A 220,177-nucleotide genomic window follows, 5' to 3' on the forward strand; every position below is an offset into this window, starting at 1 on the left:
CGCTCGAACGCCGCGAGGCGATCGTGGCGATCGCACGCCGCCATGGCGTGGTCGTAATCGAGGACGACGCCTACGGCGCATTGCCCGCGAACCCCGTTCCCCCGCTGGCCGCGCTCGCGCCGGACCTCGTCTTTCACATAGCAGGCCTTGCCAAGTGCCTCTCGCCGGCGCTCCGCATCGCCTATCTGGCCGCGCCTGACCGATCGGCGGCCGTCCGCCTCGAAGGGGCGATTCGAGCGACAGTCGGCATGACGTCTCCGCTTTCCGCGGCCATCGCCACGCGCTGGCTGGAGGAGGGAACGGCGCAGGCGGTCCTGGCAGCGATCCGCACGGAAGCCGGCGCGCGCCAGCGGATCGCGATCAAGAGCCTCGGTGGTGCCGATCTTCTCGCCGATCGCGAGGGTTTTCATCTTTGGCTGAAGCTGCCTTCCCGGTGGAGCCGCGGCGAGTTCACGGCGCAACTGCGAACGGCCGGGATCGGCGTCGTCGCCAGCGATGCCTTCGCGATCTCCGACCCACCGGAAGCCGTCCGGCTCGGTCTCGGCGCTGCGCGGACACGCGATGAACTGCGGCATAGCCTGGACGTCATCGCCGGTCTGCTCGCTCAGTCCCCAGCGGCCCATAACCTCATCGTTTAAAGGTGATACTCCTGTGCGAAGGTGCTGCGTGGAATTGCCGCGCCCCTGAATGCATACAATTTATTGTTCTTGTATGGTTTGTATGTCATATTTTTTGGGTCGCCCAAGCGGGTGGTGCCCGGCCGACGGGAACGTCTCGCAAGGTTGCGGGTTTGCGGGGCACGCAGAAGACTGAAAGGAAGAACGATGCCGGATCAAGAGTGGCCGCCTCTATCGCCGCTGCATACGGGATTGCGCGGTCGCTGCCCCCGTTGCGGCCAGGGGCATATGTTCGATGGCTTCCTGAAGCTCAGGCGAGGATGCGAAGTCTGCGGGCTGGACTATTCCTTCGCCGATCCCGCGGACGGGCCTGCTTTCTTCGTCATCTGCTTTGCCTGCGTGCCGAGCGTTTTTCTCGGCGTGTGGCTGGAGGTGCAATACAACGCACCCCTTTGGGTCCATCTCCTGGTCACCGGGCCGTTCATGCTCCTGACCTGCATTCCGCCGTTGAGGCCGCTAAAGGGGTGGTTGGTGGCGAGCCAGTATTTCTACAAGGCCGAGGAGGGCAGGGTGGCTCGCCGGGCCGCAGCTTCCGCGCCGGAGAGTTCGAGCGAGACCGCCCTGCGCTGAACGCCGACCTCGGTCACTACCCTCGAATCAGCCCAGAAAAGGCCCGGTCGTTTTGCCGGGCCTCCTGCGACCTATGATCAGTGGGCGAGCGCCGCCCTATTCGCCTCCAGGAAGGAGGCAAGGTCGATGGGGTGCCTGCCGGTAAGGCCGGCGGTGTCGTCGGTTACGATGTCGAAATGTCCTTTGCGGGTATTGGCGTCGAAGGAGACGAGGATCGGAACGAAGAAGTCCGGCAGACCCGCATTCTTGAGACCGCCGGCCAGTGCTTCGTCAGAGACATGGACGACCTCGAGCTTCTTGCCCGTGGCTTTGGCAACAAGGGCGGCGATCTCGCCGGTTGTGAGAGCCTGCGTTCCGGTCAGGGTGTAAGTGCGGCTTTCCGCCGAGTCCGACTGGAGAGCGGAAGCGGCGGCCGCGGCAAGGTCACGGCGCCCGATGTGGGAAATACGGCCATCGCCGGCGGAGGAGAACCATTGTCCTGCCGCGAGTGCGTGCGGGAGCGACAGGAGGAGGTTTTCCATGTACCAGGCGTTACGCAGAATCGTGTAGGGAATCCCCGTCGCCTTGATGGCTTCTTCGGTGCCGAGATGGTCGGACGCGAAAGGGATCACCGAAGCTTCCGGCTGCGGCATCGACGTATAGAGGATGTGCTTCACCGCCGCCTTCCTGGCCGCCTCGACGGCGGCAAGGTGCTGCTTCAGACGCTTGCCCGGTTCGTTGAGAACATCCGTCGAAATGATGAGTATTCGGTCGGCGCCGGCGAAGGCCCGCTCGAGCGAAGCCGGATCGTCGAAATCGGCGGCACGGGTCTCCACGCCCTTCGCTGCGTAGTCCGCCAGTTTGGCAATGTCCCGGCTGGTGGCGATAATATCGGCCGGCTTCGTCTTGCCGGATGCCAGGAGGGCATCGAGCACGAGTTTGCCGAACTGGCCGGCGGCGCCGGTTACGAGCAGTCTTCCAGACATGATTTTCCTTTTTTTTCCACTTCAGCGCGTTGTTCAGCATGTCCTGTCGACATGAGCTCATGCCGAAAGCTGGTCTCTTTTTGAGAGTTGCTCTTATCCCGTGATCTGCTAAGAGCTGTAAAGGAGGCAGTTTTTTCTGCCGTGGTTACGGAAAGGGTACCGCCATGACCAGGGCGTCGGGCACGTTGAAGGGCGAGCGGGTGGCAGTCGTCTGCGGCATGCCTGTGGACATCGACAATTGTCCGGTGCGGGACGTGATGGACAATATCGGCGGTAAGTGGAACTCGCTGATGATTCTGTCGCTCGCCGACGGTCCCTTGCGGTTCTCGCAGCTCAGGCGGCTCATCCCGGACATTTCACAGCGGATGCTGACCCAGACGCTGCGTGACCTGCAGCGTGATGGCTATCTGCGCCGTACCGTTTACCCGACGCAGCCCCCGAGCGTGGAATACAGCCTCACGGATCTCGGCCGCTCATTCCTTGCCGTCCTAAGGGTCTTCGTCGACTGGTCGCTAGAGAACCACCAGGCTATCCGACAGGCACGGGCGGAGTACGACGACGCGCAATAGGCGGATTGTCGCCACAGGCCTGTGGTATCGCCACGCTCATGGCAATCGGCATTGCAATCGGCGTAGGTGTTGGGGCAGCCGTGGGGTCCGCGCTCGACAATGTCGCGCTGGGCATCACGATCGGCATCGCTCTCGGTGCTGCGCTGGGCCTCCTATATCCAGCGCCGTTAGGCAGGCAGCTTACTGCCGGTCGCGAAGCGAGAATTCGACCGCCGCCTCGGCGTGGATGGCGGTGGAATCGAAGCCCGGGAGCGGCAAATCGGCCGGATCGAGAAGGAGGCAGATTTCGGTGCAGCCGAGAATGACGGCGTCCGCACCTTCCGCTTTTGCTTTCTCGATGAGCCCGATCACTGCCGAGCGCGAGGCGTTCAGCACTTGGCCGGCGCAGAGCTCGTCGAAGATCACGTTGTGGGTCAGTGTCCGCCCATCGGCATCCGGTACCATCAGGTCGATATCATGTGTCTTCATGCGCTCGGCATAGAAGCCTTGTTCCATCGTGTAGCGTGTGGCGAGCAACAGGGGCTTGCGGCTGCCGGCGGCTTTCAGGCGCAGTGCCGTTTCGTCGATGATGTTGATCAACGGGACGTCGACCGAGGCATGCACCGCGTCGGCAATGAGGTGCATTGTGTTGCTGCAGATCAGGATGCAGTCCGCGCCGCCGGCGACGAGCCCGCGGGCAACATCGGAGAGAAGCAGGGCGGCGTCGTCCCAATGGCCGGCTCTCTGCAGGTCCACGATCCGCTGGAAGTCGACGGAATGCAGAAGCACTTCCGCCGAATGTAATTTGCCACGTCGCCTGCGCACGGCCTCGTTGACCAGGCGATAGTAGACTGCCGAGCTTTCGAAGCTCATGCCGCCGATGAGGCCGATTTTCCGCATTTCCATCGTCGCGTTCCCTGCTGCTGTCCTGTGGCCGGTCGGGAACGCTTCGCCACGTTCCCCGTTCCATTGCTAGATTATCGTGCGGGCCCGGTCGCATGTGTTTGCTTTGATCGGCGCTTGGCCAAATTTTAGCAAGCCGTTTGCGCCAAATCCGAATGTTCCGAAAAATTTCGGCGCACTCTATGGCAAGAGCAAGGAGTCGGAGCGTGCTTGACGAGAGAGACCGGAAGCTGCTCATGCTTCTGCAGCAGGATGCGAGCGTCGCCATGGGCGACCTTGCCGAGAGGGTGAGTCTTTCGCTTTCCGCCTGCTCGCGGCGCATTCAGCGGCTGGAGGAGGCGGGCTATGTTACCCGGCGCATCGTCGTACTCGACCGGGAAAGGATGGGCGTGCCGACCACGGTTTTTGCGCTGATCAAGACGGCGCATCACTCCGACGACTGGATCGAAAAGTTCCGCAGGGCCATCAGCGACATTCCGGAGATCGTAGAGGCGCACCGGCTGACCGGCAATTACGATTACATCGTCAAGGTGGTTCTGCCGAGGGTCGAACATTACGACGTCGTCTACAAGCAGATCGTGCGGAAGGTGGAGCTTTTCGACGTTTCCGCGTCGATTTCGATGGAAGTCCTGAAAAGTGGCACCGCAGTGCCCGTCGGCTATGCCGAGTAGGGCCGCCGAAACATCACGCGAAGACCATCCGCGGATGCAATGCAGCCATGCCGGGCGAAGGCTTGCGCTCCGGCTTGTGGAGTTGAACAGTCTTGCCAGCCTGAGCGGGATGAGGAACAGGACGGAAGACCATGCAGGAAAGACATCATGTCGTCGTGGTCGGCGGAGGTTTCGGCGGGCTGCAACTCGTCAACGACCTCAAGGGTGCGCCGGTCAAGGTCACGCTGATCGACCGGCGCAATCATCACCTCTTCCAGCCGCTGCTTTACCAGGTGGCGACCACGGTGCTTGCGACTTCGGAGATCGCATGGCCGATCCGCCGGCTCTACCGCGACCGACAGGAGGTGACGACGCTGCTCGGCGAGGTGACGGGCGTCGACACGATTGCGAAGGAAGTGACGCTCGCGCATGGGCATTCGGTCCCCTACGACACGTTGGTGTTGGCGACCGGCGCAACGCACGCCTATTTCGGCCACGATGAATGGGCGGCGGTCGCGCCCGGGCTCAAGACACTGGAGGATGCGACGACCATTCGCCGCCGCGTGCTCATCGCCTTCGAGCAGGCGGAGGTGGAGGAGGACCCCGCCAGGCGCGATGCGCTGCTGACGTTCACGATCATCGGCGCAGGACCGACGGGGGTCGAGCTTGCGGGCATCATCGCCGAAATGGCCCATCGAACGCTGCCCGGCGAGTTCCGCCGGATCGATACGCGTTTGGCCCGCGTGGTGCTCGTCGAAGCCGGCCCGCGCATTCTTCCCGCCTTCAGCGAGGAGCTTTCCGCCTATGCTTCCCGCGAACTGGAGAAGCTTGGCGTCGAGGTGCTGACGGGCACGCCGGTGACCGACTGCACCGACGAGGGGGTCACGATAGGCGAGAGCTTCGTCCCGAGCCGGACGCTCGTCTGGGCGGCGGGGGTCCAGGCCTCACCTGCAGCCAGATGGGTCGGCGCCGACGCGGACCGCGCCGGCCGCGTTAAGGTCGGGCCCGATCTGACCGCGCCGGACCACACGGACATCTTCGTCATCGGCGATACGGCATCGGTCATTCAGGAAGGCGGCAAGCCGGTGCCCGGCATCGCGCCCGCGGCCAAGCAGCAGGGAGCCTATGTCGCCCAGGTGATCCGTGGCCGGCTCACGGGCTCGCCGGCCCCGGGGCCGTTCCGCTACCGGCACCAGGGAAGCCTGGCCACCATCGGCAAGCGCGCGGCGATCATCGATTTCGGCCGGATCAAGCTCAAGGGATCGCTCGCCTGGTGGATCTGGGGCATTGCCCACATCTACTTCCTGATCGGTACCCGCAGCCGCTTTGCCGTGGCCTGGAGCTGGCTATGGACCTATCTGAGCGGCCAGCACAGCGCCCGACTGATCACGCAGAAGGATACGCTTCGGGAGGAGAGGTGACCGCGGGAGCGGATCTTCCACCTATTGCCAAGGCCGGACGAAAATCGGACAGTCCCGTGAAACGACAGTTTCATGAGAGTGCCGATGGCTGCCAAAGAACGATCCTTCCTCGCTCGTGTCCGCGAAATTCTGCCGGAGCTGCACCCGGCCGAGCGGCGGCTCGGCGATTTCCTCTGTGATTTTCCGGGGGAAATAGCGAGCTATTCCGCGCAGGAGCTGGCGGCTTTGGCCCATGTGTCGAAAGCGACCGTGTCGCGCTTCGTTCAGCGTCTCGGCTATGAAAACTACGAGGAAGCGCGGCGGCACGCGCGCGCGGACAAGCAGACCGGGTCGCGCCTCTTTCTGGCGACCGCCACCGACGCCGACGGCCGGCAATCGGTCGCAGCGCATGTCGCCCAGGGCGTCGCCAATCTCGAAGCCACGTTCCTCGCGATCGGCGAGGCTGAGATCGATGCGGCTGCCACAGCCATCCTGGAGGCACGCAAGGTGTGGGTCATCGGCTTTCGCGCCAGCCATTCCTTCGCCACCTACCTGCAATGGCAGCTCACGCAGGTGATCGAAAACATCGCTGCCATTCCCGGAGGCGGGCAGACGCTCGGCGAGCATCTGGTCAGCATCGGGCCCGACGACGTCGTCGTTCTCTTCGGCCTGCGGCGCCGCGTCGCTCTGATGGAGCAACTCATGGCGCAGGTGGAAAGAACCCAGGCGAAGTTGCTCTACATCACCGATGAAGGCGTGCCTCTCCTGAGCCGTGCGGCTTGGCACTTCCGTTGCCAGACGCTGGCGCCGGGACCGCTTTTCAACCACGTGTCGGTGATGGCGCTCTGCCATCTCCTGACCACGCGCTGCATCGAGACCGCAGGCGTGGCCGGCCGGAACCGGCTGCGCGGTATCGAGGCACTGAACGACACGCTGGAAGAGCTGTGAGTCCGCTGAATGCAGGCCGCGACGGCTTATGGAGCTCGCCGTTGATGGGCCTCTGGCTGGAACGCCTTGCGTGTGGATCCTCGGATCCAGCCACGAGCCACCAAGGCAGGGTGACCGCGACCAAGCCCGTCAAGGCGCCGCGTCGGGGACTGCCGGGAGGGGCAGGAAGCCCTCTCCGTCGCCCCTGTGGATTCGGGCTATGAAACTGTAGTTTCTTGGTGTATGATTGAGAAACTAAGTTTTCACGCTCGTTCAACCACAAGGGGAACAACAATGGCAGCGGAAAATATGGTGCCGACCGGCGGGAGTTCGCCGGTCATTCGACAACTGGAATCGGCTTTCACCAAAATCGGCGTTACCGGCGCGCACAAGCAGATCCTCGCCCTTGTCCTGATCGGTTGCCTGTTCGACAGCTTCGAACAGAACACGATCGGCGTCGCCGGCCCCATTCTCAAGGAGCACTGGGGTCTCACCGGCACGGATATCGGATTTCTCAACACGATCACCTTCGGCAGCGCCGCCATCGGGCGACTGCTGTCGGGCATTCTCGGCGACCGCTACGGCCGACGGGTCATGCTGACGATCAATCTCCTGCTCTTCACCATCGGCTCGGCGGCCTGCGCGATGGCGCCGAACTTCACCATGCTTTGTTTTGCCCGCGCGATCGTCGGCTTCGGCGTCGGCGGCGAAATCTCGACGGCGGTGACGATGCTCTCCGAATTCTGCTCGCCCAAGTTTCGCGGCACGGCTGCAGGCCTCGTGAATGTCGGCGCCGGTGGCTTCGGCAATTTCCTGGCGCCGGCATTCGGTCTGCTGATATTCACGCTTTTCCCCGGAGAGAACAGCTGGCGCTGGCTATTCGCATCGCTGGCGCTGCCGGCACTTCTGGTCGTCTTCTATCGCCGCTTTGTACCCGAGACGCCGCGGTTCCTCGCCTCGAAGAACAGGATCGGCGAGGCGAACAAGGTGCTGTCCATCCTGGCCTCCGGCTCGCTCAAACCGCGCGATCTCGTGGTGCACGAATACCTGACGACAGACCATATGACGGACGAGGCACCCGAGAAGAGCGACTGGCGGGAACTCTTCCGCGCACCCTTCATCGGGCGGACCATACCGGTAGCGATCGCCATTCTCATGAGCTATGGCGCGCAATTGTCGGTCCTGACGCTGATGCCCGTCATCTTCGTGTCGATGGGCTATACGCTCTCCGGCAGCCTGCTCTACAGCATGATCATCCAGAGCGGCAGCGTCCTCGGTGCGATCGCCGCTTCGATGTTCGGCTACTATCTGCCGCGCAAGAAGGTGCTGACCGTGGGTGCGGCGCTCGCCTGCCTTGCGGCGGTGTCGATCGTTACTCTCGGCACCAATATTTACCTCGTTCTCCTGTTCGGAGCCATCTTCCAGTTCTTCGTCCTGCTCCTCAACACGTCGATCTGGATCTATGCGCCGGAACTGTTCCCGACGAGAATCCGTGCCTTCGGGGTGGCCCTCATCCTGGCAACGGGATCGGCGGCCGGCTCGTTCGTGCCCACGATTTCCGGCATGCTGTTCGACAGCTACGGAATGATCGGCGTCTTCGGGCTTGCTGCGGGGATGTATGCGGTCTTCGCATTCTGCATCCAGCTCGGGCCGGAAACCTACGGCCGATCGATGGAGGATCTCTCGCAACCGGCGGAGGCCGATCAGCCCAAAGTCGCGCAGCAGCAGGGGCCAGTCGCCGTGGAGCTCAGAACGTGAGCTCCCATCTCCTGCTGATCAACCCGAACAGCTCGCAGGCGACGAGCGAGATGATGGTCTCCATCGCGCAGAAGGCTGCGAACGGGCGCCTGGCCGTGGCAAGCGCCACGGCCAGGCGCAGTCCCCGGATGATCCTGAAGCCGGACGAACTGGCGGCCGCCGCCGACGAGGTGGTGGAAATCGGCACCAGACACGAGCCGGGCTGCCTCGGGATCATCGTCAGTGCTTTTGGCGATCCCGGCCTTGCCCTGCTTCGGGAGCGTGTCGGTATCCCGGTCGTGGGCATCTGCGAAGCTTCGATGCTGGAGGCTTCCCGGGATGGACGACGGTTCGGCGTTGCAACCACGACGCCCGACCTCGCGGATGCGATCGCCGAGCGGGCACGGCATCTGGGGCTTTCGCATCTCTACTCCGGCATCCGCTGTACGCCCGGCGATCCGCTCGCCGTTGCCGGAGACGAGGAGCGTCTGCGGACCTCGCTTTGGCACGCAGTTCGCGCCTCCGTCGACCTTGATGGGGCAGAGGCAGTCATCATCGGCGGCGGTCCGCTAGGACAGGCCGCCGAGCAACTGCAGCCGCTATTCGATGTGCCCGTCATCGGCCCGATACCGTCCGCCGTAATGCGGGTACTCGGGCTGTTGCAGGTCGATGCCTGAGCGCAATTTCCGCGCGGAAACTTGGAAACCGTCACGTTTCATGATCATAATTTGATCCAACCCGGATCGTTCCGCTGTCTCGTTGGAACATCGAAGCGATCCGGCTCCTCCCGGCAGTCTAAAAATCACCGTGATCAGGGAAGCGGATATTCGATGTCTTCCGCCGAAACGCCCGAAATCAGTACAGCCCTCGTCGAACAATTGATTTCCGAACAGTTTCCGCAATGGGCGGACCTGCCGATAAGGCCGGTCGAGTTCGGTGGGTGGGACAACAGGACCTTTCACCTCGGCGACGATATGAGCGTGCGGTTGCCGAGCGCCGCCCATTACGCGCTTCAGGTGGAAAAGGAGCAGCACTGGCTGCCTCGACTTGCACCGCACCTGCCGTTGCGTATTCCTGTGCCTTTAGCCATTGGGCGGCCGGGCAGGGGCTATCCGTGGCATTGGTCCGTCTATCGCTGGCTCCGGGGCGAGACCGCGACCCATGCGCCCATCGCCGATCTCGCCAGTTTTGCGACGACGCTCGGTGAATTCCTGGCTGCGCTGCAACGGATCGACGCGTGGAGCGGTCCGCCGCCCGGGCAACACAATTTCTACCGAGGCGGTCCTTTGGCCGTCTACGACCACGAAACGCGCCGGGCATTCGAAGCGCTCGAGGGCACGATCGACGTTGCCGCCGCACGTGTGGTGTGGGAGGCGGCGCTTGCCTCCGCATGGAACGATGATCCCGTCTGGTTCCATGGCGATGTCGCCTCGGGTAACCTCTTGGTCGAAAACGGCCGCTTGAGCGCCGTGATCGATTTCGGCACGTCCGGCGTTGGCGATCCGGCTTGCGACCTGTCGATCTCCTGGACGATGTTCGATGAAACAAGCCGCGCCGCATTCCGGGACGCCCTTCCGCTCGACGAAGAGACCTGGGCGCGTGGCCGTGGATGGACCTTGTGGAAGGCGCTGATCGTTGCCGCCGAGATGCCGGGCACCGATCGACTGGAAATCGAAAAATCGCGGCGGGTCATCGATGCGCTTCTGTCGGATCATCGCCGCTATGGGTAGCGAATTTTAATCCCGCGTCCTGTTGCCGATGCGGTTCAACCGGAAACGCGCGCGGTGGACTGACCGCACCACGACTGTGGCTGCCCGGTTCGCTTTCTGGCGAGCCCCTCCGATATGAGGATGTCTCCGAGGGACCTGCCGTTCCTGACGACGAGCCGCCGCTTGCCCGGCTCGTCGCCGGGGCTGGTTTCGGATGCAACGAGGGCGAAGTTTCCGGAATTCAGCAACTCGCGCAATCGTGCCTTGGCATAAGAGCCGCGCGACCGTTCCTCGTCGCATTTCGCGAGCTTCGTTTCCGGCGCGTCTATATCGGCGATGAGAATCCTCTGGCCCTGGTACAGGAAGGTATCGCCGTCGAGAACGCAGTTATCGTGGCGGATGCCGCAAAAATAAAAGGTGCCGCTCTCGGCCGGGCGCAGACTCGCCTGTTCGAGAGACTGCCTAACCGGTAGTTCAACGGGTGCAGGCGGGATCAATGCGGTCTTCGGCGCTATCGACCCGGTCTGCTCCTTCGGACGGAAAGGGATCGGAATGGTCGCCAGTTCCACCTTCTTTGGTGGTTTCTTCTCGGCCGGCTTCTTCGCCTGCGCTCTTTTCTCGGCCGGTTTCTCGGCGTGCGAAAGCAGTGCCGTCAGCTTCGATGCGCCGGGCAGATGGCCGAACTCCCCCCGATGCTCGTAGGCCACAATCCCGCCGACGATGACTGCGGCCGCCAGATACCAGCGGCCCATACCGCTCCGGCTGCTCTTGCGGGCCGTACTGCGCTTTCGTCTTTTGGAATTTGTCTTGGTCATGGGATTCGGTCCTCGATTGCGGCGGCATTATCGGGACCAGGGGTTAGTGAAAGGTTGTCGTAGCTGCGCGGGTCAAATCATTTCAGGTTCTGCACTCTTCCCGATCCCGTCCTGACTACAGCGCTCAAGAAGGGAAGGGCGGCACCTGCGGGAGCCGCCCTTCAAGAGTTACCGTTGACGTTGCTGGACAAGCGCCCCGGCTTGTCACTTTCCCAGTCTGACCGTAAGCCGTCAACGGTCGTGATCACTCTTCTTGCTGATGCCAGGGACTTCCGTCACCGCGGCGATTGCCGCGGCTGCTTACTTGTCGCCCTTGGCTTTTCCGCCCTTGTCCTTCCCGCCTTTGCCTCGGCCGTCTTGATCGCCCTTATTGTTGTCCTGGTGGCCCTTACCGCCGTCCTGGTTACCCTTGTCGTTGTCCTGGTGGCCCTTGCCGCCGTCCTGGTTGCCCTTGTCGTTGTCCTGGTGGCCCTTGCCCCCGTCCTGGCCACCCTTTCCGTTATCCTGGTGGCCTTTGCCGCCGTCCTGGTTACCCTTGCCATTATCCTGGTCACCCTTGCCGGGATCCTGACCACCGCCGCCGTTGTCGCCGCCGCCGCCGCCACCGCCGTTGTCGCCGCCGCCGCCACCGCCGTTGTCGCCGCCGCCGCCACCGCCATTGTCGCCGCCGCCGCCACCGCCGCCACCGCCGCCGCCGCCGCCGCCGCCACCGCCGCCACCGCCACCGCCGCCAACACCGCCGCCGCCCTTGCTGCCGCCGCCTTTGCCGCCACCTCTCATCGGACCGCTTGCCGTGGAGTCGCTGCGATCGTGGCGTCCGGTGCCGGCGCCGATAGATGCCGTCGTCAGGGGCGGACACATCTTAATCTGCGCGGGGGTGAGAATCTTCGTTCGGTTTATTGCAACGCAACATGCCGCGAAGTTGTCTTCCGAAAGGGGACTGCACTGACGGGCAGTCATGCGCTGGCGCTGTACTGCATCCGCATCCGTCGTAACGATTACAGCTCCAATCGTGGCCGTGGATAGTATGAAGAACGTCCGAAATATCGATCTATTAATTCTTTTCATTTCTATACTCCTAAAGACATTAACTTTAAAAATACTTTTTAGAATTGAATTAAAATTAACTGTGGTCAATTTACAAATTGTTAGTAGATGGCCATATCGCTGCCTCATTTCGGGTTATCAACCATGGCTTAATCTATCTTAGCTAGTCTCTACGGCGGACCGGGGGACTTATGCCCGCCGTTGGAGAACGCCTCGTGAAACGCTTCATTGCGCAGACAGTCTTTTTGTTGCTGATTGCGGCCCCTGGGGCTGCCGATGCCGGTACAACCATGAGGACCGCCGGCAAGGCCTTCGCGCCGCCGGCCTTCGCATCCTTCTGCGTCCGCGAGCCGCGGCTCTGCAACACTGGCGGCGGCAAGAAGGCCGTCGTTCTCGCTCCGGAAAAAATCAGCGAGCTCAAGCAGATCAACAGCTCCGTCAATGCAAGCATCCGAGAACGCAGCGACCGCGCAAACGTCGGCAAGGAAGATGACTGGCGTGTGCCGACCGCCTATGGAGACTGCGAGGACTTTGCAATTCTGAAGAAGCGGGAGCTCCTGAAACGGGGTTGGCCGGCCTCGGCTCTGCTACTTACGGTTGCGCGCTACCGCGGGGAGGGCCACACGGTTCTCACGGTCCGCACGAGCGAAGGTGACCTCGTGCTCGACAACAGGACCAACTCGGTCAGAGATTGGTCGCGCACCCCTTATAATTACTTCGCCCGGCAGTCCCAGTCGAACGGTAAGCGCTGGGAATTGATCGCAGGCGCCCAAAATATCTGATTTCGACTGAAACGGCGCTTTTCCCGCGCGGGAAAACCGTTACTGCGTGGAAGTGATCTAATCCGCGCTGAGGGCCACCGCCGGCTGGAGGCGCGATGCGTTTCTGGCCGGCAGATAGCCGAAGAGCAGGCCGGTGAGAAATGCACAGGCGAAGGCAAGCGCGACGGGGCCAGGCGTGAAGCTGACGGGCATGCCGAAGGCTTTAGCGGCGTAACCTGTCGATAGACCGGCCACGACGCCGATCGCCCCGCCGATCGCGGAAACGACCAGCGCCTCGACGATGAACTGCACGAGTATGTCCCGCTCGCGCGCTCCGGTCGCCATTCTCACGCCGATCTCGCGTGTGCGTTCACTGACGCTGACGAGCATGATGTTCATCACGCCGATGCCGCCGACGAGCAGCGAAATCGCTGCGACCGACCCCAGGAAGAATTTCATGGTGTTCGAAGTCTCGGTAAAGGCCTCGCGCACGGAAGACATGTTGGTGATCTGGGTATCGTCCTTCCTGTGGCGCTCATTGAGCAACGCTTGAATTCTCTCCTGGGTCAGGTCTATTGCCGAGGCATCCTGCACCTTGACGGTGATCGTGCGGATGTTGCGCTGACCGAAGAGGCGCATGCTGCCGGTCGTGAGCGGCACGAGGACCACGTCGTCCTGATCGTTGCCGCCGGCGCTGGCGCCCATCCCGCTCATCACCCCGATCACCTGGAAGGGGATCTTGTTCACGAGCACGTATTGACCGATCGGGTCGGAGCCTTCGGGGAAAAGCGTCTTGACGACGGTCTCGCCGAGCACCGCGACCGGTGCATATGTTTCCATGTCGTTCCGGTTGATGAACTCGCCGCGGCCGATCTTCCAGGACTTCGCTTCCGTGAACTGCGGCACCGTTCCGTTGGCGGTCGTCTGATAGTCGATGTTGCCGCGCCGAAGCGTCACCGTGCTCGTCATTTCCGGGACGGCGAATGCGACATTCGCAAGCTCGGTGATCGCGTCCGCATCTGCCGGCACGAGGGTGACATTCGTCCCGCCGGCGCTGCCGCGGAAATTCGCCATGCTGGGGCGGACGACGAGAAGATCCGATCCCATCGACGAGATGCGGTCGAGTACCGAATTCTGCGCGCCGGTGCCGATGGCGAGCATGGCGACAACCGAGCCGACGCCGATGACGATGCCGAGAAGCGTCAGGATCGTACGGAAGAGGTTTGCCCGTAGCGCCCGCAGTGCCATCTTCACCGCTTCCGACACGTCCGCGATTGCCGCGAAGCCCTCACGCGTGCGCTGGGCGAGACCGACGGCTGCATCGGGATTGCTGCGTCCTTTCTTGGAGCGGTCGGCAACGATGTGCCCATCGCTGATCTCGATCAGCCGGTCGGCCTGTGCGGCGACCTCGCGCGAATGGGTGATGACGATGACGGTGTGGCCGTTTTCGTTCATATCGCGAAGGAGGCGCATCACCTCGTCGCCGCTCTGGCTGTCGAGCGCGCCGGTCGGCTCGTCGGCAAGGATGACGCGGCCTCCATTCATCAGGGCGCGGGCGATCGAAACGCGCTGCTGCTGGCCACCGGAAAGCTGGTTCGGACGATGATCGAGCCGTTCACCGAGCTTGAGCGACTGCAGGAGCGCCTCGGCACGATCGTGCCGGTCGCGGGCGGAAACGCCGGCATAGACCGCGGGCACCTCGACATTCTCCCGGGCGCTCGCGGTCGGGATCAGATTGTAGGACTGGAAGATGAAGCCGAAGGTGCGGCGACGCAGCGCCGCGAGCTCGTCGCTGTCGAAGCCGGAGACGTTTTCGCCTTCGATCAAGTAGCTGCCCGAGGTCGGCTGGTCGAGGCAGCCGAGAATGTTCATCAGCGTCGACTTGCCGGAACCGGATTGTCCGATGATCGCGACGAACTCGCCGGCCTCGATATCGAGGGATATATGGTGCAGGACCTCGACGGCGATGTCGCCGTTGAAATAGGTCTTGCTGACATCCTGGAGTGAAATGAGCGGGGCCATCGGCGTGCTCAGAAAATCGGCGGCATGCGCATGCCGCGCCGGGTGGCATTGGGAGCGCGGCTGCCGTTCGTGGCGGAGGCAGCGTCGACGACCACTTTCTCACCTTCCTGCAGCCCGCTGACGATTTCGGCGCTCACCCGATTGCGGACACCGACTTCGACGGTGCGCGTCTGCGTCGCACCGGACGGCGCGACGACGGTCACTTCCGCTCTTGCGGGCCCGTCGGAGGCCGCGGCTTCCACGGTGCGGAGTGCCGCGCTCGGCACGACCAGCACATTCTTGGCCGCCGCCTGGACAAAGAAGACCTGCGCGCTCATCGACATCATCAATTCGCCCGTGGGATTGGGGACATCGAAGAGGGCGTAGTAGAGGACGACGTTGTTCTCGGTATCGGGCATCGGCTCGATCTGGCGCAACTTGCCGGTGAAGCGCTTTCCGGGCTGTCCAAGCAGGGTGAAATACGCATCCATGCCGAGCTTCAGCTTGCCGACATCGGCTTCGGAGACCTGCGCCTTGACCGTCATCGTGGAAAGGTCGGCGATGGTGACGATCGTCGGCGTCGTCTGGTTGGCGTTGAGGGTCTGTCCCTCCTTGGCGGGATCGTCGACGATGGTGCCGGCCATCGGAGCATAGATCTTGGTATAGCCGAGATCGACCCGGTCCCCGGCAAGGGTGGCCTTCTGCTTGCGGATCTGCGCCTCGATCGCCTGCACATCGGCCCCAGCGGCCGCATGATCGGCGACGGCCTGGTCGAGCGTCGACTGCGAAACGCTGTTGGTGGCGACGAGATTGCGCTGACGCTCGATATTGGCCTGCTTCAATACGAGCTGGGCCTTCTTCGAGACGAGCTGCGCTTCAAGATTGGCCAGTTCCGCCTCATCGATCTCGATCCTGTTCTCGATCGAGGCGGGGTCGATCTCAGCGATGAGCTGGTTCTGTTCGACCTTGTCGCCGATCCCGACATGCAGCGACTTCAACTGGCCGGAGACCTGTGCGCCGGCATCGACCGATTTGACCGCATCCAGCGTGCCGACGGCGGTCACGCTCTCTTCGATGTCGCCGCGCGTGACCGCCTGGGTGATCATGGTGGTGGCCGGCGGCGCCCCCTGGCGGCTCCAGGCATAGTAGCCCGTGCCGACAACCGCGAGCACCAGGAGCGCAAAGATCCAGGGGCGGCGCGAGCGGCGCTTCTTGCGCGGCGGCGTCACCGGAGCCGGGATGACCGTGACATTCGACGGTGTCGAACCACGCGCCGCTTCGTCTTCCCTCGTCTTCGCTGTGTTGCTCATCGATTTTCTCTATCTCAGGCATCTTCATTCAAGATAAAGATCAACCCGATCAGCGAAAAGCTTTGAGATCATTATATTTTCGTAATGTAGGGAGGGCCGCGCCGGCAAAGCGGGCTCGGGGGCGACGCAGGCAGGGAAACCGCACTCCGTCAGTGGGTTGCTCGGTTTTAGAGCAGGGCTGCCCTTAAAACGAGCCGGATATCCAAAACCGCTTGACGTTCCCCGATCGGACAATTAGAAACCTCACGAACCGTACCGTACGGTACTGATGAGGCGACAGCGAGTGCAAAACGTCGGAGCGATGAGAGAGGCAGGCGCCGCAAACGGCCTGACGGAGCGCCAGGGAGCGGTGCTCGAACAGGCGTTGCGCCTGCTTGTCGACGGGGGCGAAAAGGCGCTGACGACGGCGGGTGTGGCGCGCGCGGCGAACTGCTCCAAGGAGAGCCTCTACAAGTGGTTCGGCGATCGTGAAGGGCTCCTTTCGGCCATGATCGCCTTTCAGGCGAGCAAGGTTCGCACGCTCGACGTCTCCGCCGCAAAGCTGGACGGGGGCAGCTTGAGGGTGCATCTCGTCGCTTTCGCCAAGGACCTTCTCGACGTGCTGGCAGGCGACGTGTCGCTGGCGCTCAACCGGCTGGCGATCGGACAGGCGAGCCGGGAAGGCTCGAAGCTCGGCCACATGCTGCAGGAGCGCGGCCGCCGGCAGATCGGACGCAGGGCGGGAGCGCTGCTCGAAGCGGGCCGCAAGGCCGGTCTCCTCGCTTTCGACAACGCCGATGAGGCCTATGGCGCGCTTTACGGCCTCGTCGTCTCGGACTGGCATTTGCGCATGCTTCTCGGCGAGGAGCCGGGTAGCCTGAAGAAGGATTTCAGCCGCAGGGCGGAGCGGGCGGTCGACGCCTTTCTCGCGCTCTACGGCGCGAAAAGGTAGGGCGGCCGTATCTGCGGCTGCCAAAGCGAAACGGACAAGCAAAGGGAAGGAAAATTCGATGCGCGTCTATTACGATCGTGATGCCGATCTCAACCTCATCAAGTCGAAGAAGGTCGCCATCATCGGCTACGGCAGCCAGGGCCGCGCCCATGCGCTGAACCTGAAGGATTCCGGCGCCCAGAACGTCGCCATTGCGCTGAAGTCGGGTTCCGCCACGGCAAAGAAGGCCGAAGCGGACGGCTTCAAGGTCATGACGGTTGCCGAAGCTGCCGCCTGGGCCGACCTGATGATGATGGCGACGCCCGACGAGCTGCAGGCCGACATCTACAAGGCCGACATCGCCGGAAACATCCGCGACGGCGCGGCAATCGCCTTTGCGCACGGCCTCAACGTCCACTTCGGCCTCATCGAGCCAAAGGCCTCGGTCGACGTCGTAATGATCGCTCCGAAGGGCCCGGGCCATACCGTCCGCGGCGAATACCAGAAGGGCGGCGGCGTCCCGTGCCTTGTCGCCGTTCATCAGGACGCTTCCGGCAATGCCCTCGATCTCGCTCTCTCCTACGCCTGCGGCGTCGGCGGCGGCCGCTCGGGCATCATCGAGACCAACTTCAAGGAAGAGTGCGAAACCGATCTCTTCGGTGAGCAGGTCGTTCTCTGCGGCGGCCTGGTCGAACTCATCCGCGCCGGTTTCGAGACGCTGGTCGAGGCCGGCTATGCGCCGGAAATGGCCTATTTCGAGTGCCTGCACGAAGTGAAGCTGATCGTCGACCTGATCTATGAAGGCGGCATCGCCAACATGAACTACTCGATCTCGAACACGGCCGAGTGGGGCGAATACGTCACCGGACCGCGCATCATCACCGAAGACACCAAGGCCGAGATGAAGCGGGTCCTCAAGGACATCCAGACCGGCAAGTTCACCTCGGAATGGATGCAGGAATACCGCTCCGGTGCCGCTCGCTTCAAGGGCATCCGTCGCGTCAACGACTCTCACCAGATCGAGGAAGTCGGCGCGAAGCTGCGTGCAATGATGCCCTGGATCGGCAAGAACAAGCTGGTCGACAAGGCGAAAAACTAAGATCCGCCTGCGATGAACAGAAAGGAAGCCGGAGCCCACGCTCCGGCTTTCTTATTTTCAGCGTCTTACATCGGATCCTTACCCTTCATGGCATTCGCCATATGGGACTTGCACTTTTCCTGGTCGTTCGCTGCCAGTGCCTCCTTGGCCATGGCGAGCTCCTTCTGCGCCATCTCCTTCCGGCCCGTGTCGGTGATCTGGCCCACGTCAGTCTCGAGCCTCGTCATGCCTGCCTGGTCGCAGACCATATCGGCCTGGGCAAAGGCTGGGGACACGCAAGCGGCGGATATCGCGGCTGCAACCAACATTTTCCTCAACATCTGTAACCTCCAGTTTCGTCGCTTCATGCGATACACGGCTCCAAACCGCCGAGGGACCGATCAGTTCCTTGCAGCAGGCTGCAGGTGCTCCCGCACGGGAAGCCGCTACACACTTTTCCCGGAAATGCTCCAAGCGCGCAGTGATGCCGCGGCAGATGCGTACGGCATTGAGAATCGCGACGGCGTCGCTATGGTGCCAGCGAGGCTCAGGCCTTCGAGCGAGGGCGAAATCCGATGCCACCAACACGCCGTAAGCTGACCACCATCTTCTGTGCCGACGTGCAGGACTATTCGCGCCTGATGGGCAAAGACGAGGAGGGAACGCTGGCGGCTCTCAAGCGCAGCCGGGATGCCATGGCGCGCCTGATCGAGGCGCGTGAGGGACGGGTGGTCAACACCTGGGGCGACGGGGTGATCGCGGAGTTTCCGAGCGTAGTCGAGGCGGTGAGGGCGGCGATAGACGTTCAGAACGAGTTGGCCGGACTGAATGCCGAACGGCACGGCGAGGCGCGGATGGATTATCGCATCGGCCTCAATCTCGGCGATGTGATCGCTGACGGCGACGACCTTTACGGCGACGGCGTCAATATCGCGGCCCGCCTGCAAGCCTCGGCACCGGCCGGTGGCATCGTGATTTCGAGCACCGTCTATGATCAGGTTCGCAACAAGCTGGCCGTCGGCTTCGAATTCCTTGGCGCGCTGACGGTCAAGAATATCGACGGGGGCGTTCCGAGTTATGTGGTCCAGATCGGAACGGCCGAGGGCACGGTGTCGCACAAAGGGGGCAGCGACTGGGGGCGACCGGGTGCACTTTCGGACCGCGGGACCCCGGCCGCCGACACCGGGGCAGGGCGAGCGACGATCGTCGAACGCACAGCGGCAGACCGTCGCCTTTTTGGCGTCCTCGCCGTAGCCGCAGCGGCGGTCGTTGCCGTAAATCTGCTTTCCTGGGAGGGAACGTTCTGGGCCAGATGGGCCTTATTTGCGCTGGCCTTGATCGGGGTGCTCCGTTGCCTATGGACGTCCACGCGGCTCGACCGCGGACTCGCCCTGCTCGGGGCAGCCGGATTTGCGGTCCTTGCGGTCAATCTCCTTTCCTGGGAGGGGAGATTCTGGGCGGTATGGCCTCTGCTTGGAATTGCGGTTGCGGCGGGAATTCGGTGGGTCACGCGCCGTCCCGGGCGGTGAGCACCGGCTCGCATAGGTTAAGCGGCGGAAGGGATGCGGTGTAACCGGAAGTTGACGTGACTCGGCAAGCCGTGCATTGTGCGCGCCAGGGAAGATAAAGCCCAGCAGGCATTCGTATCGGGACGACGTTCAGATAAACCTTTTCGGGGGGCACTGTGGGGAGAGGCCGGGAGTTCCTTTGTGCGGCGGCGCTGGCGTTGGCCGTGGCTGCGCCGGCAGCGGCGGCGGATCTGGTGATCGCAATGCCGCCCTGGCCATCCGGACAGGCAGCCGCGAATATTCTCAAGCTCGGCATCGCCAAGAAATTCAGCCTTGAGGCGGAGGTGCGCGAACTCGGGACGCTGACCGCCTTCATCGGCCTCGAAAAGGGGGAGGTCGATATCCAGCCGGAGGTTTGGCGGCCGAATTTCGACGAACTCGTCCGCAAATTCGTGACCGAAAAAGGCGTCGTGACGCTTAGCGAGCGTGCGGTACCGGCATGGCAGGGGATTTGCGCCACGCCGGAAGCGGCTGCGACGATCAAGTCCGTCGCGGATCTCGGCGATCCGGCCAAGACCAAGATCCTGGATACCGACGGCGACGGGCGCGGCGAAATGTGGATCGGTGCCGCCGAATGGCTTTCGACGGGCATCGAACGGGCGCGGGCGGCGGGCTACGGCTATGCGGCGAACCTGACGCTCGTCGAGGCCAAGGAGGAAGTAGCGATGGCGGCGGTCGACGCGGCGATAGCGACCGCGCGGCCGATGGTCTTCTACTGCTACGCTCCGCACCACGTTTTCAAACTGCACCAGATCTCCCGGCTCGAGGAGCCGCCTCACGACCCGGCGAAATGGAAGATCGCGCCGCCGAACGACCCGCTATGGGTCAGCAAGTCGAGCGCCGCCACGGCCTGGGACGCCGGGCAGTTTCAGATCGGCTATGCGACGGCCTTCGCAAAGAAGCATCCGGAAGTCGCGCAGTTCCTTCAGAAGGTGGACTTCTCGCCGGATGAAGTGACGGCGATGAGCTATGCGCTCGAAGTCGAGCGACAGGCCCCTGCGGACTACGCCAGGAAATGGGTTGAAAGCCACGCGGAACGGATCGACGGATGGGCGAAATGACGATGATCCAGACGCTCTCGAAAAGACAGGCAGGCCGCCGTAAATTCGGCAAGGCGCTGCTTCTCCTCGGTCTTTGCCTCGTTCCGCTTGCAGCGCTTGCCCAAACGCAGATCTACGATTCCAAGACGAAGAAATGGGTGAACTACGATAAGAGGAAAGCGCGGCAATATTTTGCGCGAAACAATCAGGTTCCCGAGGCCTTTCGCCGGCAGATGGTGCCGTTCCGCACGGCCGAAGTCCCGGGCACGATCATCATCGATGGCAACCAGCATTTCCTCTATCTCGTGCAGCCCGGCGGTCAGGCCATTCGCTACGGTATCGGCGTAGGCCGCGAAGGTTTCGGCTGGGCGGGCATCGTTCGGGTGGGGCGCACGGCCGAGTGGCCGACCTGGACGCCGCCGCCCGAGATGGTCGCGCGCGATCCGAACGCGGCAAAATGGGCAGGCGGCATGCCGGGCGGGCCTGACAATCCGCTAGGCGCTCGCGCGCTCTACCTTTACGAAGGTGATAACGATACGATCTACCGCATCCATGGTACGGTGGAGCCCTGGACGATCGGGCTGGACGTTTCCTCCGGGTGCATAAGAATGAACAATGATGACATTATCGACCTGCATTCGCGCGTCGGGGTGGGCGCGAAGGTCATCGTGCTGATGCAGGGGGCTGCGCTCTATAAGGGCGTGTGACCGGCCGAAACGCGGCCGGACGGGCGAGAGCGCGAAGATACGGGCTATATGTGCCAAGACCGGAGGATGTGGATTTGTCGACGAGTAACGTGGGTCCAATTCAAGCGTATGTGGTGGCTGCGGCCTTGCTTCTTGCCGCATGCCAATCGAACCCTGAGCCTCAGGAAATGGCCCGCACGAGCCTCCAGACAGCCCCCGCCGACCTCCAGCTCCTGTGCGCCAATGCCGTGGTCGCCCAGGCCGGCGGCGCCAAGGTCCTGCCGATGAGTTCTCGACAGCTCGATGCGACGAGCTACAGCGTCGACCTCGATGCCGCCGGTCGCAAGTTTACCTGCATCGTGGACAGCAGCGGCAGCGTGAAGTCGGTCCAGCCGGCATAGCTCTTGAGACGGGCGTATCCGGGCGAAAACCTCTTTCCGGATTCTCTTTTGCGGCGCAGTATAAATGTTGCGATGCAAGAAAAATAAAGAATAGAGTTCTCCTTCGGCAGTTATTCTGCGAATTTTCTTCCAAAAACGCGAAAATTGTGTTCTGATACCATTGTGGGTAGGAGGAGCACTATGTCCACGATCATACAGCACTTCGCTCTTTTCGACTTGCTTATCTTGGCCGGGATTTCGTTTCTCTTGGTCTGCAGCTATTTCGACGAGGGTGAAGCTTAAATATCAGGAGACATTTGCCGCCTCCTGCTGACCGGAGCGCATCCGGGCCGATCGTTGGCATTTCAAGCCGCGACGACCGTTGTTTTTGACGCTGTTACCCGGAGCGCGAACTCCTCGACGCCGTCAGCCTGCCACCGGTACTCCATCCCTAATGGCATCAGTTCTGGGCCGCTGCCGCATATCTGAGCGGTGGCAACCCTTATGAATTCGCGGCCGCCCCTCATCCGCCTGCCGGCACCTTCTCCCCGCAGGCGGGGCGAAGGAGACTCGCGGCGCGGCTCCGCACTCGTTTGCCCGATCGAAGGCACGGTCGAGAGCTCAGCAAGATAGGTCAGGAATATTGACTTAAATATTGCGCTGTGTTCATGTCCCTCGGGTGCAACCGGGAGGACCTCCATGCTGGATTGGGAAAGCATTTTCGCCACGCGCTCGAGCCGGATGAAGGCTTCGGAGATCCGCGAATTGCTGAAGCTGCTCGATCGCCCCGACATCATTTCGTTTGCGGGCGGAATTCCCGATCCGGAGCTTTTTCCGAATGATGCGTTCAGAGAGGCTTACGCCGAGATTTTCGGTGGGCCGTCGGTCGGTGCCGCGCTGCAATATTCGATAAGCGAGGGCTATCGCCCGCTTCGCGAGTGGCTCGCCGGGCAGATGGCGGCACTTGGCATTCCGGCGAGCGTCGACAACATCTTCATCACCTCCGGGTCGCAGCAGGGGCTCGACTATCTCGGCAAGCTGTTTCTGTCGCCGAAAGACACGGCGCTCGTCACCTGGCCGACCTATCTCGGTGCGCTGCAGGCCTTCAACGCCTATGAACCTAGCTACGATCAGCTGAACCCCGCCGGCAACCGGACGCCGGCAGCCTATGCCCAGGCCGCAGCGGAAGCGGGCGGGCGCGTCAAGTTCGCCTATCTCTCGGCCGACTTCGCCAACCCGACCGGCGAGACGGTGGGCCGCGCCGGGCGCGAGCGCGTCCTCGAACTTGCCGAGGAGCTCGACATCGCCATCATCGAGGATGCGGCCTACCAGTCGCTGCGTTATGACGGCGAGGCGATCCCGCCGATCCTTGCACTTGAGATCGCCCGCAAAGGCGACATAAACAGCACCCGCACGATCTATTGCGGCAGCTTCTCGAAGACACTGGCGCCTGGCCTTCGCGTCGGCTGGATCTGCGCCGCCGAACCGGTGATCCGCAAGCTGGTGCTGATGAAGCAGGCCGCCGACCTTCACTCCTCCACGATCAACCAGATGGCGATCGCGACCGTTGCCGAGCGCGGCTTCGAGGAGCAGGTGGCCAAGATCCACAAGGCCTACCGGCAGCGGCGTGACGCGATGCTGTCGGCGCTCGAAAAATACATGCCCGCCGGCGTCACCTGGACGAAGCCCGAAGGCGGCATGTTCATCTGGGTAACGCTGCCGAAGGGGAGCGACGGCGCTGAGCTGCTCGCCAAGTCGATCCAGACGGCCAAGGTGGCTTTCGTCCCCGGCCGCGCCTTCTTCGCCGACGGCTCCGGCGAAAACACCCTGCGGCTCAGCTTCTCCTGCGCCAACGACAGGATGATCGACGAGGGCATCCGTCGGCTGGGCGATCTCGTTCGCGGCGAGGTCGCGCAGGCGGCCTAGGCGGAAGTCGCGGCGGGCTCTGGGTATTGCCCCTCATCCGGCTGCCGCCACCTTCTCCCCGCAAGCGGGGAGAAGGGACAAGCGGCATTCACTCAGTTCCGATGAACGGTTGCGGAGAAATATCGAGCGGCTACCGCGAGTCTCCTTCGCCCCGCTTGCGGGGAGAAGGTGCCGGCAGGCGGATGAGGAGCGGCCGCGGATCCAGAAAGTCCTGCCGTCACTCAGATATGAGGCCCGAGCAGCGACAGATCGGCTTCGCCGAGGCGGTCCTTGGCGGTCCAGAGCTGATGCCAATAGGGATAGAGCACCGGCGGCAGGCTGACGGCGTCGAGGAGTTCGCGTTCCTCGTCGGTGAGCTTCAGGCCGGCGGCGGCGAGATTGTCGCGGAACTGGTCCTCGGTGCGCCCGCCGATGATCACCGAGGTGACGGCATCGCGGCCGATAAGCCAGGCGAGCGCGATCTGCGCCGGGGACACGTTGCGCTCGGCGGCGATCGCCACCAGCATGTCGACGATCTTCCACAGCCGTTCCTCGTCGCGGATCGGCGGCTCGTTCCAGCCGGCAAGCTGGCGGGTGCCTTCCGGCGACTGTCCGCGCCTGTGCTTGCCTGACAGAAGGCCGCCCGCAAGCGGGCTCCAGACGAGGATGCCGAGACCCTGGTCGATCGAAATCGGGACCAGTTCGTACTCGGCCTCGCGGGCTTCGAGCGTGTAATGAATCTGTTGGCTGACGAAGCGCTGGCGATGTTCGAGCGCACTGATGCCGAGTGCCTTCATGATGTGCCAGCCGGAATAGTTGGAGCAGCCGATATAGCGCACCTTTCCCTGGCGCACGAGCGTATCGAGCGCTTCCATCGTTTCCTCGAGCGGCGTCTGGCCGTCCCATTCATGCACCTGGTAGAGGTCGATCACATCGGTCTTCAGCCGCTTGAGGCTCGCCTCGCAGGCGCTGATCAGGTGATGGCGCGAAAGACCGCCGTCATTCGGACCCGGGCCCATGGAGAAGCGTGCCTTGGTGGCGATGAGCACACCGTCCTTGCGCTTTCCGCCGAGAACCTCGCCGATGATCTCCTCGCAGGCGCCGGTCGAATAGATGTCCGCCGTATCGATCAGATTGACGCCCGCATCCAGGCAGAGGTCGACATAGCGGCGGGCGTCCGCGATGCCGACATCGCCGACCTGGGCGAACTTGCCGCCGCCGCCGATCGTCATCGTGCCCATGGTGATGGTCGAGATCTTGAGCCCGGAGCGGCCGAGCCGACGATATTCCATTGTCTCGCTCCTTGTGTTTTTGGTCGAGTAGGGATGTTAGAGGAATCTCGCGGGTATCGCGTCCTTATAGGGAAAGAGCGGGAAATAAGGCCGCGCCTCGGCCAGCGTGCGCTGGAAGGAGGGGCGCTCCAGCAGGCGCTCGAAATAGGCGCCGAGGTTTGGATGCGTGCCGTCGAACGGGGCCACGATCCCGGCATAGAAGAGGGCGGGCGCGGCGGCGCAGTCGGCGATCGAGAAGCTTTCCCCAGCGGCAAAGCGCCGGTCCCTGAAGTGGCGTTCGGCAAGATCATAGGCGGTCGCGAGCGACGCTTGCGCATCGGCGACGCCGCGCCGGTCGTTCTCGCCGGAAGCGCGGAGCGTGTCGGTCACGATCTTCTGCATCGGCACCTGGACGTAAAGGTCGAAGAAGCGGTCCCAGAGCCGCGCCTCGAGCGCCAGGGCGTCGTCGCGCGGGATCAGCGGCTGCGCTCCGGGGTAATGCTGGCCGAGATATTCGATGATCACCGAGGTTTCCGGCACCGTCCTGTCGCGCACACTGTCGTGCAACACGGGGATCTTGCCGACCGGCCAGACCTCCAGATAGCGCGCATGCTCCGCCGGGTTCCCCAGGTCCACGATCTGCGGCTTGAACGGAGTGCCGGCTTCATAAAGCGCGATCAGCACCTTGTGACAGAAGGATGCGAGCGGATGGAGATAGAGGGTGAGCGTCATGCGACATTTCCTTGGGCCAAACCCCCGGTGACTATAGCGCGGATTCGGGAAGGGAAAAGTACGCTTGTCCGCAACGCCCTCGGTGGAAGTCCGTCATCGGCCTGGTCGAGGTGCCGGCGCGCGGCCGCGTTGTGGGTCTGGGGGCTGCAAAGGCGCAGGAAAAGGGATCGCAGTGTCGAAGGAAACGCCGCAGAGGGGACAGAGCGACTTCACGCATGAAAACGACGCGCAAGGGCGCGTCGCAAAGTGGTACCAGCCTACAGCGGCAGACGTGCAAAGATCGCCGCAGCTGCTGTGCAGCCGGAGCGGCGCGCCTCAGCGCGCGCGGGCGACTTTCTTCGGCGACGGCAGCAGGCCTTCTCGCTGAAGCTTCTTGCGCGCCAGCTTGCGGGTGCGGCGGACAGCTTCGGCCTTTTCGCGGACGCGCTTTTCGGACGGCTTTTCGTAGGCGCTGCGCATCTTCATTTCGCGGAAGACGCCTTCACGCTGCATCTTCTTCTTGAGAACGCGAAGAGCCTGGTCGATGTTGTTGTCCCTGACGAGTACCTGCAAAGTAGATCCTTTCCGTATTTATGGGATTGCTGATTGGGTTCTTTATTTCGGAGTCCTGATGCTCAAGGGTTTGAACCAGGGCTTACCGTCGAGCGATGCCGCCTGGCCATGTTCCTGAACCGGCGAAGCCGTTTCCGAAGGATCGATGTCGTGTTCGAAGATGCGCCGCTCGAAGTTCTCCGTTCCGAACCGCACCCGATACTGCGCTTCCCCATGTTCGGCCGCGGGCAGGATCGACACGATGCGGCAGGTCCGGTCCGCAGCAGCCGTGCGCGTGAGATCGGCTCTCAGGACGACACTGTCGCCAACGCTGTAGGTGTTCCGGCCCATGGCCATCTCCTTCGTCCATGCCACCCGGAGGGCGGCACAAGCAAAAAAGGCCGGGCGTTACCCCGACCTCCTCTTGAGCGCCGCGCGTCTTTTCAGACGCGCTAGGGCGCCCCCGTCATTCAAACGCTCCCTGCCAGTACATCCGTGGTCAGCGGAGGCGAATGACGAATTTATGCGGCCCGCAGATTGTCTGCCGAGCTCTTGCCGGACTTGGTGTCGCGGACGATGTCGTAGGTAACCTTCTGGCCTTCTACGAGCGAACGCATTCCAGCGCGTTCAACGGCGGAGGCGTGCACGAATACGTCCGTAGCGCCATCGTCGGGCTGAATGAAGCCGAAGCCCTTGGTGCTGTTGAACCACTTTACGGTGCCTGAGTTCATAACGATTTCCTTTCAATCGCTAGAGTTCCCGGACGAATATCAGTCCGGTATGATCGATATTGAGAGGAAATCTGACGAAGCGCTTCGGCGCGTAGACAAAGGTCACAAGCAAGTTTCGATGAGCTATATATAAACGCTGCTTCGAGATATGCAATGGATGAACCGAATTTAATTGTGCGAGGGCCTCACCCCGTCCGGAAAATACGATCAAGCCGCTGATTTGAATCGCAAATAATATTCTCGAGGGATCGTTCGAAAACATTCGGGGGAATGCTCCGGCCGGCGGACGAGCTGAGGTTCTTCCGGCTTTTCGCTGTCACATCCCTGTAAAGCACCCGCTCTATCCCTCGGCGCGATCTTTCTCCGACCGAGGGCAAATTCATGAAAACGCTTCTCCCTGCCGTCGCCGCCGCGCTCGTCGCCGGCCTTCTGTCCACTGCCGCTTTCGCCGAAAGCCTCGTGCTCTACACCAGCCAGCCGAACGAGGACGCGCAGGCGACGGTCGATGCGTTCGAGGCGGCGAATCCGGGTGTCGAGGTCGACTGGGTGCGGGAGGGGACGACGAAGATCATGGCCAAGCTGATGGCCGAGATCGAGGCGGGCAACCCGGTGGCGGACGTGCTTCTGATCGCCGATACGGTGACGATGCAACGGCTGAAGGAAGCGGGACATCTGATGCCCTACAAATCTCCGGAAGCGGCGGCTTATGAGGCCTCGCTCTTCGATGGGGAAGGCGCCTATTATTCGACGAAGATGATCACCACCGGCATCATCTACAACGCTTCCGCTTCGATGAAGCCGACCGGCTGGCAGGATCTTGCGAAGCCGGAGGCCAAGGGTCTCGTTACCATGCCGAGCCCGCTCACCTCGGGTGCGGCGCTGATCCATGCGCAGACGCTTGCCGGCATCGACGGGCTCGGCTGGGACTATTACAAGGCGCTCGCCGAAAACGGCGCGACGGCTGCCGGCGGCAATGGCGGCGTATTGAAAGCGGTCGCGACCGGCGAGAAGGCCTATGGCATGGTGGTCGATTTCATGGCCATCCGCGAGAGGGCCAAGGGTGCGCCGGTGGAATTCGTCTTCCCGGCGGAGGGCGTTTCCGCCGTCACGGAGCCGGTCGCCGTTCTGAAGACCGCAAGGAATCCGGAGACAGCAAAGAAATTCGTCGATTTCCTGCTCTCCGAGGAGGGCCAGCAGGTGGCCGTGAAAATGGGCTATATCCCGGCGCGCGACGGCATGGCCTTGCCGGCGGGCTTTCCGGCGCGCGAGACGATCAAGGTGCTTCCCGTCGATGCTGCCGAAGCCGTCAAGAACTCCGAGGCGGATCTGAAAACCTTCTCCGGCATTTTCGGTACCAACTGACCTTCCGATGCCGGACACTGACGAGATCGCCCGCAACCGGCGCCGGGTACCTCGCACGCCGGCTGCGGACCCGAATGCCGAGGGAGGTTCCGGCTTGAAAATGCTGGGGCGCCCTGTGCGCGTAATGGCAAAGGCGCGGTCCTGGCGGTGGCTTCGGTTCGCATTCGGCGGCGCGACGGAGGAGGGGGCCGAGCGGAGCAGGGAACCGACCCGGGCCCCGCTACCGAAGGCGCTGACGCGGACGCTGCGCGGCTTCGAGGTGCCGCCGTCACCCTACGTGACGGAAGATCGATCACCTAAGACGAACTCCTCGAAGGCCGGGACGGGGTGGCGAGCGGCATATTTTCGACTTCGTGGCCAGCGCATGTCCGCGGGCGGGGAGCCCGCATGGCTCCTGGCATTGGTGTTCGGCGCAGTCTTTCTGCTTTCGGCGCTGCCGCTGATCCGACTCGGATGGGCCGGTATCAAGGGGCTCGAAGGAGGCGAGGCGGTGAGGGTGCTCTTCGAGGCGGCGACCTTCGCGGCGCTCCGCAATACGCTGATTACGGCGGCGGGCGGCATGGCGATCTCGCTCTTCGTCGGGGCACTCTTCGCCTTTGTCGTTGCGCTTACGGATATCCGCGGCAAGCTTGCCCTGAGCTTCGCCTTCATGCTGCCGATGATGATCCCGCCGCAGGTGACGGCGCTCGCCTGGGTGGAGATGTCGGGTCCATCGAGCCCCCTGCTCAAGACGCTGGGGCTTGCACCGCCGCTCGGCAGCCCGCAGCCACTCTATTCGCTTGCGGGGATCGCCTTGCTTCTCGGCGTACAGCATGCGCCGCTCGTCTTCCTGGCGGTCAAGGCCGGACTTGCAGCGGCCCCGCGCGACGGGGTCGAGGCGGCGCGGCTTTCCGGCGCCTCGCCCTGGCGCGTCTTCCGCGACATCGTTCTGCCGCTTTCCTCTCCGGGGCTCATCGCCGGAGCGGCGATCGCCTTCGTCTCCGGTATCGGCAATTTCGGTATTCCGGCGATACTCGGCATTCCCGCCTCGATCGAGACGCTGCCGACCTTGATCTTCAGCCGGTTTGCGAGTTTCGGTTCGTCCACCTTCGGCGAGATCGCCGTGCTTTCGACGCTGATCGCCCTGATTTCCGCAGCAGGGCTGCTGCTGCAGCAGCGAGCGCTCAAGGGCAGGGACTATCGCCTGATCGGCCTTGCCGGCGCGAGGGCCGCCTTCACGCTCGGGCGCTTGCGGATCGCCGCGGAGGCGCTGCTTTGGTCAATCCTGGCGCTGCTGCTGGTCGCGCCGCTCCTGGCGCTCGTCGCAAGTTCCCTGGTGCCGGCCTACGGCGTGCCGCTCAGTTTCGACACCATGTCCTTGAACGCCTATGGGGAAGTACTCTTCCGCCAGTCGATGACGCTGACGGCGCTCAAGAATTCCCTCTTCCTCGCCTCCGCCGCTGCAGTCGGCCTGCTTGCGGTCACCATACCGGCCGGTTACCTGCTCGTGACGCGACGCGGGCGGCTTGCCAGTCTGCTGGCGATCCTGATCGAGATCCCCTATGCGCTGCCCGGCATCGTGCTCGCCGTCGCCTTCATCCTTGCCTTCGCGGCACCGCTGCCGCTGATCGGCGTTTCGCTCTACGGTACGATCTGGATCATTCTTGCCGCCTATTTCTCCTCCTTCCTTGCCGTGAGCCTCAAGCCGGTGATGAGCGCCTTCCTGCAGATGGATCCCTCGCTCGAAGAGGCGGCGCGGCTTGCGGGTGCGGGGTTCCTGCGCCGTATGCGCGATGTTCTGCTGCCGCTTCTGGCCCCGGCCGCCGGCGCCTCGGTCATCCTCGTCTTCCTAATCGCGGCGAACGAATTGACCGTCTCGGCGCTCCTGTGGTCCGCCGGCACGCAGACGCTCGGCGTCGCGATCTTCAATCTCGACGACAGCGGCTCTTCCGATCTTGCCTCGGCGCTCTCCGTGCTCGTCGTCGTCATGGTCATCGGGTTGATGGCGGCGCTCGAATTCCTCGCGAAATACCTGCCGGAGGGCGTGCTGCCATGGCGCAATTGATCCTCAACCACCTGACCAAGGACTTCGGCGGCAAAGGTGCAGACCGGGTAAGGCCGGCTGTTTCGGACGTGTCGCTGGCGCTGCGCAAGCAGGGATTTCTCGCACTGCTCGGGCCTTCCGGCTGCGGCAAGACGACGGTGCTCCGGATGATCGCCGGCTTCGAGCAGCCGACGGACGGCTCGATCGAGCTCGGCGAGCGCAGGCTTTCGGATGCAACCCGCGTGCTGCCGCCGGAAAAGCGCAACATGGCGATGGTGTTTCAGTCCTATGCGCTCTGGCCGCATATGACGGTGGCGGAGAATGTCGGCTACCCGTTGAAGGTCCGCGGCATTTCCGGGGAAGCCTGGCGCAAGCGGGTAGGCGACGCGCTTTCGCTGGTGAAGCTTACGGATTTCGCCGATCGGCGGCCGGCTGTACTTTCCGGCGGTCAGCGGCAGCGTGTGGCGCTGGCGCGCTGCCTGGTCACGGAACCGGACGTGGTGCTGCTCGATGAGCCGCTCGCCAATCTCGATCAGCATTTGAGGAAGTCGATGGAGGAGACCTTCCGCGCCTTTCACGAGCGCTCCGGCGCGACGATGATCTATGTGACTCACGACCAGGCCGAGGCGATGGCGCTTGCGACCGATGTCGCGGTGATGTCGGAAGGCAAGCTTCTTCAGGTGGCGCCGCCGGCGGAAATCTATGCGCGGCCGGAGGGGCGGGTCGTCGGGGGCTTGATCGGTCGCGGCGCGATCGTGCGGTTGAATTTGCCGGAGGGAGGGGCGCGTGCGCTCGATTGGCCGCTCCTCGGCGCCGCGCTTGGTGAGATGCCCGCGGGTGAGGAGCATGCAGGCGGGGGGCCGCTTTCCGACGTGCTCGTCCGTCCGGAGCAGGTTCATCGGGATAGCGAAGGCATTCCGATGCGGGTTCTCTCCTCGGTCTTCGAGGGCGAACGCTTCGCTCTCACACTGGCGCTGCCGGACGGGCAGAACGTCAAAGCCTATAGCAGCGTGCCGCTCTGCGAGGGCGCTCGCGTTCCCTTCGTCGTGAGTGGAGGCTGGCGGCTTTGAACGAAGCTTGCGGCGACAGGCGGCCTTGCGGGCCGGAACCAGCCTTGGCCTTGCACGTTCCACCGTGCAGCACGACAATAGCGGCGGCTAACGATCGAGCGGATCTGGCGGCCGGCGACAGAAGGAGGCGGCGCGCAGATGTATGTCATGGCTCTTGCGACGGATTACGACGGCACACTTGCAGACTACGGTGCCGTCCGTCCTGAAACTCTGGAGACCTTGAAGAGGCTGAAGGAGAGCGGGCGCAAGCTTCTGCTCGTGACCGGGCGCGAGCTGCCGGACCTCAAGAGCGTGTTTCCCGAAATCGACGTGTTCGACAAGGTCGTCGTCGAGAACGGCGCGCTGCTCTATACGCCGGAAACCGGGGAGGAGCGGCTGCTTGCACCCTCGCCGCCGGAGGCCTTCATCGAGCGCCTCAAGGAGAAGGGCGTCGACAGGATGTCGGTCGGCCGTTCCATCGTCGCCACCTGGGAGCCGTTCCAGACAGCCGCGCTCGAGGCGATCAACGAACTCGGCCTCGAACTCGAGATCATCTTCAACAAGGGCGCCGTCATGGTGCTTCCGACCGGGGTGAACAAGGCCACGGGGCTCAAGGCGGCCCTCAAGGAGATGGGGCTTTCCTTTCTCAATGTGGTGGGGGTAGGCGATGCCGAGAACGATCACGCGCTTTTAAGGATGTGCGGCTGCGGAGCCGCGGTCGCCAACGCTCTGCCGGCGCTCAAGGATACGGCTGACGTGGTCCTCGAGGGTGTGCGCGGGGCCGGCGTCGAGCAACTGATGAACCGGATCATGGAGTCCGACTATGCGTTGTGCGCGAGTGCCCGTCACCAGGTGCCGATCGGTGAGGATGACGAGGGGCAAGTGGAGATCGGACCGCAGGACGTGCTGCTGATAGCGGGGAGTTCCGGCATCGGCAAGTCGAGGCTGGCGACCGCCCTTGCGGAGCGATTACGGGAGCGGCACTTTCAGCTCTGCATATTCGATCCCGAGGGCGACTATGAGGGGCTTGAAGGCGCCGTGACCGTGGGTAACGGGTCTGTCGCGCCTACGGGCAGGGAGGTGCTGGAGCTGCTGGCCAATCCGGACGACAACGTCGTCGTCAGCGCAACAGGCGTCGAACCCAACGACCGGCCCGAGTTCTTCGCCAACCTGATGCCGGACCTGTCGGCACTGCGTGCCAGGACGGGCAGGCCGCATTGGCTGATTATCGACGAGGCCCATCACCTCATGCCGGCAGCGCGCGACAGTGCCTCGCTCGCGCTGTCCGACGACCGCTCCGGCATGATCATGATCACGGTCCATCCGGATTCCGTCTCGCCGGATGCGCTCAAGGAGATCACTGCGGTCGCAGCGCTCGGTCCAAAGGCGCGCGACGTAATCGCGACGATATGCTCCGTCTTCGACGAGGCGCTGCCGGACGGGCTGGACGCTTCTTTCGGGGAAGACGAGGTTCTTTTCTGGCGGCGCACGCCGCCCACGCCGGTTCGGCGGATCAAGGCCGAACAACCCCGGGAAGCCCGCAAGCGGCATACGCGCAAATATGCGGAGGGCCGGTTGGGCGAGGAGGCAAGCTTCTATTTCCGCGGTCCGAAGAACGAGATGAATTTGCGCGCTCACAATCTGACGATGTTTCTGCAGATCGCCGAAGGCATAGACGACAGGACCTGGGAGCACCATTTGCGTCGCGGCGACTACTCGAAGTGGTTCGAGGAACGCATCGGCGACGAGGAATTGGCGGGGGAGGCGGCAGGCATAGAAGAGGATCGTTCGCTCTCGCCCGCCGAAAGCCGGCAGAGGCTGGCCGAGGCGGTGCGCCGGCGCTACACCGCGCCCGCATCCGAAGCGGGTTGAGCCGCCGCCTGCCGCGGGCGTTGAAAGGACGACCTCTTTACTTTTTCGGCTTCTGCTTCGAGGCGGCGCTGCGGCCGTCGGAGCTTTTCGAACGTTCGTCGAACCGCTCGGCGCCTTTCCTAAGGTCGGACCCCTTTTGTGCTTCTGTCTTTTTCTCTTCCTTGGCGGCGCTTTTGCGCAGGCCGGTGGCGGATTGCTTGCCCTTTGCCGTCGGGGCTTGTTCGATACCCATGGCAGCGATTCCTCCTTGAGCGAAACCCAGACTGAACGTGCTCAGATATTTCTTTGTTCCTCTGCCGATGAAGGTAGTTGTGGACTGCCTTGATTTTGTCGCTCTTGCCTTCTCTGTGGCTTTTTTGAATTCCTAGAATGAAAGCGCCTGATTCGCGCCGCACCGCATACGATCTCCGTGTTCCGAGTTTTCGGGCGGCCGGGGAACTGCCCAAGGAGAAGAACCATGACGGAATACAAGAAGCCGATCATTACCGAGATGCGCCCGAAGATCACGGTCATCGGCGTCGGCGGCGGCGGCGGCAACGCGATCAACAACATGATCGCCGAAAACCTGCAGGGCGTCGATTTCATCGCCGCAAACACGGACGCGCAGGCGCTGGCGACGTCCAAGGCGGAGCGGCGGATCCAACTGGGCGCTGCCATCACCGAGGGTCTCGGCGCCGGTTCGGTGCCCGACATCGGCAATGCGGCCGCCCAGGAATCGATCGACGAGATCATGGATCACCTCGGCGGCACGCATATGTGCTTCGTCACGGCAGGCATGGGCGGCGGTACCGGTACGGGAGCGGCGCCGGTGATCGCGGAAGCGGCGCGGCGGGCCGGCATCCTGACGGTTGCGGTCGTCACCAAGCCCTTCAGCTTCGAGGGACAGCGGCGCATGCAGACGGCGGAGCTCGGCGTCGAGCGGCTGCGGGAGAGCGCAGACACGGTCATCGTCATCCCCAACCAGAACCTCTTTCGCATCGCCGATGCCAAGACGACCTTCGCCGACGCATTCATGATTGCCGACCGGGTCCTCTATTCGGGCGTCAGCTGCATCACCGACCTGATCGTCAAGGAGGGGCTGATGAATCTCGACTTCGCCGACGTCAAGACGGTGATGAAGGGCATGGGCCGGGCGATGATGGGCACGGGCGAAGCGACCGGCGAGAACCGCGCGATGCTGGCGGCGGAAGCGGCGATCGCCAACCCGCTGCTCGACGAAGTCTCCATGCGCGGTGCCAAGGGCGTGCTCGTGTCAATCTCCGGTGGCATGGACATGACGCTTTTCGAGGTGGACGAGGCGGCGACCCGCATCCGCGAGGAAGTTTACGACGAGGCCGACATCGTCGTCGGCGCGATCTTCGACCGGAGCCTGGACGGCACTTTCCGCGTGTCCGTCGTCGCGACCGGCCTCGACAGCAACCGCAGCGCCCAGCCGACGGCGCCGGAGGCCATGAACGGCCAGACGGCGGCCGCCGTTCCTTCGCGCACGCTGCAGTAGGATAGCGGATACGGCGGATGCCCCCGTACGGGGGAGATGTCACGAAAGTGACAAACGGGTGCGAGTTTTCAGGAAACACAACACTACTGCAGTTTGCCCCTCTCCTCGGGTTAAACCCGAGGACTAGCCCTCTCCCCGCAAGCGGGGAGAGGGCTAGTCCTGATCGGGCACATCCCATTCCAAGCAATCTGGCGGAGGCAACAGAGCGCTGCGAGTCCCTTCGCCCCGCTTGCGGGGAGAAGGTGCCGCCGGCAGGCGGATGAGGGGCGGGCCTTTCGGCAGCAGCTGGATATCAGTCAGGCAGGCCGGCGCGGTGCAGATCGCGGACGAAACGATCGATGAAATCTTCCGGCATGACCGGCACGCTGCCGAAGTAGAATTCGGCGCGGGCCGTTTTCACGGTCATGTCCGGCCGCCGGCGAAGAAGGTTCGCCACGGCTGAACCGGCTTCGTCGGACCGCTCCATGGCACCGAGGGAGGCTGCCAGGACCATTGCCGGCCAGAAGGTGGCGTTCTCCTGGCGCAGGGAGGCGCGGGCCGCTTCGGCGGCTTGCGCGAAGCGACCCGACTGATAGTGGGCGATGGCCACCATGTTGTAGAACGTCCACAGATGCGGATCGCGGGGGCTCAGCCGGAAGGCTTCGTTGATCGCGGCAATGCCTTCCTCCGGGCGGCAGACATAGCAAAGCGCTTGCCCGAGGGCGAAGTGGCCCTGGGCGAAGCTTGCATCGAGCCTCAGCGCATTGCGCAGGTGGTCTATGCCGCGCTGCGGCTGGCCGCCGAGCGCCCGTGCCCGGCCCAGCGCAAGATGGGCAGCCGGCTCACGGTCGTCGAGCGCGATTGCGCGTTCCGCGAGCGCCGTCGCGTCGGCGATCCGCTCGGCCCGCTCGTCCAGGGGGCCATACCAGCCGAGCTGTATATGGACATAGGCAAGCCGCGCATGGGCCTGGGCAAAGGCGGGCTCGAGATCGATCGCCCGCTCGAAGACCGCTTTGGATATCCTCAGATTCTCCAGATCGAACTTGTAAAGGTGCCATAGCCCCTTCAGATAAATGTTCCAGGCATCCATGTCCGTCGCGGTGTGGCCGCGCAGCGCAGCGAATTCGATGAAGCCGAGTTCCGGCTCCACGGTGCCGGTGATCTGCCCCGCGATCTCATCCTGGAGCACGAAGACATCGTCCAGCATGCGGTCGTAGCGTTCTGCCCAGAGCAGCATGCCGGTCTCGCCGCTCAGCAATTGCGCCGTGATGCGGATGCGGTTCGCCGCGCGACGTATGCTGCCCTCGATCACGTATTTGACACCCAGGTCTTCCGCCACCCTCCTTACGTCGGCTGCCTTCCCTTTGAAGGTGAAGGAGGAGTTGCGGGCGACGACGCGCAACCACCGGCATCGGGCGAGCGTGGCGATCAGTTCCTCGGTAAAGCCGTCGGAGAAATGTTCCTGTTCTTCGACGCTCGAAAGATTGACGAAGGGCAGGACGGCGATCGAGGGACGCTTCTTACCGGGCAGGGGATCGGTTTGCGCCGGCGCTGGCGGCTCTTCGCCTGCCGCGCCGCCCGGCTGCCAGCGCCAGGCGCGCAGCGGACCGGGAAGATCGGCAAATGTCCTGCAGCCGATTTCGGTCAAGGGGAAATCCACCTTCAAGCCGATCTGGTCATAGACCTGCTGCGACACACAGACGCCCCCGGGCGGCGCCATCTCCTGCAGGTGCTCGGCAACGGCAATGCCTTCGCCATGGATATCGCCATCGTCAGCGACGATGTCACCGAGATGGACGCCGATGCGCAATTCCAGACGCTCTGCTTCGGCGCCTCCGGCGTGGTCATGCATCGTTCGCTGGATCGCGACCGCGCAGGCGACCGCGTCGAGAACGCTTGCGAATTCCGCAAGCGTGCCGTCTCCCGCCTGCTTGACTATCCTTCCGCCATGGGCCGCGACCAAAGGCAGAATGAAGGCATCACGGCATCGTTTGACCGCCCGGTACGTGCCCGCTTCATCCAGTCCCATCAGCCGGCTATAGCCGACGACGTCCGCGTCCATGATCGCTGCCAGCCGCCTCATGCCGTCCGTCTCCCGGCGATGTCGTGAGCGAAAAACCGATCGGTTGAACATGTGTGAGCGGTAATTCGTGCGTAGTTTCCGGTCCGCTCCAAAGTGCCGCGGACGCCATGAAAAGTCGCATTGCGATCGCCTCGAGTGGGAGAGTAGCAATGGGGAAGCGGCAAGTCTATCGGGGCGAAAACCGCTATCTTCGGCTGACGCGCCAGATGACATTGCCGACATCGTCGGCGACGAGCAGGGCGCCCCGCCTGTCGATCGCAACGCCGACCGGCCGGCCCATCGCCTTGCCGTCCCGACCGACAAAGCCGGCGAGGACGTCTCGCGGCCGGCCGTTCGGCTTGCCGTTGGCGAAGGGCACGAAGATCACCTTGTAGCCGCTGTGCACGCTGCGGTTCCAGGAGCCGTGCTGGCCTACGAAGGCGCCGTTGGCATAGGCGCGCCCGAGCGATGCGCCTTCGGAGAATGTCAGCCCCAGCGAAGCGGTGTGCGAACCGAGAGCGTAGTCGGGTTTTACCGCCTTCGCTACGAGATCCGGGCGCGGCGGCTTGACGCGCGCATCGACGTTCTGACCGAAGTAGCTGTAGGGCCAGCCATAGAAGGCGCCGTCCCTGACCGAAGTCATGTAGTCCGGCACGAGATCGTCGCCGAGCTCGTCCCGCTCGTTGACGGCGACCCAGAGCTCGCCGCTTTCCGGGTTCCAGGACAGACCATTGGGATTGCGCAGGCCCGAAGCGAAGACCCGGGTGCGGCGGCTTGCCTTGTCCACCTCCAGGACGGCGGCGCGATATTTTTCCGCAGCCATGCCGTTTTCCCCGACATTGCTGTTGGAGCCGACGGTGACATAGAGCTTTCGTCCGTCCGGGCTCGCGATCACGTCTTTCGTCCAGTGATGATTGAGATTTCCCGCCGGCAGGTCGATGATCTTTTCCGGCATGCCCAGGCGCGTCTGGCCGCGGGAATAGGGGAACGCGACGAGCGCGTCGGTATTGGCGACATAGAGCTTGCCCTCTGAAAGCGTCATGCCGAAGGGCGCGTTGAGACCTTCGGCGAAGGTCCTGCGAAGATCGGCGATACCGTCGCCGTCGGTATCGCGCAGGAGCGTGATCCGGTTGGCGCTTGTCGCCGCGGCGCCCGCTCGCTTCATCGCCAGCTTCATGAATGCCTTCTTGAGGCTGAAGCCTTCGTCGTGTTTGGCCGGTGCATTGGTTTCGGCCACGAGCACGTCACCGTTCGGCAGCACATGCAGCCAGCGCGGGTGATCGAGGCCCGCAGCAAAGGCGTTCACCTTCAGCCCTTTTGCCGGCGTCGGCGTGGCGCCTTCCTGCCAGCCTTTTGCGTCGGCGATGTTGACGGTCGGGATCACCGTAGGGTTGGGCTTCGGCAAGGTCGGATTCGGGCCATAGCCGACAACGCCCGTCGTACGGGCCGCTTTTTGCGCCGAAACGCCGGCGCAGCCCGCCATAAGCGCACCGGCCATGGTGATGACGATCAGGTTTCGCGGAACGGTAGTCATCCCTATGCCCTCCGGAAGAGATCGGCTGTTCTCGCAGTGAGACGGAACGCCGTGTCATACTATTCCCTTCCGCATCCGATCGGCAGCGTTCTCGGCTCGTTCCCTGCAATCTTTGCGAGGGGCCGCATTCGGGAGTATTCTCTCCTGCAGCAAGAAAAAAACGGGGCGCAGCGCGTCTCCAGACGATGCTTGTGCCTCTTCAGCGATTGTGAATGCCCGCGAAAAAATCCGCTCCCAGAAGGGGAGGGAGTTCGCGCGCAGCCTTGGGAGGAAAACATGAAACACAGAGCCGAAAGCGGGGGGACATCGCGCCGCAGATTTCTGCGCGGCGCTGCAGCGGCCGGGGCGGCCATGGCTGCAGCGCCAAGCATCGTGAGGGCACAAGGGCCGGTCAGCATGCGCTGGCAAAGCACCTGGCCGTCCAAGGACATCTTTCACGAGTTCGCGCTCGACTTCGCAAAGAAGGTCAACGACATGACCGGTGGCGACCTCAAGATCGAGGTGCTTCCGGCCGGTGCCGTCGTGCCGGCATTCGGACTGCTCGATGCGGTTTCCGAAGGAACGCTCGATGGCGGCCACGGCGTGATGGTCTATCACTACGGCAAGCAGACTGCACTGGCGCTATGGGGATCGGGGCCCGGCTTCGCCATGGATGCCAACATGATGCTGGCCTGGCACAAATATGGCGGCGGCAGGGACCTGCTCGCCAAGCTCTACGAGTCGATCGGCGCCAATGTCGTGTCGTTTCCCTACGGGCCCATGCCGACACAGCCGCTGGGCTGGTTCAAGAAACCGGTCGCCAAGGCCGAGGATCTGCAGGGACTGAAGTTCCGCACCGTCGGTATCTCGATCGATGTGTTCACCGGGCTTGGTGCGGCAGTCAACGCTCTTCCGGGCGGCGAGATCGTCGCCGCACTCGACCGCGGCCTGCTCGATGCGGCGGAATTCAACAACGCCTCATCCGATCGCCTGCTCGGCTTTCCCGACGTCTCCAAGGTCTGCATGCTGCAGGGCTATCATCAGAATGCCGAGACATTCGAGATCCTGTTCAACAAAGGAAAGTTCGACGGCCTGCCGGACCAGATGAAGGCAATCATAAGCAATGCGGTGGACGCGGCGTCGGCGGACATGGCCTGGAAGGCGATCGACCGCTACTCCACGGATTATCGCGAGATGCAGACGGCCGATCAGGTCAAGTTCTACAAGACGCCCGAAGCGATCCTGAAGCGGCAACTCGAAGTCTATGACGAGGTGGTGAAGAAGAAATCTGCGGAAAATCCGGTGTTCAAGGAGGTTCTGCAGTCCCAGATTGCCTTTGCCGAACGCGCGACACGCTGGGAGCAGGATACCGTCGTCAACCGGCGGATGGCCTTCGACCACTATTTCGGGCGAGACGGGGTCGCCAAGTCGCTCTGACTTCATCCCGATCCCGCACATCACCGGCGCGGGGCCGGTGATGTGCGGTCAGGACCTGGCCATCCCGGGGGTGCGCGTGAACGTTCAGCATCTGCTCATGAGGATCGACGCCATCAGCGTCTGGACCGGCAAGGCGGCCGCGTGGCTGATCATCGGTCTGATGGTGCTGGTCTGCGGTGAAGTCTTCAAACGCTACATCCTGAACATGCCGACCGCATGGATATTCGATGCCAGCAACATGCTCTACGGCAGCCTCTTCATGCTGGCGGGCGCCTATGCGCTGGCGCAGAACGCGCATGTGCGCGGTGATTTCATCTACAGCTCGTTGAAGCCGCGCACGCAGGCGGCGCTCGACCTCATCCTTTACATCTTCTTCTTCCTGCCAGGCATCGCCGCCCTCATCTATGCAGGCTACGACTACGCCGCATTGTCATGGCGGATCGGCGAGCACTCGACGGTCACGGCTGAAGGGCCGCCGATCTACTACTTCAAGACGGTCATTCCGATCGCAGGCGCGCTCGTCATTCTTCAGGGACTGGCGGAGATCCTGCGCTGTATCGTCTGTCTCAGAACCGGGGCGTGGCCGGCCCGGCTGAAGGACGTCGAAGAGATCGACGTCGTGGCTGAGCAGCTTGCCCATAGCGAGCATCTGGACGAGGAAACGCGCGAGGCTGCCATCGAACGCGCGCAGGACATCGACAGGGCGGCCCGGCAGCGCGGCCTCGGAGGGGGAGAGCGGTGAGTGAACCATTCCTTGGCTTGACGATGCTGGGCCTCATCGTGGTCGTGATCATGATGGGATTTCCGACGGCCTTCACCCTCATGGGTCTCGGAATGCTGTTCGGTTTCTACGCCTTCTACAATCCGGTGGAACCCTGGATCGACAATCGCGTCTTCGATCTCATGGTCCAGCGCACCTACGGCGCCATGACCAATGACGTGCTGATCTCCATCCCGCTTTTCGTGCTAATGGGCTACGTGATGGAGCGGGGCGCGCTGGTCGACAAGATGTTCTACAGCATCCAGCTGTCATTCCGGCGCGTTCCGGCATCGCTCGCGGTGACGACGCTCATCGTCTGCACTTTCTGGGGCATAGCCAGCGGCCTTGTCGGCGCCGTGGTTGTGCTGATGGGGGTGATCGCCATGAACCCGATGCTGCGGGCCGGTTACGATGTGAAGCTTGCCTCGGGCGTCATCACCGCCGGAGGAACGCTGGGCATCCTGATCCCTCCTTCGGTGATGATCATCGTCTATGCGGCGGTGGCCGGCCAGTCGGTGGTCAAGCTCTATGCGGCGACGATGTTTCCCGGCTTCTTTCTGGCGCTCCTCTATCTCGCCTATGTCCTCGGCTGGGCGATGCTCAATCCGAAGATCGCGCCGCGGCTGCCGGAGGAACAGACGCGCGTACCGGTGCCGCCATGGATGAAGCATTTCGCAGAGGTCTATTCATCCAACATGCTCGCCGGTCTTCTCGTCGCTCTCGTTTCGCCGTCACGCGCGCTCGGGATCAAGGCGGGGGAGGGACGGCTCACCTATTGGAAACTCGTCAAGAACCTTGCTGCGGCGTTCGTTCCGCTTCTGCTGACGGCGTCCACGCTCGGTCTTCTCTGGTGGTATGTCGTCATTCATCAACAGGCCGCCGCGACCGAAGCACCGGAGGGGCTGGAAGAGCTCGGCGCGCCGCTTGCGGATTCAGGACCTGCGACGGCTGACGGCCCTGCGACGAGCTTCTACGTCTGGTTCGGCCTCGCCGCCGCGGTCGCCGTCTTCGCGCTCCTGCGTTACTATCGCAACATGACGGCCGAACGGCTGCAGGTGGTGAAGCTCCTCGTTTCCTCAGTCATGCCGCTCGCAATCCTGACGGTGGTGGTGCTCGGGGTGATCCTGTTCGGCATCACCACTGCGACGGAATCCGCCGCAGTCGGCGCGGCCGGTGCCTTCCTGCTGGCGCTCCAGGCGCGGACGCTTGACTGGCAGCGCACCAAGGAAGCGGTGTTCCTGACCGCCAAGACGACCGCCATGGTCTGCTGGCTGTTCGTCGGGTCGGCGCTTTTCTCCGCCGTTTTCGCGATCCTCGGTGGACAGGCGCTGGTGGAGCAATGGGTTCTCGCGCTCGATCTCACGCCGGTGCAGTTCATGATCCTGTCGCAGGCGATCATCTTCATTCTCGGCTGGCCGCTCGAGTGGACCGAGATCATCATCATCTTCGTGCCGATCTTCCTGCCGATGCTCCATCATTTCGACATCGACCCGATCCTCTGGGGCGTGCTCGTCTTCGTCAATTTGCAGGCTGCGTTCCTGTCGCCGCCGGTTGCAATGTCGGCCTACTATCTCAAGGGGGTGTCGCCGCCGCAGGTGACCCTCAACCAGATATTCGCGGGCATGATGCCTTACATGCTGATCGTCATTCTCTGCATGATCATGATGTATATCTGGCCGGGCATGACGCTCTGGCTGCCCGAATATCTCTACGGCTGACGCGCTTGCTGCGGCGGTGCAACGGCGCCGCCGATATGACGCGCGAATGTTCATCTGATACAGCGCCATACAAAAACAGGGCCCGCCGTCAGCGAGCGGGTCCTGGTAGATTGCGGCGAAAACTTCAATCTCTCTATATTCCCGGCGGCAATATCACGCCCGGGTGCCAAACGCACCGGGCATATCCATCACTCTCCGCCCGGGGGCCGCCGCGAGCTCGACCGGGTACATCCTCGCAATCGGAGTTCACCCTGAAGCGAGCTCCGATCTAAATTGCTACTGAAATCATTTCCCTGATTGCACCGCTATTTTTGACGAGATCGGTGGCCTTGGTCCAGTAACTTTTCAGGGCGATTTGTTACGAACTACGACCGATTCTTGCGCAAGAGGCGGCTTGAAGAGCGTTACACCCCGGGCGCCTCCGGGAATCCCGCCTTTTTGTAAAGATTTCATAAAAGCCGAACGTGTTTCGTAACGGTCTCAAAATTAGTTAATGCTTATGTGTTGCGGTGGGGCTGCTGAGAGGGAAGGCTATGAGGGCCGCGACGTTCCGCCTGCATTTGAGAAGGCTGGTGCGCGACAGGGACGGCAACTTCGCCGTTCTTGGCGCGATCGCATTCGTTCCGATCATCGGTGCGGCTGCGCTGGCGATCGACTTCGCCGGGGCTTACTTCGAGGCGGAGAAAATCCAGAGCGCCCTCGATGCGGCCGCGCTCGGCTCGGTCCGAGCCTATGGCGAGGGTGCCACCGAGGACGACGCCTACGACGCGGCGCAAAAATTCTTCTGGAGCAATTATGCGTTGCCGCAGGAGAGCGTCGTCGACGCGCTGGCCGTCGCCACGGAACCGTCCACGCAGGCATTGTCCGTAAAGTTCACGCGCAATGTGAATGAAGATACCGCTACCGCAGAGTTCGTGCTGGACCACAAGCCGCTCTTCCTCGAGCGCCTCCCGCTGCAGATCCGGCGCCTGGCGGTTGCGGCACGCGCGTCCGGGGCCGAGGCCTGCATTCTTGCTCTTCATCACACGGCAGACCGGGCATTCGAGGTCAGCGGCAGCGCGATTGCCGATCTGACGGGATGCGCGGTCCTTTCGAACTCCGGTGACGATCAGTCGGTCTATATCGGCGGCTCAGGCAAGCTCAAGGCCGAATGTCTTTACGCAGCGGGCGGCATCTACAGCTCGCCGCAGGCGGTACAGCTCGCCTGCGAGGCCGCCGTGGAAGGGTCGCCGCGCATACCCGATCCGTTTGCGAGCAAGGCGCTCCCCAAACCTTCGGGCTGGACGGATCTTTCCGGCTGCGGCCAGGCCTTCGTCGCCGGAGGCGGCGGCAACGGCGATTGCAACGGCACCGGAAAGACACCCAAAAATGCCGACGGCTATGTGGTGACGCTGAAACCCGGCACCTATGGCGGCCTGGATCTGAAAGGAGCCGTCGCACTCCAGCCGGGCAATTACATCATCGATGGTGGCCGGCTCGAACTCGGCAGCCAGACGGTCGTCAGCGGCCAGGGCGTGACCTTCTTTCTGATGAACGATGCGGAGCTCAGGATCAACGGAGGCGCCACCTTCAATATCTCGCCCTCGCTCGAGGGCAGTTGGGCCGGCTTCTCGATCGTTGCAGAGCACGGCAACACCGCATCAGCCGTCATCAACGGCAACAGCAAATCCTCGCTGACGGGAATCGTCTATTTCCCCGACGCCGGCGAACTCCAATATGCCGGCAATGGCACGACCAGCGGTGAGTGCATCAGATTGATCGCACAGGAAATCACGCTGATCGGCAACAGTACCTTCAAGATGGATTGCAGCAAGGAGCTTGCAAATACCCACTTCAATTATCCGGGCGCCATCCGTTTAGTGCGCTGACCCTGAAAGCAGCGATGCCAGCCCTCCATTGGCAAGGCCGGCGGGGCGCAGGATAGCCGTCAAACAGCCGCCCAGCGACCGGCAAAAACGCGCCATTCCTGGGTCACAGTAGCGAATCGGCGAAGAAATTTGCGCCATTTGCGCAAGAGAAGCGGTCCTTGCCACAATTTCGCTTCACCTAACCGGCAAGTTTTCGCCTGCTAACCACCGGCTGGCAGGGGAATTTCGAACTCTCGCAAAGCGACCGCCATCAGGTTGGGGGCACGGCCATTGCAATTCGCGGGCCGGCTGCAACACCGGGCTGAAAATCCATATTCGATTTTCGGGGGCCGGCCATGTGCAGCCTCAAAGCGCTAGAGAGTCCTTCGTGCTTTGTGACGAAGGCGTGGTGCAGCCTTGACGGCTGTCGACACGGTACTGCTTACGGGCGGACCGTGCAGCGATTCAGGCATGCGGGCTTGGAGCCTTTAACGGGCGCCGGGCGCGGCCGTTTGCTGCACGCCTCGTTCAAGGACGCTCTAGCCCTTTGATTCCGGAGCATTCTTCATCCGCGATCGGGACGCATTCCCGAATGCGGAGCGGCTCGGCGCGTGCATATGCGCGTCTGCGGAAGGGGCGAACTTCTTGCGGTGGACGGGAAACGAAGAGGCAGGCGAAGGCCGGCATGACGCCGTCCGCGCCGGCTGCATATCGTCGGATCGCAGTCGATCCGGAAACATGCAGCAAAACCAGGTGCTACGGCGACTTTTGCGTCTGATTGGACCGTAGCGCTGTGAGGGAGACCAACTCATGAAGGTTGTCGCGCTTCTGACTGCAGCATTTCTTGCGCTTACGTCACCCGACACCGCATCAGCGGGAATGCTGACCCAGGCGCAGCAATATGCCGGGCTGCACGAGGTGAAAAACAACAGGCGCCTGCGCGCCGCTCTCGGCATCAATCCGGCCCGTACGCCATGGTGCGGCCATTTCATGGGAATGGTTGCCCGGAAGTCCGGCCGGCAGCCACCGAAGAGCTATGGCATCGCCCGCTCGTGGCTGAGGTTCGGTGCTCCCGTCAAGCTGTCCTACGCACGCCCCGGCGACGTCGTCGTCGTCAGAGCCGGACGGAGCTATCACGTCGGCGTCCTGTCGCAGATGTCGAAATCGACCGCACGTCTTATCGGCGGGAACCAGTCGGGCCGCGTGCAATTGTCTTATTTCAGCCGGGCCCAGGTGGTGGCGGTAAGAAGATAGCGGCCAAGGCCGCGCACGGGTTCATCGCAACTTTCACTCTCTGGCGGACGGGCTACGCCCCGGAGGGACCGCGCGCGGCACAATCTGCAGCTTTACACTCTTGCTCGTCCCGCTCTAATCTCCGGCAATTCAATGTGGAATTGCCCCTGATGTCGCTTCGCCTTGCCACCTTCAATATCGAAAACCTCATGAGCCGTTTCGATTTCTCCGGCTTTCGCAATCAGCTCAAGCAGGATCGGGTGTTGCGGCTCTTCGACGTTCGCAGCGAGGCGGAATACCAACGTCTGGAAGAGGCGCGCACGATCGCGCACACGGATGACACCCGGCAGATGTCGGCGCTGGCGATTGCCGATTGCGACGCCGATATTCTCTGCCTGCAGGAGGCCGACAACATGGCGGCGCTGCAGGCCTTCGAGTATGGCTATCTGTTCCGCATGGCCGGCAACGGCTATCGCCAGAAATACCTGGTCGAGGGCAACGACTCCCGCGGCATAGATGTCGCCGTGCTGATGCGGGAGGAGACCCGTGACGGCCAGAAGATCGAGTGCCTGGAGGTCAAGAGCCACGCTGCGCTCACCTATGAGGATCTCGACCTTTTCAACGATGAGCTGGCACTTACGAACCGGCCCCGCGACCGCATCTTCAAACGCGATTGCCTCGAAGTGGACGTGCGAATCGGCGGGCGGCCGCTGACCCTCTATGTCGTGCATCTCAAGTCCATGGGGCCGGCGCGCGAGGGTCTCGACGGCCGCCAGGCGACGATGGCCGTGCGTATCGCGGAGGTGAAGGCCGTGCGCCATATCATCGAACGCCGCTTCGGCCGTGGACATACGGCCGACAAAGTCTTCGCGATCTGTGGCGACATGAACGATTATCAGGAGAAGGTGAAGGTGCTGGGCGACCGGCGCAACGGCTATGAATTCTTGCCGCATGAGGAGACGACCAGCGCGCTCGACGTCCTCAGCCACGACGGTTTTGTCGAAAATCCCAATCTGCGCCGGCCGGTCCTCGACCGATGGACGCTCTTCCACAGCAGGGGGCCGGAAGATAGGCATCTCTGCCAGCTCGACTATATCTGGCTGTCGCCGGAGCTGGCGCGCCGCAACGCGGCCCGGCTGCCTGAAATCATCCGTGCCGGACAGCCCTATCGCACGATCTTTCCCGCGGGGCAGGAGGTCGAGCGTTATCCGCGCACCGGCTGGGACCGGCCGAAGGCCTCCGACCACTGCCCTGTCGTGATGACCCTGGACATTTGAAGATGACCTTGCCCGAAACCGACCAGGCGCAATGGCCTCTCGACGGGACGATCTTTCCGGTCGCTGAAATCGATATAGAGGTCTCGCCCGAGCCTCACCCGTTCCATCTGGCAGAGGCGGAGCGGGCGCGCGAAAGCTGGGGGCGGGAAATCGCCGCGAACCCACACCTATTCGACGGCAGGATGGTACTGCAGAGATCGGTCCGGATCACAGACGGGCGCATCAGCGCGCGTGCCCATATCGTTCCCTATTCGACCTTTCTCTGGTGGCGGAAAACGAGGGCGGCGGGCGCGAGCCATATCTTTGGCATGCCGATGCTCGTCTCTTCGGACGGTGCCTTGATCGCTATCCGCATGCGTGGGCATACGGCCAATCCGGGGCGGGTCTACAGCCCAGGCGGTTCGCTGGAGCCTGAGGACATCATCGACGGGCGCTGCGACGTCGCCCGCAACATCGCGCGCGAGGTCATGGAGGAAACCGGCATCTCGCTTTCCGAGGCGATCGCAGAACCGGGCTGGCACGCCATCCGCATGGATGGCACCCTTACCGTTTTCCGCGTTTTCCGTTTGGCGGCCACGGCGGAGGAAATCCTTGCGCGGGTGGCGGCGCATGTCGCTGTCGATCCCCATCCCGAGATCGACGAGGCGGTGGCGATCCGCGGGCCGGAGCCGGCCGCACATAATTATCCGGAGTTCATTCCACCCATACTCGAATGGCTTTTTGCGCGTGTCCGCGGGCAACAGACGGCGTGAAGGAACGCTGCCGCGGCATTTTGCCTTGCCGCCGGGGCGCTGGCGTTGCAAGGTCGCGAGCGGTGCGGCACCGCAGAGTTTTGCACCCGACGTCGCGGCGTCGGCAGAGGGGATCTTCGTAACACCGCGCTACCCGAACCTAACCCACAGCGACCCGGACCAATAAGGGGACATGTATGGCACGGCGTTACGCGATCTACGATGTCTTTACCGAGGGGCGGCTGGCGGGCAATCCTCTTGCCGTGGTGTTCGAGGCCGAGGGGCTTGCCGAGGAAGCCATGCAGGCTATCGCCCAGGAGTTCAACCTTTCCGAAACGGTCTTCATCCTGCGGCCCGGCAACGCCGCCCATTCCGCCCGCCTCCGGATATTCACGCCGGCACACGAACTGCCCTTCGCCGGGCACCCGACGGTCGGAGCGGCCGTAGCAATTGCGGAAGCGGCCTACGGGGAGGCCAACAGTGCGCTCGAACTGATGCAGGTGCTGGAGGAAAGCGTGGGGCCGGTCCGCGCTGCCGTCAGGCTGAAGCCGGGAGCGGCGACCTTCGCCGAATTCGACCTGCCGCGCAAACCGATCCGGCTCCACGCGCAGTTGGACCGGCAGGAGATCGCCGACGCGCTTGCGCTCAAGACGACGCAGGTCGGCTTTGAAAATCATGTGCCGTCGTTCTGGAGCGCCGGCGTTCCCTTCGTCATGATACCCCTTCGCGACGTCGGCGCGGCGGCTTCGGTGGAATTCGATCCGCAGCGCTGGGAGCACTTGGCACCGCTTGCCGAAGGCCGGCTCGCGGCAGCCTATCTCTACTGTCGCGGCGGCATCAACCATACAGCCCGCTTTCATGCCCGGATGTTCGCCCCGGGCATGGGCCTCGCCGAGGACCCGGCGACCGGCTCGGCCGTGGCCGCTCTTTCCGGCGCCATCAACTTCTTCGACGGCCTGGTCGACGGCCATCATCCGATGCTGATCGAGCAGGGCGTGGAAATGGGCCGCCCTTCCTTCATTCATCTGCATCTGGACATAGCGGAGGGCAAGATCGCGGGCGCGCGGATAGGCGGCCATGCCGTAAAAGTTGCCGAAGGGGAGCTGGCGGTCTGAAGTGGCGGCACGAAGGACGCACGAATGCACTGCGCTGAAATTTTTGCAGAAAACTTGCAAAGGGCGCTGGACAAGCCCGGCGAACGCCATTATACGCCCCACCAGACCGCTGCGAAGCGGTTCCGGTCGGGTGATTAGCTCAGTTGGTAGAGCAGCTGACTCTTAATCAGCGGGTCCACGGTTCGAGCCCGTGATCACCCACCATTCTTCTCTTCTTCTCAAAGATCCGTTCATGGCTTGCCGGATACCAATGCCTTGCTTAAGGCATGGACACTCGTTCCAAGCTTTTGAAAGTACGCGCTTCCGCATGGAAAGGCGTTACACATTTTTGCTGGAAGTGCCCTAAGCCGACAAGCGGGATTCCGCATAAGCGTCGTGGCCGTCATTTGCCCGTTCGATCTCGTGCGTTGCAGCACGAGCAAGAAATCCAGACCGCGTAAGGCCGTGGGCTTCGGCGAAGGCATCTATCTGCTTCAGGACACCTTCGGGAAGCGTAACGTTCACTCGAATGGCTCTTTTTGCCTCGGTTTTCACCGCGACGAGAATAGCGACGCAATCCTTGTTCTCGACGTCGGACATGACAACTTCAAGGGAGGAGGGCTCCGGGATGGCCTCGCCGTCCTCTACCAGCCCTTCAATATGCAAGGCCAAGGCTTCCTCTGCCATAGCGCGCGCGTCGTCGAGGTCGGCACCGGCGGTCACGACGCCGGAAAAATCAGGAAAGGAAACGCCGTAATCGCTCTCGGCGTCCTTGTGGATCAATCCGATATAGTTGCGCATGGTCTTACCTCAATTTCAAACCGGACTGCTTTTCAATGCTCCTGAGGGTACCGATTGGTAGATCCCTCTTCGGGTGAGGAACGGTAACCCGGCCGTGCTTTTTCGGATGTTTGAATTGAACGTGGCTGCCCTTGGTCGCAACCTCGTACCATCCGTCCTTCTGCAATGCTGCAATAATGTCGCCGCTCTTCATCTGATACGACAATACACACGCATGTGTATTCGTCCAATGAATTTGTCAAGCCAATCTAAGGCGGCTTTCTCGGATGGTCTCGAACCGTCGGATCATCAGCTTGTGCTAAAAAAGCCAATATTCATCTCTAACGACCGCCTGGCTGGGACTTCGAAGCGAGTTCGGACGGAGAGTTCATGCGAGGTTATCTGCTCCTGACGGAGGCGAGAAGCGGGTCGAACTGGCTGGGTTCGCTCGTCAATGGCGCCGGTAATATGGGGCGCTCGAGCGAGTGGCTCTCGCCCAAGATCCATCGGCTGGATACCGGCGCCTTGTCATGGGACGCATTCTTTCAGGAACTCCTCAGGAAGTGTTCTACGCCGAACGGCGTCTTCGGCTCGAAGATATTCCCGAACCAGCTTTTCGTGACGCATGAGGTCTATGGAAGGGATTTCATTCAGCATTGCCTCGCCATGCATGACGTTGCGCTCGTATTCCTGCGGCGCAGGGATACGCTGAGGCAGGCGATATCCTATGCGCGGGCGAGGCAAACACGTAGTTTTGCCGCTCACGTCGAGGGAAGGGCCAATCCCCAATACGACTTCGAGCAGATCGCCCGATGCTTTTTCTACATTCGCGACAGCTATGCCTTCTGGCAAAGCTATCTGGAACTCACCGGCGTTGAATTTACCGAATTCGTCTACGAGGAGCTCGCCGCCGATCCGATTCCATTCGTCAGCCACTTGGCGGAGCACTTGCAGGTGCCGCTACCGGCGGAGCTGCAGACATCAATGGCAGTCCAGCGCGACGATTTGACGGAAGAGTGGATCGCCCGCTTCCACGAGGATCGCATATCTGCGAACCTCCTGGAGGCCTATGACCGGCGCGAACATATTCCGGGAAAACTCAAGAACTTCGTCAAGTTGGGGGCCCGGAGCCTGCGACCGCGGTATCCGTTTGCGTTCTAGCGCATTGGCCCGAAGTCTTGCGGCGGCAAGCGCCTCGAGTTGCGGCGGAGTTGAATTCCCGTGGCGATGCCGATAAACGCATCCTCCTGCAGCGGCCGATCGGAGCGAACCTTGAAAGATCTTCAATATCCTTCTCGCCAAGCTGAGAATGAGCGGGATCGGAGAGGGATATTCGATCGCGTGCTTACCCGGTACGAGACCTACAAGCTCACGGCGCGTGTTCGCAAGCGGAGGCGACCGATCGAAATGTCATGCCTGACCGAGGGCGGCCAGAGGCCTCTCGGCAAAGGCGACATTCCCGTCGTGTTCAATACGCATAACGATCGCAAGTTGATGCCGTCGTTTCTGGCGCACTACAGAGGGCTCGGCGTTACCCGCTTCATCTGCGTCGACGACGTATCGTCGGACGGGACGCGGGACTATCTGCTTACGCAAGACGATGTGGACCTCTGGAGTTCGCCGGTGCGGTATCGCGATGCCCGCAGGGGGCGTGAATGGCGCGAGGCTCTCTTCGAGCGCTATGGCTGGGACCGGTGGTATCTCAATGTCGATTCCGACGAGTTCCTGATTTACGAGGACTGCGAGAACCGGCCGCTCGGTGCTCTTCTGCAGGCATTGGAGAGCAGAGGGGAAAAGCGCCTCGCAGCTCCCATGCTCGACATGTATCCGACCGGACGGCTCGGGGCTGCCACGCTCGACAGCGACGACGGCCGCATGCCGTGGGAAATCGCCGATCATTTCGACGGCTCCGGATACGAGATCAGCTATACGAAGCGGGCGATCAGCATCACGGGCGGCCCGCGCAAGCGCAAATTCGCCCATCTGCTCGAACTCATCAAATATCCTGTCATCTTCTGGGACAAGGAATGCAGCCTGGGCGTCAGCATCCACCAGCCCTTGCCCTGCGATAGGAATTTCCCCGCCGTCTCCGGCGTGCTGCTGCATTTCAAGTTCTTCTCGGACTACAAAGAGAAGATCGAGCAGGCAGTCGCCGACGGGCAGTACTTCGACGCTGCGGCCGTCTACCGCAAGATGCTGGAGGGTCTTCAGGAGACGGGTGAATTCGACTTTTCCGATGCATGCTCGACGCGATTCTCGGGTTCCAGGCAGCTGCTCGAACTCGGCTTTATCGCGCCCATCCGCTATCCCTAAAAGCGGCTGCGTTCTTTCCGGCTTCTATTCTTCCCGAAATGCGCGGCTGATCTGGTCCGACAGGGGCTTGATCAGATAGGAAAGCGCCGTTCTTTGGCCCGTTTGTATGAAGGCTTCAGCCGGCATGCCCGGGAGCGGCTCAAGGGAGCCCAACCGGGCCAATTCCGCTCCGGGTACGGCAACGCGCACGACGTAATAGGAGAGGCCGCTTCGGGGATCTTCCGTAAGATCGGCGGCGATCCGGGATACGGAGCCGCCGAGCTCGGGCGTGGTTCGCTGATTGAAAGCCGATAGCCGCAGCACCACGTCCTGGCCGAGCTGGATCTGGTCGATGTCCTGTGGCCGTATGCGGGCTTCGATCGCCAGCCTGTCGCTGTCGGGCACGATGAACATGACGACGTCGGCCGGCGATATCACGCCTCCAACCGTATGGACGTTGAGCTGATGCACGATGCCGCCCTGCGGGGCGAGCATATCGATGCGTCTCAGCTGATCCTCGGCGGCGATCTTGCGTTCGGTGAATTCGCCGAGCTGCGCCTGCACCTCCCGCAGCTCCCGGCCGACCTCTGTCTTGAGATCCTCGTCGATCTGAAGGATCTGCAATCTTGTCTCGGCAATCCTGCCAGCCGCCTGGGCCTGTTGAGCGACTTTTTCGCCTCGCAGGCCCTCAAAGGTTGCCGCCCTCGTTTCCAGTTCGTTCAATCGCTGCACCGACACGATGCCTCTCTCATGCAGGCTCCGAAGAGACGCGATTTCGGCATCGAGTATCGAAAGGCCCCGGTCATAAGCCTGCTGCTGGGCTTCGAGGCCGGCGATTTCATGCTGGAGCTGGACGATACGTTCGAGCAGCTGCGATCTGCGCCCCTCCCGCGACCGTCTGCGGTATTCGAAGAGCTTGCTCTCACCATTGATGGCGGAGGCGACGGCCCTTTCCTTCGCGCGGACTGTGAGTTCCGCGGGAAATTCCAGCTCGCCGCGGTCGTCCCTTTCCGCCTCCATACGCGCCAGGCGTGCCATGAGTTCATCCAGGCGCTTCGTCACGATGCCGAGATTCGCCTTGGTCTGTGTCGGATCGAGACGCATCAGCACCTGGCCCGCTTTTACCCGGTCGCCTTCCTCCACCAGGATCTCACCGATGACGCCGCCGGTCGGGTGCTGGACTTTCTTGACATGGGAGTCGACGACGAAATTTCCCGACGCAACCACGGCCCCGGCCAATTGCGTGGTCGTTGCCCAGGCGCCGGCAGCTCCTATCAGTGCCAGGCCGACGGCCATGCCGATCGCGAGGTGCCGGCGGATGGACCGGGTAACGGCCTCAGCTTCAGTGCTTGACATCGGCGTTCTCCGTATCGCCCGCTTCGGCTATCGTTGGTTCGGTGCCGGTGTTCGCAACCACCTTGAGTGGCGCAAGAGTCCGCCCGGAAACGGAAAAGGAACGGGCTGCCGCAGGGGTTGCGTCGCCGTTCTGGCGAGGCGGCAGCTTCAGAACCTGGGAGAGGACCTCGTCCCTTGGGCCGAATGCCTTGACCTGGCCGTTGTCGACGACAAGGACGAGGTCTGCCGCACCGATAGCGCTCGGCCGATGGGCCACCACGACCGCGATGCCTTCCCGGTTCCTCACCGACAGAATTGCGTCGATCACCGCCTTCTCACCGTCCGCATCGAGATTGGCGTTGGGTTCGTCCAGAACGACGAGGAAGGGATCATTATAGAGCGCCCGGGCAAGACCGATACGCTGGCGCTGTCCGGCGGACAAAGCGGAGCCGGCCTCGCCGATGCGCGTCTCATACCCCAGTTCGAACCTCACGATGAGATCGTGAACTCCCGCGGCCTGCGCCGCCTTGACGATGGCCGCCGGGTCGGGACTGTTTTCGAAACGCGATATGTTCTCGGCGATGGTCCCGTCGAAGAGCTCGACTCCTTGCGGAAGATAGCCGATGTGCCGGCCGAGTTCCTCACGGTCCCATTGCTCGTAGCTGGCTCCGTCAAGACGTACCTTGCCGCTGGCAGGGGCCCAGGCGCCGACCAGCGCGCGGGTGATCGTCGATTTTCCGGAGCCGCTTGGCCCGATGATCCCGATGGCCCCGCCGGCCGGGACGGAAAAGCTTACGCCGGCCACTGTAGGCTTCCCGCCGGAGCCGGGCGGAATGACGGTGAGGCCATCGACGGCCAGTATCGATTTCGGGGCGGGAAGGGGCATTGGCGGATGTGCGGGCGGGATAAGTTGCAACAGGTTCCGGAGCCGGTCCCAGCTCTGCCGTGCCATCAGGAAAGGCTTCCAGGAGCCGATAGCGAGATCGACGGGAGCAAGGGCTCTTCCCATCATGATCGAGCTTGCCACCATGACGCCTGCGGATACCTGCTGTTCGATGACGAGCCATGCGCCGACGCCGAGGATTGCCGATTGCAGGATCATCCGCAGCATCCTCGACACCGAACCGAAGGCACCGGCTACGTCGGCCGCACGACGGTTCGCCTCAAGGTACAGATGATTTGCGGAGAGCCAGCGTTGCTGCAGGCGCCTCTCAAGGCCAAGCGCCCTCACGGTTTCCGCATTGCGGCGGGCGGCTTCCATCAAGGCGTTGCGGTCGGTGCCGTATCGCGTCGCGTCTCTGGTCGGCTGCACTGACAAACGATCGGTCAGCAAGGTCATTGCCACGAGAACGAGTGCCCCGACGAGCGCCGTCATCCCGATCCAGAAATGGAAGAGGAAGCATATTGCAAGGTAAAGCGGCATCCAGGGCAGGTCGAACAGGGCTGTCGGCCCGGCACCGGCGAGGAAGCCCCTGACATTGTCCAGGTCGCGAAGCGGCTGCAGCCCGTCGCCGGGCATGCGCGTTTCGAGCGGCAGACGGACGATCGCCCCATGCACGCGCCCCGAAAGCCGATGGTCGAAGCTTTCTCCGATCCGGAGCAAAGCGCGCGAGCGCACGATCTCCAGCATCGCCTGGAAACCGTACATGAGCGTGGCCAGGACGGCGAGCCCGACAAGGGTCGGAAGGCTGCGGCTTGCCAGGACCCGATCGTAGACCTGCAGCATGAACAAGGGAGACGTCAGCGCCAGCAGATTTACAATGCCGCTGATGATTGCTAGCCCGGTAAAGGCTGTCCTGGCTGCCGGAATCACCGCCGCAGCCTTAAGCTGCGGCGGCGTCCGTTTGGAGTTTCCAAACATGCTGATTTCGAGTCCGTGGGATCAAGCGACGAATTCGAAATTGCCGGCGACCAGGGCAGTCTTGGTCACACCGTTCAAGGTGATGTCGCCGAGCGCGCCGAGGTTGATGACCGTGTTGGCGCCGACCTGGGATGAGGCGGCATAGACCTCGGCGAAGCTGTCGAAGGCCGTGCTCTGCAGCGCGAGGCGCACGATGTCGCCCTTGGCACCGGCGGTAAAGCCGTTGACGGCGTCGTTGCCGATCGTCGACGACAGCGCACCGTCGATGTCCCGGTCGAAGACGAACCGGTCGCGGCCTGCGCCGCCGTTCAGCGTGTCGTTGCCGTCGAAGCTGTAGAGCCAATCATTGCCGGAGGTACCGTTCTGGACGGTGCCGACCTCTCCCAGATAGTCGAAAAGGCCGTCCTGCTGCTTTCCGCTTTTCGAGGTAACGCCGGTGAAGTTCGCCAGCGGGTCCGAGTCGACGTTGCTGTTGTGGGTCAGCGAATAGATAGCGCCGGTAAAGGTTTTGGACGGGCTCACGCCGCCGAGATCGATGCTCAGGTCGGTGTTCGCCAGATCGAAGCCCGATGAGGACGAGCTGGTGAGGCCCCTGCCGAATTCGAGGCTGTCGACCGTTCCCGTAAAGCCGGCAGGGATGATATAAGAGAAATTGCCTTCGAGAATGACGCCGCGGCTCCCGGCGATATCAACTTGGCCACCCGCCCATTCATCGTAGGGTGGAAGCGTCGAGTCGAACTGGCCGTTGCCCTCGTAATTCAGATTGGTGGCCCAGCCCTTAAGATCGTTGAGAAGGTTGGCGCTTGCTGCTGTCAGATTGATGGTTGCAACCATGGTGAGTTTTCCTTGGTTCTGAACGATGGCCGCAGGTTGATCCTGCGACAGTGTGCTGTGAGCAATTGTCCCATGTCTTGTCTCCCGAAGTGGCTTTTCGTTTCGATTGAACGGGAGCGATAGATGCGCCCCACGTTACGCATGTCGAACGGAACTTCGCCCCTCATCCGCCTGCCGGCACCTTCTCCCCGCGAGCGGGGCGAAGGGGACTCGCGGCGCCGCTCTACCCTCAGCCCCTCAAGAGCGAGCGGTGAGGCCGAGGCTTGTCCCGTCTCCCCGTCAGAAACGGGGAGAAGGTCGCAGCGGGATGAGGGGCATCCGCTTCGCTCGATGAACCGACAATCGGGCGCGGCCGCTTCACTCGAACCACTCTAGAACTTGAAGTTCAGCGATACCGTCGCGGTCCGCCCCGGAGCGGGATAGTAAAAGGCACCCAATGCCGGCGCATATTGCTCGTCGGTAACGTTGTTGACGGCGATGCGCAGCTTGGCGCTGTCCGAGAAGCTGTAGGAGCCGTAGATATCGAAGATCTTGTAGCCGGCGGTGTTGAACAGGCCCGCCAACTGGCCCACCGTGGGCTTTGAATCGCTGACATAGGTCGCGCGTCCGCCGAGAACCAGCTTCCGCTCGAACAGGCGGATGCCGGCATCGAGCGTGAACTTGTTTTCCGGCGGGACGAACAGAACCGATGGCACCGGCGTGTTGCCACTCGCTGCAAGCGGGGTCCCGGACGCGGTCGGCCCGGAGTAACTGTAGGTGTCGGCGTAATCGGTTTTCAGATAGGTATAGGAGGCGCCGACATAGGCTGATCCCATGTCGTAGCTCGCCTCGATCTCGACCCCATTCATCGTGGTATCGCCGTCGAGATTGACATGCTGGAAGAGGTTTTTGTCGAAGGTGGCGAAGTAACCATTTCCAAGCGTGATATAGTCCTGAATGGTCCTGTCGAAGTAGACCGTCTTGAGGCGCAGGCTGTCGCCGGCCGTGAACAGCCCGTCCCGTGCGATGTTGATCCCGAGCTCCCATGTCCGGCCCCGTTCCGGCTTGAGGTACGGGTTGGGGATATAGGTGGCGATGGCATCACCGGGATGTCCGCCCGACGTCAGCGCTTCCATCACGGATGGCGGCCGGTAGGTATGCGCATAGGTAACGAAGGGTTGAATTCCTTCGAAGGGCATGACGGCGATCCGCGCCGACGGAAGAAGCGCGCCTCCGGACTTGTCGATATCGACCCGTTCCAAGACCGCCTCACCGCCGCCGTAAACGGGGTCCTCGTCGTAATAGGCGCACTCGCCGTCGTCATAAAAATAGCCGCACACTCCAGGGACCACGATGTAGCGCGGCTTCCTCCCTCCGACTTCCGTGAACCCCTTCAGGCGGTATCGGTCGTACCGGAGGCCGGCACCGACCTCCAGCCAATCGTCATGCTCCAGGGTGGCGTTGAGGAACGCGCTCGTCATCGACCGGCGGCCGACCGGGTTCAATCCCTTGTAGCCGTAGGCCTCGTCGAAGCCTTGGTCGTCGACGAGAGGCGGCGTGGTCGTCTTCCCGTCGTCGGAATAGGCCTCGCCGCCGTAATTCAGCGAAAGGTCGCCCAGCGCCGTTTCGAAACGGCTCGTATTGTCGAGGCTCCCTCCGAAGCTGGTCATCGCATAGGTGATGGGGAGCCTCGGGGTGTAGTCGCGCAGCTCGTCATTGACCACCCTGTTGTACCAGAGGCGGCCCTTGAGGTCGATCAGCTCGCTGTCGGGATCCCATTCGAACGAGGAGCTGACGGTGTTGTTTAGGTAGTTCTGAGGGTCGTCGCGCAGGTCGCCGAAGACGAGCCCGCCCTGTATCGCCTCCGAGTCGTTGCGAAGCCAGCTGAGGTCGAAGCTGAAATCGTCCGACGGCGAGCCCTCGACTTTCAGAAGCGTGCCGAAGGTTTCGAGACGCGAGAACAGGAAGGAATCGTCGACGGCGGTCGTGACGGCAAGATCGAGCAGCGGGGACTTGCCGTTCTGGCCGAAGTCGTAGTCGCCGACCCGCTTGCGGCTGACGCCGCCGAGAACCGAGAAGTCCTCCGAGAATCTGGCAGCTCCGATCAGCGAGCCGTTGAAGTAGTAGGCATTGGTGCCGGTCTCGGCATTGAGTTCGACGCCCCGATCCCGGTCCGGTTTTATGATGTCGTCGGCCGTCACCGTGCGGAAATTCACCGCGCCGCCCAGCGAGCCCGCACCGCCGACGCCGGCGACTGCGCCTTTCTCGACCTCCACCGATCGAAGGAATGCCGTGTCCACATAAACCCGCTGGCTGGCGCCGTGGCCGGCCCGCTGGAAATCCTGCCGCGCGCCGTCGATCATGGTGGTGACCCGGTTCTGATCCTGGAGGCCGCGCACATTGATTGCGATGCCGGGGTTCTGCGCTTCAGAACGGTTGCTGGTGACGCCGGCAACCGAGTCGAGCACGTCGTTGGCGTTGCGCGCCGCCCGGCTCTGCACCGCGTCACGCGAGACGACGCTGACCGAAGCCGGTTCGTCGTATACCCAGTCGGGTGTCCCTTGAAAGCCGGCGCCCGAATTGGCATTTCGCCCGGTTTTGCCGGTCACGACAATCCTCTTCAGAGCGGTCGCGCCTTCCTCCGAGCCAGGCGCGCCAGCGTCTCCTGCGGGGCCGATGACCGCAGCGCGATTGGCCGTGAACTGATAGTGCACACCGGTGCCGTCCAGCAGTTGCGCCAGCGCCTGCTCCGGCGTCATCCTTCCGCGCACCGCACGGGTGGTGACGTTCGAGGTCCTGCCCGCTGCAGCCTGGCTGATCTGGATGCCTGACTGGCGGTTGAACAGGGCGAGGGCCGAGGCCAGCGGCTGCGACGGGATATCGAAGTTGCGGACCGCCTGCGACTGCTGCGGTGTGGCCGCGATTTCCTGGGCCGCCAGTTGCGGCGCAATGCAGACCACGGCGATTGCTGCCGAGGTAGATAGAAGGAAACCGCGAAGGTACCTTGTGGTGAATTGTGTGTCGCGCTTTGACGCTGCCCCGTATGCCATGAAATGCCCACTCTTCTGCTTGTCACAGGCACCGCCCCCGGTGCCGTCGACCAAATAGACAAAGCGGCAGATCGGTTTTTTCACGGGGTCATGGAAAAAAGTTGAAAACGGATGTCATATTTTAGAAGCGAGAGATGACGCGGGCGAAGCTCGAGATTCTCCTCACCTTGCCTCCATAAGGGTCGACCAGAGCGCCGAGCGCTTCGTCCGGCGCCGTGAGGTCGTAGATGCCCGTCACCCGCTGGCTGCCGAGCACGGGATCCGGCAGGGATATCCAGGCTGGATGGTAACGTTGAATCCGTTCCACGACGGAGAAGATGGTGGCATTAACGACGTGAAGGCGTCCCTGTCGCCAGGCGCCGATAGACGCCGCGTCGATGTCGGAGGTCGTCATACCCTGCGCATCGCGGTCGAAGACGAGCGCTTTCCCGGGCGTGAGACGCCGCTCAGCAGATGCCTCCTGCCCGGACGGAGAGGCCGTGACCAGTCCCCGTTCAAGACTTACCCGGGTGCTTTCACTATCGACCATGACGTCGAATGCCGTGCCGAGAACTTCGATTTCGAGACCGCCGGCATCGACGACGAATGGGCGCGCGGGATCGTGCGCCACATCGAAGTAGGCTTCGCCCTGAAGCAGCCTGAGGCTGCGTCGACTCTGACCGAAGTCCATGGCGATCGCGCTCCCGGGCGCCAAAGTCACGGTGCTGCCGTCCTCGAGCTCGAGGGAGCGGGTCTCCGCGGTCCCAGTGTGGTAATCCGATTGCAGGACGATCAGCAAGCCGGGAACCCACGCTACGAGAAGACAGATGGCCATCGCACAAGCTGCGATCGCCAAGGAAGCTCGGCCGCCGCGCCGGCCGGGCTTGAAGTTGTCCGCCGAGGGCTTGTCCCGAGCGGCTGGCAACGGTCCGACGGACAACCAGAGCCGACAGGTCTTCTCCCATTCCCGCCTGTGGTCTCGGGAAGTGGTGACCCATCGTTCGAAACGCAAACGCATTTCGGGATCATCGGGCGCTTCGCGAATGCGAATGAGCCAGTCCGTCGCCTCTTTCGAGAGTTCCGCTGCATCATCGTCAGGCGTCATGGTTCCATCATCCAGCTGCGCGTAGTCCGCGTCTCGCTCACTTTGAAGATAGACAGGCGAGAGATCGGCTTTTTTCAGATGTACCGAACGTTCATTCGTCATGGTCGAGGCCTGCCTTCAAGTGCTCCATGGCGTCCCTGACGAGGCGATGGGCTGTCGGTATCGAGGTACTCAGTTCTTCGGCGATGTCCTTCAAAGTCGACCCCTCGAAGCGGTACAGTTCGAATGCCCGTCTCATGCGATCCGGAAGAGCTCCGAGCGCCTGGGCGACCCGGTCTGCGGCCTCGGACATCAGGAATTGGGCTTCCGGCGTCTCGACGGCCTGTGGCAGCGCCCACCACGGTATATCCGCGGACTCGACGACGTTGTTCTCAAGCTTTCGCCGCGACCGCTTGTTGAACGAAAGGTTGCGCACGATGCGAAACAGGTAGGTCTTCGGCGGCATGTGCTCGTCTGCCGTTTCCCGCACGAAGCGAAGATAGGCATCCTGCACGATATCCTCGGCATCGTCCTTCGATCCCAGCAGCGGCGCGGCATAGTTGATGAGGGACCTGCGGTGCCGCAGGTACATGTGAAAGCGGTCGCCCTTTTTTTCGATAGTCATTGTCCAGCCAGATATTCCGAGATCGCCGCGCTGGCCGTTGGCCATTCTGGAAAGGACACCGGACGAACGCGCTAAGCGAGCGGCTATGCTTATTCTGTCGCCCAGAATGCCGCAACAAAGTTGATTAAGATAATCATGTTTAAAGGCTGTTTTTCGTGGGAACGCCCCTCCAAAGCGAACTTTAAAAGCGAGGATCCTCAAACTGCTCCGAATTCTGCGAAAGACGCAGCGGCAGACTTAAATTCCGGCACTTCCGGCTCTATATGGCGTTCTATGACCTCTTTGCGGTCACGAAATAGGGAAGGATGGAAATGCAGCGTTTCGGACGAGTTATGGCCATTGCGGCGATTGGTTTGGCATCTGTACTGACACTAGCCGATGTCGCCGATGCAAGGCGGGCGGGGGGTGGCTTCGGCTCACGCGGCAGCCGGACCTTTTCCACCCCGCCTGTAACCCGGACGGCGCCCGCGCCGGCCGCGCCGATCGACCGGACGATGACGCCGCGTCAGAACGCGCAGCCTTCGACCGCCACCAACCCCGCTGCGCAGAATCGCACGACCAATGCGCGCCCGGGCTTCTTCAGTGGTTTCGGCCGATCGATGATCGGCGGTCTGATGATGGGCGGCTTGATCGGCATGCTGCTCGGCCACGGTATCGGCGGTGGCATCGGCTTCCTCGGACTGCTGCTGCAGGTCGGCCTCGTCGTTCTGCTGATCTCCCTTGCGATGCGTTTCTTCGGCCGCAATCAGCGTCCTGCCTATTCGGCGCCCTCGGCATCCGGCCGCTCTTCGGCGGCGACTGCGGGCTCGCCATCCTTCCGCATTCCTCGAATCGGTGAAGGTACGGGCGGTGCCGGCGCGGCGTCGCTCGCGACGCGATCGTCCGCTGCCGCACCGGCTTCCGGAGATGGCGATGAAATCACGGTCGGCCAGGAGGATCTCGATCGCTTCGAGGCGATGCTCAGAGATGTGCAGGCTGCCTACGGAGCGGAAGATTATGCGGCATTGCGCCGGCTGACGACGCCGGAAGCCATGTCCTACCTCGCGGAAGAGCTCAGCGACAACGCAACGAAGGGCCTGAAGAACGAGGTCCGTGACGTCCACCTCGTCCAGGGCGACCTCGCCGAGGCATGGAAGGAAAACGGTAGCGATTACGCGACCGTTGCCATGCGCTACGAGAGCGTCGACGTGGTGCGCGACCGAGCCACCGGCCGCGTCGTCAGCGGCGATGCGGATCGGCCGACGGAAGCGGTCGAAATATGGACGTTTCAGCGCAAGCCCGGCGCCGACTGGCAGGTATCCGCCATCCAGGGCGTCGAGGCTTGACCTCGAGGCCATGGCGGCCCGGTTCCGTCGGGGGGAGGCTCTTGGTCATACAGGCGTTGCGACCCTCGACGGGGAAGGGCGAAGATCGGCTATTGACGGCGCCGCTCTTTGCCGCTCTTTTCTGACATGCGAGCTCGCCGTAACCTATTGATTCCAGGGCTTCGTTGCGGCGGTTCGGTGCAGTGGCTGTTTTTTTGACTGCAGCCCGGTCCAGGAGCAGCGATATGAAGAAGCTTGGCATGACAACGAACAGCTCGGGCGGGGCAGCGTTCTTCGCCGTGGCAATCACGGTGTCGGCTTTGGCCTCCAGCGCTGCCGTGGCGGCGGATTGCAAGAGCTCAGCCAGAGCCGGGATCGACTGGCAAGACTGCAACAAAAAGCAGATCATGCTTGGCGGCAGCGACCTTCCGGGGAGCAATCTGTTCAACACCGACTTCACGATGACCGACTTGCGCGGGGCCAATCTCACTTCCGCAAATCTCGAAAAGGCGACGCTCGTTCGCGCTTCGCTTGCCGGGGCGAGGGCGGACAAGGCGAATTTCAGCAGGGTCGAGGCCTATCGGGGCAATTTTTCAGCGATTTCTGCGGAAAACGCCTCCTTTGCGAGTGCGGAACTGCAGCGCACCGATTTTACCGGAGCGCGTCTAACAGGCGCCGACTTCGAGAAGGCGGAACTCGGGCGCGCCAATTTCGACAAGGCTGTGCTGACCGGCACGCGTTTTTCCATGGCCAATCTTTCGCGCGCCAAGCTGAGCGGTGCGGTGCTCGAAGGGCCGATCGATCTGGATCGGGCCTTTCTCTTTCTGACCAGGATAGAGGGCGTCGACCTTTCCAGCGCGTCCGGACTCACACAGGAGCAGGTCGATCTCACCTGCGGTGACGGCGCGACCAAACTGCCATCGGGTCTGGCCGCGCCCGGCAAATGGCCGTGCCCTCCCGACGACGATTGAATCGTCCAGGGCGGTTCAACGGTCAGCGTTCGGTGCTGCAAGCCCGGCGGATACAAGCCTGAGACCGGGTAGGGCGGCCTGTGACGACTCCGCGCCGGATCTCCGTTCCTGCCGACTGTCGTGCGCAGCCGCTTCGGCCAGCTCATAGCCGAGAGCCAAGGCAATTTTCTTCAGCATTTCGCGGGCGCGAAACTCGTGACGGGTGATGGCCTGGTTCTCGGTGACGTAGTAGGCGGCACTGACCGCCTCGATGAGATTGAGGGCCGCGAGATTGACGACGGCGTATGTCTCGGCGCGGATCACAGGGCGCCTCCGAACTGCTGGCGGGAATTGTGCGTACCGATCTGCCGCTGCACCTGGTTCGCATCGGCGCCGCTGCCGAACTCGCGCTCGCGATTGAGTGCGAAGAAGGCATCGTCGACGAGGTCCGTCGCGGGTTGAGCTTCACGCTGGAAAACATGTCCATCTGCACCAAGGTGCCAGGCGAGCGAAGCCAGGCTGGAATAGGCGGAGGAGAGAAAGCACTTGAGCGCCATCTGGTTCTGCGCGTCGCTTGAACGGAGGAAATCGGCGGCGAAGAGTTCGTCGACCTGGCCATGAAGATCGGATCTGATTCGGGGGAGGGACATGTGGGTCTTATTCTCCTCGATTGACTGCCGGCGTTTCTCCGCCGCGCAATTTTTCCCTGTGTTCACTTAACATTGCACCTGACACGATACATGTCAACACGTTTTGTGTTGAGTTGACCGCCGCATCGAGGATGTCGTCGAGGTGCCGTCCAAACGAAAGGAGATCGTAACGGAGTTCGTATCGCTCAGGCGTTGCCGGCGAGCGCGATATAATGGACCGAGTGAACGGTATTGGCTTCGAAGCGCAACTCCTTGTGAGGGTTGAACTGCTCGAGAACCAGTTCGGAGCTGTTGTGGCGCACGAATTTCTTGACATAGGCCAGCAGGGCGCCGCCTTCCTCCAGCCGAATCTGGGCGATCACATAGTCTCCCTTCCGGACGCGCCGGCTCGGATCGACGAAGCAGACCTCGCCGTCTTCGTAGCGCGGATACATCGAATCGCCTGAGACCGAGACCGCATAGGCGCCCGAGATATCCGAGAGTATCGGCGGCGCCATGACTTCGTACAACACATTGCCGTTCATTATGAATTCACCATCAACCCCGCCGACTGCCTGACCGAACACCGGGATCTTTTCCCCCTGGCCGATGACCTTGGCGCCGATCCGGGCGTTCGGTACGTCGATTTCGGTCATTGTCGAGCCAGGCGCCGAGCCTGCAGGGATTCGGCGGTCGGTGCCGGTCAGCAGCCAAAGCGGGTCGACGTTGAACTTGCGTCCGTAAACTTCGGCTTCGCTGAGTTCGAACTCATTCTGCCCATTCTCGTGGGCGCGATAGGTCGAGGCGACGATGCCCAAGGCATTCGCCGCGTCGGAGGCGAACCGATAGCCCGCTTTGACGCGCGCCTCGCGCAATCTTTCAGCTCTTTCGCTCATGACACGGACATAGCAATGTTGAGAACACAAATCATGTTGACAACACGACATTATAGGTGTCATTGATAAAGTCAAGTCGCGGCTGCGCTTGCTCCGTGACTGCTGGGAGCGCCGGAAAGGGAGTAGGAGAAGCGATGGTGGAGAATTCTGAACTGGCAAGGCAGATGCGGCACTATCTGGCCGTGCGGGAGCGGTTGGCCCGCCCGGGCGACGCGGCGGGCCGATCTGCTCGCATCAAAGAACTCGAAGGGCAGTTGGCCGACCTTGCTTCTGACAATGAAGCGAAAGGGCGGCGGATTGCGAGACTGGAAGCCGATCTTGCCGATGCGGGAGCCCGGCTGCTCGCGCAGGCCCGAATCCTGCTTGGCGGCCGCGATACCGGTGCGTCGAACGAGGACGGCGGCGACAGAGCGCCGATCGAGGAGATCGTTGCCGCCGTGCTCGAGGATTTTCCCGGTGTGAGCTGGGACGACATCATCAGCGTGCGCCGGGAGCGCCGGCTGGTGAAGCCGAGGCATGCCTGCATGCGCGCGGTCTATGAGCGCCGCCGGGATCTCTCGCTGGCGGGGATCGGCCGCATCTTCCATCGAGACCACACGACCGTGCTTGCGGTCGTGAATGATGGCGGTGCCGGAAGCGGAACAGCTTCCTGAGATGACACCTTCAGCCGGGCCTGGTGGCGGGCTCGCATTCCATATCCACCCTCAGTTCACCTCGGATACCGTCCCGTCCCGCTGCTTCACGGCTGGTCGTCCGCGACGGATGTCTCAATCACCACGCTCGAAAGGATTCCCATGTTGACCAAGGCCCAGAAATTGCGTGCAAAGCGCAAGGCACAACTCGGACGGCCGCGGAAGGCCAATGCCGAGCGCTTTGCCTGCGGCAAGATAAAGCCGGAGTGGTCCAAACAGGAAAGAGAAAAGGAAGCGATGGCGGTGGCGCTTGCAGCGCGCAAGCGCATGCATGGCCTCGAGACCAGAGGCGCCCTTGCCGGCTACACGCTCGGCCGGTTGTTTCTCGATGGTCGGATCACCGAGCAGCAGCGGGAGGCGGGCGACGACTACGCGGCCACGATGGTGCGCTATTATCATTTGACGGGCATTCCCTTTCCGAGCGTCAGGGCCCAGCAGATCGATCACGTAAGAGGGCACTCGGGCGAGCCAAGCGAGGCTCGCGCGTTGAAAGCGAGGAACGCGGCGGAGAGGATGATGCGGCTTGAAGGCCTGTTGCTCGGATGCGAGGAGGGGCGGCAGGTGAAAACCACCGTCTTCAATGTCTGCGTGATGGATTACGAAGGGTTAAGAATGATGCCGGAAGCCCAATTGGATTGGCTGAAGCGGGGCCTGAATGTCCTGCTCTTTGAAAAGGGCTTGCGTCAATATGGGAAGAAGGATAATTCGTTTACTCCATGATAGGAATATTATCCTTATCATGCGCCGCGCAAGAATGCCGGGCATGCCGTTGTCCCAAAACCGCTGCACTTTTGGGCGATTGAGGTTAAATGCTTTCAATGGATCCGCCTCGAACGAGCATGTCGAGGCGGATCGTTTTCTCCGAGCAGAAAGAAGGTGAGGTCCGTGAAAGCTTCAGCAACGCTCGCCTTAGCGGTGATTGCCGCAGCGATAGGTATGATACCGGCACAAGCCCAGACGTGCAGCACGGGAATTTGCGCCGGTCGTCCCGCGGGCAGCAGCAACCACAATCTCTTCATCGAGAGGGAATACCGCGACTTCCTGCAACAGCGATATCCGAACTACGGCTCCCGCTATCGCGGCAGGGCTCCTGATATCGGCATAGGCCCCGGTGCGACGGTAGGAGGACCTTTGCCCGGAGCGGTGGACAGATCGCGCCTGCGCCAGAGGCAAAGGGTGCAGTTCGACGCCAATGCGCATCTTCGCTGGTGCCAGGAGCGCTACGCCTCGTATCGCTTGTCGGACGATACGTTTCAGCCCTTTGATGGCGCACGCCGGCGGTGCAACTCACCTTACAATTGACGTGCTGGACAATTGCCGTGCTGGGAATGCCTCAGCGTGTGTTCCGCAGAAGCTTCATGGCGACGTAAGCCGCGGACTGTGCCAGAAGCTGGGTACTGAACTGACCCTCCGCCGGATAAGTGACGCCGCGATAGCTGAGCACGAAGGCCCAGCGCCCGTTCGTCCGCTTCTCGACCTTAATTTCGCCGTCAGGTTTGTTATCTGAGTTCAACGCAGGCTTCCTCGATCGTCGTGCCGTGCCGGAAACCGCCGGCGCGAGTAACTTGCGCATCCGGCGGCGAAAGGCAAGGGCTCACGTCGACCCGGCAGCTAGTCCAGACCAGTGCTGGTGAACGCCCTGTTTTGACGACTGTCATTCAACCGCTTGCGCAGGGCCGAAACGCTCCATGACGAACGAAGTCTGGATGCCGCCCTGGAGGCGGTCGGTCTTCTCGAGTTTTACGGTGGCGAACTGGTTGGACGATTCAGGTGTGCGCTGCCAGGCGGTTGTGACAAATAGGCCTGCACCGACGATAAAGCCGATGGCGACATAGATCCAATGATTGCGCATGGACAAAGCTCCTTCTCTCGGGAAGGCAAAATGCATCGCGGGCAGCTGTGGTTCCCCGGAACGACCGGAATGCGGGACTAAAATTCAGTCTTTAAAAATAAGCGTTCAAAGCAATGTGTTCTCGCCTCGGCACGCAGCGCCACCCGACATCGAGCACCGATGGCGAATTTGTTGCTGCCTTTCCTGCGAGGCATTATTAGTATCGGAGTATATACCCTAGCCCTTGAGCATCAGCCTGGTTGGATTGAAGCAGAGGCCAATGTCTTATGCAAGGAAATTATAATATACATTTGTACAACAAAATTTGAGTAGCCTCTTTCGGGCTGCGCGCGGCCGCAGCAGACGAACTCACCTTCTGCGGTCCGCTGTAGGACATAGAAATGATTTCCCGTGGGTAATTCGAAAAACCACCGCGGTTCACGTGACGAAGGCTTGCGCACCGAGGGGCAGTTGCGCTATTCCATAAATCAAGGATAGGAATTTTATCCTCTTCCGGCTTCAGCAACGGTTTAGTTCTGTAGAGGCGACCTCGGAAACGTCAGACGGTCCCCTCGGCGCGACGTGCTCCTCACTTCCAATTCATGGTTCACGGCGATGCTGCGCGTTCCAAGACGCCGCGGCGCCGTGTGCGGCCGGCGATGCGCCTGCCGCGTCTCCCGAATCCGCAAGGCGGACTCTGGGCGAAGACGCGTAGACCCCCAACCTCGCATGATGCAGGCGCCAGCGGCGCCGGGCGAGTGGCGGCATCGCCGGCCGCAAATACTTGATCCAGCACATTACCAGGAGAACGCAAATATTCACGAGGAGAAGTTCATGAGTGAACGGAAAGGGCAAGCCGGCAGGGCTGTGCCGAAAGGTAAGATCGAGCGTTATAGACTGACGGCGGAGAATCCCGGCTTTCTCAATCCTGAGGATGCCAAAGCTTACGCCGAAAGCTTCTCGAAGCGGCCCTATACGGGCCTAATGCCTATTTGCCTGAGGGACCAAGAAAGCCCTCGGGAAGGCTCTCCAAAGATCCGCGCGACGAAGATGCCAATGCGCCCGGGCCGAGGGTAGGGCAGAGTGGTTTGCAGAAGAACCTTGAGGACGTGAAGAACGAATTGAAGTTTCTCTTGCCGAAGGTCTCCAACGAAGCTGGGCTGGCAGAACTGAACAGCATTATTTCCTCGATCCAAGCCGTTCAGGACCTAACTGACGATAATCGGCGTAAATGGCTTTACGAGTATCCCTATCGCAACCAACCGAATTTCTATGACGAGCAGAAGGAAACGTTCGGTAATTTTGGTGTTCCTTCCGGACGTCTGATTACGCAGGATGAGGATCCGTGGCAGAAAGGGCAGATCAGCGCTCCTCTTGGGCCAACGATGACACTTAAACAGGCGTTATCGAGATGGAAAGAATAGGCGGCATCCAGCATGCTTTCCTAACGGAGCCGTTTACAGAGGCTTGGCTTCGGTGACCGAAGCCGGTTGGCCCAGGTACTCGATGGCTATGACCAGTTCGCCGAAGTGCATTTGCCCCGGTTCGCCCGATATTCTCGGGGTGTAGTAAAGAGGAACGACGCGGGGACGCCCGCTCCAGAGGCGCAGCGCGGGAAAACCAGTGCGGGTCACACAGCAGGCATCCTGCTGCGAGGGGTCGGTCCAAAAGCTGAGCGAATACGAGGAGGCCGTCATCTCCCGCAACCGGATCACGTGCTCACCGATCGGCACGAAACAATCATCTTCTCCACCGCACCAGCCGGTCGTGTGCTCGAAGCTCCTGTTGGCCATTTGAAGCCAGGCTTTCACGAAGTAGCGCGGTTCGCGCGGCTCCCCCGCAAAGGCGGAGACCGTCGAGGCGGCAATAATAAAGGCGGTGGCAAAAGTTTCGGCGCATGTTCCCCCCCGGTGTGGCGGTTAACTTTTCGATAATCGCGGTGGTGCAGTCCCGTTGCACCTCATCTGATCCGCGATTCTGGCGCAATTATGGATTGTATACGATGGAAATAATTTGCAGAAGTTGCGGGCGTATGTTGCCGGCCCCGGGATAACGACGAGCGGAGAAGTTCTTAATGAATGATCAAAGCGCCACGCCGGGAGCGGAAGCGCCGGACGACGCGGCGGGAACGCCGGCTGCGAGAGGTGAGGGCAGTCCGTTGGGAGGCAGCTTTCTGGGAGCCGTGCAGGCGGACTTCGCCCGGCATGGTGTCAACGTCATCGCTCGTATTCGCGAGGAGAAGCCGGAAGCCTATCTGAAGCTCGTCGCGTCGGTTCTGCCGAAGGACCTGAGTGCCGCAACCGGCGGGGTTGACGATTTGTCGGACGAACAGATCATCGACCGGATCCGCGCGCTGGACGCTGCGATTCGGCCTTTGCTTTCACTAAGGAAGAGGGCAGGCGGCCTGCGAAAGCGCGTGCCGCCTGCGAAAAGGTAACTTATAGGGCATATACACATCTGATCCTCTCGCGGGACCATTGCCTTGGGGCACGCAATAAACGGTTTGACCTTCGCATGCCCAAAACGATGCCGCGGACGAACGCAGAAGCGGAGGCGAGGGCCGCCGCATATATTCTCCCCCACAAGGGGGGAGACGACAAGCGGCTTGACCTTCACCTATGAATCTCAACAGGCCTCAGTTTAGTGAGTCGGCGCTACCCTTGCCGAAACCGACGCTTCGCTGCTCGAGAAGATGATGACCGCAAAGAGCAGAACGCCGGCGAAGGCGATGAGCGACGATATGGCGACGATCGGCTCCACGGCAGTGTTTCCGGAGAGCAGCAGGTAAAGCGATGGGATAAGCATGGTCACGCCGAAGGTGTAGACGGCGTACTGTATCATGGCCAGCCGTCTTGCCGCCTTTTGAGGATTGAGCGCGTGATAGCCGCCGAAAATCGCCATGGTTACCCAACCGAGCAGATTAGCGTGAGCATGGGCCCCCGTTGCGGCATGGTTGCCTGTGATCGACATGTGCAGGCCGATCGAAATGCCGAGGATCAAAAAAACAATCGCCGTTCTGAAATAAAGATTTGCAATACGTGGCATCGGTTTCCCCTCCGAGAAAACGAGAAAATTAGCATGATCTCACGCATATGAGAACATCTAGATAAAAGGGCCTTTCGCGCGGCCTCGCTGTTCCTGATGTGACAACTCGGAAAATGAAGACCGGGCTTCGAAGGAAACTGCGCCTTCTGATTGAGTGTTGCCCATATATGGGTCGCGAGGGGCGTGGAACATATTCTGCCTTTTCGCATTCGGTAGAATGAACGATGTGCTTTGTAGCGCACCCACGACTTTGGAGGCGCGCAAAAGTCGCTGCAGAAACTCGGTTTGGCGCGTGATTTCGTTCGCGGAAATTTCGATTGTGCAAGGGAGAACCGCAATATGCTTGGCACCGTCCTCCTCATTATTCTGATCCTGCTTTTGATCGGCGCCTTTCCGGCCTGGCCCTACTCGTCCGGCTGGGGTTACGGCCCTTCGGGAATTCTCGGCGTTCTGGTCGTGGTCCTGTTGATCTTGCTCTTGATGGGCAGAATCTGAAGGCCCGAGACAAACAGAGCCGATTTCACCAACTCGCGCCGTCGATGAGGCGGTGCGGGATATCTTCCCAGACCGAACGCTCGAAGACGCGCATGTTGACCCCCATGCGCCGTGAGCTGCGGCCGACCGGCGACCAGTGGGTTATGCAGCCGCAAACGCCGCAGTGATGCATGGTCAGGGTCCTGTCGCCTTGGACATATCCGACGAGCTTTTTCTCAGGATCGGTGATGCTGACCTCGCTGGAAGGATAATAGCCCCAAAGCGTGCCGAGCCTGCTGCAGAGCGAGCAGTTGCAATCGCCGAGCGTTTCGGGGCGGACGGGGACCGCGACGCGGACCGCCCTGCAATGGCAATGGCCTTCGATCATGATTTTCTCCCATCGGCGCTACGTATGTCAGCGGCAATGCGGACATTATTGATCTTATTCCGGCGCAGTCCAGCAAAGACGAAGCTAAGCTTACGCCGGCTACGACGGCAATTCGCAGCATATAGAGGCATGATCACGGATGAGCGTATCCAACCCATCCGAGGGGACCATTGCGTCCGGCCTTTCCGCGATGCTCAGGGAACAGATGCTGCTGATGGCGGAGCTCCACAGGCGGAAACGAACGAATATCCTCGCCGGTTACCGGCCCTATGCCAAGCAGCGGGAGTTCCATGCGGCGGGCGCGGCCTTTCGCGAGCGGCTGTTCATGGCCGGCAACCAGCTCGGCAAGACGCTGGCCGGCGCAGCGGAGGCGGCGATGCATCTGACCGGGCGCTATCCCGACTGGTGGCAGGGCCGGCGGTTCGACCGGCCGATCGTCATGCTGGCGGGCTCGGAATCCTATGAATTGACCCGCGACGGCGTGCAACGGCTGCTGATCGGCCCGCCACTGAATGAGGAGGAGTGGGGCACCGGATTTCTCCCGAAGGCGGCGATCAAGGCGACGACACGCCGCGCCGGTGCTTCCGGTGCGCTCGACAGCGTGACGGTGCGGCATGTTTCGGGCAGAGCCTCGACCCTGCTCTTCAAGGCCTACGAACAGGGGCGCGCCAAATGGCAGGCTAATACCGTGGATTATGTCTGGTTCGACGAGGAGCCGCCCGAAGACGTCTATTTCGAGGGGATCACCCGCACCAATGCAACGCGCGGCGCGATCGCGGTCACCTTTACGCCACTCAGGGGCCTGAGCGCGGTCGTGGCCAGGTACCTCATGGAAAAATCGCCGGACCGCGCGGTCATCACCATGACGATCGAGGATGCTGAGCACTATACGCCGCAGGAGCGCCAAAGGGTGATCGACAGCTACCCCGCCCATGAGCGCGAGGCGCGCACCAGGGGCGTGCCGGCGCTCGGATCCGGCAGGATCTTTCCCGTGACAGAGGAGAGCATTCGTATCGATCCCTTTGAAATCCCGAAGCATTGGGTGCAGATCGGCGGGCTCGACTTCGGCTGGGACCATCCTTTCGCGGCGGCGGGCTGTGCCTGGGACCGGGACGCGGACGTATTCCATGTCACGAAAATCTATCGCGAGCGGGAGGCGACGCCGATCATCCATGCGGCGGCACTGAAACCCTGGGGCGCGGCGATGCCCTGGACTTGGCCGCATGACGGATTGCAGCACGACAAGGGCAGCGGCGAGCAACTGGCGGCGCAATACCGCGCACATGGGCATCTGATGGGTACGGGGCCGAACACCAAGGGACAAGGCCCTTCGCTCGATATTCGTGGGAATATAGTGCCCTGGAACAGCCCTGATGCACACTGGCCGATGAGGAAATGAAATGAACGTCGACGTTTTCTTGAGATCGATCCATCTGGACGACCGCGCCTGCAAGGCCATCGTGCTTGACGGATGGAAGGATGAGGTCAAGATCCAGATGAACGCGGTATCTCGCATTCGGTCGGGCACGTGGAACTACAGTGAAGATATCCTTGATGGGTTCCTCGTTTTCGAAGGGGTCGATCACGTTTCCTTCGACCCTCCCGGTAGAATTCCGAACGACGAAATCGGCGCAATCGAGTTTCTGGGCTATGATGGCGACCGTTTCACGGTCGTTGTCGATATCGGCTCCGGATATGAGCTCGGAAACTACGTAAACGTGAAAACGACCATCCGGGCGAAGGCCGTGGCGATAGAGAAGCCAGGCGAAGAGGGCGCGCGGATTCGGGAATAGCAGAGGCGAACCTTCGCCACAGGGTGCCGAGGGACCTTGTCCCTGAAATCGAAGAGCGCGGCGAAGGCATGCATCACCCCGGCCGCTATTCTCGGCTTTGGCCGGGGTCTTTCACGAGCCACCCAAAATCAAATGCCTCCGCATCATCCGGTGCTTGCCGGTGTGGCCGATGCACGCTGGAATTTCACCGCCAGAAAGGTTCTCCGATGGCCGCAATGACCGATGAACGCCTGTCCGCACTCGTCAGCCGGCTGGTGAAGGACTGCGAGGATTACCGGGACGAGCTGGCGGTCGATCGCATCAAGGCGATGGAATATTACGACGGCACGATGAAAGACGTGCCGGCGGATGCCAACCGCTCCAAGGTGGTCTCGCGCGATGTGCGGGCGGCCATCAAGAAGGTGCTGCCCTCGCTGATCCGGACCATACTCGGCAACGACAAGGTGGTGGAATTCGCGCCTGTCGACCAGGGCGACGAGGCGGCCGCCGACCAGGCGACCGACTATATCAACCATGTCGTCTTTCCCGAAAGCGACGGCTACGACGCGGTGCAGGACGCGGCGCATGATGCGCTGAAGCTCAGGAACGGCGTGATCCGCTGGTGGTACGAGAAGCAGACTTCGGTTGCGGTCTCGACCCATACCGGTCTGGACGAAGCGGCACTCGTCCAGCTCGTTGGCGACGACGAGGTGGATGTGCTGGAACGGTCGCAAACGGTCGAACGGATCGAAACGCCGCTGGGGCCGGTGGAGCAGCCGAGCTATGGGGAAGCAAAAAGCTCCAAGCCCTCCGGATCCGAACAAGACGGCCTCGGCACAGACGGCAACCAATATCGGCACGGCAATTGCCAACCAGACGCTCGGCAATGTCAACCAGGTGACGCCCGACGGCAGCCTGACCTATTCCAAGACCGGCAGCACCAAGTGGACGGATCCGCTGAACGGCAAGGAATATGACCTGCCGACCTATACGGCAACGCAAACGCTTTCGCCCGAGCAGCAGGCCATCAAGAACCAGACCGACGCCGCCGAACTGAACATGGCGACGCTTGCCAGCACCCAATCGGGCAAGCTCAACACTCTGCTCGGCAGTCAACTCGACATCTCCAAGGCGCCGGCGGGGGGAAGCGCGAGCGCAATCGGGCTGCCGCAGTACCAGAGCTTCACGAGCGGCCCGCAGCTTCAGACCGGCCTTGGCAATTACGGCAACGTGCAAAGCTCGATCGCCGGAGCCGGTCCCATCCGGACGGGCCTTGGAAACACCGGCAACGTGCAGACGGGGCTCGCCGGCGCCGGTAATGTGCAAAACGCGATCGCGAGCGCCGGTCCCATTCAGAACCAGGTTGCAAATGCCGGCCAGATCCAGACCTCGCTTGGCAATGCAGGCGACATCGCCAGGTCCTATGCCTTCGATATCGACGCCGCGAAATACGAACAGGCGTTGCTCGACCGGCTGAACCCGCAACTCGAGCGGGACCGGGCGGCGCTCGAAACGAAGCTCATCTTCGGTGGGAATACGGGCGAGACGCCGGAGTCCATCAAGCGCAAGCGTGATCTCGCCATGGCAATCATGGGCGCATCGAGAGCTCCACGGAATGTCGGCGAGGGCCTGAACGCGCTCGGTTCGGGGATTGTGGCCGGGGTCATGAACCGCAGGGCCGACAAGGCCGAGAAGGCCGGCCGGGCCGGTGCCGACGGTGTGTTCCAAGGCATTGTGAACAGGATCACCGGTCAAGCGCCGGATGCCGGCGCTTCGGGCATGGTTCCACCGGACGGAGGGAACGGCGCGGGTGTTGGCGTGTCTTCCAGGCCCGATGACCCGCGCGTCGGGTCAACGATCGACTTCGCGCGAGGTGGGGCAAGCGGTTCGCCTGCGGTCAACATGAGCGGGCACGATATCTATACCAGCTTCATGGACACGGTTGACAACACCATCACCAACCCATTTGGCCTTGCCGCTGTGGCCGCGACCGGAAAAGCGGAAAGCCGCTTCTCTCCGAGGAACGTAAACCGGACGTGGAGCGATCCGAGCGAGAGCGGGCAGGCCGGAACGGCTGGCGGCATCATGTCCTGGCGCGGGCAGAGGCTGGCGAACCTGCAAACCTATGCCGCATCGAAAGGCGAGCAGGGCAAAGGATCTCCGCAGACACAGGCCGAATTCCTTCTGCGTGAGGATCCGAACCTCATCATGGCGCTGAACAATGCGAAGAGCGTCGAGGAAGCGCAGAGGATCATCAACCGGGCTTGGAAGTTCGCCGGCTGGAACCGTCCCGGCGGCGAGGCTGCTGAGCGGCTGGCTACGGCGAATGCCTTCCTGCCCAATTTTCAGGGCAAGGAAACCCCGCAGGAGGTTATCAACCTTGGTCCGTCGATCCGGATGCCGCCACAGACCGCTACCGGCAAAGTCAATACTGGTGGGGCGAGCGCTCCGTCAGTCTCGCTTTCGGAAGGAGTCGCCTTCGAGCAGACGCCCGAGTATCGGGCCCAATTTCCCGGCATGAAAGCACCACAGGGCGTCCCCGCGCAGTTCCAAGGCTCCCGGCAGCTCGTCAATGCCCAGGGCGGCATCATGCCAGCCCTCATGGGCGGCACACCGGCCTCGCCGGAGCAGGTCGCACGGGCACAGGCGATGGGCCAGCAGCAGCCGCAGGCGCCGCAAGGTCCCAATCAGATGGAACTCCTTCAGGGCCTCGGCAACCCGTTCCTGAGCGCGGAGCAACGCGCCGTTCTGCAGGCGCTCTACCAGCAGCAGGTACAGCAGCAGGAGAGCGCCCGCGAGCAAGCGTGAAATTTGCCCTGCGTGATCTTCAGGAATTTCTTGATGACGCCGTATCGCCGTCTATGGCGTCCGATGTCCTGCCAGCATGCCAACAGGTTTGCCAGCAATACCGCAATTTCTTGTTGCTTGAGAGTGCTGCGATAGGTGCCGGGGAAGACGGGGCCCTCGGGCTGATCTCTCCCGCGCGTCTTCGGCAGGCGACCGTGACGACGCAGGGCCGCCGGAACTATGTGACAGGGAAGGCGACTTTGACGAACTTGCCCGATCCGGGCTCTTCTTAACCCACTACCTCAGAGTGGGACAGCCCCGCGGGTGAATGCTCCCACGACCGGTGGCGGTCTCGGGTGCTTGGAGCGGGCGCCGGCGCTGCCGGAGGCGGCGCATGTGCTGCGATTATTGGATCTATTCTGGGCACTGCTGCACCTTATGCAGCAGCAAGGGCGCTTATGACTTCTCCCGTTCAGGCTCTTTTAGCAAACCGACTTCTCGCCCAAGCGCCTAGTAGCCGTTTTGAGGCCCTGATAGGCCGAGGAGCCGACGACCAAGACCGAGGAGTGCGTTTGCCAGTCGGTAGCGTACCAAGCCGCCATACCCCCAAGGACTCCGACGGCGAGGCTGTCAGCCTCCATTCGAATTCGATCGAAGCGACATGATGGCCCAGAAGACGGCCGCCTGAACCGGTTTCCAACCCATAATTTTCCCTCAACCCGGTTGAGGGAATGAATCGCCGGTTCGTTGTTTTAGTCGTCGTCGTCATGCAGAGGCAGATAGCCGTGGTCTATCAGCCAGTCGCGGAGGATCACGATAAACACCTCGTCGCCGTAAATGTCCTGTTCTTCGGCAAAGGCGTAAACAGCGGATTCGAGCTCAGGAGAATTTTCATCTCTCCTCCTCAGGCCGCCGCGCTGTTTTGGGCCGCGATCTTTTCAACAAGGTCTGGAGCGGCTTCTATCGTCTGAAGGAGGAGACGGCCGGCCGGATCGGGTTTGCGTCGGCCTTGTTCCCAATTGTTGATCGTCGCGGCGGGTATGCCGAAGCGGCGCTCGAATTCCTTTGCAGATTTCGCAACACGCTTGCGAATGGCGCGGATACGTTCAATGGGCATGGGGTCGACGTTACGGACCTCGAGCGGGACTTCACCGCGCTTCCATGCCAGAGCTTCACGAAGGCCCTCTTCCAGGGCCTTGCCGAGATCGGTGCGCTCAGTCATCGTTCAACTCCTTAATCAAGGCGAGCAGGGCCTTGCGATCTTCTGAAGACAAGTCAGCTTTCTCATTCTTGGCGTACGCAGTCAGCATCAAAGCGGCATCATCCGCCAGCATCATGAAGTAGATAGCCCGACCGCCGCCCCGCTTGCCGCGGTTGTGGAGACCAAAACGTATTTTGCGGATGCCGCTCAACCCTTGGACCACGTCACCTGCGGTCGGGTTGCTGGCGATCATCCGGTCAATGGCATCCGCCTCTGCACTCGTCGCACCAATGCGTTTGAGGTCTTTCAGGTAACGTTTGGTGCGAACGATTTTCATGAATATGATTTACGCCAATGGCGTATCAGATGCAAGGCAAAAATACGCCGATGGCGCAACTGTCACTAGGAAGAGTCCTCTTTACGAATTTTTCGAACGCTGCGTTCGATGACGCGTTTAATCATGGCGTAGAACTCGTCTGGTGTATGAGGAGCGCCTTGCTGTGGCATGTGAACCTCGTCGAGCGCGTCGCCTCTAACGTCATCGCCAAACGGTGGATGATCTCCGCGTCCAGGCTGCGCGCGTTTTTGAGGGCCTCTTCTTTCAAGCGGTTGCGCATCCCATCAGGAAAGCGAAGCATGAATCAAGGGGAGGCTGCCTGATGATGGCACCTCGCCGGAATGTTCTCAAGATTATCGGCCTGACGCCGATGATCGCGGTCGGCGCAAAAGAGACTGCCGCCAGCGCACCGCAAGTATCTGATCAGTCCGTCAGCATCGATCAATTGCTTGCGGTAGCCATGCCGGCAGAGGTCGTCCGATATCACGCAAACGCGGTTGCCGAAGCGATGGCGGTTATGCACCCGAGCACGACTGCAAATTCGCCATTGTCGCAGGCACGCGGCGCGCCGGGCGTCATTAGTCGGGCGAACCAAATCGGTGAAGACATCCGTTTCATGGGGTGCCTTCTGCCAAATTCTTCAATAAGGCGGTTTTCCGGAGCCGCCTTTTCCATGGAGGCGACATTGCCGAGAACTGGTGGAGTCTACGCCCCGCCTGCGGGGACAAAAAGTGTTTCCAACACCACGATACAATCCGTACCGTATAATGCGCTTGTTGACGACCTGGCCGCCGACGCCAATGCGGCGCGACCGGTCACGGCAGGTGGTACGGCGGCCACCAACGCCACCGATGCGCGCAAGAATCTAGGCCTGGAAATCGGGAAGAACGTGCAGGCCTACGACGCCGGCCTGCAATCGATTGCAGCGCTCGCGACTGCCGCCGACAGGATGGTCTACACGACGGCAGCCGATGCCTATGCGACGACGGCGCTGACGCCGTTCGCGCGCACGATCCTCGACGACGCAGACGCCCCGGCGGCGCTGACGACCTTGGGCGTGTCCAGTTTCGCCAAAGCGATCCTGGACGACGCGGATGCGGCTACCGCCCGGACGACGCTCGGGGTGGCGATCGGAGCGGACGTGCAGGCCTACGACGCCGGTTTGCAGTCGATCTCCGGGCTGACGACCGCCGCAGACAGGACCATCTATACGACGGCATCGGATGTCTATGCGACCACGGCGCTGACGCCCTTTGCGCGAACGATCCTCGACGACACCAGCGCCGCCGCCGTGAAGACCACGCTCGGCCTTGCGGCAGTGGCGTCCTCCGGATCGGCCTCGGATCTCGGTTCGGGCACGATTTCCGATGCACGGCTTCCGGGCTCGATGGCGGGCAAGAATTTCTCGTCGGGCGTAAGCTTCGCCAATGCTGTTGCCACCAGCAATACCGACCTGTCGAAGCATATCCAGCTCTATAGCGGTTACGGGTTCACAATCACGGGTTCAACCCTGAACTATACGGTCCCGACCAACTCCTCTCATGTGTGGAACGTCAACGGAACGGAAGTCGGCCGCCTCAATTCCTCTGGCCTGACGCTGGCGACACCGCTTGCACTTGCCGAAGGCGGTACGGGGGCAACGGACGCGGCGACGGCGAGATCCAATCTCGGTGCGAACAACGCTTCCAATCTCACAACCGGAACCGTTTCGAACGCCAGAGTTTCCGGCGCTTATGACGGCATCACGACGCTCGGCCAGACCGGCACCCATACGATCACCACCTCCGGCGAGGCGATACGCATCGTTAGTCCCGCCTCCACCGACGATCCGTATGTGACCTTTTACAAGGGTGCCGCTCGCCAAGCTTACATCCAGCACACCGACGGCACGGGGGTGAACCAGGGGCTTCGCTCCTATAACGACACAGCGACCGGCGGCGACACGGCCCTCACACTGAAGAATTCCGGCGGGGTCGACAGTCTGGAATTCCAAGTCAACGGCGCCGAATATACCGTCTGGCACACCGGCAACCTTGCGGCTGGCGACCTCAATTCAATCTATGGCTACACGGCGGCGAACTCGGCAAAACAGATCACCGCCGGCAACGGCCTGACCGGCGGCGGCACGCTTGCCGCAGATCGAACGCTGACGCTCGGCACGCCTGGCGACATTACCAACACGACGACAAACTCCGTCACGTCTACCAGCCACACCCATGCCCTCGGGTTTACTGCGGCGGAGGTTTATACTGGAACAGCTCAGGACAACGCAAACTATCCCGTCGGAACTATACTGCCGATGGCAGTGAACGGGGGGAATGTCCGAAACAGCGAGGTGACCCCTTGCCTATACTCCACAAACTCCTTCGTCGAAAGCGGCTATCCGGGCGCGGGAACTACGCTAGCGGGTACCTGGCGAGTACGCGGAAACGTTGCTTCACAAGATTGGCAAATCGTCCAGAGGACCGCATAGAATGACAATCGCACGCGGAAAAATTGCCCTTAACCAAGTTTACTCAATTGCCGAAACACAGGAGAAGGGCGTTTACAAGCTCTTGATCAACATAACCGACGCCATCAAAGAAACGTACGATTGCCACTATATCTCTCGTCCCGATGACACCTTCGGCCTCAATCCAACTATCCGTCAGTGGATGGCGAACAATCCCGGTTTCACGGTCGGCGCTTATCAGCCGCCGATTGCCGACGAGGCGCGAGCGGCAATGCCGCCTCTGTCTGCGCGCCAATTGAGGCTTGGCCTCGTCAGCACTGGTTTCAACCAAGCCCAAGTCGCTGCGGTGATCGAGGCGTTGCCGGCTTCAGATCGAGAAGCGGCGCAGATCGAATGGGAATACGCGACCACCTTCAATCGAACGCATACGCTTGTTTCAACCGTTGGCGCTGCGCTCGGGATCTCTGACGAGCAGATTGACACCATGTGGGCTGCCGCGCTCGAGTTTTGATCTATTTTTCCGAAGCTCTACATCAGCGACCCTGCGTAAGTCGAAGTCCCTGCCCATCGCAATTCCTTCGAGGATTTCCTGATTTTCCAGTTTGGTGTCTGAACTTATCTTCAGCCACGCAATCGCGGTCTCATCAATCTGTTCGGGGATCGGCTCCAAGAGGTTCGGCTGGGTCAAAAGGCGCTTGAGAAGGATCGGCCCCTTGGAACTGAGTTTAGGCGTAGCCTTCCATATTGCGGAGGCTCTGCGGTCCGTTCGTATGATGTACTCGAACAGGTACATCACCCAGAAGTAATGCAGCACCTTACCGCGTTTCGAGTAGTACTTCAGCATCAAATGCAGCCACTTGGCCACGAGATAGTTCTGTGGCACTGCGGCTAGGAACGATATGCCCATGGTTCTGCCAGGATAGCTGTCGGGGAAGGCGAAGAAGCCGCTTTCCATCAAAGGCGGGAGCCACCCATCTAGAGACCTCACACAAAAGGTCGTGGCGTCAACCCAAACCCCACCATAGTCCCGGAGAAGAGCTATTCTTATGAGATCGGCCCGCCATTGAATCTTGCGATCACTTCTGTGCGGAGGAACTTTGACGAAGTCGGCGACATTGGAATCACTTAGCACCCGTACATCCCATGAAGGATTTTTTCTGACCCAAGAATCTACGGCATATCGGACAATCTCCGGCGCCTCCTCAAGCGGTCTATCCCAGTACATCCAAATTACGCGTGGCAATTTCTTGGGCATTGTGTCGTAACCAAAGCCTGCGTTCCGTTCTTTAAACCTTTTCTTGCCGACTAAACTACGTCGGATTGAGTGTGAAATCTTCTTCCATAGTAGGAAGGCATCAAAAATTAGCATAACGGCTCCTAAGGAGTCTTTGATTTGGCTAAATTAAGTTAGAGATGTGGAGTGTCAACAGATAAATAAGCTAAGAACGCACAGCAACAGAATATCTCTCAAAATAAGATGAAGCATGGAAGAATCAGCGTTCTATGAGGCACCGCACCAGCGCACAGTCGGCGCTTAGGCGCGAGCCGAAGCTGTCCTGGATGAAGCAAGCCGCGTGGTCTGTGTCTATTCATTCGTGGCGATCTTGGTCTCTTTGGCGACGCACACCATGAGATGTCACGAGAATGCGCGTGGGCCGGCGCCTGGTTCCTGGCATTTAAACCGGCGTAACACGCAGGAAATGAGTACCCGGAGAAGCGCTCAGGCTGGTGTCACCCCTACCGGGCTTAGATCGGGTAGGGAGGCGGCATCCCGTAAGGGGATATTCGGCGGTGGGCCCGTTGTATCTCTATGAATCTGCTGTCGACGAGGTCGCTACGCGGTGCCCCAGTTCCGCGAGGATGTTAGTCGTTCGTCATCCGGATCGAATTCAATTGTTGGCATAAACCCAAGATCAACAAGTTGCTCAGGATTGAGGAAACGAATCGAGGTTTCGCCGACAAAATCGATGGCTCCTGCTTTGTCTATCTCACTCTTCATCGCTTGGTAATGCTGTGAGCCGTTATAATGTTGTTTATCGGAGGCGGCCTCAGCGATCTTTTCTCTGTAGTTGGTGAAGAACTTGAAATGCAACAGAACACCCCAAATCGGCGAAAAATTGCGGCTATAAGGAAGTGGACGATGAGCTGCTTCCGAACCGGCAATCTTTATCCCAATATAAGAGGGGATACTTGATTAGCTCATTGTCCTCACTGAACAGGCGCTTCCTTGGGCCGCCCTTTACGCTTATGCCTCGCTTTTGAAGAGTGACTTCATAGCCGCTGCTATCGATGTGATCGACGACGTGCCACGGCATGTTGCCGTTTCCGCTTTTTGTTTCACTAGATGGATAAAAATCGAGCATGGGAGCCGGCAACCGTTTGATATCATGCTCTTCAAGGACATTTATCAAAGCCTTTAGCGGTTCGCGCAGGCACTGATCATAGACCAGGAACTCGTCCGAATCGAGATTTACGTACCAGCGATTATAGCCGTACCGCTCGAACAGGGCCTCGCGCCAACGGCGCCCTCGCCGCGCCGCCTCAAAGCGAATTGGGGAAGTCCAGACATCAACGTCCGGTTGCTCCATCAGATGCTCACGCGTTCCGTCAGTCGATGCGTCATCGAGGCAAATAAATCGGGTTACGCCAAGTCTCCGGTAGTGGCTCAGGAATGCTGGGATGAGTGCGATCTCATTATGCGTGACAAATACCAGCGGAAGATCTGTTGCGCTCAGCGCAGGGGCATCCTTCGCAGGTATGATGGTTGCCCTTTCAACTTGTCTGCGCTCTCTGGCAGTAACCCTCCAATCGTCATAGAAAGTTGCCAGACGCTCAATTAAGGTGCGACGCGGGAACGAAAAGTCGCGGTCAAATGGATATTTCATTTAGAAAATCCAGAAAAGCTTATATCGAGTCTTTCGTCGAGCATCGTTCCAACACATCCTGAAGAATTTAACCCTCGTCGACCAGTTAACATCTGGAAGTTTTTTTCCCAGTTCGTAGCACCCAAGAGTGTATTTGAGCCGCTGGTCGAGCCGATCGCGAAAACTTTTGGCACCATAACGCGCCTCAGATCCAGATCCCTCTGTAAAGTCAAGTGTCGCTCCGTCCACGTACGCTACCAAATCGAGGACGACAAACTCCGACACGACGTAGGATGCGAAACACCACGGATTTCCAAGTTCGAACCAGCGTGACATGAGCAGTTCTTTTGCGTCGGCTCTGTACAGACCGTAAATCCACTCAGCGGGGAAGGTGAGGTTTCTTGGCACCTGACCGGCCACATACTTTCCGGTGAAATTGAAGGCCGAGTCGTTCGGGGCTTTGATTCTGCTTCCGCTTGATCCCACCAGCTTTGTCGGACATGCGGCAAGAAGCTTTCCGGGATTGGTATCAAGTGCTTCCACGAGCCGGGCCAAAAAATCCGGGGAAGAATGGTCATCGCATGCACGCAGGCAAAAATATTCACCGCGTTCTGCGCCGAGCTGTACTGCTCTCGCGAAGTTCGCTATCGCGCCTACATGTTCTTCGCATTTGACGAGCGAAAAGCGGTCGTCCGACCGGCAAAATTGCTCGGCTATGTCAACCGTCTTATCAGTCGATTTATTGTCGAGAATGATTGCTTCGAAGCCTTCGAACGTCTGTTCGGCAATGCACCGTAGACTGCTGGCGAGTGTCTTTTCGCCATTGTAGACGGGGAAAACGACGACGACCTTCGGCTTGGGCACTGATTTTCTCTATCGTTGAATTGACCTTGCACATACCGAATGCCGCAGCGATCCGCAACGGGCCTCCATGGCGTGAGCGCCAAGCGCCTCTTCGGCGGCAGCAAGGTCGCAACGGATTAAGGCTGTCGAGATTCATCTCGAGTTTATGACGGCTGCTGCGAGATGGATAATGGCGTTGAAGCTCTGGTCAGTCTTGTCGGCACGCACGCCGGGGGACTGCAATCTCTCCTCTTCCGTCATCTCTGTGCTTGTCACAGAGATCCAGCAGCGCCGCGTCTGCGGCGCGGGAAGCGTTGTTTCAGCCCAAGGACTTGGTCTGGCTGGATCCCTGTGACGAGCACAGGGATGAGGTAATCAAACAAGCCGCCGCGGCATTCCCGAATCTCAAAAAGGCCTGTCCGCCTGTCTTCAGTACGACCTGCAATCTTCAGCAAAAAGGTAACCCATGACCAAAACCGTGCCTCAAGGCGCGGCGATGCTGCTCGACTTTATCCGGGAGGCGGAAGTCGGCAGCAAGGGCCGCGCGTCTTACGACGTGATCTACGGACATAACCAGGGGAAGCTTACAAAGCCGCTTACGGAGATGACGATCGCCGAGGTGATCCGTGCGCAGAAGGGATGGGCGAGGGCGCACGGATCGAGTGCGGCGGGGGGCTATCAGTTCATGCGGGCCACGCTCACCGGGCTTTTGAAGGAAGTACCGGGACTGCGCGGAGAACAGCGCTTCGATCCCGCGCTTCAGGACCGGCTCGCCCTTCACCTTCTGAACCGCCGTGGCTTCGCCGGCTTTGTCTCCGGCGAAATCAGCCCTGTTGAATTCGCGAGGCGGTTGGCGATGGAATGGGCGTCCCTGCCGGTTCTCGCCGAAAGCCAGGGCGACCGGCAGCGGATAAGGCGCGGGCAGTCCTATTATGCCGGCGACGGGCTCAACCGAGCGCTGGTACGGCCGGAAAAGCTGGAGGCCGTGCTTGGCGCGGTGCTGGCAGCCGGTTCACGAGAGGATGAGGCGGACCGCGTGGGCGAGGAGGCGGCGCTTGTGGTTCCGGCACGCCCGCGCAGGCCGGTTTCCCGGTCCGGCCGCTTCTGGACCTGGCTGCTGACGGCCGGCGGCACGCTCGTCACGGCGCTGAAGGAGTTGAACCTTGTTGCGCTGGATTGGCGGGTGCAGCTTGCGATCCTCGCCGTAATCGTCGGTTTTGCCGTCTACGCCATCTCGTCGATGCCGGCGGTTCGCGATGCATTGGGTCTCACGCGATGACGTTGCCGTGGAGCAATCTGGTCATCGGTGCCCTGATTCTGGCCGGAATTTCGTGGGCCATACTCGAAATCCGTTCGAATGCCGCCCAGGCGGTCCGCAATTCAATCGAAAGGCAGAACAATGAAGCAGCAAAGAGCGCTGACGCGAAGCGCTTTGACTATGACGTCTGTTCTTCTTCTGGCGGGCTGTGGAACTTCGGGACCGGCCGATGTGAGCGGCCTTCGCGGCATCGTGGGAAGTGAGCTTGCCGGCGCACGCGGCGCGACGCAGGCCGACCAGCGCAAGATCGACCGCACGGTGGTCGGCCTCTGTGCGGCATCCGTCTGGACTCGGGCGGAATGCGCGAAACACGGGGAGGGCGGAGATGATTGATGCCGGCGTTCACCAGCAGCTCGGGACCTTGGTAGCCGAGGTGAAGAACCTGAGGGAGGACCTGCGCCGATCGGAGGATAGATCGGATGTGGGCCGCGTATCCATGACGCGCCGGATGGACGAACTGGTCGAGCGCATGCGGACGCTCGAGGGCTCGATGATGCTCGTCAAGGACGATATTGCCGCGATGAAGCCCGTGACCGAGGATGTGCGCAAATGGAAGCTGATGGGGATGGGCGCTCTCGGCGTTATCGGCATCGGCGGGGCAGCGCTCGGCGTGACATTTGCCGATGTGGCAAAACGCGTGCTGATGCTGACGAGAGCTGGGTAGAGGTCTTTTTTCGCCATCGTAGCCGCGTAACTGGAAGCGGTGGATGCGGTAGCCCGCCAAAACAATGCGGTGCGCGAATGGGGGCGAGAATGGGCTAACGCCCGCTCTTTGGTCCATGGCTCGAAAATTGCTCGACACCGTCCCGTCAGTCCGCTCGGACTCTCACTCGGCCGTTTTGGTGAGCCCGACACACGAGATACCGAACGCATAGTTCCGTGCGCCAGCGCTATTCAAAGATGGTGATGGCCTTTGCCAAGACCTCGTCGACGAGCTCTGGCGGCAGGGATTCCACCTTGCGGCCGTTGCGCGCTTTAAGGTCCAGCACGCGGGGCTGATCGCAACGAACGATGCCGGTTGTGTTGGTGCCGTAAAGCGGCACCGCAAAGCCGATGCGCCGGGCGAACTCGCCACCATTGGTGATCGGCAGGATGATGGGCAGGCCGGTTGCCTGGTTGAACTCGTCAGGAGAAACCACGACCACCGGCCGATGTCCGCGCTGTTCGCGACCGTGGGTCGGTTCGAGATCGACCATGTAGATGTCGCCGCGCCTCATATAAGCTCATCGCCCGCGGCAGGGGCATCGATCCATTCCCGTTCTTCCGCCGGTTGCTGCTGCGAATAGTCAGATGCTGCCAGCAGCTCGGCCATGGTATAGCGCGGCCGCGCTTTGGGTTCGACCACGAGTCGGCCATTGTCGATGGCCAGGCCAACCTCAGATCCGGCCGAGAGGTGCAGAACATCGAGCAGCGCCGGAGGAACGGCAAGCATGACCGAGCCGCCGACCTTGCGCAGATTGGTAGTGTGCACGAGGGATCTCCTATAAGTTATATCAAAATATAATAGCGGTCGCGCCGCTCTTCAATGCCTGATCATTGAATTGCGCCATCCAAGCAAATCGCTCGCGCTCTTCCGGGGAAGCGGTCCAGCGCAGGGACCGGCGCGCCCATTCAATCGTCGTCGAAAAGGGGTAGGTCGCGGTAGCGGCGGCTTACCAGCCGCAGCGACCGGTCCGGCTCGATGACATAGGTTTCGTAGACCCGGCGGCCGAACCGGTCGATAAACTGATGCGGCACAATGCTGCCGACCGGTGCCTTGGTAAGTCTCGTGCGTGGCTGGCCCCCGTAGGTGATGCTGCCGGGAATCGGCTCCAGATAGGGCGAATAGCCCATCGAGGTCGCCTCGCAGCCGGTCAGAAGTGTGAGCACGCACAGGACAGGAAGAACATATTTCATGACGATCCTCGCCACTTGCATGATTCTCGCCGGCGTTCAGTCGCTGAAGATGTCGTAATCTATGCGGCGGCTGGTCAGTCGCAACGAGCGGTCCGGATTAATGACATAGGTCTCGTAGACCCGGTGACCATAGGTGTCGAAGAACTGGTGCGGCACCATGCTGCCAATCGGGGCCTTCGTCAGTTTCGTTCGCGGCTGACCGCCATAGGTGATGCTGCCGGGCATGGGTTCCAGTCTGGGGCCGTAGCCAACCGTTTGCGTCGATGTACAGGCGCTGAGCGCGACGGCGGCGCAGAGGGTGAAGAGAGCTGTGCTCACGGCGCCGCGCCTCCCGATGGACACGTGGCGATGTCCTGCCGGGGCCCGCATTGTTGTGCGGTTCTCCAGCTTCATTCCGGTTTCAGGGAAGATGCAGTAGGCTGCGGCGGATTGCATCGCGTGACGGTTCATGTACATGCTTCGCCCCATATGAGTTGCACCAGCTTATTCCTTATTCGACAACGTGCAAAGAAAGCAGGAAGTTCGGCGTGTCGCGGGCATCACGCGCGTTTCGTGGGGGATTTCGCGATATTTCGATTGCATAGGCAGGAATCTTTGAAGGATGTAATGGCCGAGGCCCGCCGATGCATGAGGAACCCCGTGCGAACCTTCCAGTGGGATCGCGCGTTTGATTCGGTGTCGGCGAATGGGCCTGCAAACAGAACCCCGGTTTCCGACGAGTCGCTGCTCAGGTACTGCCCATGACCGCCGAACAGACCCTTTCGTTTCTCGTGCTCGGCGCCATGATGATCTTCTTCATTTGGGGTCGCTTTCGCTACGACATCGTCGCCTGCTCGGCGTTGATGCTTTCGGTTGCGGTCGGTATCGTTCCTTTCGATAACGCCTTTGACGGCTTCAGCGACGACATCGTCATCATCGTCGGCAGCGCACTGATCGTCAGCGCGGGCGTTGCACGTTCGGGTGTGGTCGATGCCGCCATCCAGCGATTTCTTCCGGATCTGCAATCGGTGAGGGCGCAGCTTGCTCTGCTCGTCGTCACGGTCACGGTACTTTCGGCCTTCATAAAGAATATCGGCGCGCTGGCGATCATGATCCCGGTGGCGTTCCAGTTCGCGCGCCGCTCGAACGTGCAGCCCTCCGTCTTCCTGATGCCGATGGCTTTCGGCTCGCTGATCGGTGGCCTGATGACGCAGGTCGGCACCTCGCCCAACGTGGTCGTGTCCCGGGTGCGTGCGGATCTGACGGGCGAGAGTTTCACCATGTTCGACTTCACGCCCGTCGGCGCTTCTCTGGCACTGGTCGGCGCGGTGTTCCTGCTGTTCGGCTATCGCCTGGTGCCGGAGCGGAAAAGTCAGCAGGTCGGCATGCATCAGGCGATCGAGATCACCGACTACACGTCCGAGGCAATGGTCCCGGCCGGGTCGCCGGTGATCGGCAAGCCGCTCAGCAACCTGGTCAAGATCGGCGATGGCGGAGCCGTAGTGATCGCCGTCTTCCGTCGCGGCACGCATCTGGCGCCGCTGCCCGATGTCGTTATCGAACTGGACGATATCCTTCTGCTCGAAGGCGGTCCCGCTGCGCTCGACCGCATCGTCTCCCAGGCAAAGCTCAAGATCTCCGGCGATCGTGCGCCGATGCCGAGCGACAAGGAGAAAGCCGAGACCGAAGCCATCGAGGCGGTGATCGCCACCGGCTCACCGCTGATCGGCATGTCGGCTCAGCGCCTGGCGCTCTTCAACAATCACAACATCAACCTGCTGGCCGTCAGCCGCCAAGGCGAACGATTGAAACAGAGGCTTGGCAGCATAAGACTGCGGGCCGGCGACATCGTCGTGCTTCAGGGTACCCGCAGGGAATTGCCGTCTTTCCTGCAGGACTTCGGCTGCCTGCCGCTCGCGCAACGGGAAATCCTGCTCGGCACCATTCGCCGTGCCACCGTTCCGTTGCTTGTTCTGGCGACCGCGATGGGGGCGACCGCGGTTGGCGTCGTGCCTGTGCAGATCGCCTTTTTTGCTGCGGCGCTTGCCATGGTGGTGTTTCGCGTCATCCCTCTGCGTGACGTTTATCGCGCCGTGGACGGACCGATCCTGGTCATGCTTGCCGCGCTGATCCCCGTCAGCGACACTTTGCGCACGACGGGCGGCTCGGACCTGATCGCGGGCTGGCTGAGCGGAATGGCGGCGAGTCTGCCGCCTGCGGGGGCGCTTGCCATCATGGTCGTTGCGGCCATGGCGGTGACACCCTTTCTGAACAATGCCGCCACGGTCCTCGTCGTGGCGCCGATTGCCGCCAGTTTTGCAACGGCGCTCGATTACAGGCCAGACGCGTTCCTGATGGCGGTGGCCATCGGCGCCGGCTCCGACTTCCTCACGCCGATCGGCCACCAATGCAACACGCTGGTTATGGGACCCGGCGGTTACCGGTTCAGCGACTACCCACGACTGGGTCTGCCGCTTTCCGTCGTCATCGTGATCGTCGCGGTGCCGATGCTGATGTGGGTCTGGCCGCTGCGTTAGAATGCCGGGGACAAATGGAACCGCGCGGAATACGGATTGCCTGCCAAATTGCAGGCATTCGGTGGAAACGGCCTGATCGCCGCCTATCTTGCGGCGGAAGCGTATCTTTTGTGGAAGTGCTCTGGAATTGTTCTGGCAGTAGGGAGGCATGTGGGCGTCATGACTGGCGATATCGAGATCTGTACGCCGGAAGAGGTGCTGAAATTCTGGTTCACGGAACTTTCTTATGACCACTGGTTCACGCCGGATCCAAGGCTCGACGAGCAATGTGCGCAGCGCTTTCAGGCGTCGCACCTGGCCCTGTCCAGAAACCTCGACAATGTCTGGCGCGAGACCCCGCAGAACTGGCTGGCGGCCGTCATCCTTTTCGACCAGATGCCGCGCAACATGTATCGCGGGTCGCCGCTAGCCTTTGCCACGGATTGCCTTGCGTTGCGGGAGGCGAAGCTCGCCATCGGCGCGAGCGCCGACACGGCGGTGCCGAGGGAATGGCGCGCGTTTTTCTATATGCCGTTCGAGCACTCCGAAAACCTGACCGACCAGACCATGTCGGTCAAGCTGTTCACCGAACTCGGAGACGCCAGCTACCTCGACTATGCGATCCGGCATCGCGACGTGATCGAGCGGTTCGGGCGCTTCCCGCACCGCAATGGCATTTTGGCCCGCATGTCGTCACCGGCCGAGGAAGAGTACCTCGCGCAGCCCGGCGCCGGGTTCTAGGCATGAACCATGGCGGAAAACGAAATCAGGAGGAAACCAATGAGTGCCGGAGAACTGCCCTGGCAAGGGGGATGCCGCTGCGGACAGGTGCGCATCAAGGTGAGCGCGCAACCGCTTCTCACGATGGCATGCCATTGTACCGGCTGCCAGCGAATGACCGGCAGCGCGTTCTCGTTGAGCGTCGCCATTCCGAGCGAAGGCTTCGAGGTCACACGCGGCGAGCCTGTCATCGGCGGCCTTCACGGCGCAACGCGCCACTATTTCTGTCCTCATTGCATGAGCTGGATGTTCACGCGCCCGGAAGGCATGGACTGGTTCGTCAATCTCCGCGCGACCATGCTCGACGATCCAAGTTGGTGCAGGCCGTTCATAGAAACCTGGACCAGTGAAAAGCTGCCGTGGGTGAGCACATCCGCCGTTCATAGCTACGCGGCGTTGCCACCGCTGGAGAGTTACGAGCAGTTGCTGGCGGACTATGCCAGGCATTCCGAAGAGGATTGAGCCGCGAGACGATTCAGATCAGCCTGGATCTCAGAGGATTTGCATCTTTTTGCCGTTATGCATGTGCAGACCGGCAACTGGCAAAGCTCGGAGCGGTTCTGCTCGGCGCAGGGATTATCGAAGGGTAGGAAATTGCATCTCCTGGAAAAACTGAGGGCGCTTTCGATCGCCCTGTCTTTCGGTGCGCTGACGCTCGCTGCCGGCGGATCCGCAGTTGCGCAGGAGCCCGCGCCGAGCGTAGAGCAAACCCGGCCGGCCCAACAGGCCGCACCTGCCCAGCCTCTCCAGCCTGCCCAATCCGTCCAGCCCGCGCCGCAGGCCGAACCGGCACAGCCGGCGACGCAGACCGGGACGGGTCAGGCGCCGGATGCCGCATCGCCGGTATTGCAGCAGGCGGAGGATCAGCTTGCCCAGGCCGACCGGGAGCTGAAGCGTCTCATCGAGCGTACCAATGCCGTCGAGGACGACGACGCCATGCTCGCCGAACTCAGGGTGCAGGTCGACGAGCTTTCGAAGCAGATCATCGCCGCCTCCGTCCCCACCCGTCCGAGGCTCGACGAAATCAAGGCGAGGCTCACGGAGCTCGGCGATCCTCCCGGTGAGGGGCAGCCGCCCGAAGACGCGGTCATCACCGATGAGCGCAAACGCCTCCTGGCGGAACGCGGGGCGATCAATGCTCTGACGGGCAGGGCGGAGAACCTCTCGGTCGAGGCGAGGAAACTTGCCAACCGGATCACCGCGACGCGCCGGGCGATCTTCTCCAACACCCTGCTGAGACATACGGATGTCTCGGCGGCGATGTTGAGCGAAGCCGTCACTGCAACGATGCACGAAGCGATGGCACTGTCGCGCAGCATCGGCGGTTGGCTGACATTCGCCTGGAATTACAAGCGCGTGCCGCTGCTGAGCGCGATCTTCCTTTCGCTCTGCGCCGCGCTGCTCTTCCTGGTCGGCGGTTACAGGCTTTTTTCGCCGGTCCTCATGCGCCACGAGGAAGACGACGAGCCCACCTATTTCCGGCAGCTTTCGCTTGCGTTCTGGTCGACACTCATCCCGACTCTGGCGCTCGCCGCCTTCGCTATGTCGAGCTACTTCTTCCTCAGTAGTTTCAACGTCTTGCGGCCGGATATTGCTCCCATAGTTGCGATCACGCTCGCCATGGGCGTCGTGCTGTTCTTCATAGCCAGGCTGGCAGGCGCGGTGCTATCGCCGAACCGATCGAGCTGGCGGCTCGTGCGCGTTTCGGATCGCGGCGCGAAAATGCTGATGGTGCCGATCTTCGCGATGGCGCTCGTCAACGGGCTCGACTATCTGCTCGGCAGCATCAGCGAGTCTCTCGGTTCTCCGGTGGTGCTGACGATCGCCAAAAGCTTCGTGGCATCGATCATCATCGGTCTCATTCTCATGTCGATGGCGTGGATCCGGCCTGTGCTGAGGGCCGATGAACCTTACGATGCACCGGGACGTCCCTGGCCGCGGGTTATTTCGCTCTCGTTTCTCCTGCTGGGCGCGGCGCTCATCGCGACTGCATTGTCGGGCTATGTCGGCCTGGCGCGCTTCATCGCCACGCAGATCACGGTAACGAGCGCGATCCTGGTGACGGTCTATATCGGCCTCCTTACGGGGAAGTCCGTGTCCAAGCAGGGCGCCTTTGCCGAAACGGTAGCCGGACGCTATCTGGAGCGCCGCTTCCATCTGGAGCCGGTTGCGCTCGACCAATTCGGCCTTTTTGCCGGTCTCGGCATTTATGTGCTCGTTCTCTCCTTCTTCATCCCGCTGATATTGATGCAGTGGGGCTTCAAGACTGCGGACATAGAGTCCTGGGCCTATCAGGTGCTGACCGAAATCAGGATCGGCACGATCACGATTTCGCTGGTGGGCATTCTCGCGGGGGTACTGCTCTTTGCCCTCGGCTTTCTCGTCACGCGTTGGGTGCAGCGCTGGATCGACGGCAACGTCATGGCGCGCAGTCGCGTCGACGCCGGCGTGCGCAACTCCATACGTACCGGTATCGGCTATATGGGCGTGGGCATTGCCGGCCTTATCGGGTTGTCGGCCGCCGGCATCGATCTTTCGAGTCTCGCCCTCGTTGCCGGCGCCCTCTCCCTCGGCGTCGGTTTCGGCCTGCAGAACATCGTCTCCAATTTCGTTTCGGGTCTGATCCTGCTGGTGGAGCGTCCCTTCAAGGTGGGCGACTGGATCGTCAGCGGTACGACCGAAGGCTTTGTGCGGCGAATCTCCGTCCGCGCGACCGAGATCGAGACCTTCCAGCATCAGTCGATCATGATGCCGAATTCTCTGCTCATCAACGCCTCGGTCGGAAACTGGACGCACCGCAACAAGCTCGGCCGGTCGGAAATTGCAGTGACGGTGACCTATGCCAGCGATCCGCGCCGGGTTATCGAACTGCTCTACGAAATCGCCGCAGCCCATCCGATGATCCTCAAGAACCCGGCTCCCAATGTCGGCTTCACGGCCTTCGAAGACGAGCGAATGACGTTTGAATTGCGCATCTATGTCGCGGACGTGCTGACGGCCGGCGGTGTTCGCAACGACCTTCGCGTCTCGATCTACGAGCGCTTTCGTGACGAGGGAATCGGCGCGCCGTTCCCGATGAAGATCGAGGATGTAACGCCTGAGGAAGAAGCCGGAAGCGCCGGACCCGAACCTTCGGTTATGGAGAAAGAGAAGGCCTGATCTCGCCGAAGATAAGGCCTGACGCGCCGGCGCCATTGGCGAAGGCAGGAAAGAGAAGAAGGAGCGGTAATACCGCTCCTTCTATCGGCCGAACCCCGGCCGCACGTTGAAACTGCGCACTTCCGCCCGGAAACGGTTACACACCCGTTTCCGGGGAGTGCTCTAAAGCCCGGCCAGCGCCTGGGCCACCGGCATAACGTGTGGCCACACCTCCATTGCGCCGCGATAGATCATGTCGAGTGCGACGTAAAAGATGATCGCCAGGCCGATGTAAGCGATCCAGTGGTACCGGCTGAGCAGGCGGGCGATAAAGCCCGCGGCGATACCCATCATCGCGATAGAGAGCGCCAGACCAAAGACGAGCACGGTTGGATGCTCTCGGGCGGCACCGGCGACGGCGAGGACGTTGTCGAGCGACATGGACACGTCCGCTATCACGATCTGTGTTGCCGCCTGTTTGAAAGTCTTCTTTGGGGCCGAGGCGTCCGCATTTCCCAGGCCGTCAACGCCTTCGTGACCGCCAGTGCGAATCTCGCGCCACATCTTCCAGCAGACCCAAAGCAGGAGGAGCCCGCCGGCGAGCAGGAGCCCGATGATCGCAAGCAGTTGGACCGTGAAGATTGCGAGCACGATGCGAAGCACGGTGGCGGCGAGAATGCCGACGAGAATAGCCTTCTTGCGCTGCTCCAGCGGCAAGCCGGCTGCTGCAAGACCGATAACGACGGCGTTGTCGCCGGCAAGCACCAGGTCGATCACAATGACCTGCAGCAGTGCCGTCAGGCCGGCGGAAGTGAAAATCTCCATGTGTGGTAACCCTTCTTGTCCCCGAAACGCCTGCGGCGTTGCAAAACGCATAGACCGCGAACAATCGACGGATCAAGTGGGCCGGGACAACTAATCGGCATTTTCGAAGGACACACAAATGCCGAGCAGCTTCCGGTGCTCTGACGCGGCTCGAGCCGCCGCATTGTTTTTCCTGCACGGCTTACGCTGCGAGAAATTCTGGGCTACGGCGCCGCGCGTCTTATCAGACGCGCAAAGGTCGCTGTAGCGCTTTGATCTGCTGCATGTTTTTGACCTTTGATCGGTTACGATCAAAGGAAACATGCACTACAGCGCCGCGCGTCTTATCAGACGCGCAAAGGTCGCTGTAGCGCTTTGATCTGCTGCATGTTTTTGACCTTTGATCGGTTACGATCAAAGGAAACATGCACTACAGCGCCGCGCGTCTTATCAGACGCGCAAAGGTCGCTGTAGCGCTTTGATCTGCTGCATGTTTTTGACCTTTGATCGGTTACGATCAAAGGAAACATGCACTACAGCGCCGCGCGTCTTATCAGACGCGCAAAGGTCGCTGTAGCGCTTTGATCTGCTGCATGTTTTTGACCTTTGATCGGTTACGATCAAAGGAAACATGCAGTAGGCTGGCCGTGGCTAGAGGGGTGGCCGGCGTCTTCCTTTTCGCGACGGGAAGGCGGCCAGCCGAAACGGGGGCGGCGCTCGTGCGCCGAATGTGATGAAGACGTATGCTGTCGTTATGGTGTCCGCAATGCTGTGGGCTGGCGTGGCCTATGCCGCGACCGTTACAAACAAGGATGGCGAGGCCGCTGTTCTGGTGATCGTCGAAGGGGAGAGCCGGATCGAAGTGGCAATCGATGCAGGTGCGACGGAAGTGATCTGCCCCGGCGGCTGCTTCGTTACTGCGCCGAGCGGCGACCGCGTGGGACTCCAGGGCGACGAGACGATCGAAATCGTCAACGGCTCCGTCGTTGTGAAGTGACGCCACATGCGGCGTATCCTCCGGGAGCGGAAGGCCGCAGGAAGTTGGGCCTTTCAAGATAATGCGGGGCCGTAGCCCCGCAACGTGTTTAGCGACGGCACGTGCAAAGCGGAAGATCAGCTCAGCTTTCTTCGCCGCTCCAGCTCCGCTTCGGTCGGCTGTTCGAACTCGAACGAACCTGTTACGACAGGGCCGCTGCGGACGTATTTGTTGGCGGTGACGCCCGTCCCGGAGACTTTTGAACCGAGGAGTTTCATGGCCATCGGCATGGCGCCGTGACCAAAGAGCCGCTTGCCCCTTCCGAGCACAACCGGAAAGTACGAGATGTACATCTCGTCTACCAGATCGTTGCTGAACAGGGTCTGCAGGAAGTCAGTCGAACCCTGGGTCAAAAGATCGGGACCTTCCTCGCTCTTCAGTTTCTTAAGCATTGCAACTGGGTCGGAGCCGAGAGTACGGCTGTTTTGCCAGTCGAGCCTCAGATCGGGGTTGCGCGTGGCGACATATTTGGTGATCCGGTCAAAGAGCGGACCGATCGGATCGTCAGGGCCGGCATAGGGCCAGTGTGCGGCGAAGATGTCATAGGTCTTCCGCCCAAGCAGAAGATCGAACGGCTTGGAAAACATCTCGTCCACCGCTTGTCCCATGGTCTCGTCGAAATAGGGGGCGGCCCAGCCGCCATGGTCGAAGCCGCCGACCGGGTCCTCGTGCGGTCCGCCCGGCGCCTGCATGATTCCGTCAAGGCTTACGAATGCGCCAACGATGATCTTTCTCATTCCGGCTCTCCTCGTTCGTGGTGTTACCGAACCCAGGACGCTGGACGAAGGCCGATACCGACAGCAACGCCACAAACTGCAAGAATTTCCTTGAGAACTTTGGCGTAAGAGCGGCTCACGGGATCGCGAAAATGCTGATCTCGTTGGCAATTCCTCTTAGCGTCACGTTGTGCGCCATCGGACTTAGGCCCCGATCAGAGAGCACACCGGATGCTCGAGGATCCTCGAGGACGGAGCCGGTCGCGAAGATCTCACGCGAGGTGGCGAGATGTTGCACGCGCGAGGCGATGTTGACGGTCTGGCCGAAATAGTCCTGCCGGTCGTTCAGGTTGACAGCAATGCACGGCCCCTCATGGATGCCGATCTTGAGGAGCAGGTCCTCGCTGCCGCGCTCTTCGTTGAGTTCGCGCATTGCCTCGCGCATCCGCATTGCCGCGGTGACAGCCCGGTCGGGCGTCGGGAAAGTCGCCATAACCGCATCACCGATCGTCTTGACGACGGCGCCGGCCTCGGCCGCGACGATTTCGTTCAAGACGTTGAAATGCGTTCTTACCAGGTCGAAGGCCGCGAGGTCGCCGACGCGCTCGTAGAGTTCCGTCGAGCCGCGCAGGTCGGTGAAGAGGAAAGTAAGGCTGGTGATCTTCAGCCGTTGGTCCACATCGAGCGTGTCGGTGCGGTAGATGTCGCGGAAAGTCTGGTTGGAGAGCAGCCGCTTGGCGGTGAGAAATGGCCGACGGCGGCCGAGCAGGGCATGCAGCGCTTCGCCTGCCACGCAGATCGAGGGCAGGGTACGAACTTCGGCGTGGTTCTCCACCGAGACGCGCAAGGGGCCGGGCGGCAAGCTCAGCGTCTCGTGGTGGCGGTGCGAGCGATCGAAGACGAGCCCGAGATTCCTCCTTTCCCTTGTCGGTTCGCCGCTCACATCCAGGAATTGCGCGGCATGCGTCACCGGCTCGAAGATGATGACGAATTCCGCGGGAAGCTGCAGCGAGATCACGGCTTTCTCGCCTGGCGGCAGTTCCAGTGCCTCCAGCAGGAATTCGTCGACCTTTGCTTCGTAATCCTCTTCCGGCAGGTCAATGCCGGAACCCCAATAGATCTGGCGAAAATATTCGGCCGGCGGCAATTCATGCGGCGTATGTGCTCCGATGCGGCGCACGCGCGGACTGACCGTGAAGGTGACTTCGACCATCTCGTCGAGCGTCGGCTCGTAACCGGCGGCACAAAGCGCGCAGGTATACTCCGTGCTCTGCACCGTCTTCAGGGACGTGTTGGCATCGAGTACACCGCCGCAACCCGGACAGAGCACGTTCCAGGAAAGCTCGAAAATGCCCAGGCGCGAGGCATGCAGAAAGCCTGCGATCGTCTCTTCCTCGTCGAGGCCCTCGCGCGCGGCAAAGGCGAGCGCATTGATCCGGCAAAGCCTGTGATCGGGTGCATCCCGAACGAGCCGCTCGAATGCATCGGCGACCTCCGTCCTTGCCGAATGGCGCAGCACATCGAAAAGGGGTTGGGCTTCGCTCATGAACACATTCTATACGGAAATCGGCTGGCGGTCAGGCCGCATTTCGGTTTGGGTGCAAAGTAATTTTATATTTGAAGTAATGTAATTTATATTTGTAGTACGAAAATTATTTTTAGCCGTATCTCGATTTGTTCTTTGGAATTTAATATTAGTGGCCTTCTTCGCAACTCAGGGGATGAGCGACATGACTACAGTCGTGGGGACGGCCGGAAACGATACGCTATCTGGAACCGAGGAGAAGGATCGCATCTGGGGTCTAGCCGGCGCCGATGAGATCGATGCCGGCGGCGGCGATGACCTCGTCGACGGCGGGGCTGGAAACGATCGTCTGACAAGCAGGAGCGGGTATGACCGGCTCGACGGCGGCGAGGGAGATGATCTCATCAGCCTGATCGGGACCGGCGGCGCGGTTACAGGCGGTGCCGGCGTCGATACGCTGGTGGTCGACCTGTCGAACGTCAGCTCCGACGTCCGGTTCAGCGGCGAGCACGGTCACGGCATCATCGGCTACAACACGGCGAACTGGGAACACATCTTCTTCAATCGCATCGAGAGGCTGGTCCTGACGACCGGCAGCGGCAACGACCGGATATTCGGCGCCGCCACCGACGACATCACCTCGACCGGCGCCGGGAACGACGTCGTAGGCCCATATGGCGTCGACGGCGACGACGGCACCAGCATGCTGGGCGACGACGCGATCGACACAGGCAGCGGCGGCGACATCATCAACGACACTGTTGGCGCGAACCGGATCTTTGCCGGAGACCATAACGACATCATCATCACCACGCTTTCCTCCGCGGTGATCGACGGCGGTAACGGCTGGGATAAACTCTCCATCTTCGATGAAGGACGAACCGACGGCGTCACTATCGATTTCGGACAGGGGTTTGCCTCGACGGGAACGCTGATCAGCGGGATCGAGGTTGCAAGCGTGGATCTCGGCGGCGGCAGTGATACGCTGATCGCCGGAAATCTGTCTTCGCTCACCGCCCATATGGGCGAGGGCGACAATTATGTCGCCGGCGGCAGCGGCAGGGACTATGTCGCCTCCGGAAGCGGCGACGATGCCCTTTATGGGGGCGCTGGCGATGACATCCTGATCAGTGCCGGCGGGAACGACGTGCTCGCCGGCGGCGATGGGAACGACGAGATTTACGACGGCGGAACGAGTTTCGGCGACGGAGAGACATATATAGACGGCGGCGCAGGCGACGACCTCATCCAGGTGGTTGCGCCATCCGGCTTTATCGATGGCGGGAGCGGCAGCGATACGTTGCGCGTCATCGATCCCCTGCCGGGCACGAATTTCGACGCTTCGACCGGCACGCTGGGTACAACGCTGATCTTTACCAATATCGAGAGATTCGAGCTGTCCGGCGGCTCTGGCGACGATAGCATCCGCACGCTTGCAGGCGACGATCAGCTCGCCGGCAACGACGGCGACGACCGGCTGGACGGCGGCGCCGGAAGCGACGTGCTTTGGGGCGGTGCGGGTGACGATGTCATGACGGGCGGAGCAGGCGCAGATACCTTCCTTTGGTCGTCCGATACGTTTTCGTTCTCAGGTGTGGATCGCATCACGGATTTCGATGCGGACGGCGGCGACCTGCTGCGCTTTACCGGATATGCACCCGACACCACGCGCATCGACAGCTTCGCCGACCTGGTTGCCGCCGCGACCGAGACGGAAGACGGGCTCTACATCGCCTTCAATGGATCCGATACATTCGGTCTGCTGCTGGACAAGGTCGCACTTGCCGACCTTTCGGCGGATGATGTCGTCTTCGTTTGAGGGATGCCTTCGCGGACATTTGGATGAGCGCGCCATTAACACCGGATAAAGCGTTTTGCTCATAGGGTGCCTTCCGGGGACACTCTATTCATAGGCGATCAATGTCATTCTTCGGCATTTCCGGAATGTACTTTTCCGGTGAATCCCTCGGCGAGCACCGTATCGTGCTTGCCGAGGACTCCAACCTCTTTGCTTCGATGGTCTCGAAGCGGCTGAAGGAGCTTTTCGATATCGATGTGATCGTCTGTCGTGACTACGAGGACTTGCAGTTCGCGGTCGAAAACGCTTCCTTCGCGCCATCTCTCGCCATTTCCAATATCAACCTTCCAGGCGCAGAGAACGGAGAGGCACTCACCTACCTGATCGAAATGAGCGTGCCGACGATCGTCTTCACCGGTTCGTTTCAGGAGAGCACGCGCGAGACGATCCTCGCCAAGGACATTGTCGATTATGTCATCAAGGACAGCGTCTTTGCTGTCGATATGCTGGCAGAGTCCGTCTGCCGATTCCTGACGAACCAGCAGCATCACGTGTTGATCGTCGACGATAGCGCGACGGCCCGGGCCGTGTTGACGACGCAGTTGAAGCGCTACAATTTCAGAACGAGCTCGGCGGAAAACGGCTCTGCGGCGCTGGAAATCCTGAAGAACAATCCGGACATCGCCCTCGTCATAACCGACTACAATATGCCCGACATCGACGGTTTCGAGCTTACGCGGCGAATCCGCGCCGCCCACGGCCCGCATCAGCTAAGGATCATCGGTGTGTCGTCGTCGACGGACCGGCTGCTTTCCGCCCGGTTCCTCAAAGCCGGCGGCAACGATTTCGTCGTTCGCCCCTTCGTCAACGAGGAATTCTACTGCCGCGTCAATCAGAACCTCGATACGCTCACCAAGGTGAGAACTTTGAACGCGAGGACCAAGGTTCCGGCCTGAAGGACGATTGCCATTCGGGCGGGTCGGGCGACCGGCGCCGCGGGTTGATTTGGGCCGGCTTCAGGAGAAAACGCCGGGGCCGATGACGCAGGGCCCGTCATGGGCGTTGACGTGGCACCGGCAGTTGCCGGTGCCGCCCGATGAAGGCTCGCTGTTCAATCGTTCCGAAACGCCGCGATCTACCGCGCCATCTGCAGCGTCAGCTTGCGCTCGGCGCGTTCCTGTTGCGGCGAGCGGTTGTAAAGCTCGCGGTAACACTTCGAAAAATGCGAAGCGGAAACGAAGCCGCAGGCAACGGCGACTTCCACAACCGGCATGGACGACTGGATAAGCAGGTGCCGGGCGCGGTCGAGGCGGATTTCCAGATAATAGCGGGCAGGCGACCTGCCCATCTCCTGGCGGAAAAGCCGCTCGATCTGACGGCGAGACAGGTCCGCGCTTTCTGCGATCTCCAGTAGCGACAGCGGCTCGGAGAGGTTGCTCTCCATCAGTTCGATGATCGACAGGACCTTGGCGTTCTGGACGCCGAGACGCGCTCTCAGCGGCAGCCGCTGGCGGTCGTGCGGCCCGCGCACCCGATCGGTGAGCGCTTGTTCGCAGACGCGGTTGACGAGGTTCTCGCCGAAATCCTGATCGATCAGGTTCAGCATCATGTCGAGCGAGGCGGTGCCGCCGGCGCACGTATAGATGTTGCCGTCGATCTCGTAGAGATCCGCATATACATCGGCCTGGGGGAAGCTCTCGGAGAAGCCCGGCAGGTTTTCCCAATGGATCGCGCAGCGCTTGCCCGTGAGCAGGCCCGCCGAGGCGAGCACATGGGCGCCGGTACAGAGACTGCCGACGGCGATGCCGCGGTTATAGGCTTCGCGCAGCCATGCATTCACCGACTTGTTCTGGAAGTCCTCGACATAGACGCCCGAACAGACCAGCACCATGGATGGGCGGCTTTCTCCGCCGAGATATTTGCGTTCGTCGGCGAGCGAGGTGTTGACTTCGAGCGCAATGCCCGCCGACGAATAGACCTTTTGGCCGTCGGTCGAGGCGAGACGCCACGTGTAGGCTTCGTAACCGAGCATCCGGTTGGCGATGCGGAGCGTCTCGATCGCCGCCGAAAAGGGCAGCATCGAAAAGTTTGGCACCAGAAAGAAGACGAGCGAACGCTTCTTCGTCAGCGGTTTGTGCATAAAACCTCCCAGGCTAAAGCACGTTGCATAGATCGAATTCATGCGACGCACTTCAGGTCGTCGCTTTCGTGCATGTCGTCAGCCCCAAACCGCTGCGCACTTTTGGCGACATGCATTAAGGCTCGCATATTCGTCGCTTGGAATATGCGCTTCAGCTTGTCGAATTGCGACATTGGCATGGAAAGCCGCGACTGGGAAGAAATTTCGCATTGCGACATCCCTCCGCCCGGGCCTGTCGCGTGCCGGGTCGACGAGTGTATGAAATGCGACAAGATCATGGATCGCGATGACGTAATCGAGCAAAAATGAGGCAAACTGAGCGAAAGTTGCGCAAGTGAGCTTGAGCTGCGGCTTTACCGCTAGCGACTTTTCACCTTCGCAGAATTCGGATGTCGGTATCTGACAAGACGCATTGGAGAGCGCGCAGCTTCAGGGCCTGTCCCCAATGCAACGCAGCGACGGTGCGGCTTGCATGGGCGTTTAAAATAGGGTACCCCCCTATGCTATGTCCCATACGATCAGAGATCAGGAAAAGTTGCTCGCCCGTGTCCGTCGGCTAAAGGGGCAGATGGAGGCGGTCGAGCGTGCGCTCGAAGCCCGCCAGCCCTGCGGCGATATTCTCAACCTCGTCGCCTCCGTGCGTGGTGCGGTCAACGGGCTGACGATCGAGCTGATAGAAGATCATATTCGCGGGCACGTAGCCGGCCACGAAACCCAGGGAGAGCGCGAAGAGGGCGCTGCCGAACTGATCGAAATCGTCAGGAGATACCTGAAATGAGCGAAACCCATTCACCGGCGCCCGCAGGCCATGATCATGTATTCCTCGGCGACAATCACCAGCGCAACGAAAGGCGAACATGGTTCGTCATCGCACTGACTGCGGGGATGATGGTCGCGGAGATCGCCGCGGGTACCTTTTACGGTTCCATGGCGTTGGTCGCCGACGGCTGGCACATGTCGACGCACGCCGCGGCCCTGCTGATCGCGGCGCTTGCCTATCTCTACGCCCGGCGCAACGCGCGCAACCCGCGCTTTACCTTCGGTACGGGCAAGCTTGGCGATCTCGCCGGTTTCTCAAGCGCGATCGTACTTGCCTTGATCGCTCTGCTGATAGGCTGGGAAAGCCTCCTGCGCCTTGCCAATCCGGTGGCGATCAGTTTTCCGCAGGCCATTTCGGTGGCCGTGCTCGGACTTGCGGTCAATCTCGCCTGTGCCTGGTTGCTTCGCGAGGATCATTCACATCACCACCACGGTCACCACCACCACGGCCATCATCACCATCACGAGCACCACCATAGCGTCTCGGCCCACGGCCGGGACAACAACCTGCGTGCTGCCTACCTGCATGTGCTGGCGGACGCGCTCACCTCGGTCCTCGCGATCGTCGCGCTTGCAGCCGGCAGCGTCTATGGCTGGATATGGCTCGATCCGATGATGGGCATTGTCGGCGCGCTGGTGATTGCCCGCTGGTCATGGGGCCTGATACGGGACAGCGGCAGCGTGCTGCTCGATTACATCCCGCCGGGCGAGGACCTGCCGGACGAAATACGCGCGGCGATCGAGCGGGACGGGGATCGGATCACCGATCTGCACGTGTGGCAGCTTGGGCCCGGCCACCACGGTGCCATCGTTTCGCTGGTGACGAAGAATCCGCAAAGCCCGTCGACCTACCGCCGCAAGCTCGAGCACATCCACGAGCTTTCGCACGTGACGGTCGAGGTCGAGCCGCTGGCGGCCTGAGAGGCAGGGCGATCTATCGCGCCTTGCGCCGCGGATAGGGCGTCTCGCCCCGGGCGAGCATGCCGACATATTTTTCGATGCGCGCGGCGCGCGTCTCGCTCTTCTTCGCGTCGTGAATGCGGAAGAGGATTGCGTAGCGATTTCGGCTGTCGAGTTCGTCGAACAGCATCTTAGCGGCTGCATTCTGCGCGAGCGCATCGTGAAGATCGTCAGGAACGGTCGCCTTGCTCGGCGGTGGCGCGGCGGCATCCCATCGGCCGTCGGTCCTGGCGCGTTCAACTTCGGCAAGGCCGCGCGGCGTCATGCGCCCCTCTGCGATCAATTCGGTCGCCCGAGCGCAATTCACCTGCGACCATCGGCTGCGCGCACGGCGCGGCGTGTATTTGTTCAGGTAAAAGTCGCTGTCGGATCCAATACGCTGACCGTCGATCCAGCCGTAACAGAGCGCCACATCGAGCGCCTCCCTCGGCGTGATGCTCGCTATCCCGGACGCTTTCTTGGCGAATTTCACCCAGAGCCCTTTGCAATCGGAGCCTTGCTCCGCGATCCACGTTTCGAAGGTCTTTGCGTCCGCAAAATGGATCACCGGCAATTGGGCTTCAATTTCACTCATGAGGATTACCGATCTGCTGGGAGCTCTTGGCATGGGCCGCTTTTACGAAAGCAAAAACATACCGCTGACGCCAGCTGCAAATTTTACCAGGAGGCGAGGGTCGTCCGAGCAAAGGCAGTCACAGGCCGCGCGCATTGCTGAAAAAAATTGCGTTGATCAATGTCGGAGACCGGGGGCCCCGCTCGTCTTATCATCGAAACCGGCATAGGCCGGCCGCAAACCGAGGAGAAGACCTATGTTCCGCATCGCACTGATTGCCGCGACCCTGCTTGTTGCGGGCGCCACGCTTGCCCGATCCGAACCGGCGGGCAATCGGGTCAAGGTCAACGGCATGGAAATGTATTACGAAGTCTCGGGCGAGGGCGACCCGCTCATCGTGCTGCACGGCGCCTACATGAACATCCCCTCGATGGGTACGATCATCCCGAAGCTCGCCGAGACCCACAAGGTCTATGCGATCGAGTTCCAGGGCCACGGCCGCACCACGGATATCGACCGGCCGATCACCTATCCCAATCTGGCCGATGACGTCGCGGCCTTTATGGATGCCGTGAAGATCGAAAAGGCCGATGTCTTCGGCTACTCCATGGGTGCGGCTGCCGGTCTGCAGCTTGCCATCCGCCACCCGGAAAAAGTCGACAAACTCGCCACCGCCTCCGTCGCCTATGATGCCGAGGGCTGGCAGCCGGCGTTCAAGGCCTTCATTCCCCAGATGTCGGTCGAGATGTTCGTCAACATGCCGTTTGCCGAGGACTATCGCAAGCTCGCGGCCAATCCCGACGGTTTTCCCGAACTCGTCAGGAAGCTGATCGCGCTGGAGAAGGAGCCGATGGCATGGGAAGCGGACGTCAGGGCGCTGAAAACCCCGGTTTTGATCATCACCGGCGATGCGGACGTGGCGACGCTCGAACATTCGGTCGCTCTGTTCCGGCTGCTCGGCGGGGGCGTCATGGGCGACATGGGCAAACCGCTGCCCGCCTCGCGCCTTGCCGTCCTCCCGGCGACGTCGCATACCGCCGTCATCAGCCAGCCCGAGTTGCTTCATGCGTTCGTCGAACCATTTCTGAAGGGCAAGACGCCGAAGGGATTCTTCGAGTAGGGAGCACTGCTGACGGCGACTGTTTAGCGCTCCTCGAAACAAGAAGGGCATTCCGTTGCGGGAATGCCCTTATAGTTTGGTCTTGCGGTCAATGCCGGGAGGGTGGCATCTGCAGTCTTTAATCATTGGTCCGTCTTATGTACTGCATCATCGACGGAGGGGAAGCCGATATCCTTCAACGTGTCGTAGGAGAGGTTCTCCAGGACACGTTCGTTGCGGTGCCGCTTCCAGGCTGCCCAGGCACGGGCCCGCAGGTTGAAAAGTCCGGGCAGGGCTGCAAGACCCTGGCTCGAAGCGGATGACGAATGCTCGTTCATAGACATTGCTGGTTCCTTCTGAGTTCCTCAAAAGGTCGCGACCATGGACGTTATGGTGCAACGCGATTGATCATTCAAACGAATATGTTTGATGTAATTCATCAAACATCGTGATTGATTTCGCCCGCTATAGCCTTTCTATCGGATGCTCTGATCGGCTGCTGTTCCGCGGGTAACAGGTCGTTTCGCACCCTGGCTGGAAGTCTCGCCAATTGCCGGCGTGTTTCCACCCGATTCCTGACCAGATTGCCGGCACGCCGCCGCTCGGCAATCAGTTCAATAAGAGATCGGGCATGCCACAGCATCGCCAGAACGATGTCCCCCTCATCGATGGATCGAGCCTGCCTGGGCGCCCGATCGGTGGGTGCGGCGCTCGGGGCCGGTCTTTCATGAGGGGCGCCATTATTGATCGCCAACGTCAGAGCGGACATAGCCTTCTCCTTCTGGTTCAGGGCGTTTCCGTCCCTTGCAGCTTGACTATCGCGCATGCGTGATGTTCAATCAAACGAAATGAAGTTAAGCTATCTTTCAGTTTTTCTGATCGAGGATGCCGCCATGAACATGATGATGCGCCACGCGCTTCCGCTGCTCGAAATGGACGTGCTCAAGACTTTCGTCGCCATTGCCGAGACCGGTAACTTTACGACCGCCGCGGAGACGGTCTACCGCACGCCTTCGGCGGTTTCGATGCAGATCAAGAAGCTCGAGGAAATGCTTGGCTGCACGTTGTTCCTGCGCGACGCCCGCTCGGTGTCGCTGACGCCGAAGGGCGAGCTCCTGCTCGGCTATGCCCGGCGGCTTCTGTCGCTCAATAACGAGACGGTGTCCCGCTTCCTGTTGCCCGACATGAACGGTGTGGTGCGGGTCGGTGCGCCGGAGGATGTCGGCGAGCGAATCCTGCCTGATGTATTGAAGCGCTTTGCCGAGACGTATCCGAACGTCACCATCGACGTTTCGATCGGCATGAGCAACGCGATGCGCAAGCGGGTCGACGAGCACCGCCTGGACATCGCCGTGTTCAACAGCCTTTCCGAGGAATCTGCCAAGGGCGCCGAAATCCTGATGCAGGAGAAACTGGTCTGGGCAGGTGCGAAATGCGGGAACGCGCATCTGCGCGATCCTCTTCCGGTTTCCATGTGGGAGGACGGCTGTGTCTGGCGTGCCGATGCGGTCGAGAAGCTGTCGCGTGCGGGCCGCAAATTCCGCGTCGCCTTTTTGAGCGCCTATACCACCGGACAGCGTGCGGCTGTTCTCGCCGGGCTCGCGATCGCGCCGCTGCCGCGCTACCTCGTCCAGGGCGAGATGGTCCAGCTCGGCGAGCGTGACGGCCTGCCGGATCTCGGTCACTACAACATCGGCCTCAAGGTCATCGAAGATGCGCCGGCGCCGGTTCTGGCGGTCGCGGAGCATGTTCGGGCTGCCTTCGCCGAGCTGCGGATGCAGGCGGCATAATCGCGCAAGCGGCTTCCCGGGACCGCCAAACGACTTGAGAAGCAAACGTCGCGCTGAAATTGGGGTGGACGATGATAAGTTATGGCTTATAATAAGCTATGACTTATGATCAGGACAGAGCCTTTATTGCCCTTGCCGATCCAACGCGCCGTGCCATCTTCGAGAAGGTGGCCGAGCGGCGGCAGTCGGTCGCCGAGATCGCCCGGGCGATGCCGGTTTCACAGCCGGCGATCTCACAGCATTTGAAGATACTCAAGGAGGCACACCTCGTGCGCGACGTGCCGTCGGGTGCGCGGCGAATCTATTCGATCGATCCGAACGGGCTGGGGCCGCTCAGGAAATGGCTCGACCGATTCTGGGATGATCAGCTCGCCGCGTTCAAGCAGGCGGCCGAGGGGGCCGAGCGTTCCGAAGAAGCCGAAGAGTAACCTTATCGCGATCTCACGGGAGGAGGACCTCATGAACATGATCGAGCCGGCACCGGTCCGCAAGTCGGTTACGGTGCGTACATCACCGCAGCAGGCGTTCGACGTTTTCGTCAGCGGAATGGGGACGTGGTGGATCATGGGCCACAGCCTCACGCAGTCCGGCCAAAAGACGGTTGTGGTGGAGGCCGTCGCGGGTGGCCGCTGGTACGAGATCGGCAACGCGGGAGAGGAGTGCGAGTGGGGGCGTGTCATCGCTTGCGACCGACCGAACCGAATTCTCTTCGACTGGCAGCTCAACGCCGATTTCGACTACGATCCCGGCCTGCATACCGAAGTGGAGGTCCTGTTCGAGGCAAATGGGGAAGGTGGCACAACCGTCATTCTCGAGCACCGCCATCTTGAAAAATACGGCGTGAAGGCCAAGGAAATGCGCGGCATTTTCGATTCGGAAAATGGCTGGGGCGGCCTGTTGGCGTCCTATGTGGAGAAGGCAGCAGCTTGAGTTCACGCGGGTTCCCGGACGCGTAGGGATGAGGAAATCAAGCAGGCCGCGGCGGGTATCCCGAAGCTCAACAAGCCTTAATCCGGCTGCGAAATGCTGGCCATTCTGGCCAGCCGTTGGAATGCCGTCGGAGCCATGGGCTCTGCTTCGAGCCGCTTGCGGATGAGCGCGGCGCATTCGTCAGGCGTCATCATGGACGTGTCGACTGCGAGATCGTAGATACCGGGGCGATGCACCTCTCGCTGCCATGCGAGCACCTGGCGCGGAACAGGCTCCGCCTCGCTACCGGTGAGGTAACCGCCTTCGCGACCGGGCTGGCCGCGATTGCGTCGCTCCATTATCGTCTCGACCGGACACCGCACCCCGACGAAGAGGACGGGAAGGCCGAGAAGCCGGCGAGCGCAGTCGGGAAGGATATGGCGCGGTTCGGCATAGGCGTCGTGATGCCCGACATCGGCGACAACGTTCAGACCCAGCCGGCTATGCGCGGCAACGGACTCGTAGAGGGCAGCGTAGAAGAGAGGTACGAGCGCTTCGATTTCAGGTAATTCACCGCCGGGCCGCAACCCGATACCCGGCAGGTAGCGGCGAGGCATTACTCGCTCCATGTAAGTGTCGACGCCAAGGTTCATCCATGGTCCGTCGAATGTCTCCTGGATCGCCTCGGCTATGCTCGACTTGCCGGATCGCGGCGCCCCGTTGAGGATGACGATCCTTCCAGGATTGCAGCCGCTTTTCATCGGATCTCCTTGGCCGTCGACACAAGGTTCGGCTATTCGAAGCGGTGAGACGGACTACTCCCTGCTGCGTCGCCGCCTGCGGCCGCTTCCTTCGCCACCGTCATCGGTCAATGACTTGCGCGCCGGCAGGGTAACCACTTCGGCGAGTTTCGGGAAGGCATCCACCTTGTTCGGCATCGCCATGGCGTTGACGAAATGCTCCTGAAACTTCGATTCAAGCGCCGTCTCTATCTTCTCGATTTTCCTCACTGTTTGCTCGATCTCGCGGCGGTGACCGCGATTGAGGAGCGCCATCAGCGCGCCTGTGCCGGCGGCATTGCCGACCGCCTTCACCTCAGTGAGGTCGCAATCGGGGATCAGGCCGAGCACCATGGCATATTTCGGATCGATGAACGAGCCGAAGGCACCGGCAAACCGGATCGTGTCGACGTGATCGACACCTTGTTTCTCCATGAGCAGCTTGATGCCGGCATAAAGCGCCGACTTGGCGAGCTGGATCGCTCTGATATCGTTCTGCGTCACGGTGATGCGCTGTTCGCCTTCGTGGAGCAGATAGGAGAAGGTGCGGCCGTTCGGGATGATGCGCGGGCTCTTCGCGACCATAGCGCCGTCGACGACGCCGTCCTGCGAAATGATGCCGGTGAGGTACATCTCCGCGACGACTTCGATGATCGCCGAGCCACAGATCCCTGTGACACCGACTGCTGCAGCTGCCTCGGCGAAGCCTTCTTCATTCGACCATTTGTCGACGCCGATTACCCGGAACCGCGGCTCCAGCGTCTCGGGATCGATGCGGACGCGCTCGATCGCTCCGGGTGCGGCTCGTTGACCGGAGGAGATCTCTGCCCCCTCGAAGGCCGGGCCGGTCGGCGATGAGGCGGCGACGACGCGCTCCCTGTTGCCGAGCACGATCTCGGCATTGGTGCCGACATCGACGAGCAGCATCATCTTGTCCTGACGATGCGGCCCTTCGGAAAGCGTCGCACCCGCGGCGTCCGCTCCGACATGGCCGGCGATGCAGGGGAGCATATAAAGGCGCGCGCCGCGATTGACCTCTATGTCGATTTCGTGCGCCCAATATTGCAAGGCGCCGGAGACGGCCAGCGCGAATGGCGCCTGTCCGAGCTCCGTCGGGTCGATCCCGAGGAACAGGTGATGCATGATCGGATTGGCGACGACGACCATGTCGAGAATGTCGTGGCGGTCGACCTCGCCCTCAGCGCAGACCTTGCCGATCAGGCCGTTCAACGCTTCACGTACCGCCTTGGTCATCGCCTCGCGGCCATCCGGATTCATCATCACATAGGAGACGCGGCTCATCAGATCCTCACCGAAGCGGATCTGCGGATTCGATGTGCCGGAGGAGGCCACGATGCGCCCGGAGAGCAGCGATACGAGATGCATCGCGATCGTCGTCGAGCCAATGTCGCAGGCGACGCCATAGGCCTCATTCTTCAGTCCCGGCCAGAGAGCGACGATGAAGGGACGGGAGGAGTCCATGTCGCGGTGGATCGCCGCAGTCACTGCCCAATTGCCCTTGCGCAATATGCCTTGGACCTGGGGGATCAGGTGGGGGGCGATCAGAAGGTCCTTCCAACCCCAGTCCTTTTCCAGGACGGCCTTCATCCGATCGAGATCGCCGAGCGGCTTATGCATGTCCGGTTCGTCGATCTCGACATAGCACAGTTGCACCGCCGCGTTGCGCTCGATCACACGATCGCTTGCGGCCTTGCGCACCACCTGCGCGTTGATGACGGTGTCCTGCGGGACGTCGATGACGAGATCGCCGAGAATCTGGGACGAACAGGACAGCCGCCGCCCGTCCGGCAATTCGCGCACGCTCGCGTAACGCTGCTCCTTGGGACCGATCGGCGAGATATGGTCGCTGGACGAAACGATCTTGTGCTTGGCGAAATTGCCTTCCTGGACGGAAACCTGGCAACGTCCGCAGGTGGCGCGGCCGCCACAGACGCTTTCGACATAGACCCCGAGCGAACGTGCGGCGTCGAGGATCGGCGTACCGACGGGGAAACGGCCGCGTTTGCCGGAGGGCATGAAGAGCACCAGCGGATCGTTCTTTTCGTCCTTCGAGGGCACGTTCAACATTTTCTGTCTCGCCAGCAGTTTATTTCGCGAGCCGGCGGGCGTTTGCCCGCACGCGCTTGGCATAGGGCCGAACTGCGGCCGCCGCTATCCGGTTGTGCGCGGCGGCAGAGCCCGGCTTTCCGGCGGCAAGTGCCGCGGCCGCACTCATTCCTTCCTTCACCAGGGCGACATTGGCGGCGACGACGCTTTCGGCGACGGCCGCCATTTTTTCAGTCACCATCCGGCTTGCCTCGACATAGTCGGTTGCCGAGCCGGTGATAGCGGCGACGGCCATGGCCTGCGTACGCGCGGCGATGACCATCGGAGCCTGAAACCAGAGTGCCGCCAGGTCGCTGGCGAAGGAGTGGTGCTTGGCCATTTTTACTCCGCCCGTGCGACGCCGGCGCGCGCCGCGCGTCCGCCGCGCCGCCCGCCGGCACCCGCCGGTGCTGCCGCAGCGGCGATGGCATGGCCGCCTTCGGCCGGCTTGTGGTCGCGATAGGTCATGATCCAGTTTGTGCAGTTCGGGTCGGTGCCGTTAAGCACGTTTGCGGCTCGAACCGCCTCCATCTCCTGCGGACGGCAGGGGTTCATGATGGCCGAGGTCATACCGGCGCCGATAACCATGGGGATGAAGCCGGCGTTGATGCCGTGGCGGTGCGGCAGGCCGAAGGAGATGTTGGAGAGGCCGCAGGTGGTGTTGACCTTGAGCTCTTCGCGAAGGCGGCGAAGCAGCGCGAAGACCTGCTGGCCCGCAGATCCCAGTGCGCCGATGGGCATGACGAGCGGATCGACGACGATATCGTGCGGCTTGATGCCGTAATCGGCGGCGCGCTCGACGATCTTCTTGGCGACCGCGAAGCGGACGTCCGGGTCCATCGAAATGCCGGTCTCGTCATTGGAGATCGCCACCACCGGAACGTCGTATTTCTTGCAGAGCGGCAGGATCGCTTCGAGCTTTTCCTCCTCGCCGGTCACCGAATTGACGAGCGGGCGGCCCTTTGCAACGCGCAGGCCGGCTTCGATGGCGGCGGTAACCGAACTGTCGATCGACAGCGGCACGTCGACGAGGCCCTGAACGATCTCCAGCGTCTTGACGAGGAGCGGCGGCTCGGTCTCGTTCGGGTCGACGGCCGTCACGCCCGCATTGACGTCGAGCATCGTCGCGCCGGCGGCAACCTGCTCCAGCGCATCCTTGATCACGGTGTCGAAGTTGCCCTCGATCATCTCGGCGGCGAGCTTCTTACGGCCGGTCGGATTGATGCGTTCGCCGATGACGCAGAAGGGCTGGTCGAAGCCGATGATGATCTCGCGTGTGGCGGAGGCGACGATGGTGCGGGTCATATAAGATCCTCTGAACCTTGAGCGTTGGCCTATGTAATAGGGCCGTTCTGTGTTTGTAAGGCGCTGGACGAGCAGGAGCGCCGGTTATCCTCTGCTAAAGCCGCCGATCACGGCTTTGTCTCAATGCGGGTGGTGCGCGGCGGCCTCGGCCATCTGCTGCTGATTTTCTTCTTTGCCTTCGCGGATATGTTCCAGCCGCTCGGCAACCAGCGCGTCGGTCGGCGCGGCTTCGCGCGTCCAGGGTTTACGGCCCCTCAGGACACCTGATTCATGGACGATTTCGGCAACATATTCCTCCTGGCGATAGGCCATGACGTGGACGCCGGAGACGCCCTCGATCTCCTTCACCTCGTTCATCATGTCGATGCAGAGTTGCTTACCTTCCTTTTTCTGGTCCTGGGCGCCCTCGAGCCGTTTGATGATGCTGTCCGGAATGTGGATGCCCGGAACATTGGAGCGGATCCAGCGGGCAGTCTTGGCGGATGCCATCGGCCCAACGCCCACCAGGATGTAGCACCTCTCGTGAAGACCGAGATCGCGCACCTTCTTCATGTATTCGCGAAACATCGGAACGTCGAAGCAATACTGGCTCTGCACGAACTGTGCGCCGGCTTCGATCTTCTTGGCGAGGCGATAGGGGCGGAAATCATAGGGCGGAGCGAAGGGGTTGATCGCTGCTCCGAGGAATACCTGGGGCGGCGTCGTCAGCTTGCGGCCCGAAAGGAACTTGGAATTGTCGCGCATGATGCGCACCGTCTCGAGCAGGGACATGCAGTCGAGATCGAAAACCGGCTTGGCCCCGGGCTGATCGCCCGCCTGCACGCCGTCGCCGGTGAGGCACATGATGTTCTGGACGCCCATGGCCGAGGCGCCGAGCACGTCGCCCTGAATCGCGATGCGGTTCTTGTCGCGGCAGGCGATCTGCATGATCGGCGCATAGCCCATGCGCGTCAGGAGCGCGCAGATGCCGACGGATGACATGTGGCAGTTGGCGCCCGAAGCGTCGACCGCGTTGATGCCGTCCACCCATCCGTCGAAGATTGCCGCGCGCTCGTAGACGTCCTGGGGATCGGCGCTGTCCGGCGGATTGAGCTCGGCCGTCACTGCGAACTCGCCGCGACGCAGCACGCGCTCCAACCGCCCGCGCGAGGAATGGCCGGGCAGGGGATCGAGCGGTGCGCCTGGATCGTGGGGATTGATGTCCGGGCTCATTGCTGCGGGCCTTCCTTCTTCGCCGCTTCGCGGGCGGCCGCGGCCTCGGCCGTTACCCGCAACCAGGACGAGGTTTCGCGCAGCGACTGGTTGACCGGCTTCTGCACGTTCATGATCGCATCACCCTTCACCATGTTCTGCGAGCCCTTCCACGCCTGCACCCAGACACAGGGCATGTCCGGCTCGACTTCGCAATTGCCGTTTGCGCGTACGCCGCCGCAGGGCCCGTTCCTGAGCTGCTTCGGACAGTTCATGGGGCACGACATGCCGGTTGAGGACAGTGCGCACTGCCCGCACATGCGACAGTCGAAGAGGAAGCCCTTGACGTGGCGCTCGACGAAGGTCACGGGCCTTTCAACCCGGTTGTAGCCAATTGCGTTCCATAGAGGATGGAGAAGCAGGAACATGTCGGCGAAACGGTTGTAGAACCACTCGAGGAAACGCGAATTGCGTACGGCCCAGAGACGCACCGTGTATTTGTGGCGCGAGCGGCGGCTGGGCGACACGCCCTGGGGTGTATAGGCGCCCGTCGCCGCCTTCCTGGCGGACTGGGCGTTACCGGTCACGACCTTCGGGTCAGGCATTGTCCCGGCCTCCGGCCTTGACGAGTGCGACGAGGCGCTCCCGGTCATAGGCGGCTTCCAATTCGGCCGCCGCCCTGTCGGCTTCCGTCTCGAGGTCGTCGGAGACTGGAACGGGATCGGCCTTGCGCCATTCGGCAAGGTAGTCGTCGGTCTCGGCGGCGCCGGTGCGCATGGCGCACATGTCGATCGCCTCGGTGAAGCGCAGCGAGAGCTCGCGCTTGGCGGTCTTGCGGCCCTGCTTGATGATGACTTGCGCGGGGATATCGCGCCAGTAGACGATAATGCGGTCTGCCATCGGATTCCTGTTCTCCTATAAGGGCGACAATGCGCATGTCCACGCGCCGTGGCTCACCTTGCCACGACGTCCGATATGTCCAAAAACGACGCTGCACAATCACGCATCCGAACCTTGCGCTCGCGGAGCGCGCCGCTTGCGCCGGCGCGGCGAAATGCCTGCCTTATCGGCGGCGACAAAGGACCGAGAACACGCGTGCACCGGCCCTTCGGATGGTCCTTAAGAATATCATGAATCTTGCATTCACTGCGCGTTCACCTAGCCGGCGGCAAAAGCTCTGACCTATTCGAACAGATAGGTGTGGAGATGAAGAAGATTGGGATCCTGTTCCTCGCGGCTGTGACGGCTTTCACCGGCTATGCGCCTGCGCAAGCCATGCCCGTCCCAACCGTTCCGGTGTCGCAGGCGAGCGACGTGCAGATGGTCGACCACCGCGGCTGGCATGGTCACCGGCATCGCCCGCGGCACGGCTGGCGCCGGCACGGCCATCGACACGGCTGGTATAACGGGCATCGCGGCTACAACTATCGCCGCCACGGTTACCGCCGGCACAGCGACGGCTGGTGGTATCCACTGGGAGCCTTCGGTGCCGGTATGATCATCGGCGGCGCCATCGCCCAGCCGCGTTACGCAGAGCCACGCTATGCGGCGCCGGGAATGCCTGCCAGCCACGTCAACTGGTGCTATGACCGCTACCGCTCGTACCGCGCTGCGGACAATTCCTACCAGCCCTATGGCGGCCCAAGACAGCAGTGCTATTCGCCTTACTACTGAGGTCGTCGAGCATTGTCCCTCCGGCAACGCACGGAGGGACAGCCGGCCCTTCTTTCATCGGACGATGACTTCAGATCCGACCGAAGATCCGCTCAGTAGCCGGAGCTGCCGCCGCCGGAACCGCCCATGCTGCCGCTACCGGCGCCTTCGCCGGAGCCGCCGCTTTGTTGAGGGCTGTTGCTGTTCCGGGCCGACTGGCTGCTCATACAGCCTGCCATCGTCAAAAGGGCGAGCGCGGCTGCGACGATCGATGATCTGCCGGTCATGACGTTCTCCGATCACCGGATTTGACATGAGGAATAGCTAATATTCTCTCATCTGTCGGCTAAAGACAAGATTCCCACTACGCTTGATTTCTCGCAGGCATGCATCATCTTTTCTTGGATTGCCGGGCTGTCTCCGAGGGTGTCATGTCGAAGACCGTATTTGCAGTTCTAATCCTGATCTTCGCTTCGTCCTGCGCCAACACGGCACGGGGATTCAGGGAAGACAGCACGCAAACTGGCCATGCCGTCGACCGGGCGACCCATCGGGTCTTGAGCGCGGGGGCGCAGTAGCAGGCAGGTCCCTCTGTCTACCACCTGCCGTGCCGCAGGCCATTCCAGAACCAAGTCCAGACCGGGGGATGGTACCACTGCCGCGACGGGGCCGCGATGGCGATCGGGTGCAGTTTCCCGGCAAGGGCGTCCTCGACCGCACGGATGGCGATGTCGGTTGAGGCGGCCGTCTGGAGAAGGGGGTAGGTGTGGATCGTGTCGGCGCGGCGCGGCGCCTGCCGCGATTGATAGAGGATGCCGCCGGTGTCGACGCCTTCGTCGACGAGATGAACGGTCGCGCCGAAATTCTCGGGATCGTTGTTGGCCAGCGCCCAGTAGCCTCCCATCAAGCCGCGATATTGCGGGTTGATGCCGGCATGGAAATTCAGAATCGGACAATTGACGGCAGCAAGCGTTTCCGGCTTCAACATGCGGCAACTGATTAGGAAGAGGACGGCGGGTTTCAGTAGCTGAAGCATTGCATGGCCGTCAGCGTCGTTGATCGAGTCAACGCGGTGGACGGGCACCGTCCGGTTGGGCGCGGCGGACGCATCATTCTCGCGAAGAATCTCGGCTGCCCGACGCCGGGTGAAGCGCTTGCCGATGCGGGAGACGAACATCGTCGCAAGTTGCCCGAGTGCCATTACCCATCCGAGTTTGCGCGCACGCCGCTTGACGAAGAGCGCCTTCGATTCCGGCTCCTCCTGCAAAATTGCAACATTCGTGAAGCGCGCAGCCAATGCGTTGATCATGATGTTCGCATTGTCGCCTCCGGCGGTCACCACGACGATGCGTCCCTTGTGCTCGGCGCTCGACAGCGCCCCTTTTTCAGATTTCACGTTACACATCAGCGGATCGCGACAAGAATTTGCGCCAGATGGGATTTGAGGTGCGCTGCGCGGCAGGTCAGCGCAGGAAATATGCCGTCGATACGTTAGCACAGCCTTAAGCTGTGCCCTGCACACGATCCCGAAGGATCGCGGGGCCATCGCACCGCCGACGAGGCGTGAGTGCCGGGACCGGAGAGAGCGGATCAAACCTCGATCAGCGATGTCGTAAGATCGCCATAGCCGGTATAACGGTACTCATATTCGAGCCCGAGAGTAACGGCGGCGCGCCGGGCCTTTTCCTGCAACGCGGCGTCCTCCTGCTGGGAGAGATAGACGAGCTTGCGGTAGTGGCCGAAATACATGTCGCGCAGTTCCGGGTGCCGGTCGAGGCCGAGCGGCTCGATGACGAAGGCTTCGAACTGCCGGGCAAGGAAATCCGTCAGGAAGAAAGCTGTGATGTCATCGTCCCAGCGGGCTGCGAAATCCGCGTTTCCGGCGAAGAACGAGTAGCAATGCGGACCCGGGATGCGCGTCACCCCTTCCTCTTCGCAGAGTCGGTCGATAAGCCCGCCGGTGCCGCAATCGGCAAAGGCGATGAAGATGCGCTCGAAACCGTTGGCGCGCGCCCGGGTGATAGCCTCACGCAGGCCCGGAGTGATCTTCTCCGGCGTGTTGTGCCAGATGGCCGGCAGACAGTTGAGCTCGATGTGGTCGAGCCCGTTGGCCGCGCAGACGGCAAGAATTTCGCGCGCGATCGCGCCGCAACCAATGACATGAACTTTCTTCGGTTGTGCACGTTCTCTTGCCGACGTTGCGTTTTCCATCTTTATTCCGCCTTGCATCAACACAAAGGAATCACGGTCATGACGACAAAATCCATCGCGACCATCGGAGCCGTTCTGATAGCGCTGGCAGCCCTGAGTTCCTGCGCAAATACGATCCGCGGCGCAGGACAGGATACTGCAAACGCAGTCAACGCGACACAGGGAGCCGGCCAACGGGTCGCCAAGGCCGCCAACTGACGGCACCCGGTAAGTGCTCTTTCCGAAAAACAAAAAGCCGGCTGCTCGTTTCACACGGGCAGCCGGCTTTTTTCATGTCAGATCGTCTCAGCCGGCTGCGAACTGATTGTGTTTGCGCTTCATGTAGTCCTTGGCGGTCTCGACGGCGACGGCGGCATCGCGGCAATAAGCGTCGGCCCCGACGGCCTTGCCGAATTCCTCGTTGAGCGGTGCACCGCCGACGAGGACGACGTATTCGTCGCGCAATCCCTTTTCCTTCATCGTATCGATGACGACCTTCATATAGGGCATGGTCGTCGTGAGCAGGGCAGACATGCCGAGGATGTCCGGCTTCTCACGCTCGAGCGCTTCGAGGTAGTTCTCGACCGGATTGTTGATGCCGAGGTCGACGACGTCGAAGCCGGCGCCTTCCATCATCATGCCGACGAGGTTCTTGCCGATGTCGTGGATGTCGCCCTTGACCGTGCCGATCACCATCTTACCGAGCTTCGGGGCACCGGTTTCGACGAGCAACGGGCGCAGGATGAACATGCCGGCCTTCATCGCATTGGCCGAAAGCAGCACTTCCGGGACGAAGAGAATGCCGTCGCGGAAATCGATGCCGACGATGCGCATGCCTTCGACCAGGGCCTGGGTCAGGACGTCGTAAGGCGTCCAGCCACGCTTGAGGAGGATACGCGTCCCTTCCTCGATTTCCTCCTTGAGACCGTCATAGAGGTCGTCATGCATCTGCTGCACGAGTTCCTCGTCGGAAAGGTCCTCGAGAATGATTTCATCGTCTGCCATAGTTGGGTTCCTCGGTTCCTGGCACAGTCATTTCGCACGGGTGGCACGAGAGATGGCACAATCCGGACGCGTTGCCCAATCCTTAGCGGGCTACACCTAAAAATCTCTTGTTGAAAGCGACGTCGCATATGATGAAAAACGACGGCGCCCCGCGTAAATGCTCCCATGCGACAGCGGTAGCGCATTATTCCGCGGTTCGGAATCTGCCGCCTGCAAAATTATGCAGCACTTCAAGGCGTTAGAGTGGCGCTTGCGCGGTCCCGATCTGAAGCAGCGAAAGACGCACGCTCGACGCACTGCAATGGGAGCGACCGCAGACCGAGTGTCTAAGATGCGCCAGCCGTTGGCGCATTAAGACCCGTACCGGTCCGGCGCCTTGGTAGCATTAGGCTAAATCGACTACCGGATGCATATGCCCGCCGCTGGATTTAGCCTCGCGAAAGGGGTATGCGCCCACCCATCAAAGTGTTGCGGCGTTCATCGCGCATGATGCGCGGAGCACCGCGGGAAGAGGAATGAGCGAATGAGCGACGTTACAGAACAAGGTGCGGCCGAAGGCGGCGGACGCCGCGCGCGTGGTGAGGGGCGGGGAGCGGCAGCGCGTCGCGCTTCCCGCACCGGCGGTGGCCCGGGACCGTCTCTGCCCTATATCCAACGCAGGATTCGCGAATACGAAGTTCTTGACGAGGAAGGGCTGCAGCTCATCGAACGCAACGCCGACGTCGTTCTCGAAGAGATCGGCATCGAGTTTCGCGACGATGCCGAAGCGCTCGATCTGTGGAAGGCCGCTGGTGCCGACGTGCGCGGTCAACGCGTGCATTTCCCCAAGGGACTTTGCCGCGAGCTCTTGAAGACGGCGCCGAAGGACTTTACCTGGCACGCGCGCAACCCGGAGCGCAACGCTCAGATCGGCGGCAAGGCGACCGTCTTCGCGCCGGTTTACGGCCCGCCCTTCGTGCGCGATCTCGACGGCAACCGCCGCTATGCGACGATCGAGGATTTCCGCAACTTCGTGAAGCTCGCCTATATGGCGCCGTCGATGCACTCATCGGGCGGCACGGTTTGCGAGCCGGTCGATATCGCCGTCAACAAGCGCCACCTCGATATGGTTTATAGCCATATCCGCTATTCCGACAAACCCTTCATGGGATCGGTCACCGCGCCCGAGCGCGCCGAAGACACGGTCGCAATGGCGAAGATCCTTTTCGGCGACGATTTCGTCGAGAACAATGCGGTGACGTTGAACCTCATCAACGCCAACTCGCCGATGGTCTTCGACGAGACGATGCTCGGTGCCGCGAAGGTCTACGCCCGCCATAACCAGGCTTGCGTCGTTTCGCCCTTCATCCTGTCGGGCGCGATGAGCCCGGTCACGGTCGCCGGCACACTGACGCAGATCCTCGCCGAAGTGCTGGCAGGCGCGGCCTTTACCCAGCTCATCCGCAAGGGCGCGCCGGTGCTGTTCGGCACCTTCGCCGCGTCGATCTCGATGCAGTCGGGCGCGCCGACCTTCGGCACGCCGGAGCCGTCGCTCGTCTCCTACGGCGCTGCTCAGCTTGCTCGCCGCCTCGGCCTGCCGTTCCGTACCGGCGGTTCGCTCTGCGGCTCGAAGGTTCCCGATGCGCAGGCTGCGCATGAATCGGCAAATACGCTGAACATGACGCTGCTTGCCGGCACCAATTTCGTGCTGCATGCGGCCGGCTGGCTCGAGGGCGGTCTCGTCTCATCCTACGAGAAGTTCATGATCGACCAGGATCAGCTCGGCATGATGCAGAAGATGGCCGAGGGCGTGGACCTTTCCGAAGACGCGCAGGCGCTCGACGCCATCCGCGAAGTCGGCCCGGGCAGCCACTATCTCGGCTGTGCACATACGCAGGCGAACTTCCAGAGCGCCTTCTATCGCTCGCCGCTCGCCGACAACAACTCCTTCGAGCAGTGGGAGATCGAGGGCGAAAAGCGGATCGAACAGCGCGCCAACGCGCTCGCCCGCTCGTGGCTCGAACATTATGAGGCGCCCTATCTCGATCCGGCGATCGACGAGGCGCTGAAGGAATTCATCGCGAAGCGCAAGGACTCGATGCCCGACGCCTTCACCTGAAAGGCTCCCGAGCGAGCCAGGGAGCAAGGCGGCGCGGCGCAGGTGGCCGATATGATACAGAAAGAGGTCTGGCGCCCGCATTACGAAACTCAAGGGCCGAAACCGAAATGACGGCTCCTTACGCATCGGAAAGCGATGTGCTTGAAACCATCCGTGCGGCGCTTGCGCCGCACGGTCTTTTTTTGCGCGGAACCATCAATTTCGCGCCGGGCGAGGCGGGACCAACGCTCGAAGGCGGCAAGCCCGCAGCGTGCGTGGTGCTGATCGGCAATGTCGGCGGCTCGGTCTGGGAGCCTTTCCGCCGGTGGCGCGAAGGCGAACCCGACGGCGGCGGTGCGGAGCCGCTCGACAACTGGTCGAAACAGGTCATCCGCCCGGCGGCTGCGGCAGCAGGCGCCTCGGCGTATTTTCCGTCCGATCCCCCTTGGCAGCCCTTCCAGCAATGGGCAATGCGTGCCGAAGGGCTGAAGCCGTCGCCGCTCGGCATCCTCATTCATCCGCTCTACGGTCTATGGCACGGCTATCGCGGCGCGCTTGCGTTCGATCGAGCCATGCCGGTGACGGGCGAGCCGGCGGGTGGCCACCCCTGCGAAACCTGTGTTGGAAGGCCCTGCCTTTCCACCTGCCCGGCGGATGCTTTGGCAGGCGCTACATTCGATATCGGGCGCTGCCGCGCGCATCTGAGAACCGGGGAAGGGGTGGCCGGCTGCCTTGCTCACGGCTGCCTGTCGCGCGATGCCTGTCCGGTTGGGCGCGACTATCGCTATGCGGTGGGGCAGTTGCGTTTTCATATGGCGGCGATCGAGTTTTAATCAGAGCGCGCCCACATAAATCCGCTGCAATCCATGCGATGCTACGTCGTATGATTCCCTCCGGGTCTGTTCGATGCCGCTGTTTACAAGAGCCTTCATCGCCGGCGCCGCCCTTCTATCCGCCGGTCTCGCTGCACCCGCGTTCGGTGCCTGCCGCGATGTTCGCCATCTCGGCGAAATCTACCTCGCCTGCAGCTTCGACCCGGCGACGAGCGACATACGGCTCTACAACAAGGACCAGGCGGGCGTGCCGTTCAGGTCCTTCAGAGCGCTGTCGGTCGAACTTCGTCGTCGCGAACAGTACCTCGTCTTCGCAATGAACGGCGGCATGTACCACGAGGACCTCGCTCCGGTCGGGCTGCATGTGGAGGAGGGCGCGGAGCAGGCGCCGCTCAATACAAATCCGGGTTGGGGCAACTTTCACATGCTGCCGAACGGCGTCTTTTATGTCGGCGACGGCAAGGCCGGGGTCATGGCTGCGGAGGCCTATCGCCTTGCCGGCATCGAGCCGCGTTTCGCGACGCAATCCGGTCCGATGCTCGTCATCGACGGTGCGCTGCATCCCCGTTTCCTGCCGGATAGCGACAGCCTCAAGACCCGCAACGGCGTCGGGGTGACGCCCAATGGCGAGGTGGTCTTCGCCGTGTCGAAACGGCCGGTGCGCTTTCACGATTTCGCGACCTTGTTTCGCGACGCGCTGGATTGCCCCAATGCGCTCTTTCTGGATGGTACGATCTCGAGCCTTTATGCGCCGGAGATCAATCGGCACGACCGGCTGTTTCCGCTCGGCCCGATCATCGCTGTCGTCGCGAAGTTTCCGCGCTGACTTGCGATCGGATGTATTATAAGTCTAATATTGACAAAAGATACAAACCCCGTCAGATGCCGGCATGAAGACTGAACCCATCATCCCCCAGAGTCTCGCGATCCACGCGCCGTCAGCCGCGGCGATTAGTGCGCTGCTCTATCCCCATGCCGAGATCGTCCTGCACGATCTTGCGAGCGGGCGGATAGCCGCGATCTGGAATGCTTTTTCCGGCCGGGGCGTGGGATTGGAATCGCTCATCGAGGATGGCCTCGGGGACATCGTTGAGGGCGCCTCCGTGCTTGGGCCCTACGAAAAGACGGGTGCGGATGGGCGGCGGCTGAAATCCGTATCCGCGGTGCTGCGCGACGGCGAAGAACGCGCCGTCGGGTTGCTCTGCATCAATCTCGATGTTTCCCGTATCGACGACGCCGTGAGGCTGCTCGCGGCCTTTGCCGGCACGCCGGAACCACGGCCGCAAGCATTGTTTTCGCGCGACTGGCGCGAGGAGATCAATGCAGCGCTGCACGCTTGGCTAAAGGTGAGGGGCCTTGCGCTTTCCGCCTTGAAGCGCCCGGATCGCGTGGCCCTGGTTGCGGCACTCGAAGAGCAGGGGCTCTTCAAGACCCGCAACGCCGTCGACCATCTGGCAAGCCTGATCGGCACCTCGCGCGCATCCATCTACAACTATCTCTCAGCCGCGCGCGACGAAGGCGTCGCCTGAATGAGCACCGAGCCTCGCCTTCAAAGGGAAGAACGACCATGACGACCTTGCCGGCCTTCCGCCTCGAGACGCATTTCTCGCGCTGGGAGTTCACGGCGCGCCACCACATGACCGCGAGCGACAGCGAAACGATGTCGATGGCCGAACTTCTTTCGCTTGCCGACGAGGCCGATCGCGACGCGTGGGAGCGGCTGACGCTCGGCTATACGGAGACCCATGGCGCTCCGGCGCTCCGCAAGGCGATCGCCGCGACCTACGAGGGGCTTGAGCCGGAAGATATCCTCTGCTTCGCCGGTGCCGAGGAGGGGCTCTACTGCGCCATGCTGGCTCTGCTCGGTCCCGAGGACCATGCCATCGTCACCGTGCCGAATTACCAGTCGATGGAAACCCTTCCGGTCACGATCGCCGCCTCGGTAAGCGGTGTTGCACTCCGTCCCGAGAACAATTGGCAGCTCGATATCGCCGATGTCCAGGCGGCGCTGCAGCCGAATACGAAGCTGATCGCGGTCAATTTCCCCAATAACCCGACGGGCGCTGTCGCCGAGCCGCCGGTCTTTCGCGCGCTCGCGGCACTCTGCGCCGAGCGCGGCATTCATCTTTTCAGCGATGAGGTCTATCGAGGGCTGGAGCGCGACGAGGAGAAGCGCCTGCCGCAGGCGGCCGAACTCTTCGACCACGGTATTTCGCTCAACGTCATGTCCAAGGCCTATGGCCTTCCGGGGCTTCGGATCGGCTGGATCGCCTGCCGCGATCACGCGCTTCTCCAGCGCATGGAAGGCATGAAACACTACCTTTCAATATGCAATTCCCGGCCATCGGAGGTGTTGGCGACGATCGCGCTGAAATCCCGCCATCGGATACTCGAACGCAATCGCGCGCTCTGCACGCGAAATCTCGAAAAACTCGGCGCCTTCTTCGCCGAGTTTGCCGATCTCTACGAGTGGCAGGCGCCGGACGGCGGCTGCGTCGGGTTCGCCCGCTATCACGGGCCGGGCAGTGTGGAGGAACATTGCCGGCGCCTTGTCGAGGAATCAGGCGTGCTGTTGCTTCCTTCAAGCCTTTTTGTCTCCGATCTGCTGCCGGTCGCGCAGGATCGCTTCCGCGTCGGATTCGGCCGTAGGAACATCGAAGAAGGGCTCGAAGCCTGGCGCAATCATCTGCGACGGGCGCGCGTGAGGTGATCGGCGGGGTGGCGCCGGCCGATTGCACATGTTAACGACGCGCCGACCTCACGGAAGTACCTGCCTCGCATTATGCATTATAGACCCGAGATCGACGGGCTGCGCGCCGTCGCCGTAATCCCCGTCCTGCTGTTTCACGCCGGTTTCGGCTTTATCTCCGGCGGTTTCGCGGGAGTCGACGTTTTCTTTGTGATCAGCGGCTTTCTGATCACGAGCCTCATTCACCAGGAGATCCGCAGCGGCGCATTCAGCATCGTCGCTTTCTATGAGCGGCGTGCACGGCGCCTCGCGCCCGCGCTTCTGTTCGTCTGTACGGTATCTATTCCCTTCGCGCTCATGTGGATGCTGCCGAAGGAATTGAACGAATTCGGCAAGAGTCTCTACGCGGCGAACCTGTTCGCGGCGAATTTCTTTTTTTGGGACCAGACGAACTACTTCACGCCCGACACCGATCTCATGCCGCTGCTTCACACCTGGTCCCTGGCGGTCGAGGAGCAGTTTTACATCGTCTTTCCCCTGCTTCTGCTTTCGTTGCGCCGCCTGTCGGAGGCGACCGGGCTCAGGGTAGTCGTCGCGGCGACGGTTCTGAGCCTCGGCGCGACCCAGCTTGTCGCGCGCATCGATCCGGCGGCAAACTTCTATCTCCTGCCCAGTCGCTTCTGGGAACTCGGCCTCGGTGCCGCCGTCGCCCTCTCGGGGGTTCCAAATCGTGAATTCTCCAGATTCGTCCGCGAGTGCTTCGCCTGGGGCGGGCTTTTCCTCATCGCCGCAAGCTATCTTTCGATAACCGACACGCAACATTATCCGGGCTGGGCGACCGTTCCGGTCGTCGCCGGTACGGCACTCGTTCTCGCTTTCGCTCGCGGCGACACGCTGATCGGCAGGTGCCTCTCGGCCCGCCCGCTCGTTGCGATTGGCCTCTGCAGCTACAGCCTCTATCTCTGGCATCAGCCGGTATTCGCATTTGCGCGGCTGCGCACGAGTGACGGAGTGACGCCTGCCGGCTACGCCGGGCTCATCGTGCTCTGCTCCGGTCTCGCCTACCTAGAGCGCGTCCGATGAAAGCGGAATCGGCGTGAGGATTCCTTTTCAGAGCGTTCTGTGATTCCCTCCTCCTGTCTTTGATTTGTCGGAGGGAACATGGCCCGAGCATTGAGTGATGATCTTCGCCACCGGGTTCTGGCTGCGTCGGCTGGTGGGATGTCCGCGCGGTCGGCTGCAGCGCGGTTCGGGATCGGGATTTCGACGGCGATTGCCTGGATCGCGAGCGCCCGGCAGGGTCAGGTGAGCGCTGCCAAGCAGGGTCGACCTGGAGGTTCCCGTCTCGACGATCATGAGGCTTTCATCATCGGCATGATCGAGGCGTCGAAGGACATCACGCTGAACGAGATGGTTTTGCGTCTGGAAGAGGACCGATCCGTCTCTATCGGCCGCAGCACCCTCGACGTCTGGCTGCGCAAGCGCGGCTTCACATTCAAAAAAAGACCGCACATGCATTGGAGCAGGAGCGGCCAGACCTCTTGAAGCGGCGTCAGGACTGGTTCGATGCCCAGCTTGATCTCGATCCAGCCCGCCTCGTCTTCATAGACGAGACGGGTCTTTCCACGAAGATGTCCCGGCTTCGCGGTCGCGCGCCGCGCGGAGAGCGTTGCCGATCGGGCGTTCCGCACGGTCATTGGAAAACCACGACGTTCACCGGGGCGCTCAGGCTCTCCGGCATGACCGCGCCGATGGTCCTTGACGGGGCGATGAATGGAGTGGCTTTCCGGGCCTATGTCGAGCAGGTTCTCGTGCCGACCCTCACGCCCGGCGACATCGTCGTCATGGACAACCTGCCGGCCCACAAGGCAGATGGCATCCGACAGGCCATAGAAACCGCCGGCTGCACGCTGCTCTATCTCCCGCCCTACAGCCCCGACTTCAACCCGATCGAAAACGCCTTCTCAAAGCTCAAGGCGCTTCTGCGGGCACGGGCCGAACGCTCCGTCGACGCCCTGTGGAACACCGTTGGCGACATCGTCAAACTCTTCGAGCCGCAAGAGTGTGCGAACTACTTCGCAGCAGCAGGATATGACCCGGTTTAAAGTGGACGTGCTCTAAGCTGGCGCTACGTCGAGGGTCCCTTTCGCAATCGTGCCCGTCTCGCGAGAAAGGCGATCTTCGCAACGGTCGCGGCGGTGGGGTCCATAACCGTTGCGACTGGCCTGGTGCTCGACGGCAGCGACGGTCTCGCCTCCAGGAATGTCGATCTTGCCCGCCTGACCAAGCCGAGCGTCGGCCTGGGCAAGGATTGCAACGCGGTTATCGACCTGAAATGCAGCACAAGCAGCGAACCGGTCATTGCCGTCTGGGGAGACTCCTTCGCCAGGCACCTCGTCGATGGCATCCTGGCGTCCGAACCGGACGCACGGCTTGTGCAACTGACGAACAATAATTGCGGTCCGCTCGCCGGCCTCGCCCCGATCAAGGCCAAGTTCGAGCCCGCTTGGCCGCAGGAGTGCATCGAGCACAACAAGGAGGTGCAGCGCTTCCTTCTGGCCCACAAGTCGATCCGCTATGTCGTGTTGTCCTCGCCGCTGGATCAGTATCTGGAGGAAGAGACGATGCTTCTCGACGGTAAGGGAGTGGTGCCGTCGGACGCCCGGATCGTGACCGGTAGCTATCGAGCAAGCCTCGCATGGTTACGGCAGAACGGCTTTCGGCCGGTCGTCATCGCGCCGCCGCCCCAGGATGGGCGCGATACCGGACTTTGCGTCGCGCGAGCCCGTCTGCTTGGAACCTCCGCCGATGACTGCGGGGCGCCGCTTGCGAATGTGCAGTCCCATGACCGCGACGTGCTCTCGGTGCTGGCGGATATCTCCGGCGACTATCCGGTCGTAAGCTTCACCGGCTACCTTTGCGGCGCAGGTCGCTGCCGGACCGAGGACAAGGGAGTGGCGCTCTTCGAAGACCATGGGCATTTTTCCGAAGAGGGGTCCCGTCATCTCGGTGCCGCGCTTCAGTTCTACCCGGTATTTGCCAGTGCTGCGGAATATGGCTGCACGGCGGAGCGCGGCCGGCTCGGGGCACCTTTGCGCGGGATTTGCGATCTCGCCGAAAAGCTTGCTTTCGTGAGCGCCAGCGCCGTCCCGGCGGCGCACATGCGCACTCACTCTGGTCCCGTAAAATAGGATAGCTCCGGCTTTGCCGCCGGAGCTGCCGCAAGCATTACCTTACGCGCGCCGACGGCGCTCTCGGGCCGGGGCGGCGGGGCCTTCATTTGCCGATTTGTTGCGCAACGGTCCGATCTTCTCGACGATCGTTTCGAGCGTGGGGCGCTCGCCCCTGGTGTGATTGTCGATCGCAAGCCGCATTGCGGCCAGATGGTTGCAGGAGGTGCCGCAACAGCCGCCGATGATCCTGGCACCGGCATCGACGGCCAGCCGGGCATATTCCGCCATCAGCGGCGGAGTCCCGGAATAATGGATCTCCGAGCCGCGGAATTCGGGAATGCCGCAATTGCCCTTGACGACGATCGTAGCCTCTGGGCTTGCAGCCGTCATGTCGAGCAGCGAGGAAAGAATGTCCGACGCCCCGACGCCGCAATTCGCGCCGACGGCAACCGGACCTTCACCGATATCGGCGGCGACGCCGTGAATGTCTTTCGGGTGCAGGCCCATCATCGTCTTGCCGGCGGTGTCGAAGGAGCCGGTGTAGACATAAGGGAGGCCGACCTTCGCCGCGGCTTCGGCGGCCGCACGAATTTCGTCCGGAGAGGACATGGTCTCGATCCAGGCGACCTCCGCGCCGCCGGCTTTCAGGCCCTCGATCTGTTCGACAAAGGCCGCGACCGCGTCCTCATAGGAGAGGGCGCCGAGCGGTATCAGCAGTTCGCCCGTTGGGCCGACGGACCCGGCCGTAATGACTTTTCGCGGAGCTTTGTCGGCGACGGCGCGCGCGATTTCTGCCGCCCGCTTGTTGAGCTGGTGGACCCGGTCTTCGGCCTGGTGAAGCTTCAGCCGGTGGCGTGTGCCGCCAAAGGAATTGGTGAGAATGATGTCGGCACCGGCATCCACGAAGTCCTGATGCAGCTTGGTGATGTTGTCCGGCTTGGTCTCGTTCCAGATCTCCGGTGCCTCGCCCGCTTCAAGCCCCATGGCGAAGAGCGACGTGCCTGTGGCTCCATCGGCAAGCAGGACGCCCTTCTGGGCGAGGAGATCGGAAAGGGCATGGGCTGCAACGGACATCGGATTTTCCCGGCTGAATGGAATTTGCAATAAGATATAAAGATATCTTTATGTGTTGGCAACAGAATTGCACAGATCAACGCGGCAATTCGTCCGCAAGCAGCGCGGCAAGGTCGGCTGCGGGCTTATCCGCCCGGGCGCGCAGCCGCAAGCTGAATTCCGCCGGTGGCAGGGACGGCAAGCCGAGATGGGCAGGAGCGCGCTCGATGCCAGTGCTGAGAAATCTTTCCGTCCGGGTGGTAACGGCGATGCTGCTCAAGACAGCCGCGCGTAAGCCCGACAGGCTGGGGCTCGTTGCCGCGATCCGAAAGCGGCGGCCGGTTCTCTCTAGGGCCGATATGGCGGCGGCGCGGAAGCCGCAAGGTGGGTCGAGCACGGCGAGGGGTAGCTCCTCTTCGTCCGTTGCCAAGCCCCTGTCGGAGCAGAGCCAAAGCATCTGTTCGCCGAGCACAAGCAATTCGTCATCTGCAGCCGCCTGTCGCATGGCAAGAAGAATGTCGATCTGGCCCTGATCGAAGGCGGCCGTCAATTCTTTCGACCTGCCGATCCTCAAATCCAGGCGAATGCGCGGATGGGAGCGCGCGAAGCGGCGCAGCAATCCGGGCAGCATCGTATCGGCAAAGTCCTGAGTGCTGCCGAGGGAGATCCGTCCATCGGCGCGCGCGCCCCTGAGGCTGAGCCAGGCGTCGCGATGCGCATCCAAAATGCGCCGGGCATGCGCGGCGAGTTCCTCTCCCACGGGCGTGAGCACACGTCCGCGCCCGGCGGGCGCAAGAAGGCGCTCGCCGATCAGCGCTTCCAACCGCTGCATTTGCGCCGTCACGGCGGAGGGCGAACGGTTGACGGCCATTGCCGCTCTTGCAAGCGAGCCGCCCTCGGCGAATGCCAGAAAAGTGCGCAGCAGTTCGGGATCGATCGGATTCATACTTCAGTTTTACAGAAGTATTCCTGCAAAACAATTCGATTTTTCTGATGTGGCGGCGGTGGCAAATTGAAGAGGTGTTATTTCGAGAAAGGAACCTGTGATGCCCATCATCAACATCAGCGTTACCGGACAGCCGGAGCCGGAGCTTTCGGCGAAAGTAGCGGCAAAGGTAAGCGACCTCACGCAGTCGCATCTTCGCAAGGACCCCTCGGTGACGGCGGTCGTGGTCAGCTATGTCGATCCCCGGCATTGGTTCGCGGGCGGAAAGTCGCTCGCATCGCAGCAGGCCAGCAGTTTCTGGCTCGACATCAAGGTTGTCGACGGCACCAATACCAAACAGGAACTTGGCGCCTATATCGAAGCGATCTTCGCGGCCTTCGAGGATATTCTCGGGACTGTCCATCCCGAAAGCTACGTGCTCGTGCATGAGGTACCGGCGGCAGCCTACGGCTATGGAGGCAAGACGCAGGAGTTCCGATACATCAGCGGAAGGCTGGCGGTCACTTAAATATCCGGTGTCGAGGGCGCCGCGCGACGCCCTCGATAACGGTCAACGACGTTTCCTCGGATCGGGTCAGTCGCCAGGATTTCGGCATCAGGTGGCTGCATGCGCTGCCGCGAAAGCACGGCGGATCGCCTCTTCGCCCGTACCTTCGGCTAGATCGCCGCGACGGGCTTCATCGAGTCCTGTGCTCAGCCTTGCCCGCAAATCGTCCAGCTCGGCCTCTTCCCGCTCGAGCAGCCGCAACCCGGCGCGCAAGACATCCGAGGCATTTTGATAGCGCCCGGAGGCGACCAACCGTTCAAGCAGCGCTGATTGGGCGTCAGTCAGAACGACGTTTCGAGTAGCCATGTACATCTTCCGCGGCAAACCGGCCAGCCGAATATCCCCCGAACGAGGGCGCCCATGGGCGCCCCTCAATGCGAATCAAGCCGCCTGCCGGTCGGTATGCTGCACGGGCGTCACCATGGCGGAGATGATCATCTGCAGGTCGATCGCACCGATCGGGCGGCCATTGGCGTCGACGACATGCGCATTGCTTATCTGCGCGCCGGTCATGGTACGGGCGGCGGCTTCGAGCACGGTGCCTGCGGCGAGCGGCAGGCCTTCCGGATTGCCGGACAGCGGCCGCATGATCGTTTCCACGTTGACCACCCGCCCGCGGTTCACTTCCTTCACAAAGGCCGTGATGTAGTCGTCGGCCGGCGAGAGCACGATTTCCTGGCCGGTTCCCTGCTGCACGACGCGGCCGTCGCGCAGGATGGCGATCTTGTCGCCGAGCCTCAGGGCCTCGTCGAGATCGTGGGTGATGAAGACCACCGTCTTCTTCAACTCCTTCTGCAGTTCGAGCAGCACCGACTGCATGTCGACGCGTATCAGCGGATCGAGTGCCGAATAGGCTTCGTCCATCAGCAGGATGTCGGCGTCGTTTGTAAGCGCGCGGGCAAGGCCGACGCGCTGCTGCATGCCGCCGGAAAGCTGGTTCGGATAGTGCTTCTCGAAGCCTTGAAGGCCGACGCGCTCGATCCAGCCAAGCGCACGCTTCTCGCTCTCGCGCCGGTCCACGCCCTGGATCTCCAGACCGTAGATGGTGTTCTCGAGAACCGTGCGATGCGGCAGCAGTGCAAATTTCTGAAAGACCATCGCCGTCTTGTGGCGGCGGAATGCGCGAAGGTCGTTCTCGTTCATCTTGCAGACGTCGACGCCGTCGTAGAGGACTTCGCCGGAGGTCGGATCGATCAGCCGGTTGATGTGCCGGATCAGCGTCGATTTGCCGGACCCCGAGAGCCCCATCACGACCGTTATGCAGCCGCCAGGCATGGAAATGTTGATGTCCTGCAGTCCGAGCACGTGGCCGTGCTTTTCGTTGAGTTCGGCCTTACCCATCCCGTTCTCGACGAGCTTGACGTAATCCTCCCCGCGCGGGCCGAAAATCTTGTAGAGGTTCTTCACCTCGATTGCGTGACTAGCCATGGACAACCTTTCCCCTTCTCTTGGCTTGGAGCTTTTACGCCGACTGCGTTTTCGCGGCGCTTGCCGCTCCTTGCATCAGAACTGTGACAGCGGAAGACGCGGACCGCTTTACTGTTTGCGACGCAGGCGCGGCTCGTGCGTCGCGCATCAGGCAGCCGCATCCTCGAAGGGGCACCGGAATCGATCACGTTCACGACTTCAGGCCGATCCGACCGACAATCAGAGCGCCGCCTTCACCTTTTCGGCGACCTCCGGGCTTACCCACTGCGTCCATATCTCCTGGAAGTTCCCGAGGAAGTAGCGGGCGGCGCTCTCGTTCGTCCCCTGGTTCTGATCCATCCAGGCCAGAACCTTGTTTACCGTCGCGTTTTCCCATTGCCGCGCCTCGACGTAGTCCATGGCGCTGCCTGCTCTATCGGCAAAGGACTTGGTCACCACGGTATAGACGTCCGAGACCGGATAGGAGTTTACCTTTGGGGTCGGGCAATCCGGAGCGGCAGTGCAGGAGTCCCATTCCGCCTTGTCGTGATCCACACCGAAAGACAGCAAGGTCATCTCGTACTTGCCGAGCAAGGCGGTCGGAGCCCAATAGTAGCCGAGCCAGCCGGTCTTCTTCTCGAATGCTTCGGTGATCGACGCGTCAAGCCCGGCAGCAGAACCGGGATCGATCAGCTGGAAGCCGGCCTTTTCCGCTTCGAGAGCCTTGTAGAGATTGGCGGTGGAGAACCGGCAGTTCCAGCTTGAAGGGCAATTATGGACCGCTCCCTTTGCGGGGTTCTCGTGAGAAGGGAAGAGTTCCGGGTGCTTCAACGCGTCCTGCACCGTTCGGATATCCGGGTGCGCGTCGGCGATGAACTTCGGAATCCACCAGCCTTCGACACCGCCTTCACTCAAGATCTTGGCGCCCTCGACGAGGCGGCCCCCCTTGACTGCGGCATCGAAAGGCGTGCGTACGGAGTTGATCCAGAGTTCCGGCACCAGGTCGGGCTCTGCCTTCTCGTTCATCGAGGTGAAGGTCAGCATCGTGTCGCCGGCGACGAGCTTCACGCTGCAGCCATAGCCGTTTTCCAGTATGAACCTGTCCACGTGAGCCGCGACGCCCGCCGAGGCCCAGTCCATCTCGGCTATGCTGACGTCGCCGCATTCGGCAGCTCCAGAGGGGCCCGCCAGAGAGCATATGCCTGCCGTGAGGATGAGGGTAGCAAGGAGTTTTTTCATGTCCGTCGACACCTTCACGTCACTGCGGCCACACATGGTGGATGGAGCGCCGCCTAACCGCTCCCGCGCTGAAGCTGCCAGCCGGCCCACTTCGTTGTCATTGCGGCAAGCCTAAGTGTTCGCGTTGAGAAATCAACCTTTTCATCCGGCGTCTGGCGCCGGCGGCGTATTCCGCCGTGACGCCCTCGCTGTACCGAGCACACGAACGGCGAAATCGACGAAATTCACTTTTGGTTAAGACCTCAATAACGATCCGGTAAGGTTGTGGGGATAATTGTCTGCCTGCGGCGGGCGACTGCCGCAGGTCCGGATCAGGTAGTGCGTGCCGGACCCGATATTCAGCGGAATAATCTGATCGCCGCACCCTTCCGTTCCAACGGTTGGGTGCGGCTTTCGCATTTCGGGGGAAGCGTGAAGAAGCCGCCCCGGGGCGGTTTCGAACGCGACGCGGCGCTTTATCCGACGTTGGACGTTCGGATGAGGCCGAGTGGGCCGACCGGCGCTTCCGCGACGACATTGCGGACGCGGGACTGGCCGATCGGCGCCTTGGAGTTCCAGGCGATCTGAACGAAGTTGGGTTTGCCGAAGACGAACAGCATGGCTTTCTACCTTGGGAGACCGGGCAATTTCCGGCGGGGTTTCGATGGCGCGGATATAGGCTCTTGCCGGGACGACTTGAATGCCAGGCTCGGCACGGCATGTCGCAATTGAGCAAGCGTTCGAGAAATTTTCGCACGCTTGAAGAAGGCCGGAAATGCACCGTGACCGCCGGTGACGCAATCATGGCGGAATCGCGTCGGAACAGAGCTTTGCGGTGGGCGGTTTCGATGCTACGGGAAAGGCATGACACGCAAGATCATGCTGCAGGGAACCGGCTCGGATGTCGGAAAATCGGTACTGGTAGCGGGCCTCTGCCGGCTCGCTTCCAATCATGGCCTCAGCGTAAAACCGTTCAAGCCCCAGAACATGTCGAACAATGCCGCCGTTGCCGACGACGGCGGCGAGATCGGCCGTGCGCAATGGCTCCAGGCGCTTGCCGCGCGCGTGCCGTCCTCCGTGCATATGAACCCGGTGCTTCTGAAGCCGCAATCGGATGTGGGCAGCCAGGTCGTCGTCCAGGGCAGGGTGGCGGGCCAGGCCAAGGGGAGGGAATACCAGGCTCTCAAACCGAGCCTCCTCGGCTCGGTCATGGAGAGTTTCGAACAGGTGTCCGCCGGCGCCGATCTCGTGATCGTCGAAGGCGCCGGCTCGCCGGCCGAAATCAACCTGCGCGCCGGCGACATCGCCAATATGGGGTTTGCCACCCGCGCTGACGTGCCCGTGGTTCTCGTCGGCGATATCGACCGCGGTGGTGTGATCGCGTCCCTGGTCGGCACGCATGCGATCCTGCCGGGGGACGACCGGCGCATGGTCACCGGCTACCTCATCAACAAATTCCGCGGCGATGTCACCCTCTTCGATGACGGCATCGCATCGGTTCGTCAGTTCACCGGCTGGCCTTGCTTCGGCGTCGTGCCCTGGCTGAAAAGTGCCGGGCGGCTGCCTGCCGAAGACTCCGTCGTCCTCGAGAGGCTGACGCGGGGCGGCGGCAAGGCGCTGAAGGTCGCAGTCCCCGTCCTGTCGCGGATCGCCAATTTCGACGATCTCGATCCCTTGGCCGCGGAGCCGGACGTGGACATAGTCTTCGTTCGGCCGGGGACGCCGCTTCCCGACGATGCGGGCCTCATCGTCATACCCGGCTCGAAATCCACCATTGCCGATCTCGACGATTTCCGCAGGCAGGGCTGGGACCGGGATCTCGACCGGCATATGCGGCGCGGTGGCCGGGTCGTCGGTATCTGCGGCGGCTATCAGATGCTCGGAAGCCGGGTTGCCGACCCGCTCGGTATCGAGGGCGGCAAGCGCGAGATCGAGGGGCTGGGGCTGCTGTCCGTCGAGACGGAGATGGCTCCGGAAAAGACGGTTCGCAACAGCCGCGCCTGGTCGCGGGAATACGACGTCGCGCTCGAAGGCTACGAAATCCATCTCGGCAAGACGACGGGCGCCGATTGCAGCCGCGCGCCGGTCGAGATCGACGGCCGCCCGGATGGAGCGATGTCGGCGGACGGCCGCGTGATGGGCACCTATCTGCACGGTCTTTTCGGAAGCGACGCCTACCGGTCCGCGCTGCTCAAGAGCTTCGGTATCGAAGGCGGGGGAGGCAATTACCGCCGGTCGGTGGATGCGGCTCTCGACGAGATTGCCTTGGAACTCGAAACGGTACTCGATCGGGCGTGGCTCGGGACACTGCTCGGGTAGGGCCGGCCGGACGAGGCGTGCCCGTTTGGAGTTTCCCGCCCCGGACCGTATCGTGCCGCCAGCGCGGCAAACGGCTCGTTGAAAGGATCGGAATGCAGCAATACGACGACGATCTTCGGCAGTTCGAAGCCCGGGGCGCACCGGCTCTGCCTCCAGCCGCGGAGCAGGGCTATGTGGAGCGCGATGGCGCCCGGATATGGTATTCGACATACGGCGCGGGAGCACCGGTGGTCCTTTTGCACGGCGGCCTCGGCCACAGCGGCAACTGGGGCTATCAGCTTGCGCCGCTTCTTGACGCCGGCCGTCGCGTCGTGCTCATCGACAGCCGCGGACATGGGCGCAGCACGCGTGATGAGCGGCCCTACAGCTACGAAGTGATGGCATCCGACGTCCTCGCCGTCGCGGACATGCTGCAGCTTCAGAAGTTCGCCGTGGTGGGCTGGAGCGACGGGGCTTGCATCGGCCTCGTTCTTGCGAACCGCGCGCCCGAGCGCATTGCCGGCGTCTTTTTCTTCGCCTGCAACATGGACCCGAGCGGCGCGACAGAATTCGAGGCCACTCCGGTTATCGATCGTTGCTTCGCCCGGCACCGGAAAGACTATGCCGAATTGTCGGCGACGCCGGATCAGTTCGACGACTTCGTCTCGGCCGTCAGCGAGATGATGAGTACGCAACCCAATTACTCGGCAGGCGACCTCGCCGAAATCCGAGTACCAGTCGCGATCGTGCAGGCCGAGAAGGACGAGTTCATAAAATGGGAGCACGCCCAATATCTCGCCCGGAGCATTCCCGCAGCCGACTTGATCGCGCTTGAACACGTCAGCCACTTTGCGCCGCTGCAGAGACCCGACGTGTTCAACGGCGCCATGCTTGCATTTCTCGACAAGGTCCTTCCAACCAGGACCTGAGCTTTACACCCGTCTTCACGTTCTCCGTTGCATACGCCTTGCGAAAAATGCAGCATGGTTTCGGGGTAGGACGACCTCTTCGCCGCTGTGCATGGCGACGGCGTCCGGCGCGAAGGGCGCTGCCATGGCACGCACGCAGCTAGTTGGGGTCATTATCGGCCTGGCGATCGTCGCGGCGCTCACAGTGCTGCGTGCAACCGATCCGCCACTTTTGCGTCTCGCCCGCGATCTCACCTTCGACGAGTACCAGCGCCTGGCGCCGCGCAGCTTCGAGAACGTTCCGGTTCGCGTCGTCGACATCGACGAGGCGTCGCTGAAAGAGTTCGGCCAGTGGCCGTGGCCGCGCGACCGCGTTGCCGCTCTGGTCGACCGGCTCTCGGAAATTGGCGCGGCGGCGATAGCCTTCGACATCCTGTTCTCCGAACCCGACCGTCTTTCGCCGCGCAGCGTCATGCGCGACGTCGCCGGCGTCGATCAGGCGCTCCTTAAGCGGTTGCCGGACAATGACGAGATACTCGCACGATCGATCGGCGACCGGCCCGTCGTGCTCGGTTTCGGCCTTACCAACGCAGGCAACTACCGGCCGCCGGTGAAAGCGGGTTTCGCCTTCACCGGGGAAAGCCCGTTCGATGCGCCGCCGCGGCTTACGGCTGCGACTCCTTTGAGGCCGCAACTCGAAGCCAGGGCCGCGGGCCTGGGCCATATAAGCCTCAATCCCGGCAGCCGGTCGGCCGTCGTGCGCTCGGTCCCGCTGCTGTTGAGCGATGGCGAGCAACTCTATCCGAACCTGGCCCTCGAAGCGCTGCGCGTGGCTCAAGGCGCTTCCACCTACATTGTAGCGGGTGCTCCGGATGCGCCCGATACCATCACGCTGATCAAGGTCGGCGAATTCGTGGTGCCGGTGACCGCAGCGGGCGAACTCTGGCTCTATGTCAGTCCGGATCGCGCTGAAAGATATGTCTCTGCCGGCCGGGTGCTGGCGCCCGGCGGAGTTTCCGCCGAAACGAGGGCAGCGATCGAAGGCGGTATCGTATTCGTGGGCACGTCGGCAGCAGGCCTGCAGGACATTCGTACCACGGCTCTTGGGCACAATGTGCCCGGAGTGTCGCTGCACGCGCAGACTGTCGAGCAGGTTCTCTCGGGCCACTTTCTCTCCCGCCCGGATTGGGCGGACGGACTGGAGATCCTTGCGATCGCGGCTGCAGGCAGCCTGCTTGTCCTGCTGACCACCTTCGTCAGCCCGGCCGTCGCGCTTGCCTGCGGCCTCCTGATAACCGCGCTGGCCCTCGTGGCCTCCTGGTCAGCCTTCCTTTATGCAGGCCTGCTATTCGACCCTCTGGCTCCAATCCTTGCCGGATCGATCACCCATTTTGCGGCAACCGCCTATCGGTTCCTGGTCATAGACCGGGAGCGGCGCGTGGTTCGGCGCGCCTTCGGCCAGTACCTGTCGCCCTCGCTTCTCTATCGCATCGAGCATACGCAGGACGCCCTGCGTCTCGGCGGCGACGATCGTGAGTTGACGATCATGTTCGTCGATGTGCGCAACTTCACGGAGATCAGCGAGCGCCTGACGCCGGGAGAGGTGGTCCGTTTTCTCAATACGCTGCTCGACGCGCTGAGCCGCCATGTCATCGCCAACGAGGGCACGCTCGACAAGTTCATCGGCGATTCGATCATGGCGTTCTGGAATGCGCCCGTCGACGTCGCCGATCACCCCGGCAAGGCGGTCCGCGCCGCCTTGGCCATGCGCGAGACGCTCGCCCGGCTTAACGAGAGCGACGCCTTCGGCTTCGGGAGCGATCAAAAGGTGGCGATCGGCGTTGGAATCCATACCGGGCTTGCCTGCGTCGGCAATATGGGGGCGGAGATGCACTTCAACTATTCGGCCGTCGGCGACGCGGTCAACATCGCCGCCCGGATCGAGGCCGCCTGCAAGGACGTCGGCTTCGATATTCTTATATCCGAGACGACGGCGGATTTGGGCGAACGGTGCGCCGTGCTGGAGGCGGGGGCGCTGGCGCTGAAGGGCAAGAGCACGCGAACGCGGGTTTACGCCGTGGTCGGTGACGAGCATATGGCCGCTTCGGCCGAGTTTTCCGAGCTGCAGCGCATTCATGAACAGTTGATCGGGGCGATGCGTTCGAGGTCTCGGCCGCGCAGAGAACTCGTCAATGCCGCAAAGCTCAAGGCTCCGGCCCTGTGTGGAGGATTATCGGATTTCTACCGCCGCATCGGGCGCCGGACAGACCACTTTGCCGGTGAGCCATTGCCGTTTGCAGATGAAGTCGGATCCGCCGAATAGAGAGGGAGTGCTCTAACCGCGGCCTTTCTTCGTGCCTGTGTCCAGTTGCCCGTTCTTGCCGGTATCCTGGCCCTTCTTGCCGGTATCCTGGCCCTTCTTGCCGGTGTCCTGCCCCTTCTTGCCGGTGTCCTGCCCCTTCTTCCCCTTGTCGAGGCCACGCTTGCCCGGCTCGTTGCTGGGTGTCTTGCCCGGGCGGGGCGCCTTTTGCGGGCTTGCTCTTTCGGGTGGCCGCGCGCGTTCCGGCGCGGTCGGCTTGATCTCGACAGCGGCCGAAATACCGCAACTGCCGCTCATGCTGCCGAAGGAGGCAGACAGTCTTTGGTCGCCCGAAAGAAAGGGCAGGGCCTTCCGGTTTCCGAGCGTCGCCAGTGTGCGGCGACCGGCCCTGTGCGTGTCCGTCATGGTTCCGTCGCGCTTCGCGATCACGCAATCGCAGCGTCGGGTGAGTTGCTGGCATCCCGCCGGGCCGCAGAACCGGGCCGCGCCCTCCAGGAGAACGATCGCCGTCGTTCCGTCATTGCCGATGTAGAAATCGAACACGGTTCCGCGTACGCCGATCGTTCCGGCAGGTGTCAGGATCTGATAGGCCGAGTGCTTCGAATTTCCGCTGATCCAGCGAAACGTGCCTTTGGCGGCGGCGACGGTGAGTTGCTGCACCGATTTCGAATCGTTGAAGACGAACTTGTCGATGACGACGGAAGAGCCTGCCCCCACCGCCAATTTACTGCCGTCGCGGAACACGAACTGGCCGAGCCCGGATCTGGACGTGCTTATTCGCTCGTCCCGGTGAACAGCGTCCCGCTCCACGAGCGGTCCGCCGCTGCCGGTGACCACCGTCCTGATCCGGACCGCTTCTCCAACCGGTTCGGCAGCAAGTGTCGGTATGGAACCGTAAAACGCTGCGCCCAACACAGCGATTGCGGCACGACGCAAGTGAAACATCGCACCCTCCACGATGATCTCCTGCGGCCGACGTGGTCCGGGATCATGAGCGTGAATGAGAAATAACCGGATCGACACAATGTCGCCGGACCCCAAGCATTCATTCTTATCATGGGGTGGGCGGAAGTGTCTGCCTACCCGTTCGGAGTAGCCGACGCAAAGCGCATTTCTGCCGTAATCGGCGGCCCCGGTGTCGCAGGCCGTCGATTGACTTTGCCGCCGCCGCTTCATAATTAACGCAGTATGGATGGTTCTCTCGTGCCGAGGTGGGGCGAGGGAGTAAATGGGAATGCGACGGGGCGGACCCACGCCGGGCGCCCTTATCGCAGCCGACCCCGCGACTGTAGAACGGTCAGGGTTCGCCATCGGGCATTTCGCCGAATTCAACGCGCTGCATGGGGCAGTCTCGTGAAGTTTGGCGACATGTCGGAAAAGCCACTGGCGTGGCATTGCGATCAGCCGGGCAGGACGCCTCTTCTTCTACGAATCGTCCGCCTTTCGCGATGCCGCAAACGCCGGGAAGGCGAGGCGAGCCCGTTCGGTCTTTTGCCGCATCGTTTTTCGGGCCGAGCCGGTCCGGCGAACGTGCGGCCATGAGGATCGTGACGCCGTGAGCCAGGAGACCTGCCATCCGTCAGGGCATTCCGCCCAAGGGGAGATGCTCCCCGATGCCAGCACGGAGGTTGTCGTGGCTCATAGATCTTCGATCGAGCGCGTTTTCGGCGTGCGCCGTTGCCGCTACAGCCATCGCTATGGCAAGCGGTAATGGACATTTCCAATCTCGGCCCGACCCTCGTGCTTGGCGGCGCGCGTTCGGGAAAATCCACCTTCGCGGAAAAACTCGTCGAAGCCACCGGGTCTCCGATGCACTATCTTGCGACCGGCCGGGCCTTCGACGAGGAGATGCAGGAGCGCATCGCCCTTCACCAGGCCACTCGGCAGGGCAAGGGCTGGACCACGCACGAGGAACCGCTCGATCTCGTGGGGCTGCTTCGCCGCATCGATGAGCCCGGCCGGGCTGTCCTCATAGACTGCCTGACCCTGTGGGTGACCAATCTGATGATGGAGGAGCGCGACATGGCCGCCGAATTCGCCGCGCTCGCCGCCTTTCTGCCCGAGGCGCGCTCGCGCCTCGTTTTCGTCTCCAATGAGGTGGGTCTCGGGATCGTCCCGGAAAACCGGATGGCGCGCGACTTTCGCGATCACGCCGGCCGGCTCCATCAGATCGTGGCGGAGAAATCCGCAGAAGTTTACTTTGTCGCGGCCGGACTGCCGCTGAAAATGAAGGGTTGATTCATGACACTCGCAAGGGCTCCGCAGCGCAAGATACCGGCTACCGTCATCACCGGCTTTCTCGGTGCCGGCAAGACGACGATGATCCGCAACCTGCTGCAGAATGCCGACGGCAAGCGCATAGCGCTGATCATCAACGAATTCGGCGATCTCGGGGTCGACGGCGATGTGCTGAAGGGCTGCGGAGCGGAAGCCTGTTCGGAAGAGGACATCATCGAACTGACCAATGGCTGCATCTGCTGCACCGTTGCCGACGACTTCATCCCGACCATGACGAAGCTGCTCGAGAGGGAGATTCGGCCGGATCATATCGTCATCGAAACCTCCGGCCTGGCGCTGCCGCAGCCGCTCGTCGCCGCATTCAACTGGCCGGACATCCGCAGCGAGGTAACGGTCGACGGCGTCGTCACAGTGGTCGATAGCGCAGCGGTCGCCGCGGGCCGCTTTGCGGATGATCACGACAGGGTGGACGCGCTGCGCGTCGGCGACGATAATCTCGACCACGAGAGCCCGCTCGAAGAACTTTTCGAGGATCAGCTCACCGCCGCAGACCTCATCGTTCTCAACAAGACGGACCTTATCGACGCCGCGGGACTCAAGTCCGTGCGCGAAGAGGTGGCCTCCCGCATCAGCCGCAAGCCGACGATGATCGAGGCGAGGAACGGCGAGGTAGCCGCCGCCATCCTGCTCGGGCTTGGCGTGGGTACGGAGGGCGATATCGTCAACCGCAAGTCTCACCACGAGATGGAGCATGAGGCAGGCGAGGAGCATGATCACGACGAGTTCGACAGCTTCGTCGTAGAGCTCGGCGCGATAGCCGACCCTGCCGCTTTCACCGAAAGGCTCAAGGGCGTGATCTCAGAGCACGACGTGCTGCGCCTCAAGGGCTTCGTCGACGTTCCGGGCAAGCCGATGCGCCTCCTGGTCCAGGCGGTCGGCAGCCGCATCGACCAGTATTTCGACCGCGCATGGGCTTCCGGCGAAACACGCGGTACGCGTCTCGTCGTCATCGGGCTGCACGACATGGACGAGCCTGCCGTGCGTGCAGCGATTTCAGCGCTCGTGTGAGGCGATTTTGAGCGTGAAACTGAATTTCACCTCCCCAACCCCTCGGGAGGGGTGTTTGTTGCGGGAGCATCCATGCATCTCCTCCTAGCTCAGAAAGGAACGATCGCCGACGGTAATGAGGCGATCGACCTCGGACAGAGCCCGGGCGACATATTGTTCCTGTCGGCGGCCGATACGGAACTTGCCTCGATCGCGGCTGCCCATCGTCAGCGCGCGGGCGCAAGAAGCCTGCGGATCGCCAGCCTGATGAATCTCATGCACCCCATGTCGGTCGACACCTACGTCGAACGCACGGCGAGGCATGCGAAGCTGATCGTCGTACGGCCGCTCGGTGGTGCGAGCTACTTCCGTTACGTCCTGGAGGCGCTCTACGCCGCGGCGGTTGCGAATAAATTCCAGATCGCCGTGTTGCCGGGCGACGACAAGCCGGACCCGGGCCTCGACTCGTTCTCCACCGTCTCGGCGGAAGACCTGCAGCGCCTTTGGGCGTATTGCACCGAAGGCGGCGCGGAGAATGCCGGCCTTTTCCTCGATTACGCGCAGGCACTGATCGACGGCGGCGACAAGCCGCAGCCGGCGCGGCCGCTGCTCAAGGCCGGCATATGGTGGCCGGGCAGGGGCGTGATCGGCGTCGAGGAATGGGTTCGCCTATCCGAACTGCGTCGGGCTGTACCCACCGCGCAGGCGGACAGAGCGGAACACGAACCCACCGTCGCCCTCTGCTTCTACCGCGCGCTCGTCCAGAGCGGGGAGACGAAACCGGTAGAGGCGCTGATCGAGGCGCTTGCGGCCGAGGGCGTGCGGGCACTCCCCGTTTTCGTCTCCAGCCTCAAGGATCCGGTCTCGATCGGCACGCTCGAAGCGGTCTTCGCCGAAGCCCTTCCGGATGTCGTGATGAACGCCACGGGCTTTGCCGTTTCCGCACCGGGCGCGGACCGCCAGCCGACCGTGCTCGAATCGGGCGGCGCGCCGGTGCTGCAGGTCATCTTTTCCGGGTCGTCGCGGGAGGCCTGGGAAACTTCGGCTCAAGGGCTGATGGCCCGCGATCTCGGCATGAATGTCGCGTTGCCGGAGGTGGACGGGCGGGTTCTCTCCCGTGCCGTTTCCTTCAAGGCAGCCTCGGTTTACGACCCGCTGGTGGAGGCCAATATCGTCGGCCACGAGCCGCTTGCCGATCGCGCGCGCTTCGCGGCACGCCTCGCCGCCAATTGGACGAAGCTGCGCCGGACCCGGCCTGAGGGCCGCCGGGTCGCAATCGTCATGGCCAACTATCCGAACCGCGACGGGCGCCTCGGAAACGGCGTGGGTCTCGATACGCCTGCCGGCACGATTGAAGTGCTGAAGGCGATGACGGCAGAAGGCTACGCTGTCGGCAATGTTCCTGATGACGGCGACGCGCTGATCGGCTTTCTGATGGCCGGGCCGACCAATGCGGCAAGCCGCGACCGGGAAATTCGCGAGACGATTTCCTTGAATCACTACAAGGGTTTCTTCGACGCGCTTCCGAAAAAGATTCAAGAGGAAGTGACCGCACGCTGGGGTGCGGCGGAGGCCGATCCCTTCTTCATCGACGGCGTATTCGCCCTGCCGCTCGCGCGCTTCGGCGATGTGCTCGTGGGCATCCAGCCGGCGCGTGGCTACAACATCGATCCCAAGGAAACCTATCACGCTCCGGACCTCGTGCCGCCGCACGGCTATCTCGCTTTCTATGCCTATCTGCGCGAGGTCTTCGGCGCCCATGCGATCGTCCATATGGGCAAGCACGGCAACCTCGAATGGCTTCCCGGAAAGGCGCTGGCGCTTTCCGAAGAATGCTACCCCGAGGCGATATTCGGCCCGATGCCGCATCTTTATCCCTTCATCGTCAACGATCCCGGCGAAGGCACTCAGGCCAAGCGGCGGACGAGCGCCGTCATCATCGACCATCTGACGCCACCTTTGACGCGGGCGGAGTCCTACGGACCGCTCAAGGACCTGGAGGCGCTGGTCGACGAATATTACGAGGCTGCGGGCGGCGATCCGCGGCGGCTCAGGCTGCTCAGCCGGCAGATCCTCGATCTCGTCCGCGACATCGGCCTCGACCACGACGCCGGGATCGAGAAGGGCGACAGCGAGAACCAGGCGCTCGAAAAACTCGACGCCTATCTCTGCGACCTCAAGGAAATGCAGATCCGCGACGGCTTGCATATCTTCGGCCTGGCGCCGGAAGGACGGCTTTTGACCGACCTCACGGTCGCGCTCGCCCGTGTGCCGCGGGGTCTGAGTGAGGGCGGAGATCAGAGCCTGCAACGGGCAATCGCGGTGGACTTGGGGTTGCACGCGGCTTCACGCTCGCAGCCCTTCGACCCGCTCGATTGCGTCATGTCCGACCCCTGGGCCGGCCTGAAGCCCGATCTTCTCGCCGCCCTCTCGGATGCGCCATGGCGCACCGCCGGCGACACGGTCGAGCGCATCGAACTGCTTGCGGCGAAGCTCGTTTCAGGCGAAATCGCCTGTCCGGTGGGATGGACCAACACCCGCGCCGTACTTGCCGTGATCGAGACGCGGCTGAAGCCTTCGATCCAAAGCTCCGGCGAGGCGGAAATAAAGGGTCTGCTGACGGGCCTCGACGGCCGGTTTGTCGCCCCCGGTCCCTCGGGTGCGCCGACGCGCGGCCGTCCGGACGTGCTGCCGACGGGGCGCAACTTCTATTCGGTGGACAGCCGCTCCGTGCCGACCCCGGCGGCCTACGAGCTCGGCAAGAAATCGGCGGAGCTGCTCATCCGCCGCTACCTGCAGGACCATGGCGAATGGCCGTCCTCCTTCGGTCTCACGGCCTGGGGCACCTCCAACATGCGTACCGGCGGAGACGATATCGCCCAGGCGTTGGCACTGATCGGAGCAAAGCCCGTCTGGGACATGGCCTCGCGCCGCGTGACCGGGTACGAAATCATTCCGCTTGCCGTTCTCGGCCGTCCCCGTGTCGACGTCACCTTGCGTATTTCCGGCTTCTTCCGCGACGCCTTTCCCGAGCAGATAGCACTCTTCGACAAGGCGGTCCGCGCGGTCGGCGCGCTCGACGAGGACGATGCCGACAATATGATCGCCGCCCGCATGCGTGCCGAAACGCGGCGGTGGGCAGAGCGGGGCGCCGACGCGAAGGAGGCTCAACGCCGTGCCTCCTATCGCGTCTTCGGTTCGAAACCCGGCGCTTACGGAGCGGGCCTGCAGGCGCTTGTCGACGAGAAAGGCTGGGAAACGCGCGGCGATCTTGCCGAGGCTTACCTCACCTGGGGCGGCTACGCCTACGGTGCCGGCGAGGATGGAAAGGCGGAGCGCGGCCTTTTCGAGGAGCGTCTGCGCTCGATCGAAGCCGTGGTCCAGAACCAGGACAATCGCGAGCACGATCTGCTCGACAGCGACGACTACTACCAGTTCGAGGGGGGCATGAGCGCCGCGGCCGAGCATCTCGGCGGCCAGCGCCCGGCCATCTACCACAACGACCATTCGCGCCCCGAAAAGCCGGTCATCCGCTCGCTCGAGGAGGAGATCGGCCGCGTGGTGCGTGCCCGCGTTGTCAATCCGAAGTGGATCGACGGCGTGATGCGCCACGGCTACAAGGGAGCCTTCGAAATCGCCGCGACGGTCGATTACATGTTCGCCTTCGCTGCGACCACCGGGGCGGTCCGCGATCATCACTTCGAGGCAGCCTATCAGGCCTATATCGCCGACGAGAAAGTCCTCGGGTTCCTGCGCGAAAAGAACCCGGCCGCGCTTTCGGAAATATCGGAGAGGCTGCTGGAGGCGATCGACCGCGGCCTATGGAACCCGCGCTCCAATTCGGCGCGATTCGAACTGAACAGCCTTTCCGGCCGCGCGGCTACCGACCGCCTGATGGCCGGAAATCAATAGGGAGGACATCATGAACGACGAGACCGCGAATACCGGCGAACCGATCGCCGAGAAGGACGAAGCGCGTCACGCCATGAAGATGGCGAAGAAGAAGACCGCCCGTGACAAGATCATGGCCACCAAGACGGACGAAAAAGGCTTGATCATCGTCCACACCGGCAAGGGCAAGGGCAAGTCGACTGCCGGATTCGGCATGATCTTTCGCCACATCGCCCACGGAATGCCCTGCGCCGTCGTTCAGTTCATCAAGGGCGCCATGCACACCGGCGAACGCGACCTGATCGAGAAGCATTTCGGCGCGATCTGCCAGTTCTACACGCTCGGCGAAGGCTTCACCTGGGAAACGCAGGATCGCGCGCGCGACATTGCCATGGCGGCGAAGGCCTGGGAAAAGGCCAAGGAGCTCATCCGCGACGAACGCAACTCCATGGTGCTCCTCGACGAGATCAACATCGCGCTGCGCTACGACTATATCGACGTCGCCGAGGTCGTACGCTTCCTCAAGGAAGAGAAGCCGCACATGACGCATGTGGTCCTGACCGGCCGAAACGCCAAGGAAGACCTGATCGAGATCGCCGATCTGGTGACGGAGATGGAGCTGGTGAAGCATCCCTTCCGCTCGGGAATCAAGGGCCAGAAGGGCGTCGAATTCTGATGACGCAGAGCTGGCAGCTATTGGCGCTGCTCTCCGCAGCGCTGACTGCCGTCTTCGCCAAAATCGTCGCCGCTATGTCCATTCGTATTGACAAGTCGTATCCTAGCGTTAGGCTTGGCTGAAATTATCTGTCGGCATCTGGGCCTCGAAGAGAAACTTTGTTTCTCTGCGGGGCCTTTTTGCATTTGAGGGGCGAATGACAGGCAACGTTACCTACCCGGTGGGAGTATTGTTCTCGCGGAGCGGCAGCTATGCGCAGCCGGCGGGCCAGGGCTTTGGCGGCGCGATGGCAGCGATCGAGCATGTCAATGCATCCCGGCGTTTCCCGTTCAGGCTCGAGGCCCATCATCTCGATCCCGCAGGCGAGGCGGATCGCTATGCACCGCTTTGCAGGCAACTGATCCGCGAGCACGGTGTGCGCCATGTGGTGGGCTGCACCACCTCCTGGAGCCGCAAGGAAGTGATTCCCGTGGTCGAGAAACTCGACGCGCTGCTCTGGTATCCATGCGTCTATGAAGGTTTCGAGGTTTCCGAAAACCTTATCTACGTTGCCGCCTGTGCCAACCAGCACCTGGTGCCGCTTCTCGACTATATCGCGCCGCGCTTCGGCAGCAGGGCGATGCTTGTCGGCTCCAACTATATCTGGGGCTGGGAGACCAACCGGATCGCACGCGACATTCTCCATCGCTCGGGCGGCGAGGTCCTGGGCGAGCGTTTCGTGTCGATGGGAGACACGGATATCGCCCATCTGATCGACGAGGTCCGCGAGAAGAAACCGGATTTCATCCTGAACAACCTGATCGGACCGTCGTCCTACGCTTTTCTGCGCGCACTTCAGGCTCTCGCTGAAACAGATGATCGCTTCCATCCGGATAGATGCCCGGTCATCAGCTGCAATCTGTACGAGGGCGAGATCGCCGGGCTCGGACACGCCGCGGCGGGGCATTTCACGGTCAGCTGCTATTTCCGCACGATCCAGTCGCCCGAAAACGACTCCTTCCTGAAGACACTTGCGGCGCTGGATCCGAGTGCCGTGGTCGATGCCTTCTATGTGCAGGCATTCAGTGCCGTGGTGATGATCGCCGAGGCGATCGCGCGCAGCGGCAGCGACGATGCGGATCTTGTACGCGCCGCCCTGTGCGGGCAGGCAGTCGACACGCCGCTCGGGGCCATCAGCGTCGATCGATGGACGAACCACGTGGAATTGGCTGCCCATATCGGCCGCGCGGGTGCGGATGGCAGTTTCGAGATCGTCAAGCGCTCGTATGAAGCCATCGCGCCGGATCCGTTCCTGACATCCACGCCGCTTGTCCGCCCGTTGGGGCGGGACGAGGGGCGGCCCGAACTGAAGGTGGTGAAATGAGTTCCGTTCATAACACCCCGAATTTCGACGGCTGGCGGGCGCTCATCCTGCACCGGCCGCATCAGAACGTCGACGCTCTCTTTGCCCAATGCGCCCGCATAGGCATTGCGGCGGAACAGGCCTGGCCGGATTTTCCCAGGGATCGATCTGCAGAGGAGTTCAACGTCCTCCTGATCGACGCAGATATGGGTCACGACGAGCAATTTCCCTGGCGTCAGGGGGAAGCCCCCTTGCCGATGATCGCACTGATCGGCTCCGAGGCACCCGGCCGCATCGCCTGGACTATCGGGCAAGGGGCCGACGCGCAGCTCCTGAAGCCCATCGGCAGCGCCGGGCTGTACAGTGCTCTGATGGTCGCAAGCCACAGTTTTGTCCGCCGCCGTGCGCTCGATCGTGACGTCGCCGCATTGAAGGATCGCCTCGCGCGACGCCAGGAACTTGCGGAGGCGACGGCACTGCTGATGCTCCGGAAGAACTGCGGGGCCAGCGAAGCCTACCAGCACCTGCGCCTGACCGCGATGTCGCGCAGCTGCAGCATCGAGGACGTCGCTGCGGCCATCGTCCAGGAATTCGAGAACCACGGATTGAAGAATGCCGACCATGGTCGCTGAAACGGCGCGCAGCAAAGAGAATAGGACACCGGGCGTGTGGACGCGCCTCCTGCACAGGCCGCTTGCGCTCATCGGTCTTGCGGTCATCATCGTGGTGGTGGGCGCAGCAGCGCTTGCGCCTTGGATCGTGCCCTATGACCCGCACGAGCAGTTCTTCGAGGGTCTGACCATCGAAGGCGCGCCGCTGCCGCCCAACAGCCAGTTCTGGCTGGGTACCGACCTTGTCGGACGCGACCTCCTTAGCCGCCTGATCTACGGCGCGCGCACCTCGCTCGTCATCGGCGTGGTCGCCAATGGCATTGCCGTCGTCATCGGCTCGCTCGTCGGCATTGCAGCCGGCTATTTCCGGGGCTGGGTGGACACCGTGCTGATGCGCTTCACCGATCTGATGATGGCCTTTCCGGCACTTCTCCTTGCCATCGTTCTGGCTGCGATCTTCACGCCCAGCCTATGGATCGTGGCGATGGTCATCGCCATGGTGAACTGGGTGCAGATCGCCCGCGTCGTCTATACCGAAACCCGCTCGATCGCCGAGCGCGATTTCGTGACTGCCGAGCGGGCCATGGGCGCCGGCGCCGGACGCATTCTCTTCCGTCACATCCTGCCGCATCTCCTGTCCACGATCATCGTCTGGGCGACGCTCGGCATTGCCACGACTGTACTACTGGAGGCGACGCTTTCATTCCTCGGTATCGGCGTGCAGCCGCCCATCCCGTCGTGGGGCAACATCATCTTCGAAAACCAGACCTACTTCACCTCGGCACCATGGCTGGTGTTCATACCGGGCGCGGCGATCCTGGCGCTCGCGCTCGCCTTCAACCTGGTCGGCGATGCGCTACGCGATGTCCTCGATCCGACGCAGCAGGGGAGGCATTGATGGCAGCCTATATCGCGCGGCGACTGCTTCAGACGGTCGTCATCCTGCTTGGCATCAGCTTCGTCACCTTCGTTCTGCTCTATCTGATACCGGCCGATCCGGCCAGACAGATCGCCGGCCGCAGCGCAACGGCTCAGACCGTGGAGAACATCCGCGAACAGCTCGGGCTCAACCTGCCCTTCTACGAGCAATATCTGCGTTACGTCACCGGCCTGGTGCAGGGCGACTTCGGCCGCTCCTATCTGCAGAAGACGGAAGTCGCCACTTTGATCGCATCGCGCCTTCCGGCAAGTCTCTTGCTGATGGCCGGAGCCATCACTTGTGAACTGATCTTCGGGCTCACCATGGGCATCGTCGCGGCGCTCCGGCGCGGCTCACGCACCGACGATACGCTGATGATCGCGTCTTTCGTCGGGGTGTCGGCGCCGCAATTCGTGATCGGCATCCTGCTGCTCTACGTCTTCGCCGTGAAGCTGGGCTGGTTCCCGATTGGCGGCTACGGCACCTTCGCCCATCTGGTCCTGCCCTCCGTTACGCTCGGCTTCCTGGGCGCCGGTTGGTATTCGCGCATGATGCGTTCCTCGCTGATCGAAGTGATGCGCCAGGATTTCATCCGCACGGCGCGCGCAACCGGTGCCGGTCGCGCCAAGGTCCTGTTCCGACACGCAATGCCCAACGCGATACTGCCCGTTATCGCGATGATCGGCATCGACATCGGTCTGTTCATGTCCGGCATCGTGGTGGTGGAAAGCGTCTTCGGCTGGCCCGGCATCGGCCAGCTGGCCTGGCAGGCGATCCAGCGGGTGGACATCCCGATCATCATGGGCGTCACGCTTGTCTCTGCGTTTGCCATCGTGCTCGGCAACCTGCTCGCCGACCTCATCACACCGCTTATCGACCCGCGCATCAAGCTGCGCTGACGCGGGAAGAAAAAACTGCAGCATCAAGAAAGGAACTTCAGATGAGGAACTTGCTACTGGCCGGCGTCTGCGCCGCCGCACTCATGGGAAATCCCGCGCTTGCCGACGACATCAAGCAGGGTGGCGAAATGACCGTCACCTACAAGGACGACGTTTCGACCCTCGATCCGGCGATCGGCTACGACTGGCAGAACTGGTCGATGATCAAGTCGCTGTTCGACGGCCTGATGGATTATGTCCCGGGCACGACCGAGCTGCGTCCCGACCTTGCCGAATCCTACGAAATCTCGGAGGACGGCAAAATCTTCACGTTCAAGCTGCGCAAGGGCGTCAAGTTTCACAACGGCCGCGAGCTGACTGCCCAAGACGTGAAATATTCGATCGAGCGCGTGGTGAACCCGGCGACCCAGAGCCCGGGTGCCGGGTTCTTTGCAACGATCAAAGGGGTCGAAGAGGCCTCGGCCGGCAAGGGTGGCGAGCTGTCCGGTATCACGGTGCAGGATCCGCACACGATCAGGTTCGAACTGACCCGCCCCGACGCCACTTTCCTCCACGTCATGGCGCTCAACTTTGCCCATGTCGTGCCGAAGGAGGAGGTCGAGAAACACGGCGCAGATTTCGGTAAGAATCCGGTCGGTTCCGGTGCCTTCAAGCTTGCCGAATGGACACTTGGGCAGCGTCTGGTGTTCGAACGCTTCACCGACTATTGGAACGAAGGGCTTCCGAAGCTGGACCGCATCACCTTCGAGGTTGGCCAGGAGCCGGTCGTTGCGCTTCTTCGCCTGCAGAACGGCGAAATCGACGTGCCCGGAGACGGCATTCCGCCGGCGAAGTTCGTCGAGGTGACGAACGACCCCAACTTCAAGGACCTGATCATCCGGGGCGGCCAGCTGCACACCGGCTATGTGACGATGAACGTCAAGATGGCTCCCTTCGACAAGGTCGAGGTGCGCAAGGCTGTGAACATGGCCATCAACAAGGATCGTATCCTGCGTATCATCAACGGTCGCGCGGTCGCCGCCAACCAGCCGCTGCCACCCTCGATGCCCGGCTATGCAAAGGACTACGCAGGCTATGCCTACGATCCCGAAGGCGCCAAGAAGCTGCTCGAGCAGGCCGGCCTCGGCGACGGGTTCTCGACCGAACTCTATGTCATGAACACCGACCCGCAGCCGCGCATCGCCCAGGCGATCCAGCAGGACCTGAAGGCGATCGGCATCACGGCATCGATCAAGTCGCTCGCACAGGCCAATGTCATCGCGGCCGGCGGCGAGGAAAACCAGGCGCCGATGATCTGGTCGGGCGGCATGGCGTGGATTGCCGATTTCCCCGATCCGTCGAACTTCTACGGCCCCATTCTGGGTTGCGGCGGTGCCGTGCCGGGAGGCTGGAACTGGTCCTGGTACTGCAATGAAGAGCTCGACAAGAAGGCAGCCGAAGCCGACGCCATCGTCGACCCGGCAAAGGCCGCGGAGCGCGAGGCCCTGTGGCGCGACATCTATCTGAAGATCATGGAGGACGCGCCCTGGGCGCCGATCTTCAACGAGGAGCGCTTCACCATCCGCTCGGAGCGTATCGGCGGCGACGACAAGCTGTTTGTCGATCCGGTCCACATCCCCGTCCACTACGATCAGGTATATGCAAAAGATGTGCAGTAACTGCGACTACACCATCCACGGACGCCATCACCACTATGGCTGGGATCATTCGATCCCGCCGGTGGAAACCGTGGCGCCCGGATCGCGGCTCGAGTTCAATTGCCTGGACTCCGGTTCCGGTCATTTCACCGCCGACAGCACGGTTGCCGATGTCTCGACGGTCGATTTCACGAAGGTCAATCCGGTCACCGGTCCCATCTATGTCGATGGGGCCAAGCCGGGTGACGCCCTGAAGGTGACCATCGAGCACTTCAAGCCGAGCGGCTTTGGCTGGACGGCCAATATTCCGGGCTTCGGGCTCCTCGCCGACCAGTTCGCGGAGCCGGCGCTGACACTCTGGAAATATGATCCGGCTACGCTCGCTCCCGCAGCCTTTGGCGAGTTCGGCCGGGTTCCCCTGAAGCCCTTCGCCGGCACGATCGGGCTCGCGCCGGCAGAGCCGGGGCTGCATTCCGTGGTTCCGCCGCGGCGGGTAGGAGGCAATCTCGACATTCGCGACCTGGCGGCGGGCACAACCCTCTATCTGCCCGTCGAGGTGGAGGGCGCCCTGTTCTCCATCGGCGACACGCATGCGGCGCAGGGAGATGGCGAAGTCTGCGGCACGGCCATCGAAAGCGCGATGGATGTGGTCGTGAAGCTGGAACTGGTGAAAGGCGCCAATCTCAGGATGCCGCGCTTTACCACGCCGGGCCCCGTCACTCGGCATCTCGATGCCGAGGGCTATGAGGTCACGACCGGCATTGGAAGCGATCTGATGGAAGGTGCGCGGGCGGCCGTATCCGGCATGATCGACCTGCTCTGTGCGACACGCGGCATGAAGCCGGAAGACGCCTACATGCTCTGCTCCGTCTGCGGCGACCTTCGCATCAGCGAGATCGTCGACCAGCCGAACTGGGTCGTGTCCTTCTATTTCCCGCGCATCGTCTTTGCGTGACGAACCGGTCCTGTTCCGCCTCGGCGGGGCAGGGCGTCCTTCCGATGACATTGCCAAGGCCTCTGCCCGATGACTTCCTCTCTGCTTTCCGTGAAGGAACTGACCGTCCAGGTGGCTACGCCGACCGGGCCGAAGGTCGTGGTGGAGCGTCTGTCCTTCGATCTTCTTCCCGGCAGGACGCTTTGTCTTGCAGGTGAGAGCGGATCGGGTAAATCGATGAGCGCGCTTTCGCTGATGCAGTTGCTGCCGAAGCCGATGGCACGTATTGCGGGCGGCTCGGCCACTCTCGATGGCGAGGACATATTGGCGCTTCCGGAAGCACGCATGCGGCGGATTCGCGGGCGCAAGATCGGGATGATCTTCCAGGAGCCGATGACCTCGCTCAATCCGGTGATGGCGGTCGGCAATCAGCTGATCGGGGCGATCACCGCCCACGGAAACACCAGTGGCCGGCGCGCCGCGCGGGCGCGGGCCGTCGAACTCCTGGACCAGGTTCAGATTCCAGAGCCGGAGCGGCGGCTCGGCCAATATCCGCACGAGCTCTCCGGCGGCTTGCGTCAGCGCATCGTCATCGCGATGGCGCTCGCGCAGAACCCGAAAATCCTGATCGCCGACGAGCCGACGACGGCGCTCGACGTAACGGTTCAGGCGCAGATCCTGGCCCTTATCCGCAAGCTGCAGGCCGATCACGGGATTTCGGTGATCATGATCACCCATGATATGGGCGTGGTCGCGGAAATGGCCGACGAGGTGCTGGTCATGAAGCATGGTCGTACCGTGGAGCACGCAACCAGCAGGGATCTTTTCGCGCATCCGCAGGATGCGTACACGAAGGAGCTCCTTTCCGCCGTGCCGCGCCTTGGCGAAATGGCGGGAACGGAGACGCCGAAGCGTGCAGCGGGGAAGGCGGTCGAGGCAGGATCTGAGCCAGGCGCCGAACAGCCGATGCTCCAGGTCGAGAACCTCACGGTTCGCTTCGACATCAAGGGCGGCATCCTTCAGCGCCCGATCAGGCGACTTCACGCGGTGGAGGGCATCTCTTTTTCCGTGCACAGGGGTGAGACGCTGTCTCTCGTCGGAGAGTCCGGTTGCGGCAAGTCGACGACCGGCAAGGCGCTCTTGAACCTTGTCCCGTGGACGGGAGACATACGCGTCGACGGACGCTCCACGCGCGGCTTGCGGGGGAGCACGATGCGGCCCATCCTGCGTGACGTCCAGATGATCTTCCAGGACCCTTACGCATCGCTGGATCCGCGTATGCGGGTCGGCGATCTGGTGGCCGAGCCACTTGTGATCCACGGCCTTGCAAGCGGAAGCGAGCTGCGTGACCGGGTGGAGTATCTTTTCAAGCGGGTCGGATTGTCGCCCGAGCAGATGAAGCGTTACCCGCATGAGTTTTCGGGCGGTCAGCGGCAGCGGATCTGTATCGCGCGCGCCCTGTCTCTCTCACCGAAGCTCATCGTCGCAGATGAGTCCGTTGCGGCACTCGACGTGTCGATCCAGGCACAGGTGCTCGATCTCCTGCAGGACATCCAGGACGAGACCGGCGTCTCCTACCTGTTCATTTCTCACGACATGGCGGTCGTCGAGCAGATCAGCCACCGGGTAGCGGTCATGTACATGGGCCGCTTCGTCGAAATGGGCACGCGGCGGCAGATCTTCGAGAGTCCGCAGCATCCCTATACGAAGAAACTGATGGCAGCCGTTCCCGTGGCGGATCCGGGTCGAGTACGCCGGGATTTCGTGCCGAAAGCGGAAGACCTGCCGAGTCCTGTGCGCGCCCTGGATTATGCGCCATCCTTCCCGCCGCCATCGGATCTGGGCGGCGGACATCTCGTCTGGAACGGCTGAACTGTCGTCGTTTGCGGCCGGCCTACAGCCCCAGCCAGATCCGCAGCGGATATTCCGGATCGGCAAGCAGCCGGATGGCGAGCGCGATCGAAACGACGACCAGCAGAGGCTTGATGATCTTCGCGCCCTTTGCCATCGCATAGCGCGAGCCGACCTGCGCGCCGAGGAACTGGCCGACGCCCATCGTAAGGCCGATCTTCCAGAGCACGACGCCGCTGAGCAGGAAGACGAAAAATGCGCCGATATTGGAGCCGAAATTCAGGAATTTCGTGTGCGCCGTCGCCTTGAGGATGCCGTAGCCTGCAAGCGAGACGAAACCGAGCATGAAGAAGGAACCTGTGCCCGGACCGAAAACGCCGTCATAGAGGCCGATCAGGGGCACGAAGGTGATTGTGAACAGGAAAACCGACAGGCGCCGATGCTTGTCGAGGTCGCCGATATTCGGCTTGAAACCGAAGTAGAGCGCGATGCCGATCAACAGGAACGGCAGCACGGCCTCCAGAACGTCCGCGGGAACGACCGTCGCCAGCAATGCGCCCAATACCGCGCCTGCCGCCGACATCAGCGCCATCGGGAGTTGCTCCCGGAGGTTCACGTGGCCGTGCCGGGCATAGGCGATGCTCGCCGAACCGGAGCCGAAAAGCGACTGCAGCTTGTTGGTGCCGAGCGTCTCGAGCGGTGGAATCCCCGCGATCAGCATGGCCGGGATGGTGATCATCCCGCCGCCGCCGGCGATCGAATCGATGAAGCCGGCAAGGAATGCGGCCGCGAAAAGAAAGAGCAGTATGTGGAGGGCTAGGTCGTGCACTGGAGTCTCGAGCAAATAGGGCGGCGGGAACTGCTTCAGCCGCCTTGTGTCAGAGGTGACGCCGAAATGCAAAGTTTGTCTGAGGTCGATCCCGTGGCCGCACGGATTGCGACACGTGGATGGCGCAATCCGGTTTGACCGACCTGAAGCGCTCCGATAAAAATGACGATCATGCGACGGCGTCCGTTCAGGCGGACTGAAAGAGCGTCCGGTGCGGCCGACCCATGCAGGGGGCTTGATCCGGTGCTGTCCGGACCGGTACGTGGCATTTCGCCGGGCCGGCGCTTCGTATGGAACGCCGACGCCGCATGGGAGCCGCACCGCATATGCCTTCCGCCGAAGGACACATCACCGCCAAACTCGTGCTCGGCCTTGGCTGCGAGCGCAACACTGCGCCCGAAGAGGTTATCGCGCTTGCCGAACAGGCGCTTGCGGACGCCGGCGCTTCCGGCAAGGATGTCGGACTCGTCGCCTCTCTGGATGCGCGGACCGATGAGCCCGCGATCCATGCGGTCGCGCGGCACTTTTCGGTGCCCACGCATTTCTTCGACGCTGCCACGCTGGAGGCGCAATCGTCGCGTCTAAAAAATCCATCGAAGGTCGTCTTTGCCCATACGGGTTGCCACGGCGTCGCTGAGGGCGCGGCCTTGGCGGCCGCCGGGTGCGACGCGGTGCTGCTCGTGCCTAAGATCCGATCGGTGCGGGCGACGGCGGCAATCGCCGGACCGGCCGATTATGCAAGGGGAGCCATGTGATGGCCTCGGGCGAATTTTGCAGTTTCTTTGATGAGCCGATTCAATTATCTGCCATTGTTTCCTGCATAACGACTTCAAGTTTTTCCTCGGTTGGATCGGATGGAATGCCTTGCTTTGCCCGGAGTATCGACCGATGACCGACATGTTTGCCGGCCTGCCTGAACTCGAGCCGGGTTCGGTCTGGCTCGTCGGTGCGGGCCCGGGGGATCCCGGCCTTCTGACCCTGCACGCAGCCAATGCGCTTCGCCAGGCGGATGTCATCGTTCACGATGCGCTGGTCAACGGTGATTGCCTCAAGCTCGCCAAAGCGAGTGCAGCACTCGAATTTGCGGGCAAACGCGGCGGCAAGCCTTCGCCGAAACAGCGCGACATCTCGCTGCGGCTCGTCGAACTGGCGCGTGAAGGGAAGAGGGTGCTGCGCCTCAAGGGTGGCGATCCCTTTGTCTTCGGCCGAGGCGGAGAGGAGGCGCTGACCCTGGTCGAGCACCGCATCCCGTTCCGCATCGTTCCCGGGATCACCGCGGGCATAGGCGGGCTTGCCTATGCCGGCATTCCGGTCACGCATCGGGAGGTCAACCACGCGGTGACTTTCCTTACCGGCCATGACTCTTCCGGCGTCGTGCCGGACAGGATCAATTGGGAAGGCATTGCCAAGGGCTCTCCGGTAATCGTCATGTACATGGCGATGAAGCATATCGGCCAGATCTCCGCCAATCTGATGGACGCCGGCCGCTCGCCGGACGAGCCGGTGGCCTTCGTCTGCAATGCGGCGACACCGGAACAGGTGGTGCTGGAAACCACGCTTTCGTCCGCTGAAGCCGATGTGACCGCTTCTGGGCTCGAGCCGCCGGCAATCGTCGTCGTCGGCGAGGTCGTCCGGCTTCGCGCCTCGCTCGACTGGCTTGGCGCGCTCGATGGCCGGGCGCTCGCTCCCGATCCGTTTTCGAGCCGCATTCTCCGGAACCCGGCATGAATGGACTGATGATTGCAGCCCCGAGCTCCGGCTCGGGCAAGACCACGGTGACGCTCGGCCTGATGCGGGCATTGAGACGGCGCGGGCTCTCGATCGCGCCTGGAAAGGCGGGGCCGGACTATATCGACCCGGCTTTTCACACGGCTGCCAGCGGCAAACCCTGCTTCAATTATGACCCCTGGGCAATGCGCCCCGAACTGCTCCTAGCCAATGCGGCGGCTGCGGCGGAAGACGGCTCGGTGCTGATCATGGAGGCGATGATGGGCCTCTTTGACGGTGCAGCGGACGGCACGGGCGCGCCGGCGGATCTCGCCGCAGCACTCGGACTTGCAGTGATCCTGGTCGTCGATTGCGCGCGCCTCTCCCATTCCGTGGCCGCCCTGGTCGGCGGCTATGCCCGTCACCGCGACGATGTCCGTGTCGCGGGCGTCATTCTGAACAGGGTCGGCAGCGACCGGCATGAGGGAATGCTGCGCGATGCGCTTGCCGGAATTGCGATGCCGGTCTTCGGCGTGCTGCGGCAGGACGCTGCACTGAAGCTGCCCGAACGCCACCTGGGCCTCGTACAGGCAGGCGAGCATGGATCGCTGGAAACCTTCATCGATCACGCGGCAATGCGGGTCGCTTCGGGTTGCGATCTCGAGGCGGTGCTTGCTGCGGCGACGCCGCTGACGGTGGGAGAGAGGGCCGGAACGCTAAAGCCGCTCGGCCAGCGGACAGCCGTCGCGCGCGACGTGGCCTTCGCCTTCTGCTACGAGCATCTTCTTTCCGGCTGGCGCGGGCAGGGGTCCGAAATCACATTCTTCTCGCCTCTTGCGGACGAGACGCCCGATCCGCGTGCCGATGCGGTCTATCTCCCCGGCGGTTATCCCGAGCTTCATGCGGAACAGCTCTCCAATGCTTCGAATTTCCGCGCGGCCATGCACAAGGCAGCTGGGGGTAGGGCGCGCATCTTCGGGGAGTGCGGCGGCTACATGGTGCTCGGCGAGGGGCTTGTCGCGGCGGATGGCGGGCGCTACGAGATGCTCGGGCTTTTGCCGCTCGTCACGAGCTTCGCCGAACGCAAGCGGCATCTCGGCTACCGGCGCGTCACGCCGGTTGACGACGTGTTTTTCCGGGGACCGATGACGGCGCACGAATTTCACTATGCCACGATCGTTTCGGAGGGCGCGGCTGAGCCGCTCTTCACGGTACGTGACGCGGCAGGGCTCGATCTCGGCCGCGCCGGCCTCCGTCGCCGGAACGTTGCCGGCTCCTTCATGCATCTCATCGATTTCTCGGAATGATCATGGCCGCTCCCATCATTCATGGCGGCGGGATCACGGAAGCCGCAGCGCGCTTCGGGGGGACGCCCGAAAACTGGCTTGACCTCTCGACGGGGATCAACCCTTGTCCCGCCGCCCTGCCGGAAATCGACGCGCGCGTCTGGCACCGATTGCCGGATCGGCATGTGGAAGAGGCAGCGCGTGCGGCGGCCAGTCGCTACTATCGGACGGGCGAACTCATGCCATTGCCGGTGCCCGGAACACAGGCCGCCATTCAATTGCTCCCGCGGATCGCCGGCCAGGGAAAACGAGTCGCCATATTCGCGCCGACCTATGGCGAATATGCGCGCGTACTGAAAGCCGCCGGCCTGGTCGTCGACTCGGTCACGTGCGCCGGTGATCTCCAGGCGGCGCACGGCCTGGCGGTCGTCGTCAATCCGAACAATCCGACCGGCCGGCGCTTTCCGCCGGAGGAAATCCTTGCAATAGCGGAGGCGATGCGGGCGCATGGCGGCCTGCTCGTGGTGGACGAGGCCTTCGGCGATCTGGAGCCGGACGCGAGCGTCGCCGGACACGTTGCGGCCAATGACAACCTCGTCGTTTTCCGTTCTTTCGGGAAATTCTTCGGTCTTGCGGGTCTTCGGCTCGGCTTTGTAGTCGCGAGCCGGACGATCGAGGACTTGTTTCGTGACTGGCTCGGGCCCTGGTCGGTCTCGGGTCCGGCACTTGCGATTTCGGCGAAGCTGATGGAAGGCGACACGCTGGGGATCAAGGTCGGCATCGCGGAACGCAAGGCCGCGCTCGACGCGGTGCTTCTCGGCGCCGGGCTCGATGTGGTCGGCGGCACCGGCCTTTTCACGCTCGTAGAACACGAACGGGCTTACGATCTTCACGCGGCGCTCTGCGAGGCGCATATCCTGACGCGAAAGTTCGACTACGATCCGCGCTGGCTGCGTATCGGATTGTCACCGAACGCGCAGGGCGACCGTCGTCTCGCCGAGGCTTTGAACCGGATGGGTGTGTAGTGTCGGCTGAAATACTTCTTATCCTTGTGATGGCGCTGCTGCTGGACCGCGTCCTCGGCGATCCGGACTGGCTCTGGTCGCGTCTGACGCATCCGGTGGTGTTCTTCGGCAAGGCGGTCGAATTCGTGGACGAAGCGCTTAACCGCGGCGAATTCACCAAGGCCTGGCTGAAATTCCGCGGTGTGGTCGGCATACTGGTACTGCTCGCCGGAGCCACGGCCTTGGGTGTCGTGCTCGCTCGGCTTTTCGATGTGCTTGGCGCCCTCGGCTCTTTGCTCGAGGTTGTCACGGTGGCCGTCTTCCTCGCCCAGAAGAGCCTTGCCGATCACGTTTCCCGGGTTGCCGCCGGCCTGCGACGCGATGGACTTGCGGGCGGCCGCCAGGCGGTATCGATGATCGTTGGACGCGATCCGAACACACTCGACGAGCCGGCGGTCTGCCGCGCGGCCATCGAAAGCCTTGCTGAAAACTTTTCAGACGGCGTCGTCGCTCCCGCCTTCTGGTATGCGGTTGCCGGACTTCCCGGCCTTCTTGCCTACAAGATGCTGAACACGGCCGACTCGATGATCGGCCACAAGAGCCCGAAATATCTTCATTTCGGCTGGGCCTCGGCGCGGCTCGACGATCTGGCGAACCTGCCCGCGGCACGGCTCTCGGCCCTCCTGATCGCAGCCGGCGCCTATTTCAGGCGCGGTGCGGAAGCGGCGAAAACCGCAATCGAGGTGGCGCGGCGCGATCACGGACTTCACCGCTCGCCCAATTCCGGCTGGCCCGAAGCTGCGATGGCAGGCGCAACCGGCGTTCAGCTTGCAGGACCGAGAATCTATGGTGGTGTGAAGGTCGACGAGCCCATGATGAACGACGCCGGCCGTGCGGTTGCTGCCATCGAGGATATCGAGGCTGCGGTCACCGTCTTCTATGCGGCCTGTTCGGTGATGACCTTCGCCTTCGCGGCTGCTGCTTTGCCGCTTCTGCTTTTCTAGGTCCCGGATCACGAAGTAACCCCGCTCAGGGCCTACACGGTCGTCGTTGAGCAACACCTTCTCCAAATCGCGGTGGCAAAAGACCATGGGGCATTGGCTTTTGCGGTGCATTTTTCTATAGGGTTCGCCAAGACTCGAATTTTAAGAGGTATGCGCGTGACAGCTACATTCGACAAGGTTGCCGATATTATCGCGGAAACGAGCGAGATCGATCGCGAGACGATCAAGCCGGAAAGCCACACGATCGATGATCTCGGCATCGACAGCCTCGACTTTCTCGACATCGTTTTTGCGATCGACAAGGAATTCGGCATCAAGATTCCGCTGGAGCAGTGGACTCAGGAAGTCAACGAAGGCAAGGTCTCGACCGAGGAGTACTTCGTGCTGAAGAACCTTTGTGCCAAGATCGACGAGCTGCGGGCCGCGAAAGCGGGTTGAGGAAAGCCTGAAGCGGCTTTCCGCGTGGATCGCGCTTTCATCTGCGATCGGAGCTTGGCGATCATCGCTGACACGGATCGGCCCCTTTCCCGATGCCGCCTGTCGCGCCCCGCGCTTGACAGGCGGCATCGGCATTTTTACTTGAGCGCGAAACGAATGGGATGAGCCTGCATGCTCCTTGAATATTTCCAGATGATCGACCGGGTCGAAACCGTCGATCTGGCGGCCGGCCGTCTGGTGGCGCGCTCGGTCGTGCCGGAGAAGAGCCCGGTATTCGAGGGGCATTTCCCCGGCTACCCGCTGGTCCCGGGCGTGCTGCTGATCGAAACCATGGCGCAGGCTTCCGGCTTCCTGGTGCTGGCCGCGACGAAATTCGCCGCAATGCCGTTCCTGATGACGGTCGACGGTGCGAAGATGCGCAGCTTCGTCGAACCGAATGCCGAGCTCGAGATAGAGGCTCTGCTCGAGCACGAGGGATCCGGCTTTGCAGTGACGAAGGCCAGGATTGCGTCTGGCGGCAAGAAGATATGCGATGCTCAGCTGAAGCTGAGGACGATCCCGTTCGACCAGGTGCCGCTGGGCGAAATCGTGCGCAAGCGTGCGGAAGAACTGGGGCTCATGGCCGCGATGGCCGGTTCGGAGAAGTGAAAATGACGAAATCCGCGAACGATGTGGTGATCACCGGGGTAGGCATCGTGACGAGCCAGGGCGTCGGGGCCGAGCCTCATGTGGCGCTGCTCGGCGCGGCCGAGCCGCCTGAGGTTCGCATCGAAACGGAACGTTTCGCACCCTATCCGGTCCACCCGTTACCGGAAATCGACTGGTCGCAGCAGATTCCGAAGCGCGGCGACCAGCGGCAGATGGAGAACTGGCAGCGCCTCGGCGTTTTCGCTGCCGGCCTGGCGCTCGACGACGCTGGTCTCAAGGACAATCTCGAAGCCTGCGGAAGCATGGACATGATCGTCGCGGCCGGCGGCGGCGAGCGCGATATCAATGTCGACTCTCTCATCGTCGACGAGGCGCTGAAGCGCAACGACCGCGAACGGCTCTTGAACGAGAAGCTGACGACGGAACTGCGCCCGACGCTGTTTCTGGCGCAGCTTTCCAACCTTCTCGCCGGCAACATCTCCATCGTGCACAAGGTCACGGGTTCGTCGCGCACTTTCATGGGCGAAGAGGCGGCCGGCATTTCCGCGATCGAGACGGCCTTTGCCCGCATCAAGGCCGGTCAGTCGAGCCACACGCTGGTCGGCGGTGCATTTTCGGCCGAGCGTCTCGACATCGTCCTGATGATCGAGGCGATCCAGGGCCATGCGCTCGGTGAGTGGCATCCGATCTGGTCCCGCAAGCCCGAGGACGGGGGCGGCATGATCCTCGGTTCCGTTGGCGCCTTCCTGGTTCTGGAGTCGCGCGAATATGCCGAGTCACGCGGCGCCCGCATCTATGCGACGATCGATGCGATCGGCGGCGACCGCGGCAGCCGCGAGGACGGGCGGCTCGAAGCGCGCCTCAGATATCTATCGAAGCCGGCCCTCGAGCTCGATCGGCAGTCGACCGTCGTCTTTTCCGGCACCTCGGGCTTCCATGACCTTGCCGGACGGGAAAAGGCGTTTCTCGAAACCGAACTCGCCGGCCGGCCGGTCCGTGCCTATGGCGGGCTCGTCGGTCACGGCATCGAGGCGCAGTTTCCGGTCGGCATGGTCCTTGCCGCGCTCTCGCTCGGACACGCAGCCAAGGTTCCACCTTTCGACCCCGCCGCCGAAGCCCCGATGCTGGCCCCGGCAAGGGCGGCGGTCGTCACCACCATCGGCCACTCCCGTGGCGAAGGCGTCGCCGTGCTTGCCGCGGAATAAGGAGCTCGAACTATGAGCAAGGCTTATAAGGACCACCTCGGCCGTCCGATCGTTGCCGTCACCGGCATGGGCGTCATCACCTCGCTCGGGCAGGGGCTCGACGACAACTGGGCGGCGCTCACCGGGGGCGTATCGGGCATTCACAAGATCACCCGGTTCCCGACCGATGCTCTTTCGACCCGCATCAGCGGCACGGTCGACTTCATCGAGATTCCTGCGGAGAATGCCGTCGAGCGTTCCTATGCGATGGCGCGCGAAACGACGCTGGAGGCCCTGGCTCAGGCCGGCCTTTCCGGCGATTTCAACGGCCCGCTCTTCCTGGCGGCGCCGCCGATCGAGCCCGAATGGAATGCCCGTTTCGAGCTTGCCGACCGCTCGCCGCCGTCGAGCCAGCCGGGCGACGCCTATAATCGGTTCCTCGCGGCAATGCGGCAGAAGGCGGATCCGACCTTCCACGAGGCCGTGCTATTCGGCTCGATCTCGGAGCGTCTTGCGGACCGCTTCGGTACGCGCGGCCTTCCGGTGACGCTTTCGACGGCTTGCGCATCCGGGGCGACCGCCATACAGCTCGGCGTCGAAGCCATCCGCCAGGGCAGGACCGACAGGGCGCTCACGGTTGCGACGGACGGCTCGGTCAGTGCCGAGGCCCTCATCCGCTTCTCGCTGCTCTCGGCGCTCTCCACACAGAACGAGCCGCCGGAAAAGGCTTCGAAGCCCTTCACCAAGGATCGCGACGGTTTCGTGATTGCGGAAGGCGCCGCGACGCTGGTGCTCGAATCGCTGGAAGCGGCGGTCGCTCGCGGCGCCCGCATCTACGGCATTCTCAAGGGCTGCGGCGAAAAGGCCGACCTCTTCCACCGCACGCGTTCCTCCCCCGATGGCGGACCGGCGATCGCGACGATCCGCGCGGCACTTGCGGATGCGGGCATCGACGAAGCCGGGATCGGCTACATCAATGCCCATGGCACCTCCACGCCCGAAAACGACAAGATGGAGTATCTGTCGATGTCCGCGGTCTTCGGCGAGCGGTTGCCGTCGATCCCGGTCTCATCCAACAAGTCGATGATCGGTCACACGCTGACGGCAGCCGGTGCGGTCGAAGCGGTCTTCTCGCTCCAGACGATGCTCAGCGGCACGCTGCCGCCGACGATCAACTACCAGAACCCCGACCCGGCGATCGTTCTCGATGTCGTGCCGAACGTGAAGCGCAGCCAGCAGGTGACTGCAGTGCTGTCGAACTCCTTCGGCTTCGGCGGCCAGAACGCCAGCCTTGTCATGACCGCCGAGCCGGCCTGAGTGGAAGAAAAAGGCCCCCTCTGGCCTGCCGGCCATCTCCCCCACAAGGGGGGAGAAAAGGTGCGGTTGGCCTCTCGCTTCGCTCCAAGCGTCGCAACAAGATGAGCCTTGATTGGAAGGCGAAAGGCATGCCACGCCTACTCTCCCCCCTTGTGGGGGAGATGGCCGGCAGGCCAGAGGGGGTCTATCCCTTCCGCGCAACTCTCGCGCGACAACGACATATGCAAAGGAAAAGACCATGCGCGCCCTGCAACTGCTCGATGACCGCAAGCTTGAAATCACCGATCTGCCGGAGCCGGAGGCGCCCGGTCCTGGCGAGGTGACGCTGCGGGTCAAGGCGGTCGCGCTCAATCATATCGACGTCTGGGGCTGGCGCGGCATGGCTTTCGCCAAGCGCAAGATGCCGCTCGTCATCGGCGCGGAAGCCTCCGGCGTCGTGGAGAGCATCGGCCCGGGCGTCGCCAATGTGCTCCCCGGCCAGCTCGTCTCGATCTACGGTGCGCGTACCTGCGGCCTCTGCCGCCCGTGCCGCGAGGGGCGCGACAATCTCTGCGAACATGTCGGGGGCGTCCATGGCTTCCATCTGGACGGCTTCGCGCAGGAGAAGGTCAACCTTCCGGCGCGCCTGTTGGTGCCTGCACCCCCCGGCGTCGACGAAATCGGCGCGGCGCTGGCGCCGGTCACCTTCGGTACCGTCGAGCACATGCTGTTCGACAACGCCAAGCTCGAACCCGGCGAGACGATCCTCGTCCATGCCGGCGGATCCGGTATCGGCACGGCCGCGATCCAGCTCGCCAAGAAGATCGGCTGCACGGTCATCACCACAGTCGGATCGGACGACAAGATCGACAGGGCGAAGGCGCTCGGTGCCGACCACGTCATCAACTACCGGACCGATCGTTTCGAAGGCGTGGTGCGGAAGCTGACGAAGAAGAAGGGCGTAGATGTCGTCTTCGAACATGTCGGCAAGGATACCTGGGCGGGCTCGATGCTGTCGATGAAGCGTGGTGGACGCCTCGTCACCTGCGGCTCGACTTCCGGTGTCTCGACCGACATGAATCTGATGATGCTGTTCCAGCAGCAGCTGAAACTGCTCGGCTCCTTCGGCTGCCGAATGGAGAACATGGCGAACGCCATGCAGAAGATGGGGCGCGGGCTCGTTCATCCGGTGATCGACACCGAGGTGGGGCTCAACGATATCGACCGCGCGCTGGAGCGTATGGAGTCGCGCCAGATCTTCGGCAAGATCGTGTTGCGGATGGATTGATCTTCGTGCGGATGCTGATCACACGGCTGGTGCTTGCTGCGGATCGCTCCCGTCAATGGTCGATCGCGCAGTTCGTCCTGCTGCTTCTCACGATACTCAAGCTTTTCCCCGCGGACATGGCCATCAACTTCATGGATCGCGTTGCCCGCTGGATCGGGCCGAAGACTGGTCGTCACAAGCTGACGCTGATCAATCTGCGCAATGCCTTTCCCGAGAAGAGCGATGCCGAGATCGAGGCGATCGCGCTCGAGAGCTGGGGCAATATGGGGCGGCTCGCCGCCGAATACGTGTTCCTCGATCAGCTCTTCGACTTCGATCCGGCGCGCGCGGAGGCGGGCAGGGTGGAGGTTTCGGGCATCCCGCTCTTCCTGGAGCTGCGGGACAATCCACGGCCCTTCATCGTCTTCACGGCCCATAGCGGCAATTTCGAGATGCTGCCGGTTGCCGGCTCGGCCTTCGGCCTCGACGTGACGGTGCTCTTCCGGCCGCCGAACAATCCCTATCTCGCCGACCGGGTATTCGAATTCCGCAAGGAGCGCATGGGCAACCTCGTGCCGTCGCATGCCGGCTCCTCTTTCGCCCTTGCCAGGCAGCTCGAACGCGGCGGCGGCGTCGGGGTGCTCGTCGACCAGAAGTTCCGTAAGGGCCTGAAGACGAAATTCTTCGGGCAGGACGTGCAGACGAATCCGCTGCTTGCCAAGCTCGTCCGCCAGTTCAATTGCGAGGTCTATCCGGCCCGTTGCATTCGCCTGCCCGGCAACCGCTTCCGGCTGGAGCTCGAGCCGGCGGTCGAGATCCCCCGCAGGGCTGACGGCAGCGTCGATGTCACGGCAACGGCGCAGATGCTGAACGACAAGGTCGAGAGCTGGGTTCGCGAATATCCGGGCCAGTGGCTCTGGTATCATGACCGCTGGCACATCAAGCGGTCTCTTTGAGCCGGTCTCCTGACGCACATCTTTTCCCCTCGTAAACCGCCGTCTCCTTAAATCGGTGCCGATTCAGGGATTGTCTGGAGTGCGCCGGGCATGCGCGAAGGAAATCGTGACAGCGTCCGCCGAAAGGAGGAAACGAGATGTCACAGGAGTGGCCCATGTTCATCCTGCAGTGCATCGTCGTCTTCGGGCTCGTCGGCGCGCTGTTCATCCGCTTCGGCGAATGAACAGGCGTACGGCTACTGCGCGGACCACACCGCCAGCTCATAGCCATCGGGGTCGGCAAAATGGAACCGCCGACCGCCCGGGAAGGTGAAGATAGGCTTGACGATCTTGCCGCCTGCGGCTTCGACCCGTCGCTGAGCGTCCTCGATCTGGTCGGCATAGATGATGACGAGCGGACCGCCGCTGCGGACCGGGCCGAGTGTCGTGAAACCGCCGGTCAATCGCCCATCGCCGAACTCGCAATATTCCGGGCCGTAATCCGTGAAGGTCCAGCCGAAAGCGCTCCCGTAGAAGGCCTTGCTTGCGGCGATATCCGTCACGTTGAATTCGACATAGTCGATACGTTTGTCGTTACCTTTGCTGGCCATTATCTTTGCCGCTTTCCTGATTGTGGTTACCGGTTTCCAGGATGGATTTGAGCGCGGCAAGGTCCTTTTCGACCCAGGCCGCGTCCTCGGCGAATTGCGCATCGGTCATGCCGGGCTGCCTGAGCAGGGTGAACATGACTTCCGCACCGTCGCCGTTCGGCACGACGCGAAGCGCATTGTGGACGCGCGCGCCGTTACCGAGTGTCACCAGGTGATCCACCACACCGAATTCGTTATCGGCAACGAAGCGGACGCGGGCATTTCCGAGGGGGCCGGGTGCGATCCACTCGTCGCCGTCGCGCGTGAGCCCGGAGGAGAGACCGGTCGCCCAGAGCGGCATCTTCCCGTGGTCGGCCATGAAGGCATAGACCTCGCGCCAGTCGCGCTCGATCGAGGTGTGAATGATCCGGGCCGTCATCGTCGCCATGCGTTCCTCCGTCGAGGGGATTTATAGCATTGCGCCAGGCAATGGTCTTGAACGAAACGGCCAATCTTGCCGCGTAGGCTCGAAACCGATTAACGGTGCCGGTCGCCTATGGACGTGACAAAGTCTTTTGAATCAGGTGGTTGTGCGGAAATTCTCAACCCGGCCAATGCCGAAGCGCGCGGCCAACTGCCGCTGGATTTCGCGCGGCGTGAAGGATGTGAGCCCTCTTGCCTCCCGGGCAAGATGGGCCTGATCGGCATAGCCGGCATCGACAGCGAGATTTGCCAGCGTGTCCCCGGGCCGCGAGCGGCAGGCGGCCAGGAAGCGCTGCAGGCGAAGAATGCGGCCGAGGGTCTTTGCGCCGTAGCCCAGATGCTCGTGGCAGTGACGGCGAAGTGTCCGCTCGCTGGTGCCGATCTCATGGACGAGGGTCCGGATAGGATCGTCCACGGTCGACCGGCCGACCTGGAGATGTGCGACGCAAGCCGCAATGTCCGGCGGCGGCGGCGGCGGCTCGGCGGATAGACGTCCAAGCAGGGCCGCGGCAAGAACACCGAGCCGCTCCGGCGTGCTCGCTGCATCCCTGATCCGCGCCTCGATCTCGTTCGCAGCCGGTCCCCAGACCAGATGGAGCGGCACCGTTTGGCCGGTCATTTCACGGAGCGGCGTCCGCAACCACGACGCCGCCGCGCCGATCCGGAATCGAGCGCCGATGATGGTTTCGCCGGCAGGAAGCTCGGGAAAGGCGGCAATCCTGTCGGGACCGACGATGGCGAGCCCCTTCGACGACCAGATGATGTCGCTGCAACCGTCGGGTACGACGGCAATTGTCGAAGGGGCGCCGTCGGGCATGCGATGCAGCCAGAGGCATTTGAAGTGGGAGGCAAGCGCCGCAGGGGGCGACTGCTCACGGTAGATTCCCCTCGTCTGGGCGAGTGCGGGAGGACCGAGCCTCAACCTGGCCTCCTGCTGGAGCCGTTCGGGGGCGCCGGCGTCTTTGTCGTATGCGGGGCAGGACGTTCCCATTGCCCTCTTTTGCGCCGGCGAACCCGCGCGGTCAATGCCCGATCGCCGAGGCAAGGAGTGCCTCGGCGATCCCAGCTGGCCCTAATCGCGCGACCAGATCTCGCCGTCGATCTTTCCCTGCAGTTCCGGATAGTCGGCCGCGTGGAAAACCGGGACGGCGCCCGCTTTACGCTGCTCGAAATAATCTTTCGTCAGCTTTGCGATGGTCCCCGAAAGGAGCAGGATCGCGACGAGATTGATCGTCGCCATCAGACCCATGGAGGCGTCGGCCGCGTCGAAAACGGTGGTAATGCTTTCGTAGGCTCCCCAGACGACCATCGCCAGCGTGGCGCAACGCATGATCATAAGCCCGAGTCGGTTGCCCCCGCCGAGATAGGTCAGCGCGTTTTCGGCGTATGAATAGTTGCCGATGATCGAGGTGAAGGCGAAGAAGAAGATCGCGATGGCGATGAAATAGGTGCCGGCCGAGCCGATATGGGTGCTCATCGCCGCCTGCGTGAGCTGTGTTCCTGTGACGCCGGAGCCGGGTTCCAGCGTACCCGAAAGCAGGATCATCACCGATGTCGCGGTGCAGATCAGTATCGTGTCGATGAAGACGCCCAGGGACTGCACGAAGCCCTGCGACGAGGGATGGTGCGGTACAGGCGTCGCCACGGCTGCGATATTCGGGGCCGAGCCCATGCCTGCCTCGTTCGAGAAGAGGCCGCGTTTGACGCCGTTGAGCATCGCCGCAGCAATCCCGCCGGTGATGCCGCCGGCCGCTTCCTGAAAGCCGAAGGCGCTCGAGATGATCGTCCAGAGTACGCCCGGCACCGCCGAGGCATTTGCGATCAGCACGTAGACGGCCGTGAGCAGATAGGCCGCGGCCATGAAGGGAACGACAATCTCGGCGACGCGGGCAATCTGGCGGATGCCGCCGAAGATCACCACGCCGGAGAGGAGGGCAACGGCCACGCCGACTGCGAGTTTGGGCACGCCGAAGGCGCCCTGGACCGCATCGGCGATCGAGTTTGCCTGAACGGCGTTGAACACCAGACCGAAGGAGAGGATGAGGCAGGCCGAGAAGATCGTGGCCGCCCAGGGCGCATTGAGGCCGCGAGCGATATAGAAAGCCGGGCCGCCGCGGTATTGCCCGTCCTCGTTGCGAATCTTGTATAGCTGAGCCAGCGCGCTCTCGGCATAGGCGGTCGCCATGCCGACGAACGCCACGATCCACATCCAGAAGGTCGCGCCGGGTCCGCCGAGATAGAGAGCGACGGCCACGCCGGCGAGGTTACCGGTTCCGACACGTGAGGCGAGGCTGACCATAAGCGCCTGGAAGGGGCTGATCCCGGCCGCATCCTTGCTGCCGCCGCGGCTTAAGACCCGGAACATTTCGGAGAAATGAACGATTTGGGGAAAGCCGAGCCGGACCGTGAAATAAAGGCCGACCGCAAGCAGACCATAGATGAGCACATAGCCCCAGAAGATCGTGTTCAGAAAGCCGATGATCGTATCCATACGGTCCTCGCTCCTATTGCATTGGAGGTTGCGCGCCGGCCCCACGTTCCCGTCGCGCGGGGACTCGGACGTATTGTGCGGCATTAGGGCGCAAACTCGACTCAGATCAAGGCTCTGCGGGGCTGGATCGGGCAGAACACGGGGCATGAGGCGATATATCCCGTGGATTCGCTTCGGACGCATTCAGAAGGAGGGCGTAGAGCGTGCCTTCCGGCGCGTGTTCAAGGCGTCGAGCAGGGGTCGGAAAAGGTTTGATTTTGTCAGGAACGGCTTGTCGTAAATCGATTTGAATGCCAAAACAGCCTCCGCCGCCGCGTGCCGTCCGGTCCCTGATTTCCTTGGGGGGCGGCAGACACGCGCAGATCAATTCGAAGGGCCGGCACGCGCGCGATTGCGCCCCGTGGCCGGCTCTCCTGTCCAATGGAGGCAATCACGTGTCACAGGCGGAAATCGGCCTAATCGGTCTCGGAGTCATGGGCTCGAACCTGGCGCTCAACATCGCTGAAAAAGGCAACAGGATCGCCGTTTTCAACCGCACGGTCGACGCGACACGCAAATTCTACGCTGAGGCCGGCGCACTCAAGGACCAGATCGTCCCCTGCGAAACGATCGAAGAATTCGTCGCCGCCATCCGCCCGCCGCGTCCGATCATTATCATGATCAAGGCCGGTGATCCGGTCGACCAGCAGATGGAGGCCCTGAAGCCCCATCTCGCCAAGGGCGACATCATGATCGATGCGGGCAACGCCAATTTCCGCGACACGATGCGCCGTTTCGATGCGCTGAAGGACTCGGGTCTCACCTTCATCGGCATGGGCGTCTCCGGTGGCGAGGAAGGCGCGCGCCACGGGCCCTCGATCATGGTCGGCGGCACGGAAGAATCCTATCGGCGCGTCGAGAAGGTTCTGACCTCGATCGCTGCGAAATATGATAGCGACCCTTGCGTCGCCTGGCTCGGCGAGAACGGGGCGGGGCACTTCGTCAAGACGATCCACAACGGCATCGAATATGCCGATATGCAGATGATCGCCGAGATATACGGGATCCTGCGTGACGGATTGAAGATGACGGCACAGGAGATCGGCGAGGTCTTCGGCGCCTGGAACAAGGGCCGGCTCAACTCCTACCTGATCGAAATCACCGAGAAGGTCTTGAAGGCCGCCGATCCGCTGACCGGCAAGCCCATCGTCGATATGATCCTCGACAAGGCCGGTCAGAAGGGCACCGGCAAATGGTCGGTGATCGAGGCGCAGAACATGGGCGTGCCTGCGACCGCAATCGAAGCGGCGGTCGCAGCGCGCAGCATCTCCTCGGCGAAGGAAGAGCGGGAAGCCGCCGAAAAGGTTCTCGGTCTGCCGCCGGTCGGCGAAATCAAGGTGGCCGACAGGGACGGCTTCATCAAGGACCTGGAAAACGCGCTGCTCGCCGCCAAGATCGGCGCCTATGCGCAAGGCTTCGCAGTGATGGCGGCGGCGTCGAAGGAGTTCGGCTGGAACCTGCCGATGCCGACGATCGCAAAGATCTGGCGCGCCGGCTGCATTATCCGCTCGCAGTTCCTCGACGAGATCACCACCGCCTTTACCAAGGCACCGGATGCCGCGAACCTGATCGTCACCCCCGCCTTCGCCGCCATGGTCAAGGAGAGCGACGGCGCGTTGCGACGGGTGGTTTCGACGGCCGTCCTCGGCGGTCTGCCGGTGCCTGCGCTGGCCTCGGCGCTCGGCTATTTCGACAGCTACCGCCGCGGCCGCGGCACGGCCAACGTCATCCAGGCGCAGCGCGACTTCTTCGGCGCCCACGGTTTCGACCGTGTCGATGGCGCAGACAGCCATCACGGTCCGTGGGGCAGCGGGCTGAACGCTTGAGCCCGCATGAGTTTAGAGCGGGCGGCTGGGCCGCCCCTCTAACCACACGTCCAGGCAAGCCCCGGCGTTTAAGGTCTCAATAAGGGAGCCATTCGAGAAGGCAGGCATGAAATTCACAGTGATCGAAGGGGGAAAGGCGGCGGAGGTCACGGCCGCCGGATCGGTAACCATCCGCGACGAGGCGGAGAGGCGCATAAAGGCGGCGGGCTATGAGCAGTGGCGGGTGCGGAGCCTGGCAACCGGCGCGCCTATCCCAGGGCCTGTCCAGTACCTGAAGATGCAGATCGATTTCGTCGCCGGAAAGCTCGAGCAGCTCAATCCCATCCCAAGCGATTTTACCGACGACAAGTACTGGCCTGCCGCTGGGATTTGAGCCCTGCTGCATCGGCGCGGAAGAGTCTTTTCAGCCCAAGGACTTGGACTGGCTGGATTCCTGTGACAGCACAGGAATGAGGGGCGCTGGTAACAGGCGGGGCAGGCTTACGATACCGCCGACCTCGCCATCGGCGGCTGGAATTCCGGTTGGCTGAGGCTCTGAAGCGTCTCCGGCGGGCGGCCTTCGATATGGCCGATCACAGCCTTTGCGAGCTCGCGCCCGGCAATGCGGATGTCCTCATACATCGTCATTACTTCCGGACGCAGCCAGCGCAGGAAGTCGCTCGGCACTTTCGACACCATTTCGGCGTCCTCGCCGACCTTCTTGCCTGCCGCTTCGATCCCTGCGATCAACGCGATCGCGCCGGAGCCGCTGCCGGAAACCACACCGTCGGGGGCATCGGGGGAACGCATCAGCTTCTCGAATGCATCACGGATGGCCACCAGGCTGTGGTCGATGTTGACCTGGTGAAAGCTTACGGCTTCCGCGCCGAAGTCCCTCACGCCCCTCTCGAAACCGGTGCGCATGTGCGAATGGAAGGTCAGGTTCGGCGGCGGCTCGAGGAGCACCAGCCGCCGCCTGCCGCGGTCGACGAGCTTTCGGACCGCCTCGTAGGCGAAGCGCTCGTTGTCGAAGTCGTGATAGGGATGGATCAGCCCCATCTCGGTGCGTCCATGGGTGGCGAAGGGCAGGTGGCGCTCGGTTAGTAGCGTTACCCGCGGATCGTTGGGTTCGGTTCGGGAGATGATCACCCCGTCCGCCGCGCCGGTATCGAGAATGTAGCGGATCGGGCCGAGCGGATCCTTGGCCGAACTGTAGGGCGTCACGACCAGGTGGTATTGCGTGCCGGCGAGAATTTCGGTGATGCCGATGACCATGGGGCTGGTGATGCCCATGATCTCTTCCTCCAGCGTCAGCACGAGACTGATGACATTGGTCTTGCCCGTCCTGAGGCGAACACCCGCGCGGTTGGGCTGATAACCGATCTGTTTTGCTACAAGACGGACGCGCTCCTTGGTTTCCGCACCGATGTCCGGAGCATCCTTCAGGGCGCGCGAGACGGTGGTGACACCGAGCCCGGTCATGAAGGCGATCGTCTTAAGGGTCGGTCTGCCGCCTTCGACCGGCGCCGCCGTCGTCGCTCTGTTCTTCGTCTTGCCATCCATGCCCGTCACGCCAATCCGCTCTCCTGAACCACGGCCCCCCGTCGCACTCGTTCAACCGCAGGCCGCGTCGCCCCGCCTTATATACGAAATACGGCTGCCGGCCACATTCATCGACGCCGATGTTCAGCCGGAAATCTGTAACGATACAGTAGCAATGTCGAGCATTTTCGTTGCTGCAATGCGAAGGGCGCAACCCGCAGGTTGAGTTCCGCCACGGAGAGCGCCGATGTCGCATATGGGAAGTCATTAAAGGCTCCTCCGAGACGAAAAGTATGGGAATACCCAGCGTTACTAACAGCTTACCTCGGAAAACACGTTGAGAGCCCTGCCTTTGACCAGACGCTTCGTCGATACCTTTCTCACAGGAATGTACTACCAAAAATTGTATTTTCGCATTTATCGTGAATTGGCCGTTGTAGGTGTTGCGCGGGGAAATTCTTTGATCTAAGTTTTTACGGCAACGTTACAGTGAGGGAGGACACTCATGAATTTACGTTTTCTAGCTGCCGCTTTGGGCGCAACCGCTGCCTTGCCCTTCGGCGCTGCCAGCGCGACCGATCTCGAGGTCACGCATTGGTGGACTTCGGGTGGAGAGGCGGCCGCGGTTGCCGAGCTTGCGAAGGCTTTCGACGCAACCGGAAACAAGTGGGTCGACGGCGCGATCGCCGGCTCCGGGGGTACGGCGCGCCCGATCATGATCAGCCGCATAACCGGCGGTGACCCAATGGCCGCCACCCAGTTCAACCATGGCCGTCAGGCGGAAGAGCTGGTGCAGGCGGGATTGATGCGCGATCTCACCGATATCGCCACCAAGGAAAATTGGAAGGAAATCGTGAAGCCGTCGAGCCTGCTCGACTCCTGCACGATCGAAGGCAAGATCTATTGCGCGCCGGTCAATATCCACTCCTGGCAGTGGCTCTGGCTTTCGAACGCCGCCTTCAAACAGGCGGGCGTCGAAGTTCCGAAGAACTGGGACGAGTTCGTCGCAGCCGCACCGGCGCTCGAGAAGGCCGGGATCGTTCCGCTCGCCGTCGGCGGTCAGCCGTGGCAGGCGAACGGCGCCTTCGACGTGCTGATGGTCGCGATCGCCGGCAAGGAGAACTTCGAGAAGGTCTTCGCCCAGAAGGATGAGGAAGTGGCGGCCGGGCCTGAAATCGCCAAAGTCTTCAAGGCTGCAGACGATGCCCGCCGCATGTCGAAGGGCACCAACGTCCAGGATTGGAACCAGGCGACCAACATGGTCATCACCGGCAAGGCCGGCGGACAGATCATGGGGGACTGGGCCCAGGGCGAGTTCCAGCTTGCGGGTCAGAAAGCCGGCGTGGACTACACCTGCCTTCCGGGTCTCGGCGTCAACGAGGTGATCTCGACCGGCGGCGACGCGTTCTACTTCCCGCTTCTGGAGGATGAGGAAAAGTCGAAGGCGCAGGAAGTGCTGGCGTCGACCCTGCTCAAGCCGGAAACGCAGGTGGCCTTCAATCTGAAGAAGGGCTCTCTGCCGGTGCGCGGGGACGTCGATCTCGCGGCCGCGAACGACTGCATGAAGAAGGGCCTCGATATCCTCGCCAAGGGCAATGTGATCCAGGGCACGGACCAGCTTCTGTCGGCCGACAGCCAGAAGCAGAAAGAGGACCTCTTCTCCGAGTTCTTCGCGAACCACTCCATGACGCCGGAAGATGCGCAGAAGCGTTTCGCCGACATCATCGCCGCTGCGGATTGAGAGCGGCGCTCCAAGCCCCGCACTTTGACGGGGCTGATCTTCCCTCGCCGAGAGCACGGTGAAATCGTGCCGCCTGCGCTGATTTTTGTCGGCGCAGGCGTGGCGGGCGAGGGCGGCAAATGGGCGTGAGCCGCCGGCGCATTCCGCGGTGCCCATCACAAGAAAACCTTTTGCAGATCCGGAGGAGGAAACATGACAGGTCTAACACGTGGCTCGGCGCGGCCGAACCAGTGGCTGCGAAACCTGAATGCGAAGATCGCCTCTATCCCGATGATACTCACGGCCATGGTCATCTTCGTGGGCGGCACGGCCTGGACGGTCGTCTACTCCTTTACCAATTCCAAGCTCCTGCCGCGGCTCGCCTTCGTCGGCTTCGACCAGTATGAGCGGCTGTGGGCCGCGCCTCGCTGGCTGGTCTCGATCCAGAATCTGGCGGTCTTCGGTTGCCTCTCGCTGGTTTTCAGCCTGGTGATCGGCTTCGTCCTGGCCGCCCTGATGGACCAGAAGATCCGTTTCGAGAACACGTTCCGGACGATCATGCTCTATCCGTTCGCCCTGTCGTTCATCGTCACCGGCCTCGTCTGGCAATGGCTGCTCAATCCGCAATACGGAATCCAGTCGATCGTCAGGTCTCTTGGATGGACGAGCTTCTCCTTCGACCCGCTCTACAATTCGAACATCGTCATTTACGGCATTCTCATCGCCGCGCTGTGGCAGGGAACGGGCCTCGTCATGTGCCTGATGCTGGCCGGGTTGCGAGGGATCGACGAGGACATCTGGAAAGCGGCCCGGGTCGACGGCATCCCGATGTGGAAGACCTATGTGCTGATCATCATCCCGATGATGCGCGGCGTCTTCATCACCACTCTGGTGATCATCGCGAGCGGCATCGTCAAGGTCTACGACCTCGTCGTGGCGCAGACGAGCGGCGGCCCGGGCATCGCCTCCGAAGTGCCCGCCAAATACGTCTACGACTACATGTTCCAGGCCCAGAACCTGGGCCAGGGCTTTGCCGCCTCCACCATGATGCTCGTGACCGTCGCGATCATCATCGTGCCGTGGGCATATCTGGAGTTCGGAGGAGGGCGCAAGCGTGGATAACATCGCCAATCACAGCATGGCCGCGGCTTACGAGACTGCCCCCGGCGGTCCCATGGCCGGGCCTCGCGGCAGAAAGCCGCGCCGGACGCTCTCCCGCCGCAATATCATCGTCTACGGCACTTTGATCGTCGTGGCGCTCTACTATCTTCTGCCGCTTTACGTGATGATCGTCACATCGCTCAAGGGCATGCCCGAGATCCGCGTCGGCAACATCTTCGCTCCGCCGCTCGAGATCACTTTCGAGCCCTGGGTGAAAGCCTGGGCGGAGGCCTGCACCGGTCTCAATTGCGATGGGCTTTCCCGCGGCTTCTGGAATTCGGTGCGCATCACCGTGCCGTCCGTGATCATCTCGATCGCAATCGCTTCCGTGAACGGTTACGCGCTCGCCAACTGGCGCTTCAAGGGCGCCGATCTGTTCTTCACCATCCTCATCGTCGGCGCCTTCATCCCTTACCAGGTGATGATCTATCCGATCGTGATCGTGCTCAGAGAAATGGGCGTCTACGGGACGCTGACCGGCCTGATCATCGTGCACACGATATTCGGCATGCCGATCCTGACGCTGCTGTTCCGCAACTATTTCGCCGGGCTGCCGGAGGAGCTCTTCAAGGCCGCACGCGTCGACGGCGCAGGGTTCTGGACGATCTATTTCAAGATCATGCTGCCGATGTCACTGCCGATCTTCGTGGTTGCGATGATCCTCCAGGTGACCGGGATCTGGAACGACTTCCTTTTCGGCGTGGTCTTCACCCGGCCGGAATACTACCCGATGACGGTCCAGCTCAACAACATCGTCAATTCGGTTCAGGGCGTGAAGGAATACAACGTCAACATGGCGGCCACGATCCTGACCGGCCTCGTGCCGTTGACGGTCTACTTCGTCTCCGGCCGCCTGTTCGTCCGCGGCATCGCAGCCGGCGCAGTGAAAGGATAAGCAAGCATGACAAGCGTATCTGTCAGGGACCTGTCGTTGAACTTCGGCGCCGTCACCGTGCTCGACAGGCTCAATCTCGACATCGATCACGGGGAGTTCCTCGTCCTGCTCGGCTCTTCCGGGTGCGGCAAGTCCACGCTGCTCAATTGCATTGCCGGGCTGCTCGACGTTTCCGACGGGCAGATCTTCATCAAGGACCGCAACGTCACCTGGGAGGAGCCGAAGGACCGCGGCATCGGCATGGTGTTTCAGTCCTATGCGCTCTATCCGCAGATGACCGTTGAGAAGAATCTCTCCTTCGGCTTGAAAGTCGCCAAGATCCCGCCGGCCGAAATCGAAAAGCGCGTGAAGCGGGCCTCGGAGATCCTGCAGATCCAGCCGCTGCTCAAGCGCAAACCTTCGGAGCTCTCCGGCGGTCAGCGGCAGCGCGTGGCGATCGGCCGGGCGCTGGTGCGCGATGTCGACGTCTTCCTGTTCGACGAGCCGCTGTCGAACCTCGACGCCAAACTGCGCTCCGAACTGCGCGTGGAGATCAAGCGCCTGCACCAGTCGCTGAAGAATACGATGATCTACGTCACCCATGACCAGATCGAAGCGCTGACGCTGGCCGACCGGATCGCCGTCATGAAAAGCGGCGTGATCCAGCAACTCGCCGATCCGATGACGATCTATAACGCCCCGGAGAACCTCTTCGTCGCCGGCTTCATCGGCTCGCCGTCGATGAATTTCTTCCGCGGCGAGGTGGAGGCGAAGGATGGACGCAGTTTCGTTCGGGCCGGCGGCATCGCCTTCGACGTGACCGCCTATCCGGCGCATACCAGGCTGCAGCCGGGCCAGAAAGTCGTTCTCGGCCTGCGGCCGGAGCACGTGAAGGTCGACGAGGCGAGGGACGGCGAGCCAACGCATCAGGCGGTCGTCGACATCGAGGAACCGATGGGGGCGGACAACCTCCTATGGCTGACATTTGCCGGCCAATCGATGTCGGTGCGGATCGCCGGCCAGAGGCGCTACCCGCCGGGAAGCACGGTGCGCCTCTCCTTCGACATGGGCGTCGCGTCGATTTTCGACGCCGAGAGTGAAAACCGCCTCTGACAAGTCGCGAAGCGGACCGGGATACGAGACTCGGTCCGCATCAATGAAACGGCGCCGGTGCAGGCCGCCCGGTGCACGAATGGACCATGGAAATGCCTTCCGAGACCCCGAACCGCGATGCCGTCCGTATCGACCTTTCCGGCGATTGGCTGCTTGCCGCCGCCGATAACAGCCACGCCCTGACGATCGCGCTGCCGGGCGACGTGCACAGCGCGTTGCAGCGGGCCGGCATCATCGCCGATCCCTATCGCGGCCGAAACGAGGCCGATGTCCAGTGGGTCGCCCGGAAAGACTGGGTGCTCGAGCGCACCGTCGTCATCGATGCCGACGATCTGAACGGGGGATGGTATCTCGACTTCGAAAGCATCGACACGGTCGCCTCGGTCTACGTCAACGATGAACTCGTATTGCAGGCCGAGAATTGCTTCCGCCGTTATCGGCCTGACGTATCGGGCGCGATCGTCGCCGGCGAGAACCGCATTCGCATCGTGCTCCATTCGGCAATTGCCGAGGGAGCGCGGCGGCAGGCGGCGCAACCCTTCTACGTGCCCTATCACGACGGCAATTCGCCGATCGCCAACGGAAACATGCTGCGCAAGCCGCAATGCCATTTCGGCTGGGACTGGAATATCGCCATCGCGCCGCTCGGGATCTACGGCTCGCTGGCGCTCTGCCGGCTGGAAACGGCCCGCATCGAACATGTCACCACGCGTCAGATGTGGCTGGATGACGGGTCCGTCGATCTGCAGGTGACGGTCCAGCTCTTCGCCCGTGAACCCGGCATCGTGCCGGTCCATTTCATGCTCGACGGCGTGCGCGAGCGGCTGGATTGCGCGGTCGGCGCCGGGGAAACGCGCCTTACCCATGTCTTCACGGTGCAGGAGCCCAGGCGCTGGTGGCCGGCCGGCAGCGGCGACCAGGCGTTCTCGACGCTCAAGGTGGAGGTGCCCGGCGAAACCGTCACGCGTCAGATCGGCTTCCGCACGATCGAGCTTGTCACCGATAAGGACGAGGCGGGGAGCCGCTTCGCCTTCCGGGTAAACGGCCGCGAGATCTTCTGCCGCGGGGCCAACTGGATACCGGCGGATGCTCTGATGTCGCGCGTCACGCCCGAAAGTGTCGAGGACCTGCTTCGCTCGGCGGTCGACGCGAACATGAACATGATCCGCGTCTGGGGGGGCGGCTTCTATGAGCCCGACTGGTTCTACGATCTGTGCGACCGGCTCGGTCTGCTCGTCTGGCAGGATTTCATGTTCGCCTGCAATCTCTACCCGTCGACGCCGGATTTCCTGGAGAATGTTGCGGCCGAAGTGGACTATCAGGTCAGGCGGCTTTCGACCCATCCGTCCCTCGCGCTCTGGTGCGGCGACAACGAGCTTGTCGGCGCGCTTACCTGGTTCGAGGAGAGCCGCCGGGATCGCGACCGCTATCTCGTCTCGTACGATCGCCTGAACCGGACGGTCGAGGCGGCGATGAAGCAGGCCTGCCCGGAAGCGATCTGGTGGCCGTCCAGCCCCTCCGTCGGCTACCTCGATTTCGGCGACGCCTGGCACGCCGACGGCGCCGGCGACATGCACTACTGGTCCGTCTGGCACGAGAACAAATCCTTCGACAATTACCGCACGGTGCGGCCGCGCTTCTGCTCGGAATTCGGATTCCAGTCCTACACCTCGATGCCGGTCATCCGGCAGTTCGCCGAAGCGCATGACCTCAATATCGCCTCGCCGGTGATGGAGGCGCATCAGAAGAATGCCGGCGGCAACGAACGCATTGCCGGCACGATGTTCCGCTACTTCCGCTTCCCCAAGGATTTTCCGAGCTTCGTCTATCTGAGCCAGATCCAGCAGGGCCTCGCGATCCGGACGGCCGTCGACTACTGGCGGTCGCTGAAGCCCCATTGCATGGGCACGCTCTATTGGCAGCTCAACGACACCTGGCCGGTCGCGTCGTGGTCGAGCCTCGACTACGGCGGACATTGGAAGGCGATGCACTACATGGCGCGCCGCTTCTTCCAGCCGGTTGCCGTAGCCGCAATTCCCTCTGCGGATGGGCGGGAGATCGCCTTCTCGATGGTGAACGACACGGCCGAGCCGGCGACGGTCGAGTTGCAGGCGTTCCTGGTCTCGCTCGACGGCAATCGGCAGCGGCTGCTCGCCGCAGCGGGGACGTGCCCGGCCGATCGCGCGTCGACACTCGTGACGGTCGCCGCGAAGGACATTCCGCCAGACACGCTGCTCTTCTGGTCTTTCGAAGCTTCGAACGGGGCAACGGGCGAGGGACACTATGCCCACGGTACCTATAAGGCGCTCGATCTCGTGCCTTCCGGCCTGACCATCGAGGCGGTGCCTCGGCCGGACGGTTCCTTCGATGTCGCCGTAACGGCAGCCGGGCTGGCGCTGCACGTCATGATCGAGGCCGATGTCGAGGGACGTTATTCCGACAATGCCTTCGATCTGACCGCCGGCGAGACGAAATCGATCCGTTTCACCCCGAGGATAGCGCTCGACGCGGGCGCGAGCCCACGCTTCAGCGCCTACGATCTCGAATCCTGCCAGGGAAAAGGGTGACCCCTTTTACGCGCACTCCCAAGCAACCGTTCCAACGAAACCACCAGGAGATTTCGATGAAAGACGTCAGCTTCCAGCTCTACAGCGCCCGCAATTTTCCGCCCTTTGCCGAGGTCCTCTCTGCTGTCGGCTCTGCCGGCTACACACAGGTGGAAGGCTACGGTGCCCTTTACGCGGCCCTCTCGGACGCGGAGATCGCCGATTTCAAGGCAGGGCTCGATCGCAACGGTCTCTCCATGCCGACCGCGCATTTCGGCCTGGATATGCTGGAGAGCGACGCTCCACGCGTGCTTGAGATCGCCGAGGCGCTCGGCATTCGCGCTATTTATTGCCCTTACCTGATGCCGGACCAGCGCCCGGGCGATGCGGGCGGATGGCGAGCCTTCGGGGCACGGCTGCAGGCGGCCGGCAAGCCGTTCCGCGATGCGGGGCTCGACTTCGGCTGGCACAATCACGACTTCGAGTTCCATGCACTCGCCGACGGCTCGGTGCCGCTCGACCAGATTTTCGCCGGCGGTCCGGACCTTTCCTGGGAGGCGGATATCGCCTGGATCGTGCGCGGCGGGGCAGACCCCTTCGGCTGGATCTCCAAATATCCAACCCGCATCACGGCGGTCCACGTCAAGGACATCGCGCCCAAGGGCGAGAAAGCGGACGAGGATGGTTGGGCCGACGTCGGAGAGGGCACGCTCGACTGGAAGGCACTGATCCAGGCGCTCTCCAGAACCTCGGTTAAATACTTTGTCGCCGAACACGACAATCCCAGCGATTTCAGGCGTTTCGCCAAGCGCTCGCTGGCTTCGATTCAATCCTACTGATCGACGGATAAGTCCCATGACAAAAGAACTTGGTGTCGGCATCATCGGATGCGGCAATATTTCCACGACCTATTTCAAGCTCGCCCCCCTGTTCAGGGGCATTCGGATCGCCGCTTGTGCCGACATCAATCCGGCGGCGGCGGAAGCACGGGGCGCCGAATTCGACGTCACGGCGCAGAGCATCGATGCGTTGCTCGCCAATCCGGAAGTTGACATCGTTGTCAATCTGACGATCCCGGAGGCGCACTTTCCGGTCTCGAAAGCCATTCTGGAAGCCGGCAAGCATGTCTACTCCGAGAAGCCGCTGGTGCTTTCGCTGGAGCAGGGCGAAGAGCTCAGGAAAATCGCCACGGGGAAGGGGCTGACCGTCGGCTGCGCACCGGACACTTTCCTGGGTGGAGCCCATCAGCTTGCGCGCGCCTATATCGACGCCGGCAAGATCGGGCAGGTCACCTCCGGTACCTGCCACGTCATGAGCCCGGGCATGGAGATGTGGCATCCGAATCCGGACTTCTTCTTCCTGCCGGGCGGCGGGCCCGTGCTCGACCTCGGACCCTATTACATAGCAAACCTGATCAACCTGATCGGACCGGTGAAACGGGTAGCCGCACTCTCCTCCATGGCAAGCACGACGCGGACCATCAGCAGCGAACCCAGAAACGGGGAGGTTATCCCGGTCAAGACGCCCACCAACATTCATGCCCTGCTCGAGTTCCGGAACGGCGCCACCATCACGCTATCGGCAAGCTGGGATGTCTGGGCGCATCGTCATGCGAACATGGAGCTTTATGGCACCGAAGGGTCGCTCTTCGTTCCGGATCCGAATTTCTTCGGCGGCATCGTCGAGGCGAGCGGACGGAACAAGGACATCCAGCCGCTCGAAATGTGGGAGCACCCCTTCGCCGTCAACAACTGGGACCATCCGCTCGGCCCGATCGCCAATTATCGTACGGCGGGGCTTGCGGATATGGCCGATGCGATCCTCAAGGGGCGCGATGCCCGCTGCTCGCTGGAACGTACGCTGCACGGTGTCGACGTGATGGTGTCGATCCTGAAATCCGGCGAGGAGGGAAGCTTCGTCACGCTGTCGACCACCTGCACTCAGCCGGCGGCGCTCGGTATTGAAGAGGCGCGGGCGTTGTTGCGCTGAGCCTGCTTCTGCGTTGACCCTCCTCCGGTTGCCCGGGCCTTGCCGGTGCCCCTCATCCGGCTGCCGCCACCTTCTCCCCATTTTGATGGGGAGAAGGGACAAGCGGCCGGCTCCCTGCTGCTATTGTCGGTGTGAGAGGTGATCGAGCGGCTGCCGCTATCCCCTTCGCCCCGCCTGCGGGGAGAAGGTGTCGGCAGGCGGATGAGGGGCCCTTTATCGATCTACTCCCTCTTGAGGGCCCTTGTGGGGAGGGGTATTCAAGGCCACCGAAGCGAACGAAGGAACATAAGTCATGGCCTGGCAACCGGCGGAAAACCGATACGAGAAGATGAAGTACAATCGCTGCGGCAGGAGCGGCTTGAAGCTGCCGGCGATTTCGCTGGGTCTTTGGCACAATTTCGGTGGCGACACGCCGCATGAGCGCAAGGTGGACATGTGCCGCACGGCCTTCGATCTCGGCATCACCCATTTCGATCTGGCCAATAATTACGGCCCGCCGCCCGGCTCGGCCGAAATCGCCTTCGGCGAGATCATGCGCAGCGATTTCGCCGGCCTGCGCGACGAACTCATCATCTCGTCCAAGGCGGGGTATGACATGTGGCCCGGCCCCTATGGCGAGTGGGGCAGCCGGAAATATCTTGTCGCCTCTTGCGATCAGAGCCTCAAACGCATGGGGCTCGACTATGTCGACATCTTCTATTCCCATCGCTTCGACCCGGAAACGCCCCTCGAAGAGACTTGCGGAGCGCTCGATCACATCGTCCGCTCGGGGCGTGCGCTCTATGTCGGCATCTCCTCGTATAACTCCCAGCGTACCCGCGAGGCGGCGGTAATCCTGAAGGAGATGGGCACGCCCTGTCTCATCCATCAGCCGAGCTATTCGATGCTCAACCGTTGGGTCGAGGATGACGGTCTCGTCGACACGCTGGAGGAACTCGGCATCGGTTCGATCGTCTTTTCGCCGCTCGCCCAGGGCATGCTGACGACGAAGTACCTGAACGGCATTCCCGAGGACAGCCGCGCCGCGCAGAACCACTTCCTCAAGAAGGACTTCATCCGTCCGGGGATCATCGACAATATCCGCAAGCTGAACGCCATCGCCGAACGGCGCGGCCAGACGCTTGCGCAGATGGCACTCGCCTGGGTGCTGCGCGGAGGCCGCATCACCTCGGCGCTGATCGGCGCCAGCCGTTCCGCACAGATCGTCGACTGCGTCAAGGCGCTGGAAAACGACACTTTCACACCAGAGGAACTGAGCGAGATCGATCTTTACGCCCGCGAGGCCGACGTCAATCTCTGGGCCAAATCCGCCGAGCTCTGAATTGGCTCGAATGCATTGATTTGCCTCGATTTTGGGCAACTTCCAACCGCTTGCGGCGTCTTATACAAAAGTCGAAGAAGACGGCGCAAAACGGTCGCTGGACATGCATTATCGATTATGTATGGTGCACATGTGCCGCGGTGCGCAAAGCCTTCGCGGGCTTCAGCGTTGCCGGCAATAACGAGGAGGAAAGAGACCTTGCGACGTCCCGGACGGGGCGGACGAAGGCTCGACGGGCAGTGGCGCGGTCGATCCGTGCCGGACTGCTCGTGGCGGGAAACAGGGAGGAACCATGGATCGCCGTTCATTCATCAAACATGCGAGCATCGGCGGCCTGGGTGCGGCTGCTGCATCGGCGCTGGCTGCGCCGGCCATTGCGCAGACCAATCCGAAGGTCACCTGGCGCTTGACGTCGTCCTTCCCGAAATCGCTGGATACCATCTATGGCGGTGCGGAAGTTCTGTCGAAATACGTGTCCGAAGCTACCGACGGGAATTTCCAGATCCAGGTCTTCGCCGCCGGCGAAATCGTCCCGGGCCTGCAGGCAGCGGATGCGGCGGCTGCCGGCACCGTCGAGGCGTGCCACACGGTCGCCTATTATTACTGGGGTAAGGATCCGACCTGGGCACTCGGCGCAGCCGTGCCCTTCGCCCTCAATGCCCGCGGCATGAACGCCTGGCACTATCATGGCGGCGGCATCGACCTCTTCAACGAGTTTCTCGGAACCCAGGGCCTCGTCGGCTACCCGGGGGGCAACACCGGCGTTCAGATGGGCGGCTGGTTCCGCAAGGAAATCAAGACCGTTGCCGACATGAAGGGCCTGAAGATGCGCGTCGGCGGTTTCGCCGGCAAGGTCATGGAACGCCTCGGCGTCGTCCCGCAGCAGCTCGCCGGCGGCGATATTTACCCGGCGCTCGAGAAAGGCACGATCGACGCGGCCGAATGGGTCGGTCCCTATGATGACGAGAAGCTCGGCTTCTACAAGGTCGCACCCTATTACTACTATCCCGGCTGGTGGGAAGGCGGCCCGACCGTGCATGCCATGTTCAACAAGGCAGCCTTCGACGGCCTGCCGAAGGCCTATCAGTCGCTCCTGCGGACGGCCTGCCAGGCGACCGACGCGAACATGCTGCAGAAGTACGACTATCTCAACCCCTCCGCGATCAAGCGCCTCGTGGCGGCGGGGGCAAAGCTGAGCCCGTTCAGCCCGGAAATCCTGTCGGCCTGCTTCGACGAGTCCAACAAGGTCTACGCGGAAATGGAAGCGTCGAACGCGCCATTCAAGAAGATCTGGGAATCGATCAAAGCCTTCCGCGCCGAGTATTTCCTCAACGCACAGATTGCGGAATACAACTACGACACCTTCATGATGATCCAGCAGCGTAACGGCAAGATCTGAAGCTGCGGACTGGGGGCACTTTTTCGAAATTGCCCCTCATCCCGCTGCCGCGACCTTCTCCCCGTTTGACGGGGAGAAGGGACAAGCTGCTTGTGCGTTGCTCCCCAGGGAGCCAATTGAGGACCGGAGCATTGCCGCGAGTCCCCTTCGCCCCGCTCGCGGGGAGAAGGTGCCGGCAGGCGGATGAGGGGCTGCGCGGGTTTTCCGTCGCGGCTTTTTTTTTTCATGAGAATGCGCCGATCCAGCTCACGCGACCTGCCGCTTCCTTCGAACGAAGTAAGCCAAGGCTGCAATCAGGACGGTGCCCGCGATGAACAGGAATGCGGCGGCAGCAATGGCGGGGCTGATGTTCTCGCGGATCGTGGAGAACATTTGCCGTGCAACGGTTCTCTGGCTGGGACCCGCGACGAACAGCGTCAGCACCACCTCATCCAGCGAGGTCGCAAACGCGAAGACTGCTCCTGAAATGATTCCGGGCATGGCCAAGGGCAGTGTAACCGTCTTGAGGACGACGGTCGGCGATGCCCCGAGGCTCGCCGCAGCGTTTTCAAGCCGGCGGTCTATGCCTTGCAGTGCGGCCGTGACGTTCACCACCACGAAGGGGATGGCGATCACCGTATGAGCGACGATCACTCCCAAATAGGTATTGGCGAGCCCATACTGGGCGAACATCAACTGCATGCCGACACCCAGCACCACCGCTGGAACCACCATCGGAAGCAGGAACACCGTGCGGAAAAAACCGAACAGGAGCGATGCGGATTTTCCGCGAAGCCCAAGTGAGGCAACCGTTCCCAGCACGGTGGCAAGCACCGTCGTTCCTGCTCCGATGATCAGGCTGTTGATAATCGAGCGCCGCCAGGCGTCGGCAGTGAACAGTTCATCGAACCATCTCAGGGAAAAGTCAGGGATCGGGTAGTTGAGGAAGACGCTGTCGGTGAAGGCCAGCGGCAGGATGGCAAATAGCGGTGCCATGAGAAAGATGACGACGGCCGAGCCGAATATCGCCTTGGACAGGGGAAACGCCCTCATGCCCTTGCCTCCTCGGATGAGAGCCGCAGGTAAACGACGTAAAGAATGATCGTTGCGGTCAGGAGAACGATCCCGAGGGCACCTGCCATGCCCCAGTTGGCCGCGCCTGTTGCATAATAGGCGATCACGGCGCTGATCATTTGATCCTTTGCGCCGCCGATCAGTGCAGGCGTGATGTAGTACCCAAGGGCGCTCATGAACACGAGCAACGATCCGGATACGACGCCTCGCAGGCTGAGTGGTAGAAGCACCGAAAGGAATGACCGGATAGGTGACGCGCCAAGCGAGGCCGCGGCTGGCATCAGGTTCTTGGGAATGCCGATCAAAACACTGAAGATCGGCAATACCATGAAGGGAAGCAGGACATGGGTCATGGCGATGACAACGCCTAACCGATTGAAGATCAGAGGCAATGGCCCGTCAGTCAGGCCGATTGCCTGGAGCGTCATGTTGATCAGACCATTGTCTTGCAGAATGATGTACCAGGCGGCTGTTCTGACGAGGAGCGATGTCCAAAGCGGGAGCAGAACCGCGCCGAGCAAGAGTTGACGCTTCCAGCCGGTGGTCGAGGCAGCCACCATCGCGAAGGGCAAGCCGATCAACACGGTGCAGACGGTCACCATGCCTGCCATGACGATGGTGCGAAGCAGCGTTTCGCGATTTGCCGAGGTGCCGGCAGGCGCATCGACCACGTTGCCGTTCTTGTCACGCGTCAGATCGACTGCTGCAAGAAGATTTCGGTCTGTAACAGGCGAGCTTGCAGCGTCCTGGACTGCAATCCAGAATGCCGGGTCGCTCCATCGCCGATCGACGGAAGCGAGGTCACCGAGGCCAGGGTCCTCGGCAACGGCCGTCCTGGTCTTGCTCATCAATGTTCGGAAACCCGACTTGGCGCTATTCAGCCTGCGAACGAGGTCACCAAACAATTCGTCGTCCTGTATTCCCTGAATGTCTACGACCAGCGCTCTCTGTGCCTCGACCGGCGGAGCGCTTGAGCGGTCCCATCCCTCGAGCGCAGCCGCTACGGTAGGTAGCGCGCGGGACGCGACGGGATCGGAAACGGCCGCCTTCATCATGGTTCCCAGCGGGACGACGAAAAAGAAGAGAAGGAATAGCGCCAAGGGCGCAATCAGGACGAATGATTTGGCGTGCTGCAGGAGCCAGGAGCGTTGCTTCATGCGACGATCCAGCATTGTTCGGGTGAGAACGAAGCGACCGCCTCGTCACCGATCCGAGGCGTGGTTGCTTTCCTGGTAGACTTGACGACGAGAGACCCGTTCGCCGCGTCGACGACGACCTGCAGGTGGTCACCGCGATAGACGACGTCAGAAACCCTGACCTTCAATTCATTCCTCGGCCCGTCGGAGGGGCCGAGTTCGATGCGCTCCGGGCGAACTGAGACTTTAACATGCTTGCCCGACTCATATTTTGCGGAGGTGGCGACCTTGATCTGCTGGCCGCCCTCGACCGCAACACCCAGCAAGCCGTTTTCGAACATCGTCACTTTGCCGCTGAGCAAGTTGGTTTCGCCAATGAATTCGGCGACGAATTGCGTCGCCGGACGGTCATAAATTTCAGATGGCGTGCCGATCTGCTCGATCTTTCCGTGATTGAAGATGGCGATTCTGTCCGACATCGTCAGCGCTTCGGCCTGATCATGTGTCACGAAAACAATGGTCAGGCCCAATCGATGATGGATGTCGCGAATGTCCATCTGCATCTGCTCGCGAAGCTTTTTGTCCAGGGCCCCGAGCGGTTCATCCATAAGAACCACTTCGGGTTCGAAGACGAGCGCTCGCGCCAGCGCTACACGTTGCTGCTGACCGCCCGACAACTGGATCGGCCTCCTGTCCTTGAACGCCCCGAGTTGGACCATATCGAGAGCCTTGCCGACGCGATCGACGATCTCGCTGCGGGACACCCGTCGCATTTTGAGCGGAAACGCCACATTCTCCGCAACTGTCATATGGGGGAACAGAGCGTAGTTCTGGAAAACCACGCCCATGTTCCGTCTATCGGGGGGCAGCGCATCGACCCGCTTACCCCTGACGGAAATTGAACCGCTGGTGGGGGCCTCGAAGCCGGCCAACATCATCAGAAGTGTAGTCTTGCCTGAACCGGATGGTCCGAGCATGCTGACGAACTCGCCCTTCTCGATGGCCAGGTCCAGTTTATCGACGACGGTCATGGCGCCGAACGCTTTGCTGACTTTGTCGAAGTGAATGAATGCGTTGCCCATCGTCACCTGCGCAAAAATGGAGGAGGGCCACCCCCTAAATGATTCAAGGGTTATGTTGCCCCATCGATCGGGGCAACAGAGCGGCGGTAAGATAATTGCGGCGATCGCCTACTGAGCCAGCCAGGCGTTGAAGCGCTGAGTGAGCTCTTCCGAGTTGTCTGTCCAGAAGTCTACGTCGAGTGCGACCGCACCGTTCAGGTTCTCTTCCGTTGTCGGCAGCTCCTTCTGGAACTGTTCCGGAACGAGCTTGGTCGCGCCAAGGTTCGGAAGCCCGTATGCGATATACTCCGGAAGCTTCGCCTGATTTTCAGCCTTGCTCGCGTAAGCGATGAAGTCCATGCCGGCGTCCTTGTTCGGGCTATCCTTCAGGATTACCCAGCTGTCGATTGCATAGACGCTGCCGGGGAAAACGAAGCCGAACTTCTTGCCCTCGCTGCGATTGATCCCGCTGATGCGGCCGTTATATGCGGACGTCATGACCACCTGCCCGGAAGACAACAGCTGGAGCGGCTGTGCCCCGGCGTCCCACCAGATGATATCCGCCTTCAGTTCATCTAGTTTCTTGAATGCGCGATCAACGCCGCCTTCGCCGCTCAGAACGTCGTAAACCTGGTCCGCAGGGACCCCATCTGCCATCAGGGCGAACTCAAGCGCATATTTGGGTCCCTTGCGCAGGCCGCGTTTACCGGGAAATTTCTTCGTGTCCCAGAAATCGGCCCAGGTCTTCGGACCTTCCGCCAGCTTGGCACCATCGTAGGACAGGCCAGTCGACCAGACGATATTGCCGACACCGCAGTCGCTGACGGCCGCCGGGAGATAAGCCTCCTTCCCACCCATCTTCTGCCAATCGATCTTTTCGTAGATGCCGTCGGCGCAACCCAGAGCCAATTCTTCGGCTTCGACTTCAACGACATCCCAGTTCGGCACGCCGGCCTTCACCTTGGCCTGCAATACGCCGTATCCGCCCTCCCAGCTTTCATCGAGAACGGGTTTTCCAGTTTCCTTCGCGAATGCTTCGAAGAAGATTTTTCTTTGCGCGTCCTGGAAATTCCCACCCCAGGATACGACTGTCAGGTCGCGTGCTTGCGCACCGACGCCGCTCGTCATCAGGACGCTAGAGGCAATGACAGCAGCTTTAAGGATTTTCATCGAACCCTCCCCATTAGTGTTTTCGACTGCACGATACAAAGCAGTTTTCAGGGGTTTGGGAAGGGGATTAACCGCTCTGGTCACTATTCTCACCACTCGGATCGGGTGACGCCTGCTTCAATAGGTCGGCGGCGTAATCGCGCTCACTATTTCGCTCTCGCCATCGTGGACGTTGCGGAAGCGATGGGGAAGCCGGCTATCGAAATAGTAGCCGTCACCCGCGCCCAAGACACGCTTCTGGTTGCCCACTGTCACCTCGACCGCTCCGGACAGCACCATGCCGGCCTCCTGTGCCGCATGGGTGAATTCCTCCCCGGAATCCGCGCCGATCGCGTAACGTTCATGGAGCATAAGCATCTGCCTGTTCGGGTGGTCGAGGCCAATGACGCGGTAGGATATCGTGTCAGCCTTTCCAATCTCGATGAGGTCGGCCGAGGAATAGAACGGCGTATATGGAAGGCTCGATTGCAGATCGGAAAAGAAACCGGGCAATGTCGTGCCCAAGGCGTCGAGGACCGCACCGAGCGTGTCGATCGATGGGCTCATCCGGTCTCGCTCGATCAACGAGATCGTAGAATGCGAAATGCCGGACCGCGCAGCCAGTTCTCTGACGCCCAAGTCTCGCCTCCGGCGCAGTTCACGAAGTTTGCTTCCGATTTTCGGCATTCGTCGATTCCTTCATCTGACCGGTTCTCCCCAGCATGGCACCCCGGGCGTGAGCTTCCTACGTCCGGAGATCGCCGCGCTCGCAAAGTGGTGAGAATACTGAACGGGTGGTTTGCGGGCAATTGCCCGTCTGCCCCGGTTCCACGATGCTGAGACATCACCGCACACAGGAGATTTTAATGACATCGCGTCTCGCTGCACTGAAAGACAGGTTCACCCAGATCAAGAAGCCTACCCGTGACGCAGTCTCCGACACGGCTTCGGTCGAGAAGACGGTCAAGGAAATCATCGCAAATGTGCGTGAGCGTGGAGACGCCGCTGTTCGCGAATATTCCGCAGCCTTCGATAAAGTGGAGCTTGAAAGGTTCGAAGTAAGCGAAGAAGAGAGGCTGAAGGCCGTAGCAGAACTCGATCCGCAGACCCGCGAAGACACCGAATTCGCCATCGCGAACGTCCGCGCCTTTGCCGAAGCTCAGCTCAAGACCATCCTCCCGCTCGAAATCGAAACACTGCCGGGTCTGCACCTCGGCCACCGCGTTATCCCGATCGAGGTCGTGGGCTGCTATGTGCCTGGCGGTCGGTATCCTCTCCTGTCGGCTCCGGTCATGACCATCGTACCGGCTAAAGTCGCCGGCTGCGACCAGGTAATTGCCTGCCTCCCGCCAAACGCACATCCGGCAATGATCGCGGGCTGCCATCTGTCGGGTGCAGATCGCATCTTCCGTGTAGGCGGAGCCCAGGCAATCGCAGCAATGGCATCAGGCACCGAGTCAATCCCGGCGGTCGACAAGATCGTTGGCCCCGGCAACGCATTCGTCAACGAAGCCAAGCGCCAGGTGTTTGGTCAGGTCGGCATCGACCAGCTTGCCGGCCCGAGCGAAATCTTCATCGTCGCTGACGAAACCGGCAATGCTGCTATGATCGCGACCGACCTCCTTGCTCAGGCAGAACACGATGTTCGCACCCGCGTCGGTCTGATCACGACCGACCGCCAGCTCGCGGAAGCTACCCTGGTCGAAGTCGAAAAGCAGTTGCAGGGCCTCTCGACTGCCGATGTCGCGTCGGTTGCCTGGAAGGATTATGGGGAGATCACCGTCTGCGAAGACGAAGCAGCGATGATCGCCTATTCGGACTACATCGCAGCCGAGCATCTTCAGGTTCACACCCGCGATCCGCAGGCCACCGCCAAGAAGCTCCGCAACTACGGTTCACTCTTCATCGGCGAACTGGCCAGCGTGGTTTACTCCGACAAGTGCTGCGGCACCAACCACACCCTTCCGACCATGGCCGCTGGCCGGTATACGGGTGGACTCTGGGTTGGCTCATACGTCAAAACCTGCACGCATCAATGGTTGGATGAACGCGGCGTTGCCGCTGTCGCTCCTGCCGCTGTACGGCAGAGCGCTACAGAACGACTCGAAGGCCATCGTCGCGCAGCCGCTCTGAGGCTCAGCCCCCGCCAATTCGCTGCCGAGTGATCCGTCCTCCCAAAGGCTGAGTCCGGCAAAGAAGCCACCCAGCCGCTGCCGGGTGGCTTCTTTGTATCGGCCAAGAGTAAGTCGTCGGCCCGCTTGTGGAACGCACTTCAGTTGAACGACGGCGGTGCGCTGAGATCGGGGGCCGGATTGTTCTGTTGAGGCGCCGTATTCGGTTGGGCCGGCTGCTGGCCACCCCCGTCGAGCGGACTGCCGCCCGGCAGCTGCAGGCCGCCGGGAAGGCCGAGGCCGCCGCCATTGTCGGGCAGGGTAAGACCGCCGCCGCCGGTGCCGAAGCCCGGGACCTCGATCTTGATCGTCGACGGATCGACCGCCGCGCCGCTGCCTTTATAATGCAGGACCATCTGCGGGAACATGAGGGTCAGCGCAACCATGACGACCTGTATGCAGACGAAAGGCACGGCGCCCCAATAGATCTGTCCGGTCGTCACGGGCTGCATCATCTTGCCGGTCACCCTGTCCAGATAGGGCACCCTGGCTGCCACGGAACGCAGATAGAAGAGCGCGAAGCCGAAGGGCGGATGCATGAAGCTCGTCTGCATGTTGATGCCGAGCAGCACGCCGAACCAGATCAGATCGATGCCCAGCTTGTCGGCCGCCGGCGCGAGCAGGGGGACGATGATGAAGGCGAGCTCGAAGAAATCGAGGAAGAAGGCCAGGAAGAAGACGAGCACGTTGACGGCGATCAGGAAGCCGATTTCGCCGCCCGGCAAGGCCGTCAGCAGATGCTCCACCCAGAGATGCCCGTTGACGCCGTAGAAGGTGAGCGAAAAGACGCGGGCGCCGATCAGGATGAACAGAACGAAGGCGGAGAGCCGCGTCGTGGAGGCGAGTGCGGCGCGGACCACTTCCATGTTGAGGCGGCCCTTGCCGGCCGCCATGACGAGCGCGCCGACGGCTCCCATGGCGCCGCCTTCGGTGGGTGTGGCGATGCCCAGGAAAATCGTCCCGAGGACGAGGAAAATCAGGGCCAGTGGCGGGATCAGAACGATGATCACCTGTTGCGCCAGCCGCGAAAGCGCGTTGATCTTGAGCGTCCTGTCGGCGAGGGCGGCCAGGTAGATGAATATGATGCCCACCGTCGCGCCGAGGATGTCCGCGTTTTCGCCCTGCGTCGGCGAAAGATAGACGTGGGCCGCATAGGCGATCGCGCAGGCGACCAGGAGCGCGATCGCAAGCGAGGTGACGCCGGACCCGAGCGTGCGCGCTTCCAGAGGCAGCGCCGGCATGGAGTGCCGCTTCACGAAGGTCATCAGCAGGATGTAGCCCATATAGAGCCCGGTCAGAACGAGGCCGGGGATGAGGGCGCCGGCATACATGTCGCCGACCGAGCGGCCGAGCTGGTCGGCAAGAACGATCAGCACCAGCGACGGCGGGATGATCTGTGCAAGCGTGCCGGAGGCGGCGATGACGCCGGAGGCGATGCGCCGGTCGTAGCCGTAGCGCAGCATGATCGGCAGCGAGATCAGGCCCATCGCGATGACGGAAGCTGCGACGACGCCGGTGGTCGCCGCAAGCAGCGCGCCGACGAAGATGACCGCGTAGGCAAGTCCGCCGCGCACGGGACCGAAGAGCTGGCCGATCGTGTCGAGAAGGTCCTCGGCCATGCCCGACCGTTCGAGCACTATGCCCATGAAGGTGAAGAAGGGGATGGCGAGAAGCGTGTCGTTCGACATGACCCCCCAGAACCGTTCCGGCAGTGCGTTCAGCAGTGGCCAGGAAAGATTGATGGAATCGGACAAAGGCGCGAGTTCGACGCCGATGATGAAGAACAGGAGACCGTTGGCGGCGAGCGAGAAGGCGACCGGGTATCCGAGCAGAAGGAATACGATCAGCGACACGAACATGATCGGCGCCAGGTTTTCAGCGACGAACTCGATCATGAACGGGCCTCCGGCGCAACGGCGTCATCGAGCGGTGCATGGGCCGGGACGTAAGGCGTCGGATCATCCATGTTCCCGGTCATGATGGCGATTTTTTTGATGATTTCCGAAACGCCCTGCAGCGCGAGAAGCACGAAGCCGATCAGCAGGATCGCTTTCGCCGGCCATATGATGAGCCCCCCGGCGCTCGAGGAAAGCTCGCCCGAGACATAGGACATCCGTACGTAGGGTACGAGGTAATAGAGCATGAGAACCACGAAGGGCATCAGGAAGAAGACGTGCCCGAAGAGGTCGATCCAGTGCTGCACGCGGCGCGAGAACATTCCGTAGACGACGTCGATGCGGATGTGCTCGTTCTGGCTCAGCGTGTAGGCGGCAGCGAACATGAAGGCCGCGCCGAAGAGATACCACTGCGCCTCCAGCCATGCATTGGACGACATGTTGAACACTTTTCGGATGACGGCGTTGCCGGCGCTCACGAGCACGGCCACCAGAATAAGCCAAGAGACCGCCTTGCCGATCCTTTCGGTAATGGCGTCGATCAATCGGCTGAAGCCGAGTAACGGTTTCATCGAGTTCCTCCCCGCAATGGTTTTTGTTTTTTTGCCAAGCACAGGCAGAGTGCCCATTTCAAGCCTGCTTTCAAGTGCGACGGTCGATTTTCCGGGATAGGGGCGGGGTCTCAGACGAAAGTCGAATACACTCCGCCGGCGAATGATCAAAACTTAGGCACGCGAGCGCGATTCCCGCCGATGTTCCGCCGCAGCTTTCGTGGAAAATAAAGCCCGTGCAGGGGATTTCAGGCGATTCGAGAGGTGCCAAACTGCCAGGATCGCCGGTGTGGGAGCGCTTGCGTGAAAGGTCTTGAAAAGACGGTGAGCATGGGGCTGGATGCGGCACCGCGAAGAGGGAGATGCAAGAGATGACCGCGACGATCCGGAACCCGATCCTGCCCGGTTTCAATCCGGACCCATCCATCTGTCGGGTCGGCGAAGACTATTACATCGCGACCTCGACATTCGAATGGTACCCCGGTGTACAGATTCACCATTCGCGCGATCTCGTGAACTGGCGGCTCGTGCGCCGCCCGCTCGAGCGCGCACGTCAGCTCGACATGCGCGGCAATCCCGACAGTTGCGGCGTATGGGCTCCGTGCCTCTCCTATTGCGACGGGCTGTTCTGGCTCGTCTACACCGACGTCAAACGCCTGGACGGCAACTTCAAGGATGCCCACAACTACATCGTGACGGCGGAAGCGGTGGAGGCCACCTGGTCCGATCCGGTCTATGTCAATTCGTCGGGCTTCGATCCGTCGCTGTTCCATGACGACGATGGCCGCAAATGGTTTCTCAACATGCAATGGAACCACCGCTCGGAAAGCTTCGCCGGCTCGCCCAAGAGCCCCGCTTTCGACGGTATCCTGCTGCAGGAATGGGACGAGCGGACCCGCAAGCTCGTGGGCCCGGTGAAGAACATATTCGCCGGCAGTCCGCTCGGCCTTGTCGAAGGGCCGCATCTCTTCAAACGCGACGGTTGGTATTACCTGACGGTCGCCGAGGGTGGAACAGGTTACGACCACGCCGTGGGCATGGCGCGGTCCCGCACGATCGACGGACCTTACGAGATGCACCCGAATGTTCATCTCATCACCTCCAAGGATCACCCGGAGGCAGCTCTGCAACGGGCGGGGCACGGGCAATATGTCGAGACGCCGGACGGCCAGGCCTATCATACGCATCTTTGCGGCCGGCCGCTGCCGCCGCAGCGACGCTGCACGCTCGGGCGCGAGACTGCGTTGCAGAAATGCGTCTGGCGGGAGGACGGTTGGCTCTATCTCGAAAATGGCGGGCCGGTTCCCGAGGTGACCGTGCCCGCGCCGGGAGCCGCGGGAACAGTCGCTGAGCGCGTCCTCTTTGAAACGGACTTCGACGAGCAGGTGCTTCCGCCGGAGTTCCAGTGGCTGCGCACTCCGGTACCGGAGCGGATCTTCTCGTTAGCCGCCCGGACCGGGCATCTCCGGCTCTTCGGCCGCGAGAGCATCGGCAGCTGGTTCGAGCAGGCGCTGGTGGCGCGGCGGCAGGAACACCATTCCTTCCGCGCAGAAGCCGTCGTCGATTTCGCTCCCGATACCTATCAGCAGGTCGCGGGACTGACCCATTATTATAACCGGCACAAGTTCCATGCCCTCGGTGTCACACGGCACGAAACCCTCGGACGCGTCCTCACCATACTCTCCTGTCCGGGCGATTTTCCGAACGGGCGGTTGACCTATCCGGTCGGCAGCGGTTTCGTCGTACCGGACGGTCCAGTTCAACTCGCCATGGAGGTCAGAGACAACGATCTCCAGTTCTTCTGGCGGGGAGCGGCCCAGGCAGAGTGGCTGACCATCGGGCCGGTGCTCGACGCCGGCGTGATTTCGGACGAAGGCGGGCGCGGCGAGCACGGTTCCTTCACGGGGGCGTTCGCCGGCATTTTCGCTTTCGACATCTCGGGTTGCGCGACGCCTGCCGACTTCGACCGGTTCCGCTACCAGGCGCTCAGCGTTTGAAATGCCGTACGCTTATGAGGGAACTCTTATAAGCATCGGTAATCATTACTTATTTGTAATGTCAGGCTTCATATTCGGTTCAGGAAGGGAGGCTTAGTTTCGGGGGGTAATAACGAAAGGGAAACCCCATGAAACGCCTTCTGATCGCGCTCGTCGCAAGCTCATTCCTCGCCACTCCGATGGCGCTTGCTCAGCCGGCCGGCTCCTTCGAGCTTGCGCAGGCGCATGATCGCAATCGCCACAGGCACGTCGATCGACATGTCGAGAAACGCGTCGACCGACACGTCGAGAAGCATGTCGAAAAGCGCGTGATCATCAAGAAGCACCGCTGGGCGCGCGGCCACAGGCTGAGCCCGTCCGAGCGGCGCCACATGGCCTATGTCCGCGACTACCGCCGCTACAAGCTGCGGCCGCCGCCGCGGGGCCAGCAATGGGTGCGTGTCGACAATGACTTTCTGCTGATCAGCCTCGCAACGGGCGTGATCGCAGGCCTTGCATCGGCTTATTGACGCCGTCGCGTCTCCGCGGCCCTCGTTCCTGTGCCTTTCACAGGAACGAGGAGATTGGGAGGGGGGGTGTCACGGCAGCTGCCGTTTGCGCGTATGCAAGCCATCTTGCCGACTGCGCGGTCTAGGAAGCCTCTCTGAGGACTGCAATCTCTCCTCACCCTCATCTCTGTGCTTGTCACAGAGATCAAGCAGCGCCGCGTCTGCGGCGCGGAGAACGTTCTTTCAGCCCAAGGACTTGGTCTGGCTGGATCCCTGTGACAAGCACAGGGATGAGGAGATCAAACAAGCCGCGGGGGGTATTCCGGATCTCACAGGCCCTAGCAAATGCTGGTCAAAAGAGCCCGAACGCGCTTCAGGGCCGATCCAATCCATCAAATGCCGGGACTAAACACTTAGCTCGCCGACACTTAGCTCGCCGAAGAAAGGCATTCCTTCAGCGAAGCGCCGATGTTTTCCATCATCTGGAAGTAGAGATCCGGTCCAGCCTCGAGGGTGCCGGCTTCCGGATCGAGCGTGCCGGATTTCGCCGGCGTGCCTTCGATGACGACGCTGACGAGCTTCGGCTCGAACTGCGGCTCGGCGAAGACGCAGGTCGCGCCTAATTCCTTGATCTTCGCGCGAATCTCGGAGAGCCGCTCGGCGCCGGGCAGCACCTCAGGGCTGACGGTGATAGAGCCGGCGACGCGCACCTGGTAGCGGTTTTCGAAATACTGATAGGCATCGTGGAAGACGACGAAAGGCTTGTCCTTGACGGCAGCCACCGTCTCGGCGAGGCTCTTGTCGAGAGCGTCGATCCGCGCGTTGAACTTCTCCAGATTTGCCTTGTAGGTGGCGGCATTGGCCGGATCGGCCGCGGCCAAGGTCTTCTCGATCTCGGTCGCCATGGCCTTGGCGTTCATCGGATCGAGCCACATATGCATGTCGAACTCGCCTTCGGCATGATCGTGATGGTCATGCTTATCGGCGTGCTCGGCACCGTCCGCTTCGCCGGCATGGGCATCGCCGTGATCCTCGTGCCCCTCATGGCCCGCTTCCTCGCCGTGGCCCTCTTCACCGTGATCGTGCCCCTCGAAGGCGCCGCCCTCGCGGAACTTCAGCTTCGCGAGCCCGGGAGCCTCGCCGAGTTCGACCACCTGGGCTCCTGTGCCGAGCGTATCAAGCGGCTTGTCGAGGAACGCCTCGAGGCCGGGTCCGACCCAGAACACGACCTTTGCCGCCTGCAGTGCCGCGGCGTTCGAAGGCTTCATGGTGTAGGTATGAGGGGAGGCGCCGCCCTCGACGATGAGCGAGGGCTCGCCGATGCCCTGCATGATCGAGGCGACCAGCGAATGGACCGGCTTGATCGAGACGACCACATTGGGCGCCGCCGCAAATGCGGGGGAGGCCAGGAGAAGCGTCGAGGCGAACAGGAGGGCAGTCGTCGATTTCATCGTTTTCTCCGAATTGTCCGGTGGGCTGCAGCCGGCTTTTACGGCCGGACATTGCTTGTAACGGCGTTGTTATGTTATTACATCAATTGCGTTATGCTATAACGTGTGCGATAGCCAGTGGCAACCACCAGCCGGAACTTTTTGATGTTGAACTTCCGATCACCAGAAACGATGCCCTTGGTCAGCCTCGCCAATGCCGGGGTGCGGCGAAACGGCAGGTGGCTCGTGCGCGGTGTCGATTTTTCGATCAGCCGCGGCGAGATCGTCACCCTCGTAGGGCCGAACGGATCGGGAAAGTCGACGACGGCAAAAACGGCGATCGGGGTTCTCAAGCCGGATGAGGGACACGTCGAGCGGCTCGCAGGGCTGAAGGTCGGCTATGTGCCGCAGAAGCTTGCGGTCGACTGGACGCTGCCTTTGACGGTGGAGCGGCTGATGACGCTGACGGGGCCGCTTAAAGGTCGGGAAATCGAGGAGTCGCTCGCAGCGACGGGCATGCTGCACATGGCGAAGGCCGAGGTACAGCACCTTTCGGGTGGCGAGTTCCAGCGGGCGCTGCTTGCCCGCGCTATCGCCCGCAAACCCGACCTGCTGGTCCTGGACGAGCCGGTGCAGGGGGTCGATTTTTCCGGGGAGATAGCCCTTTACGAGTTGATCAAGCAGATCCGCAACCGCACCGGCTGCGGTATCCTGCTCATTTCCCACGATCTCCATATCGTCATGGCGGAAACCGATACGGTCGTCTGCCTCAACGGCCATGTCTGCTGTCGCGGAACGCCGCAGGTGGTGAGCCAGAGTCCGGAATATCTCAAACTCTTCGGCCGCCGGGCCGCCGGCGCGCTTGCGGTCTACAGTCATCACCACGACCACACGCACCTCCCGGACGGGCGGGTGCTGCATGCGGACGGCAGCATCACTGAAAGCTGCTTCCCGGGCGACGGCCATCATCATCACGAAGAGGCCGACAACATTCATGACCACGATCCGGACTGCGGCTGCGGCCATCACGCGCGGCTCCAGGGTTACGACGGGACGGAGAAGCGCGATGCTTGACGATTTCTTCATTCGCGCGCTCGTCGCCGGAATTGGCATCGCCATGGTCGCCGGGCCGCTCGGTTGCTTCGTCATCTGGCGGCGCATGGCCTATTTCGGCGATACGATGGCGCATTCGGCGCTGCTCGGGGTGGCGCTCTCGCTGCTCATGGACCTCAACCTCATGGTAAGCGTGTTTATCGTCGCCTCGGTCGTCTCGGTGCTGCTTCTCTTCCTGCAGAAGCGCGGCGCGCTCTCGACCGACGCGCTGCTCGGCATCCTCTCGCACTCGGCGCTGTCGATCGGCCTCGTCATCGTCGCCTTCATGACCTGGGTCCGGATCGACCTCGTCGGCTTCCTCTTCGGCGACATCCTCGCGGTTTCCCGCGCCGATATCGACATCGTCTGGGGCGGTGGCATTCTGGTGATCTTCGCGCTCGTCTATCTATGGCGGCCGTTGCTCGCATCGACCGTCAATCCGGAGCTGGCCGAAGCGGAAGGCCTCAATCCCGAAAGGGCGCGGTTCTTTTTCATGCTGCTGATGGCTCTGGTGATTGCGATCGCCATGAAGATCGTCGGCATCCTGCTGATCACCTCGCTGCTGATCATACCGGCGGCGACCGCCCGTCGCTTCGCCTCGTCTCCGGAAGTCATGGCTGTCTGCGCCTCGCTGATCGGCGCGGTCGCCGTTGCCGGCGGGCTTTTCGGCTCGCTTCATTGGGATACGCCGTCGGGACCGTCTATCGTGGTTGCGGCGCTGGTCCTTTTCGTGCTGAGTCTGCTGCCGGTCGGCCGCCGGATCGAGAGCGCCCCGCATACTTCGCATGGAGGACATCACTGATGGTTACGCCCCAACTGACCAAGAACCAGTCGCTGGTGATGGGGGCGCTTGCCCATTCGGACGGTCCGATGAGCGCTTACACCATTCTCGACAAGCTGCGCGACAATGGCTTTCGCGCACCGCTGCAGGTCTATCGCGCACTCGACAAGCTGCTCGAATACGGGCTGGTTCATCGGCTGGAGAGCCTCAACGCCTTCGTGGCCTGCAGCTGCCCGCATGAACACGAGCACGACCACGGCGTCACGGCCTTCACCATCTGCGAAGGCTGCGGCCAGGTGACCGAGTTTCATGACGAGGTGATCGAGGATCGGCTTTCCACGCTCGTGCGGGCGCAGGAGTTCAAGACCGAGAAGACGACGATCGAGATCCGCGGACACTGCAAGAGCTGCGCGTAAGGCCGCGTATCAATCCAGCAGCGTAAACTGGGCGGCGTAACGCTGCCAATTCTTCACATAATGTTCGGCCGAACGCTTCAATCCCTCGACTGCGGCGTCGTCGAGTGTCCGCACCATCTTGGCCGGAGCGCCGACGATGAGTGAATTGTCGGGGAATTCCTTCCCCTCGGTCACCAGCGCATTGGCGCCGACGAGGCAATTGCGGCCGATCTTCGCGCCATTCAATATCGTCGCTCCCATGCCGATCAGCGAATTGTCGCCGATGGTGCAGCCGTGAACGATCGCCCGGTGACCGATGGTGCAGCCTTCGCCTATAGAAACCGGGTGACCGGGATCGACATGGATGATGACGGCCTCCTGGATGTTCGTGCGCGCGCCGATGCGGATCGGCTCGTTGTCGCCGCGCAGCGTCGCGCCGAACCAGATGCCGACGTCCTCGCCGAGCTCAACCTGCCCGATGATATTGGCGTCCGGCGCCACCCAATAGCTGCCTTCGGTCGGCGTCTGCGGTCTGAGCGGTCCTAGAGCGTAAAGCGGCATGGCGGCTGCGTCCTTTAATCGAAGGCGGTGACTTTCGCTCTTCCTGTTTCTCAAACGATATTGACGGAGATCGCGCCGATCCCGTCGATGCCGCAGGCGACGACATCGCCTTGCGTGACGGGACCCACACCTGATGGCGTCCCGGTCATGATGATATCGCCCGGTGCGAGAGTGAAGAGGCGGGACAGTTCGGCGATGATTTCGGGCACCTTCCAGATCATTTGATCAAGATCGCCCTGCTGGCGCAGTTCGCCATTGACCTTGAGCCATATGTTGCCGCTTGCGGGATGACCGATCGCGGTGACGGGGACGATCGCGGAGACCGGAGCGGAATGCTCGAACGCCTTGGCGGCCGTCCACGGCTTGCCGGCCTTCTTCGCTTCCGCCTGCAGGTCCCGGCGGGTGAAGTCGATGCCGACGCCATAACCGAAGATGTGATCTGCCGCTTCCGAGACGGGAATGTCCGCTCCGCCGGTGCGCATCGCGACGACCAGTTCAACCTCGTGGTGAACGTCGGAAGAGCGCGTCGGATAGGGGAAATTCTCGCCCGGCGGCAGAAGATTGTCGGCGTTCTTCTGAAAGAAGAAGGGTGCCTCCCGGTCCGGGTCGTGACCCATCTCGCGGGCGTGGGCCGCATAGTTGCGGCCGACACAATAGACCCGGCGCACCGGAAACCCGACGGAACTGCCGGAGATCGGCAGCAGGATGAGCGGCGGGGGTGTCAGGGCTGTCTGCATGATCGTCCGGCTCCATCATTCGGTCTCGGTCTGGCCCGAGCGGTTCGTTCGCAGAATCGACGCACCGGCACCGCCCGGTAAGTCAGGGCGACGCCGAAGCGAATCTGGAGAGAAGGACGTTAGCAGCCGGACGGGCTGCTGCAATAGGCAGAGCATGAGGATGATGCCGGAGCCGCGCTCTCGGGCTCAGGCGCAGCGCGCATAGGCCTCGAGTTGGTCACGCGTGAGGAAGCGCCCGTCGGACCGCGAGTTTAGCTCCGGATGGCTGTATTCGAGGCTCGGTACCTGGGGAAGCTCAAGGGCCTGGCGTACGGTCATGATGCCGATTTCCTTCCGGCCGCTTTCGCGCTTCATGCTGACTTCGACGATACGATAGAGATTACGCTCTCTCATCATAGCTCTCCCGTATTATTTTCTTATGTCCCTCTTTTGATGGGACCTTAAACATTCGATATTGGTTTTTGTGAGACGGACTAAAATATAACCCCGCAAGATGAAGCCTTCACGACAGAAATCGGGCGGTTTGGCGAAGATTTCCGACTTATTTCGAGGCTGGACCGCGCGATTGCGAAGGTCGCATTCCCATATTCGCGGATTAAATCTCGGGATCGGTTATATTAGCGGTTTCTTTGTTTTTCAAGCGGTCCGACTGGGTGCAGGCGAATATTGCGCCGCACAAGAATTGTATTACGAATACATGGGCCCCGACTGGAGGCGCCGAGCAATGATCCGCGCAGGAGGCGGAGGATCACGCCATTCGCCATTCGCCATCGTCACCGGCAGCCGCCAACGCAAAGGATCGATCACGTGTCGCGGTCGGTTGCTCGGGTTATCGTGAGCTAGTGCGCTTTAAGGCGCGCCTCCTCAGCGGCGGAAAGAAAGAGTCTGCGTGCTTCCTCGCAGGTACGGCGCCCGTCGATCGCGGCGCGGCACGCGCTGCGCGCGGCGACGTAGTAGGGGCCGCGATAAGGCCAATGGTCCGCGAGGCACCGGAGCGCATCGGACGGTCCCTTGACCATGCGCACGTCATCCCCGGTCATTCCAAGCTCGATGGGATTGCTCCACAAGACCTGCATGCTTCTCCTCCTGGATCGCAGCGACGCGGCAATCGTGCCCCGCGTCGTGGGTATGTTCGGTTCCAATCGGGCGACAAAGCGACGGACACCGGCTTCGACTGCCGCTTTCCCGCTCCCGGGATCATGTACAAGAACGCTGCCGGGTCAGCCCCGGTTCCCTGCCGCGAAAGGCCGGAGACCGAGCCAAGCGCTTCAATGTAGCTCAGGGATTCCGGTTTGTCCGCAATTTTGCTGAAACACAATTTTGCTTCTGTCCGCCGCCGCTGCGGCCGACCGGATATCTTCGCCGGAAGGGGCGCTAGCTCATCGCCGAACAAGCCCTTATCTGGAGTTGTCCTTTCCTTCGCCACCCGCATTGCGCTGCATCCCCTTAAATGGCGGGGTTTCAAGCACTTGGCCCCCATTCTATACCTTTTCTGCTGTTGGAGGGCTGGAATGGTGACGGTTGCAGAGATCCGTTTGACTTGGTTGCCGCTGCAGAATGGGACTTTCTGCGCGATGCTTGGCATACATGAAGTCGCCTTTATCATGAAACGGCAGGCCATGAGCGATTGGGCCTGGCGTATCTCCCATTGCAACGGTACCGGTGAAACAGGCTTCCGCTACGCGCCGACGCTCGAGGGCGCCAAAGCGGAAGTTCTTGCCGGCATTCAGGAGTGGTTCCGTCAGGCGGGGTTTCAATGAGCTTCAACCGCCTCTGCCTGTGGCAGTAGAGCGGGATGAGGAGAAAAGTGTGCGGTTTTCCGTCCGCATCCCGCCCTAACTTCCTAGAGTCGATCACGTTCATGATGTCAGGTCGACCCGACCTGAAATCATCGTGATTCAGCGACTATTGGTGCTGTGTCAGTCGCTCGAAGTGGAAGCCGGGGTTTCTCCACCGCCTGAGCCGGTATCCTGACCGCCGCCGGAGCCGCTGTCCTGACCGCCGCCGGAGCCTTCGCCACCGCCGGAGCCGCTATCCTGTGCGCCGCCGGAGCCAGTGTCCTGACCGCCGCCGGAGCCTTCGCCGCCGCCGGAGCCGCTATCCTGGCCACCACCGGAGCCGGTGTCCTGACCGCCGCCGGAGCCTTCGCCGCCGCCGGAGCCGCTATCCTGGCCACCACCGGAGCCGGTGTCCTGACCGCCGCCAGAGCCGGTATCCTGACCGCCACCAGAGCCGGTATCCTGGCCGCCGCCGGAGCCTTCGCCGCCGCCGGAGCCGCTATCCTGACCGCCGCTGGAACCGGTATCCTGGCCGCCACCTGAGCCAGTCTCCTGACTTCCGCCTGGCGCGCTGCCGGCGTCGGCAACGACAAGGACGTCACCATGAGGACCGGCGAGCGCTGTACTCTGACGCAGGCCGTCATCGAACGACGCTAGTGAGGCAAATGGCGTGGCAACGACATAGGCGAGACCAAGCAATGAGCCGATGATAGTTTTTCCTGTTCTACGCATTGTCCTGCTTCCTTCCCTAAAGTTTAGGACATGTTTCGAACCTCAGCCTCCAGCGCGGCGCAGGATGGCACAGAAAGTGCTGGCTTACGCAAGAATATTATAACTGACTGATCTGCAACAGAATATCCAGTTGCAGGCGCCGAGAGCTGCCCGATTTTGGCCACAAGATGCAATCGACAGTATTAATTGCGAAGGAACAATACATCCAATAATCTGGTTCTGATCTGTTTCTTCTATCGGTTATATTAACGATCTCTCTTTCACTCGACGATTGTGCACGTGATTTGCTACAAGCCTCGGGCCGCTGCCGCATGTAGCAATGGCAACGCAAAACGGGTTAAAAGGGATCAAACGAGAGCTGACGAGACATGATGGAATCGGTGCAAACTGACGGGAAGAGGGGAGAAAACAGGTACTTCAGGGGACCCGTTTTTGCCGTGGCGCCTATGATCGATTGGACCGATCGTCATTATCGGTTCTTCGCGCGCCAGCTCTCGAGCCATGCTCTGCTCTATACGGAAATGATCGTCGCAGATGCGATCCTGCGCGGCGACCGGGAAAAGCTGCTCGGCCACGACGCCTCGGAACATCCGGTCGCCCTGCAGCTCGGCGGCAGCGATCCGGCGAAGATGGCGGAGGCGGCGCGGATCGCCGAAGGCTTCGGCTACGACGAGATCAACATGAATGTCGGCTGCCCGTCAGACCGGGTGCAGTCCGGCACCTTCGGCGCTTGCCTGATGCAGGAGCCGGCGTTGGTCGCCGACTGCATCGCGGCGATGAAGGCGGCGGTCAAGATTCCCGTCACGGTCAAATGTCGCATCGGCGTCGACGATCAGGATCCGGAAGTAGCACTTCGCGACCTCGTCCAGCGTGTCAAGGATGCCGGAACGGATGCCGTCTGGGTGCATGCCCGCAAGGCATGGCTCAAAGGGCTGAGCCCGAGAGAGAATCGCGAGATTCCGCCGCTCGATTATGGCCTCGTACACCGGCTCAAGGCGGAAAATGCGAATCTTTTCATCGGTCTCAATGGGGGTCTTCAAAGGCTGGATCAGGCGCTATCCCACCTCGATCCGCTGTCGCTGCGGACGGGACGAACCACCGGGACTGCGGCAGAGCCGGCGTGCGGTGCTCCTCTCGACGGCGTGATGCTCGGCCGTGCGGCCTATCACGACAGCGGCCTGCTGACGGCCGCCGACGGCTATTTCGTCCACCCGCTGACGGGGGCCGAGCCCATGCCGGTCGATCGCGACGGCTTTTCCGATCATGACCATAAACTGTCGCTGGATTTCTGGTCCGGGATTCGTGACGCCATGGCGGACTATGCCGCCGCGCATATCGAGAATGGCGGCCGGCTGATCCACGTCACGCGGCACATGGTCGGGCTCTTCCAGGGCTGGCCCGGCGCGCGGCGCTATCGTCAGATACTCTCTACCGAGGCCACCCGCAAGGACGCCGGTCCGCAAGTGATCCATGCTGCCTTCGACGCGGTGTTCGAGGCGGTAACGGCAAGGCAGGCGGCAGAGTAGCTCGACTGCGGCGCGAGTCTCCTCCGCCGGCGAGGGGAAGGTGGGCGGCAGGCCGGATGGGGCGCTCTCCAACGAAAAACGGCGCCTCTTGCGAAGCGCCGCTCTTCAAGCTTTGTCGAACGCCAGGCTTAGAGAGCCTGGAGGTTGACGGCCTTCGGGCCCTTGCCCATGCGATCCGGCTCCGTGTCGAAGCTGACCTCCTGGCCATCGTTCAATGTGGTGAGGCCTGCGGCCTGGACAGCGGTGATGTGGACGAAAACGTCCTTCGAACCGCCTTCCGGCGTGATGAAACCAAAACCCTTGTCCTGGTTGAAGAATTTGACGATGCCTTTGGTGGCCATGGAAGAAGTCCTTTTCCTTCAGTCTGTCTTTGCCGCAACCCTGCGCTTCAATATCACGCATCGGTTGCTTTAGGTAGTGTGTCCGCGCCCCCGGGAGGAAGCGAACGTGTCGTCTTCAGCGAAATGCGCTGAAAGGCGTCGAGTGGTCACGATATCGGGGAAAAGACGTCTACGATGCCGCTTGCGGCAGTCCCGGCGTCAAGCCAGGCTCAAAGCGAAAGTCCAGTCTCCGGGATTGAAAACGCCCGAACAGAGATAGGATTGGCAGTATTCCGCGAAAAAGGCAAGGGGGAGTTCTTGCGACCTCGCACCTGCGGCGATGCCTTATGCCGAAGCGCCGGCGTGACCTCTCGGTGCCATCTGCCGCAGGACGAATGTCGTGGATTGCTTCGTTTGACCACATTTTCGTCCCGGCACTGGATCACGATGTTTTTAGGTCGGATCGACCTAGAAACATGAACGTGATCGATTCCAATAGTTTAAGCGGGATGCGGGCGGAAAATCGCACACACTTTTCCTCATCCCGCTCTAAGGTCTGTTGAGATTGATCCTAGGAAACCTATCGGAGGACTGCAATCTCTCCTCCTCCTCATCTCTGTGCTCGTCACAGAGATCCAGCAGCGCCGCGTCTGCGGCGCGGGAAGAGTTCATTCAGCCCAAGGACTTGGTCTGGCTGGATCCCTGTGACGAGCACAGGGATGAGGAGATCGAACAAGCCGTGGCAGGTATCCCGAATCTCAACAGGCCTTAGGTTGAGCCTGCGCTCTCCCTACGGGCCTCGCGGGCTTGCTGCTGCCGCGGCGAACCGGTAGGTCTATACCGGAGACGAATATGCGAGTTGACGATGAGCAGGTGGCCGGCGTGATCGATCCCTATGCCCTCCTTGGAATTGAGCGCGACGCCGACGAACGGGCGGTCCGGACGGCCTACCGTCGGGCGGTGAAGACCGCGCATCCCGACCGCGGCGGTGATGCCGAGAAGTTCGGCAAGCTGCAGGCGGCCTACGACCTCCTGAAGGACCCGGTGCGCCGCAAAGTCTACGATGACACCGGCTACGATCCGCAACTCGCCGACCCGAAAGACCTGAAGGGCCTGATGATGCTGGAGACGCTCGTCAACGATTTCATTCTCGACGAGCGCGAGCCCGGCAGTTTCGATCCGGTCGCGGCGATGCGGCGCAAGCTCTCCGACGACATCGTCAAGAACCGCTTCCACATTTTGGAACTGGAACGCCACCGCTCCCGCGTGCGCAAGCATCTCGACCGCCTCGGCCGGCGGCCCGAGACAGACGTGCTCGGCTCCATGCTGCGCGCCCGCAGCCAGTCGATCGCCGAGGCGATCAGGAATGCCGAAGCCCAGATCGAGGCGATCGAGCAGGCCTACACCATGCTCGAGGGATATTCCTACGAATTGGAAGCGGTGGAGGCGAAGGCGCGCGCGGCGGAGTAGAGCAGGTGCCGCCTGTCCATGCCAGGGTACCGCTCGTTGGAGCACTTCCACTGTGAAATAGGTTCCCGTCCGGCCGTGGTTACCTTCAGAGCTGGATGCTCGCCGGCAACGCACCCGGATCTGCACGCATGTAGTGCGCGTGGTCAGGGCGCGGACGTCGTGCCGGCTATGAAAAGCCGGCACGACGTCCTGGTCATTTGCGGTCGAGCGCTCTTGCAACCAATCCTTCAGTGGCCCGACTTCCCGCCATCGCGGTGATCGTGACCTGGTTAATCCTGATTACCTTTGAGGCCGCCATCTTGGCTGCCTTTGCCGTTGTCCTGGTTGCCGTTGTCCTGGCTGCCCTTGCCGTTGTCCTGGCTGCCTTTGCCGTTATCCTGGCTGCCCTTGCCATTGTCCTGGCTGCCCTTGCCGTTGTCCTGGTTGCCCTTGCCATGGTCTTGGTTACCCTTGCCGGTGTCTTGGCCACCGCCACCGCCGGGATCGCCGCCGCCGCCGCCGCCACCGCCGCCACCGCCGCCACCGCCGCCGCCGCCGCCACCGCCGCCGCCACCGCCGCCACCGCCGCCACCGCCGCCGCCGCCGCCACCGCCGCCGCCGCCACCGCCGCCGTCATCGCCGTTCAGGTTGCGAGGACCGCTGTCGGTGGAGGTCGTGGAAAACGAATTTCCGATGGCCGCCGTGGAGAGGGGCGGGCATTGCTCTATTTGCCCGGCCGTGAGGATATCCGCTCTGTTCTGAGCCATGCAGCATGCTTCGTAATTGGCGTCCGTCAGAGGGCTGCACTGCTCAGCCACGAGCATGGGGCCCGTAAGGTTCTGGGCGTGTGCGGGAATCGTTGTCGAAGTTGAAAAACCGACCATCAGAGCCAGGCCGGTGCTCGTAAGAAATACATCCAGGGTTTTCATGTTTTTCTCCCTAAATTAGTGTCAACTTAAATTCGAACCGGGAGAGAAATGTTCCATAAAAATTTATGGGTTTGAGTGGTATGTCGGGCTAATCATTTCGGATTACCACTAAAAAAAGGGGGTAGTTAGCGTATCCTTGGACGCGTTCTTACGGCCGCCTCTTGCAGCGACCCTCTCGAGCAATTCGACGGTCCGGAAAGGCCCAGCACCGGGTGGAGCCGGTTGCGACTGCGGCGGCAGCGAGTGCTTCGTGATCGGTAAGCGGCTCAGCAGATCGTCGGATTCTGATACGACCGGCTCACCGTCCCGGACGCCCTGTCTTGCCCTTTGTCCGGCTCTTGCGCCGCTTTTCCTCCGCCGGATCCTCGTAGGACCCCACGCCCGGCTTGGCGCGGGTGAGGGTCGGCTTCTCCGGTGCCTGTCCCGGTACCGGCTTCTCCGTGCGGCCGACGGTCATTTCGTCCAGGGTGTTTTTCCTGAATAGCGACTGCCCCTCATCTGCCTTTCGGGCACCTTCTTCTCGGCCGCGGGAAGAAGGGATCGCCACGTCGCGGCCCATTTCATCGAGTTCGGGTTTGCGGAAGAGGGGACGTTCGGTGTCGGTCCCCGGTCCCATATTGTCGAGCGAGGGCTTTTGGAAGTAGGACTGTGTCTTTCCCTCCCCATCGCTTTTCACCTCCCCAACACTCCCCACAAGGGGGAGGGAGTCCGTTGTGCCGGGCACCCCCTTGCTGGCTCGCTTGCTGCTCTCCTGCGATTTCGCTTCCTCTCGCGCCATCGGATCGTCCAGCACTGCCAGTTCGGCCGCCTTGAGGCGCTTGATCTCGTCGCGCAGGCGTGCGGCCTTTTCGAAGTCGAGGTCCGCGGCGGCGTCGCGCATCTGTTTTTCGAGTGCGTTGAGGTGCGCCTGGAGATTGTTGCCGACGAGGTGGCCGCCATCGGCAAAGCCCTTGCCGGCGACGCCGGAGATATCGGCGCGGACATGGTCGCGTTCGTAGACCGAATCGAGGATGTCGGAGATCTTCGCCTTGACCGATTCGGGCGTGATGCCGTGCTCGGCATTGTAGGCCATCTGTTTCTCGCGGCGGCGGCTGGTCTCCTCCATCGCCCGCTGCATCGAGCCGGTGATCGTGTCGGCATAGAGGATGACCTTGCCGTCGACGTTACGGGCGGCGCGGCCGATCGTCTGGATGAGCGACGTTTCCGAGCGCAGGAAGCCTTCCTTGTCGGCGTCGAGAATGGCGACGAAGCCGCATTCGGGAATATCGAGACCCTCGCGCAGGAGGTTGATGCCGACCAGCACGTCGAAGGCGCCGAGGCGCAGGTCGCGGATGATCTCGATGCGCTCCAGCGTGTCGATGTCGGAATGCATGTAGCGCACCCGCACGCCCTGTTCGTGCAGATATTCGGTCAGGTCCTCGGCCATGCGCTTGGTGAGCACGGTGACGAGGGTGCGGTAGCCCGCGGCTGCGGTCTCGCGGATCTCGCCGAGCACGTCGTCCACCTGCGTCTTGGCGGAGCGCACCTCCACCGGCGGATCGATGAGGCCGGTCGGACGGATCACCTGTTCGGCGAAGACGCCGCCGGCCTGTTCCATCTCCCAGGCGCCGGGCGTTGCCGACACGGCGATGGTGTCGGGGCGCATCGCGTCCCATTCCTCGAAGCGCAGCGGCCGGTTGTCCATGCAGGAGGGCAGGCGGAAACCGTATTCGGCGAGCGTCGCCTTGCGGCGGAAGTCGCCGCGATACATGCCGCCGATCTGCGGAATGGTGACGTGACTCTCGTCGATGAAGATCAGCGCATTGTCGGGAATATATTCGAACAGCGTCGGCGGCGGCTCGCCCGGCCTGCGGCCGGTGAGATAGCGCGAATAGTTCTCGATGCCCTGGCAGGAGCCGGTGGCCTCGAGCATCTCGATGTCGTAACGGGTGCGCTGTTCCAGCCGCTGCGCTTCCAGAAGGCGCCCGGCGCGTTCCAGTTCGGCGAGGCGCTGGCTCATTTCCTCCTTGATCGCCTTGATCGCGGCGTTCAGCGTCGGCCGCGGCGTCACATAGTGCGAATTGGCGTAGATCTTCACCGACTTGAGGTCACCGGTCTTCTGGCCGGTGAGCGGATCGAACTCGGTGATCGAGTCGATCTCGTCTCCGAACATCGAGATGCGCCAGGCGGCATCTTCCAGGTGGGCGGGAAAGATTTCGATCGTGTCGCCGCGCACGCGGAAGGAGCCCCGCTGAAAATCCATGTCGCGGCGCTTGTATTGCTGCGCTACGAGGTCGGCCAGGAGTTGCCGCTGATCGAGCCGGTCGCCGACACTCATCTGGAAGGTCATTGCCGTATAGGTCTCGACCGAGCCGATACCGTAAATGCAGGAGACCGAGGCGACGATGATGACGTCGTCGCGTTCGAGCAGCGAACGCGTCGCCGAGTGGCGCATACGGTCGATCTGCTCGTTGATCGAGGATTCCTTCTCGATATAGGTGTCCGAGCGCGGGACGTAGGCTTCCGGCTGGTAGTAATCGTAATAGGAGACGAAATATTCGACCGCGTTGTCCGGGAAGAAGTTCTTGAACTCGGAGTAGAGCTGCGCCGCGAGCGTCTTGTTCGGGGCCAGAATGACGGCCGGGCGCTGTGTCGCCTCGATCACCTTGGCCATGGTGAAGGTCTTTCCCGAGCCGGTGACGCCGAGCAGCACCTGATTGCGCTCGCCCGAGGTGAGGCCGTCGACCAGGTCCGCGATGGCCGTCGGCTGGTCTCCGGCCGGCTCGTAGTCCGATTGCATGCGGATCGCGATGCCGCCTTCGGACTTTTCAGGCCGGGCCGGGCGGTGCGGCGTCCAGAGCTTGCCGTCCTTGAACAGCGGATTGCCGCTCTCGATGAGCTTCGCAAGCGCCTCGACGGTGGCGGTGACGCCGGAGCCCGAGGTGAGCTTGTCGGCATCCTCCAAGGCGACATCGAGGCCTGCCACCGGATTGAGCCCCGCGGCCGCTCGCGTCTTCGGATCGGTCGTTCCGCCCATCGATGTGCCGCGGGCCGATTTCGACGCGGAGATCTCCACCTTCTTGCGATGCCTGCCGGCCTTGGAGGCAACCTCGCGCCGGCTCTCGAAGGTGCTCGCTTCCGCTTCCGATTCGAGCTGCTTCACCCAGTCGGAGACATTGCCGGAAAGCGGCGTACCGGAAAGCGGCGCCTGCGGGGCTTCTTCGAAACCGCCGGGTGCCGACGATTTCTTCGGGGAATTCTTCGTTGATCTGGCCATGGCGGGAATATGGACAGAGTCAGGTCGAAAGTGAAGGGGGAACGAGTACAAAAGGGAAACGGAAAGCCGCGATCTTCTCGTCGTTTCCCGGACCTTCGAGGCGGCGGCTTGAACCGACGGTCGCATCGTTGCACTGGCAGCCGAAGGCACTTGCAACGCCGGCACTCGGCGGAGCATCCTCGGCGTGCGATTCGCGCTCTTCCCGAGGTTTCCATGCCATTTGCCATCAATCCTGCCTATGTCTGGCCGGTCATCCTGCTGCTCCTCTCCAATGTCTTCATGACCTTCGCCTGGTACGGCCACCTGAAGTTCACTTCGTCGCCGCTCTACATCGTCATCGTCGCAAGCTGGGGGATCGCCTTCTTCGAATATTGGCTGGCCGTGCCGGCGAACCGCATCGGACATTCGGTCTATTCGGCGGCGCAACTGAAGACGATGCAGGAGGTGATCACGCTTACCATTTTCGTCCTCTTCTCGATTTTCTGGCTGAAGGAACCGATCGGCTGGCATCAGCTCATCGGCTTCGCGCTGATCGCGCTCGGGGCGTCGTTCATCTTCAAGGGGTGAGACGTCGCCACGAGGGGCGTTTGCCCCCGTCAATCGAGAAGGTCGAAGGCGCGATACATCCATGTGAGCTGGTAAAGAACCGCGCCCACCAGAAAAGACGCATGGAAGCGCCGGTCGGGCGTGACCGCCGCGATGATGCAGAGCGCGATATAGGCCGCATTGCGCAGCGGATATTCGATCCCGAAGGACTGGAAATAGGCCTTGCCCTTCAAGGCCGTGTCGATGAGGTCGACTGCGAATGCGATGGCGAGGAAGCCGAAGAACCAGGCGCGCCTGGACATGAAATAATGTTCGTAGCCGCTGTATTCGTCGAGCGTCGTCGGGAAGAGGAAGACGCAGAGGAGGAAGAAGACGCAGCTATAGAGGATGACGAACAGATAGACGCTGACGTCGATCACCGCCAGCGAGTGCAGGTGATACTCCCACCACCAGAAATGGACGAGGAAGACGAACATGAACAGCACCCAGCCGAGGTGTATCCAGTAGACCTTCGTCTTGCCCGGGTGCTGCACGAAAAGCGCGACACCGCTGAGGAGCCGCGCAAGCGAGAGGCTGATCACCATGCCCATGACGACGCGTATATGCGAAAAGATCGCCGGATCGGGCTGCACCTGCTCCATGAATGCGGCCCCTATTGCTCGGACGGAACCGGCGTCGGCTTGCCGGTCGAGTCGAGCGCCACCATCACGAAGATCGCGTCGGTGACCTTTTCCATGACATGCGAGAGGTAACGCTGCGCCCATGCCTCGACCTTGAGCGTCATCGACGTCCGCCCGACCGTGACGATGTCGGTATAGATGCAGAGTGTGTCGCCGATCTTCACCGGCATGGCGAAGGCCATTTCCTTTACCGCCGCAGTCACGACGCGGCCCCTGGCGCGCTCGGCGGCCCGGATACCGCAGGAAAGGTCCATCTGCGCCATGACCCAGCCGCCGAAGATGTCGCCGGCGGCATTGGCGTCGCCGGGCATTGCGAGCGTGCGCAAGGTCAGTTCGCCATTCGGCTTGCTTGCTGCGTTCATTCGGCCTGTCTCCCTGTTGACGAACAAGGTTTAACGCACTGCCGTCAGGCGAGCAAAGAGGCGCTGGAACAATTCCACGCTGAAGAAGCAAAGGCGGCACGCGTGACGGTTTTATCGTTAATTTGATCACCCTCAAATCTAGTGAGTGTTTGTTAGGAGCTTTGCAAATAGCCGCTCATATTCTGCATGCCTCGAAATGGAGGCAGGGGATGAGAAGAATTCGGATTTCGGCGCGTCTTTACGCGCTGGTCGCGTTTGCGCTTTTGACGATGGCGGCGGCGCTGACCTTCGGACTGGTCCAGGCGCAGGACAAGCTGGTTGCCGAGCGCAAGGCCATGCTCGCGGCGATGAACGAGAACGCGATCACGGTGTTCGACGCCTATCACGGCCAGGAAAAGGCCGGAACGCTCACGCGCGAGGAGGCGCAGGGCCGCGCTCTGGAGGCGATCCGGGCGATGCGCTATCAGGACAGCGGCTATTTCTGGGTGAACGATATGCATCCGAAGATGGTGATGCATCCGATCAAGCCCGAACTCGACGGCGCCGACCTGACGCAGAACAAGGACCCGAACGGCAAGTTCCTGTTCGTGGAATTCGTCAAGACGGTGCAGGCGCACGGCAAGGGCTTCGTCGATTATTACTGGCCGAAGCCCGGCGCCGACGAGCCCGTGCTGAAATATTCGCATGTGGCCGGTTTCGAGCCCTGGGGATGGGTGGTCGGCACCGGTGTTTATGCAGACGATCTCGCCGCCATGTTCCGCGAGCGCGCCTGGCAGATGGCCGGCATTCTGGTCGCGGCAGCGCTCGCGATCCTCATGGCGGCTTTGGCGATCGTGCGCAGCGTCGTTCGGCCCATCGAAAAGCTGAAGGTCTCGATGCGGGCGATCGCAGACGAGGACCTTTCCTCGGATGTTCCGGAAACCGATCGCGCCGACGAGATCGGGCAGATGGCGAAGGTGCTCGTCGTCCTGCGCGACTCCGTCAGGGAGCGCCTCGAACTGCGATCGCGCGAGGCGGAGCAGCAGGACCGCCTCGACGCAGAACGGCGCGGCCACGAGGAGCGCCAGCGTACGACTGCCGCAACCCAGGCCGAGGCGATGGAGACGCTCGGCGCCGCGCTCGAGCGGCTGGCAAACGGCGACCTCACCGCCGCGGTCGCCCGGATCGCGCCGGAATATGCCAAGCTCAAGGACGACTTCAACACGGCGGTCGCCGCGCTTCGCGACGTCATCGGCGCCATTTCCCGATCCACCGAAATCGTCCATGGCAGTGCCGCCGATATATCAGAGGCGGCCAACAACCTGTCGCGCCGGACCGAACAGCAGGCGGCGGCTCTTGAAGAGACAGCCGCGGCTCTTGACGAGATCACCTCCACCGTACGTCATGCGTCGGGTCGTGCCCTCGAGGCGCGCGACATGGTCGACGAGACGAAGGCGAGCGCCGCAAAATCCGGTGATATCGTGCGCAACGCGATCGATGCCATGGGGCGGATCGAAGCCTCATCGAGCCGGATCAGCCAGATCATCGGCGTGATCGACGAGATCGCCTTCCAGACGAACCTGCTGGCGCTGAATGCAGGCGTCGAGGCGGCGCGGGCAGGGGAGGCCGGCCGCGGTTTCGCCGTCGTTGCCCAGGAGGTCCGCGAACTCGCGCAACGCTCGGCCGGCGCGGCAAAGGAAATCAAGGCGCTGATAGGCACCTCGGTGAAGGAAGTCGGCGCCGGCGTCGAACTCGTCCGCTCGACGGGCGATGCGCTGATGGAGATCGAGGCTCTGGTCAACCGTGTCAACGAGCAGGTGGCCGCGATTGCGACCGCTGCTCGGGAACAGGCGACCGGACTGCAGGAGGTCAACACGGCCGTTAACAGCATGGACCAGATGACGCAGCAGAACGCGGCAATGGTCGAGGAGACGACCGCGGCAAGCCAGACACTGGCGCAGGAAAGTCGTGAGCTGAAGGCGCTGCTCGAACAGTTCAGGCTCGAGGAACGGGGCGCGCAGCCGGCCTATGGCAGGGCAGCGTAAACGATAACAGCAAGCGTAGCGGCGACAAGGCCTGCGTTCGGAAGGACGTGGGCCTCTTCGTTAAACCTGGTGAGCCTGCTCCTGTCGGTGGTGAGTGGATGGCGCATCTCGCGGGAGTTGACGCGTGGCCGCAAGACAGGCGAGATGGTGCGACGGAAGGACGGTCGCTATCGCGCGCCGATCCGGCCGCATCCGAGATGCCAGTCAAGGGGGAGACCTGTGTTGCCTTTAAAGCGTTTCATCATGAAGTCTGCCGCCATCTTCCTGGCCGCCGCCGGCTTCCTTTCTGCCTGTACCGTGGTCGTCGACGAACCGCGCCCCGGTCCGGGGCCGATCCGCCCGCCAGGCCCGCAAATGTGCACGATGGAATTCGCGCCGGTCTGCGGCGAGCGCGGCAATCGCATGCGGACCTTCCCCAATGCCTGCCAGGCACGCGCCGACGGCTTCCGTGTCGTTCATCGCGGCGAATGCCGCCCGGCATCCCGTCCGCCGGAAGAACAAGCCTGCACGCGCGAGTTTTCGCCGGTGTGCGGTCAGCGCGGCCCGAGAAGGCAGACCTTCCCCAATTCATGCGTGGCGCGCGCCGAGGGTTTTCGCGTCGTCGCACCCGGCGAATGCCGCCGCGAGGATGATCGCCCGCAGCAGCCGCAATTCTGCACCCGGGAATTCGCGCCGGTCTGCGGCGAGCGCAACGGACGATCAAGAACATTCCCGAATGCCTGCGAGGCACGGGCGGACGGGTTCCGCGTGGCTCATCCCGGGGAATGCCGTTAACCGGACGAAAACCGACGTTGAAAAGGCCCGCATCCGTAAGGATGCGGGCCTTGTCTTTTGTGCTCGCTCGCCTGATTTGGCGTGCCGCCGGCAAGGCTTCGTTTACCACGTTTGCTTAAATTGCTTTGCAAAGCCGACTTTCTCGACCGAGCGCCCGTTTGGCGACATTCCGCACGTTCATTCTCGGCTGTGGGCAGGCGGCGCACGGACAAGGCCGAAGCTTTGTCATGGATGAAGGCGGCAATCAGTATGGCGTATGTTTCTCTTCTTCATCGTCCATTGGCGGCGCTGCTGTTGTCCATTCCACTCGTTGCCTGCACGACCGACGTGCTTGCGCCACCGGCCCGGATCGACGGGAGCTCTCGTGTCGGCGCGATCAGGCCGGCGCCTGCAGCCATGCCGGAGCAGGAAGTCGCTGCCTATCCGTCGTCAGAGCCGGTCGCCATGGCCACCCAGACCTCAGTTGCCCCGGTTTCCGATAATGCGGCCGTTGCGCCGCAGGGCCAGGCTGCCGCGGCCGGATCGATGACGGTTCCGCCCGAGGGGGTGAACATGGACGCCATGCTCGGCGTCGAATCGGTCGTCGGCCTGGCGCAGGAGCAGGCCGGTGAAATCGCCGAGGGGAATACGACGCAGCCGGTCGTGGCCGGTATCGGCGACAGCGATGTGCGCCAGCTTGCCGGAGCGCCGCAGCCGGTACCGGTGGCTGAGGCGAATCCCGGCTATGATCCCGACCTGCCGCCCCTTGCGCCCGCGCAGAGCGCGGCCGAGGAAGCGAATCGAACGCATGTACTCCAGCCGCAGCGGGCGACGCGCACCGAGCAGCCGCAGCAGGTCGCTTTCATACCGCGCGCCCGCAGCCCGGTGTCGACGCCGGAATATACCGGCGAAATGCCGGGCTCGGAGGTCGCGTGCAGGCAGCGGTTGAAGAAGCTCGGGGTCGTCTTCCGCGACGTTCCGCGAGTCCATAACGGACCGTCCTGTGGCATCGACTACCCGATCGAGCTCAGCGGCCTTTCCGGCAATATCGGCGTCAAGCCCGCGGTGAAGCTCAATTGCCAGGTGACGGAAGCCTTCGCCAAATGGGTGAAGTATGAGCTCGCGCCATCGTCGCGCTACCGTTACTGGTCGGGCGTCAAGACGATCAAGCCGCTCGGCGGCTATTCCTGCCGGACGATGAACTCCCGGCGCGGTAATCCCATGTCGGAACATGCGCGCGGCAACGCGATCGACGTCGGCAAGTTCGTGCTGAAAAACGGCAAGGAAATCGATGTACGCAGGAAAGGTCTCTTCGCTTTCCGCGAAAGAGGGCTCTTGAAGGCCGTGCGCACCGATAGCTGCAAGTATTTCAACACCGTGCTCGGCCCCGGCAGCGATCCTTTCCACAAAGACCATTTCCACTTCGATCTGAGAACGCGCAAATCCGGTTACCGGCATTGCGACTAGGCGCGGCCTGAAAGCGCCCCTGCTCGACAGACCAGATTCGGTATTAGCCTCTGCGATGCCGCTTCGATTCGGTGGACCGAGGTATTCGTTGGCGGCACCTCGGCGGTGACGGCAGCATTGTCCGCCGGTCTTGCGGTTGCTGCATTCCCTTGTCGGCTGGCAACTGCGGACATGATCGAGGTTAGCCAGATGCTCAACCTGCCGTCAATTCCGTCATTGTCCATCGTTCTGCACTCGTCCCTGACTGACCCCAAAACGCGCGAAACACTTCGCGCGATCACGGCGGCGTTCAGTGAGCATCGCAGGAACAGCAACGAGCAAATGAGCCTCGTTCCCTCGGAGTGGCCGGACGGAAAGCGCCCCGACAAAGAGAGGCCGGCTAATGACAATCGCCCAACTGATGGAGATGCCGGCAACGAAACCGACGTCGCCGCGCGGCTCGCGGTGGTGCTGTCCATCCCCGCCTGATCGGCAGGCGCGTGGCGCGTGAGGACTTCGAGAAGGCCATGCGTGCCGCCAATGACCCGCGCCGAATCCGACGACGAAAAGTAACCATCTTGATTTTCTTTAGTGGTACGGGTATCGTCCGTACGTAACGGAGATCGATATGGCCCAGACGCTTCCCAACCGTGACGACCGCATCGAATTGCGCACCACGCGCGAGGAAAAACGGCTTCTCACCGCCGCCGCCGCCCATGAGCGGCTGGACGTGACCAGCTTCATCATGCGCGCTGTTCTGCCCGCCGCCCTCGATGTGGTCGAGAACGCCGAACGCATCTCGCTCTCGGAGCGAGACTCCTTGCGCCTGCTCGACCTTCTGGAAAACCCGCCCGCTCCGACGCCGGCTCTGCTTGCCGCAGCACGCCGCCGCATTGCCCGAGGCGGGAAGAGTGCTTGACTGGCGCGAAGAGCCCATCGGACGCAACCATGACCGCAAGGCGTTCGACTGCGGCACGCCGGAACTGAACGAATATCTGCGCCGACATGCCCGCCAGAACCATGAGGGCGGCGGCTCCAAGACCTTCGTGGCGGTGGCTCCGTCCGCGCCGGAAAGCATCCTCGGCTACTATTCCATCAGCCCTGCCTCGATTGCCTTCGCAAAGGTCCCCGATTTCCTGACCAAAAGGCTGGGGCGCTACGAGGTCGCCGTTTACCGGCTTGCCCGTCTGGCCGTAGCGCTGCCATTGCAGGGTCAGGGGCTTGGCGGCGATCTGTTGCTGGCAGCGGGCGCGCGGGCGCTGGCCGTGGCCGCGCAGGTCGGCGGGGTGGCGCTGGCTATCGACGCCAAGGATGAAAAGGCGGCGCGCTGGTACGAGCGTTTCGGCGCAATGCCACTGCTTGACAGCAGCCCGCTCAGCCTGATCCTGCCGTTCAAGACCATCATCGACGCTCTGGACGCCGCGCAGAGCGAATAACCGATCAGAAAGGCCTCCGTCACGCTCCGCATTGCCCGTTACGCCCGCTCCGAGAACCAGCGTAACGCCTCCATCGAGGACCAGTTGCGCCAGTGCCGCGAGCGTACGGACCGCGGCGGCCGTCTGCCGGAACCGGAGGCCGATGGCGCCCGTTACCTGAAGTTCAACGCGCTCAAGGGAGCAGCGTGGGGCTGAGGGCCTGACCATGGGAACGGTGACCAAATTCCGGAACATTCGCCCTTGCATGACCGAAAGGGCAGACGAAGCTGCGGCGCTGCTGAAGGCGGCGGCGAACCAGAACCGGCTGATGATCCTGTGCACGCTCATCGAAGGCGAGCACTCGGTCGGTCAGCTGGAAGAGATGCTCGGCATCCGCCAACCGTCCTTGTCGCAACAGCTGACCGTGTTGCGTGAGGCTGGTATCGTCGCGACACGACGCGACGCCAAACAGATCTTTTACCGGCTCGCCGAGGAGAAGGCCGTAAGGCTGGTAATGGCGCTCTATCAGATATTCTGCCGCTGAAGCGACTGATTTGACGGAGTGTCAACGCAAATTTGGCTTGGATGGGCTGCAAATCCATGTGAATCGGCCCATATAGAGCAGCACCCTGCCGACTTTGCACCTCTTCCCCGGATCTGTTTCATGGCGCCAATCGTTTCCGTCTCCAATCTGTCGAAGACCTATGCCTCGGGGTTCCAGGCTCTGAAAGGCGTCAGCCTCGACATCGAGGAGGGCGAAATTCTTGCCCTCCTCGGTCCAAACGGCGCCGGCAAGACGACGCTCATCTCGATCGTCTGCGGTATCGTCAATGCGACGGGCGGCAAGGTTACCGTCGGCGGCAACGACGTCGTGCGCGACTTCCGCCAGACGCGGGCGATGATAGGCCTGGTGCCGCAGGAACTGACCACCGATGCATTCGAGACCGTGTGGAACACCGTTTCCTTCTCGCGCGGGCTTCACGGCAAGAAGCCGGATCCGGCGCATATCGAAAAGGTGCTGAAAGACCTCTCGCTCTGGAACAAGAAGGACAGCACGCTGCGCGAGCTTTCCGGCGGCATGAAGCGGCGCGTGCTGATCGCCAAGGCGCTCTCGCACGAGCCGCGCGTCCTTTTCCTTGATGAGCCGACGGCCGGTGTCGACGTCAGCCTGCGCAAGAGCATGTGGGAGGTCGTCCAGCGGCTGCGCGCTTCGGGCGTGACGATCATTCTGACGACGCACTACATCGAGGAAGCGGAGGAGATCGCCGACCGGATCGCGGTGATCAACAGCGGCGAGATACTGCTCGTCGAGGACAAGAATGCGCTGATGACGAAACTCGGACGCAAGCAGCTGCGCGTCGATCTGGCCCAACCTCTGGAGCGGGTTCCCGATTCTCTCGCCTCCTACAATTTGTTGCTTGAGGGCGAAGGCGAACGCCTGATCTATGAATACGACACCAGCGCTGACCGGACGGGCATCACGTCGCTGCTCGCAGCCTTGGCCGAGGCGGGCATTAGGCTCCGGGACATTTCCACGAGGCAGAGTTCGCTCGAGGATATTTTCGTTGAGATCGTGGAGGCGGGACGATGAACATAGAAGCAGTGAAATCCATCTATTTCTTCGAAATGGCGCGCACACGCCGCACGCTTCTGCAAAGCGTGGTGTCGCCCGTCATCTCCACCTCGCTCTATTTTATCGTTTTCGGCGCCGCCATCGGTGGGCGCATCCAGGAAATAGACGGGATTTCCTACGGCGCCTTCATCACGCCCGGGTTGATGATGCTGACGCTTCTGACGCAGTGCATCGGCAACGGCTCATTCGGTATCTATTTCCCGAAGTTTACCGGCACGATCTATGAGGTGCTGTCGTCACCGATATCCATGCGGGAGATTGTGCTCGGCTATGTGGGGGCGGCGGCGACAAAGGGGATGATGATCGGCACGATCATTCTTGTCACGGCCTCGCTGTTCGTCGATCTCAGCATCGCCCATCCCTTCGTGATGCTTTTCTTTTTCGTTCTGACGGCGGTGACCTTCAGCCTGTTCGGTTTCCTGATCGGCATCTGGGCGAAGGATTTCGAGCAGCTCAACCTCATTCCGATGCTGGTGGTCCCGCCGCTCGTCTTCCTCGGCGGCAGCTTCTATTCGATCGACATGCTGCCGTCATTCTGGCGGGCAGTAAGCCACTTCAACCCGGTCCTTTATCTGATCAGCGGCTTCCGATGGAGCTTCTTCGAGATCTCCGACGTAAATCCGCTCGCCAGCGCGGCAATTATTCTCGTCTTTCTCGCCCTCTGCATGTCCGCCCTGACATGGATATTCCGGACCGGGTACAAGCTGCGTAACTGAGGCTGGATCTGCTGGGGGCTCAGTCCCTGAGCCGAAGCTCGTCGCTGCGCATCTGCAGGAAGTCGAGGGTCGAGAGGAAGCTCATGCCGAGCAGGCTGCTGTCGAGTCGCCCCTCGGCCGCGACCATGGCGCGGATATTCGTCCGCCGGATCGGTCCGATGGCGATCTCCGGCAGGATGACCGGGGCCGCAAGTGCCGGCCCGTTCGCGGTCATGACAGTGATCGTGTAGCCGAGATCTGCGACCTCGAGACCGGCCCTGGCCGCGTCCTCATGGGTGAGCACGACACTGCTCGCACCGGTGTCCACAAGCATGCTGACCTCACGCCCGTTGATCGTCGCATCGGCGGCGAAGTGGCCGTCGATCCGCTTGTGCAGCACCACCTCCTGCTGACCCTCGCTGTCGGTGATGACCATTGCCCGGCCGGGCATAAGGCCCGCCAGTACCCGGTCGCCGACGGACTGGAGCTCGAAGCGGTAGACATAGAGTGCAACGAGGACGAGCGCGATCAGCAGCCAGATCGCGATCTGCGTCAGCCCTTCTCCCAGTGTTCGGCGGCTTCTGACGATACCAGCCGCAAAAAGCGTTGCCAGAGCGCCGAGGGCAACGAGCTGCCCGAAGTCGTCGTTGTTCATGCCGAAAGTTCGGCCGGAATCGTGATTGAGGATCAGCAGCACGAGGCCGATGCCGAGTATTGCGAGGAGGATGATCAGTCTGCTCATGCGCCGTTTCGTTCTCGCGCCATGCGCGACCGGCGCGTCTCCCGCCGCGGTTTGCGCTCGACCGTTTCCAGTCGCGCCGGCAAGGCCTGCATGATGCTGTGCCGTTCGGTGTCGGTGTAGAGCGTCCAGGCGCCGATCTCCTGACGTGTGCGCCCGCAGCCGAAACAGTAGCCGGTCCTATCGTCGATCGTGCAGACGAGAATGCAGGGAGATTCCATGATCAGGACAATGCTCTGCTGTTTCGTTCGAAAATATATCGGCCTTTCAGATGGCCAGTGCAAGAGCGCCCAGAACGGCGATCTCCGTGAGTTGCTGGGTGGCGCCGATGGTGTCGCCGGTGTGGCCGCCGAGCTTGCGTGAGGCGATCCGGGTGAAGCCTGGCACGGCAAGGCCGAAAGCGGCGAACGAAAGCAGGACGGCGACGGTCGGGATGCCGGCGAGGTAAAACAGCACGAGCGCGAGGAGAACGCCAGAGCCGAGCGCAACCGATGTCGCCCCCGGCTCGGGAACACCCGCCGAGGCGGCGACCCCGCCGCGGCGGGCAGGGGGGAGGCGGGACCAGTGCCAGACCATCGCGGCGCGGCTCAGCGCAGCGGTGGCCAGCAGCGCAATT

221 protein-coding genes, 1 tRNA gene and 3 pseudogenes (2 of these 225 running past the window's edge) are annotated in these 220,177 nt (G+C 62.1%); 132 read left to right on the forward strand and 93 right to left on the reverse strand.

Features of this window, described 5'->3' with window-relative positions:
• On the forward strand, positions 1–638 hold the 3' portion of the coding sequence (locus M1D34_RS04710; RefSeq protein WP_318880225.1) for an aminotransferase-like domain-containing protein. 769 nt of this gene lie to the left of the window's left edge; the window shows 638 of its 1,407 coding nt (coding positions 770–1,407); the start codon falls outside the window, past its left edge; it ends in the stop codon at positions 636–638.
• A gap of 186 nt (positions 639–824) precedes the next feature.
• A complete protein-coding gene (locus M1D34_RS04715; protein ID WP_318880224.1) occupies positions 825–1,247 on the forward strand; it encodes a DUF983 domain-containing protein in 423 nt (140 codons plus the stop codon).
• 77 nt (positions 1,248–1,324) lie between these two features.
• Here M1D34_RS04715 and M1D34_RS04720 read toward each other — a convergent pair whose 3' ends face one another.
• Positions 1,325–2,212, reverse strand: a complete 888-nt coding sequence (locus M1D34_RS04720; protein WP_010969689.1) for an SDR family oxidoreductase — start codon at positions 2,210–2,212, stop codon at positions 1,325–1,327.
• A 164-nt stretch (positions 2,213–2,376) separates the two neighbouring features.
• On the opposite strand from M1D34_RS04720, the gene M1D34_RS04725 reads away from it, so the two are divergent.
• Together M1D34_RS04725 and M1D34_RS04730 are read left to right on the forward strand one after the other, a co-directional pair.
• Positions 2,377–2,781 carry a winged helix-turn-helix transcriptional regulator gene (locus M1D34_RS04725; protein WP_003533805.1) on the forward strand — a complete coding sequence of 135 codons (405 nt, stop codon included), beginning with the start codon at positions 2,377–2,379 and terminating at the stop codon, positions 2,779–2,781.
• 38 nt (positions 2,782–2,819) lie between these two features.
• Positions 2,820–2,939: pseudogene (locus M1D34_RS04730) on the forward strand (glycine zipper domain-containing protein); the annotation flags it as partial.
• Positions 2,940–2,961: 22 nt separating this feature from the next.
• Here M1D34_RS04730 and M1D34_RS04735 read toward each other — a convergent pair.
• Positions 2,962–3,666, reverse strand: a complete 705-nt coding sequence (locus M1D34_RS04735) for an aspartate/glutamate racemase family protein (protein ID WP_010969687.1) — start codon at positions 3,664–3,666, stop codon at positions 2,962–2,964.
• 203 nt (positions 3,667–3,869) lie between these two features.
• Here M1D34_RS04735 and M1D34_RS04740 point away from each other — a divergent pair, with 203 nt between their 5' ends.
• From M1D34_RS04740 to M1D34_RS04765, 6 genes are all read left to right on the forward strand, one after another.
• Positions 3,870–4,334 (forward strand): Lrp/AsnC family transcriptional regulator, encoded by a 465-nt coding sequence (locus tag M1D34_RS04740; protein WP_003533799.1) that lies wholly within the window; start codon positions 3,870–3,872, stop codon positions 4,332–4,334.
• Between the two features lie 131 nt (positions 4,335–4,465).
• Positions 4,466–5,734 carry an NAD(P)/FAD-dependent oxidoreductase gene (locus tag M1D34_RS04745; RefSeq protein WP_498780925.1) on the forward strand — a complete coding sequence of 423 codons (1,269 nt, stop codon included), beginning with the start codon at positions 4,466–4,468 and terminating at the stop codon, positions 5,732–5,734.
• An 84-nt stretch (positions 5,735–5,818) separates the two neighbouring features.
• Positions 5,819–6,661 carry a MurR/RpiR family transcriptional regulator gene (locus tag M1D34_RS04750; RefSeq protein WP_127598614.1) on the forward strand — a complete coding sequence of 281 codons (843 nt, stop codon included), beginning with the start codon at positions 5,819–5,821 and terminating at the stop codon, positions 6,659–6,661.
• Positions 6,662–6,934: 273 nt separating this feature from the next.
• Complete coding sequence (locus tag M1D34_RS04755; protein WP_318880222.1) at positions 6,935–8,398, forward strand: MFS transporter; 1,464 nt, start codon at positions 6,935–6,937, stop codon at positions 8,396–8,398.
• Positions 8,395–9,054 (forward strand): aspartate/glutamate racemase family protein, encoded by a 660-nt coding sequence (locus M1D34_RS04760; RefSeq protein ID WP_003533791.1) that lies wholly within the window; start codon positions 8,395–8,397, stop codon positions 9,052–9,054. Before M1D34_RS04755 ends, M1D34_RS04760 begins: the two co-directional genes overlap by 4 nt.
• A 153-nt stretch (positions 9,055–9,207) precedes the next feature.
• Positions 9,208–10,107, forward strand: coding sequence for an aminoglycoside phosphotransferase family protein (locus tag M1D34_RS04765; RefSeq protein WP_003533789.1), 900 nt, complete (start codon positions 9,208–9,210; stop codon positions 10,105–10,107).
• A gap of 35 nt (positions 10,108–10,142) precedes the next feature.
• Here the strand turns inward: M1D34_RS04765 and M1D34_RS04770 are convergent, their stop codons facing one another.
• The gene (locus tag M1D34_RS04770) at positions 10,143–10,901 is read right to left on the reverse strand and encodes a thermonuclease family protein (RefSeq protein WP_013844626.1); all 759 of its coding nucleotides are present in this window, start codon (positions 10,899–10,901) and stop codon (positions 10,143–10,145) included.
• Positions 10,902–11,201: 300 nt separating this feature from the next.
• Positions 11,202–11,969 carry a hypothetical protein gene (locus M1D34_RS04775; RefSeq protein ID WP_015007802.1) on the reverse strand — a complete coding sequence of 256 codons (768 nt, stop codon included), beginning with the start codon at positions 11,967–11,969 and terminating at the stop codon, positions 11,202–11,204.
• Positions 11,970–12,139: 170 nt separating this feature from the next.
• On the opposite strand from M1D34_RS04775, the gene M1D34_RS04780 reads away from it, so the two are divergent.
• Positions 12,140–12,730 (forward strand): transglutaminase-like cysteine peptidase, encoded by a 591-nt coding sequence (locus M1D34_RS04780; protein WP_003537029.1) that lies wholly within the window; start codon positions 12,140–12,142, stop codon positions 12,728–12,730.
• Between the two features lie 57 nt (positions 12,731–12,787).
• Here the strand turns inward: M1D34_RS04780 and M1D34_RS04785 are convergent, their stop codons facing one another.
• Together M1D34_RS04785 and macA are read right to left on the reverse strand one after the other, a co-directional pair.
• On the reverse strand, positions 12,788–14,731 hold the full coding sequence (locus M1D34_RS04785) for a MacB family efflux pump subunit (RefSeq protein ID WP_127517715.1): 1,944 nt from the start codon (positions 14,729–14,731) through the stop codon (positions 12,788–12,790).
• A gap of 8 nt (positions 14,732–14,739) precedes the next feature.
• Complete coding sequence (gene macA, locus M1D34_RS04790; RefSeq protein WP_498780930.1) at positions 14,740–16,020, reverse strand: macrolide transporter subunit MacA; 1,281 nt, start codon at positions 16,018–16,020, stop codon at positions 14,740–14,742.
• A 283-nt stretch (positions 16,021–16,303) separates the two neighbouring features.
• On the opposite strand from macA, the gene M1D34_RS04795 reads away from it, so the two are divergent.
• The gene (locus M1D34_RS04795; RefSeq protein WP_010969679.1) at positions 16,304–16,951 is read left to right on the forward strand and encodes a TetR/AcrR family transcriptional regulator C-terminal domain-containing protein; all 648 of its coding nucleotides are present in this window, start codon (positions 16,304–16,306) and stop codon (positions 16,949–16,951) included.
• Between the two features lie 58 nt (positions 16,952–17,009).
• Entirely contained in the window at positions 17,010–18,029 is a 1,020-nt protein-coding gene (gene ilvC / locus M1D34_RS04800; RefSeq protein WP_003537021.1) for a ketol-acid reductoisomerase, read from the forward strand.
• Between the two features lie 65 nt (positions 18,030–18,094).
• Here ilvC and M1D34_RS04805 read toward each other — a convergent pair whose 3' ends face one another.
• Positions 18,095–18,349 (reverse strand): hypothetical protein, encoded by a 255-nt coding sequence (locus M1D34_RS04805; RefSeq protein ID WP_010969678.1) that lies wholly within the window; start codon positions 18,347–18,349, stop codon positions 18,095–18,097.
• A 234-nt stretch (positions 18,350–18,583) separates the two neighbouring features.
• On the opposite strand from M1D34_RS04805, the gene M1D34_RS04810 reads away from it, so the two are divergent.
• The 5 genes from M1D34_RS04810 (at position 18,584) to M1D34_RS04830 (ending at position 23,608) form a co-directional block, all read left to right on the forward strand.
• Positions 18,584–19,537 carry an adenylate/guanylate cyclase domain-containing protein gene (locus tag M1D34_RS04810; RefSeq protein WP_498780933.1) on the forward strand — a complete coding sequence of 318 codons (954 nt, stop codon included), beginning with the start codon at positions 18,584–18,586 and terminating at the stop codon, positions 19,535–19,537.
• A gap of 155 nt (positions 19,538–19,692) precedes the next feature.
• Positions 19,693–20,637: an ABC transporter substrate-binding protein gene (locus M1D34_RS04815; RefSeq protein WP_010969676.1), complete on the forward strand. Its 945-nt coding sequence runs from the start codon at positions 19,693–19,695 to the stop codon at positions 20,635–20,637.
• Complete coding sequence (locus tag M1D34_RS04820) at positions 20,625–21,323, forward strand: L,D-transpeptidase (protein WP_010969675.1); 699 nt, start codon at positions 20,625–20,627, stop codon at positions 21,321–21,323. Before M1D34_RS04815 ends, M1D34_RS04820 begins: the two co-directional genes overlap by 13 nt.
• Positions 21,324–21,373: 50 nt before the next feature.
• Positions 21,374–21,703, forward strand: coding sequence for a hypothetical protein (locus tag M1D34_RS04825; protein ID WP_498780936.1), 330 nt, complete (start codon positions 21,374–21,376; stop codon positions 21,701–21,703).
• 678 nt (positions 21,704–22,381) lie between these two features.
• A complete protein-coding gene (locus M1D34_RS04830; RefSeq protein WP_010969673.1) occupies positions 22,382–23,608 on the forward strand; it encodes an aminotransferase-like domain-containing protein in 1,227 nt (408 codons plus the stop codon).
• A 221-nt stretch (positions 23,609–23,829) separates the two neighbouring features.
• Here M1D34_RS04830 and M1D34_RS04835 read toward each other — a convergent pair whose 3' ends face one another.
• From M1D34_RS04835 to M1D34_RS04855, 5 genes are all read right to left on the reverse strand, one after another.
• Positions 23,830–24,879 (reverse strand): aldo/keto reductase, encoded by a 1,050-nt coding sequence (locus M1D34_RS04835; RefSeq protein ID WP_010969672.1) that lies wholly within the window; start codon positions 24,877–24,879, stop codon positions 23,830–23,832.
• A 36-nt stretch (positions 24,880–24,915) separates the two neighbouring features.
• Positions 24,916–25,590: a glutathione S-transferase family protein gene (locus tag M1D34_RS04840; RefSeq protein ID WP_498780939.1), complete on the reverse strand. Its 675-nt coding sequence runs from the start codon at positions 25,588–25,590 to the stop codon at positions 24,916–24,918.
• A 315-nt stretch (positions 25,591–25,905) separates the two neighbouring features.
• Complete coding sequence (rpsU, locus tag M1D34_RS04845; protein ID WP_003537123.1) at positions 25,906–26,142, reverse strand: 30S ribosomal protein S21; 237 nt, start codon at positions 26,140–26,142, stop codon at positions 25,906–25,908.
• Between the two features lie 42 nt (positions 26,143–26,184).
• The gene (locus M1D34_RS04850; protein ID WP_003537122.1) at positions 26,185–26,472 is read right to left on the reverse strand and encodes a hypothetical protein; all 288 of its coding nucleotides are present in this window, start codon (positions 26,470–26,472) and stop codon (positions 26,185–26,187) included.
• Positions 26,473–26,642: 170 nt separating this feature from the next.
• Entirely contained in the window at positions 26,643–26,852 is a 210-nt protein-coding gene (locus M1D34_RS04855; RefSeq protein ID WP_003537120.1) for a cold-shock protein, read from the reverse strand.
• 381 nt (positions 26,853–27,233) lie between these two features.
• Between M1D34_RS04855 and M1D34_RS04860 the strand changes: the two genes are divergently transcribed.
• The 4 genes from M1D34_RS04860 (at position 27,234) to M1D34_RS04875 (ending at position 33,158) form a co-directional block, all read left to right on the forward strand.
• The gene (locus M1D34_RS04860; protein WP_498780942.1) at positions 27,234–28,214 is read left to right on the forward strand and encodes an ABC transporter substrate-binding protein; all 981 of its coding nucleotides are present in this window, start codon (positions 27,234–27,236) and stop codon (positions 28,212–28,214) included.
• Positions 28,215–28,221: 7 nt separating this feature from the next.
• Positions 28,222–30,258, forward strand: a complete 2,037-nt coding sequence (locus M1D34_RS04865) for an ABC transporter permease (protein ID WP_003537114.1) — start codon at positions 28,222–28,224, stop codon at positions 30,256–30,258.
• Entirely contained in the window at positions 30,246–31,307 is a 1,062-nt protein-coding gene (locus M1D34_RS04870; RefSeq protein ID WP_498780945.1) for an ABC transporter ATP-binding protein, read from the forward strand. Before M1D34_RS04865 ends, M1D34_RS04870 begins: the two co-directional genes overlap by 13 nt.
• 138 nt (positions 31,308–31,445) lie before the next feature.
• Complete coding sequence (locus M1D34_RS04875) at positions 31,446–33,158, forward strand: HAD-IIB family hydrolase (RefSeq protein WP_498780947.1); 1,713 nt, start codon at positions 31,446–31,448, stop codon at positions 33,156–33,158.
• A gap of 37 nt (positions 33,159–33,195) precedes the next feature.
• Here M1D34_RS04875 and M1D34_RS04880 read toward each other — a convergent pair whose 3' ends face one another.
• Positions 33,196–33,390, reverse strand: coding sequence for a hypothetical protein (locus tag M1D34_RS04880; RefSeq protein WP_003537108.1), 195 nt, complete (start codon positions 33,388–33,390; stop codon positions 33,196–33,198).
• Positions 33,391–33,615: 225 nt separating this feature from the next.
• Between M1D34_RS04880 and ftsZ the strand changes: the two genes are divergently transcribed.
• Entirely contained in the window at positions 33,616–34,656 is a 1,041-nt protein-coding gene (gene ftsZ / locus M1D34_RS04885; protein WP_010969666.1) for a cell division protein FtsZ, read from the forward strand.
• A 292-nt stretch (positions 34,657–34,948) separates the two neighbouring features.
• On the opposite strand, the gene M1D34_RS04890 is transcribed toward ftsZ, so the two are convergent.
• Both M1D34_RS04890 and M1D34_RS04895 read right to left on the reverse strand, forming a co-directional pair.
• Entirely contained in the window at positions 34,949–36,718 is a 1,770-nt protein-coding gene (locus M1D34_RS04890) for an adenylate/guanylate cyclase domain-containing protein (protein ID WP_498780950.1), read from the reverse strand.
• Positions 36,719–36,902: 184 nt separating this feature from the next.
• Complete coding sequence (locus M1D34_RS04895; RefSeq protein WP_498780953.1) at positions 36,903–38,231, reverse strand: PQQ-dependent sugar dehydrogenase; 1,329 nt, start codon at positions 38,229–38,231, stop codon at positions 36,903–36,905.
• A gap of 276 nt (positions 38,232–38,507) precedes the next feature.
• Between M1D34_RS04895 and M1D34_RS04900 the strand changes: the two genes are divergently transcribed.
• From M1D34_RS04900 to M1D34_RS04940, 9 genes are all read left to right on the forward strand, one after another.
• Entirely contained in the window at positions 38,508–39,647 is a 1,140-nt protein-coding gene (locus M1D34_RS04900; RefSeq protein ID WP_010969663.1) for a TRAP transporter substrate-binding protein, read from the forward strand.
• Positions 39,648–39,687: 40 nt separating this feature from the next.
• Positions 39,688–40,389 carry a TRAP transporter small permease subunit gene (locus M1D34_RS04905; RefSeq protein ID WP_003529993.1) on the forward strand — a complete coding sequence of 234 codons (702 nt, stop codon included), beginning with the start codon at positions 39,688–39,690 and terminating at the stop codon, positions 40,387–40,389.
• Positions 40,386–42,125 carry a TRAP transporter large permease gene (locus tag M1D34_RS04910; protein ID WP_498780956.1) on the forward strand — a complete coding sequence of 580 codons (1,740 nt, stop codon included), beginning with the start codon at positions 40,386–40,388 and terminating at the stop codon, positions 42,123–42,125. The genes M1D34_RS04905 and M1D34_RS04910 overlap by 4 nt, the downstream gene beginning before the upstream one ends.
• Before the next feature lie 533 nt (positions 42,126–42,658).
• Positions 42,659–43,993, forward strand: a complete 1,335-nt coding sequence (locus M1D34_RS04915) for a TadE/TadG family type IV pilus assembly protein (RefSeq protein ID WP_003529996.1) — start codon at positions 42,659–42,661, stop codon at positions 43,991–43,993.
• Positions 43,994–44,782: 789 nt separating this feature from the next.
• Entirely contained in the window at positions 44,783–45,226 is a 444-nt protein-coding gene (locus tag M1D34_RS04920; RefSeq protein ID WP_003529999.1) for an NlpC/P60 family protein, read from the forward strand.
• Between the two features lie 149 nt (positions 45,227–45,375).
• Entirely contained in the window at positions 45,376–46,482 is a 1,107-nt protein-coding gene (locus M1D34_RS04925) for an endonuclease/exonuclease/phosphatase family protein (protein WP_003530001.1), read from the forward strand.
• A gap of 2 nt (positions 46,483–46,484) precedes the next feature.
• Entirely contained in the window at positions 46,485–47,234 is a 750-nt protein-coding gene (locus M1D34_RS04930; RefSeq protein ID WP_498780959.1) for an NUDIX hydrolase, read from the forward strand.
• A gap of 176 nt (positions 47,235–47,410) precedes the next feature.
• On the forward strand, positions 47,411–48,328 hold the full coding sequence (locus M1D34_RS04935; RefSeq protein WP_498780961.1) for a PhzF family phenazine biosynthesis protein: 918 nt from the start codon (positions 47,411–47,413) through the stop codon (positions 48,326–48,328).
• A 128-nt stretch (positions 48,329–48,456) separates the two neighbouring features.
• A tRNA-Lys gene (locus M1D34_RS04940) sits at positions 48,457–48,532 on the forward strand.
• A 138-nt stretch (positions 48,533–48,670) separates the two neighbouring features.
• On the opposite strand, the gene M1D34_RS04945 is transcribed toward M1D34_RS04940, so the two are convergent.
• Together M1D34_RS04945 and M1D34_RS04950 are read right to left on the reverse strand one after the other, a co-directional pair.
• Positions 48,671–49,108: a type II toxin-antitoxin system HicB family antitoxin gene (locus tag M1D34_RS04945; RefSeq protein WP_003530007.1), complete on the reverse strand. Its 438-nt coding sequence runs from the start codon at positions 49,106–49,108 to the stop codon at positions 48,671–48,673.
• Between the two features lie 4 nt (positions 49,109–49,112).
• Positions 49,113–49,301: a type II toxin-antitoxin system HicA family toxin gene (locus M1D34_RS04950; RefSeq protein WP_003530010.1), complete on the reverse strand. Its 189-nt coding sequence runs from the start codon at positions 49,299–49,301 to the stop codon at positions 49,113–49,115.
• Between the two features lie 176 nt (positions 49,302–49,477).
• Between M1D34_RS04950 and M1D34_RS04955 the strand changes: the two genes are divergently transcribed.
• Together M1D34_RS04955 and M1D34_RS04960 are read left to right on the forward strand one after the other, a co-directional pair.
• Positions 49,478–50,248, forward strand: coding sequence for a Stf0 family sulfotransferase (locus M1D34_RS04955; protein ID WP_498780964.1), 771 nt, complete (start codon positions 49,478–49,480; stop codon positions 50,246–50,248).
• Positions 50,249–50,428: 180 nt separating this feature from the next.
• Positions 50,429–51,400 (forward strand): glycosyltransferase family 2 protein, encoded by a 972-nt coding sequence (locus M1D34_RS04960; RefSeq protein ID WP_498780966.1) that lies wholly within the window; start codon positions 50,429–50,431, stop codon positions 51,398–51,400.
• A 24-nt stretch (positions 51,401–51,424) separates the two neighbouring features.
• Here the strand turns inward: M1D34_RS04960 and M1D34_RS04965 are convergent, their stop codons facing one another.
• The 6 genes from M1D34_RS04965 to M1D34_RS04990 form a co-directional block, all read right to left on the reverse strand.
• Positions 51,425–52,735 (reverse strand): HlyD family type I secretion periplasmic adaptor subunit, encoded by a 1,311-nt coding sequence (locus M1D34_RS04965; RefSeq protein WP_498780968.1) that lies wholly within the window; start codon positions 52,733–52,735, stop codon positions 51,425–51,427.
• Entirely contained in the window at positions 52,722–54,575 is a 1,854-nt protein-coding gene (locus M1D34_RS04970) for a type I secretion system permease/ATPase (protein ID WP_498780970.1), read from the reverse strand. Before M1D34_RS04970 ends, M1D34_RS04965 begins: the two co-directional genes overlap by 14 nt.
• 21 nt (positions 54,576–54,596) lie before the next feature.
• Positions 54,597–55,409, reverse strand: coding sequence for a hemolysin (locus M1D34_RS04975; RefSeq protein WP_498780972.1), 813 nt, complete (start codon positions 55,407–55,409; stop codon positions 54,597–54,599).
• A 371-nt stretch (positions 55,410–55,780) separates the two neighbouring features.
• Complete coding sequence (locus M1D34_RS04980) at positions 55,781–58,438, reverse strand: TonB-dependent receptor (protein WP_498780974.1); 2,658 nt, start codon at positions 58,436–58,438, stop codon at positions 55,781–55,783.
• Positions 58,439–58,559: 121 nt separating this feature from the next.
• Positions 58,560–59,624 (reverse strand): FecR family protein, encoded by a 1,065-nt coding sequence (locus M1D34_RS04985; protein WP_498780976.1) that lies wholly within the window; start codon positions 59,622–59,624, stop codon positions 58,560–58,562.
• Entirely contained in the window at positions 59,614–60,126 is a 513-nt protein-coding gene (locus M1D34_RS04990) for an RNA polymerase sigma factor (RefSeq protein WP_498780978.1), read from the reverse strand. Before M1D34_RS04990 ends, M1D34_RS04985 begins: the two co-directional genes overlap by 11 nt.
• A 305-nt stretch (positions 60,127–60,431) precedes the next feature.
• Between M1D34_RS04990 and M1D34_RS04995 the strand changes: the two genes are divergently transcribed.
• Together M1D34_RS04995 and M1D34_RS05000 are read left to right on the forward strand one after the other, a co-directional pair.
• Entirely contained in the window at positions 60,432–61,451 is a 1,020-nt protein-coding gene (locus M1D34_RS04995) for a Tim44 domain-containing protein (protein WP_498780980.1), read from the forward strand.
• A 224-nt stretch (positions 61,452–61,675) separates the two neighbouring features.
• Positions 61,676–62,401, forward strand: a complete 726-nt coding sequence (locus M1D34_RS05000; RefSeq protein WP_003530025.1) for a pentapeptide repeat-containing protein — start codon at positions 61,676–61,678, stop codon at positions 62,399–62,401.
• 15 nt (positions 62,402–62,416) lie between these two features.
• Here M1D34_RS05000 and M1D34_RS05005 read toward each other — a convergent pair whose 3' ends face one another.
• The 3 genes from M1D34_RS05005 to M1D34_RS05015 all read right to left on the reverse strand — a co-directional run bounded on the left by M1D34_RS05005 (position 62,417) and on the right by M1D34_RS05015 (position 63,905).
• Positions 62,417–62,704 carry a hypothetical protein gene (locus M1D34_RS05005; protein ID WP_027989363.1) on the reverse strand — a complete coding sequence of 96 codons (288 nt, stop codon included), beginning with the start codon at positions 62,702–62,704 and terminating at the stop codon, positions 62,417–62,419.
• A complete protein-coding gene (locus tag M1D34_RS05010; protein ID WP_498780983.1) occupies positions 62,701–63,030 on the reverse strand; it encodes a hypothetical protein in 330 nt (109 codons plus the stop codon). Before M1D34_RS05010 ends, M1D34_RS05005 begins: the two co-directional genes overlap by 4 nt.
• A 185-nt stretch (positions 63,031–63,215) precedes the next feature.
• Complete coding sequence (locus tag M1D34_RS05015; RefSeq protein WP_498780985.1) at positions 63,216–63,905, reverse strand: XRE family transcriptional regulator; 690 nt, start codon at positions 63,903–63,905, stop codon at positions 63,216–63,218.
• Between the two features lie 134 nt (positions 63,906–64,039).
• Between M1D34_RS05015 and M1D34_RS05020 the strand changes: the two genes are divergently transcribed.
• From M1D34_RS05020 to M1D34_RS05030, 3 genes are all read left to right on the forward strand, one after another.
• Positions 64,040–64,558: a helix-turn-helix domain-containing protein gene (locus tag M1D34_RS05020; protein WP_498780987.1), complete on the forward strand. Its 519-nt coding sequence runs from the start codon at positions 64,040–64,042 to the stop codon at positions 64,556–64,558.
• 141 nt (positions 64,559–64,699) lie between these two features.
• Complete coding sequence (locus M1D34_RS05025) at positions 64,700–65,317, forward strand: hypothetical protein (protein WP_498780989.1); 618 nt, start codon at positions 64,700–64,702, stop codon at positions 65,315–65,317.
• A 216-nt stretch (positions 65,318–65,533) separates the two neighbouring features.
• On the forward strand, positions 65,534–65,899 hold the full coding sequence (locus M1D34_RS05030; RefSeq protein WP_003530035.1) for a BA14K family protein: 366 nt from the start codon (positions 65,534–65,536) through the stop codon (positions 65,897–65,899).
• Positions 65,900–65,930: 31 nt separating this feature from the next.
• Here the strand turns inward: M1D34_RS05030 and M1D34_RS05035 are convergent, their stop codons facing one another.
• Both M1D34_RS05035 and M1D34_RS05040 read right to left on the reverse strand, forming a co-directional pair.
• Positions 65,931–66,110, reverse strand: coding sequence for a hypothetical protein (locus M1D34_RS05035; RefSeq protein WP_003530036.1), 180 nt, complete (start codon positions 66,108–66,110; stop codon positions 65,931–65,933).
• Positions 66,111–66,251: 141 nt separating this feature from the next.
• The gene (locus M1D34_RS05040; protein WP_010969644.1) at positions 66,252–66,449 is read right to left on the reverse strand and encodes a membrane protein; all 198 of its coding nucleotides are present in this window, start codon (positions 66,447–66,449) and stop codon (positions 66,252–66,254) included.
• 1,067 nt (positions 66,450–67,516) lie between these two features.
• Between M1D34_RS05040 and M1D34_RS05045 the strand changes: the two genes are divergently transcribed.
• The gene (locus M1D34_RS05045) at positions 67,517–67,852 is read left to right on the forward strand and encodes a hypothetical protein (protein ID WP_498780992.1); all 336 of its coding nucleotides are present in this window, start codon (positions 67,517–67,519) and stop codon (positions 67,850–67,852) included.
• Positions 67,853–67,885: 33 nt separating this feature from the next.
• Here the strand turns inward: M1D34_RS05045 and M1D34_RS05050 are convergent, their stop codons facing one another.
• Positions 67,886–68,299 carry a hypothetical protein gene (locus M1D34_RS05050; RefSeq protein WP_498781694.1) on the reverse strand — a complete coding sequence of 138 codons (414 nt, stop codon included), beginning with the start codon at positions 68,297–68,299 and terminating at the stop codon, positions 67,886–67,888.
• A gap of 203 nt (positions 68,300–68,502) precedes the next feature.
• On the opposite strand from M1D34_RS05050, the gene M1D34_RS05055 reads away from it, so the two are divergent.
• Positions 68,503–68,865, forward strand: a complete 363-nt coding sequence (locus M1D34_RS05055) for a hypothetical protein (RefSeq protein WP_003530040.1) — start codon at positions 68,503–68,505, stop codon at positions 68,863–68,865.
• Positions 68,866–69,068: 203 nt separating this feature from the next.
• Here M1D34_RS05055 and M1D34_RS05060 read toward each other — a convergent pair whose 3' ends face one another.
• Positions 69,069–69,473, reverse strand: coding sequence for a hypothetical protein (locus M1D34_RS05060; protein ID WP_010969643.1), 405 nt, complete (start codon positions 69,471–69,473; stop codon positions 69,069–69,071).
• Positions 69,474–69,812: 339 nt separating this feature from the next.
• On the opposite strand from M1D34_RS05060, the gene M1D34_RS05065 reads away from it, so the two are divergent.
• Complete coding sequence (locus tag M1D34_RS05065) at positions 69,813–69,968, forward strand: DUF3309 family protein (protein WP_010969642.1); 156 nt, start codon at positions 69,813–69,815, stop codon at positions 69,966–69,968.
• Positions 69,969–69,993: 25 nt separating this feature from the next.
• Here the strand turns inward: M1D34_RS05065 and M1D34_RS05070 are convergent, their stop codons facing one another.
• Complete coding sequence (locus M1D34_RS05070) at positions 69,994–70,335, reverse strand: GFA family protein (RefSeq protein WP_153313937.1); 342 nt, start codon at positions 70,333–70,335, stop codon at positions 69,994–69,996.
• Positions 70,336–70,474: 139 nt separating this feature from the next.
• On the opposite strand from M1D34_RS05070, the pseudogene M1D34_RS05075 reads away from it, so the two are divergent.
• The 4 genes and pseudogenes from M1D34_RS05075 to M1D34_RS05090 all read left to right on the forward strand — a co-directional run.
• Positions 70,475–71,623, forward strand: a pseudogene (locus tag M1D34_RS05075) (terminase large subunit domain-containing protein); the annotation flags it as partial.
• A 112-nt stretch (positions 71,624–71,735) separates the two neighbouring features.
• Positions 71,736–72,128: a DUF6258 family protein gene (locus tag M1D34_RS05080; RefSeq protein WP_498780996.1), complete on the forward strand. Its 393-nt coding sequence runs from the start codon at positions 71,736–71,738 to the stop codon at positions 72,126–72,128.
• Positions 72,129–72,334: 206 nt separating this feature from the next.
• Positions 72,335–72,892 (forward strand): annotated as a pseudogene (locus tag M1D34_RS05085) (portal protein); the annotation flags it as partial.
• Positions 72,891–74,915 (forward strand): phage tail tip lysozyme, encoded by a 2,025-nt coding sequence (locus M1D34_RS05090; RefSeq protein ID WP_498780998.1) that lies wholly within the window; start codon positions 72,891–72,893, stop codon positions 74,913–74,915. The pseudogene M1D34_RS05085 and the gene M1D34_RS05090, both read left to right, overlap by 2 nt.
• Before the next feature lie 883 nt (positions 74,916–75,798).
• Here M1D34_RS05090 and M1D34_RS05095 read toward each other — a convergent pair.
• Together M1D34_RS05095 and M1D34_RS05100 are read right to left on the reverse strand one after the other, a co-directional pair.
• Entirely contained in the window at positions 75,799–76,116 is a 318-nt protein-coding gene (locus M1D34_RS05095) for a helix-turn-helix domain-containing protein (RefSeq protein ID WP_003530057.1), read from the reverse strand.
• Positions 76,109–76,432, reverse strand: a complete 324-nt coding sequence (locus M1D34_RS05100) for a type II toxin-antitoxin system RelE/ParE family toxin (protein ID WP_003530058.1) — start codon at positions 76,430–76,432, stop codon at positions 76,109–76,111. Before M1D34_RS05100 ends, M1D34_RS05095 begins: the two co-directional genes overlap by 8 nt.
• A gap of 17 nt (positions 76,433–76,449) precedes the next feature.
• Here M1D34_RS05100 and M1D34_RS05105 point away from each other — a divergent pair, with 17 nt between their 5' ends.
• The 3 genes from M1D34_RS05105 to M1D34_RS05115 are packed head-to-tail and all read left to right on the forward strand — an operon-like array spanning position 76,450 to position 79,395.
• Positions 76,450–76,755 carry a hypothetical protein gene (locus tag M1D34_RS05105; RefSeq protein WP_498781001.1) on the forward strand — a complete coding sequence of 102 codons (306 nt, stop codon included), beginning with the start codon at positions 76,450–76,452 and terminating at the stop codon, positions 76,753–76,755.
• Positions 76,755–78,905 (forward strand): hypothetical protein, encoded by a 2,151-nt coding sequence (locus M1D34_RS05110; RefSeq protein ID WP_498781003.1) that lies wholly within the window; start codon positions 76,755–76,757, stop codon positions 78,903–78,905. The genes M1D34_RS05105 and M1D34_RS05110 overlap by 1 nt, the downstream gene beginning before the upstream one ends.
• 1 nt (position 78,906) lies before the next feature.
• Positions 78,907–79,395 (forward strand): hypothetical protein, encoded by a 489-nt coding sequence (locus tag M1D34_RS05115; RefSeq protein ID WP_498781005.1) that lies wholly within the window; start codon positions 78,907–78,909, stop codon positions 79,393–79,395.
• On the opposite strand, the gene M1D34_RS05120 is transcribed toward M1D34_RS05115, so the two are convergent.
• The 4 genes from M1D34_RS05120 to M1D34_RS05135 all read right to left on the reverse strand — a co-directional run bounded on the left by M1D34_RS05120 (position 79,321) and on the right by M1D34_RS05135 (position 82,612).
• Positions 79,321–80,253, reverse strand: a complete 933-nt coding sequence (locus M1D34_RS05120) for a capsular polysaccharide synthesis protein (protein ID WP_498781007.1) — start codon at positions 80,251–80,253, stop codon at positions 79,321–79,323. The two genes, M1D34_RS05115 and M1D34_RS05120, sit on opposite strands and share 75 nt — an antisense overlap.
• A 465-nt stretch (positions 80,254–80,718) precedes the next feature.
• On the reverse strand, positions 80,719–80,976 hold the full coding sequence (locus M1D34_RS05125; RefSeq protein ID WP_498781009.1) for a hypothetical protein: 258 nt from the start codon (positions 80,974–80,976) through the stop codon (positions 80,719–80,721).
• A gap of 31 nt (positions 80,977–81,007) precedes the next feature.
• Positions 81,008–81,769: a glycosyltransferase family 2 protein gene (locus M1D34_RS05130; protein WP_498781011.1), complete on the reverse strand. Its 762-nt coding sequence runs from the start codon at positions 81,767–81,769 to the stop codon at positions 81,008–81,010.
• Complete coding sequence (locus M1D34_RS05135; protein ID WP_498781013.1) at positions 81,770–82,612, reverse strand: glycosyltransferase family 2 protein; 843 nt, start codon at positions 82,610–82,612, stop codon at positions 81,770–81,772.
• Positions 82,613–83,057: 445 nt separating this feature from the next.
• Between M1D34_RS05135 and M1D34_RS05140 the strand changes: the two genes are divergently transcribed.
• The 3 genes from M1D34_RS05140 (at position 83,058) to M1D34_RS05150 (ending at position 84,573) form a co-directional block, all read left to right on the forward strand.
• Positions 83,058–83,870 carry a lysozyme family protein gene (locus M1D34_RS05140; RefSeq protein ID WP_010969637.1) on the forward strand — a complete coding sequence of 271 codons (813 nt, stop codon included), beginning with the start codon at positions 83,058–83,060 and terminating at the stop codon, positions 83,868–83,870.
• A 120-nt stretch (positions 83,871–83,990) separates the two neighbouring features.
• Complete coding sequence (locus M1D34_RS05145; protein ID WP_013844609.1) at positions 83,991–84,242, forward strand: hypothetical protein; 252 nt, start codon at positions 83,991–83,993, stop codon at positions 84,240–84,242.
• Positions 84,235–84,573 (forward strand): DUF1515 family protein, encoded by a 339-nt coding sequence (locus M1D34_RS05150; protein ID WP_010969636.1) that lies wholly within the window; start codon positions 84,235–84,237, stop codon positions 84,571–84,573. The genes M1D34_RS05145 and M1D34_RS05150 overlap by 8 nt, the downstream gene beginning before the upstream one ends.
• A gap of 226 nt (positions 84,574–84,799) precedes the next feature.
• Here the strand turns inward: M1D34_RS05150 and M1D34_RS05155 are convergent, their stop codons facing one another.
• The 4 genes from M1D34_RS05155 to M1D34_RS05170 all read right to left on the reverse strand — a co-directional run bounded on the left by M1D34_RS05155 (position 84,800) and on the right by M1D34_RS05170 (position 86,123).
• On the reverse strand, positions 84,800–85,126 hold the full coding sequence (locus M1D34_RS05155) for a type II toxin-antitoxin system PemK/MazF family toxin (protein WP_498781016.1): 327 nt from the start codon (positions 85,124–85,126) through the stop codon (positions 84,800–84,802).
• Positions 85,123–85,380: an AbrB/MazE/SpoVT family DNA-binding domain-containing protein gene (locus M1D34_RS05160; RefSeq protein WP_498781018.1), complete on the reverse strand. Its 258-nt coding sequence runs from the start codon at positions 85,378–85,380 to the stop codon at positions 85,123–85,125. The genes M1D34_RS05155 and M1D34_RS05160 overlap by 4 nt, the downstream gene beginning before the upstream one ends.
• A 140-nt stretch (positions 85,381–85,520) precedes the next feature.
• Positions 85,521–85,805 carry a hypothetical protein gene (locus M1D34_RS05165; protein ID WP_003530069.1) on the reverse strand — a complete coding sequence of 95 codons (285 nt, stop codon included), beginning with the start codon at positions 85,803–85,805 and terminating at the stop codon, positions 85,521–85,523.
• A gap of 36 nt (positions 85,806–85,841) precedes the next feature.
• Positions 85,842–86,123, reverse strand: coding sequence for a hypothetical protein (locus M1D34_RS05170; RefSeq protein WP_227692111.1), 282 nt, complete (start codon positions 86,121–86,123; stop codon positions 85,842–85,844).
• A gap of 422 nt (positions 86,124–86,545) precedes the next feature.
• On the opposite strand from M1D34_RS05170, the gene M1D34_RS05175 reads away from it, so the two are divergent.
• From M1D34_RS05175 to M1D34_RS05190, 4 genes are all read left to right on the forward strand, one after another.
• On the forward strand, positions 86,546–88,321 hold the full coding sequence (locus M1D34_RS05175; RefSeq protein ID WP_498781021.1) for an SLC13 family permease: 1,776 nt from the start codon (positions 86,546–86,548) through the stop codon (positions 88,319–88,321).
• A 159-nt stretch (positions 88,322–88,480) separates the two neighbouring features.
• Entirely contained in the window at positions 88,481–89,041 is a 561-nt protein-coding gene (locus tag M1D34_RS05180; RefSeq protein WP_498781696.1) for a DUF924 family protein, read from the forward strand.
• Positions 89,042–89,080: 39 nt separating this feature from the next.
• Positions 89,081–89,542: a GFA family protein gene (locus M1D34_RS05185; protein ID WP_010969632.1), complete on the forward strand. Its 462-nt coding sequence runs from the start codon at positions 89,081–89,083 to the stop codon at positions 89,540–89,542.
• A 39-nt stretch (positions 89,543–89,581) separates the two neighbouring features.
• Positions 89,582–92,239, forward strand: a complete 2,658-nt coding sequence (locus tag M1D34_RS05190) for a mechanosensitive ion channel family protein (RefSeq protein ID WP_033048695.1) — start codon at positions 89,582–89,584, stop codon at positions 92,237–92,239.
• A 162-nt stretch (positions 92,240–92,401) separates the two neighbouring features.
• On the opposite strand, the gene M1D34_RS05195 is transcribed toward M1D34_RS05190, so the two are convergent.
• A complete protein-coding gene (locus M1D34_RS05195) occupies positions 92,402–93,043 on the reverse strand; it encodes a TerC family protein (protein WP_003530075.1) in 642 nt (213 codons plus the stop codon).
• Between the two features lie 712 nt (positions 93,044–93,755).
• On the opposite strand from M1D34_RS05195, the gene M1D34_RS05200 reads away from it, so the two are divergent.
• Positions 93,756–94,019 (forward strand): hypothetical protein, encoded by a 264-nt coding sequence (locus tag M1D34_RS05200; protein WP_013844605.1) that lies wholly within the window; start codon positions 93,756–93,758, stop codon positions 94,017–94,019.
• A gap of 116 nt (positions 94,020–94,135) precedes the next feature.
• Here M1D34_RS05200 and M1D34_RS05205 read toward each other — a convergent pair whose 3' ends face one another.
• Both M1D34_RS05205 and M1D34_RS05210 read right to left on the reverse strand, forming a co-directional pair.
• Positions 94,136–94,795, reverse strand: coding sequence for a dihydrofolate reductase family protein (locus tag M1D34_RS05205; RefSeq protein WP_028011889.1), 660 nt, complete (start codon positions 94,793–94,795; stop codon positions 94,136–94,138).
• A gap of 115 nt (positions 94,796–94,910) precedes the next feature.
• The gene (locus M1D34_RS05210; RefSeq protein WP_010969629.1) at positions 94,911–96,320 is read right to left on the reverse strand and encodes an adenylate/guanylate cyclase domain-containing protein; all 1,410 of its coding nucleotides are present in this window, start codon (positions 96,318–96,320) and stop codon (positions 94,911–94,913) included.
• Positions 96,321–96,504: 184 nt separating this feature from the next.
• Between M1D34_RS05210 and M1D34_RS05215 the strand changes: the two genes are divergently transcribed.
• Positions 96,505–98,118, forward strand: coding sequence for an SMc04171 family calcium-binding repeat protein (locus M1D34_RS05215; protein ID WP_498781025.1), 1,614 nt, complete (start codon positions 96,505–96,507; stop codon positions 98,116–98,118).
• Positions 98,119–98,219: 101 nt separating this feature from the next.
• Positions 98,220–99,053: a response regulator gene (locus M1D34_RS05220; RefSeq protein WP_003530083.1), complete on the forward strand. Its 834-nt coding sequence runs from the start codon at positions 98,220–98,222 to the stop codon at positions 99,051–99,053.
• Positions 99,054–99,232: 179 nt separating this feature from the next.
• Here M1D34_RS05220 and M1D34_RS05225 read toward each other — a convergent pair whose 3' ends face one another.
• Positions 99,233–100,237 (reverse strand): GlxA family transcriptional regulator, encoded by a 1,005-nt coding sequence (locus M1D34_RS05225; RefSeq protein WP_003530649.1) that lies wholly within the window; start codon positions 100,235–100,237, stop codon positions 99,233–99,235.
• Between the two features lie 505 nt (positions 100,238–100,742).
• Here M1D34_RS05225 and M1D34_RS05230 point away from each other — a divergent pair.
• Positions 100,743–101,015 carry a metal/formaldehyde-sensitive transcriptional repressor gene (locus tag M1D34_RS05230; RefSeq protein WP_003530653.1) on the forward strand — a complete coding sequence of 91 codons (273 nt, stop codon included), beginning with the start codon at positions 100,743–100,745 and terminating at the stop codon, positions 101,013–101,015.
• A complete protein-coding gene (dmeF, locus tag M1D34_RS05235; RefSeq protein WP_010969625.1) occupies positions 101,012–101,977 on the forward strand; it encodes a CDF family Co(II)/Ni(II) efflux transporter DmeF in 966 nt (321 codons plus the stop codon). The genes M1D34_RS05230 and dmeF overlap by 4 nt, the downstream gene beginning before the upstream one ends.
• A gap of 13 nt (positions 101,978–101,990) precedes the next feature.
• On the opposite strand, the gene M1D34_RS05240 is transcribed toward dmeF, so the two are convergent.
• Complete coding sequence (locus M1D34_RS05240) at positions 101,991–102,590, reverse strand: YdeI/OmpD-associated family protein (protein WP_010969624.1); 600 nt, start codon at positions 102,588–102,590, stop codon at positions 101,991–101,993.
• A gap of 235 nt (positions 102,591–102,825) precedes the next feature.
• Here M1D34_RS05240 and M1D34_RS05245 point away from each other — a divergent pair, with 235 nt between their 5' ends.
• Positions 102,826–103,689, forward strand: coding sequence for an alpha/beta fold hydrolase (locus M1D34_RS05245; RefSeq protein ID WP_498781029.1), 864 nt, complete (start codon positions 102,826–102,828; stop codon positions 103,687–103,689).
• 122 nt (positions 103,690–103,811) lie between these two features.
• On the opposite strand, the gene M1D34_RS05250 is transcribed toward M1D34_RS05245, so the two are convergent.
• Together M1D34_RS05250 and M1D34_RS05255 are read right to left on the reverse strand one after the other, a co-directional pair.
• Positions 103,812–104,012: a hypothetical protein gene (locus M1D34_RS05250; RefSeq protein ID WP_010969622.1), complete on the reverse strand. Its 201-nt coding sequence runs from the start codon at positions 104,010–104,012 to the stop codon at positions 103,812–103,814.
• Between the two features lie 95 nt (positions 104,013–104,107).
• The gene (locus M1D34_RS05255; protein ID WP_017266499.1) at positions 104,108–104,494 is read right to left on the reverse strand and encodes a hypothetical protein; all 387 of its coding nucleotides are present in this window, start codon (positions 104,492–104,494) and stop codon (positions 104,108–104,110) included.
• A gap of 67 nt (positions 104,495–104,561) precedes the next feature.
• Here M1D34_RS05255 and M1D34_RS05260 point away from each other — a divergent pair, with 67 nt between their 5' ends.
• From M1D34_RS05260 to M1D34_RS05270, 3 genes are all read left to right on the forward strand, one after another.
• The gene (locus M1D34_RS05260) at positions 104,562–105,458 is read left to right on the forward strand and encodes a LysR substrate-binding domain-containing protein (RefSeq protein ID WP_010969621.1); all 897 of its coding nucleotides are present in this window, start codon (positions 104,562–104,564) and stop codon (positions 105,456–105,458) included.
• A gap of 98 nt (positions 105,459–105,556) precedes the next feature.
• Positions 105,557–105,886, forward strand: coding sequence for an ArsR/SmtB family transcription factor (locus M1D34_RS05265; RefSeq protein WP_003530664.1), 330 nt, complete (start codon positions 105,557–105,559; stop codon positions 105,884–105,886).
• A gap of 31 nt (positions 105,887–105,917) precedes the next feature.
• Positions 105,918–106,388, forward strand: coding sequence for an SRPBCC family protein (locus M1D34_RS05270; RefSeq protein ID WP_498781032.1), 471 nt, complete (start codon positions 105,918–105,920; stop codon positions 106,386–106,388).
• 77 nt (positions 106,389–106,465) lie between these two features.
• Here the strand turns inward: M1D34_RS05270 and M1D34_RS05275 are convergent, their stop codons facing one another.
• From M1D34_RS05275 to M1D34_RS05305, 7 genes are all read right to left on the reverse strand, one after another.
• Positions 106,466–107,128, reverse strand: a complete 663-nt coding sequence (locus M1D34_RS05275; RefSeq protein WP_498781034.1) for a phosphotransferase-like protein — start codon at positions 107,126–107,128, stop codon at positions 106,466–106,468.
• 54 nt (positions 107,129–107,182) lie between these two features.
• The gene (locus M1D34_RS05280) at positions 107,183–109,234 is read right to left on the reverse strand and encodes an ASKHA domain-containing protein (RefSeq protein WP_003530667.1); all 2,052 of its coding nucleotides are present in this window, start codon (positions 109,232–109,234) and stop codon (positions 107,183–107,185) included.
• A gap of 19 nt (positions 109,235–109,253) precedes the next feature.
• Positions 109,254–109,592 (reverse strand): hypothetical protein, encoded by a 339-nt coding sequence (locus tag M1D34_RS05285; RefSeq protein ID WP_010969618.1) that lies wholly within the window; start codon positions 109,590–109,592, stop codon positions 109,254–109,256.
• Between the two features lie 2 nt (positions 109,593–109,594).
• Positions 109,595–110,557: a methyltetrahydrofolate cobalamin methyltransferase gene (locus M1D34_RS05290; RefSeq protein WP_498781037.1), complete on the reverse strand. Its 963-nt coding sequence runs from the start codon at positions 110,555–110,557 to the stop codon at positions 109,595–109,597.
• Between the two features lie 120 nt (positions 110,558–110,677).
• Entirely contained in the window at positions 110,678–111,769 is a 1,092-nt protein-coding gene (locus tag M1D34_RS05295; protein WP_498781039.1) for a methylenetetrahydrofolate reductase, read from the reverse strand.
• Positions 111,766–112,353 carry a methylenetetrahydrofolate reductase C-terminal domain-containing protein gene (locus tag M1D34_RS05300; RefSeq protein WP_003530675.1) on the reverse strand — a complete coding sequence of 196 codons (588 nt, stop codon included), beginning with the start codon at positions 112,351–112,353 and terminating at the stop codon, positions 111,766–111,768. Before M1D34_RS05300 ends, M1D34_RS05295 begins: the two co-directional genes overlap by 4 nt.
• On the reverse strand, positions 112,346–112,648 hold the full coding sequence (locus M1D34_RS05305) for a virulence factor (RefSeq protein WP_028011899.1): 303 nt from the start codon (positions 112,646–112,648) through the stop codon (positions 112,346–112,348). Before M1D34_RS05305 ends, M1D34_RS05300 begins: the two co-directional genes overlap by 8 nt.
• A 306-nt stretch (positions 112,649–112,954) precedes the next feature.
• Here M1D34_RS05305 and M1D34_RS05310 point away from each other — a divergent pair, with 306 nt between their 5' ends.
• Positions 112,955–113,422 carry a BA14K family protein gene (locus M1D34_RS05310; RefSeq protein ID WP_498781042.1) on the forward strand — a complete coding sequence of 156 codons (468 nt, stop codon included), beginning with the start codon at positions 112,955–112,957 and terminating at the stop codon, positions 113,420–113,422.
• A gap of 92 nt (positions 113,423–113,514) precedes the next feature.
• Here the strand turns inward: M1D34_RS05310 and M1D34_RS05315 are convergent, their stop codons facing one another.
• Positions 113,515–113,688, reverse strand: coding sequence for a membrane protein (locus M1D34_RS05315; protein ID WP_010969614.1), 174 nt, complete (start codon positions 113,686–113,688; stop codon positions 113,515–113,517).
• Between the two features lie 144 nt (positions 113,689–113,832).
• Between M1D34_RS05315 and M1D34_RS05320 the strand changes: the two genes are divergently transcribed.
• Complete coding sequence (locus M1D34_RS05320) at positions 113,833–113,979, forward strand: entericidin (protein WP_498781044.1); 147 nt, start codon at positions 113,833–113,835, stop codon at positions 113,977–113,979.
• Between the two features lie 17 nt (positions 113,980–113,996).
• Here M1D34_RS05320 and M1D34_RS05325 read toward each other — a convergent pair whose 3' ends face one another.
• Positions 113,997–114,806, reverse strand: a complete 810-nt coding sequence (locus M1D34_RS05325; RefSeq protein WP_498781046.1) for a formyl transferase — start codon at positions 114,804–114,806, stop codon at positions 113,997–113,999.
• 185 nt (positions 114,807–114,991) lie between these two features.
• Positions 114,992–115,612, reverse strand: a complete 621-nt coding sequence (locus tag M1D34_RS05330; protein ID WP_498781048.1) for a DUF1638 domain-containing protein — start codon at positions 115,610–115,612, stop codon at positions 114,992–114,994.
• A gap of 39 nt (positions 115,613–115,651) precedes the next feature.
• On the opposite strand from M1D34_RS05330, the gene M1D34_RS05335 reads away from it, so the two are divergent.
• Positions 115,652–115,810 carry an entericidin domain-containing protein gene (locus M1D34_RS05335; RefSeq protein WP_003530686.1) on the forward strand — a complete coding sequence of 53 codons (159 nt, stop codon included), beginning with the start codon at positions 115,652–115,654 and terminating at the stop codon, positions 115,808–115,810.
• Positions 115,811–115,897: 87 nt separating this feature from the next.
• On the opposite strand, the gene M1D34_RS05340 is transcribed toward M1D34_RS05335, so the two are convergent.
• Positions 115,898–116,596: a corrinoid protein gene (locus M1D34_RS05340; protein WP_003530688.1), complete on the reverse strand. Its 699-nt coding sequence runs from the start codon at positions 116,594–116,596 to the stop codon at positions 115,898–115,900.
• 523 nt (positions 116,597–117,119) lie between these two features.
• On the opposite strand from M1D34_RS05340, the gene M1D34_RS05345 reads away from it, so the two are divergent.
• The 8 genes from M1D34_RS05345 to M1D34_RS05380 all read left to right on the forward strand — a co-directional run bounded on the left by M1D34_RS05345 (position 117,120) and on the right by M1D34_RS05380 (position 125,386).
• Complete coding sequence (locus tag M1D34_RS05345; protein WP_003530690.1) at positions 117,120–118,694, forward strand: trimethylamine methyltransferase family protein; 1,575 nt, start codon at positions 117,120–117,122, stop codon at positions 118,692–118,694.
• Positions 118,695–118,801: 107 nt separating this feature from the next.
• Positions 118,802–119,506, forward strand: a complete 705-nt coding sequence (locus tag M1D34_RS05350) for a 4Fe-4S dicluster domain-containing protein (protein WP_153313378.1) — start codon at positions 118,802–118,804, stop codon at positions 119,504–119,506.
• Between the two features lie 73 nt (positions 119,507–119,579).
• Entirely contained in the window at positions 119,580–120,332 is a 753-nt protein-coding gene (locus M1D34_RS05355; protein WP_153313377.1) for a phosphodiester glycosidase family protein, read from the forward strand.
• A gap of 64 nt (positions 120,333–120,396) precedes the next feature.
• The gene (locus M1D34_RS05360; RefSeq protein ID WP_153313376.1) at positions 120,397–121,035 is read left to right on the forward strand and encodes a helix-turn-helix transcriptional regulator; all 639 of its coding nucleotides are present in this window, start codon (positions 120,397–120,399) and stop codon (positions 121,033–121,035) included.
• A 38-nt stretch (positions 121,036–121,073) separates the two neighbouring features.
• Positions 121,074–122,216, forward strand: coding sequence for an aminotransferase class I/II-fold pyridoxal phosphate-dependent enzyme (locus M1D34_RS05365; protein WP_153313375.1), 1,143 nt, complete (start codon positions 121,074–121,076; stop codon positions 122,214–122,216).
• A 72-nt stretch (positions 122,217–122,288) separates the two neighbouring features.
• A complete protein-coding gene (locus M1D34_RS05370; RefSeq protein ID WP_498781052.1) occupies positions 122,289–123,278 on the forward strand; it encodes an acyltransferase family protein in 990 nt (329 codons plus the stop codon).
• A gap of 78 nt (positions 123,279–123,356) precedes the next feature.
• Positions 123,357–124,300, forward strand: a protein-coding gene (locus tag M1D34_RS05375; RefSeq protein ID WP_498779537.1) for an IS630 family transposase whose coding sequence is annotated in 2 segments (ribosomal slippage) — positions 123,357–123,693 and positions 123,693–124,300 — 945 coding nt in all. Because the reading frame shifts where the segments join, the coding sequence is not laid out codon by codon here.
• 93 nt (positions 124,301–124,393) lie between these two features.
• Positions 124,394–125,386, forward strand: coding sequence for an SGNH hydrolase domain-containing protein (locus M1D34_RS05380; RefSeq protein WP_498781054.1), 993 nt, complete (start codon positions 124,394–124,396; stop codon positions 125,384–125,386).
• 42 nt (positions 125,387–125,428) lie between these two features.
• On the opposite strand, the gene bmt is transcribed toward M1D34_RS05380, so the two are convergent.
• Positions 125,429–126,442 carry a betaine--homocysteine S-methyltransferase gene (gene bmt / locus M1D34_RS05385; protein WP_498781056.1) on the reverse strand — a complete coding sequence of 338 codons (1,014 nt, stop codon included), beginning with the start codon at positions 126,440–126,442 and terminating at the stop codon, positions 125,429–125,431.
• Between the two features lie 76 nt (positions 126,443–126,518).
• Complete coding sequence (locus tag M1D34_RS05390) at positions 126,519–127,367, reverse strand: LysR substrate-binding domain-containing protein (protein ID WP_498781058.1); 849 nt, start codon at positions 127,365–127,367, stop codon at positions 126,519–126,521.
• A 100-nt stretch (positions 127,368–127,467) separates the two neighbouring features.
• On the opposite strand from M1D34_RS05390, the gene M1D34_RS05395 reads away from it, so the two are divergent.
• Entirely contained in the window at positions 127,468–127,875 is a 408-nt protein-coding gene (locus M1D34_RS05395; protein WP_498781060.1) for a tautomerase family protein, read from the forward strand.
• A gap of 87 nt (positions 127,876–127,962) precedes the next feature.
• Here the strand turns inward: M1D34_RS05395 and M1D34_RS05400 are convergent, their stop codons facing one another.
• From M1D34_RS05400 to M1D34_RS05415, 4 genes are all read right to left on the reverse strand, one after another.
• On the reverse strand, positions 127,963–128,220 hold the full coding sequence (locus M1D34_RS05400; protein WP_003530707.1) for a type II toxin-antitoxin system ParD family antitoxin: 258 nt from the start codon (positions 128,218–128,220) through the stop codon (positions 127,963–127,965).
• Positions 128,221–128,295: 75 nt separating this feature from the next.
• Complete coding sequence (locus M1D34_RS05405; RefSeq protein WP_003530709.1) at positions 128,296–129,342, reverse strand: quaternary amine ABC transporter ATP-binding protein; 1,047 nt, start codon at positions 129,340–129,342, stop codon at positions 128,296–128,298.
• Positions 129,343–129,561: 219 nt separating this feature from the next.
• Complete coding sequence (locus tag M1D34_RS05410) at positions 129,562–130,560, reverse strand: ABC transporter substrate-binding protein (RefSeq protein WP_498781061.1); 999 nt, start codon at positions 130,558–130,560, stop codon at positions 129,562–129,564.
• A gap of 455 nt (positions 130,561–131,015) precedes the next feature.
• Positions 131,016–131,159 carry a hypothetical protein gene (locus M1D34_RS05415; protein ID WP_003530712.1) on the reverse strand — a complete coding sequence of 48 codons (144 nt, stop codon included), beginning with the start codon at positions 131,157–131,159 and terminating at the stop codon, positions 131,016–131,018.
• Between the two features lie 244 nt (positions 131,160–131,403).
• Here M1D34_RS05415 and M1D34_RS05420 point away from each other — a divergent pair, with 244 nt between their 5' ends.
• The 3 genes from M1D34_RS05420 (at position 131,404) to cyaD2 (ending at position 136,068) form a co-directional block, all read left to right on the forward strand.
• The gene (locus M1D34_RS05420) at positions 131,404–132,858 is read left to right on the forward strand and encodes a cobyric acid synthase (RefSeq protein WP_003530714.1); all 1,455 of its coding nucleotides are present in this window, start codon (positions 131,404–131,406) and stop codon (positions 132,856–132,858) included.
• Between the two features lie 92 nt (positions 132,859–132,950).
• Complete coding sequence (locus M1D34_RS05425; RefSeq protein WP_498781063.1) at positions 132,951–133,766, forward strand: alpha/beta fold hydrolase; 816 nt, start codon at positions 132,951–132,953, stop codon at positions 133,764–133,766.
• A gap of 124 nt (positions 133,767–133,890) precedes the next feature.
• Complete coding sequence (cyaD2, locus tag M1D34_RS05430; RefSeq protein WP_127516632.1) at positions 133,891–136,068, forward strand: adenylate cyclase CyaD2; 2,178 nt, start codon at positions 133,891–133,893, stop codon at positions 136,066–136,068.
• 12 nt (positions 136,069–136,080) lie between these two features.
• Here cyaD2 and M1D34_RS05435 read toward each other — a convergent pair whose 3' ends face one another.
• A complete protein-coding gene (locus M1D34_RS05435) occupies positions 136,081–137,010 on the reverse strand; it encodes a FecR family protein (protein ID WP_498781065.1) in 930 nt (309 codons plus the stop codon).
• Between the two features lie 765 nt (positions 137,011–137,775).
• On the opposite strand from M1D34_RS05435, the gene cobU reads away from it, so the two are divergent.
• The 11 genes from cobU (at position 137,776) to M1D34_RS05490 (ending at position 152,131) form a co-directional block, all read left to right on the forward strand.
• The gene (cobU, locus tag M1D34_RS05440; RefSeq protein ID WP_003530724.1) at positions 137,776–138,303 is read left to right on the forward strand and encodes a bifunctional adenosylcobinamide kinase/adenosylcobinamide-phosphate guanylyltransferase; all 528 of its coding nucleotides are present in this window, start codon (positions 137,776–137,778) and stop codon (positions 138,301–138,303) included.
• Positions 138,304–138,306: 3 nt separating this feature from the next.
• On the forward strand, positions 138,307–139,371 hold the full coding sequence (gene cobW, locus M1D34_RS05445; protein WP_498781068.1) for a cobalamin biosynthesis protein CobW: 1,065 nt from the start codon (positions 138,307–138,309) through the stop codon (positions 139,369–139,371).
• Between the two features lie 72 nt (positions 139,372–139,443).
• Positions 139,444–143,262, forward strand: a complete 3,819-nt coding sequence (cobN, locus tag M1D34_RS05450) for a cobaltochelatase subunit CobN (protein WP_498781070.1) — start codon at positions 139,444–139,446, stop codon at positions 143,260–143,262.
• Between the two features lie 10 nt (positions 143,263–143,272).
• Entirely contained in the window at positions 143,273–143,917 is a 645-nt protein-coding gene (cobO, locus tag M1D34_RS05455; protein WP_498781072.1) for a cob(I)yrinic acid a,c-diamide adenosyltransferase, read from the forward strand.
• A 196-nt stretch (positions 143,918–144,113) separates the two neighbouring features.
• On the forward strand, positions 144,114–145,280 hold the full coding sequence (locus tag M1D34_RS05460) for a transporter substrate-binding domain-containing protein (RefSeq protein ID WP_498781074.1): 1,167 nt from the start codon (positions 144,114–144,116) through the stop codon (positions 145,278–145,280).
• Positions 145,277–145,891 carry an ANTAR domain-containing response regulator gene (locus M1D34_RS05465; RefSeq protein WP_498781076.1) on the forward strand — a complete coding sequence of 205 codons (615 nt, stop codon included), beginning with the start codon at positions 145,277–145,279 and terminating at the stop codon, positions 145,889–145,891. Before M1D34_RS05460 ends, M1D34_RS05465 begins: the two co-directional genes overlap by 4 nt.
• Positions 145,872–146,768, forward strand: a complete 897-nt coding sequence (locus M1D34_RS05470) for an ABC transporter permease (RefSeq protein ID WP_033048772.1) — start codon at positions 145,872–145,874, stop codon at positions 146,766–146,768. The genes M1D34_RS05465 and M1D34_RS05470 overlap by 20 nt, the downstream gene beginning before the upstream one ends.
• The gene (locus tag M1D34_RS05475; RefSeq protein ID WP_003530741.1) at positions 146,768–147,688 is read left to right on the forward strand and encodes an ABC transporter permease; all 921 of its coding nucleotides are present in this window, start codon (positions 146,768–146,770) and stop codon (positions 147,686–147,688) included. The genes M1D34_RS05470 and M1D34_RS05475 overlap by 1 nt, the downstream gene beginning before the upstream one ends.
• A 41-nt stretch (positions 147,689–147,729) precedes the next feature.
• Complete coding sequence (locus M1D34_RS05480; RefSeq protein ID WP_015007699.1) at positions 147,730–149,346, forward strand: ABC transporter substrate-binding protein; 1,617 nt, start codon at positions 147,730–147,732, stop codon at positions 149,344–149,346.
• Positions 149,336–150,280, forward strand: coding sequence for an acetamidase/formamidase family protein (locus M1D34_RS05485; protein ID WP_027989307.1), 945 nt, complete (start codon positions 149,336–149,338; stop codon positions 150,278–150,280). The genes M1D34_RS05480 and M1D34_RS05485 overlap by 11 nt, the downstream gene beginning before the upstream one ends.
• Positions 150,281–150,349: 69 nt before the next feature.
• Positions 150,350–152,131, forward strand: a complete 1,782-nt coding sequence (locus M1D34_RS05490; RefSeq protein ID WP_498781080.1) for an ABC transporter ATP-binding protein — start codon at positions 150,350–150,352, stop codon at positions 152,129–152,131.
• Between the two features lie 22 nt (positions 152,132–152,153).
• On the opposite strand, the gene M1D34_RS05495 is transcribed toward M1D34_RS05490, so the two are convergent.
• Positions 152,154–152,939, reverse strand: a complete 786-nt coding sequence (locus M1D34_RS05495; RefSeq protein WP_028011925.1) for a TSUP family transporter — start codon at positions 152,937–152,939, stop codon at positions 152,154–152,156.
• Positions 152,940–153,265: 326 nt separating this feature from the next.
• Between M1D34_RS05495 and M1D34_RS05500 the strand changes: the two genes are divergently transcribed.
• The 11 genes from M1D34_RS05500 (at position 153,266) to M1D34_RS05550 (ending at position 163,729) form a co-directional block, all read left to right on the forward strand.
• The gene (locus M1D34_RS05500) at positions 153,266–153,694 is read left to right on the forward strand and encodes a cobalamin biosynthesis protein (protein ID WP_010969586.1); all 429 of its coding nucleotides are present in this window, start codon (positions 153,266–153,268) and stop codon (positions 153,692–153,694) included.
• A 133-nt stretch (positions 153,695–153,827) separates the two neighbouring features.
• Positions 153,828–154,667, forward strand: a complete 840-nt coding sequence (cobA, locus tag M1D34_RS05505; RefSeq protein ID WP_003530753.1) for a uroporphyrinogen-III C-methyltransferase — start codon at positions 153,828–153,830, stop codon at positions 154,665–154,667.
• Positions 154,664–155,953 (forward strand): cobyrinic acid a,c-diamide synthase CobB, encoded by a 1,290-nt coding sequence (locus M1D34_RS05510; protein ID WP_127540177.1) that lies wholly within the window; start codon positions 154,664–154,666, stop codon positions 155,951–155,953. The genes cobA and M1D34_RS05510 overlap by 4 nt, the downstream gene beginning before the upstream one ends.
• 2 nt (positions 155,954–155,955) lie before the next feature.
• Positions 155,956–156,957, forward strand: coding sequence for a threonine-phosphate decarboxylase CobD (gene cobD / locus M1D34_RS05515; protein WP_127540175.1), 1,002 nt, complete (start codon positions 155,956–155,958; stop codon positions 156,955–156,957).
• Positions 156,957–157,940, forward strand: a complete 984-nt coding sequence (cbiB, locus tag M1D34_RS05520) for an adenosylcobinamide-phosphate synthase CbiB (RefSeq protein WP_028011930.1) — start codon at positions 156,957–156,959, stop codon at positions 157,938–157,940. Before cobD ends, cbiB begins: the two co-directional genes overlap by 1 nt.
• Positions 157,941–158,090: 150 nt before the next feature.
• Positions 158,091–158,378: an acyl carrier protein gene (locus M1D34_RS05525; protein ID WP_010969581.1), complete on the forward strand. Its 288-nt coding sequence runs from the start codon at positions 158,091–158,093 to the stop codon at positions 158,376–158,378.
• 171 nt (positions 158,379–158,549) lie between these two features.
• Positions 158,550–159,026, forward strand: a complete 477-nt coding sequence (locus M1D34_RS05530) for a 3-hydroxyacyl-ACP dehydratase FabZ family protein (protein ID WP_127540173.1) — start codon at positions 158,550–158,552, stop codon at positions 159,024–159,026.
• A gap of 2 nt (positions 159,027–159,028) precedes the next feature.
• The gene (locus tag M1D34_RS05535) at positions 159,029–160,231 is read left to right on the forward strand and encodes a beta-ketoacyl-ACP synthase (protein ID WP_127540171.1); all 1,203 of its coding nucleotides are present in this window, start codon (positions 159,029–159,031) and stop codon (positions 160,229–160,231) included.
• A 12-nt stretch (positions 160,232–160,243) separates the two neighbouring features.
• Positions 160,244–161,527 carry a beta-ketoacyl-ACP synthase gene (locus M1D34_RS05540; protein WP_003530769.1) on the forward strand — a complete coding sequence of 428 codons (1,284 nt, stop codon included), beginning with the start codon at positions 160,244–160,246 and terminating at the stop codon, positions 161,525–161,527.
• Positions 161,528–161,765: 238 nt separating this feature from the next.
• Positions 161,766–162,794, forward strand: coding sequence for a zinc-binding dehydrogenase (locus M1D34_RS05545; protein WP_028011932.1), 1,029 nt, complete (start codon positions 161,766–161,768; stop codon positions 162,792–162,794).
• An 11-nt stretch (positions 162,795–162,805) separates the two neighbouring features.
• Positions 162,806–163,729: a lipid A biosynthesis lauroyl acyltransferase gene (locus M1D34_RS05550; protein ID WP_028011933.1), complete on the forward strand. Its 924-nt coding sequence runs from the start codon at positions 162,806–162,808 to the stop codon at positions 163,727–163,729.
• A 236-nt stretch (positions 163,730–163,965) separates the two neighbouring features.
• Here M1D34_RS05550 and M1D34_RS05555 read toward each other — a convergent pair whose 3' ends face one another.
• From M1D34_RS05555 to M1D34_RS05570, 4 genes are all read right to left on the reverse strand, one after another.
• On the reverse strand, positions 163,966–164,319 hold the full coding sequence (locus M1D34_RS05555; protein WP_003530777.1) for a VOC family protein: 354 nt from the start codon (positions 164,317–164,319) through the stop codon (positions 163,966–163,968).
• On the reverse strand, positions 164,303–164,746 hold the full coding sequence (locus tag M1D34_RS05560) for an SRPBCC family protein (protein WP_498781087.1): 444 nt from the start codon (positions 164,744–164,746) through the stop codon (positions 164,303–164,305). Before M1D34_RS05560 ends, M1D34_RS05555 begins: the two co-directional genes overlap by 17 nt.
• 132 nt (positions 164,747–164,878) lie before the next feature.
• Complete coding sequence (locus M1D34_RS05565; protein ID WP_498781089.1) at positions 164,879–165,772, reverse strand: DUF6597 domain-containing transcriptional factor; 894 nt, start codon at positions 165,770–165,772, stop codon at positions 164,879–164,881.
• Between the two features lie 81 nt (positions 165,773–165,853).
• Positions 165,854–167,272 carry an alanine/glycine:cation symporter family protein gene (locus M1D34_RS05570; RefSeq protein WP_010969573.1) on the reverse strand — a complete coding sequence of 473 codons (1,419 nt, stop codon included), beginning with the start codon at positions 167,270–167,272 and terminating at the stop codon, positions 165,854–165,856.
• A gap of 434 nt (positions 167,273–167,706) precedes the next feature.
• On the opposite strand from M1D34_RS05570, the gene gnd reads away from it, so the two are divergent.
• The gene (gnd, locus tag M1D34_RS05575; protein WP_010969572.1) at positions 167,707–169,137 is read left to right on the forward strand and encodes an NADP-dependent phosphogluconate dehydrogenase; all 1,431 of its coding nucleotides are present in this window, start codon (positions 167,707–167,709) and stop codon (positions 169,135–169,137) included.
• A 106-nt stretch (positions 169,138–169,243) separates the two neighbouring features.
• The gene (locus M1D34_RS05580; protein ID WP_015007684.1) at positions 169,244–169,510 is read left to right on the forward strand and encodes a hypothetical protein; all 267 of its coding nucleotides are present in this window, start codon (positions 169,244–169,246) and stop codon (positions 169,508–169,510) included.
• A 107-nt stretch (positions 169,511–169,617) separates the two neighbouring features.
• Here M1D34_RS05580 and M1D34_RS05585 read toward each other — a convergent pair whose 3' ends face one another.
• Positions 169,618–170,679 carry a LacI family transcriptional regulator gene (locus M1D34_RS05585; RefSeq protein ID WP_003536828.1) on the reverse strand — a complete coding sequence of 354 codons (1,062 nt, stop codon included), beginning with the start codon at positions 170,677–170,679 and terminating at the stop codon, positions 169,618–169,620.
• A 484-nt stretch (positions 170,680–171,163) separates the two neighbouring features.
• On the opposite strand from M1D34_RS05585, the gene M1D34_RS05590 reads away from it, so the two are divergent.
• From M1D34_RS05590 to M1D34_RS05630, 9 genes are all read left to right on the forward strand, one after another.
• On the forward strand, positions 171,164–172,399 hold the full coding sequence (locus tag M1D34_RS05590; RefSeq protein ID WP_003536827.1) for an ABC transporter substrate-binding protein: 1,236 nt from the start codon (positions 171,164–171,166) through the stop codon (positions 172,397–172,399).
• A 192-nt stretch (positions 172,400–172,591) separates the two neighbouring features.
• Positions 172,592–173,500 (forward strand): carbohydrate ABC transporter permease, encoded by a 909-nt coding sequence (locus M1D34_RS05595; protein ID WP_003536826.1) that lies wholly within the window; start codon positions 172,592–172,594, stop codon positions 173,498–173,500.
• Positions 173,493–174,434: a carbohydrate ABC transporter permease gene (locus M1D34_RS05600; protein WP_003536825.1), complete on the forward strand. Its 942-nt coding sequence runs from the start codon at positions 173,493–173,495 to the stop codon at positions 174,432–174,434. Before M1D34_RS05595 ends, M1D34_RS05600 begins: the two co-directional genes overlap by 8 nt.
• A 6-nt stretch (positions 174,435–174,440) precedes the next feature.
• Positions 174,441–175,526, forward strand: coding sequence for an ABC transporter ATP-binding protein (locus M1D34_RS05605; RefSeq protein ID WP_003536815.1), 1,086 nt, complete (start codon positions 174,441–174,443; stop codon positions 175,524–175,526).
• Positions 175,527–175,618: 92 nt separating this feature from the next.
• Positions 175,619–178,093 (forward strand): beta-mannosidase, encoded by a 2,475-nt coding sequence (locus M1D34_RS05610; RefSeq protein WP_107592059.1) that lies wholly within the window; start codon positions 175,619–175,621, stop codon positions 178,091–178,093.
• Between the two features lie 56 nt (positions 178,094–178,149).
• Positions 178,150–178,911 carry a sugar phosphate isomerase/epimerase family protein gene (locus M1D34_RS05615; protein WP_010969566.1) on the forward strand — a complete coding sequence of 254 codons (762 nt, stop codon included), beginning with the start codon at positions 178,150–178,152 and terminating at the stop codon, positions 178,909–178,911.
• A gap of 16 nt (positions 178,912–178,927) precedes the next feature.
• Entirely contained in the window at positions 178,928–180,061 is a 1,134-nt protein-coding gene (locus tag M1D34_RS05620) for a Gfo/Idh/MocA family protein (RefSeq protein WP_028011941.1), read from the forward strand.
• Positions 180,062–180,353: 292 nt separating this feature from the next.
• On the forward strand, positions 180,354–181,382 hold the full coding sequence (gene mgrA / locus M1D34_RS05625) for an L-glyceraldehyde 3-phosphate reductase (protein WP_015007680.1): 1,029 nt from the start codon (positions 180,354–180,356) through the stop codon (positions 181,380–181,382).
• Positions 181,383–181,674: 292 nt separating this feature from the next.
• The gene (locus M1D34_RS05630) at positions 181,675–182,781 is read left to right on the forward strand and encodes a TRAP transporter substrate-binding protein (protein ID WP_010969563.1); all 1,107 of its coding nucleotides are present in this window, start codon (positions 181,675–181,677) and stop codon (positions 182,779–182,781) included.
• Positions 182,782–183,027: 246 nt separating this feature from the next.
• On the opposite strand, the gene M1D34_RS05635 is transcribed toward M1D34_RS05630, so the two are convergent.
• From M1D34_RS05635 to M1D34_RS05655, 5 genes are all read right to left on the reverse strand, one after another.
• Positions 183,028–183,813 (reverse strand): ABC transporter permease, encoded by a 786-nt coding sequence (locus tag M1D34_RS05635; protein ID WP_498781095.1) that lies wholly within the window; start codon positions 183,811–183,813, stop codon positions 183,028–183,030.
• The gene (locus M1D34_RS05640; RefSeq protein ID WP_498781097.1) at positions 183,810–184,991 is read right to left on the reverse strand and encodes an ABC transporter permease; all 1,182 of its coding nucleotides are present in this window, start codon (positions 184,989–184,991) and stop codon (positions 183,810–183,812) included. The genes M1D34_RS05635 and M1D34_RS05640 overlap by 4 nt, the downstream gene beginning before the upstream one ends.
• Entirely contained in the window at positions 184,988–186,052 is a 1,065-nt protein-coding gene (locus tag M1D34_RS05645; RefSeq protein WP_498781099.1) for an ABC transporter ATP-binding protein, read from the reverse strand. Before M1D34_RS05645 ends, M1D34_RS05640 begins: the two co-directional genes overlap by 4 nt.
• Before the next feature lie 108 nt (positions 186,053–186,160).
• The gene (locus M1D34_RS05650) at positions 186,161–187,201 is read right to left on the reverse strand and encodes an ABC transporter substrate-binding protein (RefSeq protein ID WP_027989292.1); all 1,041 of its coding nucleotides are present in this window, start codon (positions 187,199–187,201) and stop codon (positions 186,161–186,163) included.
• 117 nt (positions 187,202–187,318) lie between these two features.
• Positions 187,319–187,867 (reverse strand): cupin domain-containing protein, encoded by a 549-nt coding sequence (locus tag M1D34_RS05655; RefSeq protein WP_027989291.1) that lies wholly within the window; start codon positions 187,865–187,867, stop codon positions 187,319–187,321.
• 179 nt (positions 187,868–188,046) lie between these two features.
• Here M1D34_RS05655 and hisD point away from each other — a divergent pair, with 179 nt between their 5' ends.
• Positions 188,047–189,345, forward strand: a complete 1,299-nt coding sequence (gene hisD, locus M1D34_RS05660) for a histidinol dehydrogenase (RefSeq protein ID WP_127540158.1) — start codon at positions 188,047–188,049, stop codon at positions 189,343–189,345.
• Between the two features lie 107 nt (positions 189,346–189,452).
• Here the strand turns inward: hisD and M1D34_RS05665 are convergent, their stop codons facing one another.
• Together M1D34_RS05665 and M1D34_RS05670 are read right to left on the reverse strand one after the other, a co-directional pair.
• Positions 189,453–191,246 (reverse strand): TRAP transporter large permease, encoded by a 1,794-nt coding sequence (locus M1D34_RS05665; RefSeq protein WP_013844582.1) that lies wholly within the window; start codon positions 191,244–191,246, stop codon positions 189,453–189,455.
• Positions 191,243–191,818 carry a TRAP transporter small permease subunit gene (locus M1D34_RS05670; protein ID WP_010969560.1) on the reverse strand — a complete coding sequence of 192 codons (576 nt, stop codon included), beginning with the start codon at positions 191,816–191,818 and terminating at the stop codon, positions 191,243–191,245. The genes M1D34_RS05665 and M1D34_RS05670 overlap by 4 nt, the downstream gene beginning before the upstream one ends.
• A 350-nt stretch (positions 191,819–192,168) precedes the next feature.
• Between M1D34_RS05670 and M1D34_RS05675 the strand changes: the two genes are divergently transcribed.
• On the forward strand, positions 192,169–193,794 hold the full coding sequence (locus M1D34_RS05675) for a glycoside hydrolase family 43 protein (RefSeq protein WP_498781103.1): 1,626 nt from the start codon (positions 192,169–192,171) through the stop codon (positions 193,792–193,794).
• 128 nt (positions 193,795–193,922) lie between these two features.
• Positions 193,923–194,303, forward strand: a complete 381-nt coding sequence (locus tag M1D34_RS05680; RefSeq protein ID WP_003536865.1) for an RcnB family protein — start codon at positions 193,923–193,925, stop codon at positions 194,301–194,303.
• 407 nt (positions 194,304–194,710) lie between these two features.
• Here the strand turns inward: M1D34_RS05680 and znuA are convergent, their stop codons facing one another.
• Complete coding sequence (gene znuA, locus M1D34_RS05685) at positions 194,711–195,733, reverse strand: zinc ABC transporter substrate-binding protein ZnuA (protein ID WP_498781106.1); 1,023 nt, start codon at positions 195,731–195,733, stop codon at positions 194,711–194,713.
• Between the two features lie 144 nt (positions 195,734–195,877).
• Here znuA and M1D34_RS05690 point away from each other — a divergent pair, with 144 nt between their 5' ends.
• Genes M1D34_RS05690 through M1D34_RS05700 form a run of 3 tightly spaced genes read left to right on the forward strand, consistent with a single transcriptional unit; the run spans position 195,878 to position 198,001 of the window.
• Entirely contained in the window at positions 195,878–196,786 is a 909-nt protein-coding gene (locus M1D34_RS05690) for an ATP-binding cassette domain-containing protein (RefSeq protein WP_498781108.1), read from the forward strand.
• Positions 196,779–197,606 (forward strand): zinc ABC transporter permease subunit ZnuB, encoded by an 828-nt coding sequence (gene znuB, locus M1D34_RS05695; protein WP_010969555.1) that lies wholly within the window; start codon positions 196,779–196,781, stop codon positions 197,604–197,606. The genes M1D34_RS05690 and znuB overlap by 8 nt, the downstream gene beginning before the upstream one ends.
• Entirely contained in the window at positions 197,606–198,001 is a 396-nt protein-coding gene (locus M1D34_RS05700; protein WP_003536852.1) for a Fur family transcriptional regulator, read from the forward strand. The genes znuB and M1D34_RS05700 overlap by 1 nt, the downstream gene beginning before the upstream one ends.
• Positions 198,002–198,010: 9 nt before the next feature.
• Here M1D34_RS05700 and M1D34_RS05705 read toward each other — a convergent pair whose 3' ends face one another.
• The 4 genes from M1D34_RS05705 to M1D34_RS05720 form a co-directional block, all read right to left on the reverse strand.
• Complete coding sequence (locus M1D34_RS05705; RefSeq protein ID WP_010969554.1) at positions 198,011–198,541, reverse strand: gamma carbonic anhydrase family protein; 531 nt, start codon at positions 198,539–198,541, stop codon at positions 198,011–198,013.
• Between the two features lie 50 nt (positions 198,542–198,591).
• Positions 198,592–199,278, reverse strand: coding sequence for a fumarylacetoacetate hydrolase family protein (locus M1D34_RS05710; RefSeq protein ID WP_003536848.1), 687 nt, complete (start codon positions 199,276–199,278; stop codon positions 198,592–198,594).
• Positions 199,279–199,464: 186 nt separating this feature from the next.
• Entirely contained in the window at positions 199,465–199,674 is a 210-nt protein-coding gene (locus tag M1D34_RS05715; protein WP_003536846.1) for a hypothetical protein, read from the reverse strand.
• A 443-nt stretch (positions 199,675–200,117) separates the two neighbouring features.
• Positions 200,118–200,354, reverse strand: a complete 237-nt coding sequence (locus tag M1D34_RS05720) for a DUF982 domain-containing protein (protein WP_498781112.1) — start codon at positions 200,352–200,354, stop codon at positions 200,118–200,120.
• Between the two features lie 435 nt (positions 200,355–200,789).
• Between M1D34_RS05720 and M1D34_RS05725 the strand changes: the two genes are divergently transcribed.
• A complete protein-coding gene (locus M1D34_RS05725; protein ID WP_498781114.1) occupies positions 200,790–201,038 on the forward strand; it encodes a hypothetical protein in 249 nt (82 codons plus the stop codon).
• Between the two features lie 159 nt (positions 201,039–201,197).
• On the opposite strand, the gene M1D34_RS05730 is transcribed toward M1D34_RS05725, so the two are convergent.
• Entirely contained in the window at positions 201,198–201,788 is a 591-nt protein-coding gene (locus M1D34_RS05730) for a hypothetical protein (protein ID WP_498781116.1), read from the reverse strand.
• 368 nt (positions 201,789–202,156) lie between these two features.
• Between M1D34_RS05730 and dusA the strand changes: the two genes are divergently transcribed.
• Positions 202,157–203,314 (forward strand): tRNA dihydrouridine(20/20a) synthase DusA, encoded by a 1,158-nt coding sequence (gene dusA / locus M1D34_RS05735; protein ID WP_498781118.1) that lies wholly within the window; start codon positions 202,157–202,159, stop codon positions 203,312–203,314.
• A gap of 128 nt (positions 203,315–203,442) precedes the next feature.
• Here the strand turns inward: dusA and M1D34_RS05740 are convergent, their stop codons facing one another.
• Positions 203,443–203,655 carry a cold-shock protein gene (locus tag M1D34_RS05740; protein WP_003535347.1) on the reverse strand — a complete coding sequence of 71 codons (213 nt, stop codon included), beginning with the start codon at positions 203,653–203,655 and terminating at the stop codon, positions 203,443–203,445.
• An 831-nt stretch (positions 203,656–204,486) separates the two neighbouring features.
• Here M1D34_RS05740 and M1D34_RS05745 point away from each other — a divergent pair.
• Positions 204,487–205,104: a J domain-containing protein gene (locus M1D34_RS05745; protein ID WP_010969551.1), complete on the forward strand. Its 618-nt coding sequence runs from the start codon at positions 204,487–204,489 to the stop codon at positions 205,102–205,104.
• Between the two features lie 269 nt (positions 205,105–205,373).
• Here M1D34_RS05745 and M1D34_RS05750 read toward each other — a convergent pair whose 3' ends face one another.
• Together M1D34_RS05750 and uvrB are read right to left on the reverse strand one after the other, a co-directional pair.
• The gene (locus tag M1D34_RS05750; protein WP_498781122.1) at positions 205,374–206,012 is read right to left on the reverse strand and encodes a hypothetical protein; all 639 of its coding nucleotides are present in this window, start codon (positions 206,010–206,012) and stop codon (positions 205,374–205,376) included.
• 298 nt (positions 206,013–206,310) lie between these two features.
• Positions 206,311–209,268: an excinuclease ABC subunit UvrB gene (uvrB, locus tag M1D34_RS05755; RefSeq protein WP_498781124.1), complete on the reverse strand. Its 2,958-nt coding sequence runs from the start codon at positions 209,266–209,268 to the stop codon at positions 206,311–206,313.
• Between the two features lie 213 nt (positions 209,269–209,481).
• On the opposite strand from uvrB, the gene M1D34_RS05760 reads away from it, so the two are divergent.
• Positions 209,482–209,835, forward strand: a complete 354-nt coding sequence (locus M1D34_RS05760) for a DMT family protein (protein WP_003535339.1) — start codon at positions 209,482–209,484, stop codon at positions 209,833–209,835.
• Positions 209,836–209,864: 29 nt separating this feature from the next.
• Here the strand turns inward: M1D34_RS05760 and M1D34_RS05765 are convergent, their stop codons facing one another.
• Together M1D34_RS05765 and M1D34_RS05770 are read right to left on the reverse strand one after the other, a co-directional pair.
• Entirely contained in the window at positions 209,865–210,455 is a 591-nt protein-coding gene (locus tag M1D34_RS05765; RefSeq protein ID WP_010969549.1) for a hypothetical protein, read from the reverse strand.
• An 11-nt stretch (positions 210,456–210,466) separates the two neighbouring features.
• Entirely contained in the window at positions 210,467–210,856 is a 390-nt protein-coding gene (locus M1D34_RS05770) for an acyl-CoA thioesterase (RefSeq protein WP_003535335.1), read from the reverse strand.
• Positions 210,857–211,065: 209 nt separating this feature from the next.
• On the opposite strand from M1D34_RS05770, the gene M1D34_RS05775 reads away from it, so the two are divergent.
• The 9 genes from M1D34_RS05775 (at position 211,066) to M1D34_RS05815 (ending at position 218,843) form a co-directional block, all read left to right on the forward strand.
• Positions 211,066–212,880 (forward strand): methyl-accepting chemotaxis protein, encoded by a 1,815-nt coding sequence (locus tag M1D34_RS05775; protein WP_498781127.1) that lies wholly within the window; start codon positions 211,066–211,068, stop codon positions 212,878–212,880.
• Positions 212,881–213,099: 219 nt separating this feature from the next.
• The gene (locus M1D34_RS05780) at positions 213,100–213,654 is read left to right on the forward strand and encodes a Kazal-type serine protease inhibitor domain-containing protein (protein ID WP_498781129.1); all 555 of its coding nucleotides are present in this window, start codon (positions 213,100–213,102) and stop codon (positions 213,652–213,654) included.
• Positions 213,655–213,903: 249 nt separating this feature from the next.
• A complete protein-coding gene (locus tag M1D34_RS05785; protein ID WP_498781131.1) occupies positions 213,904–215,100 on the forward strand; it encodes an extensin-like domain-containing protein in 1,197 nt (398 codons plus the stop codon).
• Between the two features lie 171 nt (positions 215,101–215,271).
• Positions 215,272–215,568: a hypothetical protein gene (locus M1D34_RS05790; protein ID WP_498781133.1), complete on the forward strand. Its 297-nt coding sequence runs from the start codon at positions 215,272–215,274 to the stop codon at positions 215,566–215,568.
• Positions 215,569–215,707: 139 nt separating this feature from the next.
• On the forward strand, positions 215,708–215,998 hold the full coding sequence (locus M1D34_RS05795; RefSeq protein WP_010969543.1) for a type II toxin -antitoxin system TacA 1-like antitoxin: 291 nt from the start codon (positions 215,708–215,710) through the stop codon (positions 215,996–215,998).
• A complete protein-coding gene (locus M1D34_RS05800; RefSeq protein ID WP_010969542.1) occupies positions 215,991–216,515 on the forward strand; it encodes an acetyltransferase in 525 nt (174 codons plus the stop codon). The genes M1D34_RS05795 and M1D34_RS05800 overlap by 8 nt, the downstream gene beginning before the upstream one ends.
• 205 nt (positions 216,516–216,720) lie before the next feature.
• On the forward strand, positions 216,721–217,038 hold the full coding sequence (locus M1D34_RS05805; RefSeq protein WP_010969541.1) for an ArsR/SmtB family transcription factor: 318 nt from the start codon (positions 216,721–216,723) through the stop codon (positions 217,036–217,038).
• Between the two features lie 120 nt (positions 217,039–217,158).
• Positions 217,159–218,085: an ABC transporter ATP-binding protein gene (locus M1D34_RS05810; protein ID WP_003535323.1), complete on the forward strand. Its 927-nt coding sequence runs from the start codon at positions 217,159–217,161 to the stop codon at positions 218,083–218,085.
• Positions 218,082–218,843, forward strand: a complete 762-nt coding sequence (locus M1D34_RS05815) for an ABC transporter permease (protein WP_498781137.1) — start codon at positions 218,082–218,084, stop codon at positions 218,841–218,843. Before M1D34_RS05810 ends, M1D34_RS05815 begins: the two co-directional genes overlap by 4 nt.
• A gap of 19 nt (positions 218,844–218,862) precedes the next feature.
• Here the strand turns inward: M1D34_RS05815 and M1D34_RS05820 are convergent, their stop codons facing one another.
• The 3 genes in view from M1D34_RS05820 to M1D34_RS05830 are tightly spaced (at most 46 nt apart) and all read right to left on the reverse strand, a layout consistent with a single transcriptional unit that may run on beyond the window.
• On the reverse strand, positions 218,863–219,564 hold the full coding sequence (locus M1D34_RS05820) for a TIGR02281 family clan AA aspartic protease (protein WP_010969540.1): 702 nt from the start codon (positions 219,562–219,564) through the stop codon (positions 218,863–218,865).
• Positions 219,561–219,782 (reverse strand): DUF1289 domain-containing protein, encoded by a 222-nt coding sequence (locus M1D34_RS05825; protein ID WP_003535317.1) that lies wholly within the window; start codon positions 219,780–219,782, stop codon positions 219,561–219,563. The genes M1D34_RS05820 and M1D34_RS05825 overlap by 4 nt, the downstream gene beginning before the upstream one ends.
• A 46-nt stretch (positions 219,783–219,828) precedes the next feature.
• Positions 219,829–220,177, reverse strand: the 3' portion of a protein-coding gene (locus M1D34_RS05830; protein ID WP_153313342.1) for an adenosylcobinamide-GDP ribazoletransferase. 440 nt of this gene lie beyond the right edge of the window; 349 of the gene's 789 nt are visible here — the last part of the coding sequence; its start codon lies beyond the right edge, outside the window — the gene reads right to left on this strand; it ends in the stop codon at positions 219,829–219,831.

Source organism: Ensifer sp. D2-11, from assembly GCF_054161295.1.

What these genes read in the sequence shown, in the direction of transcription:
- M1D34_RS04715 (WP_318880224.1), top strand. Translation starts at nt 825, where the DNA reads ATGCCGGATCAAGAGTGGCCGCCTCTATCGCCGCTGCATACGGGATTG.
- M1D34_RS04720 (WP_010969689.1), bottom strand. Translation starts at nt 2,212, where the DNA reads ATGTCTGGAAGACTGCTCGTAACCGGCGCCGCCGGCCAGTTCGGCAAA.
- M1D34_RS04725 (WP_003533805.1), top strand. Translation starts at nt 2,377, where the DNA reads ATGACCAGGGCGTCGGGCACGTTGAAGGGCGAGCGGGTGGCAGTCGTC.
- M1D34_RS04735 (WP_010969687.1), bottom strand. Translation starts at nt 3,666, where the DNA reads ATGGAAATGCGGAAAATCGGCCTCATCGGCGGCATGAGCTTCGAAAGC.
- M1D34_RS04745 (WP_498780925.1), top strand. Translation starts at nt 4,466, where the DNA reads ATGCAGGAAAGACATCATGTCGTCGTGGTCGGCGGAGGTTTCGGCGGG.
- M1D34_RS04750 (WP_127598614.1), top strand. Translation starts at nt 5,819, where the DNA reads ATGGCTGCCAAAGAACGATCCTTCCTCGCTCGTGTCCGCGAAATTCTG.
- M1D34_RS04755 (WP_318880222.1), top strand. Translation starts at nt 6,935, where the DNA reads ATGGCAGCGGAAAATATGGTGCCGACCGGCGGGAGTTCGCCGGTCATT.
- M1D34_RS04765 (WP_003533789.1), top strand. Translation starts at nt 9,208, where the DNA reads ATGTCTTCCGCCGAAACGCCCGAAATCAGTACAGCCCTCGTCGAACAA.
- M1D34_RS04770 (WP_013844626.1), bottom strand. Translation starts at nt 10,901, where the DNA reads ATGACCAAGACAAATTCCAAAAGACGAAAGCGCAGTACGGCCCGCAAG.
- M1D34_RS04775 (WP_015007802.1), bottom strand. Translation starts at nt 11,969, where the DNA reads ATGAAAAGAATTAATAGATCGATATTTCGGACGTTCTTCATACTATCC.
- M1D34_RS04780 (WP_003537029.1), top strand. Translation starts at nt 12,140, where the DNA reads ATGCCCGCCGTTGGAGAACGCCTCGTGAAACGCTTCATTGCGCAGACA.
- M1D34_RS04785 (WP_127517715.1), bottom strand. Translation starts at nt 14,731, where the DNA reads ATGGCCCCGCTCATTTCACTCCAGGATGTCAGCAAGACCTATTTCAAC.
- macA (WP_498780930.1), bottom strand. Translation starts at nt 16,020, where the DNA reads ATGAGCAACACAGCGAAGACGAGGGAAGACGAAGCGGCGCGTGGTTCG.
- ilvC (WP_003537021.1), top strand. Translation starts at nt 17,010, where the DNA reads ATGCGCGTCTATTACGATCGTGATGCCGATCTCAACCTCATCAAGTCG.
- M1D34_RS04805 (WP_010969678.1), bottom strand. Translation starts at nt 18,349, where the DNA reads ATGTTGAGGAAAATGTTGGTTGCAGCCGCGATATCCGCCGCTTGCGTG.
- M1D34_RS04810 (WP_498780933.1), top strand. Translation starts at nt 18,584, where the DNA reads ATGCCACCAACACGCCGTAAGCTGACCACCATCTTCTGTGCCGACGTG.
- M1D34_RS04820 (WP_010969675.1), top strand. Translation starts at nt 20,625, where the DNA reads ATGGGCGAAATGACGATGATCCAGACGCTCTCGAAAAGACAGGCAGGC.
- M1D34_RS04830 (WP_010969673.1), top strand. Translation starts at nt 22,382, where the DNA reads ATGCTGGATTGGGAAAGCATTTTCGCCACGCGCTCGAGCCGGATGAAG.
- M1D34_RS04835 (WP_010969672.1), bottom strand. Translation starts at nt 24,879, where the DNA reads ATGGAATATCGTCGGCTCGGCCGCTCCGGGCTCAAGATCTCGACCATC.
- M1D34_RS04840 (WP_498780939.1), bottom strand. Translation starts at nt 25,590, where the DNA reads ATGACGCTCACCCTCTATCTCCATCCGCTCGCATCCTTCTGTCACAAG.
- M1D34_RS04850 (WP_003537122.1), bottom strand. Translation starts at nt 26,472, where the DNA reads ATGGGCCGGAACACCTACAGCGTTGGCGACAGTGTCGTCCTGAGAGCC.
- M1D34_RS04855 (WP_003537120.1), bottom strand. Translation starts at nt 26,852, where the DNA reads ATGAACTCAGGCACCGTAAAGTGGTTCAACAGCACCAAGGGCTTCGGC.
- M1D34_RS04860 (WP_498780942.1), top strand. Translation starts at nt 27,234, where the DNA reads ATGAAAACGCTTCTCCCTGCCGTCGCCGCCGCGCTCGTCGCCGGCCTT.
- M1D34_RS04865 (WP_003537114.1), top strand. Translation starts at nt 28,222, where the DNA reads ATGCCGGACACTGACGAGATCGCCCGCAACCGGCGCCGGGTACCTCGC.
- M1D34_RS04870 (WP_498780945.1), top strand. Translation starts at nt 30,246, where the DNA reads ATGGCGCAATTGATCCTCAACCACCTGACCAAGGACTTCGGCGGCAAA.
- M1D34_RS04875 (WP_498780947.1), top strand. Translation starts at nt 31,446, where the DNA reads ATGTATGTCATGGCTCTTGCGACGGATTACGACGGCACACTTGCAGAC.
- M1D34_RS04880 (WP_003537108.1), bottom strand. Translation starts at nt 33,390, where the DNA reads ATGGGTATCGAACAAGCCCCGACGGCAAAGGGCAAGCAATCCGCCACC.
- ftsZ (WP_010969666.1), top strand. Translation starts at nt 33,616, where the DNA reads ATGACGGAATACAAGAAGCCGATCATTACCGAGATGCGCCCGAAGATC.
- M1D34_RS04890 (WP_498780950.1), bottom strand. Translation starts at nt 36,718, where the DNA reads ATGAGGCGGCTGGCAGCGATCATGGACGCGGACGTCGTCGGCTATAGC.
- M1D34_RS04895 (WP_498780953.1), bottom strand. Translation starts at nt 38,231, where the DNA reads ATGACTACCGTTCCGCGAAACCTGATCGTCATCACCATGGCCGGTGCG.
- M1D34_RS04900 (WP_010969663.1), top strand. Translation starts at nt 38,508, where the DNA reads ATGAAACACAGAGCCGAAAGCGGGGGGACATCGCGCCGCAGATTTCTG.
- M1D34_RS04905 (WP_003529993.1), top strand. Translation starts at nt 39,688, where the DNA reads ATGTGCGGTCAGGACCTGGCCATCCCGGGGGTGCGCGTGAACGTTCAG.
- M1D34_RS04915 (WP_003529996.1), top strand. Translation starts at nt 42,659, where the DNA reads ATGAGGGCCGCGACGTTCCGCCTGCATTTGAGAAGGCTGGTGCGCGAC.
- M1D34_RS04920 (WP_003529999.1), top strand. Translation starts at nt 44,783, where the DNA reads ATGAAGGTTGTCGCGCTTCTGACTGCAGCATTTCTTGCGCTTACGTCA.
- M1D34_RS04925 (WP_003530001.1), top strand. Translation starts at nt 45,376, where the DNA reads ATGTCGCTTCGCCTTGCCACCTTCAATATCGAAAACCTCATGAGCCGT.
- M1D34_RS04930 (WP_498780959.1), top strand. Translation starts at nt 46,485, where the DNA reads ATGACCTTGCCCGAAACCGACCAGGCGCAATGGCCTCTCGACGGGACG.
- M1D34_RS04935 (WP_498780961.1), top strand. Translation starts at nt 47,411, where the DNA reads ATGGCACGGCGTTACGCGATCTACGATGTCTTTACCGAGGGGCGGCTG.
- M1D34_RS04945 (WP_003530007.1), bottom strand. Translation starts at nt 49,108, where the DNA reads ATGCGCAACTATATCGGATTGATCCACAAGGACGCCGAGAGCGATTAC.
- M1D34_RS04950 (WP_003530010.1), bottom strand. Translation starts at nt 49,301, where the DNA reads ATGAAGAGCGGCGACATTATTGCAGCATTGCAGAAGGACGGATGGTAC.
- M1D34_RS04955 (WP_498780964.1), top strand. Translation starts at nt 49,478, where the DNA reads ATGCGAGGTTATCTGCTCCTGACGGAGGCGAGAAGCGGGTCGAACTGG.
- M1D34_RS04965 (WP_498780968.1), bottom strand. Translation starts at nt 52,735, where the DNA reads ATGTCAAGCACTGAAGCTGAGGCCGTTACCCGGTCCATCCGCCGGCAC.
- M1D34_RS04970 (WP_498780970.1), bottom strand. Translation starts at nt 54,575, where the DNA reads ATGTTTGGAAACTCCAAACGGACGCCGCCGCAGCTTAAGGCTGCGGCG.
- M1D34_RS04975 (WP_498780972.1), bottom strand. Translation starts at nt 55,409, where the DNA reads ATGGTTGCAACCATCAATCTGACAGCAGCAAGCGCCAACCTTCTCAAC.
- M1D34_RS04980 (WP_498780974.1), bottom strand. Translation starts at nt 58,438, where the DNA reads ATGGCATACGGGGCAGCGTCAAAGCGCGACACACAATTCACCACAAGG.
- M1D34_RS04985 (WP_498780976.1), bottom strand. Translation starts at nt 59,624, where the DNA reads ATGACGAATGAACGTTCGGTACATCTGAAAAAAGCCGATCTCTCGCCT.
- M1D34_RS04990 (WP_498780978.1), bottom strand. Translation starts at nt 60,126, where the DNA reads ATGACTATCGAAAAAAAGGGCGACCGCTTTCACATGTACCTGCGGCAC.
- M1D34_RS04995 (WP_498780980.1), top strand. Translation starts at nt 60,432, where the DNA reads ATGGAAATGCAGCGTTTCGGACGAGTTATGGCCATTGCGGCGATTGGT.
- M1D34_RS05000 (WP_003530025.1), top strand. Translation starts at nt 61,676, where the DNA reads ATGAAGAAGCTTGGCATGACAACGAACAGCTCGGGCGGGGCAGCGTTC.
- M1D34_RS05010 (WP_498780983.1), bottom strand. Translation starts at nt 63,030, where the DNA reads ATGTCCCTCCCCCGAATCAGATCCGATCTTCATGGCCAGGTCGACGAA.
- M1D34_RS05015 (WP_498780985.1), bottom strand. Translation starts at nt 63,905, where the DNA reads ATGAGCGAAAGAGCTGAAAGATTGCGCGAGGCGCGCGTCAAAGCGGGC.
- M1D34_RS05020 (WP_498780987.1), top strand. Translation starts at nt 64,040, where the DNA reads ATGGTGGAGAATTCTGAACTGGCAAGGCAGATGCGGCACTATCTGGCC.
- M1D34_RS05025 (WP_498780989.1), top strand. Translation starts at nt 64,700, where the DNA reads ATGTTGACCAAGGCCCAGAAATTGCGTGCAAAGCGCAAGGCACAACTC.
- M1D34_RS05030 (WP_003530035.1), top strand. Translation starts at nt 65,534, where the DNA reads ATGATACCGGCACAAGCCCAGACGTGCAGCACGGGAATTTGCGCCGGT.
- M1D34_RS05040 (WP_010969644.1), bottom strand. Translation starts at nt 66,449, where the DNA reads ATGCGCAATCATTGGATCTATGTCGCCATCGGCTTTATCGTCGGTGCA.
- M1D34_RS05055 (WP_003530040.1), top strand. Translation starts at nt 68,503, where the DNA reads ATGAATGATCAAAGCGCCACGCCGGGAGCGGAAGCGCCGGACGACGCG.
- M1D34_RS05060 (WP_010969643.1), bottom strand. Translation starts at nt 69,473, where the DNA reads ATGCCACGTATTGCAAATCTTTATTTCAGAACGGCGATTGTTTTTTTG.
- M1D34_RS05065 (WP_010969642.1), top strand. Translation starts at nt 69,813, where the DNA reads ATGCTTGGCACCGTCCTCCTCATTATTCTGATCCTGCTTTTGATCGGC.
- M1D34_RS05070 (WP_153313937.1), bottom strand. Translation starts at nt 70,335, where the DNA reads ATGATCGAAGGCCATTGCCATTGCAGGGCGGTCCGCGTCGCGGTCCCC.
- M1D34_RS05080 (WP_498780996.1), top strand. Translation starts at nt 71,736, where the DNA reads ATGAACGTCGACGTTTTCTTGAGATCGATCCATCTGGACGACCGCGCC.
- M1D34_RS05090 (WP_498780998.1), top strand. Translation starts at nt 72,891, where the DNA reads ATGGGGAAGCAAAAAGCTCCAAGCCCTCCGGATCCGAACAAGACGGCC.
- M1D34_RS05095 (WP_003530057.1), bottom strand. Translation starts at nt 76,116, where the DNA reads ATGACTGAGCGCACCGATCTCGGCAAGGCCCTGGAAGAGGGCCTTCGT.
- M1D34_RS05100 (WP_003530058.1), bottom strand. Translation starts at nt 76,432, where the DNA reads ATGAAAATCGTTCGCACCAAACGTTACCTGAAAGACCTCAAACGCATT.
- M1D34_RS05105 (WP_498781001.1), top strand. Translation starts at nt 76,450, where the DNA reads ATGGCGTATCAGATGCAAGGCAAAAATACGCCGATGGCGCAACTGTCA.
- M1D34_RS05110 (WP_498781003.1), top strand. Translation starts at nt 76,755, where the DNA reads ATGATGGCACCTCGCCGGAATGTTCTCAAGATTATCGGCCTGACGCCG.
- M1D34_RS05115 (WP_498781005.1), top strand. Translation starts at nt 78,907, where the DNA reads ATGACAATCGCACGCGGAAAAATTGCCCTTAACCAAGTTTACTCAATT.
- M1D34_RS05120 (WP_498781007.1), bottom strand. Translation starts at nt 80,253, where the DNA reads ATGCTAATTTTTGATGCCTTCCTACTATGGAAGAAGATTTCACACTCA.
- M1D34_RS05130 (WP_498781011.1), bottom strand. Translation starts at nt 81,769, where the DNA reads ATGAAATATCCATTTGACCGCGACTTTTCGTTCCCGCGTCGCACCTTA.
- M1D34_RS05140 (WP_010969637.1), top strand. Translation starts at nt 83,058, where the DNA reads ATGACCAAAACCGTGCCTCAAGGCGCGGCGATGCTGCTCGACTTTATC.
- M1D34_RS05145 (WP_013844609.1), top strand. Translation starts at nt 83,991, where the DNA reads ATGAAGCAGCAAAGAGCGCTGACGCGAAGCGCTTTGACTATGACGTCT.
- M1D34_RS05150 (WP_010969636.1), top strand. Translation starts at nt 84,235, where the DNA reads ATGATTGATGCCGGCGTTCACCAGCAGCTCGGGACCTTGGTAGCCGAG.
- M1D34_RS05155 (WP_498781016.1), bottom strand. Translation starts at nt 85,126, where the DNA reads ATGAGGCGCGGCGACATCTACATGGTCGATCTCGAACCGACCCACGGT.
- M1D34_RS05165 (WP_003530069.1), bottom strand. Translation starts at nt 85,805, where the DNA reads ATGAAATATGTTCTTCCTGTCCTGTGCGTGCTCACACTTCTGACCGGC.
- M1D34_RS05175 (WP_498781021.1), top strand. Translation starts at nt 86,546, where the DNA reads ATGACCGCCGAACAGACCCTTTCGTTTCTCGTGCTCGGCGCCATGATG.
- M1D34_RS05180 (WP_498781696.1), top strand. Translation starts at nt 88,481, where the DNA reads ATGACTGGCGATATCGAGATCTGTACGCCGGAAGAGGTGCTGAAATTC.
- M1D34_RS05185 (WP_010969632.1), top strand. Translation starts at nt 89,081, where the DNA reads ATGAGTGCCGGAGAACTGCCCTGGCAAGGGGGATGCCGCTGCGGACAG.
- M1D34_RS05195 (WP_003530075.1), bottom strand. Translation starts at nt 93,043, where the DNA reads ATGGAGATTTTCACTTCCGCCGGCCTGACGGCACTGCTGCAGGTCATT.
- M1D34_RS05200 (WP_013844605.1), top strand. Translation starts at nt 93,756, where the DNA reads ATGAAGACGTATGCTGTCGTTATGGTGTCCGCAATGCTGTGGGCTGGC.
- M1D34_RS05205 (WP_028011889.1), bottom strand. Translation starts at nt 94,795, where the DNA reads ATGAGAAAGATCATCGTTGGCGCATTCGTAAGCCTTGACGGAATCATG.
- M1D34_RS05210 (WP_010969629.1), bottom strand. Translation starts at nt 96,320, where the DNA reads ATGAGCGAAGCCCAACCCCTTTTCGATGTGCTGCGCCATTCGGCAAGG.
- M1D34_RS05215 (WP_498781025.1), top strand. Translation starts at nt 96,505, where the DNA reads ATGACTACAGTCGTGGGGACGGCCGGAAACGATACGCTATCTGGAACC.
- M1D34_RS05220 (WP_003530083.1), top strand. Translation starts at nt 98,220, where the DNA reads ATGTCATTCTTCGGCATTTCCGGAATGTACTTTTCCGGTGAATCCCTC.
- M1D34_RS05225 (WP_003530649.1), bottom strand. Translation starts at nt 100,237, where the DNA reads ATGCACAAACCGCTGACGAAGAAGCGTTCGCTCGTCTTCTTTCTGGTG.
- M1D34_RS05230 (WP_003530653.1), top strand. Translation starts at nt 100,743, where the DNA reads ATGTCCCATACGATCAGAGATCAGGAAAAGTTGCTCGCCCGTGTCCGT.
- dmeF (WP_010969625.1), top strand. Translation starts at nt 101,012, where the DNA reads ATGAGCGAAACCCATTCACCGGCGCCCGCAGGCCATGATCATGTATTC.
- M1D34_RS05240 (WP_010969624.1), bottom strand. Translation starts at nt 102,590, where the DNA reads ATGAGTGAAATTGAAGCCCAATTGCCGGTGATCCATTTTGCGGACGCA.
- M1D34_RS05245 (WP_498781029.1), top strand. Translation starts at nt 102,826, where the DNA reads ATGTTCCGCATCGCACTGATTGCCGCGACCCTGCTTGTTGCGGGCGCC.
- M1D34_RS05250 (WP_010969622.1), bottom strand. Translation starts at nt 104,012, where the DNA reads ATGTCTATGAACGAGCATTCGTCATCCGCTTCGAGCCAGGGTCTTGCA.
- M1D34_RS05255 (WP_017266499.1), bottom strand. Translation starts at nt 104,494, where the DNA reads ATGCGCGATAGTCAAGCTGCAAGGGACGGAAACGCCCTGAACCAGAAG.
- M1D34_RS05260 (WP_010969621.1), top strand. Translation starts at nt 104,562, where the DNA reads ATGAACATGATGATGCGCCACGCGCTTCCGCTGCTCGAAATGGACGTG.
- M1D34_RS05265 (WP_003530664.1), top strand. Translation starts at nt 105,557, where the DNA reads ATGACTTATGATCAGGACAGAGCCTTTATTGCCCTTGCCGATCCAACG.
- M1D34_RS05270 (WP_498781032.1), top strand. Translation starts at nt 105,918, where the DNA reads ATGAACATGATCGAGCCGGCACCGGTCCGCAAGTCGGTTACGGTGCGT.
- M1D34_RS05275 (WP_498781034.1), bottom strand. Translation starts at nt 107,128, where the DNA reads ATGAAAAGCGGCTGCAATCCTGGAAGGATCGTCATCCTCAACGGGGCG.
- M1D34_RS05280 (WP_003530667.1), bottom strand. Translation starts at nt 109,234, where the DNA reads ATGTTGAACGTGCCCTCGAAGGACGAAAAGAACGATCCGCTGGTGCTC.
- M1D34_RS05285 (WP_010969618.1), bottom strand. Translation starts at nt 109,592, where the DNA reads ATGGCCAAGCACCACTCCTTCGCCAGCGACCTGGCGGCACTCTGGTTT.
- M1D34_RS05290 (WP_498781037.1), bottom strand. Translation starts at nt 110,557, where the DNA reads ATGACCCGCACCATCGTCGCCTCCGCCACACGCGAGATCATCATCGGC.
- M1D34_RS05295 (WP_498781039.1), bottom strand. Translation starts at nt 111,769, where the DNA reads ATGAGCCCGGACATCAATCCCCACGATCCAGGCGCACCGCTCGATCCC.
- M1D34_RS05300 (WP_003530675.1), bottom strand. Translation starts at nt 112,353, where the DNA reads ATGCCTGACCCGAAGGTCGTGACCGGTAACGCCCAGTCCGCCAGGAAG.
- M1D34_RS05305 (WP_028011899.1), bottom strand. Translation starts at nt 112,648, where the DNA reads ATGGCAGACCGCATTATCGTCTACTGGCGCGATATCCCCGCGCAAGTC.
- M1D34_RS05310 (WP_498781042.1), top strand. Translation starts at nt 112,955, where the DNA reads ATGAAGAAGATTGGGATCCTGTTCCTCGCGGCTGTGACGGCTTTCACC.
- M1D34_RS05315 (WP_010969614.1), bottom strand. Translation starts at nt 113,688, where the DNA reads ATGACCGGCAGATCATCGATCGTCGCAGCCGCGCTCGCCCTTTTGACG.
- M1D34_RS05320 (WP_498781044.1), top strand. Translation starts at nt 113,833, where the DNA reads ATGTCGAAGACCGTATTTGCAGTTCTAATCCTGATCTTCGCTTCGTCC.
- M1D34_RS05325 (WP_498781046.1), bottom strand. Translation starts at nt 114,806, where the DNA reads ATGTGTAACGTGAAATCTGAAAAAGGGGCGCTGTCGAGCGCCGAGCAC.
- M1D34_RS05330 (WP_498781048.1), bottom strand. Translation starts at nt 115,612, where the DNA reads ATGGAAAACGCAACGTCGGCAAGAGAACGTGCACAACCGAAGAAAGTT.
- M1D34_RS05335 (WP_003530686.1), top strand. Translation starts at nt 115,652, where the DNA reads ATGACGACAAAATCCATCGCGACCATCGGAGCCGTTCTGATAGCGCTG.
- M1D34_RS05340 (WP_003530688.1), bottom strand. Translation starts at nt 116,596, where the DNA reads ATGGCAGACGATGAAATCATTCTCGAGGACCTTTCCGACGAGGAACTC.
- M1D34_RS05345 (WP_003530690.1), top strand. Translation starts at nt 117,120, where the DNA reads ATGAGCGACGTTACAGAACAAGGTGCGGCCGAAGGCGGCGGACGCCGC.
- M1D34_RS05350 (WP_153313378.1), top strand. Translation starts at nt 118,802, where the DNA reads ATGACGGCTCCTTACGCATCGGAAAGCGATGTGCTTGAAACCATCCGT.
- M1D34_RS05355 (WP_153313377.1), top strand. Translation starts at nt 119,580, where the DNA reads ATGCCGCTGTTTACAAGAGCCTTCATCGCCGGCGCCGCCCTTCTATCC.
- M1D34_RS05360 (WP_153313376.1), top strand. Translation starts at nt 120,397, where the DNA reads ATGAAGACTGAACCCATCATCCCCCAGAGTCTCGCGATCCACGCGCCG.
- M1D34_RS05365 (WP_153313375.1), top strand. Translation starts at nt 121,074, where the DNA reads ATGACGACCTTGCCGGCCTTCCGCCTCGAGACGCATTTCTCGCGCTGG.
- M1D34_RS05370 (WP_498781052.1), top strand. Translation starts at nt 122,289, where the DNA reads ATGCATTATAGACCCGAGATCGACGGGCTGCGCGCCGTCGCCGTAATC.
- bmt (WP_498781056.1), bottom strand. Translation starts at nt 126,442, where the DNA reads ATGTCCGTTGCAGCCCATGCCCTTTCCGATCTCCTCGCCCAGAAGGGC.
- M1D34_RS05390 (WP_498781058.1), bottom strand. Translation starts at nt 127,367, where the DNA reads ATGAATCCGATCGATCCCGAACTGCTGCGCACTTTTCTGGCATTCGCC.
- M1D34_RS05395 (WP_498781060.1), top strand. Translation starts at nt 127,468, where the DNA reads ATGCCCATCATCAACATCAGCGTTACCGGACAGCCGGAGCCGGAGCTT.
- M1D34_RS05400 (WP_003530707.1), bottom strand. Translation starts at nt 128,220, where the DNA reads ATGGCTACTCGAAACGTCGTTCTGACTGACGCCCAATCAGCGCTGCTT.
- M1D34_RS05405 (WP_003530709.1), bottom strand. Translation starts at nt 129,342, where the DNA reads ATGGCTAGTCACGCAATCGAGGTGAAGAACCTCTACAAGATTTTCGGC.
- M1D34_RS05410 (WP_498781061.1), bottom strand. Translation starts at nt 130,560, where the DNA reads ATGAAAAAACTCCTTGCTACCCTCATCCTCACGGCAGGCATATGCTCT.
- M1D34_RS05415 (WP_003530712.1), bottom strand. Translation starts at nt 131,159, where the DNA reads ATGCTGTTCGTCTTCGGCAAACCCAACTTCGTTCAGATCGCCTGGAAC.
- M1D34_RS05420 (WP_003530714.1), top strand. Translation starts at nt 131,404, where the DNA reads ATGACACGCAAGATCATGCTGCAGGGAACCGGCTCGGATGTCGGAAAA.
- M1D34_RS05425 (WP_498781063.1), top strand. Translation starts at nt 132,951, where the DNA reads ATGCAGCAATACGACGACGATCTTCGGCAGTTCGAAGCCCGGGGCGCA.
- cyaD2 (WP_127516632.1), top strand. Translation starts at nt 133,891, where the DNA reads ATGGCACGCACGCAGCTAGTTGGGGTCATTATCGGCCTGGCGATCGTC.
- M1D34_RS05435 (WP_498781065.1), bottom strand. Translation starts at nt 137,010, where the DNA reads ATGTTTCACTTGCGTCGTGCCGCAATCGCTGTGTTGGGCGCAGCGTTT.
- cobU (WP_003530724.1), top strand. Translation starts at nt 137,776, where the DNA reads ATGGACATTTCCAATCTCGGCCCGACCCTCGTGCTTGGCGGCGCGCGT.
- cobW (WP_498781068.1), top strand. Translation starts at nt 138,307, where the DNA reads ATGACACTCGCAAGGGCTCCGCAGCGCAAGATACCGGCTACCGTCATC.
- cobN (WP_498781070.1), top strand. Translation starts at nt 139,444, where the DNA reads ATGCATCTCCTCCTAGCTCAGAAAGGAACGATCGCCGACGGTAATGAG.
- cobO (WP_498781072.1), top strand. Translation starts at nt 143,273, where the DNA reads ATGAACGACGAGACCGCGAATACCGGCGAACCGATCGCCGAGAAGGAC.
- M1D34_RS05460 (WP_498781074.1), top strand. Translation starts at nt 144,114, where the DNA reads ATGACAGGCAACGTTACCTACCCGGTGGGAGTATTGTTCTCGCGGAGC.
- M1D34_RS05465 (WP_498781076.1), top strand. Translation starts at nt 145,277, where the DNA reads ATGAGTTCCGTTCATAACACCCCGAATTTCGACGGCTGGCGGGCGCTC.
- M1D34_RS05470 (WP_033048772.1), top strand. Translation starts at nt 145,872, where the DNA reads ATGCCGACCATGGTCGCTGAAACGGCGCGCAGCAAAGAGAATAGGACA.
- M1D34_RS05475 (WP_003530741.1), top strand. Translation starts at nt 146,768, where the DNA reads ATGGCAGCCTATATCGCGCGGCGACTGCTTCAGACGGTCGTCATCCTG.
- M1D34_RS05480 (WP_015007699.1), top strand. Translation starts at nt 147,730, where the DNA reads ATGAGGAACTTGCTACTGGCCGGCGTCTGCGCCGCCGCACTCATGGGA.
- M1D34_RS05485 (WP_027989307.1), top strand. Translation starts at nt 149,336, where the DNA reads ATGTGCAGTAACTGCGACTACACCATCCACGGACGCCATCACCACTAT.
- M1D34_RS05490 (WP_498781080.1), top strand. Translation starts at nt 150,350, where the DNA reads ATGACTTCCTCTCTGCTTTCCGTGAAGGAACTGACCGTCCAGGTGGCT.
- M1D34_RS05500 (WP_010969586.1), top strand. Translation starts at nt 153,266, where the DNA reads ATGCCTTCCGCCGAAGGACACATCACCGCCAAACTCGTGCTCGGCCTT.
- cobA (WP_003530753.1), top strand. Translation starts at nt 153,828, where the DNA reads ATGACCGACATGTTTGCCGGCCTGCCTGAACTCGAGCCGGGTTCGGTC.
- M1D34_RS05510 (WP_127540177.1), top strand. Translation starts at nt 154,664, where the DNA reads ATGAATGGACTGATGATTGCAGCCCCGAGCTCCGGCTCGGGCAAGACC.
- cobD (WP_127540175.1), top strand. Translation starts at nt 155,956, where the DNA reads ATGGCCGCTCCCATCATTCATGGCGGCGGGATCACGGAAGCCGCAGCG.
- M1D34_RS05525 (WP_010969581.1), top strand. Translation starts at nt 158,091, where the DNA reads ATGCGCGTGACAGCTACATTCGACAAGGTTGCCGATATTATCGCGGAA.
- M1D34_RS05530 (WP_127540173.1), top strand. Translation starts at nt 158,550, where the DNA reads ATGCTCCTTGAATATTTCCAGATGATCGACCGGGTCGAAACCGTCGAT.
- M1D34_RS05535 (WP_127540171.1), top strand. Translation starts at nt 159,029, where the DNA reads ATGACGAAATCCGCGAACGATGTGGTGATCACCGGGGTAGGCATCGTG.
- M1D34_RS05540 (WP_003530769.1), top strand. Translation starts at nt 160,244, where the DNA reads ATGAGCAAGGCTTATAAGGACCACCTCGGCCGTCCGATCGTTGCCGTC.
- M1D34_RS05545 (WP_028011932.1), top strand. Translation starts at nt 161,766, where the DNA reads ATGCGCGCCCTGCAACTGCTCGATGACCGCAAGCTTGAAATCACCGAT.
- M1D34_RS05550 (WP_028011933.1), top strand. Translation starts at nt 162,806, where the DNA reads ATGCTGATCACACGGCTGGTGCTTGCTGCGGATCGCTCCCGTCAATGG.
- M1D34_RS05555 (WP_003530777.1), bottom strand. Translation starts at nt 164,319, where the DNA reads ATGGCCAGCAAAGGTAACGACAAACGTATCGACTATGTCGAATTCAAC.
- M1D34_RS05560 (WP_498781087.1), bottom strand. Translation starts at nt 164,746, where the DNA reads ATGGCGACGATGACGGCCCGGATCATTCACACCTCGATCGAGCGCGAC.
- M1D34_RS05565 (WP_498781089.1), bottom strand. Translation starts at nt 165,772, where the DNA reads ATGGGAACGTCCTGCCCCGCATACGACAAAGACGCCGGCGCCCCCGAA.
- M1D34_RS05570 (WP_010969573.1), bottom strand. Translation starts at nt 167,272, where the DNA reads ATGGATACGATCATCGGCTTTCTGAACACGATCTTCTGGGGCTATGTG.
- M1D34_RS05580 (WP_015007684.1), top strand. Translation starts at nt 169,244, where the DNA reads ATGAAATTCACAGTGATCGAAGGGGGAAAGGCGGCGGAGGTCACGGCC.
- M1D34_RS05585 (WP_003536828.1), bottom strand. Translation starts at nt 170,679, where the DNA reads ATGGATGGCAAGACGAAGAACAGAGCGACGACGGCGGCGCCGGTCGAA.
- M1D34_RS05590 (WP_003536827.1), top strand. Translation starts at nt 171,164, where the DNA reads ATGAATTTACGTTTTCTAGCTGCCGCTTTGGGCGCAACCGCTGCCTTG.
- M1D34_RS05595 (WP_003536826.1), top strand. Translation starts at nt 172,592, where the DNA reads ATGACAGGTCTAACACGTGGCTCGGCGCGGCCGAACCAGTGGCTGCGA.
- M1D34_RS05605 (WP_003536815.1), top strand. Translation starts at nt 174,441, where the DNA reads ATGACAAGCGTATCTGTCAGGGACCTGTCGTTGAACTTCGGCGCCGTC.
- M1D34_RS05610 (WP_107592059.1), top strand. Translation starts at nt 175,619, where the DNA reads ATGCCTTCCGAGACCCCGAACCGCGATGCCGTCCGTATCGACCTTTCC.
- M1D34_RS05615 (WP_010969566.1), top strand. Translation starts at nt 178,150, where the DNA reads ATGAAAGACGTCAGCTTCCAGCTCTACAGCGCCCGCAATTTTCCGCCC.
- M1D34_RS05620 (WP_028011941.1), top strand. Translation starts at nt 178,928, where the DNA reads ATGACAAAAGAACTTGGTGTCGGCATCATCGGATGCGGCAATATTTCC.
- mgrA (WP_015007680.1), top strand. Translation starts at nt 180,354, where the DNA reads ATGGCCTGGCAACCGGCGGAAAACCGATACGAGAAGATGAAGTACAAT.
- M1D34_RS05630 (WP_010969563.1), top strand. Translation starts at nt 181,675, where the DNA reads ATGGATCGCCGTTCATTCATCAAACATGCGAGCATCGGCGGCCTGGGT.
- M1D34_RS05635 (WP_498781095.1), bottom strand. Translation starts at nt 183,813, where the DNA reads ATGAGGGCGTTTCCCCTGTCCAAGGCGATATTCGGCTCGGCCGTCGTC.
- M1D34_RS05640 (WP_498781097.1), bottom strand. Translation starts at nt 184,991, where the DNA reads ATGAAGCAACGCTCCTGGCTCCTGCAGCACGCCAAATCATTCGTCCTG.
- M1D34_RS05645 (WP_498781099.1), bottom strand. Translation starts at nt 186,052, where the DNA reads ATGGGCAACGCATTCATTCACTTCGACAAAGTCAGCAAAGCGTTCGGC.
- M1D34_RS05650 (WP_027989292.1), bottom strand. Translation starts at nt 187,201, where the DNA reads ATGAAAATCCTTAAAGCTGCTGTCATTGCCTCTAGCGTCCTGATGACG.
- M1D34_RS05655 (WP_027989291.1), bottom strand. Translation starts at nt 187,867, where the DNA reads ATGCCGAAAATCGGAAGCAAACTTCGTGAACTGCGCCGGAGGCGAGAC.
- hisD (WP_127540158.1), top strand. Translation starts at nt 188,047, where the DNA reads ATGACATCGCGTCTCGCTGCACTGAAAGACAGGTTCACCCAGATCAAG.
- M1D34_RS05665 (WP_013844582.1), bottom strand. Translation starts at nt 191,246, where the DNA reads ATGATCGAGTTCGTCGCTGAAAACCTGGCGCCGATCATGTTCGTGTCG.
- M1D34_RS05670 (WP_010969560.1), bottom strand. Translation starts at nt 191,818, where the DNA reads ATGAAACCGTTACTCGGCTTCAGCCGATTGATCGACGCCATTACCGAA.
- M1D34_RS05675 (WP_498781103.1), top strand. Translation starts at nt 192,169, where the DNA reads ATGACCGCGACGATCCGGAACCCGATCCTGCCCGGTTTCAATCCGGAC.
- M1D34_RS05680 (WP_003536865.1), top strand. Translation starts at nt 193,923, where the DNA reads ATGAAACGCCTTCTGATCGCGCTCGTCGCAAGCTCATTCCTCGCCACT.
- znuA (WP_498781106.1), bottom strand. Translation starts at nt 195,733, where the DNA reads ATGAAATCGACGACTGCCCTCCTGTTCGCCTCGACGCTTCTCCTGGCC.
- M1D34_RS05690 (WP_498781108.1), top strand. Translation starts at nt 195,878, where the DNA reads ATGTTGAACTTCCGATCACCAGAAACGATGCCCTTGGTCAGCCTCGCC.
- znuB (WP_010969555.1), top strand. Translation starts at nt 196,779, where the DNA reads ATGCTTGACGATTTCTTCATTCGCGCGCTCGTCGCCGGAATTGGCATC.
- M1D34_RS05700 (WP_003536852.1), top strand. Translation starts at nt 197,606, where the DNA reads ATGGTTACGCCCCAACTGACCAAGAACCAGTCGCTGGTGATGGGGGCG.
- M1D34_RS05705 (WP_010969554.1), bottom strand. Translation starts at nt 198,541, where the DNA reads ATGCCGCTTTACGCTCTAGGACCGCTCAGACCGCAGACGCCGACCGAA.
- M1D34_RS05710 (WP_003536848.1), bottom strand. Translation starts at nt 199,278, where the DNA reads ATGCAGACAGCCCTGACACCCCCGCCGCTCATCCTGCTGCCGATCTCC.
- M1D34_RS05715 (WP_003536846.1), bottom strand. Translation starts at nt 199,674, where the DNA reads ATGATGAGAGAGCGTAATCTCTATCGTATCGTCGAAGTCAGCATGAAG.
- M1D34_RS05720 (WP_498781112.1), bottom strand. Translation starts at nt 200,354, where the DNA reads ATGCAGGTCTTGTGGAGCAATCCCATCGAGCTTGGAATGACCGGGGAT.
- M1D34_RS05725 (WP_498781114.1), top strand. Translation starts at nt 200,790, where the DNA reads ATGGTGACGGTTGCAGAGATCCGTTTGACTTGGTTGCCGCTGCAGAAT.
- M1D34_RS05730 (WP_498781116.1), bottom strand. Translation starts at nt 201,788, where the DNA reads ATGCGTAGAACAGGAAAAACTATCATCGGCTCATTGCTTGGTCTCGCC.
- dusA (WP_498781118.1), top strand. Translation starts at nt 202,157, where the DNA reads ATGATGGAATCGGTGCAAACTGACGGGAAGAGGGGAGAAAACAGGTAC.
- M1D34_RS05740 (WP_003535347.1), bottom strand. Translation starts at nt 203,655, where the DNA reads ATGGCCACCAAAGGCATCGTCAAATTCTTCAACCAGGACAAGGGTTTT.
- M1D34_RS05745 (WP_010969551.1), top strand. Translation starts at nt 204,487, where the DNA reads ATGCGAGTTGACGATGAGCAGGTGGCCGGCGTGATCGATCCCTATGCC.
- M1D34_RS05750 (WP_498781122.1), bottom strand. Translation starts at nt 206,012, where the DNA reads ATGAAAACCCTGGATGTATTTCTTACGAGCACCGGCCTGGCTCTGATG.
- uvrB (WP_498781124.1), bottom strand. Translation starts at nt 209,268, where the DNA reads ATGGCCAGATCAACGAAGAATTCCCCGAAGAAATCGTCGGCACCCGGC.
- M1D34_RS05760 (WP_003535339.1), top strand. Translation starts at nt 209,482, where the DNA reads ATGCCATTTGCCATCAATCCTGCCTATGTCTGGCCGGTCATCCTGCTG.
- M1D34_RS05765 (WP_010969549.1), bottom strand. Translation starts at nt 210,455, where the DNA reads ATGGAGCAGGTGCAGCCCGATCCGGCGATCTTTTCGCATATACGCGTC.
- M1D34_RS05770 (WP_003535335.1), bottom strand. Translation starts at nt 210,856, where the DNA reads ATGAACGCAGCAAGCAAGCCGAATGGCGAACTGACCTTGCGCACGCTC.
- M1D34_RS05775 (WP_498781127.1), top strand. Translation starts at nt 211,066, where the DNA reads ATGAGAAGAATTCGGATTTCGGCGCGTCTTTACGCGCTGGTCGCGTTT.
- M1D34_RS05785 (WP_498781131.1), top strand. Translation starts at nt 213,904, where the DNA reads ATGGCGTATGTTTCTCTTCTTCATCGTCCATTGGCGGCGCTGCTGTTG.
- M1D34_RS05790 (WP_498781133.1), top strand. Translation starts at nt 215,272, where the DNA reads ATGATCGAGGTTAGCCAGATGCTCAACCTGCCGTCAATTCCGTCATTG.
- M1D34_RS05795 (WP_010969543.1), top strand. Translation starts at nt 215,708, where the DNA reads ATGGCCCAGACGCTTCCCAACCGTGACGACCGCATCGAATTGCGCACC.
- M1D34_RS05805 (WP_010969541.1), top strand. Translation starts at nt 216,721, where the DNA reads ATGGGAACGGTGACCAAATTCCGGAACATTCGCCCTTGCATGACCGAA.
- M1D34_RS05810 (WP_003535323.1), top strand. Translation starts at nt 217,159, where the DNA reads ATGGCGCCAATCGTTTCCGTCTCCAATCTGTCGAAGACCTATGCCTCG.
- M1D34_RS05815 (WP_498781137.1), top strand. Translation starts at nt 218,082, where the DNA reads ATGAACATAGAAGCAGTGAAATCCATCTATTTCTTCGAAATGGCGCGC.
- M1D34_RS05820 (WP_010969540.1), bottom strand. Translation starts at nt 219,564, where the DNA reads ATGAGCAGACTGATCATCCTCCTCGCAATACTCGGCATCGGCCTCGTG.
- M1D34_RS05825 (WP_003535317.1), bottom strand. Translation starts at nt 219,782, where the DNA reads ATGGAATCTCCCTGCATTCTCGTCTGCACGATCGACGATAGGACCGGC.